At 34.8% G+C, this 170,253-nt stretch carries 176 protein-coding genes and 1 other annotated feature; of the genes, 169 read left to right on the top strand and 7 right to left on the bottom strand.

The window, feature by feature from the left end; all coding sequences use genetic code 11:
* Positions 1-84 precede the first annotated feature (84 nt).
* The 11 genes from DWV06_RS18225 (at position 85) to DWV06_RS18180 (ending at position 12,046) form a co-directional block, all read left to right on the top strand.
* Entirely contained in the window at positions 85-480 is a 396-nt protein-coding gene (locus DWV06_RS18225) for a hypothetical protein (RefSeq protein WP_115483649.1), read from the top strand.
* Positions 481-593: 113 nt separating this feature from the next.
* Positions 594-1,763, top strand: a complete 1,170-nt coding sequence (locus tag DWV06_RS18220) for a hypothetical protein (protein WP_115483648.1) — start codon at positions 594-596, stop codon at positions 1,761-1,763.
* A 144-nt stretch (positions 1,764-1,907) separates the two neighbouring features.
* Positions 1,908-2,207, top strand: coding sequence for a hypothetical protein (locus tag DWV06_RS18285; RefSeq protein WP_155522650.1), 300 nt, complete (start codon positions 1,908-1,910; stop codon positions 2,205-2,207).
* A 31-nt stretch (positions 2,208-2,238) separates the two neighbouring features.
* Positions 2,239-2,982 (top strand): endonuclease/exonuclease/phosphatase family protein, encoded by a 744-nt coding sequence (locus DWV06_RS18210; RefSeq protein ID WP_115483647.1) that lies wholly within the window; start codon positions 2,239-2,241, stop codon positions 2,980-2,982.
* A 405-nt stretch (positions 2,983-3,387) separates the two neighbouring features.
* Positions 3,388-4,650: a hypothetical protein gene (locus tag DWV06_RS18205; protein WP_115483646.1), complete on the top strand. Its 1,263-nt coding sequence runs from the start codon at positions 3,388-3,390 to the stop codon at positions 4,648-4,650.
* A 546-nt stretch (positions 4,651-5,196) separates the two neighbouring features.
* The gene (locus DWV06_RS18200; protein ID WP_115483645.1) at positions 5,197-5,397 is read left to right on the top strand and encodes a helix-turn-helix transcriptional regulator; all 201 of its coding nucleotides are present in this window, start codon (positions 5,197-5,199) and stop codon (positions 5,395-5,397) included.
* A gap of 36 nt (positions 5,398-5,433) precedes the next feature.
* Positions 5,434-6,462 (top strand): AAA family ATPase, encoded by a 1,029-nt coding sequence (locus DWV06_RS18195; protein ID WP_115483644.1) that lies wholly within the window; start codon positions 5,434-5,436, stop codon positions 6,460-6,462.
* Positions 6,444-8,984 carry a S8 family peptidase gene (locus tag DWV06_RS18190; RefSeq protein WP_115483643.1) on the top strand — a complete coding sequence of 847 codons (2,541 nt, stop codon included), beginning with the start codon at positions 6,444-6,446 and terminating at the stop codon, positions 8,982-8,984. Before DWV06_RS18195 ends, DWV06_RS18190 begins: the two co-directional genes overlap by 19 nt.
* A 795-nt stretch (positions 8,985-9,779) precedes the next feature.
* Complete coding sequence (locus tag DWV06_RS19055) at positions 9,780-9,959, top strand: tyrosine-type recombinase/integrase (protein ID WP_408608172.1); 180 nt, start codon at positions 9,780-9,782, stop codon at positions 9,957-9,959.
* 131 nt (positions 9,960-10,090) lie between these two features.
* Positions 10,091-10,327 carry a tyrosine-type recombinase/integrase gene (locus DWV06_RS18935; protein WP_268877884.1) on the top strand — a complete coding sequence of 79 codons (237 nt, stop codon included), beginning with the start codon at positions 10,091-10,093 and terminating at the stop codon, positions 10,325-10,327.
* A gap of 468 nt (positions 10,328-10,795) precedes the next feature.
* A complete protein-coding gene (locus tag DWV06_RS18180; protein ID WP_115483642.1) occupies positions 10,796-12,046 on the top strand; it encodes an ATP-binding protein in 1,251 nt (416 codons plus the stop codon).
* A gap of 343 nt (positions 12,047-12,389) precedes the next feature.
* Here DWV06_RS18180 and DWV06_RS18170 read toward each other — a convergent pair whose 3' ends face one another.
* Complete coding sequence (locus DWV06_RS18170) at positions 12,390-12,887, bottom strand: nitroreductase family protein (protein WP_115483640.1); 498 nt, start codon at positions 12,885-12,887, stop codon at positions 12,390-12,392.
* Positions 12,888-13,026: 139 nt separating this feature from the next.
* On the opposite strand from DWV06_RS18170, the gene DWV06_RS18165 reads away from it, so the two are divergent.
* The 45 genes from DWV06_RS18165 to ispD all read left to right on the top strand — a co-directional run bounded on the left by DWV06_RS18165 (position 13,027) and on the right by ispD (position 57,707).
* Positions 13,027-13,353, top strand: coding sequence for a winged helix-turn-helix transcriptional regulator (locus DWV06_RS18165; protein WP_115483639.1), 327 nt, complete (start codon positions 13,027-13,029; stop codon positions 13,351-13,353).
* Positions 13,354-13,990: 637 nt separating this feature from the next.
* The gene (gene flgM, locus DWV06_RS18160; RefSeq protein ID WP_115483638.1) at positions 13,991-14,266 is read left to right on the top strand and encodes a flagellar biosynthesis anti-sigma factor FlgM; all 276 of its coding nucleotides are present in this window, start codon (positions 13,991-13,993) and stop codon (positions 14,264-14,266) included.
* A gap of 15 nt (positions 14,267-14,281) precedes the next feature.
* On the top strand, positions 14,282-14,794 hold the full coding sequence (locus DWV06_RS18155; RefSeq protein ID WP_115483637.1) for a flagellar protein FlgN: 513 nt from the start codon (positions 14,282-14,284) through the stop codon (positions 14,792-14,794).
* Between the two features lie 23 nt (positions 14,795-14,817).
* Entirely contained in the window at positions 14,818-16,488 is a 1,671-nt protein-coding gene (flgK, locus tag DWV06_RS18150; protein WP_115483636.1) for a flagellar hook-associated protein FlgK, read from the top strand.
* Between the two features lie 24 nt (positions 16,489-16,512).
* Positions 16,513-18,312 (top strand): flagellar hook-associated protein FlgK, encoded by a 1,800-nt coding sequence (gene flgK, locus DWV06_RS18145; RefSeq protein WP_115483635.1) that lies wholly within the window; start codon positions 16,513-16,515, stop codon positions 18,310-18,312.
* Positions 18,313-18,322: 10 nt separating this feature from the next.
* Positions 18,323-19,840 (top strand): flagellar hook-associated protein FlgL, encoded by a 1,518-nt coding sequence (flgL, locus tag DWV06_RS18140; RefSeq protein ID WP_235829000.1) that lies wholly within the window; start codon positions 18,323-18,325, stop codon positions 19,838-19,840.
* Between the two features lie 43 nt (positions 19,841-19,883).
* Positions 19,884-20,342 carry a flagellar assembly protein FliW gene (gene fliW / locus DWV06_RS18135; RefSeq protein ID WP_115483634.1) on the top strand — a complete coding sequence of 153 codons (459 nt, stop codon included), beginning with the start codon at positions 19,884-19,886 and terminating at the stop codon, positions 20,340-20,342.
* A 1-nt stretch (position 20,343) separates the two neighbouring features.
* The gene (gene csrA / locus DWV06_RS18130) at positions 20,344-20,562 is read left to right on the top strand and encodes a carbon storage regulator CsrA (RefSeq protein WP_115483633.1); all 219 of its coding nucleotides are present in this window, start codon (positions 20,344-20,346) and stop codon (positions 20,560-20,562) included.
* Between the two features lie 105 nt (positions 20,563-20,667).
* Positions 20,668-21,069, top strand: a complete 402-nt coding sequence (locus DWV06_RS18125; protein WP_115483632.1) for a flagellar protein FlaG — start codon at positions 20,668-20,670, stop codon at positions 21,067-21,069.
* 11 nt (positions 21,070-21,080) lie between these two features.
* Entirely contained in the window at positions 21,081-22,586 is a 1,506-nt protein-coding gene (gene fliD / locus DWV06_RS18120; protein ID WP_115483631.1) for a flagellar filament capping protein FliD, read from the top strand.
* A 13-nt stretch (positions 22,587-22,599) separates the two neighbouring features.
* A complete protein-coding gene (fliS, locus tag DWV06_RS18115; protein ID WP_115483630.1) occupies positions 22,600-22,986 on the top strand; it encodes a flagellar export chaperone FliS in 387 nt (128 codons plus the stop codon).
* Positions 22,987-22,996: 10 nt separating this feature from the next.
* Entirely contained in the window at positions 22,997-23,476 is a 480-nt protein-coding gene (gene flgN, locus DWV06_RS18110) for a flagellar export chaperone FlgN (RefSeq protein ID WP_115483629.1), read from the top strand.
* A 179-nt stretch (positions 23,477-23,655) separates the two neighbouring features.
* Positions 23,656-24,480, top strand: a complete 825-nt coding sequence (locus DWV06_RS18105) for a flagellin N-terminal helical domain-containing protein (protein WP_115483628.1) — start codon at positions 23,656-23,658, stop codon at positions 24,478-24,480.
* A 103-nt stretch (positions 24,481-24,583) separates the two neighbouring features.
* On the top strand, positions 24,584-25,408 hold the full coding sequence (locus tag DWV06_RS18100; RefSeq protein ID WP_115483627.1) for a flagellin N-terminal helical domain-containing protein: 825 nt from the start codon (positions 24,584-24,586) through the stop codon (positions 25,406-25,408).
* 147 nt (positions 25,409-25,555) lie between these two features.
* On the top strand, positions 25,556-25,888 hold the full coding sequence (locus DWV06_RS18095) for a hypothetical protein (protein ID WP_115483626.1): 333 nt from the start codon (positions 25,556-25,558) through the stop codon (positions 25,886-25,888).
* 12 nt (positions 25,889-25,900) lie between these two features.
* Positions 25,901-27,754 carry a motility associated factor glycosyltransferase family protein gene (locus tag DWV06_RS18090; RefSeq protein WP_115483625.1) on the top strand — a complete coding sequence of 618 codons (1,854 nt, stop codon included), beginning with the start codon at positions 25,901-25,903 and terminating at the stop codon, positions 27,752-27,754.
* Between the two features lies 1 nt (position 27,755).
* The gene (locus tag DWV06_RS18085) at positions 27,756-28,907 is read left to right on the top strand and encodes a glycosyltransferase family protein (protein WP_115483624.1); all 1,152 of its coding nucleotides are present in this window, start codon (positions 27,756-27,758) and stop codon (positions 28,905-28,907) included.
* Positions 28,907-30,490 carry a glycosyltransferase family 4 protein gene (locus DWV06_RS18080; RefSeq protein ID WP_162300682.1) on the top strand — a complete coding sequence of 528 codons (1,584 nt, stop codon included), beginning with the start codon at positions 28,907-28,909 and terminating at the stop codon, positions 30,488-30,490. Before DWV06_RS18085 ends, DWV06_RS18080 begins: the two co-directional genes overlap by 1 nt.
* Before the next feature lie 59 nt (positions 30,491-30,549).
* On the top strand, positions 30,550-30,966 hold the full coding sequence (locus DWV06_RS18075; RefSeq protein WP_115483622.1) for an ArsR/SmtB family transcription factor: 417 nt from the start codon (positions 30,550-30,552) through the stop codon (positions 30,964-30,966).
* Between the two features lie 75 nt (positions 30,967-31,041).
* Complete coding sequence (locus DWV06_RS18070; RefSeq protein WP_115483621.1) at positions 31,042-31,824, top strand: EFR1 family ferrodoxin; 783 nt, start codon at positions 31,042-31,044, stop codon at positions 31,822-31,824.
* A gap of 198 nt (positions 31,825-32,022) precedes the next feature.
* On the top strand, positions 32,023-32,721 hold the full coding sequence (locus DWV06_RS18065; protein WP_115483620.1) for a LytR/AlgR family response regulator transcription factor: 699 nt from the start codon (positions 32,023-32,025) through the stop codon (positions 32,719-32,721).
* Positions 32,722-32,753: 32 nt separating this feature from the next.
* Complete coding sequence (locus DWV06_RS18060; RefSeq protein ID WP_115483619.1) at positions 32,754-34,043, top strand: sensor histidine kinase; 1,290 nt, start codon at positions 32,754-32,756, stop codon at positions 34,041-34,043.
* Between the two features lie 186 nt (positions 34,044-34,229).
* Positions 34,230-34,586, top strand: a complete 357-nt coding sequence (locus DWV06_RS18055) for a hypothetical protein (RefSeq protein WP_115483618.1) — start codon at positions 34,230-34,232, stop codon at positions 34,584-34,586.
* A gap of 426 nt (positions 34,587-35,012) precedes the next feature.
* Positions 35,013-37,250, top strand: coding sequence for a peptidase domain-containing ABC transporter (locus DWV06_RS18050; RefSeq protein ID WP_115483617.1), 2,238 nt, complete (start codon positions 35,013-35,015; stop codon positions 37,248-37,250).
* 20 nt (positions 37,251-37,270) lie between these two features.
* Positions 37,271-37,735 (top strand): hypothetical protein, encoded by a 465-nt coding sequence (locus DWV06_RS18045; RefSeq protein WP_115483616.1) that lies wholly within the window; start codon positions 37,271-37,273, stop codon positions 37,733-37,735.
* Positions 37,736-38,866: an HlyD family secretion protein gene (locus DWV06_RS18040; RefSeq protein WP_115483615.1), complete on the top strand. Its 1,131-nt coding sequence runs from the start codon at positions 37,736-37,738 to the stop codon at positions 38,864-38,866.
* 31 nt (positions 38,867-38,897) lie between these two features.
* Complete coding sequence (locus DWV06_RS18035) at positions 38,898-40,148, top strand: Ig-like domain-containing protein (RefSeq protein WP_115483614.1); 1,251 nt, start codon at positions 38,898-38,900, stop codon at positions 40,146-40,148.
* A 294-nt stretch (positions 40,149-40,442) separates the two neighbouring features.
* Positions 40,443-40,838 carry a MerR family transcriptional regulator gene (locus DWV06_RS18030; protein ID WP_115483613.1) on the top strand — a complete coding sequence of 132 codons (396 nt, stop codon included), beginning with the start codon at positions 40,443-40,445 and terminating at the stop codon, positions 40,836-40,838.
* Positions 40,839-40,900: 62 nt separating this feature from the next.
* Entirely contained in the window at positions 40,901-41,542 is a 642-nt protein-coding gene (locus tag DWV06_RS18025) for a flavodoxin family protein (RefSeq protein ID WP_115483612.1), read from the top strand.
* A gap of 120 nt (positions 41,543-41,662) precedes the next feature.
* Complete coding sequence (locus DWV06_RS19155) at positions 41,663-41,773, top strand: putative holin-like toxin (RefSeq protein ID WP_408608171.1); 111 nt, start codon at positions 41,663-41,665, stop codon at positions 41,771-41,773.
* 400 nt (positions 41,774-42,173) lie between these two features.
* Entirely contained in the window at positions 42,174-43,040 is an 867-nt protein-coding gene (locus DWV06_RS19150; protein WP_115483611.1) for a MerR family transcriptional regulator, read from the top strand.
* 669 nt (positions 43,041-43,709) lie between these two features.
* Positions 43,710-44,534 carry a flagellin N-terminal helical domain-containing protein gene (locus DWV06_RS18015; RefSeq protein WP_115483610.1) on the top strand — a complete coding sequence of 275 codons (825 nt, stop codon included), beginning with the start codon at positions 43,710-43,712 and terminating at the stop codon, positions 44,532-44,534.
* A gap of 117 nt (positions 44,535-44,651) precedes the next feature.
* The gene (locus tag DWV06_RS18010) at positions 44,652-45,323 is read left to right on the top strand and encodes a class I SAM-dependent methyltransferase (RefSeq protein ID WP_162300681.1); all 672 of its coding nucleotides are present in this window, start codon (positions 44,652-44,654) and stop codon (positions 45,321-45,323) included.
* Positions 45,324-45,377: 54 nt separating this feature from the next.
* Positions 45,378-46,373 (top strand): N-acetylneuraminate synthase, encoded by a 996-nt coding sequence (gene neuB / locus DWV06_RS18005; RefSeq protein WP_115483608.1) that lies wholly within the window; start codon positions 45,378-45,380, stop codon positions 46,371-46,373.
* Complete coding sequence (neuC, locus tag DWV06_RS18000; protein ID WP_115483607.1) at positions 46,370-47,530, top strand: UDP-N-acetylglucosamine 2-epimerase; 1,161 nt, start codon at positions 46,370-46,372, stop codon at positions 47,528-47,530. Before neuB ends, neuC begins: the two co-directional genes overlap by 4 nt.
* Before the next feature lie 12 nt (positions 47,531-47,542).
* A complete protein-coding gene (locus DWV06_RS17995; RefSeq protein ID WP_115483606.1) occupies positions 47,543-48,487 on the top strand; it encodes a DegT/DnrJ/EryC1/StrS family aminotransferase in 945 nt (314 codons plus the stop codon).
* Entirely contained in the window at positions 48,462-49,493 is a 1,032-nt protein-coding gene (locus tag DWV06_RS17990) for a GNAT family N-acetyltransferase (RefSeq protein ID WP_162300680.1), read from the top strand. Before DWV06_RS17995 ends, DWV06_RS17990 begins: the two co-directional genes overlap by 26 nt.
* A gap of 10 nt (positions 49,494-49,503) precedes the next feature.
* Positions 49,504-50,190 (top strand): acylneuraminate cytidylyltransferase family protein, encoded by a 687-nt coding sequence (locus tag DWV06_RS17985; RefSeq protein ID WP_115483604.1) that lies wholly within the window; start codon positions 49,504-49,506, stop codon positions 50,188-50,190.
* 52 nt (positions 50,191-50,242) lie between these two features.
* Entirely contained in the window at positions 50,243-51,223 is a 981-nt protein-coding gene (locus tag DWV06_RS17980) for an NAD-dependent 4,6-dehydratase LegB (RefSeq protein WP_115483603.1), read from the top strand.
* 23 nt (positions 51,224-51,246) lie between these two features.
* The gene (locus tag DWV06_RS17975; protein WP_115483602.1) at positions 51,247-52,329 is read left to right on the top strand and encodes a nucleotidyltransferase family protein; all 1,083 of its coding nucleotides are present in this window, start codon (positions 51,247-51,249) and stop codon (positions 52,327-52,329) included.
* Complete coding sequence (locus tag DWV06_RS17970; protein WP_115483601.1) at positions 52,326-53,039, top strand: acylneuraminate cytidylyltransferase family protein; 714 nt, start codon at positions 52,326-52,328, stop codon at positions 53,037-53,039. The genes DWV06_RS17975 and DWV06_RS17970 overlap by 4 nt, the downstream gene beginning before the upstream one ends.
* 4 nt (positions 53,040-53,043) lie before the next feature.
* A complete protein-coding gene (locus tag DWV06_RS17965) occupies positions 53,044-54,537 on the top strand; it encodes an N-acetylneuraminate synthase family protein (protein WP_162300679.1) in 1,494 nt (497 codons plus the stop codon).
* Between the two features lie 122 nt (positions 54,538-54,659).
* Positions 54,660-55,001: a hypothetical protein gene (locus DWV06_RS17960; protein WP_115483599.1), complete on the top strand. Its 342-nt coding sequence runs from the start codon at positions 54,660-54,662 to the stop codon at positions 54,999-55,001.
* 28 nt (positions 55,002-55,029) lie between these two features.
* A complete protein-coding gene (locus DWV06_RS17955) occupies positions 55,030-56,244 on the top strand; it encodes a CDP-glycerol glycerophosphotransferase family protein (RefSeq protein WP_115483598.1) in 1,215 nt (404 codons plus the stop codon).
* Positions 56,245-56,318: 74 nt separating this feature from the next.
* Positions 56,319-57,707, top strand: a complete 1,389-nt coding sequence (gene ispD / locus DWV06_RS17950; RefSeq protein ID WP_115483597.1) for a 2-C-methyl-D-erythritol 4-phosphate cytidylyltransferase — start codon at positions 56,319-56,321, stop codon at positions 57,705-57,707.
* A gap of 40 nt (positions 57,708-57,747) precedes the next feature.
* On the opposite strand, the gene DWV06_RS17945 is transcribed toward ispD, so the two are convergent.
* On the bottom strand, positions 57,748-58,221 hold the full coding sequence (locus DWV06_RS17945; RefSeq protein WP_115483596.1) for a hypothetical protein: 474 nt from the start codon (positions 58,219-58,221) through the stop codon (positions 57,748-57,750).
* Positions 58,222-58,602: 381 nt separating this feature from the next.
* Between DWV06_RS17945 and DWV06_RS19145 the strand changes: the two genes are divergently transcribed.
* The 8 genes from DWV06_RS19145 to DWV06_RS19140 all read left to right on the top strand — a co-directional run bounded on the left by DWV06_RS19145 (position 58,603) and on the right by DWV06_RS19140 (position 68,679).
* Positions 58,603-58,713: a putative holin-like toxin gene (locus tag DWV06_RS19145; RefSeq protein ID WP_408608170.1), complete on the top strand. Its 111-nt coding sequence runs from the start codon at positions 58,603-58,605 to the stop codon at positions 58,711-58,713.
* Positions 58,714-59,163: 450 nt separating this feature from the next.
* On the top strand, positions 59,164-59,931 hold the full coding sequence (locus DWV06_RS17940) for a flagellin (RefSeq protein WP_115483595.1): 768 nt from the start codon (positions 59,164-59,166) through the stop codon (positions 59,929-59,931).
* Positions 59,932-60,162: 231 nt separating this feature from the next.
* A complete protein-coding gene (locus DWV06_RS17935) occupies positions 60,163-60,600 on the top strand; it encodes a hypothetical protein (protein WP_115483594.1) in 438 nt (145 codons plus the stop codon).
* A gap of 750 nt (positions 60,601-61,350) precedes the next feature.
* Positions 61,351-63,423, top strand: coding sequence for an Ig-like domain-containing protein (locus tag DWV06_RS17930; protein WP_162300678.1), 2,073 nt, complete (start codon positions 61,351-61,353; stop codon positions 63,421-63,423).
* A gap of 136 nt (positions 63,424-63,559) precedes the next feature.
* Entirely contained in the window at positions 63,560-68,044 is a 4,485-nt protein-coding gene (locus DWV06_RS17925) for an Ig-like domain repeat protein (protein WP_115483592.1), read from the top strand.
* An 87-nt stretch (positions 68,045-68,131) separates the two neighbouring features.
* Complete coding sequence (locus DWV06_RS18930; RefSeq protein ID WP_268877883.1) at positions 68,132-68,254, top strand: hypothetical protein; 123 nt, start codon at positions 68,132-68,134, stop codon at positions 68,252-68,254.
* Between the two features lie 157 nt (positions 68,255-68,411).
* Complete coding sequence (locus DWV06_RS17920) at positions 68,412-68,603, top strand: hypothetical protein (protein WP_115483591.1); 192 nt, start codon at positions 68,412-68,414, stop codon at positions 68,601-68,603.
* A gap of 1 nt (position 68,604) precedes the next feature.
* Positions 68,605-68,679, top strand: a complete 75-nt coding sequence (locus DWV06_RS19140; protein ID WP_115483655.1) for a GNAT family N-acetyltransferase — start codon at positions 68,605-68,607, stop codon at positions 68,677-68,679.
* Positions 68,680-68,993: 314 nt separating this feature from the next.
* On the opposite strand, the gene DWV06_RS17910 is transcribed toward DWV06_RS19140, so the two are convergent.
* The 3 genes from DWV06_RS17910 to DWV06_RS17900 form a co-directional block, all read right to left on the bottom strand.
* Entirely contained in the window at positions 68,994-69,512 is a 519-nt protein-coding gene (locus DWV06_RS17910; RefSeq protein ID WP_115483590.1) for a hypothetical protein, read from the bottom strand.
* Positions 69,513-69,522: 10 nt separating this feature from the next.
* Positions 69,523-71,718: a peptidase domain-containing ABC transporter gene (locus DWV06_RS17905; protein WP_115483589.1), complete on the bottom strand. Its 2,196-nt coding sequence runs from the start codon at positions 71,716-71,718 to the stop codon at positions 69,523-69,525.
* A gap of 144 nt (positions 71,719-71,862) precedes the next feature.
* Entirely contained in the window at positions 71,863-72,063 is a 201-nt protein-coding gene (locus DWV06_RS17900; protein WP_115483588.1) for a hypothetical protein, read from the bottom strand.
* A gap of 237 nt (positions 72,064-72,300) precedes the next feature.
* Here DWV06_RS17900 and DWV06_RS17895 point away from each other — a divergent pair, with 237 nt between their 5' ends.
* The 20 genes from DWV06_RS17895 to DWV06_RS17805 all read left to right on the top strand — a co-directional run bounded on the left by DWV06_RS17895 (position 72,301) and on the right by DWV06_RS17805 (position 98,094).
* Positions 72,301-73,047 carry an MBL fold metallo-hydrolase gene (locus tag DWV06_RS17895; RefSeq protein WP_162300677.1) on the top strand — a complete coding sequence of 249 codons (747 nt, stop codon included), beginning with the start codon at positions 72,301-72,303 and terminating at the stop codon, positions 73,045-73,047.
* Between the two features lie 226 nt (positions 73,048-73,273).
* A complete protein-coding gene (locus tag DWV06_RS17890) occupies positions 73,274-74,107 on the top strand; it encodes an AAA family ATPase (protein ID WP_162300676.1) in 834 nt (277 codons plus the stop codon).
* A gap of 27 nt (positions 74,108-74,134) precedes the next feature.
* The gene (locus DWV06_RS17885; protein WP_115483586.1) at positions 74,135-75,334 is read left to right on the top strand and encodes a vWA domain-containing protein; all 1,200 of its coding nucleotides are present in this window, start codon (positions 74,135-74,137) and stop codon (positions 75,332-75,334) included.
* A 123-nt stretch (positions 75,335-75,457) separates the two neighbouring features.
* The gene (locus DWV06_RS17880; RefSeq protein WP_115483585.1) at positions 75,458-77,164 is read left to right on the top strand and encodes a GspE/PulE family protein; all 1,707 of its coding nucleotides are present in this window, start codon (positions 75,458-75,460) and stop codon (positions 77,162-77,164) included.
* A 19-nt stretch (positions 77,165-77,183) separates the two neighbouring features.
* Positions 77,184-78,251, top strand: coding sequence for a type IV pilus twitching motility protein PilT (locus DWV06_RS17875; RefSeq protein WP_115483584.1), 1,068 nt, complete (start codon positions 77,184-77,186; stop codon positions 78,249-78,251).
* 28 nt (positions 78,252-78,279) lie between these two features.
* Positions 78,280-79,494 (top strand): type II secretion system F family protein, encoded by a 1,215-nt coding sequence (locus tag DWV06_RS17870; protein ID WP_115483583.1) that lies wholly within the window; start codon positions 78,280-78,282, stop codon positions 79,492-79,494.
* A gap of 75 nt (positions 79,495-79,569) precedes the next feature.
* Positions 79,570-80,004: a type II secretion system protein gene (locus DWV06_RS17865; protein ID WP_115483582.1), complete on the top strand. Its 435-nt coding sequence runs from the start codon at positions 79,570-79,572 to the stop codon at positions 80,002-80,004.
* Between the two features lie 28 nt (positions 80,005-80,032).
* The gene (locus DWV06_RS17860; RefSeq protein ID WP_115483581.1) at positions 80,033-80,788 is read left to right on the top strand and encodes a prepilin peptidase; all 756 of its coding nucleotides are present in this window, start codon (positions 80,033-80,035) and stop codon (positions 80,786-80,788) included.
* Positions 80,789-80,887: 99 nt separating this feature from the next.
* Positions 80,888-82,597 carry a hypothetical protein gene (locus DWV06_RS17855; protein ID WP_115483580.1) on the top strand — a complete coding sequence of 570 codons (1,710 nt, stop codon included), beginning with the start codon at positions 80,888-80,890 and terminating at the stop codon, positions 82,595-82,597.
* Between the two features lie 11 nt (positions 82,598-82,608).
* Complete coding sequence (locus tag DWV06_RS17850) at positions 82,609-83,424, top strand: hypothetical protein (RefSeq protein ID WP_115483579.1); 816 nt, start codon at positions 82,609-82,611, stop codon at positions 83,422-83,424.
* A 68-nt stretch (positions 83,425-83,492) separates the two neighbouring features.
* Complete coding sequence (locus DWV06_RS17845) at positions 83,493-84,698, top strand: type IV pilus modification PilV family protein (RefSeq protein WP_147289884.1); 1,206 nt, start codon at positions 83,493-83,495, stop codon at positions 84,696-84,698.
* The gene (locus tag DWV06_RS17840) at positions 84,649-86,871 is read left to right on the top strand and encodes a type II secretion system protein (protein WP_147289883.1); all 2,223 of its coding nucleotides are present in this window, start codon (positions 84,649-84,651) and stop codon (positions 86,869-86,871) included. Before DWV06_RS17845 ends, DWV06_RS17840 begins: the two co-directional genes overlap by 50 nt.
* A 16-nt stretch (positions 86,872-86,887) precedes the next feature.
* The gene (locus tag DWV06_RS17835) at positions 86,888-87,385 is read left to right on the top strand and encodes a pilus assembly FimT family protein (protein WP_162300675.1); all 498 of its coding nucleotides are present in this window, start codon (positions 86,888-86,890) and stop codon (positions 87,383-87,385) included.
* A gap of 16 nt (positions 87,386-87,401) precedes the next feature.
* Positions 87,402-89,432 (top strand): prepilin-type N-terminal cleavage/methylation domain-containing protein, encoded by a 2,031-nt coding sequence (locus DWV06_RS17830; protein ID WP_115483575.1) that lies wholly within the window; start codon positions 87,402-87,404, stop codon positions 89,430-89,432.
* Between the two features lie 19 nt (positions 89,433-89,451).
* Positions 89,452-93,903 (top strand): DUF5057 domain-containing protein, encoded by a 4,452-nt coding sequence (locus tag DWV06_RS17825; RefSeq protein ID WP_115483574.1) that lies wholly within the window; start codon positions 89,452-89,454, stop codon positions 93,901-93,903.
* Positions 93,904-94,227: 324 nt separating this feature from the next.
* Complete coding sequence (locus DWV06_RS18485) at positions 94,228-94,389, top strand: hypothetical protein (protein ID WP_155522649.1); 162 nt, start codon at positions 94,228-94,230, stop codon at positions 94,387-94,389.
* 277 nt (positions 94,390-94,666) lie between these two features.
* Positions 94,667-95,110: a hypothetical protein gene (locus DWV06_RS17820; RefSeq protein WP_115483573.1), complete on the top strand. Its 444-nt coding sequence runs from the start codon at positions 94,667-94,669 to the stop codon at positions 95,108-95,110.
* Positions 95,111-95,161: 51 nt separating this feature from the next.
* Entirely contained in the window at positions 95,162-96,109 is a 948-nt protein-coding gene (locus DWV06_RS17815) for an FtsX-like permease family protein (protein ID WP_115483572.1), read from the top strand.
* Positions 96,110-96,123: 14 nt separating this feature from the next.
* A complete protein-coding gene (locus DWV06_RS17810; RefSeq protein ID WP_115483571.1) occupies positions 96,124-97,413 on the top strand; it encodes a hypothetical protein in 1,290 nt (429 codons plus the stop codon).
* 3 nt (positions 97,414-97,416) lie between these two features.
* Positions 97,417-98,094, top strand: a complete 678-nt coding sequence (locus tag DWV06_RS17805) for an ABC transporter ATP-binding protein (protein WP_205027784.1) — start codon at positions 97,417-97,419, stop codon at positions 98,092-98,094.
* Positions 98,095-98,192: 98 nt separating this feature from the next.
* Here DWV06_RS17805 and DWV06_RS17800 read toward each other — a convergent pair whose 3' ends face one another.
* A complete protein-coding gene (locus tag DWV06_RS17800) occupies positions 98,193-99,491 on the bottom strand; it encodes a flagellar capping protein (RefSeq protein WP_115483570.1) in 1,299 nt (432 codons plus the stop codon).
* A 343-nt stretch (positions 99,492-99,834) separates the two neighbouring features.
* Here DWV06_RS17800 and rpmG point away from each other — a divergent pair, with 343 nt between their 5' ends.
* The 40 genes from rpmG (at position 99,835) to DWV06_RS17590 (ending at position 139,660) form a co-directional block, all read left to right on the top strand.
* Positions 99,835-99,984, top strand: a complete 150-nt coding sequence (rpmG, locus tag DWV06_RS17795) for a 50S ribosomal protein L33 (protein ID WP_115483569.1) — start codon at positions 99,835-99,837, stop codon at positions 99,982-99,984.
* 27 nt (positions 99,985-100,011) lie between these two features.
* Positions 100,012-100,218, top strand: a complete 207-nt coding sequence (secE, locus tag DWV06_RS17790; protein ID WP_115483568.1) for a preprotein translocase subunit SecE — start codon at positions 100,012-100,014, stop codon at positions 100,216-100,218.
* 17 nt (positions 100,219-100,235) lie between these two features.
* A complete protein-coding gene (gene nusG / locus DWV06_RS17785; RefSeq protein ID WP_115483567.1) occupies positions 100,236-100,751 on the top strand; it encodes a transcription termination/antitermination protein NusG in 516 nt (171 codons plus the stop codon).
* A 14-nt stretch (positions 100,752-100,765) separates the two neighbouring features.
* Positions 100,766-101,191, top strand: a complete 426-nt coding sequence (gene rplK / locus DWV06_RS17780) for a 50S ribosomal protein L11 (protein WP_115483566.1) — start codon at positions 100,766-100,768, stop codon at positions 101,189-101,191.
* Between the two features lie 69 nt (positions 101,192-101,260).
* Complete coding sequence (gene rplA / locus DWV06_RS17775; RefSeq protein WP_115483565.1) at positions 101,261-101,953, top strand: 50S ribosomal protein L1; 693 nt, start codon at positions 101,261-101,263, stop codon at positions 101,951-101,953.
* A 33-nt stretch (positions 101,954-101,986) separates the two neighbouring features.
* Positions 101,987-102,124: a sequence feature (ribosomal protein L10 leader region), on the top strand.
* 27 nt (positions 102,125-102,151) lie between these two features.
* Entirely contained in the window at positions 102,152-102,664 is a 513-nt protein-coding gene (rplJ, locus tag DWV06_RS17770) for a 50S ribosomal protein L10 (protein WP_115483564.1), read from the top strand.
* A gap of 42 nt (positions 102,665-102,706) precedes the next feature.
* Entirely contained in the window at positions 102,707-103,084 is a 378-nt protein-coding gene (gene rplL / locus DWV06_RS17765) for a 50S ribosomal protein L7/L12 (protein WP_115483563.1), read from the top strand.
* 209 nt (positions 103,085-103,293) lie between these two features.
* Positions 103,294-107,133 (top strand): DNA-directed RNA polymerase subunit beta, encoded by a 3,840-nt coding sequence (rpoB, locus tag DWV06_RS17755; RefSeq protein WP_115483561.1) that lies wholly within the window; start codon positions 103,294-103,296, stop codon positions 107,131-107,133.
* A 16-nt stretch (positions 107,134-107,149) separates the two neighbouring features.
* Positions 107,150-110,821 (top strand): DNA-directed RNA polymerase subunit beta', encoded by a 3,672-nt coding sequence (gene rpoC / locus DWV06_RS17750; RefSeq protein ID WP_115483560.1) that lies wholly within the window; start codon positions 107,150-107,152, stop codon positions 110,819-110,821.
* A 124-nt stretch (positions 110,822-110,945) separates the two neighbouring features.
* The gene (locus DWV06_RS17745) at positions 110,946-111,473 is read left to right on the top strand and encodes a hypothetical protein (RefSeq protein ID WP_115483559.1); all 528 of its coding nucleotides are present in this window, start codon (positions 110,946-110,948) and stop codon (positions 111,471-111,473) included.
* 11 nt (positions 111,474-111,484) lie between these two features.
* Positions 111,485-111,898: a hypothetical protein gene (locus DWV06_RS17740; RefSeq protein ID WP_115483558.1), complete on the top strand. Its 414-nt coding sequence runs from the start codon at positions 111,485-111,487 to the stop codon at positions 111,896-111,898.
* Between the two features lie 84 nt (positions 111,899-111,982).
* Entirely contained in the window at positions 111,983-112,804 is an 822-nt protein-coding gene (locus tag DWV06_RS17735) for a hypothetical protein (protein ID WP_147289882.1), read from the top strand.
* A 589-nt stretch (positions 112,805-113,393) separates the two neighbouring features.
* Complete coding sequence (locus DWV06_RS17725) at positions 113,394-114,104, top strand: hypothetical protein (protein ID WP_115483555.1); 711 nt, start codon at positions 113,394-113,396, stop codon at positions 114,102-114,104.
* A gap of 17 nt (positions 114,105-114,121) precedes the next feature.
* Positions 114,122-114,766, top strand: coding sequence for an ATP-binding cassette domain-containing protein (locus DWV06_RS17720; protein WP_115483554.1), 645 nt, complete (start codon positions 114,122-114,124; stop codon positions 114,764-114,766).
* An 87-nt stretch (positions 114,767-114,853) separates the two neighbouring features.
* Positions 114,854-115,162: a hypothetical protein gene (locus tag DWV06_RS17715; RefSeq protein WP_115483553.1), complete on the top strand. Its 309-nt coding sequence runs from the start codon at positions 114,854-114,856 to the stop codon at positions 115,160-115,162.
* 45 nt (positions 115,163-115,207) lie between these two features.
* On the top strand, positions 115,208-117,223 hold the full coding sequence (locus DWV06_RS17710; protein ID WP_235828999.1) for a V-type ATP synthase subunit I: 2,016 nt from the start codon (positions 115,208-115,210) through the stop codon (positions 117,221-117,223).
* Complete coding sequence (locus DWV06_RS17705) at positions 117,216-117,698, top strand: V-type ATP synthase subunit K (protein ID WP_115483552.1); 483 nt, start codon at positions 117,216-117,218, stop codon at positions 117,696-117,698. The genes DWV06_RS17710 and DWV06_RS17705 overlap by 8 nt, the downstream gene beginning before the upstream one ends.
* A gap of 18 nt (positions 117,699-117,716) precedes the next feature.
* Positions 117,717-118,325, top strand: coding sequence for a V-type ATP synthase subunit E (locus DWV06_RS17700; RefSeq protein ID WP_115483551.1), 609 nt, complete (start codon positions 117,717-117,719; stop codon positions 118,323-118,325).
* Between the two features lie 17 nt (positions 118,326-118,342).
* Complete coding sequence (locus DWV06_RS17695) at positions 118,343-119,311, top strand: V-type ATPase subunit (protein ID WP_115483550.1); 969 nt, start codon at positions 118,343-118,345, stop codon at positions 119,309-119,311.
* Positions 119,304-119,630, top strand: coding sequence for a V-type ATP synthase subunit F (locus tag DWV06_RS17690; protein WP_115483549.1), 327 nt, complete (start codon positions 119,304-119,306; stop codon positions 119,628-119,630). Before DWV06_RS17695 ends, DWV06_RS17690 begins: the two co-directional genes overlap by 8 nt.
* Before the next feature lie 16 nt (positions 119,631-119,646).
* Positions 119,647-121,416, top strand: coding sequence for a V-type ATP synthase subunit A (locus tag DWV06_RS17685; RefSeq protein WP_115483548.1), 1,770 nt, complete (start codon positions 119,647-119,649; stop codon positions 121,414-121,416).
* Positions 121,416-122,786 carry a V-type ATP synthase subunit B gene (locus tag DWV06_RS17680; protein WP_115483547.1) on the top strand — a complete coding sequence of 457 codons (1,371 nt, stop codon included), beginning with the start codon at positions 121,416-121,418 and terminating at the stop codon, positions 122,784-122,786. The genes DWV06_RS17685 and DWV06_RS17680 overlap by 1 nt, the downstream gene beginning before the upstream one ends.
* 40 nt (positions 122,787-122,826) lie before the next feature.
* Positions 122,827-123,492: a V-type ATP synthase subunit D gene (locus DWV06_RS17675; RefSeq protein ID WP_115483546.1), complete on the top strand. Its 666-nt coding sequence runs from the start codon at positions 122,827-122,829 to the stop codon at positions 123,490-123,492.
* A gap of 171 nt (positions 123,493-123,663) precedes the next feature.
* A complete protein-coding gene (gene rbr, locus DWV06_RS17670; RefSeq protein ID WP_115483545.1) occupies positions 123,664-124,200 on the top strand; it encodes a rubrerythrin in 537 nt (178 codons plus the stop codon).
* A 29-nt stretch (positions 124,201-124,229) separates the two neighbouring features.
* Entirely contained in the window at positions 124,230-124,889 is a 660-nt protein-coding gene (locus tag DWV06_RS17665) for a flavin reductase (protein WP_115483544.1), read from the top strand.
* A gap of 230 nt (positions 124,890-125,119) precedes the next feature.
* Complete coding sequence (gene rpsL / locus DWV06_RS17660; RefSeq protein ID WP_115483543.1) at positions 125,120-125,539, top strand: 30S ribosomal protein S12; 420 nt, start codon at positions 125,120-125,122, stop codon at positions 125,537-125,539.
* Between the two features lie 195 nt (positions 125,540-125,734).
* Positions 125,735-126,205 (top strand): 30S ribosomal protein S7, encoded by a 471-nt coding sequence (gene rpsG / locus DWV06_RS17655; protein ID WP_193726040.1) that lies wholly within the window; start codon positions 125,735-125,737, stop codon positions 126,203-126,205.
* A gap of 20 nt (positions 126,206-126,225) precedes the next feature.
* A complete protein-coding gene (gene fusA, locus DWV06_RS17650; protein ID WP_115483542.1) occupies positions 126,226-128,343 on the top strand; it encodes an elongation factor G in 2,118 nt (705 codons plus the stop codon).
* A 162-nt stretch (positions 128,344-128,505) separates the two neighbouring features.
* Positions 128,506-129,699: an elongation factor Tu gene (tuf, locus tag DWV06_RS17645; RefSeq protein ID WP_115483541.1), complete on the top strand. Its 1,194-nt coding sequence runs from the start codon at positions 128,506-128,508 to the stop codon at positions 129,697-129,699.
* A gap of 332 nt (positions 129,700-130,031) precedes the next feature.
* Positions 130,032-131,009 (top strand): hypothetical protein, encoded by a 978-nt coding sequence (locus tag DWV06_RS17640; protein ID WP_115483540.1) that lies wholly within the window; start codon positions 130,032-130,034, stop codon positions 131,007-131,009.
* An 81-nt stretch (positions 131,010-131,090) separates the two neighbouring features.
* A complete protein-coding gene (locus DWV06_RS17635) occupies positions 131,091-131,786 on the top strand; it encodes a hypothetical protein (protein ID WP_115483539.1) in 696 nt (231 codons plus the stop codon).
* Positions 131,787-132,195: 409 nt separating this feature from the next.
* Positions 132,196-132,951, top strand: a complete 756-nt coding sequence (locus DWV06_RS17630) for a hypothetical protein (protein WP_115483538.1) — start codon at positions 132,196-132,198, stop codon at positions 132,949-132,951.
* An 89-nt stretch (positions 132,952-133,040) separates the two neighbouring features.
* Positions 133,041-133,400: a NifB/NifX family molybdenum-iron cluster-binding protein gene (locus DWV06_RS17625; RefSeq protein WP_115483537.1), complete on the top strand. Its 360-nt coding sequence runs from the start codon at positions 133,041-133,043 to the stop codon at positions 133,398-133,400.
* Positions 133,401-133,417: 17 nt separating this feature from the next.
* On the top strand, positions 133,418-134,242 hold the full coding sequence (locus DWV06_RS17620) for a P-loop NTPase (protein ID WP_115483536.1): 825 nt from the start codon (positions 133,418-133,420) through the stop codon (positions 134,240-134,242).
* The gene (locus DWV06_RS17615) at positions 134,239-135,087 is read left to right on the top strand and encodes an ATP-binding protein (protein ID WP_115483535.1); all 849 of its coding nucleotides are present in this window, start codon (positions 134,239-134,241) and stop codon (positions 135,085-135,087) included. Before DWV06_RS17620 ends, DWV06_RS17615 begins: the two co-directional genes overlap by 4 nt.
* Positions 135,088-135,296: 209 nt before the next feature.
* Positions 135,297-135,578: a DUF5320 domain-containing protein gene (locus tag DWV06_RS17610; RefSeq protein WP_115483534.1), complete on the top strand. Its 282-nt coding sequence runs from the start codon at positions 135,297-135,299 to the stop codon at positions 135,576-135,578.
* Between the two features lie 80 nt (positions 135,579-135,658).
* Entirely contained in the window at positions 135,659-137,149 is a 1,491-nt protein-coding gene (hydG, locus tag DWV06_RS17605) for a [FeFe] hydrogenase H-cluster radical SAM maturase HydG (protein WP_205027783.1), read from the top strand.
* Between the two features lie 107 nt (positions 137,150-137,256).
* Positions 137,257-137,775 (top strand): dCTP deaminase, encoded by a 519-nt coding sequence (gene dcd / locus DWV06_RS17600; protein ID WP_115483533.1) that lies wholly within the window; start codon positions 137,257-137,259, stop codon positions 137,773-137,775.
* Between the two features lie 306 nt (positions 137,776-138,081).
* Complete coding sequence (locus DWV06_RS17595) at positions 138,082-139,197, top strand: Ig-like domain-containing protein (RefSeq protein ID WP_115483532.1); 1,116 nt, start codon at positions 138,082-138,084, stop codon at positions 139,195-139,197.
* Positions 139,198-139,294: 97 nt separating this feature from the next.
* The gene (locus DWV06_RS17590) at positions 139,295-139,660 is read left to right on the top strand and encodes a DUF5684 domain-containing protein (protein WP_115483531.1); all 366 of its coding nucleotides are present in this window, start codon (positions 139,295-139,297) and stop codon (positions 139,658-139,660) included.
* A gap of 151 nt (positions 139,661-139,811) precedes the next feature.
* Here DWV06_RS17590 and DWV06_RS17585 read toward each other — a convergent pair whose 3' ends face one another.
* Entirely contained in the window at positions 139,812-140,672 is an 861-nt protein-coding gene (locus tag DWV06_RS17585) for a class I SAM-dependent methyltransferase (RefSeq protein WP_115483530.1), read from the bottom strand.
* 1,812 nt (positions 140,673-142,484) lie between these two features.
* Between DWV06_RS17585 and rpsJ the strand changes: the two genes are divergently transcribed.
* The 45 genes from rpsJ (at position 142,485) to DWV06_RS17355 (ending at position 169,836) form a co-directional block, all read left to right on the top strand.
* The gene (gene rpsJ / locus DWV06_RS17580) at positions 142,485-142,802 is read left to right on the top strand and encodes a 30S ribosomal protein S10 (protein WP_115483529.1); all 318 of its coding nucleotides are present in this window, start codon (positions 142,485-142,487) and stop codon (positions 142,800-142,802) included.
* A 164-nt stretch (positions 142,803-142,966) separates the two neighbouring features.
* Positions 142,967-143,602 (top strand): 50S ribosomal protein L3, encoded by a 636-nt coding sequence (gene rplC, locus DWV06_RS17575; protein WP_115483528.1) that lies wholly within the window; start codon positions 142,967-142,969, stop codon positions 143,600-143,602.
* Positions 143,603-143,631: 29 nt separating this feature from the next.
* A complete protein-coding gene (gene rplD / locus DWV06_RS17570) occupies positions 143,632-144,255 on the top strand; it encodes a 50S ribosomal protein L4 (protein WP_115483527.1) in 624 nt (207 codons plus the stop codon).
* Positions 144,255-144,554 carry a 50S ribosomal protein L23 gene (gene rplW / locus DWV06_RS17565; RefSeq protein ID WP_115483526.1) on the top strand — a complete coding sequence of 100 codons (300 nt, stop codon included), beginning with the start codon at positions 144,255-144,257 and terminating at the stop codon, positions 144,552-144,554. Before rplD ends, rplW begins: the two co-directional genes overlap by 1 nt.
* A 106-nt stretch (positions 144,555-144,660) precedes the next feature.
* A complete protein-coding gene (rplB, locus tag DWV06_RS17560) occupies positions 144,661-145,503 on the top strand; it encodes a 50S ribosomal protein L2 (RefSeq protein ID WP_115483525.1) in 843 nt (280 codons plus the stop codon).
* An 11-nt stretch (positions 145,504-145,514) separates the two neighbouring features.
* Positions 145,515-145,796 (top strand): 30S ribosomal protein S19, encoded by a 282-nt coding sequence (gene rpsS, locus DWV06_RS17555; protein WP_115483524.1) that lies wholly within the window; start codon positions 145,515-145,517, stop codon positions 145,794-145,796.
* Between the two features lie 26 nt (positions 145,797-145,822).
* The gene (rplV, locus tag DWV06_RS17550; protein ID WP_115483523.1) at positions 145,823-146,209 is read left to right on the top strand and encodes a 50S ribosomal protein L22; all 387 of its coding nucleotides are present in this window, start codon (positions 145,823-145,825) and stop codon (positions 146,207-146,209) included.
* 11 nt (positions 146,210-146,220) lie between these two features.
* Positions 146,221-146,880 carry a 30S ribosomal protein S3 gene (gene rpsC / locus DWV06_RS17545; RefSeq protein WP_115483522.1) on the top strand — a complete coding sequence of 220 codons (660 nt, stop codon included), beginning with the start codon at positions 146,221-146,223 and terminating at the stop codon, positions 146,878-146,880.
* Entirely contained in the window at positions 146,880-147,317 is a 438-nt protein-coding gene (gene rplP / locus DWV06_RS17540; protein WP_115483521.1) for a 50S ribosomal protein L16, read from the top strand. The genes rpsC and rplP overlap by 1 nt, the downstream gene beginning before the upstream one ends.
* On the top strand, positions 147,307-147,516 hold the full coding sequence (rpmC, locus tag DWV06_RS17535) for a 50S ribosomal protein L29 (RefSeq protein WP_115483520.1): 210 nt from the start codon (positions 147,307-147,309) through the stop codon (positions 147,514-147,516). Before rplP ends, rpmC begins: the two co-directional genes overlap by 11 nt.
* Before the next feature lie 37 nt (positions 147,517-147,553).
* Complete coding sequence (gene rpsQ / locus DWV06_RS17530; RefSeq protein ID WP_456297936.1) at positions 147,554-147,808, top strand: 30S ribosomal protein S17; 255 nt, start codon at positions 147,554-147,556, stop codon at positions 147,806-147,808.
* An 18-nt stretch (positions 147,809-147,826) separates the two neighbouring features.
* Positions 147,827-148,195, top strand: coding sequence for a 50S ribosomal protein L14 (gene rplN / locus DWV06_RS17525; RefSeq protein ID WP_115483518.1), 369 nt, complete (start codon positions 147,827-147,829; stop codon positions 148,193-148,195).
* Between the two features lie 12 nt (positions 148,196-148,207).
* The gene (gene rplX, locus DWV06_RS17520; RefSeq protein ID WP_115483517.1) at positions 148,208-148,519 is read left to right on the top strand and encodes a 50S ribosomal protein L24; all 312 of its coding nucleotides are present in this window, start codon (positions 148,208-148,210) and stop codon (positions 148,517-148,519) included.
* A 23-nt stretch (positions 148,520-148,542) separates the two neighbouring features.
* Entirely contained in the window at positions 148,543-149,082 is a 540-nt protein-coding gene (gene rplE / locus DWV06_RS17515) for a 50S ribosomal protein L5 (RefSeq protein ID WP_115483516.1), read from the top strand.
* Positions 149,083-149,100: 18 nt separating this feature from the next.
* Entirely contained in the window at positions 149,101-149,286 is a 186-nt protein-coding gene (locus DWV06_RS17510; protein WP_115483515.1) for a type Z 30S ribosomal protein S14, read from the top strand.
* 20 nt (positions 149,287-149,306) lie between these two features.
* Entirely contained in the window at positions 149,307-149,708 is a 402-nt protein-coding gene (gene rpsH / locus DWV06_RS17505) for a 30S ribosomal protein S8 (protein ID WP_115483514.1), read from the top strand.
* Between the two features lie 46 nt (positions 149,709-149,754).
* The gene (gene rplF / locus DWV06_RS17500) at positions 149,755-150,294 is read left to right on the top strand and encodes a 50S ribosomal protein L6 (RefSeq protein ID WP_115483513.1); all 540 of its coding nucleotides are present in this window, start codon (positions 149,755-149,757) and stop codon (positions 150,292-150,294) included.
* Between the two features lie 18 nt (positions 150,295-150,312).
* Entirely contained in the window at positions 150,313-150,681 is a 369-nt protein-coding gene (gene rplR / locus DWV06_RS17495) for a 50S ribosomal protein L18 (RefSeq protein ID WP_115483512.1), read from the top strand.
* A 28-nt stretch (positions 150,682-150,709) separates the two neighbouring features.
* Complete coding sequence (rpsE, locus tag DWV06_RS17490; RefSeq protein ID WP_115483511.1) at positions 150,710-151,219, top strand: 30S ribosomal protein S5; 510 nt, start codon at positions 150,710-150,712, stop codon at positions 151,217-151,219.
* A 13-nt stretch (positions 151,220-151,232) separates the two neighbouring features.
* The gene (gene rpmD, locus DWV06_RS17485; protein ID WP_115483510.1) at positions 151,233-151,415 is read left to right on the top strand and encodes a 50S ribosomal protein L30; all 183 of its coding nucleotides are present in this window, start codon (positions 151,233-151,235) and stop codon (positions 151,413-151,415) included.
* Positions 151,416-151,435: 20 nt separating this feature from the next.
* Complete coding sequence (gene rplO, locus DWV06_RS17480; RefSeq protein WP_115483509.1) at positions 151,436-151,876, top strand: 50S ribosomal protein L15; 441 nt, start codon at positions 151,436-151,438, stop codon at positions 151,874-151,876.
* Entirely contained in the window at positions 151,876-153,189 is a 1,314-nt protein-coding gene (gene secY, locus DWV06_RS17475; protein WP_115483508.1) for a preprotein translocase subunit SecY, read from the top strand. Before rplO ends, secY begins: the two co-directional genes overlap by 1 nt.
* Positions 153,190-153,282: 93 nt before the next feature.
* Positions 153,283-153,927, top strand: a complete 645-nt coding sequence (locus DWV06_RS17470; protein ID WP_115483507.1) for an adenylate kinase — start codon at positions 153,283-153,285, stop codon at positions 153,925-153,927.
* 4 nt (positions 153,928-153,931) lie between these two features.
* The gene (gene map, locus DWV06_RS17465) at positions 153,932-154,690 is read left to right on the top strand and encodes a type I methionyl aminopeptidase (protein WP_115483506.1); all 759 of its coding nucleotides are present in this window, start codon (positions 153,932-153,934) and stop codon (positions 154,688-154,690) included.
* A 10-nt stretch (positions 154,691-154,700) separates the two neighbouring features.
* Positions 154,701-154,949 carry a KOW domain-containing RNA-binding protein gene (locus DWV06_RS17460; protein WP_115483505.1) on the top strand — a complete coding sequence of 83 codons (249 nt, stop codon included), beginning with the start codon at positions 154,701-154,703 and terminating at the stop codon, positions 154,947-154,949.
* Between the two features lie 16 nt (positions 154,950-154,965).
* Positions 154,966-155,184 carry a translation initiation factor IF-1 gene (gene infA / locus DWV06_RS17455; RefSeq protein WP_091234462.1) on the top strand — a complete coding sequence of 73 codons (219 nt, stop codon included), beginning with the start codon at positions 154,966-154,968 and terminating at the stop codon, positions 155,182-155,184.
* A gap of 120 nt (positions 155,185-155,304) precedes the next feature.
* Positions 155,305-155,418, top strand: coding sequence for a 50S ribosomal protein L36 (rpmJ, locus tag DWV06_RS17450; RefSeq protein ID WP_073105013.1), 114 nt, complete (start codon positions 155,305-155,307; stop codon positions 155,416-155,418).
* Positions 155,419-155,776: 358 nt separating this feature from the next.
* Positions 155,777-156,145 (top strand): 30S ribosomal protein S13, encoded by a 369-nt coding sequence (rpsM, locus tag DWV06_RS17445; RefSeq protein WP_115483504.1) that lies wholly within the window; start codon positions 155,777-155,779, stop codon positions 156,143-156,145.
* A 142-nt stretch (positions 156,146-156,287) separates the two neighbouring features.
* Positions 156,288-156,683, top strand: coding sequence for a 30S ribosomal protein S11 (gene rpsK, locus DWV06_RS17440; protein WP_115483503.1), 396 nt, complete (start codon positions 156,288-156,290; stop codon positions 156,681-156,683).
* 18 nt (positions 156,684-156,701) lie between these two features.
* Entirely contained in the window at positions 156,702-157,295 is a 594-nt protein-coding gene (rpsD, locus tag DWV06_RS17435) for a 30S ribosomal protein S4 (RefSeq protein WP_115483502.1), read from the top strand.
* 47 nt (positions 157,296-157,342) lie between these two features.
* Positions 157,343-158,302 (top strand): DNA-directed RNA polymerase subunit alpha, encoded by a 960-nt coding sequence (locus DWV06_RS17430; RefSeq protein WP_115483501.1) that lies wholly within the window; start codon positions 157,343-157,345, stop codon positions 158,300-158,302.
* Positions 158,303-158,431: 129 nt separating this feature from the next.
* The gene (locus DWV06_RS17425; protein WP_115483500.1) at positions 158,432-158,968 is read left to right on the top strand and encodes a bL17 family ribosomal protein; all 537 of its coding nucleotides are present in this window, start codon (positions 158,432-158,434) and stop codon (positions 158,966-158,968) included.
* Positions 158,969-159,118: 150 nt separating this feature from the next.
* Complete coding sequence (malQ, locus tag DWV06_RS17420) at positions 159,119-160,597, top strand: 4-alpha-glucanotransferase (RefSeq protein ID WP_115483499.1); 1,479 nt, start codon at positions 159,119-159,121, stop codon at positions 160,595-160,597.
* 114 nt (positions 160,598-160,711) lie between these two features.
* A complete protein-coding gene (locus DWV06_RS17415; protein ID WP_115483498.1) occupies positions 160,712-161,563 on the top strand; it encodes an energy-coupling factor transporter ATPase in 852 nt (283 codons plus the stop codon).
* Positions 161,548-162,402 (top strand): energy-coupling factor transporter ATPase, encoded by an 855-nt coding sequence (locus DWV06_RS17410; RefSeq protein WP_115483497.1) that lies wholly within the window; start codon positions 161,548-161,550, stop codon positions 162,400-162,402. Before DWV06_RS17415 ends, DWV06_RS17410 begins: the two co-directional genes overlap by 16 nt.
* Positions 162,403-162,415: 13 nt before the next feature.
* Complete coding sequence (locus tag DWV06_RS17405) at positions 162,416-163,222, top strand: energy-coupling factor transporter transmembrane component T family protein (RefSeq protein ID WP_115483496.1); 807 nt, start codon at positions 162,416-162,418, stop codon at positions 163,220-163,222.
* 61 nt (positions 163,223-163,283) lie between these two features.
* The gene (gene truA / locus DWV06_RS17400; protein WP_115483495.1) at positions 163,284-164,027 is read left to right on the top strand and encodes a tRNA pseudouridine(38-40) synthase TruA; all 744 of its coding nucleotides are present in this window, start codon (positions 163,284-163,286) and stop codon (positions 164,025-164,027) included.
* Between the two features lie 22 nt (positions 164,028-164,049).
* A complete protein-coding gene (locus DWV06_RS17395; RefSeq protein WP_115483494.1) occupies positions 164,050-164,754 on the top strand; it encodes an MgtC/SapB family protein in 705 nt (234 codons plus the stop codon).
* 99 nt (positions 164,755-164,853) lie between these two features.
* Positions 164,854-165,417 carry a biotin transporter BioY gene (locus tag DWV06_RS17390; RefSeq protein ID WP_115483493.1) on the top strand — a complete coding sequence of 188 codons (564 nt, stop codon included), beginning with the start codon at positions 164,854-164,856 and terminating at the stop codon, positions 165,415-165,417.
* A gap of 137 nt (positions 165,418-165,554) precedes the next feature.
* Positions 165,555-165,983 (top strand): 50S ribosomal protein L13, encoded by a 429-nt coding sequence (rplM, locus tag DWV06_RS17385; protein WP_115483492.1) that lies wholly within the window; start codon positions 165,555-165,557, stop codon positions 165,981-165,983.
* Positions 165,984-166,010: 27 nt separating this feature from the next.
* A complete protein-coding gene (rpsI, locus tag DWV06_RS17380; RefSeq protein WP_115483491.1) occupies positions 166,011-166,403 on the top strand; it encodes a 30S ribosomal protein S9 in 393 nt (130 codons plus the stop codon).
* Between the two features lie 514 nt (positions 166,404-166,917).
* Complete coding sequence (locus tag DWV06_RS17375) at positions 166,918-167,247, top strand: hypothetical protein (protein ID WP_147289881.1); 330 nt, start codon at positions 166,918-166,920, stop codon at positions 167,245-167,247.
* Between the two features lie 87 nt (positions 167,248-167,334).
* A complete protein-coding gene (locus tag DWV06_RS17370) occupies positions 167,335-167,817 on the top strand; it encodes a hypothetical protein (protein ID WP_115483489.1) in 483 nt (160 codons plus the stop codon).
* Positions 167,814-168,410 carry a hypothetical protein gene (locus DWV06_RS17365; protein WP_115483488.1) on the top strand — a complete coding sequence of 199 codons (597 nt, stop codon included), beginning with the start codon at positions 167,814-167,816 and terminating at the stop codon, positions 168,408-168,410. Before DWV06_RS17370 ends, DWV06_RS17365 begins: the two co-directional genes overlap by 4 nt.
* A gap of 787 nt (positions 168,411-169,197) precedes the next feature.
* Complete coding sequence (locus DWV06_RS17355; protein ID WP_115483487.1) at positions 169,198-169,836, top strand: HD domain-containing protein; 639 nt, start codon at positions 169,198-169,200, stop codon at positions 169,834-169,836.
* The last annotated feature ends 417 nt before the right edge of the window (positions 169,837-170,253 follow it).

The raw sequence follows: 170,253 nt of genomic DNA, 5'->3' as shown, positions 1-170,253 counted from the left end.
ACTACTTTATAATACGAGGATGCAGAACAAAGAAAAGCAAAGAAAAATGCGATTCCAGTTTCAGATAAAGTAGGAAAAGAAGTAATGAAAAAATCAAAAGAAGTTGCGCATAAGTCGGAATTTGGAATAGGCATCAAGCTTCGCAAAGCAGCAGATGTGGTAATTGATTTTGGTGTTAAACATCCAACAGTAGTGAAATTAGCAAAATGGAGTGGATTAGCAGTACTTTCAGCATATGTAGGAAAAGCGGCATATGATAGTGGAAAATCAAATGGAGGTGGGGATTATTCTTCAGCGTCTGATTCAACGGATGGTTCCACACCGGATGAATTCGGAAGTGACGATACTGCTTTTGAAAGAGATTATCCGGAGAAAAAATCTTCACCACGTGAACATACAGTTTCAGGATATGACAGGCAGCGTTATGGAAGAACTGAACATATAGATCCTTATCCACGTGGTGGGAATAAAGAGGAATGATAATGTGGTTTGAAAGAAACATAAACACAGTTTTCTACACAATAAATAATTAAGTAACTTAGGTGCATCAGATAAAGCTACAAAGAGTAATTGAAGAGAAAGGGGAGAGGTGTATGGCATGTTCATCACATACAGAAGACATTAATGAATTTTTTTTTAGTGTAATTGAAACAGATGAATATAAGGAAGTTGAATATCTTATTTTTTCGATAAGAAAACATTATCTGCATTTTATGGCTGATATGAGAGGAGTTCAATTTGAAATTCCGGCGTACCTAGAGAAATTTGTTGATTTGGTTATAGATAGATTTAATAAATCTGGGATTAGTACAGTTGATATCTTACAATATATGCTAGATAATGATATAAATGGTTGGATAAATTATTATGCAAATGTATTTATAGTACCAACAGCCCGAGGAGAAAAATTAGAAGCTGTAAAAGATTTAAATGAACTATTTGCTTTTGTTATGACTGGCTATATTTTGGATTCGTTTCGAGAAAGCAAAATCGATATAAGGGTGATTGCAAAAGATGAGAAGTTATTGTATGACACAAATCAATATGGGTTATCAATTGTAAATGGAGTAGAATTTCACAGAGACTATTTTGTATTTGAGGATAAAGCTTATCTCTATAGTATGTTAACTAATACAAATACTATTGATTTTGGGGATTCAATGCCTGGATTCGCAAGGATTATTTCAAGTCAAATTCAGGATGGAAATATTCTGCTGAGATTAGATGATCGCCTAGCTGTTCCTATAAATCAAGCGATATCGTATTCGTCGTTAAATTTTGAAAAGTATCGTGGACCTCAGTTTCATTTTAGCGAAACTATTTTAAGGGCACCAAAAACTATAACAATACACATTGATGAAGAAACAGCAGATAAACTTTTATTAGTAGTGAAACAGAAATATGACGATGATATGCAGAAAGCTTTTTTACATATTGAGTTAGAAACACTACCATATAAAGATAAGGAATCAAAAGGACAACATTGTATAACAACATTCCTTCATGGAATGTACTATCCAGAAGATGATATTTTTACACATATTGATTGTGCTAAGAATCAATATGCAATGACTGAGTATGTAAAAAAATATTCGGAGTGTTCAGAGGATGTCCCAGTTGATTTATATACAGAGATTAATGAGCTACACCATAAAATTTGGTGCGTTGAAAAAGGGCAATATTCAAGAGAAGTTTGGTATGATTTGATGATAGTGTCTTTGAGTGGAAAATATCGGAAATTATTGGATGAAATATTACAGTAATTTCTTTTTGCAAAAAAGCCGAAAATATTTTAGTGCTCACTTGGCATACGCAGTGAATGTATTGTCAGCTTCAGCGTACAAGCGATATGCGGTATATTATCGAACCTACAAAAACAGAAGCTGGAACAACAAAAATTCTGAATTGTGGAGAAAGATGTACAAGGTTCCCTGCGAGCTGATTACTTCTTTCAAAAGGGAATTACATTATATAAAAATAACGGTGAGTCGCACAAAACTGAAAAATTGCATAAGAGATTAGTAGAAATACAAAAAGAAATTCCGCGTATAATGGTGCCATTTTCTGTTGAATTAGATATTGATACAAAAGAAGTTGTTGAAAATATCAGAATTAATATGGAAGGACTGACATTTGAGGAGCGTGTAATTAGGATGACTCAGATGTTTACCTTAGATAAAAAAGAAGATACACTTAAAGTGATTTAAAAATCTGATAATTGAATTAAGGAGACCTTATATGAAACTGCTAGAGTGGAATATTCACAAAATTACAAACGATATTTTAGTGAAGAAATATGTTATAGATACTCTTGTGAGCGCAGATGCAGATATATTATGTCTAGTTGAATATTTGACAGATGAAGGAATAGAAGAAAAACTAAGGCACAAGTATTGGTACGAAGAAAGTAATACAATTTCTGGAAATAAAGTGTTTATTGCAGTAAAAAAGGAACTCGCACCAGAGGGATTAATAGTAAAAAACAAGAATGAAGTGATTGATTGTTACAATTTTTTGCATGTTGATTTTGTGATGCCAAATGAAGCTATATTATCGATGGTTGGTGTGAGAATGCTTTCACCAATTAATGCGAGTAAACAAACTCTTCCATTAAAAAGATATTTAACAAAATTATCTACATCATTTTTGTGCGCTGGGGATTTCAATATTAAGTATTACAGAATGAATAAATGGTTTCCAGGTATTGCAAATGAAATAATAGTAGATACTAATAGTTCTTTATCTGATTCGAGCATAATATATGTTGACAAAAGTACTAGTGAAGTAACCGGATTCGGGGCTGTAGATCATGTACTTCATAGTGACAATATAAAGGTGAACTCAGAATACAAGTGGGATTTTCTCGCACGTGATTCAGTTTACCCTAATATTTCTAGTATTGATATAGGAACAATTTGGAGTATACCAGCAGCTTATCCAGATCATGCTTTGATGATTTCTGATATAGAGATAAAACTTTAGTAGTAACCCAACCCCATTTACTCCTAATTCTACTACTAACAGGAAGTAATAACTTGCTAAATTTTGCTCTGATTTGCCACAATCATTCATTTCAGAGCATTTTACAATAATCCCAAAAAACTTGCAAAACAGAGTATTTAAGGCAAATTAAGTAGTTTGATAACCATGACAAAAATATTTTTGTGTGCCACAGCACTAGAAGTGGTTTCTCTCTGGAATGCAGTAAAATCAAGGGCTGTAGCGGTCACTATTTCTAAAATCCCAACAACGTCCCAATAATGAAAAACGGCAGTGTTTTGCAAGGCAATGTAACAAAAAAATTTGATGAAGAAAACGGCAGTGACATAACTTATGAAAAGAATAAGGAATGGTAGAAAGTATTTAATTATGTTTGGAGGTATGTAAATGGAGGTAGAAGTAGGAGAAAAATATGGATGTCTAGAAGTGAAGGATGATGGGACTGAATTTGTAGGATTAATAGAATCAAAAATCTTAGATATAGAAACTGAAAAATCTGATTTTATGCTGATGGTTGAAAAAAATAAGCTTACCCATGACGATTGGTGCGGTTGGAATGGAGAGCATGAAGTTATTACACCTGCATATGTTTATGAACCGTTAAATTTTAAAGTATTTAGTAAATCTATAAGAGTAGTTGATTTTGATGAGGCTATAGAGGCATTACATAAGAAAAAGGCAATTCAAAGGTATAAATGCAGATGTAAAAAATGTGGAAAAATTCGATACTATTCAATTAATACATTGCAGACAAATCCACAGTTTTGTTTAAGACCTATGTATTGTTCATCAAAATCTACTAATTCGGTTAAGGCCTCAAATGCTACATATAGGAAACGGCAGAAATATAAGGATGACAAGTCTGTTGTTTTAGTTGATAAAAAAGGTGATGTCATACCGTCTGAGGAATACTGTGATAAATGGAATGAAAAAAGAGATAAAGAATTAAAAAAACAGGCGGAAAAGGATGCTGCAATAATAGCCGATATTCCAAGAAAATTGGCGAAAAATTATAATATTAATTATGTTGGAATAACATATGAGTCACTCGATGTTAAGGAGTGTATCAGCGAAAGCTTAGAAAGTACGCCATTACCACATTATAATCAAAGACATCAAAAATCCTATAGTGACATAACAGTATTTAAGCAATATCGTTGTCAATGTTATTTGTGTGGTAAAGACCATATTGTTAATTGCGATAAATTTGGCATCTATCCACCAACTCAATATGGATATAGAGCGTATAATGGATATTGGAGTGATGTTTATTGTGATTGTCATCCAATATCATCGTTCCAATGGATAGTTAATAAGTTACTGATTGAAAATGATATTCCTTACCGCGTTGAGCATTCATTTGAAGATTTGTATGGTGTAGCCAAGATAAAACATTTAAGCTATGATTTTGCAATATTTGATAAAGATAGAAAACTAAAATGTCTAATTGAATGCCAGGGTGAACAGCACTATCAAGCTGTCGAGGAATTTGGTGGAGAAGGTCAATTTGAGAAACAAAAAGCAAACGATGAATTGAAAAAGCAATATGCAATTGATCATAATATTGAACTGTTAGAAATATCATATAAGGATAAGAAATATGATGATATAGAGAAAATCCTTATAGAGAATAGAATTCTGAAACCATAAATCATAAGTATATGACATACTTACATTCTTCGGAGTGTAGGTATGTCTTTTTATTTTTGGGTCTTTATCTCTGGAAGGCATTGAAATCAAACTATATTTATAGTGCTTTTTAGAATCCTGGAATCGAACCAGAATCTCCCTTCAAAAAACATAATGAACTAATGCTCCGTTAACAAAATAGATTGTTTCAATATGTTTTTTTGGGAATTCTTAAAATTAAAATTGAAACTATTCTGACTTGGAAATATGATAAAAGAAGTTATTTACACATATAAAAGAACATTATGTAGTTAATACCAGATAATGCTAAAAAGTACAAATATTTTAGAAAAAAAACATAGAAAGTAAATAAAAAATAATTTTGATTGTATTATCAGATTAAAAAAGATTTTTGGTTTGTAGTTGAACAAGATTCAAAAGTACAAAACATAGAGAAATATAAGTTTATGCCTATGAATCAAGAATTAATTGATGGAATATATAACATATGCTATAATTATTCTTGTTAAATATAACATATGATATATATGAACGTAGGAGATTTTTATGAAATATTCGGAATTTGTAAAAAAAGTAAGGAAAGATTTAAACTTAACACAGAAGCAGTTGGCAGATGAGTTAGAGGTTAGTTATGCAACGATAAATAGGTGGGAAAATAGTCATGTGTTGCCAAGCAAGTTGGCTATTAAAAGTTTTATAGATTTTTGTGAGAATAATTTTATAGATATTACTGAATTAGAGTGTTGAGATATTAATAATAGATAATGTGATAGGAGAATAAAGATGGCTAGAGCAGATTTGCTATGTGATTTAATAAAATATGGATTAACCAATGATAGTTTGAATTTCAAAAAGGCTGCGGAGGCATTATGTGCAGAGGAACGCTCAAAAAAACATACAATATTAGCTAATAAAATTGAAGATTTACTAAAAACAAATAATTTACATGTAGTAAACGAAAATAGTAGAAAAATGGAATTTACTAAAAATGTAAATTTGGAAAGTAATTTATGTTGGGAAAAGGTTCCTCAAAAGAGACTGGATCAAATGATTCTTCCGGATCATGTAAAAAAAGCATGTAATGATTTAGTTGAAGAACAGCTGCGAGCAGAAGTATTACAGTCATACGGATTAGAGCCAAGAAACAAAATGCTTTTGATTGGTCCACCAGGAAATGGAAAGACCACATTGGCAGAAGCTGTTGCAGAATCTTTAATGTTACCTTTGCTTGTCGTAAAGTATGAAAGCATTGTAGGAGCGTATTTGGGAGAAACAGCTTCGAAATTATCAAAATTGTTTGATTATGCGAAGTCAAGACGGTGTGTTTTGTTTTTTGATGAATTTGAAACACTTGGAAAAGAACGAGGAGATATTCATGAAACTGGAGAAATAAAGCGAGTGGTAAGTTCACTTTTAATGCAAATTGATGCATTGCCAAGTTACGTTATAGTTATAGCAGCAACTAATCATGAGAATTTGTTGGATAAAGCGGCATGGCGAAGATTTCAAGTTAAGATCAATATTCCCAAACCAACAAGAAGCAAATTAGAATCTTTTTTTTATTTGTTTCAAAAGCAAAGGAATTTTGAATTTGGTTTGCAAGTTAGTACTCTTGCAAAAAAAACATTAGGATTAAGTTATGCTGAGGCTGAAGAATTAGCATTGGAGATATATAGACAGTATATTTTAAATTTGCCAAATGAAAATGCAAAGGATATTACAAACCAAGTCTTGAAATTGTGGCAAACACAACATTTGTTTAATAGTGAGTTAACTGGAGAGGAGGAAAAATTATGCCAGAAAGACCAGTGATTTTATTGCCTGAGCCAGTAAAAGCAAGTAGAGATTCGAAGAGTCCTTTTAATATTCGTTTAAACAAACCTTCTTTTGAAAGGCAGTATAATAGGCTTCAACCTAAGTTTTCAATTTTAAAAGATGCTTTTAACAAAAAAAGTATTAGCATACAAGATTCACCTATTGGGGTGAATCCTGAATTTGCAGTGGTATTTGAAGTTATGGGCACAGTAGATAGTTTTTATACTGCTGTTAAAAATGTAGAAGGTCTGGAATGGATTTTTGATAAGGATTTTTTAAATGTAGAACCAGATGAGGATTTTTATGTAATTGAACAAGGAGAAAGAGTTGAAAAAGATATTACTGGAAAAGTATATTGTGTAATGTCTAATCAGGAAGCAATGAATCAACTGTTGTCATGTTGGAAAAGATATAATGATGGTGAGAGTGACGTGTTTGCAAGGGGGTATACAGGATTAAGGGATATTTTTACAAACATAAAGAATGTTCGTGCATGGAATGAAAAAGATAGAATTGAGGAAACAAATATAATTGATTATTGGAAGGAAGAACTTGAAATTGTTGGAAGTAGAGCTGTTCCCTTTGAAATAGAATTATTCTATCGTAATGAAGAACAAAAAAGAAATAACGCATCAAATTATATAAGAAGTGAAATAGAATTACTAAATGGTAAAGTTTTGCAAGAATGTATAATTTCATCGATAACATATCATGCGCTATTAGTTGAATTGCCACCAAATGTAATTCAGTTATTGGTAGAAAAATATGAGCAGATAAAGTTAGTACATATTGATGATATTATGTATTTTAGGCCAGTTTGTCAATCTATTTTTGAGAGTGCATCAGATGCTGAAGAATATGTTGAATCGATTGATGAGATGGGTGAACATGTTATTGATAGTGAACCGATTGTAGCGTTATTTGATGGGATGCCAATACAAAATCATCCTCTTTTGAAGAATAGAATAATAGTTGATGATCCAGATGATCTTGAGGTGGGATATGAGAGTAAAAATAGACATCATGGAACTGCAATGGCATCACTTATTTTAAATGGTGATTTAAATAAGCCAGATTTTGTTCAACAAAGAATATATGTGCGTCCTATTTTGAAGCCCAAAGAGGTGGGACCCAGTAATTATCAAGAAATAGTTCCTGAAAATTGGTTGATTGTAGACAAGATTCATACTGCAGTTGTAAGTTTATATGAGAGGGACGGAGATACCGAGCCAAAGGCACCATCAATTAAGGTTATTAATTTGTCATTAGGCGATCCAGCTCGTCAGTTGGCCACAGTGATGAGTCCGCTAGCACGACTGCTAGATTATTTAGCTTATAAATACTCAGTTTTATTTATTGTTAGTGCAGGAAATCATGACGAAGTGATTAACTTCATAGATGTTTCGTATTCTGAATTGAAAGAAATGAATGAAGAAGAGAGAGAGAAGTACTTTTATAGTTTGATTGTTGAAAATCAAAGAAATTTTAAAGTATATTCGCCTGCAGAGAATTTGAATGGTTTGACTATAGGAGCGTTATATGATGATTATTGTGAGATGCCTGAAAATGATAGGATGATATGTGCTGTTACGAAGGGATATCCGAGTCCGATTTCTGCATTTGGAAAAGGATATAGATCTATTATTACTCCAGATTTATTTTATCGTGGTGGGAGAAAGTACATATATAAAAATGCTTATGGACGTAATGCGTGGCTTTTGTCAAATCGTGAACCTGGGTGTAAAGTTGCGTCTCCTTTTGAAACGGGGCAATATGGACAAGCTTATACGTTTGGGACCAGTGATGCTACTGCACTTATATCACATGAAGCTTTACGATGCTATGAGGTATTGAATGATATTTATATAAGTGAAACTGGTACAATGATAGGTCGTGAGTTTATCCCTATTCTATTAAAGGGGATGCTTACGCATGGAGCTTCATGGGATGGCATTGCGGATAGGTTTTCTTCGATAGTTGGAGGTTCGGAGAAGAAACTGGCACGTTGGTTAGGAAATGGAGTTCCTGATATAAAAAGAGTAGAAGAATGTACAAAGAACAGAGTGACACTAATAGGAACTGGAAGATTAAAGCGAGAAGAAGGACATATATACACGTTACCGTTACCTGTCGATATTTCTTCGAAAATAATAAAACGAAAATTAACAGTTACGTTGGCTTATTTTTCACCAGTCGAAGTGACTAGGCAAGGATATAGAGGAATTCAAATGTGGTTTGATGTACTAAATAGAGAGCAGCTAACGCCTGACAGAGAAAACTCTGAGTGGCAGGCAGTAAGGAAAGGAACACTTCAACATGAAATCTTTGAGGGTGAAAGACCAATTGTTTGGGGTGATGATAAAGAGATTCAAATAAAGGTAAATTGCAAAGAAGATGCCGGAAAGTGCAGTGAAAGTATACCATACTGTATCTTTGTAACCTTTGAAGTGGCAGAAGGAACTGATGTCGATGTATATTCGAAAGTAGTGGAAAAGGTAAAACCAATGATGCATGCGTGATTGTAATCAGAAATAAGAGACAGTAAAATCAAGATATAAAAACAATGTGAAGATAGCGCTTGTAAAATTCGAGAACATGAAGTCATAGTATAAATATTTTTAAACCGAAGATCACAAGTATGTACATATTTTTGACATTATTGAGCGGGTGACATAGGAACATGGCACTTACTTGTATAAAATTGCCATGCAACTTTATGCGTATCCTGTTATCTTTTTTTCTTATTTTTCAGACTATCCAAACGGATGGTCAGTCTTTCTGACGGAAGACCCGAAAGCCTTGATTTTAGTGACTTTTTCGTAAAACGGGTCATCCGTTTTAGTCAGACCTTCTGACTAAAAATCAAAATAAAAAAAAGGTCAGGACAGCTGCCCTGACCAAACGGACAGGGAGTCTGTTTTATAAACGGAACATCCGTAAAGCCTTGTTTCTAGGAAATGACAGATGTTCTGTCTCATATTACAAATTTAATATTCGTTCACAAGAAGTTTGATAAGAATTGCTTATCAGGCTTCTTTTTTTTGTTGGTTGAAATTACAAAAACATAGATCAGATAAATTTTGCAACCTATGAAAAGATCAAGAAATAAAAAAATATAAAAGTTTTTACAAAGATATTTAGCAATCAGCTTCTTTTCAACCCAAATAATTGTTGAAAGGAGAAAATGGTAAGAAAAAAGAGAACACATATTAAATTCATGCAAAACAGAGAGGAGGAAAGAGTCCAATGCATGACTTAAGATTTTTGTTAAAAGAAACTAGATTAACCAATTATTCCACTATTCCAAATGAACTATATGGGCTACTGGACTTAGAATCTCTGAATTTTGTGGATTAACAGTGAAAGATCTGGATTTTGAACATGGTAAGATCAATATCAATAAGCAGCTGCAACGGACACGGAATATGGAATATGTCATTGAGACAACCAAGACATCAAGTGGTACAAGGCAACTTCCAATGACCCAGAAGTAAGAGCAATCTGTGAGAGGATGGTCAGGGATCGTAAGAAGCCAAAGGTGGAACCAATGATCAAAGGACATTCCAGATTCCTTTATTTTGACAAGAATGGATAGCCAATGGTAGCTTTGCATTGGGAAAAGTATATGAAACATGCACTAGATAAGTATAACCGAGAACATCCGGTATTACTTCCAACCATTACACCACATATTTGCAGACATACGTATTGTAGTGAGATGGCAAAATCAGGGATGAATCCAAAGACGCTCCAATATTTGATGGAACATTCAGAAATTAGTGTGACCTTGAATGTGTACACTCATTTAGGATTTGAAGATGCAAGGGAAGAAATTGAAAGGTTATTTGTAGCAAATCAGTAAATAACATCCCAATATCGTCCCCAAAATGACCAAGAATTGTTGGGATGTTGTTGGGATTTATGAAAAGTTACAAGAAAATGACTACTTCAACTTGATAGAACAAAACCCCTGAAACGCCCAGTATTAGCGGGCTTTCGAGAACATATAAGGAGACTTAAAAGAATCTGATAAAAGTTTTATTCGTCTGTCACGGCAGTATTGGATGAAATGGGGAGAAAGTGCGGAAATTCAAGGGTTTTCGGAGATGAGAACGAAATTTTTGGTTCAAGTTTGGGCCAGGGATTTGAGAAACTACAGTAAGGAATATGAGGTTTGACATAGCATAGATTATAAGTGAATAGTAAATTTATAAAATCGAAACGGTTGAAAATGCGTTCGTAAAAATTTACGATTGAATTTTCGGCCGTTTTTGAATATAATTAAGCTAACAAGAAAAAACTACCTACTATGAGAGCGAGGTTACGATTTATGAAGGAAATGAAAAACTTAGAATATAAGGAAAGTGTTACAAATACATTTTTAAAAACTGTGAGTGCATATGCAAATTATAATGGTGGGGAAATTGTATTTGGAATAACAGATGAAGGAAAAAAAATAGGAGTTAGCAATCCTAATGATACATGTTTAGATATCGAAAATAAAATTAATGATAGTCTTACCCCGCAACCAGAATATACTTTAAAAGTTTGTGAAGCTGATCAAACGATTACCTTATCTGTAAAGAGTGGAAGACATAAGCCTTATTTGTATAAGTCAAAGGCTTATAAAAGAAATGATACAGCTACAATTGAAGTAGATGCTCTAGAGTTAACGAGATTAATTCTTGAAGGAAAAAATATGAATTATGAGGATCTTCCTGCACAAATACAAGAGTTAACCTTTGGCATGCTAGAAGAAGCATTAAAGCAGCATATAGCGATAGATAATTTTAACACAGATATATTAAAAACACTTAATTTGTATTCTTCGGATGAAGGATTCAATAATGCAGCTGCACTTTTAGCAGACAAAAATGAGTTTTCTATCATTGATGTTGCGAAATTTGGTGAAAGTATCAGTGTAATTCAAAAGAGAGCAACATTTGAAAGGGTTTCTGTATTAGCGGCTTATGAGTCTGTGGTTGCGATGTATAGAGATTATTACCAGTATGAGGAAATTGTTGAATCACATCGAAAAAAGGTGGAAAGAGTTCCAGAAGCCGCGTTTCGTGAAGCTATAGCAAATGCATTGATTCATAGGGCTTGGGATATCAGGGCACATATAAGAATCTTAATGTTTGAAGATAGAATAGAGATAACTTCACCAGGTGGTTTACCAAACGGTATTAAAGAAGAGGAATATCTATCCGGTAGACTTTCTGTACTTAGAAACCCAACCTTGGCCAATGTGTTTTATCGCTTAGGTATAGTGGAAATATTTGGAACAGGAATTCTTAGAATATCAGAAGTGTATAAAAACAGTGTGAAGAAACCTAATTTTGAAGTAACAGAAAATTCTATAAAGGTAGTGTTACCAGTCTCTGAAACAGACCTTAATTTGAGTAATGACGAAAGAAAAGTTTATGAGTTGTTGAGTAAAACAATGTCAAAATCAATAAGTGAAATATTGCCATATGTCGAATTTGGAAAAACAAAAGTAACAAAACTTTTGAAAAACCTGGCCAATGAAGGAATTGTTAAGGTTGAGGGATCTGGTAGAGGAACAAAGTATAGATTATAAACCTAATACTAATTACAAAAAAACGAGGTTGGAAAAATGAATATTGAAGCTCAGAGTCTGGACTCGCTTAGAAAAATTGTGAAAAAGTTGCAAGAGGAAAATAAATATCTAAAGGAGCATCTAAGGAAAGATATTTCGATGTCTATGTTGCTCCTAACCCATAAAATGTTTTGTTTCAACTGTTATACCATATTTTTAAATGAGTCTTTGAAGAAGTATTACGGTATCAGGTAAGCTTTCTAGTTTGAAAGACTCATTTCTATGGTATAAAAAGTTTGCATAAAGCAATATTATGGAATGTTTAATAAAGCCTATGAGATTTGGTTATACAAAGTTATATCATTTAATTTACATAATGAATGCGGGATTCCTCAAATCTGTTCTGCTGTTTTTCTTCTTTCATAGGATACCCGCAAGGAATAATTGCAAAAGCTGTTAAATTATCAGGAAGTTTTAAAACATCTGCAACAGCATCCATACGTTCTTTTACTGGAGCGATTCCAATCCATACTCCGCCTAGTCCTTGCTCTACAGCTTCTAATAAAATATTTTCACAACATGCACTCATATCTATATGGGCAAATTCGCCAAATAATAATCCCTCATTCCGATAACAAGGTACAATGGCAAATGCCGCTTCTTTTGTACATCCTGCATATGGACTGGCTGTGGCAAGCTGCTCTAATACTGCTTTATTTTTTACTACAAAGAATTCCCAGGGCTGTTGGTTGGCAGCAGATGGAGAGGCCATTGCAGCTTTTAACAAACTTACTATTTTTTCATCCTCCACTTTTTTATTTTGATACTCTCTTACACTTACTCGATTAAAGATATTGTTCATGATATACACTCCTTTTTTATTTCTATTTATACTTGTATGTGTTATTAGTTCATGCTATTATTTTAACAATTAATTTATTATAATCAAGAATGCACTTTTTTGTAATATACTACCCAAAAGTATAGTTAGGAGAATTACTGTGAAAAATGAAATAAATATAAATTGCCCTGTAGTAAATGCAGTTAATGTAATTGGTGGAAAATACAAAATTATTATTCTATATCATCTATCAGAAGGAACTCTTCGTTTTAACGAACTTCAAAAACGGATTCCTTATGCCACACCCAAAATGCTTACGCAACAGTTACGGGAATTAGAACGGGATAAACTAATTTCCAGAACGGTATATCCGGTAGTCCCGCCAAAAACAGAATACGCCTTAACCGATTATGGGAAAAGTATAATGCCGGTTCTAGAAGCTCTATGTGATTGGGGAAAAACATATCTTGAAACTCCAGAGTGTTAATATCAAATTTTAATGATAGTTTTAAAATTAAAGGAGGCAAATACAATGGATTTTTTAATTTCTATTATAATATATAATTTGTCCGCTTGTGTTTATCTTGCTATGTAAAAATGTCTATAAGAGATTTTATAAATTAACTGTTAAGAAGTTTAGAGTATTTTCTCATATATTAATGTTGTTATCAATGACATTATACATACTTGCTTATTTAACACCAATAAGTAAATATACATTGATCTTAATTGCCTATTTTATTGCTGCAATAGTGTTAATATTAGAAAAAGTTTGTGAACGAAAAAATAAGGAGAAAGATAACAACAGCATCCGTGATATTTGAATAAAAGTATGTTATTATAGAAACCGTTACATCACGATTTAAAGTATGTAGCGGTTTTCTTATAAATTTGTATTAATTTCGTAAATATCTCCAGTATGTAACTGAAAAATTTGCATACAATGAGATTTAACATCATTTTTAGATACAATAAAGTAAGAACCCAAAATAGTTACGATCACAGTTCCTTCGTACCTCGTTCAAAACAAGAGTTTAAAAATAAATATCAACTTACCACTAAAGTAATTCCAAATCCAACCGATAAAATATATGAAGAATTAAAATAAGAAAGGGGCGGTTCAAATGCGTATAGATGCATATAACAAAATTAGTCAGCTGTATAATACGAACAAAGTGAATAAGTGTCAAAAGACAGCGGACGTTCAGGCATCTGATAAAGTTCAGATCTCTCAAGCTGGACTAGATTTTCAATTGGCGAAAAAAGCCGTTGCAGAAGCTCCTGATGTAAGAGAGGATGTAGTGTCTTCTTTGAAATCAAGTGTAAAGGCAGGTACTTATCAAGTGGACAACGAAGATTTTGCAAGCAAATTAATGCAGAAATATAAGGATATGATCTAGAAATGAGGAAATCAAGTGGCAAGTTTGATGGAAAAACTAGTAGAAGTTTTAATGAACGAGCAGAAAGTATATGATGAAATTTTAGAATTATCCAAAGATAAAACCAATGTTATTGTAAAGGGAAAAATTAAGGAACTGGAAAAGATCACAGAGAAGGAACAGCTATTGGCCAATGATGTACAAAAACTTGAAAAAGAACGGGAAAAAATTATGAATGATATTGGGTTAGTAGTCAAAAAAGATATAAGTGAGCTTACTATTTCCAATATCATTTCTATGTTAACATCACAGCCAAAGGAACAGGAAAAGTTGAAAAAAATTCATGATAAGTTGCGAGAGACTTTGAATGAAATGATATTGATAAATGATAGAAATAAGCAGCTTATTGAGCATTCCTTAGAAATGATTGAGTTCGATATGACATTGTTGAAGAGTATGAGACAGGCACCGGAAACTGCAAATTATAATAAATCAGCCTATAATACAGGAGATTTATTGGGAAATGCGGGTTTTGATGCCAAACAGTAAGATAAAGGATTAAAGGTGATTGTATGGCAGGCATGGGAAGTTTATACGTTGGTGCATCAGGCTTAAGAAGTAATCAGAATGCATTAAATACAACAGCACATAACTTAGCAAACGTTGATACGAAAGGGTATACAAGGCAGCAAGTGCTAATGAGTGACTTGGATTACAATACCTTATCTCAGGCTGCAATCAGTGCAAAGCAGGTTGGGTTAGGTGTTGAGATTTCAGAAGTGCGTCAGGTAAGAGACGCTTTCTTAGACAAGTCTCATCGGCTGGAGACAGGGCGTCAGGCTTTTTATGAAACTTCCTATGGTGTAATTTCAGAAATAGAGACACTAATGGGTGAATTAGAAGGAGTTGCATTTCAAAATTCCTTATCTGCCCTTTGGGAATCAATGGAAGAGTTTTCAAAAGACCCTTCTAATACTGTGAATCAAAACCTTGTAATACAAAAATCAAGTGCCTTTATTGAAAGGGCAGTAGCAGTTCAAACAGGATTGAAAGAATATCAAGTGAATATTAATCAACAAGTTTCAGATAAAGTAGACCGGATTAATAAGATAGGAGAAGAAATCCGTTTATTGAATAAACAGATTTCAAAGATCGAATCCGGAGGCGTGGAAAGTGCCAACGATTTAAGAGACTCAAGAAATATACTGCTGGATGAACTTAGTGCAATGGCAAAAATAAGTTATTCGGAAGATGGAAATGGTGTAGTAACAGTGAATTTGGAAGACGAGCAGTTCGTTACCAAAGAATTTGTCAACAAAATGGGTAAAAATGTGGACACAGTGACCGGATTTGTTACTCCAGTGTGGACACATTTGGATTCGACACCTGTTTATGATTATACGGTGGATGTTTCCAGCGAACTTAATACGGATATTGGAAGCCTAAAAGCGCTGGTCTTGGCCCGAGGCGATAAAGTAGGAAATTATGCAGACATCACAGGTATCACAGCTGAGACGTATAATGATACCGTTGGAATGTCAATTATACAAAATATTGAAGCTGAATTTGATCAATTGGTACATGGTATTACAACCACCGTCAATAATCTGCTTTGTCCGAATAAACAGATTACGGATGATTTTGGGAATGTATATCAAGTATGGGATGAAGAAAAAGGATCGGTAGGAAGTGATGGTCAAAAGCCGGGGATTGAATTATTTACACGTGCTAATGTAAATCGTTATACCGAAAAGCAAATGGTCGTAAAGGGTACCGTGCATACTTACTATGTTTATAATGAAGAAGATTTAAGTGATACTACAACACAGTATACTACTGGAAATATTATAATCAATGAGAAAATGTCAAAAAATGGTTCTCTGATGCCGCATCTGAAACAAGATGGTTCTGTTGACTATGATTTAGGAAGTGCATTATCGAATGCATGGACCCAAAATCTTTTAAGTCTTAATCCAAATAGTACAGAGACTACAAGTTTTTCTTCTTACTATTCCAGATTGGTGGGAGCGATCTCAAGTGATGGCTATGTATTTAGTGGAATTGCAAAAAGCCTGGAACAGACGACGACTTCCATTGACAATCAACGTCAGCAGATAATTGGTGTTTCATCTGATGAAGAATTGACCAATATGATTAAATTTCAGAATGCATACAATGCAGCTTCCAGATATATGAACGTAATCAATGAAATGCTGGAATTACTATGTACACAGTTAGCATAATTGTAGATAAAGAGGTGAAAGATTATGGCATCAACATTTTTTGGTTTGACAATAGCATCCTCAGGATTGACAACATACCAGGCAGCATTAAATACAACAGGTAATAATATAGCAAATGTGCATACAAAGGGCTACTCCAGACAGCAGACCATACGTCACGCTTCTGAAGCCATTCGTGCAAACAATAAATACGGAATGGTTGGTTCAGGGGTAACGACAGATTCAGTTATGCAGATCAGAGATCAATATTATGATTTGAAATATTGGTATAATCAGGCTAAGGTTGGAGAATATGATACCAAATACTATTATGCACAGCAGATAGAAAATTACTTTATTGATGATAAAACGCAAAAAGGTTTTTCTACCATATTTGATGAGATGTATGCGGCTTTAGAAGAAGTGCAGAAATCTCCGGCTAATCCTACTGTTAGAAATCAATTCATCAGTTCAGCAGAAAGTCTGGCCGAGTACTTTAACAGTGTTTCTGAAGGGATGACCAAGATTCAGTCAGATGCCAATGAAGAAATCCGTAATAAAGTACAGCAGATCAATTCCATTTCTCAAGAGATCTCCGTTTTGAATAAACAGATCAATGTGATTGAAATTGCCGGAGGTTATGCGAATGAATTGAGAGATCAAAGAGCCTCATTGGTAGATGATCTGTCTAAAATTGTACCGGTTGATATAAAAGAAACAAATATTGTGAATAGCAATGATTCTGACATGTATACAGGTGCTACCAATTACAAAATTGAAATAAATGGACAAGTGTTAGTTGATGGGAACAATTACAATCAACTGGAAGTGATAGCCAGAGAAAACAAAATAAATCAAACAGATATTGAAGGACTTTATGATGTTTACTGGGTAAATGGAGATAAAATTAATTTCAATACTACCGCTATGAATGGTGAAATAAAAGCACTTTTCGATACCAGAGATGGGAATGATGCTGATAATTTTTCAGGAAAGGTATCAAGTATAAAGGGAAACATTGTATATTTAGCTGGTTGTAATATGACAAGTGATCTGACTATGAGTATGGCTGAGACAGGGACTATTAAAATAGGATCCAAGGAATATGAATATACAGGGTTCACCAATAATGGAGATGGGACCTACCGTTTCTCACTAAATACCAATCTTACTTCGGATGAAATTGCAAAAGCAATAGGGACACCTGCACAGATAGGCGAATCCATTGATTATATGGGAATTCCTTATTATATGTCACAATTAAATTTTTTCGTAAGAAATTATACAAAAACATTTAATGAGATTCATTCTTCCGGTGAAGATATCAACGGAAATCAGGCAGGTGATTTTTTCACGGCAAAGGATTCCGTATTAGGTACAGAAATGAATTTGAATGCAAGTGAGATTACATCTACCAGTAACAGTTATTATAAGATGACAGCAGGTAATATAACAGTTCGGGACGCTTTATTAAATGATCCAACTTTAATGTCTACGGCAACGGACGTAGCAAATGGCGTGGATGCAACTGATATCGTAGACAAATTGATGACGTTAAAAACAGATAAGAGTGTCATATCATTCCGTGGAGGAACATCAGAAGATTTTCTACAATATATCTTATCAGATATTGCAGTGGATACACAAAGAGCAAAGACCTTTAGTACCAATTATACGAATATTTCAAAGGCAGTTATTAACCAAAGAATATCTGTATCCGGAGTAGATGAAGACGAAGAAGCGATGGACCTGATAAAATTCCAGAATGCTTATAATCTATCATCTAAAGTAGTACAGGTTCTGACAGAAATGTACGATAGGCTTATTTTACAAACAGGAGTGTAGGAGGGTAAAGATGAGAATTACGAATAAAATGATGACGAATAACTCGTTAAATAATATAAACAATAATAAATTATCTGTTGATAAGTTAAATAATCAGATGTCTACCCAGAAGAAAATTTCCAGACCTTCCGAAGACCCGGTTGTAGCTATTCGTGCTTTGCGTTTAAGAAGTACCTTGACAGAAATTAATCAATATTATCAAAAAAACATTCCGGATGCAACCTCCTGGTTAGAAGTTACGGAAAGTTCTTTAAGTAGTGTTCATGAGATTTTGAATAAGGTATATTCTCAATGTGTTTATGGTTCAACAGATACTTTAGAAGCGGAAGATCGAAATACAATATTGCAGGATTTAACGGCTTTGTCAGAGCAGATTTATGAAGAAGGAAATGCTGACTATGCAGGACGTTATGTATTTACCGGCTATAAAACAAATACCAGTCTGACTTTCAAAACAGAGGATAAGACGACATCTTATACCATCACAGAAAAATTTTCGGGTTCTGATATAGAAGCAATGACTTACATTACCAATAAGCAAGATGTAAGCTATGGTACACTTGCAGGGGCAGTGACACTCCCGGATAGTGAACAAGTTCATCGACTTCGTTTATCTTATTCAGATGTGGAAAGAGTTCCGCAATATAATACAGATGGAAGTATCAAAAAGGACGGATTAGGAAATACCCTATATGAGAACATGTATGTGAATTATACCGATGCAAGTGGAAACCCACAGCAGATCGCAGTTAATTATACACCGTTGGCTTCAACTGGAGATGCTGCATATCTTCCGGCAGCGGGGATTAATTTTATACCGGAAACAGGGGAACTGATTCTTTCAGAAAATGCAGTCAATACGTTGCAGGGACTTAAAGATGGTATTTCTATCAGTTATCAGAAAACCGGATTTGATAAAGGAGAAATTCGACCGGAACATTATTTTGATTGCATCAATCGTACTACGAAAGTAAGTTATACAAAAGAAGAGCAAGACATTGAATATACGATTAGCTTTAATCAGACATTAAAAGTGAATACAGAAGCCAGTGAAGTATTAAATGCATCGATAGGAAGAGACATCAATGATTTAATTAATACAGTAAGCTCCTCGATACAGGCAGATAAGAAAGTTGCCGATATTAAAGCAATGTTAAAAGATTCTCAATTTCAAGATGAGGTCTCACAGGCTAAACTGAATGAAATGTTAACTGCTGCACAAAAAGAAGCAGATATCGCAGAAGATAATATGCAGAAGAGATTCTCAAAAGGTATTACAAGTGTTCAATCATACTTAGATAAAGTAAATTTGGCGATTACAGACTGTGGTACCCGTTCAAGCAGGCTTGACATTACGAAAAATCGTTTATCATCACAGCAGACGACATTTGAAGACTTAAAATCTAAGAATGAAAATGTGGAACTGTCAGATGTGATGATTGAATATACAGCTGCTTCAACCGCATATGATGCATCTTTGGTTGCGGCAAGCAAAACGCTTCAGAATTCATTATTAAATTATCTATAATAATCCAAACTTAAATATTAGTCAGCATAGGAAGGAGACCTGTATGGAAGTAAAAACAAGACTTTTTGGTACTATTGAGGTAAAGAAGGATAAACAGATTCATTTTGTAAATGGAATCATTGGATTTCCTGAAATGCAAGATTTCACTTTGGTTTTTGAAGAGACAGAGGAGGGAAAAGCATCTATTTCCTGGCTTCAATCAATTCAGGAACCGGATTTCGCATTACCGGTCATGGACCCTTTGATTTTGATACCTGATTACAATCCGGTTGTGGAAGATGAACTGCTTAAACCGCTGGGAGAAATGAAGGCGAAAGATACTTTTGTTATGGTTACTGTTACCGTGCCAGAAGAAATGAAGGATCTGTCTGTTAATTTAAAAGCACCGCTGATTATTAATGCTAAGACCAGAAAAGCATGTCAGATTATAGTAGACAATCAAGATTATTCTGTAAAATATCCGATTTATGATATTCTGACAGAAGAAAAGGCAGGTGAGTAGAATGTTAGCCTTAACCAGAAAAAAGAATGAAGCACTTATCATAAATAACAACATAGAAATCACAATTCTGGATATTCGTGGTGACCAGGTAAAAATAGGCATTACTGCTCCAAAAGAAATACCGGTTTATCGGAAAGAGGTTTATATACAGATTCAAGAGGAAAATAAAGAAGCATTAAATACACAAGGTATTGATGCCTTGAAAAAATTATTAAAATAGACTTAACTTTTTGTACTTTTGTCCGATATATGAATTAGAACAAAGGAATGGAATGTAGAACGGTCAGCCGATTTTACAGATGTTTTATCACATGGAGGTGATTTCATGGCAATTGATGCAGTTAATAATAACAGTTCTTTGACATCATTGCAGAGGACTTCTACAGTACAAAATCAAAAAGATTCTTTCGTAGCAGCAGTAAGTATGGATGCAAAAGAGAATATTGAAATTGATATGGATGAACGAATAGAAAATACGTCAGAAGATATCCATTACCAACCATCTCAGAATACAGAACAATTAAAAAAAGCAGTAGAAAACATAAATAGGAAGATGGATAACTCAGAAGCGATATTTGGAATACACGATGAGACTAATCGAATTATTATCAAAATAGTAGATAAAGAAACGAAAGAAGTAATTAAGGAACTACCACCAGAGAAAACGTTAGACATGATTGCGAAAGCTTGGGAATTAGCGGGACTTCTTGTTGACGAAAAGCGTTAGGAGGAACAAAAATGGCAATAAGATTATCAGGATTATCCTCAGGATTGGATACCGATTCGATTGTAACCGAATTAGTATCAGCATATAAGATTAAAAAAGATAATTATAAGAAAGATCAAACGAAATTAGAGTGGAAACAAGACGCGTGGAAAGAACTAAATTCAAAAATTTACAACTTATATTCTAAAACTGTGAGTAACCTGCGTTATTCTACCGCCTATAAGACGAAAACGACAACATTATCAGATACTACAAAAGCCTCTGTTACAGCTGGGAATAACAGTACGAATGGAACCCAGACTCTTTCAATCACGAAACTTGCAAAAGCAGGATATCTGACGGGAGCAGAACTGACGGGAGCATCTGATTATACATCTAGTACCAAGCTTAGTGAACTGGGTATCGCAACGGATACTTCATTTGACATTACAATTGGTAGTTCAGGGACGCCAAAAAACATTAGTATAGGTGCAGATACTACGATAGGTGATGTGGTTTCGAAATTAAAAACGGCAGGTGTTAATGCAAGTTTTGATACCACGAATCAAAGATTCTTTATAAGTTCAAAAACAAGCGGAGCAGAAAATGATTTTTCATTAAGTGCATCTGATGCAGATGGTACCGCAGCTTTAGAATCACTTGGTCTGACTACCTCAGCAGTAAAAGTGGCTGGTCAGGACGCTGAAATTTATTTAAATGGAGCACAGTATACCAATGCGAGCAACACCTTTACCGTTAATGGGTTGACTATTACAGCAAAAGAAGAGACCGGATATAATGCGGATAGTTCAAGAAAAGAAATTAGTATCAATACAGCGGATGATACAAAAGGAATTTATGACAGTATTAAGAATTTTTTCAAAGAGTATAATGTGCTGATTAATGAAATGGATTCTCTTTATAATGCAACATCCGCCAAGGGTTATCAACCATTAACCGATGAAGAAAAAGAAACTATGACAGATGATCAGATCGAAAAATGGGAAAAGAAGATAAAAGATTCATTATTCAGAAGAGATTCAACATTGGATTCTGTGTCTTCATCGATGAAGAGTGCAATGATGAAAAGTTATACGGTCAATGGTAAAACATATAGTTTAGCGAGTTTTGGAATTAGTACATTGGGTTATTTTACATCATCAGCAAATGAAAAAAATGCTTACCATATCGACGGTGATAGTGATGACTCAGCGACATCCGGAAAAGAGGATAAATTGATGACCGCACTTACAACAGATCCGGCGTCAGTGGAATCTTTCTTCACACAACTAACGACAGGCTTGTATGATTCATTAGATGCTAAAATGAAAAGTACCACATTAAGCAGTGCATATACGGTTTATAACGATAAGCAGATGAAACAAGAATATGACGAATATGATGATTTGATTGGTAAATGGGAAAAGAAAATGTCTGATATGGAGAAATATTATTACAAAAAGTTCTCTGAAATGGAGACTGCTTTAACTAAATTACAATCAAGTACTTCATCGTTAGCGTCATTATTAGGAAGTTAAGGAGGAATAATGAATGGCACTTAATAATGCTTATGCAGCTTATAATAATAACAAAATTTTAACGGCATCTCCAGGTGAATTGACTTTAATGTTATATGAAGGAGCAATTAAATTTTGCAATATTGCAGTTGTTGGAATGGAACAGAACAATATTGAAAAAGCAAATAATAATATTATAAAAGTTCAAAGAATTATTACAGAATTTCAAGCAACATTAAATCATGATTATCCTGTAGCCAAGGATTTTGAAGCAGTTTATACTTATCTACAACAGCGTCTGATAGAAGCGAACATAGGGAAAGATAAAGGGATCATGGAGGAAGTGTTAGAACATTTGCGGACTATGCGTGATACATGGAAAGAAGTAATGCAATTATCACGAATGAAACAAGCTAACTAAGAGGTATGCGATGGTGAAAAATAAATACGTTATTATCCTGATAGAAAGCTTACAAAAGAAAATAAAAGTCTTGGATGCAATCATAGAAAAAAATAAAGAACAAAAAGAAATTATAAAAGTTGATATGATGGATACAGATCAATTTGAAAATAATATTCAAGAGAAGGCCAAATTAATCGATGAACTTAATTTGTTAGATGAAGGGTTTGAATCTATTTATAATAGAGTAAAAGAGGAATTGACTGAGAAGAAAGACTTATATCAAAAAGAGATTAAAACACTTCAAGGATTAATTGGAGAAATTACAGGTAAAGTCATGGAAATCCAAGCACAGGAAGAACGTAATAAAAGTACGATAATACAACAGTTTGGAAAAATGCGTACGAAGATAAAAAAATCCAAGGCATCTAAAAATGCAGCATTAAATTATTATAAAAGCATGAATAAGCTTACAATTAGTGATCCACAGTTCCTGGACCGAAAAAAATAAAAAAAAATATATATGTAGGTATAAAGTAACTATAAAAACCTACCGATATATAAATCAAGTAAGAAGTTACTTATTTCAATACTTAAGTTAAAACTTTGTTAAGGCGTGCAATTAACAAAGGAACGAATAACCTAAGATAGCAAGGATGCTATAAATTTTAAATTCAAGGAGGAATTATTATGGTAGTACAACACAATCTTACAGCGATGAACGCTAACAGACAATTAGGAATCACAACAGGTGCACAGGCAAAATCAACAGAAAAATTATCATCAGGTTACAGAATCAACCGTGCAGGAGATGACGCAGCAGGTCTTACAATTTCTGAAAAGATGAGAAGTCAGATCAGAGGTCTTGATCAAGCATCAACAAACGCACAAGATGGTATTTCATTGATTCAAACTGCAGAAGGTGCATTAAATGAAACACATTCAATCTTACAAAGAATGAATGAACTTGCAGTAAAAGCAGCAAACGATACGAACCAATCCATCGACCGTCAGGCAATTGCAAAAGAAATCGGTGCATTAGGAAAAGAAATCGATCGTATTGCATGTACAACACAGTTCAATAAAAAGAACTTAATTGATGGATCTGTATCAGGACTTAATCTTCAAGTAGGTGCAAACAATGGACAAAATATCACCATTAGTATTGTATCTATGGGAGCAAGTGATATTGGATTAGGAGCAGCAGGAAGCCAGTTAGGAATGAGCAGCTTCGGATCAGCAGGAAGCTCTATCGATATGATTCAATCAGCAATCAACTTAGTATCTGACCAACGTTCTGCACTTGGTGCATTACAAAACAGATTAGAGCATACAATTGCAAACTTGGATACAGCTTCAGAAAATGCTTCAGCAGCAGAATCACGTATCCGTGATGTTGATATGGCGAAAGAAATGGTTAACTACAGCAAGAACAACATTCTTGCACAGGCCGGCCAATCAATGCTTGCACAAGCAAATCAATCTACACAAGGTGTTTTATCTTTATTAGGATAAAATAAATCATACTTTTGATGAATGCACGCAGGGAACAAAAGTAACCAAATAATAACAAAATAGCAAGGATGCTATACACTTTAAATTCAAGGAGGAAATTATTATGGTAGTACAACACAATCTTACAGCGATGAACGCTAACAGACAATTAGGAATCACAACAGGTGCACAGGCAAAATCAACAGAAAAATTATCATCAGGTTACAGAATCAACCGCGCAGGAGATGACGCAGCAGGTCTTACAATTTCTGAAAAGATGAGAAGTCAGATCAGAGGTTTAGATCAAGCATCAACAAACGCACAAGATGGTATTTCATTGATTCAAACAGCAGAAGGTGCATTAAATGAAACACATTCAATCTTACAAAGAATGAATGAACTTGCAGTAAAAGCATCAAACGATACGAACCAATCCATCGACCGTCAGGCAATTGCAAAAGAAATCAGTGCATTAGGAAAAGAAATCGATCGTATTGCATGTACAACACAGTTCAACAAAAAGAACTTAATTGATGGATCTGTATCAGGACTTAATCTTCAAGTAGGTGCAAACAATGGACAAAATATCACCATTAGTATTGTATCAATGGGAGCAAGTGATATTGGATTAGGAGCAGCAGGAAGCCAATTAGGAATGAGCAGCTTCGGATCAGCAGGAAGCTCTATCGATATGATTCAATCAGCAATTAACTTAGTATCTGATCAACGTTCTGCACTTGGTGCATTACAAAACAGATTAGAACATACAATTGCAAACTTAGATACAGCTTCAGAAAATGCTTCAGCAGCAGAATCCCGTATCCGTGACGTAGATATGGCGAAAGAAATGGTTAACTACAGCAAGAACAACATTCTTGCACAGGCTGGCCAATCAATGCTTGCACAAGCAAATCAATCTACACAAGGCGTTTTATCATTACTTGGTTAATGCTGAAACGAACATATAGAAAGCCGGTCTTTGGGCCGGCTTTCTTAAATTATATCAAATTTGTATCATGTGTCTGAGAATCAAAATTTTCTATTAAGTAAATACTCAAGAGTGAGGCATATATTTTTAAAAGAAGGGAGTGAAATCATGAAGGTTTTTTTACAGAGGATGAATCAGGTAGTAGATCATTTGGAAGAAGAGAGTAAAAAACTGATGAAATGGAATGGTCAGGAAGTGTATTTGGGAATGGAAGAAACGGTTTCCGATATTACTGAGATAGTTACTGTAATGTTTGAGAATGAAGAGGTATTAAATTCCTGTGGGGTTGTGATTCATAAGGAGATGATCATGACATCATTGAACCATATGATGGAAGCTATGGAAAAAAAAGATGATGTAATGCTGCATGATGCACTATATTATGAAATTTTATCTCAATTTAAAGGATACAAATATATGTTAGAACAAATTACAGGCTAAGGGGGACATTTCATGAAGGAATTCATCTATAAGAAAAATAAAAAGAGATTGGAAAAATATTATAAAGACCTTCTAGATACTATAGTTAATTATGATGATAATATCGATATATCATATCAGGTACAATTTACGGAACTTGATAATAAATCGGTTTTACAAATAGAAAAAGAAAATCAAACATGGCGTATGAATAGCTATTATGATGATAAAAAATCGATTGAAGTATGGGCAGATCAGTTTGAAAAAATACCATTCAATTCTGTCATACAAATTTATGGAATGGCAGGTATTTCATATATTGAAAAACTTCTTTCAGTCACTCCCAAAGAAGTTTACATCGTTTTATATGAACCTAGTATTCAAATATTTCTAGGTATGTTAGAAAACGTAGATCTTCCGTTCTTGGAGAGTGGGCGTGTCGGTCTGATTGTTAAGGGGCTCAATAATCAACACTTTAAGACCTTACTTGGAATCTGTGTTGGATTAGATAATCTTCCGCATATAAAATATCTTTGCCATCCAAATTATATGAAGTTATTTGGAAATGAGTATACACAATATATGGAAGTTATCAAGGAACATGTAGAACGTAGTGTTTTTAACCGTAATACACAAATGATATTTAACAAGGAAATGCCCAAAAATTATATTGGCAATCTAAAGACGTTTTACCACCAATACTCTGTAGGGCAGTTATGTGAAGCCTTGCCAAAGAATATTCCTGTTATTGTTATTTCTGCAGGACCATCGTTAAATAAAAATATAAAAGATTTGAAAGAAGCAGAAAATAAAGCTTTTTTAATTGCAACGGATACAGCCGTAAAACCATTATTAAAAGAGGATATAGTACCTCATTGTTTTGTTACGGTAGATCCGGGAAAACCAATGCTTTTATTTGAAGATGAGAGAGTGTTTGATATACCAATGGTTTTAACAATGTCAGGAAATACAGATATCGTGAAAAGGCATCGGGGGAAGAAGTTTTTCTCTTATGATGGGAACGGATATATTCGATATTTTTATGAAAAGGGAAAGAGAATACCTACCGTTTTGTCTACCGGGGGGTCCGTAGCTAATAATGCATTTTCTGTAGGAATTGAAGCGGGTGCCAAAACAATTATATTTGTAGGACAGGACTTGGCGTTTACAGGAAATAAGACGCATGCAGATGGAACATTCCAAGAAAAGATGGATGAAGTTGACCTAAAAGAGCGTAGAATGGTAGAAGTCGAAAGCGTAGATGGTGGGATGGTCTTAACGAGTCTTGATTTTAAACACTACCTGGAATGGTTCGAGAATGAAATCAAAACGTGTCCGAATGTAAAATTTATCGATGCAACAGAGGGTGGAGCCAAGATCCATGGAACACATATTATGACTTTGAAAGAGGCAATTGCTTCAGAATGTAAAGAAGAATTAAATTTACAAGAAATCATAGACAAAATTCCGAAGCTGTTCACTGAAAAACAGATTAAGGAATTTGATGAGTATACAAAAAATGCACCGGGAAAGTTAGATTTCATTGAGAGAAAAACAGAACAGGGCATTAAATACTATGAAAAAATAGTGTCATATTTTCAAAAGAACCAGCTAGACAGTGAAGAATTTAAAAAACTTTTTAAAAAAATAAAAAAGATAGATCGGGATTTGGAAAAAGAACCTTTAATGAATATTGTAAAAGCTTATATGAAAGCTACAGAATACAGTATTTTGTATGATGTAGGAATGGTGAAAGAGGATATACAAGAAGAAGGCAGGACAATTTCAGATAAGGGAATAGCTATTTTTAAAATGATGCAGGAAGCGGTCGAGTATATTAGACCGTTCATAGAGGAAATGGCCGACGAGAAATGGGGTGAATCATAATATGCGTGGAATTGTCTTTATAGGAACGTCACAATACGATGTACTGGGTTTATTTTTGAAAGAAATAATAAAAGGATTCGAAATAAATGGATGTGAAATCTTAACGATTGATAGAGCAAATGAAAATTATATGGATTTACTGGCGCAGGCACTGACAGGTGAATATGAATATGATTTTATTTTCGATATTAATGGGATATTAATGGGACATGATAGACTGTACACTTTTTTTAAACAAAAGTATGTTGCATTTCTGGTCGATCATCCTATGTATCATCATAAAAGATTAATGCGTCAACATAAACCTTATTATGTCACTACAATAGATAAGGATCATATAGACTATTTAAAAAAATATTATCCACATTTAGATAGGATTAAATTTGTTCCTCATGGAGGAATAGGACAGGATAGAATAGAAGAATATAAAAACCGAAAAATTGATGTATTATTTTTAGGTAGTTATGAAAACCCTAAGAAAAAGTTGGAATATACAGAACGAATTCCTAATGGTATGCGAGAACTTATCGTGGATACTTGCAAGATTTTGGAAACAAAAACACAGTGGACAATGGAACAAGCTTTATTATATCAGCTTGAAATGAGGCAGTTAAAGATGACGAATTCCGATATGTCAGAAATTATGTCAGATTTAGTGTTTATTGATGAGTATATCAGGGCTTATTATAGGGATAAAGTAATTCGAACGCTAGGAGAGAACGGTGTTACTGTCGAAGTTTACGGAAATGGATGGGAGGAATTTGATGGAAATCAGACAGACTTTATTCACATCCATGAAAGCGTTTCTTATATGGAAAGCTTAGAGTTAATGGGACAGGCTAAAATAGTGTTAAATGTAATGCCCTGGTTCAAAAAAGGCTCACATGAAAGAGTATTTACTACCATGATGAATGGCGCATTATGCATGACAGACAGAAGTGAATATTTAGAAGAAGTATTTACCGATAAAAAAGAATTAGTTTTTTATGATTTAAAAGAAGTAGAAAAATTACCCGGACTCATTCAAGAGTATTTAAATCAGAATGAAAAAGCAAAAGAAATAGCATTAGCTGGAAAAGAAAAATCAGAGGCTGATCATACATGGAAAAAACGTGGACAAGAATTATTAGACTGGATAGTGGAGGAATCATAATGGAACAGACAAAGAAACTACTAGAAATTATAAGTGAAGAGATTACTCAATATGAAGATTATGTATCTGAAAAATTACAAATGCTTTTTTTAGAGTTAGATGAAAAGGTTTCGGAATTAGCACAAGGTGAGAAAGATTGGGTGGAACAACAGATTAAAAATCTGATAGAATCTAATTTTTTGTATAAGAGAATCTATTTAAATTCAGTTCTTATGCAAATGTTTGGAAAAGTAGAGTACTTGGAGGAAATTGCAGGACTTGCATTAACAAATAGTAAAATAAGACCTGCTACAAAATATTTTTTGAGTAATAAATTATTTGCCTGTTTGATTTTAAATGAGAAGTTAGGAACGGAAAACGCCAGATATCTACTTTGGAAATTGTCTCAACAATCGTGTAACGAATACGAAAATTATTTAGAACTTGAACTGAATCCAATACCAAAAGAAGAAAGAAACCCTAATTTAATTTTAGTTATTACAGATCATTTTGTACATGTTTCACATGCACCTACCAAGACGGCTCTTGACCGTTGCGCAATGATTAAAAAGAAACTTCATAAGGAATGTTTACTGATTCATACAACAGAAGGAGTAACACGCGAAGGAGAAATACCATTCTTAATACGGGCTATTCCCGGGTATACACTGGAAACCTGCTTTAATGATGAGCATAGTAAAAAAGAGTACCAAGAGTGGAATGGTGTCAAAATACCATTTGTCCAGTCAGAACGGAATATGCCAAATCCTATTGATGTAAAAGTCCTGATAGATACAATAAAACAATTGAAACCATTGTTTATCATTGATATAGGTACAGCCAGTATGGTAGCAAATTTGAGTAGTAAGTTAGTTCCGGTATTAGGATTAAATCTTTGTTTTTCAGAATTAGCATTTACGACAGAAACTTATCAGGCTTTGGGCAGAAAATTAAATGATAAAGATTTGGCATTACTGAGAAAATTAGATATTCCTAAGAGCCATGTTATTGAAAGTACTTTTACTTTTAGTTTTGTACCGCAAAAGCAGAATTTAACCAGAGAGCAGATTGGTTTTGGTGAAAACGAATTTATAATTGCCGTAGTTGGTTTCCGGTTAGACATAGAAGTGACTTCGGAGTTTATCGTCATGTTAGAATCCGTACTAAATGAAAATATAAAAATAGCTTTTATTGGTGTTTTTAAAGAATATGAAAAATTTGAAGAAAGGCATCCTATATTAAAGACGAATGCTTATAATGTAGGATATCAGGAAGATATTCTTTCCGTTATTGAACATTGTAATTTGTTCGTAAATCCTATTCGCAAAGGAGGAGGAAGCTCTTGTGTGGAAGCTATGTCAAAAGGTCTTCCGGTTGTTACGACCAAACATGGCGATGTGGCTGCAAATGTTGGAGAGATGTTCTGTGTAAATGATTACAATGAAATGAGAGAGCAAATAAATAAGTATTATCAGGATTCTGAATTTTACAATGAAATGTCTGGTAAAGCTTTGGAAAGGGCCAGTATACTTCAGGATACTGATCATGCATTTTATCAAATAATGAATGAAATGTGCCAAAGAGAAGGTATGACACTAGATTAATTTTATTAATTTGAAAAAAATAGTTGACACATGCATAATGATGCACATATAATACTATTATGAGTAGAGATCATATAAGTTGTATACAAAATAAAAAGAAACCGAATAAAGAACAGTTAGATGAAATATTTGATTCTAGTATATTTAAACTTCTGTCAGAACCAATTCGAATTGATATCTTGAAACTTCTGGCATTAAAAGGCGAGTTGGATATCACACAGATTTCCGGACATTTTAATCAGGATCGTTCTGTTATATCACGTCATTTAAAGCTTTTGTTTGAAGGCGGACTATTAATTAAAACAAAACAGTCACGATCGACTATTTATCAAGTTGATGGTCTGGCATTTCTACATAAAGTAGAAAAAGTGGTTTCCGGAGTGAAAGAGATGTTGTCATTTTGCTGTGATGAAATTTATACCGATTTGTATAGTCAGGGTCTCACATATAAAGATTATATAGAAAAGCAAAAATAGGTACATGCTTTTTTAGATGTACCTAAAATTATATTCAATATGTGCACATGCATGCACATAAGAGGAGGTTATTTTATGTCAGCTACATTATATTACTTTACAGGAACAGGGAATTCTCTATTTATTACGAAAACAATTGCAGCACAACTAGAGGATACAACACTGATTCCGATCAACCAAGTTAAATTATCCAAAGAAATTTTTGTGGATACAGATATTGTAGGGGTGATTTATCCTACATATTTTTTAGAAGCCCCAGATGTTGTGAAAGAATTTGCCAAACGTCTAAAGGTGTCCCCAAAAAGCCATCTCTTCCTTTATTCTAATTATGGGGCTATGAGTGGTAATTCTTTATATAATTTATATGAGGTCTTCAAAGAGAATGGAGCGGTTGTAAGTGCTGCTTATGAAGTTGCACTTCCGGATAATAGTATAATATTTCCGACAAAACCAGAAGATCAAGAGAAGATGCTGGTAGAGGGAAAAATGAAAATAGAAAAGGATGCAAAGTTAATCCAGAAGAGATGTGCAACTAAAATGCCCCAAAAACGTGTTTTAGATAAAGCCTTAAGTTCTACTATGAAGTTTGTAAACCATATTTATTTGGGTATGGACAAAATAGAAATAGTTGATTCAAAATGTACCAATTGCAACATATGCTCTAAAGTATGCAGTAGTAATAATATAAAAGCTGCAAAAGAAACACCATTAGTAGGAAAAAATTGTGCTATGTGCTTTTCTTGTGTCCATTATTGTCCACAACAGGCAATTCGATTTAAAAGGATGAAACCTACCGAAAACTTTCAATATAGCCATCCGGACATTTCATTAAAAGATATAATGAGTACACGTAAGTAATTACAATTTTTAAAATATGTATAATTATAGAATATTTAATATACATTTTTTTAACATTCTGTAAACAATTTTCGACATTCTTAAAAATCCTTAAAAATGCATAGAATAGTTATATCTTGTTATATTGCGAAGCAAATTTCTTTCTGTTATAATGAAAAAGTTATGTAAATGCATACGAAATTAAAGGAGGAGTAAGACTTGAAAATCGCAATATGTGAAGATGAGCAGGTATGGAATCAATTTATTGAACAAACCATAAATGATTATTTAATCTTGTATAAAACTGTTGCTGAAGTTTTGAGTTTTGTATCAGGAGAATTGTTATTAGAGAGCGGTATCAAGTTCGATTTGATTTTTTTAGATGAAGAAATGAAAGGATTGAGCGGACTGGAAACGGCGAAGCGAATTCGAAAAATAGATGAAGACGTTAAAATAGTATTTTTCACCAGTCATACTGATATTATGCAAAAGGCTTTTCATGTTAATACATATCGTTTTTTGGACAAGAAGATGGATAAACAGAATATTTTTAATTGTTTGGATGACTATTTTCATGATGTAAAAAATGAAAAGTACTTGGAAATTGATGTGCAGGGTGTTGAAGTAATGATCAGGCAAAAAGATATTGTTTATATTACTGCGATTAGAAATGGTACATTAGTATATTGTAAAAATGAAACTTTAGTAGCGAAATATACCTTAAAAGAGTTTGAAGAACGATTGAATCAGGAATTGTTTTATAGATGTCATAGGAATACGATTGTAAATATATCATTTATAGATTGGATCGATGAAAAAATCATTCTATTTGGAGGGTATAAAGTAAAGTGTTCCCAGAGAAGGAAAGCTGAGTTGAAACAATTATATACACAGTATTTAATTAAGTATGCAAGATAAAGAAGTGAAGATACATATGGGAGAATAACGATATGCAGTTTTATTTTATTAATATATTATGTTTTATATGTGAATGCATAAAAATTTATTTACTATATGATAAAGTAATAGGGTTTAAAAAAGTTAAGGAAAAGTGGATATGGTACATAACCATTGTAGGTGTCTTTTTAGGCTCTTCTATTCTGTTTTTTAGGTTAAAAGAATATGCAGTATTTGGAAATACTTTGATTTTACTAGTTATTATTATGGTATTATTTAAGGAACCATTATTTTATAAATGTATTATGTTTTTTCCATTATACTCCATCATATGTTTATTGGACACCTGGCTTAATTCTATACAGGAGATATTGATTCCGTCAAAAGATTTCAGTATTTTCATTAGAAGATTTATTGAAATATTAATTTCAATTGTCACAATTATAATATTAATTGTCATAGCGAGGGTGAAACAAAAATACATAAGTATACAATTATCACGGAAGCTTATTTGGTATCAGGGGTTTATAGTGGCTGCTGTTATTGTGATTTCCTGCATTTTTACCGGTTATTCCCAGGTTGTCCTGCAAGATTCTACCGTTTTGCTGGATCGGATTCTAAATTTTATTTTTGTATGTGCATGGGTTGCTTTAGTGTATATGGTCTTTGCAGTCATGTATAATATAATTGTAAAGGAGCAATATCGATTATCTATAGAATCCAATGAAAAAGTACTGAAAAGTCAACAGGAATATTACAAAATGGTATTGGAAAAGGACCAGAGTATCAGAAGATTTCGTCATGATTATGGAAGTCATATTGGATGTATAAAGATGTTTGCTTTAAAACAGAATTGTAACGCAATCATAAATTATATTGAAGAGATGGAGGATTTTACTGCCAATTTTACAGGAACTATTAATACAGGTAATATGATAGTGGATACAATCATCAATGATACGATTGAGAAATGCAAAGATTTAGGTATTACGATTGAAGTGAGTGGGATGTTTCCAGATAATTTCAAAGTCAGCAATATGGATGTAACGACAATTTTTTCCAATGCGATTATAAATGCAGTTGAGGCTGCAGCGAAATGTAAACAAATAGATAAGACGGTAAAGATTTCGATTAGAAACACGGAAAAAAAGTCTATTATAGAAATGGAAAATCCAATAGCAGAATCTTTATGCATTGAAAAAGGGATTTTACGAAGTACAAAGAATGATAATTTAAATCATGGATTTGGCATACTGAATATTAGAAATTGTTTAGAAAAATATAATGGAATTCTTGAGTTTGAAAGAAAAGAAGAATATATTTACACCAGAATTATAGTTTAATAATATCGTTCAGCACGAAAAACAATCGTTCAGCCTTTTTACGATTGTTTTTTTTTGCCTGATAAATTATGATGAAGTCATGAAAGGAATTTAGTTCTTTCTAAGTGATAAACATATGTTTTTCATAACGTCAACTATTGGTTGCAAACAATAGTCGAAAAATAAATAGTTAATGGAGGAATTGGTATGAAGATAAAGTATAATATGGAGTTAAACCTACCTAGTAATTCTGTAGCATTAGAAAATGCAGAAATGTCTTATGTAGATGGAGGGTGTCATACAGAGAAAAAATGCTGGGGAAAAAGAATATTCTTCTCCGCAAAAGAGTGTAGTATAATTGCTAGAAGAGGAAATATTAAGTGCAATAAAGATTATTCCTCTATCATAGGTGTTCCAGTTATTATTAATAATGGATGCATTACGATCAATGGATCTACAATTAACATTTCAAACAATGCTACTTGGACAAGTTCTTGTCAAAGTGGTATGTACATTGATTTTAATTCATCGACTTGTCAGACTTCTTATGGATTTGGGTGTTAAAATATATTAAATAATATTTATTCTTTGGGATAGGGTTCCTCCTTATTCCAAAGAATTAAATAGATTGTAAAGGAGGTAATGCAAAGAGAGAAATAAACAAAATAGCCTAGTAAAATTATAATATAATAAAATAAAATTCTGTTTAAATAAATAATTACTTAACGTTCTAAAATTCTTATAAACTTAATATTTTATGATAAATTGAGAGGGGGTCTGGAAATGCACTATACGAGCTACCTTTTTTATAAATATTTAATGGCTATCATATTAAATAAAGATATTTGTTAGAAATAAATACTAGAAACAATTACGAAAATGAATAATGCGTTTAGCACGAAAAACAATCGTTCAGCCTTTTTACGATTGTTTTTTTCGTGCTTATTATTTATTATGAAGTCATGTAAGGTACGAAAAGGAGAAAATTAGATGAGGTACACATTTGTAAAGCAACATGACTCTACAGATTGTGCAGCGGCCTGTCTGGCGATGGTTTGTCTGCATTATAAAAAAGAAACGACCATCACGAGATTGAGAGATAGGATGGGAACTGATCTGAAAGGAACAAATTTAGTTGGTTTGAGTGAATGTGCAGTCGAGCTTGGATTTCAATCGCAGGCAGTTAAAGTTACAAAAGAAGGCTTTTTGAGTGATTTTACATTACCTGCAATAGCCAATGTAATTACAAAAGAGGGATTAAGTCATTTTGTTGTTGTTTTTAAAATTACAAAATCGTTTGTGATTGTTGGAGATCCTGCGAAAGACTTAATGAAAATGGAATTTGATCAATTTTATGAAATGTTTACAGGAACGCTTCTAGTCCTTAGTCCAACGGAGAGATTTGTTGGAGACAAAATGAAAGGAGAAAAGGTTATTAACCGTTTCTTACATTTAATCCTGCCTCAAAAGAAGCTCTTTATTTTTTCTATAATTGCATCCATATTATTAACTATATTAGGGATCGTCTCTTCGTTATTTAATAAAATTCTAATGGATGAAATCCTTCCGTATAAACTTGAGAATACTCTGATCATTGTACTTGTTATATTTATGTTAGTTTCAATAACTCAGGTTTTCATAGGTTTTATAAGACAATGGATTATGCTGTTTTTATCTCAAAAGATTGATATTCCTCTTATGTTGGGATATTTTGAGCATATTTATAAATTGCCGATGAAATTTTTTGCAACAAGAAAAACCGGTGATATTATTACCAGATTCACAGATGCATTTACAATAAAAAATATTTTTACAAATATTGCTTTAACTTTAATTATGGATATTGCGATGGCACTGATTACGGGAATTATACTATTTAAAATGAATAGTGTACTATTTACAGTTATCGTATTTATGACGGCAATCAGTGTTGGTTTGGTCTTCATATTCAAACACCCTTATAAAAAAATAAATGAGGAACAAATGCAGCAAGGATCTATTTTAAATTCACAGATTATTGAAGGATTAAGAGCAGTCGAAACAATTAAAGGAAATGCAAACGAAGAGACAGAATTGGAGCATATTGAAAAAGAATACATTAAATCATTAAGGATATCGTTTAAGGAAGGAATGCTTTCCAATCTGCAAGGTTCGGTTTCTGGCTCGATTAGTACACTGGGGAATTTGGTTTTAATGTATTTTGGCGTAATGCAAGTAATCAATAATCAGATTACGCTTGGAGGAATGATGGCTTTCATTACATTATCGGAATACTTTATGGATCCGGTTGGAAGGCTTGTAGGTCTGCAGCTTCAAATACAAGAGGCAAATATATCTATGAAGCGTATTACAGAAATTTTAGATTATGAGACAGAACAAGAAGCCGGGAAAGGAAGAGATTACCAGGAACTCTCTGAAATAACAGGTGATATTAATTTTAATAATGTAACGTTTCGGTATGGTAATCGAAAGCCGGTCTTAAACCATATCAGTTTCCGAATTCCAAAAGGGAAAAAAGTAGCTTTGGTAGGCGCCAGTGGCAGCGGAAAATCAACGATTGCAAAACTACTTCTGAAGTATTATGAACCCGAAGAAGGGGAAATCACAATCAATAATATGGACATTAATGAGTTTAGTAATGAGTCTTTGAGAAAATCAATCTCTTATGTACCTCAAGCGATTGAACTATTTTCGAAGAGTATCTATGACAACATAAGAGTCAGTAAAATGAATTCTACGTTAGAAGAGGTGAAAGAAGCAGCGAAGCTGGCAGATGCACATGATTTTATAAAGAAACTTCCAATGCAGTATGATACCTATTTGGAAGAAGCCGGAAATGGTCTAAGTGGTGGAGAAAAGCAAAGAATTGCTTTGGCTAGGGCTTTTTTGAAAAAGAATGAATTATATATATTTGACGAAAGTACAAGTAATCTGGATTTTGGAACAGAAAATATCATATTTGATATGATTTATAATAAATTTAGGAATAAATCAATGCTGCTCATTGCGCATCGTCTTGCGACAATTAAAAATTGTGATGAAATCTTTGTCTTAGAACAAGGGGAAATTGTTGAAAAGGGTTCCCATGAGGAACTTCTGAAAAGAAAAGGGAGATATTATCAATTATGGGAGATGCAGCAAGGGAATATTGTGATACGGGAAGCACAGCAGGATGAGCAAAAAGATGAAATAGTTAGTGATGAAGAATGTGAGATGAGCTATCTATAGTATGAATGGAGGGATTTGTTATGAGTAATAAATTACAGGTAAGTCTAAATAAAGCCTTAAAGTTAACGAATGTTATTAGTAAAGAATTTGAGGAAAAAGATTTTGAGAATTTTGATGAAGAAGTGGTAAAGATGGAAAATTATATAGTAAGTAAGGGGGTATTACCGTTAGGACCGTTAATTCAATATACAAATGGATTTATCAACGAAAATGGTCAATTTGAGGCTAAAGTGCTGCTAATGCGTCAAGTGTCTGATCATATCCAATCTACAGAAGAGCCCTATACCTACGAATCGCTTATTAGTGTTAAGAATTGTATCTATGTAAGATATGTGGGAGATGAAAGTAATTTGAAATTTGCTTATGATAAATTGAACTTAACTGCATTTGAAGAGGAGATTCCATTAAAAGGTAATAGCTATACTGTTTTTGTAAATAAGGATGAGGATACGATTACAGCCGATGTATTTATGGAGAAGGCATAGATGAAAAAACAGATAAAAACAATGGAGCAGCTGAAAGACAGCAGGCTCCTTTATGAAAAACAGCTTCCGGCTTTTGGTTACATGATGATAATTCTGGTAAGCATCTTATTGATTGCAGTTGTTTTCTGGAGCATTTGGGCGCCCAGAACTTATATAATAAATTCTACGGGAACCGTACAAAGTAAAAATAAGAATTATGTAATGGCACCTTTTACAGGTGTGATAACCAAAATTAATATAGAAGAAGGAAAAGTAGTAGAAAAAGGTGACGAGCTTTTAACAATCAAGAGCACGGATTTGGATATTCAGAGTAAGCAGTTGGAGGAACAGAAAAATACTTACAAGACTCAGATAGCGCAATATAAAAAATTAGTAAAATCGATTCAGGATGACACGAATTATTTTGATGCCTCAAATTCTAATGATACTCTATATTTTAGCCAGTATGAAACTTATAAAAGTCAGGTAAAACAACAAAAAGTGGATCCGAATACATACAAAGCTTATAATTATACGCAGGAGCAGATTGAACAGGAATTTTTAAAGAATCAAAGTAAAATTGAGGAGCTATATCATTCAGCCATTAAGGCAGCAGAAGACTCCATTCAACAGGCACAGACTCAGCTGGATTCTATCGATGCACAGTTGGGTGCAGTTGGGAGTGGGAAAGAAAATTATGTGGTAATAGCAAATGCTACCGGTAAAATTCATATGGCATCTGAATATAAAAAGGGAATGGTAGTACAGGCAGCTGCATCAGTTGCAAGTATTGCGTCGGAACAGGATAATTTTACGATTCAAATCTTTGTGGAGCCATCCGATGCTGCGAGAGTTGCGGTAGGGAACAAAGTGGATATTGCAGTTTCCGGGCTGGCTCAGTCGGTATATGGGACTATATCAGGAAGAGTTACTCAAAAAGATAGTGATATTACGACTCAGCAGGGTGAAAGCGAAGGAAAGTCTGCTTCTTACTTTAAAATGGAAATTACGCCAGATTATTGTTATTTAATCAGCAAAGATGGAGACAAAGTGAATCTTTCCAATGGAATGGCAGTTCAGGCTAGAATACAGTATGATAAAGTCACATATTTTAATTATGTATTAGAAGAGTTAGGTGTATTAACCAGGTAATATTAAAATTAAATAGGATAAGGTCAAAAAGATGAAAAATAGAATAAAATTGAAAATGATAATTGCTTTTTTTCTAATTATATTGAGTATTTTTGTTCATGGATTGAATAAATTTGATAAGTTTTGTTATGCTTCTGCAAAAGTAACTGAAAAAGGGAATGAAATACAGTCTTCTGAGATGTTTGTTATACCAGTTTCATATATAGAAATTAACGATTACGAAAAAAATTTAGAAGTAGAAAAAACAATGAATCTTACTGCGAATGTAGTTCCTTCTAATGCGACAGATTCTACAATAACATATACCTCAAGTAATCCGGCTGTTGCAACTGTGAACTCATCTGGAGAGGTGAAAGGAATTTCTCAAGGTTCGGTAACGATCCATATTAAGGCTGGGAATGTAGAGAAGGATGTAACGTTAAATGTCAAAGTATCTGCTGTACAGATAGAGGTAAACTTCTCTTATCTGGTTTTAAAACCGCAGGAAGAGTTTCAATTAAATGCAAAAGCAATCCCAGAACAAGCGAATCAGAATATTACATATCGTTCAAAAGACGAAACAATTGCCAGTGTATCAAACGAAGGGAAAGTGACGGCAAAAGCCAAAGGTACTACTACAATCATTGTTTCTAATAGTGATATCAGTAATGCTGTCACAGTCATTGTTAATGATACGGTTTATAAAAATGAAGAAGAGCAGAAAGAAAGCGGAATGAAAAATGAGAAAAATTTGGGGAAACAAGATTATTCCAAATCAGAACAAAATTTAATTGATTTAATAAATAAGAAGGAAGCAGGACTTATGGTTAATGTGAAAGACTACCAAAAAATTTCTAAGAATATTTTAAAGAAGCTGTATGAGAAAAAGATGGATTTAATAGTAAATGCAAAGGATTATACCATCACTTTAAAGGGGGATGATATCAAAAACTATGAAAACGAATTGAATACTGAAATTGAATTTTTTCAGGAGCTGAATGGAACTGCTTTTGTCTTAAACAATGGGAAAAAACTTCCGGGAAATATTACATTCACCCCGAATAAAGAAAATACAAAAGAATTTTATATTTATCTTTATAATGAAACAAAAAATAAATATGAAAAGTTAGGAAAAAAGAAGATGAGAGAATTTGTACTAAATGAACCAGGGAAGTACTTGATTTTGGAGCACAAAATGTCGGATGTTAAAGTGAGTATCGTTATGATCGCTGCTATGGTGATTGTGTTGGCGGGGATTATTGCGGGGTATGTGGGGGTTAAGAAAAAATATTGGTTTTGGTGATATTCCCATAAAATATTTTGTTTCAACGGTTATGCCAGACATTCCAATGAGCCTTTGAATGCGAAACGGATTTCAGGAGAGCCTTCCATCCGTTTTAAAGTCTCATTTCCATGGCATAAGAGTTTGCACAAAATATTTTATGGGAATATTTGGGGAAGTTTACGGCGTTTGTTCTTATGTTAGTTAGTTTTGCGACACTTATAATACGTGTTGTAAAAGAAAATAACCGCCCCTCGCTAAAGTGTGCGGTTATTTCTTAAGCAAAAACTTTACTTTAAAAAAAGGAGAGGTTGTATGTATCAATATACACGTAAGGGTTTATCTGAACAATTTGATATAGGAAAAGAAACTTTGAGATATTATGAAAAGATAAATTTGTTACCTATTCCTGCAAGGAATGAAAGTGGTTATAGGGTTTATTCGGAAGAAGATGTATCGAGGATTAAATTTATTTTGCAAATGAAAAATTATGGATTTAGTTTAAGAGAGATAGCAGATTTAATTGAAATGGTTCGCAGTGAGAAACGTGCCGATAAAGATATGTTAATTGATAATATAGATAATAAGATAACTGAAGTTGAAAACCAAATAAGAGAATTTTATGAATTGATAGAATTATTAAATAGATTAAAAGAGAAAAAGAATTTAGGGGAATGTGATTTTTTTAAAAGTATTATAAAAGATACTTGACATTGTTCTGTACTACAACCATTAGACTATTAATAAATAAAATAGGAAATGGGGTATTTATTATGAAAATAATCGCAATTAATGGAAGTCCAAGAAACAAAGAGAATACGGCAACTTTGCTTAAAAAAGCACTTGAGGGTGCTGCTTCAAATGGAGCTGAAACAGAAATGGTACATCTTTATGATTACAACTATAAAGGGTGCAAGAGTTGTTTTGCCTGTAAATTAATTAATGGAAGTAGTTATGGTCAGTGTTCTATTAAGGATGAAATAAGTCCAATATTAGAAAAAGTTAAGAATGCAGATGCTGTTATTCTTGGTTCGCCAATTTATTTAGGAACTATTACAGGGGAAATAAAGTCTTTTATAGAACGGTTAATTTTTCCTTATCTTGTGTATGATGAAAATTATTCGTCCCTTTTTCCTAATAGAATTTCTGTTGGTTTTATTTATACATTTGGTGTGAATGAACAAAGGTTAGAACAAACTAAATGGAAAGATGTTCTTAAATATAATGAAATTGTAATAGAAAGAATTTTAGGTAAGGTAGAATCACTTTATGTAACGGATACATATCAATTTGATGATTATTCAAAATATGTTTCAACAGCTTTTGATGCAAATGAAAAATTGAAACGTAGGAAAGAAGTGTTTCCGCAAGATTGTGAAAAGTCATTTGATTTGGGAGAACGGCTTGTGCAATAATAAAAAATTTGTTGAATGATATTTGTAATATGATATAATTATTAATATCAGTTAAGAATTGAAAGAGGATATTTATGGTGTAGTTGCCCTCAATCCTTAGAGAAAGGGGGCGGTGCCGATATGACACTTGAAGTATTGACATTATTTCTAGTGCTATTTGCATTTGGTAACTTTATTGTTGGATTTATCGCCCTGATTGTTGAAATAATCAAATTACATACAAAAAAATAAGTATCCTCTACCGCCTAAAGTTTAGAATACTTATTTAAAAAATTTGGGCATATCTACAATATAGATATCCTTCTCTTAACTTGATTATAGCAAAGGATACTTGATTTTACAAGTATCCTTTTTATTATTTTTTCATAAGTCGGAACTTTTACACTTGTATAATGTAACAATCGCTATAGACCATGATGAGTTTACAAAAATAAAAATTCGGAAGTTACACCCCAACCTATAGAGCCTCATTTTGGAGGTTTTATTTATTATATATATTTAAGTAAGGGCAAAAAATATTGACTTACACGTAACGTGATATTGTATCATGTTATGTAAGAAGTCAAGCAAAAGATCTGCCGGCAAATTACGGTCTTGTTTTCTTATTATTAGATTAAGGGGATGATTTATTATAAAAACTATAAGTCAAGTTGCAGAATTAACAGGTATAAGTACACGTACTTTACAATACTATGATGAAATTGGTCTTTTAAAACCAAGTGAATTAACATCGTCGGGATATCGTTTATACAATGATGAAGCCCTGCAAAAGCTTCAACAAATTCTGTTTTTTAAAGAATTGGATTTTAAATTAAAAGAAATTAACCATATCTTAAGGAAACCGGAATTTGATAAAATTGAGGCGTTTAAAAAACAAAAAAAGTTACTTTGTTTAAAACGGAAGCGGTTAGATAATCTTATTCGGCTTCTGGATAAATTAGAGAAAGGAGAACAGTGTATGAGTTTTAAAGAGTTTGATTTATGTGAATATGTTGAAGCATTAGAAGAATTTAAAAGTAAAAAAACAGAAGATGTTATTAAATATTGGGGGAGCATTGAAAACTTTAATCTATTTATTCAAAAGGTTAAAGATAATGAGTGCAGTGTAGCTAAAAATGCTATCAAACAATTTGGAAGTATTGAAAAATACACAGAAGCTATGAAAAATAATTTGAATCATTTCTCGGAATTAATGGAGCATTCAAAAGCGCTTGCCGTAAATAAAGATGAATTGTTACAGAAAAATGATGATTTATTTAATGAGTTGACTTCTGATATGACAAAAGATGTTACTTCTAAAGAAATTCAAGGTATTGTACATCAAATTGTGGAATTTTTACGTGAAACCACTTTAGATATGGATATGGGGGAGGGGTTCTGGGATATGGTAATAGAAGGCTACTCTAACGATTCTGTCAAGGTAATCACAAATAAAAAGTATGGAGAAGGTGCTTCTGATTATATCGCCAAGGCTTTACAATATTATTTTAACAAATAGGCGTAGGGAAGATGTGTTTTGGCGAGATTGTGAAAAGGCATTTGAATTGGGAGGTTGGCTTGTGCAATAACAAAAATTATTGTTGAATGATATTAGTAATATGATATAATTATTAATATCAGTTAAGAATTGGAAGAGGATATTTATGGTGTAGTTGCCCTCAATCCTAAGAGAAAGGGGGCGGTGCCGATATGACACTTGAAGTATTGACATTATTCCTAGTGCTATTTGCATTTGGTAACTTTAGTGTTGGTTTTATCGCCCTGATTGTTGAAATAATCAAATTACATACAAAAAAATAAGTATCCTCTACCTCACAAGTGTTGATACTTATTTTTATAAAACAGAGGGTATATCTACAACTTAGATATCCTTTTCTTAACTTGATTATATCAAAGGGTACTTGTTTTTTCAAGTACCCTTTTTAAAAACTTTACCTGTTTCCCTGACTCTTTTATAAATTTTATTACTAATTCGGTTAAATTTTTTCCCCCAACTTCTTCAAATTGTATCAAGTTAAAATTGGTCTTATTACTTTTGTAGTTTTATTAATTAACAAAAAAATTAAAAAAACACTAAAGTATTTTAAAATCCAGCCGATATAAATATCAAGAAAAGAGCCTACAATGTTGAGGAGAATATGATTTTTTATCAAGGAGGATTTATAGTATGGTAATACAACACAATCTAACAGCGATGAACGCGAACAGACAATTGGGAATTACAACAAATTCACAAGCAAAATCAACTGAGAAATTATCTTCAGGTTATAGAATTAACCGTGCGGCAGATGATGCGGCAGGTCTTACAATTTCTGAAAAGATGAGAAGTCAGATCAGAGGTCTGGATCAGGCATCTGCAAATGCACAAGATGGTATCTCTTTGATTCAGACAGCTGAAGGTGCTTTAAATGAAACTCATTCAATCTTACAAAGAATGAATGAACTTGCAGTAAAAGCAGCGAACGATACGAACCAATCCATTGACCGTCAGGCAATTGCAAAGGAAATCAGTGCATTAGGAAAAGAAATCGATCGTATTGCATGTACAACACAGTTCAACAAAAAGAATTTAATTGATGGTTCTGTATCAGGGTTGAATCTTCAGGTAGGTGCAAATAATGGACAGAGTATCAGCATTAGTATTGTATCTATGGGAGCAAGTGATATCGGATTAGGAGCAGCAGGAAGCCAATTAGGAATGAGCAGCTTCGCTTCAGCAGGAAGCTCTATCGATATGATTCAATCAGCTATTAACTTAGTATCTGAACAACGTTCCGCACTTGGTGCATTACAGAATAGATTAGAACATACCATTGCAAACTTAGATACAGCTTCAGAAAATGCTTCTGCAGCAGAATCACGTATCCGTGACGTAGATATGGCGAAAGAAATGGTTAACTACAGCAAGAATAACATTCTTTCACAGGCCGGACAGTCAATGCTTGCTCAGGCGAACCAATCTACACAAGGCGTATTAAGCTTACTGCAATAAGTATAATTTGACATTAAAAAATCAGCGTAAAAAGTTTAATAGTGTAAGATAATAATAAAAATAAACAAAGGCTGTCTTAAACTTTTAAGACAGCTTTCTTTGTAGGGAGTGACAAAATTGGAAAAATCATTCAATGAATTTTGGGAAGAGCAGTTTAAAAACGGATGGGGTGGCAAGTGGCCCTGTGAAGAAGTCATCCGTTTCGTTGCACGTAATTTTTATAAAAAAGACAGAGCAAATACGAAAATTTTAGATTTTGGTTGTGGTGCAGGTGCGCATACATGGTATTTGGCCAAAGAAGGATTTGATACGTATGCTTTTGATGGCTCCGCATCAGCGATTGAGCGCCTCAAAGTAATGTTGCAGCAGGAAAATCTAGTAGCTGATGTTCAGGTAAAAGACGGCTTACAATTAGACTATCCGTCGGAAATGTTTGATGGGGTGATTGATAATGCAGTCATTTATTCGAACCGAATCGCTCATATCAAATCAATGTATACAGATATTTATCATATGCTAAAACAAGGTGGAAAATTACTGACTTCTAGTTTGTTTACTACCAATACGACCGGTTACAAAGATGGAGAAGAATTAGAACATAATACATTTATTAATATCAAAAGTGGTCCTACAGCAGGAGGACAGACAGCACATTTTTTTGAAGATGGAGAGATAGAAAAAATTTTAAGTGAAATTGGGTTTTACAATATTCAGGTAGATATCTTGAAGCGGACCGATCAGGGAAGCAAGTTGGTAATTGAATATTTTGTAGTATCAGCTGAGAAGTAAGAGGAAAAAATAAGTGAAACGGGTAAGATAACTATACAGGATAGAGGTGACAGAATGGGAGTTTTAATCATTGCGGAAGCAGGTGTAAATCATAATGGAGATATGAAGCTGGCAAAAAGATTGATAGAAGAAGCCAAGAAAGCAGGAGCGGATATCGTTAAGTTCCAGACTTTTGTACCTGAGAGAGAGGTTTCAAAATATGCACAGAAGGCCAGCTATCAAAAAGAGACAACTGGAGAAGCCGGAAGTCAGTTGGAAATGATAAAAAAACTTCAGCTTTCGGAAGAAAATTTCATAGAATTAAAAAGATATTGTGAGAAGCTTTCCATTCAATTTTTGTCTACTCCATCGGATTTAGAAAGCTTAGAATTCTTGAAGGAATTGGATATGCCGTTCTGGAAGATTCCTTCGAATGAGATAACGGATCTTCCTTATTTGATAGAAATTGCGAAGACGAATAAACCAGTGATTCTTTCTACGGGAATGAGTACGATGGAAGAAATCCAACAAGCAGTTCAAGTGTTAAATACAAATGGAAGTGGTGAGATTTCTCTGCTCCACTGTACTACAGAATATCCGGCTCCGTTAGAAGAAGTAAATTTGAGAGCAATGAATACATTAAAAGAAGCATTTCAATGTAAAGTAGGATATTCTGATCATACATTAGGAATTCATGTTCCTATAGCGGCAGCAGCTCTTGGTGCGGTTATTATTGAAAAACATTTTACATTAGATTCTGGTATGGAAGGACCTGATCATAGAGCAAGTCTGGAACCTGACCAATTGAAACAAATGGTTGAGGCAATTCGAAAAATAGAGCCTGCCTTAGGAGATGGAATCAAAAGAGTGACTTCATCTGAGGCTGGAAATATAATCGTAGCCAGAAAAAGTATTGTAGCAGACAAAGAGATTAAAAAGGGAGAGACTTTTACCGAAGAAAATCTTACGACCAAAAGACCGGGAAACGGAATTTCTCCTATGAGATGGGAAGAAATTTTGGGACAGAAGGCGAAACGAGACTTCCAGGAAGATGAGATGATTGAAATATGAAAAAGAAAATTTCAGTACTAACAGCGACGAGAGCAGAATATGGACTCTTAAAAAGAGTAATAAGAAATTTAAAAAAGATAGATGATTTTGATGTAAGAATTGTAGCTACAGGAATGCATTTGTCGCCCGAATTTGGTATGACCTATCGAGAAATCGAGGAAGATGGTTTTGAATTGGACGAAAAAATTGAAATACTTTTAAGTTCTGATACGGAGACATCTGTTTCCAAAAGCATGGGATTAGCGATGATTAGTTTTGCGGATTATTTTCAACGGTTGAAACCGGACCTTTTGCTTGTTCTTGGTGATCGCTTTGAGGCAATGGCAGTCTGCTGTGTAGCGTCAAATATGAGGATTCCTATTGCACATTTGTGTGGTGGAGAGACGACGGAAGGTGCGATAGATGAGAGTATTCGGCATTCCATTACAAAGATGAGTTATCTGCATTTTACCATTGCAGAAGATTATAGAAGGCGTGTGATTCAATTAGGGGAAGCCCCTGATAGAGTTTTTAACTTTGGTTCGCTGGGAGTAGAGACTATTCAGGAAACTAAGCTTATGACGAAGGAAGAATTAGAAAATTCGATTCAATTTAAGCTGGATAAACCTTATGGTGTTTTGACATTCCATCCGGTCACTTTGGAAGAGGGTCAAGTGAATCAGCAATGTAAAGATTTACTTGAAGTGTGTGAAGAGCAGAGTGACATGAAGTTTATCTTCACGAAAGCGAATGCAGATACTAGTGGACGTATTATCAATCAAATGTTAGAGGAGTATGTTAAGACCCATAATAATGCTGTAGTGTTTACTTCTCTAGGTATGCTTCGTTACTTAAGTGCAGTCAGTTATAGTGAGATGGTAATTGGAAATTCTTCGAGCGGAATCGTAGAAGTACCGACCTTTCAGATTCCAACAATAAATATCGGAGACAGGCAGAAAGGAAGAATTATGGCACCGTCTGTAATTTCATGTGAACCTGTTAAAGAAGAGATGCGAAGAGCTTTTCAAAAAGCCAGAAATAAAGAATTCAGGAATTCTCTAAAGAAGATGGAAAATCCATATGGAAATGGAAATGCTTCAGAAAGAATCGTAGAAGTAATTGAGACTTTTTTGAAGAATCAAACAATAGACTTGAAGAAAAAATTTTATGACTTATAAGGGGGACAATCCATGACAACAACAATAACCAAAACAGCAAGTATGAAAGAGAATTGTTTTGAACCAGTTTTATATTTTGAAAGTGCCAGAGAAGCCTTTAAATCATTGTTAGATAAACTAAAAGAGGAGAATGCGACTTTGCTGTTGCCGGCTTATATTGGTTGGTCATCCAATGAAGGAAGCGGCATATATGACCCGATTATAGAGACCAAAACGGATCATGTGTTCTATTTATTGGACGAGAATCTGAATATGAATAAAGAAGATATAAAAGAAAAAATGGATCAGATCCAAGGTAAAAAAGTACTTTTAATAGTACATTACTTTGGATATATAGATCCTTGTTATCGAGATATATGTCATATGGCTTTGGAAAATGATTGCTATATCATAGAAGATTGTGCACATGCATTATTTACCGATTATGTAGATCAAAAATGCGGGATTTATGCTGATGCCGTGTTTTATTCTCTTCATAAGATGCTCCCGTTATCAAATGGAGGTATGTTGAAAGTAAAAAACCATAAGTTTTTGGTTAAAGAAGGAATTTATCAGCAGGTGTCTCCATTTTCTTATGATTTTAAGAAAATAGCTGATATTAGAAAGAAGAATGCACAAGTCTTAGAAGAAAGATTAAGCAAGTTAGGAAGATACATTACGATATTAAGACCGGAAGAGAAATATAAAGGTCAGACGCCACAAACATTTCCAATCCGTTTTAAGAAAGTAGATAAATCGGAATTTTATTTTGAACTAAATGCAATGGATTTTGGTGTAGTCAGTTTATACCATACGATGATTGAACCACTTAGAGAAAAGAAGTACCAAATGTTCATGGATATAGGAAACAGTATATTGAATCTTCCGGTGCATCAGGATGCTACACCGGAGCAGATGCAACAGTTATGCGACAACTTGGAGGCGTTGCTCAGTGGAAAAATTCGAAATTTACAATAGTAAGAACGAAAAAGAATATAAAGAATGGACTAGAATAGTAGAAACTGATTTTGAGGATGAATTGATGTTGAAACCTGCTTATCTTAATTTGTTCTGCAGGGAAAATCAAGAAGGTTACTGCGTTTATTTGAAAGATAATGAACATGCAGTTCTTTATCCTTTTTTACTTCGTGAAATCCCATTCGCTCCGGAATTTAAGGATATTATAACGGCTTATGGTTATGGTGGACCGTTTGTTAAGGGGAAGTTGGAGCTAGAAAAGATTTCTACCTTTTGGAATAAGACAGACGAATGGTTAATGAAAAATAAAGTGGTCTCAGAAGTAGTGAAATTTAGTCTATTTGGGACGGAACATTGTGGATATCCGGGAATGATAGAAGAAGCAATGAAAAACATTGTAAGAGAATTGAACATGCCAATGGAAGATATGTGGATGGAATTTGAGCATAAAGTTAGGAAAAATCTTAAAAAAGCGCAGAAGAATGATCTGGAGTTTCGAGTAGATCCAAAAGGAGAGTATTTAGAACAATTTCTAGAAATATATTACTCAACGATGGAGCGGAGAGAGGCAGGAGAAGCTTATTATTTCGAACCGGATTTTTTCCGGAATCTTCAAAAAAATCTACCGGAAAATTTTTGCTACTTCCATATATTTATGAATGGCCGGATGATTTCAACAGAGCTAGCTTTAATGTCTCAAAGTACAATGTATTCTTATCTTGGAGGAACCATACGAGAATATTTTGAATATAGACCAAATGATTTTTTAAAGTATCAGATGATTCTTTGGGCCAAAGAAAAGAATTTGAAACGTTTCGTATTGGGTGGAGGTTATCAGAATGAAGATGGAATCTACAAATACAAGCGGAGTTTTGCCCCGAATGGAGAGAAAATTTTCAAAGTGGGAACGAGAATTTTGAATCAAGAAGCCTACGAACAGTTATGCCAGATGAAGGGAATTGATGCAAAGCATCCTTTTGTACCGGCTTATCGTATAGAATTGTAGGAGGAAAGACATGAAGAATTTAGCAATTATCCCAGCAAGAAGTGGGTCCAAAGGACTTAAGGATAAAAATATAAAAGAGATGAATGGCATGCCGCTTTTGGTATATTCCATTCAGGCTGCCTTAGAATCAAATCTGTTTGATACGATTTATCTATCTACGGATTCAGAGGAATATGCGAAAGTCGGAAAGGCTTATGGAGCACAAGTTCCGTTTCTAAGGCCTAAAGAACTGGCTTCTGATACAGCATCGTCTTGGGATGCTGTCCGATGTGCCTTAAAACAATATGAAACGATTGGAAAAAAATTTGATACTGTCTCCTTATTGCAGCCTACATCACCTTTAAGGACAAAGGAAGATATTATAGGGGGCTATGAATTATATCAAAAGGAAAATGCCCAAGCTGTGATTGGGGTGTGTGAAGTTGAACATTCTCCTCTATGGAGCAATACATTACCGGAGAGTAAAAAAATGGATGATTTTATAAAACCGGAAAATGATAAAAGACGACAGGAATTGAACACATATTATCGAATTAATGGAGCACTTTATATCGTAGACAGGAATCGAATCATGGAAACAGATCAAATTTATAAAAAAGATTGTTATGCCTTTATTATGGAACAGTCACATTCGATTGATATTGATACTGAATTAGATTTTGAAATTGCGCAGATTATATTAAAGAATAAGTTTTAAGAAAGATTCTGAATAGATTGGAAGACAAAAGTTGGAGGAAGAGAGGTACGGCATGAAAAAAGTTTTAGTTACCGGCGCAGATGGGTTTATTGGAAGCCACTTGACGGAGAGTTTGTTGGAAAAAGGGTATGAAGTGAAAGCATTTGCATACTACAATTCTTTTAATACCTGGGGATGGCTGGATACGCTGCCCAAACATAAATTAGAGCAGATTGAAGTGTTTACCGGAGATATCCGAGATCCGAATGGAGTCCGGGAAGCTATGAAAGGCGTAGATGGTGTTTTCCATCTTGCTGCTTTGATTGCGATTCCTTTTAGTTATCATTCCCCTGATTCTTATGTGGATACCAATATAAAAGGAACTTTGAATGTGCTGCAGGCGGGACGGGAACTGGAATTAGAAAGGATTTTGGTCACATCAACGTCCGAAGTATACGGAACTGCCCAATATGTTCCCATTGACGAGAAACATCCTTTTCAAGGGCAATCTCCGTACTCCGCTACAAAAATAGGAGCTGACCGTTTGGCAGAGAGTTTTTACCGAAGTTTTGATATGCCGGTCTCTATTGTCAGACCTTTTAATACTTACGGACCAAGGCAATCAGCAAGAGCTGTCATACCAACAATTATTACTCAGCTGCTTGCCGGAAAAGAAGAGATTAAGCTAGGTTCTCTGACTCCTACAAGAGACTTTAATTTTGTAAAGGATACAGCTGCAGGATTTATAGCAATTGCAGAATCAGATAAGACCATTGGGGAAGAAATAAATATTGCGACGCAGCAAGAAATTTCGATAGAAGATTTAGCGAAAGAAATCATTGGTCAGATAAATCCGAAGGCTAAAATTATTTGTGACGAACAAAGACTTCGTCCCGAAAAAAGTGAAGTTAACCGATTATTAGGTGACAACCAAAAGATAAAAGCATTGACAGACTGGAAGCCTGAATATACATTTGCGCAGGGAATTGGTGAGACAATAGCGTGGATGAAGCAGAATTTAAATGCATACAAGCCTGATATTTATAATGTATAAAAACACGAGCAGGGAGGGTTCCCATGATAAAGGAAAAGATAAAAAATTTCTTAGTATCCCAAGAGACTGCCATTGTAGACACCTTACAGAAAATAGATGAGAACGGAAAAGGAATTGTATTTGTATTAGATGAGAAAGAACGCCTGATAGGAGCGGTCACGGATGGAGATATCCGTAGATGGCTGATCAAGACCGGAGAGTTATCCGCAAAAATATATCATTTAATGAACTTGAATCCTATCACAGCATATCGAAAAGATAAAGTTAATGCACAAGAAGTGATGGATAAGTATAAAATCACAGCACTTCCTATATTAAGTACAACAGGAACGGTACTTGATATTGTATTCTTGGAGAAAGATGAAAGAAAAAGAAAGCGAGTGCACCATAATTGTTTAAAAGATGTTTCTGTTGTCATCATGGCAGGAGGAAAAGGAACTCGTTTGTATCCCTATACGAAAGTGTTACCAAAACCGCTGATTCCAATAGGAGATATTCCGATTATGGAACGGATTATAGATAAGTTCTGCGAATATGGTGTTGCTGATTTTTATGCAACCTTAAATTACAGAAAGAGCATGATCAAATCCTATTTTGCGGAGATAAGCAAGTCTTATCAAATCCAGTATGTGGAAGAGGACAAGCCTCTTGGTACAGGCGGTAGTCTTCATTTGATCGAAAAGAAATTTAAAAAACCTATTATTGTGACCAATTGTGATATTTTAATTAATGAAGACTATGAAGATATCTATCATTATCATCAAAGTACTGAAAATGTAATGACTATTGTATCTGCCCTTAAAAATGTAATAGTGCCGTATGGAGTGATTAATTCAAAAGAAAACGGTGGAATTATTTCAATGGATGAAAAACCAAAGTTGTCTTATTTCGTAAATACGGGTATGTATATTATAAATCCGGAATTGATTGAGGAAATTCCTCAAAATAGTTTTTATCATATGACGGATTTGGCGAATGATTTATTAGAAAAGGGACAGCAGGTCGGCATGTACCCAATTAGTGAGGATTCGTTTCTGGATATGGGAGAATTCGAAGAAATGCACCGTATGGAAGCAAAATTAAATTTAAAGGTGGATGAACGATGAAGATATTAGCGATCATACCGGCAAGAAGCGGTTCTAAAAGTGTGAAAGATAAAAATATCCGTACCTTTAACGGCAGACCTATGCTTGCTTACTCTATTGAGCATGCGAAACAATCAAATCTCATAAATCGTATTATTGTAAGTACGGACAGTGAAGCCTATGCAGAAATTGCCATGGAATACGGAGCAGAAGTGCCTTTCTTGCGTCCGGCAGAATATGCAACAGACACTGCATTAGATATTCATGTATTTGAACATGCCCTGAATTTTCTTGCAAAAGAAGAAGGCTATGTTCCTGAACTTGTAGTACATTTACGTCCTACATATCCAATTAGAAATCCAAAGGATATTGATGCTATGATTGAGCAGATGTTAGAGGATAGGCGGGTCGATTCCATTCGCTGCATAACACCGGCTAAGGAAATACCTTATAAAATGTGGTTAAAAGGAGAAGGAGGAAAAATCCATCCGTTAATCACTGAAATTAAGGAATGCTACAATATGCCAAGGCAGCAATTGCCCAAAGTTTATTATCAAAATGCTTGTATTGATGTAATCCGTACGGAAGTAATCACTCAAAAACATTCGATGAGTGGAGAAATTATAAAAGGATATGAGATGGATGAGTTCTTTGATATAGATACAGAAGAAGAATTTGAAAGAGCATTAGAATATGCCGTCAGTCTTGAAAAGCAAAAGAGGAGGGATTAAATCCATGAATCAGTTATTTGAAAACTTATTTATCTTCGAAATGGCTAATAATCATCAGGGAGATGTAGAACATGGACTTGATATCATTCGGGCCATGGGGAAGATTACAAGAAAATATAATATAAAGGCAGCAGTGAAACTGCAGTACCGCGAGCTGGAGACGTTCATCCATCCGGAGTACGTGAATCGTACCGATGTCAAACATATCCCAAGGTTCTTGGGGACTCGCATGGAGGAACAAGAATTTTCGACGCTGGTAAATGCCATTAAAGAAGAAGGGATGTTCTCTATGAGCACGCCGTTTGATGAAGCCAGTGTAAACCTCTGTATGGACCATGGTATAGATATTATCAAAATCGCCAGCTGCAGTGCATTGGACTGGCCCTTGCTGACAGCCGCATCGGCAAGCAGAAAGCCGCTTATTGTTTCCACTGGAGGCAAGAAAATTTCGGATATTGATAAGATTTATAATTTTCTTACACATAGAGAAAACTTCTTTGCTTTTCTTCATTGTATTGCACTTTATCCGACACCTGCGGAGAATCTGCAATTAGACTTTATTCACCGATTGAGTAAACGCTATCCAAATGTTACGATCGGTTATTCCGGTCATGAAGATCCAAATGATATCATTACACCGATGCTCGCTGTTGCCAAAGGAGCTATGATACTAGAACGTCATGTTGGACTTTCGACGGATTCTATTACATTAAACGCATATTCTATGAATCCCGATCAGGCAGATGCTTGGGTGAAAGCAGCGATTGATGCTAAGAAAATGTGTAATATACATGGAAATGGTGATAAATATGTCAGTCAGGATGAAGTCGATTCTTTGAATTCTCTAATGAGAGGGGTATATGTAAACAAAGATATTCCCAAAGGAACCCCAATCAAAGAGCAGGATGTATTTTTTGCTATGCCCTGCTTGGAAAAGCAGATGAATAGCGGGCAGTTTTATGATGGTATTGTGGCGACCAAAGATTATAAAGCAAATGATGGGGTATTTGAAATCAAAAAAAAGGATAATATTGCCATTGTAAGGAATGTTATCCATGATGCGAAAGGTATGCTTTACGAAGCCGGTATTCCTGTTGGATCAGATTTTGAGGTTGAATTATCGCATCATTATGGAATGGCTCATTTCAGACAGAACGGTGCATTAATTATTAATATTATTAATCGAGAGTATTGCAAGAAATTGATAATTGTTTTACCCGGTCAGAAACATCCGGTACATCATCACAAATTGAAAGAAGAAACATTTCAATTGTTATATGGAGATCTGCAGGTTGATTTAGAAGGGAAAGTGGAACATCTAAAACCGGGAGATATTTTGACAGTACCAAGAATGGCGAAACATTCCTTTACATCTTCAAAAGGAGCGATTTTTGAAGAGATATCTACGACCCATGTTAAAAAGGATTCTTATTATGCTGATGAGAAAATTAGTCGTTTAGATCCGATTGAAAGGAAAACAATCTTAAGAAATTGGTAAAAAAAATCAATAAGGATAATTATTGCATTTGCTATTGAAAAAGTATATAATTAATTTTCGCTGGACATAAAATGTGAAAGAGGTTTTTGATCACAGTAATTATTAGGATAAAGGAGAGCGAGATGTATAAATTAGAGCATGATACCTGGATAGAATTTGAAGAGACGGTTGAAGGAAGAAAGTTATTCCTATATGGCGATGCGAAGGCAGGAAAAGAATTTATTCATAATACAGAATATGAAGTGACTGGTGTCATAACGAATGGATTTGAGAAAATGGGTGAAGAATTTGAGGGAGTTCCTTTATGGTCTATAGAAGAATTAAGTAATATGGAACCGCAAGAATTAGTTGTGCTGATTACGAGTGAACGATTTGATGAAAAGATCAAGGAACTTGGTGAATATGGTTTTTCAAATTACTTTGTCAAATCATTTCTGGATGCTAATGAAAAAATATTCGATTAAATAATATATATAGTAGGAGAGAACAAGTATGGCGACAATTAAATATTGGGCTCAAATTTTTTTATTGCCGATCTACTGGTTCTCTTTTATTATTCCCAAAAATAAAAAAATCTGGGTCTGTGGCAGCAGCTTTGGGAAACGATTTGCAGACAATCCCAAATATCTGTATCTATATTTAAATCAATACCAAAAATCAAATATCAGAACTATATGGATCTCAAGTGAGCCTAAGATAATACAATTTCTCAAAGAAAATGGGTACGAAGCTTATCTGAACGGTTCTTTCAAGGGTATTTTTTATTGTCTTAGAGCAAAAGTTTATATATTTGATAATTATTCTAAGGATATCTCTTTTTGGTTATCGGGCGGGGCGATTAAAATAAATTTGTGGCATGGCGTTGGGAATAAAAAGATCAATTATGATAATAAATTTGATGCCGTTCGTCATCCGAAAAATATCTGGGAAAAGTTCAAAACATATTTGCGGAGATTGTCAGATGAAAAGCCGAGTCACTACATATTAGCGACTTCTCCGATTATGGGAGATATTTTTGCAGGTGCTTTTCAAGTTCCGAGAAATCATATTATTGAGGCAGGATATCCACGCAATGACATGCTGGTAAGCCAGGAAATACAGAACTTATACACAGAACAGGAAAAGAAATGTGTACAACAATTGAAAAAATTTAAAGATATGGGCAAAACCATACTATTTTATATGCCAACATTCCGTGATTCAGAAACACAATTCTTTGAAGTGATGGACTTGGAACGATGGAACAACTTTCTAGAAAGAAATCATTTTGTTTTCTGTCCTAAATTACATCCCAAGTCAAAACTGCAAGAGAAGTTTAATAATATAAATACAGGAAAAAATAAGTCTAATATTTTTCTGATTCCTGCTCAGATAGACTCTTATGGAGTGTTACAGTATGCAGATCTTCTGATTACAGATTATTCATCGATTTATTCAGATTTTCTTATGCTTAACCGCCCTTCTGTTTTGTTTCCGTATGATTACGAGACCTATTTGACGGATACAAGGGAAGAGTATTTTTCTTATGATGAATATATGCCGGAACCTAAAGCAAAAAACATGGAAGAATTAATGGAATACATTAAGAGGGTTTGCGGGCAAGATACTTATCAATCAGAGAGAGAAAAGGTACGAACATGGATGTTTACTTATACGGACGGAAAATCTTCCGAACGCATTTATGAAAAAATTCAAGAGCTTTTATAAAAAAATTCAAGAGCTTTTATAAAATAATTTTAGAAGGTCATCTTAATAAATTATCTTAATAAGAGGAAGGTCATATGAGAAAAACACAAATGGTAATATTGGCCGGTGGTTCGGGAAATCGATTTGGAAGCACGATTCCGAAACAATATGTAAAGATTGCCGGCAAAACAATTTTGGAACATACAATTGAAAAAATAGAACACAGTAAATATATTGATTCTATCATACTAGTGGTAAGTGAAACGTATTTGGATTATGTGAAAAATCTGGTCAAGAAGAATGGGTTTCAAAAAGTTGCCCAAATAATAACCGGCGGTAATACGAGACAGACCTCATCTTATGCAGGAATCTGTGCTTGTGATGAGGATACAAAGAATGTATTGTTTCATGATGCCATTCGTCCATTTGTTTCCCATTCTATTTTAGAAAAGACAGTTCAGGCTCTTGAACATTATAAAGCAGTTGATGTTGCTATTCCATGTGCGGATACTTTGATACAGGTTGATGAAGAAAATTTGATTACGCAAATTCCTGAGAGGAGTCGGTTTAGAAGAGGACAGACGCCACAAGGATTTCATTTGGATTTGATTGGTAATGCTTATCAAATGTATCTAGAAGAAGAAAATTTAAGTGTAACAGATGATTGCGGAATCATTAAACATTATCAACTGGCAGATATTTATGTGGTAGAAGGGGAAGAACAGAATCTGAAAATCACTTATAAAGAAGATGCATATTTAGCAGATAAATTGTTTCAAATTCAATCCGGAACTTTGCTGGAGGATCAGGAAAAAAGACTTATGCTTAAGCAGCAATTAAAAGACAAGTGTGGAATTGTTTTTGGACATACCAGTGGAATCGGCAGGGATATTTTTCAAATGGTAAGTCAGTCCGGCGGAAGTGTCTACGGTGCTTCAAGGAGAAGTTCAACGTTAAAAGGTTTTGATGGTCTTGATATTTCAGAAGCAGAACAAGTAAGGGATTTTCTGCAGGGCGTGTATGAAAAGGAAGGCAGGATCGATTATATTGTTAATTGTGCAGGTGATTTAGAAATAAAGGAATTGGAAGACATAACGGTAGAAGAGATTGACGCTTTGGTCGGAGTGAATTATTTAGGGGCGGTATATGTAACAAAAGAGGCAATCCCTTATCTAAAAATGACTCAGGGGAGTCTGGTCCTTTTTACGTCCAGTTCTTATACAAGAGGCAGAGCTTCATACAGCATTTATTCTTCTACTAAAGCAGCGATTACCAATTTCGTGCAGGCAGTGGCTGAAGAAACATATGAAGATAAAATCAGGATTAATGTAATGAATCCGGAACGGACGGATACTCCGATGAGACGTAAAAATTTCGGGGATGAACCGAAAGAGACGTTGTGTCCAAGTGTAAAAGTGGCAGAGGAAACTTTATTGACACTCATGGCTGATTTCACCGGGCAGATTGTAGATGTCCGGCGTTAAAGTATGCTAATTAGACAAAAAGGAATTCACTTCAAAATAATCAACGCCTGGAAGCAATCTGTTCGCATAAAGTAGTCCCTCCGGAACAATTTAAACGGTACAAATCTAAATAGTCATCACAGGGCCCTTTTTCTACTATATAGTTAATCATTTCTGATCTATAAGCCATGAAAAATATATTTTGATTCTGATCAGTGACCAGATTGATTCCACTATAATCATCCTGCCCGTTAGGAATGTTGTTGAAGTTAAAGCTGCAGATAGGTTCGCCAAAACTGCATGCAGGGTCAGTTAATGGTTTATTACTTTCATAAACATCTACATTGGCGTTATCTAAGACGGCTAAGCAGTAATATTCTTTTCCGTTCTTGGTATAATTAGTAATTCCTACACCGCCTGCTTTTCTAGAGTTTCTGGTTATTCTTAAATTTGTTAGCTCTGTATTGTTTGCGATATCATAAAAACAAACATAAGACCCTTCAGGTTCAGGTTCTCCGGAAGATTCTATTCCCACGACCAATGTATGCTTAACATAAACTATGCTATTTAATAATGATTATATGAAATTTTATAGTTGGCTTTTTATAATATATTTAGGCTGATAAAGGTAACCGATAACCCTTTGTTATAATTATACAAGTTTATCTTGCCACAGAGACAATATATGCGGAAGAAATCCACAGTAACTATAATTCAAAAGGGAGAAGACACATATGAATATGTACGTTGTGTTCAGTTAAACCATATGGCAATATTGAGATTAGATAACATCGAGGAAAACTATGGTTGAATAAGTTTTGTTATATGATATAATTATTATTATCAGTTAAGAATTTATCGAGGATATTTATGGTGTAGTTGCCCTCAATCCTAAGAGAAAGGGGGCGGTGCCGATATGACACTTGAAGTATTGACATTATGCCTAGTGCTATTTGCATTTGGCAGCTTTATAGTTGAACTTATCGCCCTGATTGTTGAAATAATCAAATTACACACAAAAAAATAAGTATCCTCAACCCTCACAAAGTTTAGATACTTATTTTTAATCAATCGAGGGTATATCTACAACATAGATATCCTTTTCTTAACTTGATTATATCAAAGGATACTTAGATTTACAAGTATCCTTTTTTATTATATCCAAATTTACATAGTTTAAAAGTTATGGTGCACAGGATTATACATATAGGACTGCTTTGTTTGAATTATTGAAAATTTATTATAGAGGATTTACACTTATCAAATATAAAGATTATTGGGAAATCTTAGAATTCAATTGTCAATTGGTACTGTTATAACATTTTATGTTCTGAGATAGAGTAAGAGGAAATAATAAAAGATTAAATTGACTTGCAAATGTAGAAATGACTTGAAATTTGCTGAAAAATCTTGTATAATAGAAAAAAATGGAACAGTTTACAAAAATAAAGTAAAATGAAAGAAAGTGGTGATTGGTATGGGAATTTCCGCAATCGGAAGTTATGGAATTGGTTATGATAATCTGGCCTCCATGTCCTCAATAACAACAGCCGCCGATAATCCTTCAGGTTTAGCCATAGCAGAAAAATTAGAAACAGCAAAGAATGGATATGATGTTGGAACAGATAACGCGGCCACAGCAAAGGATGCTATCAATGTTGCGGATGGAGCATTAGCCAGCATAACAGATAATCTTCAGCGTATGAGGGAATTGGGGGTAAAAGCTTCTAATTCTGCAATTTATAATGCGGAAGATTTAACAGCGATGCAAAAAGAAATAGAACAGTTAAAACAGTCGATTCAGGATGCAGCCAAAGGTACAGAATTCAACAAAAAATCTCTTTTAGATGGAAGTATGGCTGATATGAATATTGCTACCAATCCTGACGGCAGTGGTATGAAAATTAAATTTGCAAATTCAACCTTAGAGTCATTAGGAATAGCTAATTTTGATGTCACTGGAAACTTCAATTTGGATGATATTGATAAAGCCTTAGAAACCATATCTTCAAGTAGAAGTGATTTGGGAGCACAGAGTAATTCGTTGGATTCTATTATGAATTATAATCAAAATGCTTCTTATAATATGACAGCTTCCAAAAGCACTCTGGAAGACTTAGATATTGGAAAAGCCTTAACTGAGAAACAGAAGGATAAAGTATTGGAGCAATATCGCTATTTTGCACAAAAGGCACAAATTGAAAATAAAAGTAAATCTTTATTGATGCAGAGAATGTTTGGATAATATCATAATAAAGTAGAAAGTCATTGTAGGTTTTGTTGATTGATGCCTGCAGTGGCTTTTTTGTGTGAGTAGGTTCTTTTCTGTAAAATTCATACTAGAGAATAAATTAAGAAAAGATATAATGATAATTAAGTTGTTTTATATTGTTTGTTTGCTAAAATGTGTTAATGAAGTATAAAAAGAAAGTGGGTAGCTAAGCTATTCAAAATTTTGAAAGGTATTAAGATATATATGAAAAAGAAAATAACTATAATTTGCTTATGTTTAGTTACTGTTCTCGTCTGTTTTGTAGCATATTTACAGAAAAATCAAAATGATGAATTAGAGTATTCAATTATTAAGGATAATACGAAACTAGTTAATTGGAAAAAGGAAAAGGATAAGTCACCTGGTCTTTATTTAGCATCATCTAAAAACAAAACAGATTATATTATTTATTACAATAAACTGGTAAATCAAAATGATTACTGCTTTTTTTCTTTTAAGGTTGAATATAAGAACCGGAATTTAAATGTTTTTATTAATAAAAATTTGGCTTCTAATGATGAATATGTAGATACTACCTTGCTGGGGGAAGTTTCAGTAAATAGTAAACCGGAAAAAGTTAATATTTATGTGGATGATGTTCTTACTAGATTTAGAAGTGAAAATTTGGAGATATTCCCATAAAATGGTTTGTGCAAACGATTATGTCGAACATTTCAATGAGCCTTAAGCAAAACGAATATCAGGAAAGCCTTCTATTCGTTTAAGTCTCATTTCCATGGCATAAGAGTTTGCACAAATCATTTTATGGGAATATTTTTCGGAAGGTTAAGGCGGCTTCGGTTTGTTTGGTTTGAGTGTTGTAATGTATATATATAATCTACTAAGAAACGGCTTTGAATGAACTTCATCTGTTAAAGAATACAAAATACTAGCAAAAAGTGCTTCTATAAATCTCCTGATTTTTTAGTCTTTGAATTTATATTTAGGGAATCTTATAACTGAAATGGATTTTTGTTTGAAAATCTTACTTGTTTGAGAGTTTACTGGAGTTTGTGGGAATTTAAAAACTTTACTTAGTATTCAATGGAAATGGAATTTATTTGGTTCCCTTAAGGTATGAAATAAAGAGAAAATAGATGGAGCAATCAATATATTGTTAGATAATTCGACCGCTCCTTTGGAATATTTTGTCTTGGAAGTGGATAACAAGTTTGTTATAATATAGACGAGGGAATGAGGGACAAGAGGAGAGTCTGATTTAAAAATGAAACTTCCAAGTATTTTAATGCTTAAATAAGATAGATGAAAGCCTTGCATAACTGTTCCTAACAGGGATGCATTTTTTTGTGAGAAGATTTCAGCTTGGAAATTATTACAAGAATGAAAGTATAAAGGAGAGGATAAATAGGAATGCAGGAAGGAAGAATATTTATGGTAAGACCAAGAAAAGTAAAATACATACGAAATATTTTAATGTTAGCAATCGCATTACTGATGCTGGTTGGGATGAAGAATACGGTTTTTGCAGAGACGGCAACTTTGACTATTGATGGAAGCAACGTAAATCCATATGTGTCCTCCAGCGGGAAAGGAAGTTTGGGAGGTACCTGGAGTTTTGTTCCGGCAAATGGAATCAAGAATGCAACGTTGACGTTGCATAATTATAAGGGAAAGGAGATTGATTATAGCTACGCTCCCGGAGATTTTGATATTGTATTGCTCGGAAATAACGTGATTAATAGTATTACGAATACAACAGGTTTTGGTATTTACTATGAATCTGATGGAATCTATACGATATCCATAAAAGGAACAGGGAAATTGACCATTCATTCTTTTTATCATGGTATTGAATTTGATAGTAAATATAGTACCAATGACCAAGGTGCCAAGTTAGTATTAAACGCGAATGTTACGATTCATTGTGATGGAGGAGCTCTTCGTTCTGGTGGAAAAGCCTATATTAACAGTGGAACACTAAATATAGTGGCGAATAGTTTTAATGCTGTCATTGTGAATCAGTTTATTCAAAATGGTGGAAACGTGACCGTAACAGGAAAAGGGCCATATAGTGCTGGTGTTTACTTGGGGGGGGAGAATTCCCGGTTTGAAGCCAATGGTGGAACCTTAGTGGTAAATTCTTTTAGGCGGGCTATTGAGGCTTATAAGGGAGATCTTTATTTTAATGAGGGGAGTCATGTGACAGCAACAAGCATTGACAGTTGGGATGCAGCACTTTATTCTTTTTATGGGCAGATTCACTTTAATGGCGGAGAGGTAAAGGCTTATGCGAAAGCTTTTAATGCATTTTATGCAAGAAAGGATCCTAACAATCGGTTTGTATACTTTGGGGATTTTAATCCGGGGAGGAAGATGGCTTACTTTGAAGGAACACATTTTAATACACTAACTCGGGTAGATTGTTTATCTTTGGGAAATGGATCTATGGCTGGGTATAGTTTAGCGGATGCCATTTACATTTTACCGAAATGGAGGGCATCGATAAATAGTCAAAAAAATGTAGTAATCAAGCTGACGAATCTGACACCGAAGTATGGAAGTGGTCCAGCCAATTCCGTTACAGGCATTAGAGGGGAAACGGTCAAGGTGAGTGTCCGTTGTGCCAAAGGGAAAAAGCTGTCAGCTCTTTACTATTATCAAGTAAAGGAGCCAAGTAAGAAGACTTATATTGATTTAAATAAAAAAACGTTTCCCATGCCAGACTATGACGTTGTTGTGGCAGCCAAAGTAAGGGATACGGTAAAAGTATCAAAAATCAAACTGAGTAGGACAAAAGCGACGCTTCGAAAAGGAAAGAGTTTTACGTTACGGACTTCAATCCGACCAAGCAATGCGGACAATAAAGGAGTGACTTATAAAAGTTCTAATAAAAGAGTGGCAACGGTCAGTCAAAGAGGTGTGATTACTGCAAAACGTAATGGTACTACAACAATTATTGTAATGTCAAAAGATGGAGGCAGGAAGAAAGCGACTTGTAGGCTATCGGTTGGTTATCAGATAGATTACAAATTGAATGGAGGAAGAAATCCAAAATTTAATCCATCTACTTATTATAAGAAAAAGATTACGTTAAAGGATCCAATTCGTAGAGGCTACCTGTTCAAAGGGTGGTATACGAATAGGCGGATGACAAAGAAGATAACTGGTATTTCTAAAAGAAGTAAAAAGAACTATACGTTATATGCGAAGTGGAGGAAAGTGAAAGCACCGACTGCACCAAGGACTACAAGAGCTGTGAGGTCAGGAGACAGAATCGCAGTGACTTTAAAGAAACAAAAGAACACGGATGGTTATCAGATTTTTTATGCAACGAATGCGACATTTACCAATCAGGTTAAGAGTGTTTCTACTAAAAAGCTCACGAAAACTTTAAAGGGCTGTAAAAAGGGAAGCAAATATTATATCCGTGTAAGAGCATTTCAGAAAGATTCCGCAGGGAAAAGGATTTATGGTGCTTATAGCAGGGTAAAGATGGTGAAATAGTTATGAGAATAATTGCCAAGTTTATAAACAATGTTTGCTTCAAATGCAATCAGTTTATTAGAAAGTTATTTAATTAAATTACTATAAAGTAAGATAAGAAAATTTTATAAGAACTATAAAGGAGAGATGAGTCATTATGAGAAAGTTATATAAGAGGCTGCTATCACTTGCAGTTGCGATCGTGGTGCTGTTTCACAGTGTTCCGATATATTCTCTGGAGGTTTTTGCTGATCAGACGGAGGATGAGGAGCAGACCAAGGATGAGGATCAAGGTGAGATCCGGATTGAGGAGTTAACAAAAACACCGGATACTGTGTGGAGCAATCAGGATGTTACCATTACAGGAAAAATAAAAGGCGGGAAGTCTTCACAAGATACGCCTTATCGGTATAAATATACGAATAATAAAGACATGTATCGCTTTTTTTATGAACATGATACCTATGAGGAAAGCGGTCATGTGATTGCTGAAAATGCTGAAGATCAAACGATTCACATTCCGATCTACAGTAGTACCGAAGCGACCTATTATATCTGGGCGTATGATGGAAAAAAGAATAAATCTGATTTAAAGGTCATTGATGTGAAAGTTGATAAAGAGGCTCCTACGGTAGAGTCGATTCACAGTGATGCGGATGCAGACCCCACCGGGAAAGATGTGACCATTAGTGGGAAGGCATCGGATGCTCACTCTGGTTCCGGATTAAAGGAAATACGGTATGGGGTAAATTTGGAGCGTTATGAATTAGACACTTTTGAAACAAAAGCAGATGAAGTTTATACGGCATTTCTGGACAAAGATGGAAGGTACTCTTTTCTATTAGATAATACTACATATGGTGATTTATATGTCTGGGCTTATGACCAGGCAGGGAATAAGACAGTCACACCTCAGATGATACGGGTAAACGTGGATAAAACTCCTCCTATTATCAACAAGATCACAGACACAGCCGGAGGTAGCTGGACAAATGGAGGAAGTGAACAGACCACAGGCTGGGGTAAGGATAAGGTAACGGTTACGATTGATGCGGACTTAGATCCTAATATCGATTCGAATAGAAACCATATCGTAACTAAAATTCATTATGGAACCTCAGAGAATTTAAAGGAGACACAAGTAATTAAAAAACCTGTCAACGGACAGTTTACATTCGAAGTACCGGCAGGGGAAGAGGGCGTGGATGAGACCTATTATATTTGGGCCGAAAATGATATCGGTTGCATTACAAAAGCCCCCATCCCCTACAAATTCCAAATCGACACCCACTCCCCGGAAATTGTATCGTATGAGTTCTCCCCCATCCATGACAACCTAGCGTCCAAGTTCATCCGCTGGCTGACCGGTGGTATCTTCTGTAAGGAAGGGGTCAAGGTGACGGTAACGGCCACCGACGAAGACCAGGAAGACGATGACGTGGTAAGCTCCGGGATGGAGTCCATCACTCTTTATGGAGATGACAAAGGACAAAGCGGCGTGTCTGTAATCGGAGAAGCTACCGGAGAAAGTCTCGTGAAACAAAAGAACGGCACTGTAAAGGCCTCGTTTGACATTGCGGGAAAAGAAGGCGAAGTGTACCGGAAAGTCCTTTCTGCGAAAGTAAAGGACGTCGCAGGGAATGAATCTGCTGTGACAAAGCCAAGTGACATCGATGAAGAAAAGGGCGATGAGATCGTGGTGGAGAAGACCAGCCCAACGATTCAGATCGAAAAGAAAAAAACAGGCGCTTACAAAGAAGTAGGGACCGGAGATATTTATTATCATGGAGAAGCGAGCTTCAACCTTTCCATTTCCGATGTGGATTCCGGACTGCAGTCCGTTGAGGTGATGGTCAATGGAAAGAACATCAAAAAGGACAGCAACCAGCAGCCCATTCTGACGGAGAAGGAGAGCAAGGACAACAAGACGGTGCTCGACCATGTGGCGTATACCGTAAGTACCGGTTCGATTCCGGCAGAAGACGGCGGATACCGCATCCAGGTAAGAGCCACGGATAATGCCGGAAATACCGGGATGGAGACTTGTGAGGCGAAACAGGATATCACGCCGCCTGAGATCACAAAGATCTCGTTTGCCCCGCACGGTACGGACATCAAACATCCGGGGATCATTCGAACCGTAGACTATGGGTACTTTTTCCAGAAGGATACGACCGTGATTCTCGAAGCAAAGGATAATGAGACCGGATCCGGTGTGGACAAGATTTCTTACTATACGGTCGATTACAGCTTTAACAAAAATGGAGTCCCTTCTGCATGGAAGGAAGCAGACGTGATCGGAAATAAGATCCGTTTTGAGATCAAAGCAGGCTTCAAAGGAAAGATCTTCGCCTATGCGAAGGACAAGGTCGGAGAAAAGAGCAAAACAGTCAGCCCGAACGCGGTGATCATCGAATCTTTGGAGCAGCATCAGAAGGATGCCAAACTTACGATGACGATTCCGGAGAAAGTGAGCGGGAAAGACCAGGCAGGAAATGACCTGTACCGGGGGGATGTGACCGTAGACTGTGCGTTTGGCGACAGCCTTTCCGGTCTTGCCAAAGTGACTTACCAGGTGGAAGAAGTAGACACCGGGAACGTGACGCAGGAAGAGACGATCGTCATCGGGGAAGAGGGAACGATCCGTCAGGGAAGTGCGCAGATCGTAGAAAAGGATGAGAACCTGGTGACAGAGCTGGCAAAGAGCATCAAAGTGGCGAACAACCGCAACAACATCAAAGTCCGTGCCGTACTCACAGACCGTGCCGGCTATGAAACAAGAGAGGAACGAACGTTTAGCATCGATAAGACCGCACCGGTCCTTGCAGTCACGTATGACAACAATTCCTATGATAAGGAATTCGAATCAGAGACACAGTATTACAAAGAAGGAAGAACGGCGACGCTTACCGTGACGGAACGAAATTTCAACGAGGCAGATGCGAAGGTGACGGTGACAAACAGTGAGGGCAGTGCGCCTTCCATCAGCGGCTGGACGAAGCATGAGAACCGTCAGGATCCGGATCAGACGACGTATACGGCGACCATCCCGTATCAACAGGAAGGGGATTATACCTTTGCCATGAGCTTTGAGGATTTGGCCGGGAATCAGGCGGCGGACATCCCGCAGCAGAAGTTCACGGTCGATACGACGGCACCGGTCATAGAAGTCACGTATGATAATAACCAGGCGCAGCGTGAGACATTTTATAAGGAAGGGCGTACGGCGACCGTGACCATAAGGGAGCACAACTTTGAGACCAGCCGTATCAAGACGGTATTGAAAGCGAAAGACCAAGGAGCGGCACCGGGCATCAGCAGCTTTACCAGCAATGGGGATGTCCATACGGCAAGCATCCGCTTTGAGGACGACCAGGTCTATACCTTTGACATGGATTATACGGACAAAGCCGGGAACCAGGCGGCAGACCTTAAGGAGATCACGTTCTGTGTGGACAAAACCAAGCCCGCTCTGACCGTAACGGGAATCAAGAACCATTCGGCCAACAGCGGAAGGGATGCAGAGAAAAAAGAGACGAACGTAGGATTTGTCCTTGAGGCATCGGATGAGAATTTCGCCGGTCTGACCCCGCACTTAAACCTTGTGACGTTAGAGGGAATCCAAAACTGTGATGACTTACTTGGCAGTGCACAGGCAGTTGAAAACGGCCAGCGTTATGCCGTGAGCAACTTAAAGAAGGACGGAATCTATCTCCTGACGGCGACCGTAACGGATCAAGCCGGAAATGAGAACAAAGCAGCAAAGGTGACCGAGGCAGATGGCAGGGTACAGGAAGCAGAGCAGATCGTATTTTCAGTGAACCGCAATGGTTCGGTGTATACGCTGGATGAAGCGACCCAAAAAATCAATGGCTCCTACCTGACCAAAGAGCAGGACATCATGATTCAGGAGACCAACGTGAATTCCTTAAAGGAGAGAACACTGACCTTATTTCAGGACAACCAGACGAAGAGCCTGAAAGAAGGAGAAGATTATCAGATCCAAAAGACAGAAGGGAACGGACAATGGAACCAGTATACCTACAAGATTTTCAAAAAGAACTTTGTAAATGACGGTTATTACAGCTTGGCGTTGTATTCGGTGGATGCGGCAGACAACCAATCGGAGAACAACATGGATACCAAGGATATGGAACTACGATTCGCGGTAGACAAGACGGCACCGAAGGTCATCGTGACGAACCTTTCTGACCGGGAAGCGTATCAGGAAGAAAAGAAGGACGTGACCATGGTCATCGATGATAACATGAAACTGCAGGAAGTTAAAGTTTATCATACTACTTATAACGGAACCGCTAACGAATCCGCCTATGGGGAAGCAGCAGAGACTTGGGACAACGAGAAGATCCAACAGATGGTGGCAGGAAAAGAGGACTTTACCTTCCCTATCGATGGGAACACGACGCAAAAACATAAGGTCAAGATCGTAGCGGTCGATGCGGCGGGAACGGAAAAAGAAGTGGAAGTGAAAGACTTCTATGTGACCAAGAGCTGGATTATCGGCGTAAAGACGCAGGGAAAGAAGGCCCTTCCAATTGCAGGAGGTGTTTTATTGCTTGGAGGAATCGGAGCAGGCGTAGTGTTCGTGCTTCGTAAGAGGAAGGTTGTTAAGGTGAAATAGATTAGATTAAGATTTTGGTGTGAACTAGCTGATTGATAGCTAGTTCATTCTTATCAAAAAAGAAAAAGAATAAACAGATGTGATAAGATGAGGAGAGAGAAAAGAAAAACAGTAGTAAAAACGAAAGGGAGTTCGATAGAACAAAGTCTGATAGAAAAGCAATTACTGAAGCTGGAAGCAGTTAGAATAAAAAAAGTCTTTCTAATTTAACTGTTGAAAAAATAAAATAAGTATAATAAATGAGATAGTTATCAAATGTTAAAATAAGTAGACTGTAGTAAATAGGTAAGTGAAATTGGAGTTGTAAAAGTATAAGTTAATTAGTAGTGATTTTCATTCTGAACAATATATAATGAGGTGACGTATCATGATAAGCTATTTAAGTAAGATATCAGGTAAAGAGTATAATAAATTAAGAAAGGCAGTTGGATTTATTGAGCTTGATGAACAACAAGCCGAGAGGGGGATAAAGCATACTACCTATATTGTAGTTGCAAATGATGGAGAAAAGGTCGTAGGCATGGCTAGGGTTTTATTCGATTTTGGTTATGTAGCGTAATATTACAGATGTAATAGTGATTCCAGAGTATCAAGGAAAGGGTATTGGAAAAAGTATGATGGAGAGAATATTGTAATTTTTAAAAGAACATTCAATCGAAGGTGAATATATGATATATGCATTAGATGTGGCAAAGGGGAAAGAAGATTTTTATGAACAATTTGGATTTGTGAAAAGGCCGTATGAAAATCTAGGAGCAGGTATGACAAAAAAATCTTAATAGGTAGTGCCGATAAGCTGGAAAGCGAGACCGTTTCAAGTTTTGTGTAAACACAAAAAACTGCCCCTACTTACATTACACAAACTTCGGGACAGTCTCTCGGGAAATGGTGGAATTTAATGGTAAAAAACCTTCCACTGGCTTTCTTTCTCCGGTATACAGAATTAAAATCATATTACTTTTTCTAAAATATAATTGAAATAAGATGTCTTATAACTTATTATATTAACTTTAGCTTCCATCCCGTTTTTAATTTCTGCAATATTTCCATTTTTGTCAGTTAAAATATTACTATCAAGGCTACAAGAAGCCGTATAATATTTTTTACCGCTATTTTGATCAAATACGACATCATCACTTATATTATCTATTGTCGACTTTATTACACCGTAATCACTTCTTGCTAGAGATACTATTTCTATATGAACTTCATCATTTTTCTTAATACGACCAATACTAGTATTTTCAATATATATATTACATACGTTATGACCTCTATCAATCACACCAGAAGTAGTTATTGCAACTTCTTTTTCAGCATACAAAGACCATGTTACAATACCAATCAAAATAGCGGTAATGATATAAACAATATATTTTAGAAATTTATATGAACACGACGCTAAGTAGCTATTCATAAAACTTTTAGCATCTGTTAAATCTTCTAGGTTTTCAATTTTATATCTCATTGGATTCCTCCTAATTGCAAGCGGATATTAATTTCTGCTCCTCATAATCTAATGTTTGTTCCGTCCAGAGATTGTAATAATATCCTTTTTTGTACAATAGCTCTCTATGGTTCCCTTCTTCAATAATTCTGCCCTTGTCCATAACATATATTTTATGACATTTTTTAATCGTGCTTAATCTATGAGCTATCATAATGGTAGTGACATTTCCTGTACACTCATCTAAAGTTCTTTGTATTGCCCTTTCCGTGATAGAATCAAGATTTGATGTTGCTTCATCCATTATTAGTATTTCGGGTCTCTTTAATAGTGCTCTTGCGATAGACAATCGCTGTCTTTGCCCACCCGAAAGGTTAGCCCCCTTTTCTTCCAAAGGAGTATTATATCTTAATGGCAGACTTTCTATGTAGTCATGAATTTGTGCTTTTTTACAAGCATCAACCATATTTTCATAAGTGATATCCTCTCCTGCAAACTCTAAATTTTCTTTTATCGTACCTGAAAAGAAAAATGAATCTTGTGAAATGTAACTGATTTTACTCCTTAAGGTTTCTTTATCGATCTCATTTATCTCATAATTATTTAAAAGTATTTTACCTTTCTTTACTTCATAAAATCCCATTAAAAGCCTGGCTATCGTTGTTTTTCCAGAGCCGCTTTCCCCTACTAAAGCGATTCTTTCTCCATTACTTATATGAATATTTATGTCTTCTAAAACATTATCCTTTACACCATATGCAAAGCTAAGATTTTGTAAAGATATATTTCCTGCAAGAGTTTCAGGCTGTATGCTTTCATTTTCCGATTTTTCTAATTCCAAATCTAATATTTCTCCTAATCTATCACTGGCAACGATTGCTTCTTGAAGCTGTGGCTGCAAATTTATTAATCTTCCTATCGGCTGAATAAAATAGGCAAGAAGTGCATTAAAGCTTATAAGCTCCCCCATACTAACTTCTCCTTTAATCACAAGGCTGCTTCCAAACCATAATAAGCATATGCCAAATCCACCACTTATAACATTCATCAATGTTTCTTGTGCATTATATGTGCAACCACACTTAAAACAACTTCTCATAAACTTAAAAAAATTATTTTCTGTCTTCGCTTGCACTAATCCTTCACCATTAAAAGCTTTTACAGTTTCTATTCCTTCCAATGATTCAACTAAATAGGAGGTCATGGAAGCATTATCTTCCATCACTTTTCTATTCACTTTTTTAATTTTTTTCTTAAAACCAAATACTAGAACAAGATATAAAATTATGGGGACAAAACATGTGAAGAACAATTTCACATTTTGAAGATATAGAATAACTCCCCCCACAACTGTCATTAATACATCAATCATTAAAGTTAATATCACTGATGAAATAGCATTTCTTATCTTATCCCCATCATTAAATCTTGAAATGATTTCCCCTACTTTTCTTGTTCCAAAAAAGTTCATAGGAAGTTTTATAACATGATTATAATATCCAAGCAACAAGGGAACATCTATATTTTGAGCCATATACAATAATAGTATTTTTCTGAAAAACTCAGTTATTATTTTAAAAATCAATAACGTAAGCATGGCTATCGAGATAGAATGTAAATTTGCTTCCAGATTATTTGGTAATATATCATCTATTAAAAATTTATAATAAAACGAGCCTGCTATCCCTAATCCTGTAACTAATATAGAGGCTATAAATATGTTCATTAAAAGTCCTTTTTGAATTTTAATAATTCCCCAGAATCTTTGAAAAAGTCCTTTGGTCTCATCACCTTTTTCAAATTTAGCGGTTGGTGCAAGAAAAATCAATACATCATTCCATATTTTAAAGAAGTTATCCGGCTTATATTTCATCATCCCTCTGCCTGGATCAGCTACTAATATATATTTTTTTGTAATTTTTTGTATTACAACAAAATGAAGCAATACATCTTCTATAATAACATGTGCAATTAGTGGTGTAGGAAGGTTATCAAATATTTCTTCTTTTTTTTCTACTCGGACTGCCTTGGTACTAAACTTTAGTTTCTGGGCTGCTTGTATAATTCCGTATACAGAAGTTCCTTCTAAGTCTGTGCCTGCTGCTTCCCTTATTTTTGATACGGAAAGTTTTAATCCATATTGTTTTGATATTGTTGCTAAACACGCAGGTCCGCAGTCTTGTATATCATGTTGTTTTACACAATAATATTTTTTCAATATATCCATGTTTCACCTTGTTCTTCATAATAATAAATTGTTTATTTTAGTTAACCTTTGTAAGAAAAGCTGATTTCATTTTGAAATCAGCTCTTCTTCATAACAATTAAAATAGCAATATAAAATTGTTATGTATTTTCACTCATACTCTTATTATATTTCCTCTATATCATAATGATAGCCTTGTCCATTACCACCACAATTAGGATAGTGTTCATCTAGCCAAGCCTTTGCTTGCTTGTGAGTTGTAAAAGATTTTTCTGCTACAATTTCATAACCAGGGCCATAATAAACTGTAAGTTTAAATCTTCCACCTAAAATTTCTTTTTGTTCTTTGATTGATAAGTTAAACATTAAAATTCCTCCTTTAATATATTATTTATACTGCGTTTACATTATAGAACCATTTAGGTTTACATTTCAAGGATTTTATGTAAATTAATAATATATTAATAAACAATCTGTTAATTGTTTGCGTAAAAAGTTTTTAAGTCTTTTACTGTTGAACATCATTGGCTGATATTATAAAATGGTAATAAAATAATTAAATGGTGCAAGAATTGACTAAACAGGTCGAAAAGGAGGAGAATTGTGGGAATTATAAAAAGTAAAATAAGATCAAAAAAACCAATAAGTTTCGAGATTGATGAGGGAATTACGATAACCTCTACGGGTGCTACAAATATAAATATTCCTTTTCTTGTGAATCACGTAGACTTTTTCCCTTCAAGCTTCAAATTGGATGTACATAAAAATGTTATTTATATTGATCCGCTTATTGTTGATGAAGAAGTGCCGGCAGACTATATATTAATAACTCATCCTCATCAGGATCATTTTTCCAAAAATGATATAAGAAAACTACTTAAGCGAGAAACAAAAGTGATTTGTCCTAAATCTGTATTTAAAAAGCTATCCAAAGAGCTGGAAGGTTATACAATAATAGAAATCAAACCAGGGGATAAAATGGACTTTGGAAACTTAACGATTGAATCTATAGAAGCTTATAATATAAAATCTGGTTTTTGGGTCCCACATTCAAAGTCTGCTTTGTATGTTGGATATATAATTAATAGCGGTAAAGTTAGAATATATCATGCAGGTGATACGGATTATACCCCTGAAATGATGAAACTTAAAAATATTAATTTAGCTTTAACGCCAATAGATGGTGGCAAGTTGAGTATGACGACTGAAAAAGCAGCTGAGTTTATAAACAATCTGAATCCTCAGTTTGCTGTTCCGATGCATTATATGATTGGTACAGATGAGGTTGAGAAATTCAAAGAACTAGTGAATAGAAATACACGTATCATTGTTATGGATGGGCTAAAATAAGTCATACCAATTATATAAGATGATATTGAATATTGTTTTTTACAACTTAACTTTTATGTAGATACTTATACCACAAATAATTGAAGTGTATCTTAGGAATATCACCTTAAACCATTGTAGACACTATAACAAGTGTTTATAATGGTTTTTTATATTGAATCTATACAAATTTTCATGTATACTCAAACTAGTTCGCGTGCGAAACATTATTCTAAGGAGGAACATTATGTCAGAGTTTAAAGGAAGTAACAATTATGTCGTATCAGAGGAGCTGATGAGAAGTGTGAATATTGCAATTGCACTTCAGAAACCATTATTGATTAAAGGTGAGCCGGGAACCGGTAAGACCATGCTTGCACAGGCAATTCAAGAAGCATTAGGAAAAGAATTAATTATCTGGAATATAAAATCCACAACAAAGGCACAAGATGGATTATACGTATACGATACCGTTCAACGTCTTTATGACAGCCAGTTTGGAAATGAAGGAGTTGATGATATTGGAAAATATATTAAGCTTGGAAAACTGGGAGAAGCGTTTGATCAGGACAAGCAGGTAATCTTGTTGATTGATGAGATTGACAAAGCAGATCTAGAATTTCCAAACGACTTACTTTGGGAGTTGGACAAGATGGAGTTTTATATTCCGGAGACCCAACAGACGGTTAAGGCGAAAATCAGACCAATCGTAATCATTACCTCAAATGCAGAGAAAGAATTGCCGGATGCGTTTTTAAGAAGATGTATTTTCCATTACATTTCTTTCCCTGATAAAGAAATGATGGAAGAGATCGTGAAAGTTCATTTTGATAATCTGGATGAAAAATTATTGGAACAAGTATTAGAAACTTTCTATGCAATACGTAATATCAAAGAGGTTCACAAAAAACCAAGTACATCTGAAGTAATTGACTGGATTCAGGCCTTAGAGATTGCTGGAATTGATCCGGAGAAAATTTATAAAGAAGTACCGTTTGCAGGGGTGCTTTTAAAGAAAACGGAAGATCTTGCGATTGTAGAAAAAGCGAAAGAGAAGAAGTTTCAAGTAACTCGCTGGTAAAAAAATGTTAATAGAAGGGAGACTTTTATGTTTACCGATTTTTTCTATTTGTTAAGAAAAAGAGGAATCAAAGTATCATTAAACGAGTGGATGATGCTGATAGAGGCTATGGACAAGGGACTTTGCAGGTCAAGCCTTACAGAATTCTATTATCTTAGCCGGGCCATTTTAATAAAATCAGAGGCGGATTTCGATAAATATGATTTGATTTTCTCGGAATTCTTTAAGGGAATCGAAAGTATCAAAGAGTTACCGCAAGATTTAAGAGATTGGTTAAATGATATACAGCCACAACAGGAATATGATAAAGAAGAGGTGGACCGTCGAAATAAAGATATGACTTTAGAAAAGATTCAAAAAATGATGGAAGAACGTCTGGAGGAACAGAAAGAAAGACATGACGGAGGTTCCTATTGGATCGGAACGGGCGGAACCTCCGTGTTTGGAAATTCCGGATACAATCCAACTGGTATTCGAGTAGAAGGTGAAGGGGGTAGTCGAAGAGCACTTAAAGTGGCCGGGGAACGAAACTTCAGAGATTTTCGTGAAGACAGAACTTTAAATGAAAGACAGTTTCAGCTGGCATTTCGTCGATTACGTCAATTTACGACCAGACAAGATGGACCAAAAGATACTTTGGATTTGGAACAGACGATTCAGCAGACTTGCAATAATGGTGGGAATCTGAAGATTGTTTTGGAAAGACCAAGAATTAATAGTGTGAAACTATTGGTTCTATTCGATTCGGGCGGATCTATGTGGCCTTATACTACAATGTGCAATTCATTATTTCAGGCAGTCAGCAAATCGAATCACTTTAAAGATTTAAAAGTATATTACTTCCACAATTGTTTTTATGAGAGTCTGTATACAGATCCCGGGTGTTCTTATAGTAATACTATAGAAACAGAGTGGGTTTTGAAAAACTTGGATGAGGAATATAAAGTAATTGTTGTAGGTGATGCATCGATGGAAATTTCTGAGTTGACTTATCCGGGTGGAGCCAACTTTTATAACCATCCAAATGAGAGGCCGGGGATAGAATGGATCGAACGGTTTAAAGCAAAGTATGACAAAATGATATGGATGAACCCAATTTCAGAGCAAAATTGGGACAGTGGATATGGATATCAGACTATTCAATTAATAAAGCGAATAGTACCAATGTACCATCTAACTGTGAAAGGTTTAGAGGAGGGATTAAAGAATCTGCTAGTACGAAAGTAACAAAATAGAGGAAATAGTTTCCGAAAGTTTATAAAATATTGACACTATTTGTCGATGGGTGTAGAATATAACTGTGAATTAACTATATAAGATTATTATTTTTGAAATCAGAAAGGAATTATCATGGAATTGACCAGGAAGAAAAAACGCTTAGGCGATATGCTGATTGAAGAAGGTCTTATTACGCAGGAACAGTTAGAAAAAGCACTGCCTATCCAGAAAAGTGCGGGCAAAAAGCTCGGAGAAGTATTAGTTGATTTGGGATTTACCACAGAAGATTTAATTGTGGATATGTTGTGCAGACAATTTAACATGGAAAGAATATCTCTTTCGGGATTAACGATCCCGGATGATATTTTGAATCTTGTGAATGGAACGATACTGAGAAAGCATTCCATGATGCCTTTTGAATATAATCCGGACAATCCGAATGTAATTCGTGTTGCTATGGCAGATCCTATGGATATCCTGGCAATTGACGATTTCTTTATCATAACCAATCTCCAGGTGGAGGCATATGTAGGAACGCCTCAGGATATTATGTTGGCACTGGACAAATATTATGGAGATTCAGAAACATTAAGTGCAGTAGAACAATATACAAAAGAACGCGAAAGTAAACATATAGAGACAGAAGAAGAGGAATTATACAATGAAGACATTAATAATTCCCCTATCGTTCTTCTGGTTAAAACAATGATTGAACAGGCAGCAAGACAGAGAGCAAGTGATATTCATATAGAGGCGCTGCCCAATAAGGTACGGGTAAGATATCGTATTGACGGTGCCCTCTATGAAAAATTTACATATAATATTGATTTGTTGCCGGCGATTATTGCTCGTCTAAAAATTATAGGTGGAATGGACATTTCAGAGAAGAGAAAACCACAAGATGGTAGAATCTCGATGCTTGTAGATAGATTAGAATTTGATATTCGTGTATCTATTTTGCCGACAGTGTTCGGTGAAAAGTGTGTTATGCGTTTGGCTCAGAAGAAGAATTTGATGCGTGACAAACGGGATTTAGGATTTTCGGAAGAAGAAATGAAGAAATTTGACCATATTCTTTCTAATCCCCATGGAATTATCCTGGTAACAGGACCGACAGGAAGTGGAAAATCAACCACTTTATATACAGCTTTAAGTGAATTGAATAAAGAAGATGTAAATATTATTACAGTAGAAGATCCGGTAGAAGCGAATATCGACGGAATTAATCAGGTACAGGTAAATAACAAAGCGGATTTGACATTTGCCAGTGCACTGCGCTCCATCTTGCGTCAAGACCCCGACATAATCATGATTGGAGAAATCCGTGACAGAGAAACCGCTTCCATCGCAGTACAAGCTTCTATCACAGGGCATTTAGTTGTTAGTACTCTTCATACCAACAGTGCAGCGAATACCATATCCCGTCTAATTGATATGGGAGTGGAAAGTTACTTGATTGCAGATTCTGCAAAAGGAGTAATCGCACAACGTCTGGTAAGAAGATTATGTCCTCATTGCAAAACCAAAAAATTGGCAGAGCCTGAGGAAATAAAATTAATTGATTCGAATATGAATCCAAATGAACCGGTCATTATTTATGAACCGGTCGGTTGTCCAATGTGTAACAATATCGGTTATATGGGACGAATCGGCGTGTATGAAATTATGGAAATAACTCCGAAACTGAAGTCTTTGATTTCCAAAGGAGCAGATGCAGAAGAGTTGAAAGAACAGGCATTGAAGGAGGAAATGAAAACGCTGCATATGAGTGCGGCAAAGTTGGTACTGAGTGGTACCATATCCATATCAGAAATGATACATGTTTCATTTGAAAGTTAGCGAAAGAGAAGGTGCCCAGATGCAGACATTAGATGAGATTTTGGTAAGCTCGATAGAGAAACGAGCTTCGGACGTACATTTTGTCCCAGGAAGTGCCGTGATGTTCCGAGTCGATGGAATATTAGTAGCCTCTTCCGATTATATTACAACACCGGAAAATATTGAAAGACTGATTGAGCAAATGGATTTGCAGGAGTCGGATAAAGCAGAGTTAGAACGAGAAGGAGAAGTCGACTGTGCTTATTCTGTGCCCGAAAAAGGAAGATTCCGTGTCAATATCTATCGTCAGCGAGGATCCTATGCCATGGCGTTACGTATTTTGGCAGTAAATATTCCGGAACCGGAAACATTAGGACTTCCCAGTTCTGTCATACAATTGTCGGACAAACAGAAAGGTCTGATACTGGTGACAGGGGCTACAGGTAGTGGAAAATCCACAACAATTGCATCCCTGATTAAAATGATTTCACAGAAATATTATAAAAATATTATTACGTTGGAAGACCCGATCGAATATTTACATTCACATAGCAGATCCATTGTCAGTCAAAGAGAAATGGGAAATGATTCTCAAAGCTATGCAAACGCACTGAGAGCAGCCCTACGACAGGATCCGGATGTTATATTAGTAGGAGAAATGAGAGATTTAGAGACAATATCTATCGCAATCACAGCGGCAGAAACCGGACACTTAGTTTTTTCAACATTACATACCAATACGGCAGCTAGTACCATTGACCGTATCATTGATGTTTTCCCTGCTCACCAGCAGCAACAGATCCGTATACAGCTGGCCAATGTATTAGAAGGCGTTATCTCCCAGCAGCTGCTTCCTCACAAAAGTGGGAAAGGGCGTGTAGGCGCATTTGAAGTACTTCTTAAGAATGCAGCGGTACAAAATCTGATCCGTGAAGCGAAGGCATTTCAAATACCTTCCGTTATTCAAACGAATAAACAAATGGGAATGTATTTAATGGATGATTCGCTTTATCAATTATATTTGGAGAATAAAATTTCAGAAAGCGATGCAATCGCTTTTGCCCATGATAGACAGGCACTGAAACGAAAAGTAGGAATTCAATTTTAAGAAAATGATAAAAAGGACGTGATGCGCTTTGGCAAGTTTTTCTTATGTTGCAGTAGACAGCAAAGGAAATCAGAAAAAGGGGAGCATTGAAGCAGAAAATCAAGAAAAAGTAACTGTGGTATTAAAAAATGAGGGATTAATGCCGATAGAAATAAAAGAGCAGGGTGTTTTAGACAAAGATATCAAAATCAGTTTGGGAAGTGCAGTAAAGCCGAGAGATTTAAGTGTATTCTGCCGCCAATTCGTGAGCATTGTATCGGCAGGTGTTACGATTATAAATGCCTTGGACATGCTTTCTGAGCAGACTCAAAACAAAGTTATGGCGAAAGCCATAAAAGAAGTACAGGTCAGTGTAGAAAAAGGGGAAACACTTGCCAATTCTATGAAAATGCATGAGAAAGTATTTCCTTCTATGCTGATTAACATGGTGGAAGCCGGAGAAAAATCGGGAAGTTTAGAGGTTTCCTTTGAACGAATGGCAGTGCAGTTTGAAAAAGATGCGAAATTAAAAGGTTTGATTCAAAAGGCGATGATTTATCCAATCGTAGTGTGTTGTGTTGCGATAGGTGTAGTTTTTATTATGCTGACGTTTGTAATTCCAAACTTTACTTCTATGTTTGATGATATGGACGTGAAGATGCCCAAGATTACTTTAGCAGTTATTGCAATGAGTGGCTTCATGAAACAGTATTGGTATATTATTTTAGGGGCAGTTGGACTTGCTGCATTAGGGCTTAATATTTTCAAACAGTCACCGACAGGTAAGGATATTTTCGGTAAGATAGCAATTAAGATGCCTATTTTCGGTCAATTCACAACGAAGACAGCTTCTTCTCGGTTAGCCAGAACATTAAGTACTCTATTATGTGCAGGTGTTCCTATGATTGAAGCGATTGAGATTACATCTAGGACGATGGGGAATATTCATTTTCAAAAAGCATTGATGGATGCTAAGGATGATGTAGCTAAGGGAATTCCTCTATCAGAACCGTTAGAACGATGTAGACTTTTTCCGCCGATGATATATCAAATGACCAAGATCGGTGAAGAAACAGGAGACATAGAAAGTATGTTAGAAAAACTGGCAGACTACTATGATGAAGAAGTAGAAGTGGCGACCCAATCCATGATGGCAGCATTGGAACCTTTGATTATTATTGTATTAGCTGTTGTCGTAGGCGGTTTGATAGGCGCAGTTATGGCACCAATGATGAGTATGTATGAAGGTTTAGATAATTTATAATTGAATTAAAGATTGTTGTGATATAGGGCACAATAATTTTTAAGATATATAATACACACATAAAGGAGAGATAATATGAAAGAAGAATTAGTAAAAAGAAGAAAAAATAATAAGGGTTTCTCTTTAGTAGAGCTTATTATCGTAATTGCCATTATGGCTGTTTTAGTCGGAGTTTTGGCTCCACAATTTATTAAATATGTGAATAACTCTAAGGTATCCACAGACATTAAAAATGGACAGGAAATTGCAAGTGCAATTAGTGCAGGAATGGCAGATGGAGTTATAAAAACAAATGTAGATACTGCGGCAGAGTGTTCTACTTTGGATGAAAGTGTTCGTAAAATGTTAGGCGGAAGTACATTGCCTAGTGTAAAATTTGATTCTAATTATAAATGGACTTATACTTGCAATGTAACTACCGGAGAAGTACATGTGTATTGTGGTGGTTTAGAAGTTTATCCGGATCCATCAGCTGACAAAACTGGATATGAAAAGGTAAATAAAAAATAATAACCTAACCTGAAAGGATTTTAACCCTATGACCCCACAACTGATACTCACAATTTTAATATTTACATATGGAATCACAATCGGAAGTTTTCTCAATGTATGCATCTATAGAATTCCCCTCGAAGAAAACATTGTGAAGACGAGATCCCACTGTATGAATTGTGGGTATCAGTTAAAATGGTATGACTTAATTCCGGTGCTTAGTTACTGTATGTTAAGAGGTAGATGTAGAAAATGCAAGACCAAGTTGTCACCTCAATATCCCATTGTGGAACTGACAAATGGATTATTCTACGTATTGATTTTCACAATCAATGGTTTTCATTTACAAAGTGTACTATATTGCTTACTAGCCTCTGCATTACTGACACTTAGTATCATTGATTTAAGAACTTATGAAATTCCATTTGGAATTAATGTATTTATTTTTGTATTAGGAATCATTCAAGTGGGAATAGACCCCTCCCACTGGTTTGATTATATCATTGGATTTATATCGGTAAGTGGATTTTTATATCTACTATTTAAAGTATCGAAAGAACGTGCCATTGGAGGCGGAGATGTCAAACTTATGGCGGCAGCAGGATTGCTGCTCGGATGGAAACTTATTATCCCAGCGTTTTTTGCAGGATGTATATTAGGATCTGTCATACATCCGATCAGAATGAAAGTTAGTAAAGCAGATCATGTGCTGGCGATGGGCCCCTATTTAGCAGCAGGAATTATAATTGCAGTTTTGTGGGGAGAATCCTTTATCAGCTGGTATTTATCATTTTATCATTAAGATAGATTTATATGAAAGAAGAAAAAAGCGAATAGATTGTTCGATTAAATAGAAATAAGAAACTGGGGAGACAGTATCGGAAAGCAAAGGAGACTAGTTATGGCAAGTAGAGTGCTAAGTATTGAAATCGGGTATAGCCTGACCAAAGTCGTGGAGATGGACTACAATATAAAAAATCCGAAAATCTACAAATGTTTTGATTTTGAGACCCCGAAAGGAGTTTTAGAGGATGGTGTGGTGACACCAAGTCAGGAGTTTCGGGATTCGTATGTACTAGCTTGCGAAAAAAATGAAATTAAAACAAAAAAGGTTGTTTTTAATGTTATATCAAGTAGAATTGCGAACCGGGAAGTAACGATTCCTGCTGTTAAATCAAACAAGATAGCAGAGTTATTAAGAGCCAATGCCAGTGAATATTTTCCGGTCGATGTCAGCAAATATTGTCTTGCCCATAATATATTAGAGGAACTTGGTAATAAAAAAGACGGAAAGCAATATAAGCTTTCAGTTTTGGCGATTCCGGAAGAATTAGTTTTTTCTTATTACAAATTGGCAGAACTGTGTGGTCTGACGGTAGAAGCATTGGATTATACCGGGAACAGTGTATTGCAGGCAGTCAAAGGTGGATTCGAAACAGGGACTCATCTTTTAGTTAAATTAGAAGAAAATTCCAGTATGTTGACCGTTTTGAATAAAGGGAATGTAGTATTACAAAGAAGTATTGCTTATGGAATCAGTACGGCAGTGAATACATTAAGAGAGACGAATGCATTTGGACAAAATCTTACTTTTTCAGATGCTGTTACAGTTTTACGTAGAGAGACTTGTATCTGGAGTCAATTAGGTGAAAATTTTGACTACGATTACATTGAAGGAGAAGAACCGCAGGAGACTGTGATAGCAAGGGGAAAAATTACAGACTCATTAAATGATTTAATTAGAAATATAGCAAGAATCATAGATTATCACAATTCCAGAAGTTCTGAAATACCTATAGAGAAAATATCGTTAATAGGTGTTGGTGCTGATGTCAGTGGGTTGAGCCGATTAATCACAAATGAATTAGGAATTAAAGTTAATGTTTTGAAGCAAGTTCAGAATGCAGTACTTACCAAAGCAGTTCAGGCTGAAAGAGAAGTTAGTATCAGTCAATATATTGCTTGTATTGGAGCAACCTTAAAGCCAGTAGAAATCAATGCGAATAGCAAAGGCGCAAAAGGGAAAAAAGGTGGGAAGTCATCCTTTATTTCGAAAGAGAAAGCGGAAGCCAGTCAATCGATGAAAGAACCTATTATCCTTGTGATGGTAGCGGTATTGATAGCCGGAGGGTTAGTGGGCTATCCTATTATAAAAAAATTAAGTCTTCAAGCAGCGAAAGACAAACTTCAATCTCAAATTGAAAGTCTAATGCCTGTTCAAGATACCTATAATAATTACTTGTCGGCCAAGGCGGATTTTGAGGAACTGCAGGCAATGTATGATTCCACGACCAATCCAAACGAAAATATGCTTTCATTTTTGGAAGAGTTAGAAGATAAAATGCCGACAAGCATTAATGTTATTTCGTTCACTGCCAGCGAAGAAGGGGTAGAGATGACGATGAATGTAGATTCCAAACCGGCAGCAGCGAAGGTATTGGTGCAGTTAAGAACCTTCCATTCTTTAGCTTCAGTAGAGACAACCGAGTTAAAAACAGTGGAAGATGAAACGAAGAAAAAGACATTAGAATTTACAGTAACTTGTTTATACAAAATCAATACGGCAGCGGCTCAGACCCCGGATAATCAGACCCCAGCAACTCAGAATTAGGAGGATTTACTATGAAATTAGCAAAAAGAGATATAAAAATACTCCTAATACTTTTGGGAGCAATCATAATAATAATTGCATTTTTTTATGGTTACAAACCAATAGAAGAATCAAATGAGGTAGTCTTAAATGAAATTACAGGTTTAAGATCGAAGCTGCAGGAACTTCAAGTGTTGGCAGCTAAAGAAGATTTTTACCGTTCCAGTACGGAAGAAATGAAAGCGGAAGTAGAAAAATTATTTGATAAGTTTCCGGCAGATATAAAGACGGAAGATTGTATTATGTATGCGCAGAAGCTGGAAACAGAAACGAAGGCAGATGTGGAAGGGATTACGTTTACACCGGATACATTAGCCTACTCATGGGGGCAGGGTAAAATAGATGCGAACGCGCAAGGGAATGCTGCGCAACAGGATGCATCTTCCAATACAAATGCACAAGCAGCTCCGGCAGAGACGGCCGCACAAACCGATACATCTCAAAATACAGCTCAGGCAGCTGGTATCGGTGGTAATAATAAAGAATTGTTTGTTACCCAAATAACTTTGAAATATAAATGTACTTATAAAGAGTTAAAAGGTTTAATCAATGATATTCAAACTTACAAAAATAGAAGTGCTCTTCAGAGCATGGAAGTTTCTTATGACACAGAAACTGGAAATCTTAACGGCTCTGTAAAGTTTGGGATGTATTCTTTGACCGGATTGGATAAAGTATATCAGGCACCATCGATTCCATCCATGACAATTGGAACAGATAATATTTTTGGAACAGTAGAAGTACCTGCAAACACAGAAGAAAAAACACAAGAAACTACACAAAACTGACGAGAAAAGGCTGTTGTTTGTTTGCAACAGCCTGTCTTGTATCAGAAAAGTGTGAGAAAGGAGAACTTATGAAGAAAAGAGAACATAAAAAAAATCCGAACGCAGGATTTTCTCTTGTGGAACTTTTGATAGCCATGACAATTTTGCTGATTGTTGTTGTTCCTATTCTTCATAGTTTCATTACGGCAGCGAGGACGAATGGAAAAGCAAAGAAAATAATGCAGGCCACCTCCACAGCCCAAAACATTATGGAGGAGTTAAAAGCTTACTCACTAAAGGAACTGGAATCTACCTATACGCTGACTCCTAATGCAGATGGAACTTATACGATAGCCATGGACAACGTTTCTATAGGGAAAGGAACTTACAATGCAAAAGTGACTCTAGATCCGACCGTTTATCAAATGCAGACTTCGGATACAGAAAAAAAATATAATGATTATGAAAGAGCAAACATTCCCTATATGGATATCCAGAAAGATGCATTCTATGTCCAGGAGCCGGCTTCGGATGAAGAGGCAGCACAAAAATTCCTGGATTTGTACAAAGATGCAGGAGGTACCCAGGCATATACAGCAGATTATTTTCTGGATACGATGACTAGGAAGATTGTGATTGCTATTTCTACTACAGGAGATATTAGTTCTGGTGGAAAAACCTTAGTAAAAATTACATATACCTATACAACATCAGAGACTACAATCAGTGCGGATAAGCGGACACTTGTTATTCCTGATGAATCAAAAATTTTTGATAATACCGATTATGACGAACAATTGCGAGGGATTTATCTTTTTTATAATCCTCTTTATAGTTCAACGACGACAAATAATAAAGATACGATTGAAATTAAAAATGAACCTAATCTTGATATTAGTTTTTATATTGTGAAACAAGAACCGAATGATATTGCAGCGGCACCCGAAGAACAATATATGGTAAAGCTCAATGTGATAGAAAAGCCGTCAGCAAGCTGGTTGGCAGATACTGCTTTTTTAAGTAAAACAAAAATCAGAACCAACCTGGGAAGAAAATTCGAAAATGCAAATTTGGAACTTTCCAACAAACAGTCGAAAGTAGCCTATATAGGGAATGGAACAGCAACCTCGGACGCAAGATCCAGAAAAATATTGGATTATACAAGTCTGGATGCTCCCAAAGTAGAGAATAAACTTTATGGAGTTGTGATTGACATTTACGAAATTAAAAACGGAGGAGACAAGTATGATGCCACGAAGAAACTTATTTCCATTGACGGATCAAAAGAAGAATAATAAAGGTTCCAGTCTCGTCCTGGTAATTGTTGCCATTGCCTTTATCGGAATTTTAACAGCGATTATACTGAACCTATGTCTTATGAATTATCGGATGAAATATATGGACTTAAGTTCGAAGGACAATTTCTATACGGCAGAAACTGCATTGGATGAGATTAAAGCCGGGCTGGGCATTGAAGTCTCAGATGCATTGAGTGTTGCATATATCAAAGTAATGCAGCAGTATTCCGGAACCAATTCAGAAGAAAGAAGAACCGGGTTCCAATATACATATCTTGAAAAATTAAGAGCAGAATTAAGAACAGCAAGCGATAGTGGAAAGTATGATTGTTCTCTTTTAAAAGGTTATCTCAAAGAGACCAAGTTGGATGTATCAACAGGAGTTGGAGCAGATCTATCAGATACCGTGCAGCCGCTTTTAACAGCAACTGAAAGAGGACTTATCTTAAAAAATCTGGTCATTAAATATAAAGATGCACAAGATTATGTGACTTATATCAAAACGGATATTTTGTTGGCTTTCCCTAGTGTTGACTTTACTCAGACCTCAACGATGCCTGATTTATTGAGTTTTGGTCTGGTGGCGAACAATGATTTCACAGTATCAGCAGCAGGAACTACAAGTATAAACGGCAGTGTTTATGGAGGGAAAGAAGGAATGACAGTCAGTGATGGAAGTAAGCTGACCATTGATAATGCGAAACAGATTATTACCAACAAAGCGCTTACTGTTCAAACTAACGGAAGCCTGACATTAACAAACAATACCAGCCTTTGGGCCAAAAATCTTCTAGTTGATGCATCCAATCTGGATCTGAATGGATATAGTAACATCGCTGACGATTTGACGATAAAAGGAAAAGCAAGCAATATTCGGCTGGCAGGAGATTTTTATGGATTCGGTAATGCAGCAACAGCCAAAAATGCATTGTCATTACAGGGAGAACAAACAGCCATAGAAAAAAATCCGGCAGATTATAGTAGTTCCATCATCGTAAACGGAAGTGGATCCAATATAGATTTGTCAGATTTGAATAAACTGGTGTTATCAGGAAATGCATACATATCAACTTCCAGTAAAAGTACAGTCGCCAATACAAATGTCGACGTTATGTTAGGCGAGTCTCTAACTGTGAAAAGCAACCAGGTCATTTATATGGTTCCGCCGGAATGTATTGGTCAAGGCATGCACAACGGAGGTGCCAATCCTATGAATGGAACCCAGTACAGCAATCTGGTTGCAGAATTGGGAGGAAATGAGATCGTAAATTATGATGTGAAAATGAAAGGATTGGGAAAAAGTTTAAAAGAAATGGGAGTATCTTCTTATCAAAAAGCCTTTTATCCGGTAAGTGGGGGGTCCATGGTATACTTCTTCCTTAAATTCGACAATGAAGATGTTGCTAATAATTACTTCCGAGCTTATTACGGTATTGAAGAAAACAAAAAGAGACTAGATGATTATTTAAAATTGTATGTTGATGAAATCAATATACAGGAAGGAAGTCCTACGAAATTCAATCTTAATGGAAATTTAATGAAGTATGTATCAGGAACAGTTTCTACAAAGAATGATACACGAGCAGAAGACACAGGAGACAGAAATTATCTGGATACGAAACAAGCGACATTTCAAGATATGTTCGCAGCACAGGGAATTAAACTGATTGATAGTTACCATGAATTAACAGAGACAGAAAAAAACAATGATGTTTTTACCAATCTGGTTTTGGAGTCGGATATGAGAGGATTTATCGGGACAAATCAGAGAAAAGAATTTACCGGAACAGATATGATTTCTGTTTTGGTAGATAACAAAAATGGAGCGGTCTTTAAGACTTCAGAATACAATGCAGATAAACTTAGATTTGTTGTTGCGACAGGAAATGTGCTGATTGACTCCAATTTTAAAGGGCTGATCATAGCAAAAGGAAGTGTGACCTTAAAAGCCGGTGGAAGTGTGACTGCCAGTCCGGATGATGTTGCAAAGGCTATTCAGCTTGAGAAAGAAATCGCTGGAGTAACCAAGTGCCCTATGGATTTTTTGGTAGGTGGAAGCGATTATGTGCTGAGCGGAGCAGTAGGTGCTTCTCAGGGAGCTGCTGATGCGGCACAAGGAGCTGTTAATATTAAAGATCTGGTTATTTGTGAGAACTGGACCAAAGAATAATAGGGGAGGAGAGCTAATGAAAGATAACAGAGGTTATTCCCTTATTGAGTTGGTAGTTACGTTGGCAATCATTGTGATTGTAGGTTCCGGTGCTTATATAGGAATCGGATTGTTAAGCGGGGCTGATGCCAAGAAATGTGCCAGCAAACTGGATAGTGGATTGAAGTTGACCAAAACTGTTTGTTTAAGTAAGGAGAATGGTCAGCTAGAATTTAGCCGGGATGCATCAGGCGATTACTATATGGAAATTTCAGGATATGCCAAAGAAAAGATAGGGAAATCTTCTTTGACGATTCTTTATACAACAGGTTCCGGAGCATCAGCAACGGAGTCTACAATGACGAATGGAACCAGTATAAAATTTTCCTTTAAACGTGGATCGGGTATTTTCAATTCTATCGGAACAGATGCTCTTGGACAACCGGTATTTTGTTCCAAAATATCGATAACTCAGAATTCAACGACCAAAACAATTGTGTTGATACCGGAAACAGGGAAACATTACATAGAATAGGAGTAAGATACGAGTTATGAATAGAAATAATAAAGGGCTGTCTTTAGTCGAAGTTGTTGTGACGGTAGCAATACTCGCTATTGTTGGAAGTGCCATATTAGGGTTTATAATAACAGGTTCAAATAATTATAAAGGAGGTACTTCAGAATCAAATATGCAATATGAAGCACAATTAGCAGGAAATCAGCTTCAAGAATTAATTGTAGATGCTTCCAAAGGAATTGGTTATAAAGTAGGGACAAGTGCAGGACTAAGTGATAAAGATTCGGATATCACGACCGGCCCAGTAAGTGTTGCTTCTGATACAATTAAGAAGTTCTATGTGTATAGCCAGGAAGAAGGAAATAATATTGCATACATAATAACTTGGAATGCTTCTGAGAAAAAACTTTATTATTCGAAATGTATTTATACTCTGGGTGGCTCCATTGTAGATGATCCGAAATATTTAATGGCTAATTATGTAGCGAATTTTCAGGCAGATATTACCAAAGCGTCATCTGATAAATTTGTAAAGATCCGTTTAGATTTTGAGTTAAATCAAAAGACATACAGCAGCGAATATAAAATAAAATTAAGAAACGATATATTAGTCAACAAAGAAGGAGACGAAGTTTTTAATAATAGTGGACCAACCTTTACGACCGTAAATAAAGTCGTGGTCAACAAATCCAGTGTCACCGTATTACAGGGCTCTACTTATACTTTTTCAGCCAGAGTATCGGGTGCTAATTTCCCAAGTCAGGATGTAACGTGGTCTTTGGACGATTCTACTAAGACAGATTCCGCTACCAGTATTGATATCAATACTGGAACGATTACACTGGGGCCGAATGAAAAATCAGCAGGTATCCGTGTCTATGCGACCTCTGTTGCAAATCCGGCAGTTTCAGGAGCTGCTACCATACAAACGAAGTATTTTGATAAAATTACGTTAGCAAAAGAGAGCGAAATCAATTATAGAAAGTATACAGCAGTTGCTTATTTATATGGAAGCTATCTGGATAAATCTGATTATGCCGTTGACTGGATTAAGACAGAAGGAGTGAATATTAGTGTCATCAAGACAGAAGATGGTGCCAATTATCGGAAATATACAGTGGAAATTTCCATGGCAGAAACGCTTCCGTTGAATTCAGAAGTGGCTATTACTGCAAGAGCAACTCAATATAATAAAGAATCTGAGAAGTTACTTTATCAATTAAGTAAGAATCCGGTTGACCATGTAGAACTTGTCAGAGTAGGGACGCCGATAGACAATTCAGATTCTTCGATTGTATATCGTGGAGAGAATTTGAAATTTAATGCAAAGGTCTATCTGACGAATGGTAAAGTTGACGAATATGCGAAGATTAAGTGGGAATCCATTTGGAATGGGGAAGGAAGTTCCAATATTGATCTGGGAGTATCAGACAGTGGAACGGTAGAAATTCCAAACGATCAGACAGTAAGATATGATAAGAAATATGATTTTATTGTCAGAGCTTATGTAGAAGATGAAAAGACAGGACAGAAAGTGTATGCTCCGGAATTGGCTTATGTGGTTCCAAAAGTAGGAATCAGTATCGTAAAACCAACGACTGTGAATACGAGTATTAACTTGGTGAAAGGAAAGACAGCATCTATAGGATGTAAAGTTACCGGAGTTTTGAATCAGGCAGTTTTATGGGAATCTTCCGATACCAAGTTAATTGTTATGGATACTACAAATCCTTCAACAACCATTAATTTATTAAGCAGTGCAGGTTCCGGTAATATCACTTTAACAGCTAAATTGAAGACTTATACGAATTACAAGTCATCGATTTATATTATTCCAAGAATCTCTAATGTATATGATAAGAAAAATAATACGACCGGTTATTATGCGCCATATGCTTCAGAGTTAGATGGTTATACATCCGGAAGTACACAGTTGACATATACAGATGCCTCCGGAATTGTTTACAATTATAAATCCTATACATCAGGATCAAAGAAGAACTGGAGAGTTACGATTGAAGGGAACCAATATACATTGAGTGGATATAAGTGGTATCAAAATTAATGTACCTGGAGGAATACGTATGAAAAAGAGAAAAAAGTCATTTAAAATAGGCTGCCTTGCTATGGTAGCAGTTCTGATAGGTGGAATATTGGTTTTTCATTTATCTGTTTGGGGAGCAGATGCTCTGCTCCCGGGGGTAGAGCGTATCGTAGCAGACAAATCCACAGGAGCCGAAGACTTCCGTATTTTAGAAATTGTACCGGATGGAGCAAAAGGAGAAATCGGATATTATGTGAAAGGGCAGGAACCTTATTATTTAACAGACCGATTTGAAGATGCAATAACCAATATGGCTTCCAACACACAAGCGAACAGACTTCAATATGTACAAGATATAAAAACGAAAATGCAGAGCCTTATAACAGAAAATGCTACGGAAAAAAACAACTATCCGCTATTTTTTGAAACATATCAAGAAAATTATTTTCCGGCAGAGAACGAGATCGCTTCATGGAAAAAAATTAATTTTCCTGATGGGAAATATGAGACCGTAAATATGAAAGGTCATTATGAAGCATGCACTGCAGGTGAAAAGGGAGATTACACCAAAGTTAATGCAGTCTATGAGCCTGTAGCAAGGGGAACCGGAGATTATCTGGAACAGATAGACAGCTTTACCTATATGCCCGAATCCGAATCGGCATATTATGAAGTTACCTTTTTGACAGAACAACAGGCGATAGATTTGGGTACTCCTATTTCAAATGAAAATCGTGCTTTGGGTTCTTATCTACCGGTTGATCCCGGTGATTTGACCAAAGGTTTTGTTATGATTGAAGAACCACAGACCGGTATCACTTATTATTATGTTTCAGATTATGCTTTTTCGATTGATGGAACCAGCAACCCTGCAGGAACAGATTATTATGCAGTATTAAAAAGCGAGGAACCTTATAAGCAGGCAGCAGGAGGCAATTATAAAAAGAGTTCTGTGGAAAGTTATCAATATACACCAGAAACCGGAGATTACAAATTTGTTCAAAATGAATCCGATCCTGAAACAGAAGTGATTTGCGGAGCAGTTTATTACAAAGGTGGTTTTACCAATAATAATTGGTTTAAAAAGCATGTATTTGCCATGGAAGAGACGGAATATGATAATTTTAATATTAACGTGACTACCGTTACACCGGCAGAATTAGCTGCATATTCGGCAAATCAACTGGCAGTGTACGACTTAGTTTATATTTGTGGAAATACTCCAGAGAATTCAACGGTTACTTACGGGAAAGGTGCTAGTGACATAACATGGTCTCAAGCATACACAATTTTTTCTTTCCTGGCAGGAGAAAAACTTCCCTGTATCATAGATTATAGCAGTATTAGTGGTGCCAGCGAAACAGAGATAAAAAATTCATATATGTGCAAGCTGATGATTTTGGCAATGCAGGATGATATCGCAGATTTCTTTGATTTAGAATTTCATTCAACGACAGAAGAACCGACTTCAGCGCGCTGGAGTGAGTTGATTCAGGGAATCCAAACAGGTTCTGCTAATAATTTTGCAAAGGATAATATTTACAGTATTGCAAATCAGGAACTAGTTGCTTTAGATTTCACCAAGCCATTTGAAGAGTCAGTCGTTCAGGCAGGTTTTGCTCCGGTACTAGAATTAATTAAAAGTGAAAATACATTAAGAGATAAGAGCAATCAACTTCCGACAGATATCTCAAAGTGTACTGCAGTCCAGTATATATTAAATCATAGAAATGCAAGACAGATTGTGAAAAAATCTATATTGCGGATTTTAGAGGTACAGCCTACAACGGCTACAGATCTTACGGATAAAATAACGCAATGGACGAAATCCTTAAATATGGATGGAGTGGAGATTAAGATTGATTCAATGTCTTCAGCAGAATTTATTGGAAAGATTAATGATTTGAATACAGATTACGATATGATTTATTTCGGACTAAATACCAAGTGGATGAATACCAATGCAGCAGGTCAGACTGTTTATAATGATACTTCAATGAATGGCTTGATTTATACTCATACCGGAGACAGAGTGATTTGTGAACCAACGATTGCCGGTATGCTGAATCGAGATTATGTAGGTTCTTCACGAAACAATTATCTCTATGCTTCCCAAAGAGGCGGAACCTATTTATTTGGAAAAAATTTAACAGTAAATAATTTTTACAATCATAAAACCAATAAGTATCAGAATGTAAAATTAAACGATGTAGGTGTATATCGCTACAGTGGAAATGACATCAATCAAGAAAAAATGAATGAAGTTTTGGATTATGTGAAAGCGAAATATGCGGTCGTATTGGCGAATGATTTTTATACCTATAATAAAAGTGGAGATAGAACAGGGGTAAACACGCAGAAAATCGACAATTCTTCTTATATGTATGAGTTAGTAAATGAAACATTTACAAGTGGAGCGGAGAATGTGATCAGTGAAAAAGAAATCATAAATTCCAGTGTATTCTCCTATTATGTCAATATGCCAAAACTTACTTTGTCCTTCCAGACAGATCCGGGAGTTACCATACAGAATGGACGTTATTATTTAAAATATGAGTTTATGATAGACAGTTCGGTAGAACTTAATCATGATACCAACTATTTTGCAAACCTTTATCTTGATGCAAATGCAGATGGTAAATATGCTACTGGTGAGAAACAGACAGATTTTTATATTATCAATGCCAGTGGAGCCCAGCCATCAAAAGACAATGAAGGAAGGTATCAGTTAAAATCGAAACAGGTTTATACTATGTTTAAAGAAATGCCCTCTAGTTATGTAGGAACCATACCTTGGAAAATAGAAATTTCTCAAGTTGATAATAATTATATCAGAACTTCCAAAACGGATTATTCAGTTATAAGTAAATCTGTGGATGAAGAAAAAGAAACGATAAAAATATTACAAATTAAACAAAGTTCCACTTGTACAGGATGGCAGGCAAACAATTTTGATCTTTCCACTAATACGGCATTCCAAAATCTTTTGACACAGTTAAATGATTTTAAACTCGATATTACAACAATACCGTCTGATAAGTTCGTACAAGCGTATAATCAAAAGGCGCAGCAGGGAATTGATTATTTAGATGATTACAATATGCTGATTCTAGGATTTGCAGATGTTTATGCGGAGATTGATAATACCAATAAATCGTCGGGAGGTTTGAATAAAGGACCGGTTGATGGAATACTTAGTTTCATAGAGAGCGGTCGAAGCGTACTGTTTACTCATGATACCGCCTCTTTTATCAATACAAAGTCCGATTTATTTTACGCAGATTCAGGTGAAAAAAACGCATCTGTAGCAAATTTAAAAAGCTGGGTTGCTTATTGGGGCTATAATATCAATACAATCATACGTGATGTAGTAGGTATGGACCGATATGGAATCAGCAGCAATAACGTTTTAAAGGAAGGGGATATGCTGACTTCATCACAATATGCAGCAGCAGGGCTATTAGATTCAGGAAATGATTTGGCATATGTGGCAGGTTCCAATCGCTCTAAGACTTATCCTGAAACCCAGGGTTATTGTGATCATTTATTAAATGGAAAACGTATTTCGGCATTAAATACATATATGAACTTAAATTCAAGTTCTAATATTGGAGCCGCAGGTTCTGGAAATGGTGCTTATAATAATATCAATGTTACAAAAGTAAACGATGGACAGATTACCTCATATCCATTTAAGATTCCTGATAAATTCATAGTATCGACGACTCATTATCAGTATTATCAGCTTGACTTGGAAAGTGATGCAGATAAGGATGGAAAAGGAGATATTGTTGTTTGGTACTGCTTGTCGGATGTAGTAGACGGAAGTGGGAAAAAAACGAACAATCCTTATACAGTAACAGAAAATGATGTAAGAAATAATTATTACATTTACAGTAAAGGAAATGTCATGTATTCCGGTGTTGGACATTCCACCGTAAATAAAGAAGATGAGATGAAGCTCTTCATTAATACTATGATAGCTTCCTACAAATCCAGTGCCAAGAATCCAAATGTCACAGTACTTGAATCAGGTGATATTACATCAGCAGCAAAAAAATACGAATATTTGACCTTTGATGAAAGCATGGCAGTTGAGAACGAAGAAGTAAGTCTAGATAAAGATATTGACATTTATTTTACAGTTTCCGATAGTAACATTATTTCCACACAAAAGACCATTAGTGTTGATTATTATGTAGGAGATGAAAATGGAAGCGAGTCTATCGTAGAAGGCAGTGTAAAAGCTACAAAGCTGGATTTGAAAACTTATAATAGTGACGGAAGCCAGGAAGTAGCCAATAATGGATTGACCAGTAATGGAGTTTATAAAATCACGGTACCCAACGCAGCCCAATACTTAAAGGGAAAAGATGAAGTTAATCTATATATTGAAACAACCAGTTCCTTTAATTATTATGGAAAACAAAAGAATATGAAAGGCTATGGAGTATTGAGCCTAGTAAAGACACAATTATTTGAACTAGATTAACCTTGCAAGTAACCTATCTGTTTTCTCTTTATTTCATGTATTAGAGGAATCTAAATTCTGTCACTGGAGGCTAAAATATGTCTGGAAATCCCAACCTTGAGCTAGTACTCGTACAAATGGGATTTCCAGATATAAGATTTTCTGGGGAAGTAAAGTTGAATTATATTTACAATATGATATTCTCAAAAGATGTTTAGCATAACCGTTAAAAAACATGTTGAATCATATTTATTATATGATATAATTTTTTTATCAAGTTAAGAAATGAACGAGGATATTTATTGTGTAGTTGCCCTCAATCTAAAGAGAAAGGGGGCGGTGCCGATGACGACACTTGAAGGATTAACATTATGCATGGTACTATTTGCATTTGGCAGCTTTATAGTTGGACTTATCGCCCTATTTTTAGAAATAATTAAATTATACACAAAAAAAATAAGTATCCTCTACCTGGAAAGTTCAGAATACTTATTTTTGAAAACATAGGGCATATCTACAACATAGATATCCTTTTCTTAACTTGATTATATCAAAGGGTACTTGATTTGACAAGTACCTTTTTTAGTATTCTCAAAAATAGAAATAGTAAAACAACTATTTATCGATCAGACTATTGGCTGCAACCTTTCCTAAAGACTCCCATATATTTTACCGGAATCTTTTTCAATTACTTAAAACTTTATTTACAATATTTAACAAAAACCCTACTTATACTTATATTATAATAATTATTGTAATGTAATAATAGAAAAGGAGGAGTAACATGATTAAATTTAAAAAAATGATACCAATTATTACAATTTGTGGAGCCTTAGCTTTAGTAAGCTCAGTTCCAACACTTGCAAATGATGCGGAAGTAGGAAATGCATATGGAGGATGGAGCGAGTCTCAGGGGTATTGGACTGCAAACACAAAACAAAACACAAAACAAAACACAGTAAAAATCTGTTCTACTTCAAAACCTAATTATCATAGTGGATGTAGAATAAAAGATAAGATAAACGGAAAAACATGTTATGCTGCCTATGGTGAAACAATTTGGGTGAATACAATTCACTATACAAATGCCAGAATAGAAAATATAAGTGGGAAAGTACGTACTTCAAGTGGAAGACAATGGGCAATAAATTGTACGAAGGCTGAATCACCATATTATAGGCCACGACTTTTTGAGAATATAGAAGCTAGGACTTATTGGGGAAGATAGATTGAAAAAGGGAGAGATAATTTATCTCTTCCTTTTAGAAAGAGTTGGGATATGATTAAATTAAAAAACTTAATTTTCATTTCATTTTTTACAGTTGTAATTATTTTTATTGTGCAGATTATTTTTTACAATATGAGACAAAATGATCTTGTTTTAATCTCAAATAATTTTTATACAAATAATTATACGGTTTTTTATGATCAAGATTTAGAGAAGTGGAGAAATACAGAAATAGGAGATAAGTGTAGATTATTTGTAGAATATGATAATAATACCAGATTTTGTTTAGAAAATAATGAATGGAATCCACCAATAATAAAGGGAAAATTTTTTTCAAAGGGTTTAAAAGGTAAGAAAGCTGTTGTAGGAAAAGATATCGAAAAGCAGGCAGAGCATCTGAATGGAAAAAAGATAATAAGTCTGAACAATGAAAAATATGAAATAATTGGTATATTAGGAGGGGATTTTACATCAAAATCAGATAGTCTGGTTTTGTTATATGGAGGCGAGATTCCTAAACAAAACAGATATAAAATAGTTTTAGATGGTGATAGTAAAAAAGAAATACGTAATATAACGAAAAGAATCATGAGGCAGTATCCCAATTTAATACATGCTGAGCCGGATATAGAAGGAGTTGCTAGAGTTACAGGTACGTTATTTTTTCAAAGATTATTAAATTTAAATGGTTTTATTTTAGTTTGCTTTTTAATATTTATATTTTTTGCCTTTTGGGAAAGAATGCATAAAAAAGAAAATTACGTTCTTTACCTGCTAGGTGTTAATAATAAGAGGATTATGTTGTACTATATAAGAAATATTTTGGCAAATTTCACATTTTCCATTATAGTGAGCTGTTTTTACATACTAGTTGTCATGAAAGATATAAATATTTTAGTACAACCTGCTCTAATTCATATATTATTTGGTTTCGTATTATTAAGTGTGGTAATTGCACTTGGTCTATTAAGAGGTACTATGAATAAAAACTTTGCATAAGGATATGAAAAAGTATGTTAATTAAAGAACTTATTTTGTTTTATAAAAGAAATTTAAATATTTGTTTATTTGTATATATACAAATAACAATTTTCATGGTATTAATCGGTACATTCTATTCTTTCATATATGATTTAGATTTTGAAAATAGTGATATGAAAAAAATGTATGAAGACAATGCTATATACCAAATGATTGATAATTATGTTGATGGTAATGAATTTAATAAGTTTGTAGTTCAAAAAGATTCTTTGTCAAAACTTAAAAACTTTTATAATGGACTGGAAAATGCAGAATCATTTCATTACATAACAATAGCAAATCAGCATCTTTTAATTACTGATCAAAGTATTCCAGACAAATTTGCATATGGCTATGCAAACGGGATGGAGGTTCCATCAGTTAATGTTGATAACAAAGTTTATAAACCAATTAAATCGCTCCAGATAAATTTGAATGGTGCAAAATTTTTCAATTTGAAAGCAGCAGAGGGTAAGGTATGGAATGAAGAAGATTTTGTTATTCAGAATACGATGCCAATTATACTAGGAGATTCTTATCATGATATTTATAAGGTAGGAGATAAGTTACATATAAAATACCTGGAAAAAGATATCAACTGTATTGTTATAGGTTTTTTAGAAAAAAACTCTAAAATATTTTATCAGAATAATTTGGAATTTTATCTGGATGACTATATTTTGATGCCTATGTGGAATTATATAATGCAGCCTCAAAGTGAATTTGAAGCGAGATATCAGATGATGAATTATTTTAATATGATTAATGGGTATTTAGTAACGAAAAATAATAAGAACGACATAAATAGAATGATGCAGGAGTTAGAGAGTATCTCAAAAGATGCATCCTTTGACGGCTATACTTTTATCGGGTATAATCCACATGTTAAAAAATATCAAGACATCAGTGTTATTCTACAAGAAAATAAAAATTTAATTAAAATTATTTTAACTATGTCCTGTATTTTAAATATAATACTTATATTATTTATATCGTATTTGCAATATAAAAATGAAAGATATTATTATAATGTTTTTTTGATTCAAGGGGCAAAGAAAAGTTTTATTATAACATTAAAGTTTTTAGAAATTATGCTTATAGTATTAGCAGCATTTTTAACACAGTTGTATATATTAAACCATTTATTAAAAATAGGAGAGTTTGCTACTTATATTAAAGCTGGGTATATAGGTGTTTTTGTAATTCTTTCTTATGTTATTTTTGGGACGAACTTATTATTAAATAACAAAGAATTAAAAATTGATAAAGAAGAAGAGGTGTAATAAATGCTGTTAAAATTGCAACATATACAGAAATCTTTTATTAATGGAAGAACGAAAAGGGCTGTTTTAAATGATATTAACATGGAAATTTCTAAAGGAGACTATATAGCAATAATGGGTAGGAGTGGTTCCGGAAAGTCTACTTTATTAAATATTTTAGGTACATTAATACCATATGATAAAGGAACAATGATCTATAATAACCAAAAAGTAACACAATTATCTTTTGATCAACGTTCTGAGTTTAGAAAAAGACATATTGGTTTTGTAACGCAACAGTTTCATTTATTACATGACAGGAATGTTTATGAAAACATTAAGTTGCCACTAAATTTTATGAAATTAGAAAAAGATAAAATAAAAAAAGAGGTTAATAAGGTGTTGGAAATGCTAGATTTGGAGTCTTTTCAAAAGGTATCCATTAGTAAGCTTTCCGGAGGAGAACAGCAAAGGGTAGCAATTGGAAGAGCAATAGTAAAAAAACCGGATATTTTACTTGTGGATGAACCAACCGGATCGCTAGATGAGGAGTCAGAAAAAAGCATATTGGATATATTTGATATGCTGCATTCGCAAGGAACGACAATAGTTATTGTAACACATAACACGGCTGTATCAGAAAGGTGTGATAAAAACTATTTTTTGAAGGGTGGGAAATTGTCTGCTCCTATAATTTATTGAATATAAGATTCATTAAATCCATCAAAATGGGTTGTGTTAAACACCATAAGCATCATTGAAATGCCTGATATAAGTGTTTAAACAACCCATTATTTCATTTAACAATATCCATTGAATAACATACCACTATATATTGATGTCACATAGGGGTCAGCAAATGTTTTCCCTGGATTTTTATATGTAATTAAAGTTTTGTTGACATATTGCATAGGATCGAGCATTGCTTTATTTGCCTTTGTATTAACTACATTTTTAAAATCTTTTAATACAGAGAAATTCTCTTTTGCGTCTTCCTCTGTTACAGCGTTTAAAAGTAATTGTTTATCTACGAGTATAGAACCGTCTTTTTGAATCATAAGTCCGATTGGTTCAAATTGATTCGAAAAATCTTTTGTTACGTTTTCCATTTCATTTTGAAACTTATTTATATAAGAAGTAACGGAAGCATATTCATTCGTTAGCATTAAGGAAGAATTATAAGCTTCCACCAATTCCTGAACATTATCAGCGATAGTGTCAGCATCTGCTTTTAAACTAATGGTAGCAGGATTATCTTCTTCACTGATTCCCTTCATTGTGACTTCAAATGATTTTCCAACTGTAAATGTATTTGAATAGGAGAATTTCTCCATACCATTTAATAAGAAGGAAGAATTTTCAGGGTACTGATTTATTTCATCAATGCCCAAGTAAGAAAGGGCAGTGTCTGAGTTTGGATTACTATTTTTTGATATTGTAAATATTGTAGGGTTGTTATTTATAATACCGGTATTGACTGATTTGATTTCCAGAGATGATTGATCTCCATGTTCTCCCAAAATGTTAGCAGTAAGACCGATGTTTGAGTCATTGATCAAAGAAGCTAATTTACGCTGTATACTAATATTTGTATCTTTTTCATTCACGCCGAATTGAAACTCGAATCCCATATTCCCGGTATTTAAGTCAAAAGAGTAAGTTCCCGGTTTTAACTGCGTAGTTTGGTTGGAAGGTAAAAAATTACCTAAATTTATCTGTGGGGTTGCAAGTTGTTTCACTTCGATTTCAAAAGAAGTAATTCCGTCTTCTTGATCATAATCACCAATATATTTGGTAGATACAATATCATCCTGACTTGAGATTGCAACCTTACGTTGAAAACAGTTTATATCATCAGCTCCGTCGGAAAGGGCAGACACCACATTTTTAATGTTACGTGCACTTTCTTTGAGGTCTATTACATATCTTTGCATATCCTTAGATAAATCTACTTTATATAGAGGAGATTCTTTATTTAGTTTCTTTATTATATTACAGATATTTCTTAGTTCGCTCTTTTTGTGAGTATCGTATCGGGTGAGCTGAGTTGAAGTATAATTTGACATATAATAATTGTAAGTCTGCTGAATACCACCCATAATATCTCCTCCTTTCCTCCTTGAATTCGTGCAAAGCACTGGAGAGCATAACAAATCCATTTTTACTCTTATATTATACAATATATTGGAGGAAATGTCACTATTTTTATGAAAATATGTCAATATTTCGGGAAAAGGCTGTATCTTTTTCTGTTGACAATATTAAGACCAAATGCTAAAATATTAAATTATTACACGAGAGAAAAAACAGTTGACGTGATTGACTTTGTGTGATATATTGGACTAGCGATGGAAGTAGGTCTTTTTTTTATGCCTAAAAACTGAAATAGTCAAATTTGTATAAATTTGGCTCATTAAATGAAATTAACTGGAGGTGGAAGTTGTGCGCGTAAAAATCACATTGGCATGTACGGAGTGTAAACAACGTAATTACAACATGACAAAGGATAAGAAAGCTCATCCAGACAGAATGGAGACAAAGAAGTATTGTAAATTCTGTAAAACACACACATTACACAAGGAAACTAAGTAATTAGGTTAGTGCAAAGGGAGTGGAAGAATGGGAGAAGCTGTTAAGGAGAATGCTCCAAAAACAAGCTGGACAACCGGCTTAAAGGCTGAATTTAAGAAAATCATCTGGCCTGATAAACAATCACTCGTAAGACAAACAATTGCAGTCATTGCAGTTTCTGTTGCCTTAGGTGTACTTACTACAATCATTGATGCTGTTTTAAAATATGGTGTTGATATTATAGTAAATTTATAAAGGACAAAGGTGATTAAATGTCAGAAACAAATTGGTATGTAGTTCATACTTATTCCGGGTATGAGAACAAGGTTAAGGCCAACATTGAAAAGACAATTGAAAACAGACATCTGGAAGACCAGATTATTGAAGTCAGAGTCCCTATGCAAGACGTTGTTGAAGTGAAGAACGGAGCCAAGAAACAGGTTCAGAAAAAAATGTTTCCAGGTTACGTCTTAATCAACATGATTATGAATGATGACACTTGGTATGTGGTGAGAAACACCCGGGGTGTTACCGGATTTGTAGGTCCCGGATCCAAACCGGTTCCTTTGACGGAAGAAGAAATGAAGCCGTTAGGAATTAAAATGGATAATGTTGTAGTAGACTTTGAAGAGGGTGATAACATCGTTGTTACCGGTGGAGCTTGGGAAGGTACGATGGGTATCATTCAAGCAATGAATCATGGAAAACAAACTGTGACAATCAATGTTGAGCTATTTGGTCGTGAGACGCCAGTAGAAATCAGTTTCACAGAAGTTAAGAAAGCGTAAAGGAGGTAACCGCTATGGCAAAGAAAGTAGAAGGTTATATTAAATTACAAATTCCTGCGGGAAAGGCAACACCAGCACCACCTGTTGGACCAGCGTTAGGACAGCATGGTGTGAATATTGTGCAATTTACAAAAGAATTTAATGCAAGAACAGCAGATAAAGGAGATACAATTATACCGGTAGTAATTACTGTATATGCAGATAGAAGTTTCAGCTTCATTACAAAAACTCCACCTGCTGCAGTTCTATTAAAACAAGCTTGCAAAATCAAATCAGGTTCCTCAGAACCACATAAAGTTAAAGTAGCAAGCATTTCAAAAGAAGAAGTTCAAAAAATTGCTGAATTAAAAATGCCAGATTTAAATGCCGGATCATTAGAGGCAGCGATCAGCATGGTTTCAGGAACAGCAAGAAGCATGGGAATCACTGTAACAGAATAGTAGATCGAATGCTATAAAAAAATGAAACGTGGGAGGGAAATCCCGCTAATACCACAGGAGGTTATTTGAATGAAAAGAGGAAAGAAATATATTGAAGCTGCAAAAGCAGTAGATCGTGCAACATTATACGATACAGCAGATGCCATTGCATTAGCAAAGAAAACTGCTGTTGCTAAATTTGATGAAACAATCGAAGCTCATATCAGAACAGGATGTGATGGTCGTCATGCGGATCAGCAAATTCGTGGTGCGGTAGTATTGCCTCATGGAACTGGTAAAACTGTTAAAGTTTTAGTATTTGCAAAGGGTGACAAAGTTGATGAAGCTTTGGCAGCAGGAGCAGATCATGTAGGTGGAGAAGAATTGATACCAAAAATCCAAAATGATGGCTGGTTAGATTTTGATGTAGTAGTTGCTACGCCGGATATGATGGGCGTTGTTGGACGTCTTGGACGTGTACTTGGACCAAAAGGTTTAATGCCGAACCCAAAAGCCGGAACTGTTACGATGGATGTAACGAAAGCAGTGAACGACATCAAAGCTGGTAAGATTGAGTATAGATTGGATAAAACAAATATTATCCATGTGCCAATTGGTAAGGCTTCTTTCACAGAAGCGCAATTAGCGGACAACTTCCAGACGCTTATGGATGCAATTATTAAAGCTAAGCCGGCAGCATTGAAAGGTCAATATTTGAAGAGTGTTGTACTTGCTCCTACAATGGGACCGGGTGTGAAGATTAATACAGCTAAATTGGCTTAGGATTTAGTGTTGACATCTGAAATATAGAATGATATAATTACAAAGCATATGCCGAAGACAGTAGGTACCGTAAGGTATAAATTAGTAATGCCTACCGAGGATGATAAGAATTCTAGAAAGAATATTATTGAACCTCTCTGTCTTTTGACAGAGAGGTTTTTTCGGCAGATACAAAAAATATAAGGAGGTGCACAGATCATGGCAAAAGTAGAATTAAAGCAACCAGTCGTTGAAGAAATTTCTGCAAGCATCAAAGATGCACAATCTGTTGTATTAGTTGATTACCGTGGACTTACAGTAGATGAAGATACACAATTACGTAAACAATTAAGAGAAGCAGGCGTTACTTATAAAGTGTACAAAAACACAATGATGAATTTTGCTTTTAAAGGAACAGATTTTGAAAGTTTAGCTCCATTTTTGGAAGGTCCTAGTGCTATCGCTATTTCAAACGAAGATGCGACAGCTCCGGCAAGAATATTAGCTAAATTTGCAAAAACAGCTCCTAAATTAGAACTTAAAGCAGGTGTTGTGGAAGGAATTTTATACGATCATGCAGGAATTCAAGAAATAGCAAAAGTTCCTTCAAGAGAAGAATTACTATCCAAGTTACTTGGAAGTATCCAATCACCAATTACAAACTTTGCTCGTGTTATTAATCAAATCGCAGAAGCAAACGGTGGAGATGCACAGGCAGCTTCAGCAGAATAAGTAATAATCCAAAAAGAAGAATAAAAATCGGAGGTAATAAAAATGGCAAAATTAACAACAGCAGAAATGATCGAAGCGATCAAAGAACTAACTGTATTAGAATTAAATGAATTAGTAAAAGCATGTGAAGAAGAATTTGGCGTGTCTGCAGCAGCAGGTGTTGTAGTAGCAGCAGCTGGTGGAGAAGCAGGAGCAGGTGCTGAAGAAAAAACTGAATTTGACGTTGAATTGGCAGAAGTAGGACCAAGCAAAGTTAAAGTAATTAAAGTTGTTCGTGAAGTTACAGGTTTAGGATTAAAAGAAGCAAAAGAATTAGTTGATGGTGCACCTAAAGTAATTAAAGAAGGTGCTGAAAAAGCTGAAGCAGAAGAAATTAAATCAAAACTTGAAGCAGAAGGTGCTAAAGTTAATCTTAAATAAGATTGATTTATTGGATCCCCGTTTTAAAAACGGGGATTTTTCTATTTTAAAGGTCAGTTGTCAAAAGTGCCTGTTTTTTAAAGCGGTCAAGAAAATAAAAAAAATATTGACATATAAAAACCAATGTGCTAATATGGAGGATGCACTATTGTGGTCGAGTATGCCTAAGACTGCATTTAATATATAGAAAAGCGAGAGGTGAAACATCAATGGAGAAAAACAGAATACGTCCGGTTAAAAATGGAAAAAGTGTTCGAATGAGTTATTCCCGTCAAAAAGAAGTATTAGAGATGCCAAATTTGATTGAAGTTCAAAAAGATTCGTATCAATGGTTTTTGGATGAAGGTCTCAAAGAAGTATTTGCTGATATTTCTCCGATAGCGGATTATAGCGGACATTTAAGCCTAGAGTTCACGGATTTCGTGCTTTGTGAAGACGACGTCAAATATTCAATTGAAGAGTGCAAAGAAAGAGACGCTACCTATGCTGCTCCTCTTAAAGTACGAGTAAGACTTTACAATAAAGAGAATGACGAGATTAACGAACATGAAATTTTTATGGGTGATTTACCATTAATGACAGAAACAGGAACCTTTGTAATTAATGGGGCGGAACGTGTTATCGTAAGCCAGTTAGTGCGTTCTCCAGGCATTTATTATGATGTAAATCATGATAAAATCGGTAAAAAGCTGTATTCCTCTACTGTAATCCCTAACAGAGGTGCGTGGTTAGAGTATGAAACAGATTCCAATGATGTTTTCTATGTTCGTGTAGATAGAACAAGAAAAGTTCCGATTACTGTTCTTATCAGAGCTTTGGGAATTGGTACAAATGCTGAGATTGTTGAGCTGTTTGGAGAAGAACCAAAGATTATAGCTAGTTTACAAAAAGATACTTCCGAAAGTTATCAGGAAGGTCTTCTTGAATTATATAAAAAGATACGTCCCGGTGAACCATTAACCGTTGAAAGTGCAGAAAGTTTAATTACGAATATGTTCTTTGATCCCAGAAGATACGATTTGGCAAAGGTGGGAAGATACAAATTTAATAAAAAACTTGCGTTAAGAAATAGAATCAGAGGTTTTGTTTTAGCAGAAGATGTAATAGATACAACAACTGGTGAAATTCTTGCAGAAGCAGGAACTCAGGTAACAGCAGAATTGGCAGATGCTATCCAAAATGCAGCTGTTCCTTTTGTGATGATTCAAACAGAAGAACGTAATGTCAAAGTAATTTCAAGTATGGTGGTCGATATTACTAATTTTGTAGATGTGGATCCGGTAGAAGTTGGGGTTACTGAACTAGTATATTATCCGGTATTGGCAAAAATACTGGAAGAAAATGACAGCTTAGATGATATTAAAGCTGCTATAAAGAAGAGTATCAGCGAATTAATACCAAAGCATATTACGAAAGAAGATATTATTGCTTCTATTAATTATAATATGCATTTGGAGTATGGAATCGGTCATAGTGATGATATCGATCATCTTGGAAATAGAAGAATTAGAGCAGTAGGAGAACTTTTGCAGAACCAGTATAGAATAGGTCTATCCAGATTAGAGCGTGTGGTTCGTGAAAGAATGACGACGCAGGACCTGGAGGGCATTTCTCCTCAAAGCCTTATTAATATAAAACCTGTAACAGCAGCGGTTAAAGAGTTTTTTGGTTCTTCACAGCTGTCACAGTTTATGGATCAAAATAATCCACTGGGTGAATTGACACACAAGAGACGTCTATCTGCATTAGGACCGGGCGGTCTGTCCAGAGATAGAGCCGGATTTGAGGTTCGTGACGTTCATTATTCGCATTATGGAAGAATGTGTCCGATTGAGACACCGGAAGGTCCAAACATTGGTTTGATCAACTCTCTTGCTACTTATGCAAGAATCAATGAATATGGTTTTATTGAAGCACCATATCGTAAAATTGATAAAGCAGATCCTAAAAACCCTGTAGTTACTGATGAAGTTGTTTATATGACTGCAGATGAAGAAGACAATTATCACGTAGCTCAAGCGAATGAGCCATTGGATGAAGCAGGACATTTCGTTCATAAAAACGTTTCCGGTCGTTACAAAGAAGAAACGCAAGAGTATGAAAGAACTGTATTTGATTATATGGATGTTTCACCAAAGATGGTATTTTCGGTAGCTACCGCATTGATTCCGTTTTTGGAAAATGATGATGCAAACCGTGCTCTAATGGGATCTAACATGCAGCGTCAGGCTGTACCTTTGTTAATTACAGAGGCACCTGTAGTTGGTACTGGTATGGAGACCAAAACAGCAGTTGACTCAGGGGTTTGTGTGGTTTCAAAAAAAGCAGGTATTGTAGAACGTTCTACTTCGAAAGAAATTACGATGAAATACGACGATGGAACAAGGGAAGTTTATCATTTAACTAAATTTTCCAGGAGTAACCAAAGTAACTGTTACAATCAAATGCCAATTGTATTTAAAGGTGAGCATGTTGAGGCAGGTCAGGTCATAGCGGATGGTCCATCTACTGAAAATGGAGAAATCGCTCTCGGAAAGAATCCTTTAATTGGTTTCATGACGTGGGAAGGTTATAACTATGAAGATGCTGTATTATTAAGTGAAAGATTAGTTCAAGAAGATGTATATACATCTGTTCATATTGAAGAATATGAAACAGAAGCACGTGATACCAAGCTGGGACCGGAAGAAATTACGAGAGATGTTCCCGGTGTTGGAGATGATGCGTTAAAAGATCTCGATGAAAGAGGAATCATTCGTATTGGTGCTGAAGTACGAGCAGGTGATATTTTAGTTGGAAAGGTTACACCGAAAGGTGAGACGGAATTAACAGCGGAAGAAAGATTACTTCGTGCAATTTTCGGCGAAAAAGCCAGAGAAGTAAGAGATACTTCTTTAAAAGTACCTCATGGTGAATATGGAATTGTAGTGGATGCTAAAGTCTTTACAAGAGAAAATGGTGACGAATTACCACCAGGTGTGAATCAGTCTGTATGTATTTATATTGCACAGAAAAGAAAAATCTCCGTTGGTGATAAAATGGCTGGTCGTCATGGTAATAAGGGTGTTGTTTCCCGCGTATTACCAGTAGAGGATATGCCTTATTTACCTAATGGGCGCCCATTAGATATTGTATTGAATCCTCTAGGCGTGCCATCTCGTATGAATATCGGACAGGTATTGGAAATTCATTTAAGTCTTGCGGCAAAAGCATTAGGATTTAATATTGCAACTCCTGTATTCGATGGTGCACGTGAAAATGATATTATGGATACATTGGATTTAGCCAATGATTATGTAAATATGGAGTGGGATGATTTCTATCAAAAATATAAAGAAGAACTTGTGCCGGAAGTTATGGAATTTTTGGATAAGAATAAAGCTCACAGAAGTTTATGGAAAGGTGTTCCTATTTCCCGTGACGGAAAAGTAAGACTCCGTGATGGAAGAACTGGAGAATATTTTGATAGTTCTGTTACGATTGGACACATGCATTATTTGAAACTTCATCATTTGGTTGATGATAAGATTCATGCACGTTCTACGGGACCATACTCCTTAGTAACACAACAGCCTTTGGGTGGAAAAGCACAGTTTGGTGGACAAAGATTTGGAGAAATGGAAGTTTGGGCATTAGAGGCATATGGTGCATCTTATACCCTACAAGAAATTTTGACTGTGAAATCTGATGATGTGGTTGGACGTGTTAAAACGTATGAAGCAATTATTAAAGGAGATAATATTCCTGAACCTGGAATTCCTGAATCCTTTAAAGTATTACTAAAAGAACTTCAATCTTTGGGCTTGGATGTAAAAGTACTAAATGACGATAAAACAGAAATAGAAATTATGGAATCAGTTGATGAGATTGATGCAGATATGACATTCATCGAGGGCGACAGAAACTTTGGTTTTGAAGATGGAGAAGCTTTCAGTGATAAAGGATTCAGTCAACAAATTTTTGATGATGAAAGTGAAGAGTTAGTTGATGTTGAAGAAGAGGAAGAAGAAATACTGGAAGATATGGTTGCCACATTAGACGAAGAATAGAAGGGAGCTGCAATAGATGCCAGAAGTAGCAAACAATGAAAGTTATCAACCAATGACATTTGATTCGATTAAAATAGGCTTAGCATCACCTGAAAAAATTCGTGAGTGGTCTAGAGGTGAAGTGAAAAAGCCGGAAACCATTAATTATAGAACATTAAAGCCTGAAAAAGGCGGCTTGTTCTGTGAAAAGATTTTTGGGCCCAGCAAAGATTGGGAGTGTCATTGTGGAAAGTATAAAAAAATCAGATATAAAGGTGTTGTCTGCGACAGATGTGGAGTAGAAGTCACCAAAGCCAGTGTGCGAAGAGAACGTATGGGGCACATTGAGTTAGCAGCACCAGTATCTCATATCTGGTATTTTAAAGGAATTCCAAGCAGAATGGGGCTGATTTTGGATTTGTCCCCTAGAACGTTGGAAAAAATTCTTTATTTTGCATCTTATATTGTACTGGATTCAGGTGAGACCGAATTACAATATAAGCAAGTATTATCAGAAAAAGAATACCAGGAGGCACGTGAAAAATACGGAAGCAGATTCCGTGTAGGAATGGGTGCTGAGGCAATACAGGAATTATTACAAAATATTGATTTAGAAAAAGATGTACGCGAGTTAAAGACCGGTCTAAAAGATGCGACAGGACAAAAGAGAGCAAGAATCATTAAAAGGCTTGAGGTAGTAGAAGCATTCCGCGGTTCCGGAAACAAACCGGAATGGATGATTATGTCAGTTGTACCTGTTATCCCTCCGGATTTGCGACCGATGGTACAGTTAGATGGAGGACGATTTGCGACTTCTGATCTGAATGACTTATATAGAAGAATCATCAACCGCAATAATCGTCTTAGAAGATTATTAGAGTTAGGTGCTCCTGATATTATTGTACGTAACGAGAAAAGAATGTTACAGGAAGCAGTAGATGCTTTGATTGATAACGGCAGACGTGGAAGACCTGTTACAGGACCGGGTAATCGTGCACTTAAGTCATTATCCGATATGTTAAAAGGTAAATCCGGACGTTTCCGTCAGAATTTACTAGGAAAACGTGTTGATTATTCTGGACGTTCTGTTATTGTAGTAGGACCGGAATTAAAAATTTATCAGTGTGGTCTTCCAAAAGAAATGGCGATTGAATTATTTAAGCCGTTTGTTATGAAAGAATTGGTAGGAAATGGTACGGCTCATAATATTAAGAGTGCTAAGAAAATGGTAGAAAGACTTCAACCGGAAGTTTGGGATGTCTTAGAAGAAGTAATCAAAGAACATCCGGTTATGTTGAACCGTGCTCCTACATTGCATAGACTAGGTATTCAAGCATTTGAGCCAATCTTGGTAGAAGGTAAGGCAATCAAGCTTCATCCATTGGTTTGTACTGCTTATAATGCCGATTTTGATGGGGATCAGATGGCTGTCCATTTACCTCTGTCAGTAGAAGCACAGGCAGAATGTAGATTTTTATTACTATCTCCAAACAATCTTTTGAAACCTTCCGATGGTGGTCCAGTTGCGGTTCCTTCACAGGATATGGTACTTGGTATATACTATTTAACACAAGAAAGACCTGGAGCCAAAGGAGAAGGAAAAATATTCAAAAGTATCAACGAAGCAATTTTGGCTTATGAAAATGGAGAGGTTACACTTCATTCCAGGATTAAAGTACGTATGACTAGACCAACCCCAGATGGGACAATGGTTACAGGGAATGTAGAATCTACATTAGGACGTTTTATCTTTAATGAGATTCTTTCACAGGATTTAGGATTTGTAGATAGAAGTGATCCTGAAAATGTATTTAAATTAGAAGTAGATTTTCATGTAGGTAAAAAAGGATTAAAACAAATTCTGGAAAAAGTAATTAACACACATGGGTCAACTAAAACAGCAGAAGTCCTTGATGATATCAAAGCAATGGGCTATAAATATTCTACTCGTGCAGCAATGACAGTATCAATTTCAGATATGACTGTTCCGGAAAAGAAACCTGAGCTTATCTCCAAGGCACAGGAAACTGTAGATAAGATTACCAAAAACTTTAAGCGTGGTCTGATTACCGAAGATGAAAGATACAAAGAAGTAGTTCAGACTTGGAAAGAAACGGATGATGAGCTAACAGAGGCATTGCTTTCAGGGCTTGATAAATATAATAATATTTATATGATGGCTGATTCAGGCGCCCGTGGTTCGGATAAACAGATTAAACAGTTGGCTGGTATGCGTGGATTGATGGCAGATACAACTGGTAGAACAATTGAGTTGCCTATTAAATCAAATTTCCGTGAAGGTCTTGATGTATTGGAATACTTCATGTCTGCTCATGGTGCTCGTAAAGGTCTTTCTGATACTGCATTGCGTACAGCCGATTCTGGTTACCTGACCAGACGTTTGGTAGATGTTTCACAAGAATTGATTATTCGTGAAACTGATTGTTGTGAAGGTAAAGATGAAATTCCGGGAATGTATGTAACTGCATTTATGGATGGAAATGAAGAGATTGAAAGCTTACAAGAAAGAATTACAGGAAGATATTCTTGTGAAGATATTTGTGATGCTGATGGTAATATTATAGTTAAGGCAAATCATATGATTACACCAAAACGTGCAGCAGATGTTGTTAACAGAGGTGTAGATAAAGATGGAAAAACGATTCAGGCAGTTAAGATTCGGACGATTCTTACTTGTAAATCACATAGTGTATGTGCAAAATGTTATGGAGCCAATATGGCAACAGGAGAACCGGTTCAAGTGGGTGAAGCAGTTGGAATTATTGCTGCTCAGTCAATCGGTGAGCCTGGTACACAGCTTACTATGCGTACCTTCCATACCGGAGGTGTTGCCGGTGATGATATTACCCAAGGTCTTCCTCGTGTCGAAGAACTTTTTGAAGCAAGAAAGCCGAAAGGACTTGCTATTATTACTGAATTTGGCGGCGTAGCAAATATAAAAGATACTAAGAAGAAACGTGAAATTATTGTTACCAACAATGAAACCGGTGAGGCGAAGACATATCTGATACCTTATGGTTCCAGAATTAAGGTCCAAGATGGGCAAGCATTGGAAGCGGGGGATGAGCTTACCGAAGGTAGTGTAAATCCACATGATATCTTAGGTATTAAAGGTGTCCGCGCTGTACAGGATTATATGATACAAGAAGTTCAAAGAGTGTATCGTTTACAAGGTGTTGAAATCAATGATAAACATATTGAAGTGATTGTTCGTCAAATGTTAAAGAAAATTAAAATCGAAAATAACGGTGATACTGATTTCTTGCCAGGTACATTAGTTGATGTACTGGAATTTGATGAAATGAATGAAAAGTTAATGGAAGAAGGAAAAGAACCTGCAGAAGGAAAACAGGTTATGTTAGGTATTACCAAAGCTTCTCTTGCAACGAATTCATTCCTTTCAGCTGCATCTTTCCAAGAAACGACAAAAGTACTTACGGAAGCAGCAATCAAAGGAAAAGAGGATCCGTTAATTGGATTAAAAGAAAATGTTATCATAGGTAAATTGATTCCTGCCGGTACAGGTATGAAGCGTTATCGCTCAGTTAAATTAGATACAGACTATAATAATGATGATGTTCTAGAAATAGAAGAAGATTGGGACGATATCGTGGATAATATGGATTTTGCAGAAGAAGATTCAAATACAGAAACATTACAAGAATTAAATACAGTAGAAATAGAATAAAACAAAAAGAACGGCGAGTATTCGTCGTTCTTTTTATTTATGCATATACTATGATTGCCGTAAGAAAAAGTTAAGAAAATCAAAAAAAAGATTGTGGTAGAATATACGAAAGGAGGTGAATTAGTTGCAATTATGTAAAATAAGTATTTTAGTATTACTTTGTGTAATATCATTAAGTTCATGTAAGCAAAATGATATCAGTGATACTCAAAATTCTGTACAACAAAAGAAGTCAAGTGATGTGACAAACAATGAAGAACTGAAAGAAGACAATGAGATGGTTGCTGCTAATTTCAAAATTGGTAAAGAAGAATTGATTACAAAAATTGAAAGTAGTTCTAAATTCAAAAAATCAACAGATACAAATGAAACATGTATAAAATATATATACAGAGATGGTAACGTGGAGTTGGATTTGCTTCAAAAAGATAATACCGATAATTTCAACACATTAAGCATCATTGATAGAAATTCTAAAGAACAAAATTATAAGATTGTGTATAAAGATCTTCTTGGTTTTCTGGGCATTTCAGCAAATGTGGAAGAATTAGAAAAAATTGGAGAAGAACAAGTACAAGTTAGTGATGTTTGGGTAAAATGTTATTCTGAAGCAAACGAAAAGACTATCATAATCAATAGTTATCAAGAATAGGAGGACTTTATATGTTATTTAGAAAATGTGTTGCAGGAGTAGGCATAGTTGCATGTTTATCTACTATGATAGTATCTACAGCTTTAGCTGATAGAGAGGTGAAATTTTATAATATCAGTGTAAGTGGTCATAGAGCGGAAGATACAGGTGAGGCTTTGAAGTATCATCATGGCAGGGATACATATGGAAAATTCAGAATCTCTTTAGACAGTTCTTCACAACAAAATGGTACGAAGGTGAGTGCTGTTATGCATAACTCAAATCATGAAAGCAGAGGAAGCGGAACTGTTAGTCTTGGAAATACTGCAGCGATTAGCAATACTGGTACAAAGGGTTATTATTATCATCTAAACCTTCAGTATACAAATATTTTAGTTGGAAGTGGTGTGATTACAGGATATTGGAGTCCGGATGAACCACATTAATAAATAAAATAGATTTGTAAGCGATCAGAAGAACTTTTGTTTCTTCTGATTGCTTTAAGATTAGGAAAAGGTTGGACGAATATAATGGATGAGTTAAATAAATATAGAATAGTGAATCGATATAGAATAATAATAGTTTTTGTTTTTTTGTCAGGGCTGTTTATTTCGTGGTTCTTAAAGAGCGGCATGTATGAATATACAATAGGATTTGATAAAAATGCATCAGATATAGTTGGAAGAGCAGAAGAAGTACAGAATTCATTAATTAACCAAGTTTTGAATTTATTTAACTATGTTACAAGTGCAGGAGACTTTATATCCTTTGTGTTGCCAGTATTGGCATCAGCGCTTGTAATACTGTTTATTAAGGAAAAAAGTGGTTTGTTTTTCTTTAAATACGTAAGAAATGTAAGTTATAGGAAAAATATAATAAGCAATATTCTAATACAAAGTAGTTATTCGGGAATCACTTTTTTTATGGCTTATTTCTGCTTTTTTATAGTAGGAATTATTTTATGTAAAACAGCTCCCGAAGTAAATGTAGAGGCTTTTGACTTGGCCTTTGGACAAGGTTTTTCAATTGGTGAGTTAGCATGGATTGGGTATCTAATTGAAGGTGTTATAAAATGTTTCATATTTCCATTTATATATACTTTTTTTGCATGTAGTTTATCATTAATTTGTAAAAAGACTTATCAATGTATTATTATACCGACAATATATTATTTTTTTCTTACTATTATTATATCGATAGGATTAGGTCATGTTGATTGGTCCCCGGCCTATCCAATCGTTTCTTTGACTGTAGCGGGAACTATCATACAGAGTGTTATTCCTTTAGTGTTTCCTTTGATTTTGTCAATAGGATTGATTCTTTATTCTTATGCGGAAGGAAATAAATTATAATGAAAATTGTTAAATTTCTTATTACAGTACTGTTTTTTGTTATATTTATAATTACATATCCGCTTTGCAATTATTATGCTGACAGTTCTTTTACCTGTTTGATGATTTATATTATGTATGTTACGCTTACGCAATATGACATGAAAATGAATCAAATGTTTTTTTTGAGATTAAAAAATAAAAGAAATGCATTATATTATTATATAAAGGGGAGAAGTAAAAATACATTAATATATTTGGCAATAGTGAATATGATTTTTTGGATTTATATGAAATTATGTGGTGTTACATTTACATCAGGTGATAACTTGCGTTTTATTTGCTTTAATTTAATTAATCTCTTCTTATTGTCGGTCTTTTATTATCTGTGGATTTTAAAATACGGAACTGCTATCGCCAATTTAATATATATTTTTATAATTGTCACTTGTTTTATTTTTTCATTTATATATACTCCAATAAGAAAATTTTCATTTCTGATATTTGCTTTTCAAGAAAATAAAGCAATCAATGTAATATGCACCTATATAGTTATATCAGCAATATTATTTAGTCAATTGAGGAATATGAAACGTGTTGAGGTTAAGATATGAAAATGATATTAAGAACTTTAGGATTTCCATTTCTTCTTATTATTACAGAACTACTTATGTGTTTTATGACTTATACAAATTATAGATCAACAAATAAAATTAGTTTTACATTTTTAATTAAATCAATATTTTTATATACAAATAAAAATGATTATTTATTTGCAAATGTAGATTGGCTGTTATACTTAGGGCTTTTTAGCTGCTTTCTATTAAGTTTATTTTATTTAGGAATTAGGATGTATGGAGCAACAAAAAAATATAGAAGTTTAATCATAATGAGATATGTATCTAGTGAAAAGTTTATTTTATCGTGGAAAAGAAAAGGCGCTTTTTCGGCTGTTATAACTACAGTAATTATTATGATTGTACCTATCCTGGGGTATTTTAAATTAGAATACGGTTTCAATTTTCCATTAAATGAGCAAATTAAATATATTTTTTTGACTATAAATATCTTCTTATTTTTATTCTTATGTGTAAGTATCAATATCTTTTGTATAATAAGATGGAATGACGTGATAGCTATCATAATATTGGTAACCATCATAACATTTATCTTGAGTTTTGATATTGCAATAGAAAACATTAGTCTTCTGACTTATGGAAGTGTTAAGCATTTAATCTTTGGCACATTTGTGTTTAGCATATTAATAGTTATAATGAAGATAATTCTGGCAAGAGGTATCAAAAAATACGATTTACTATAATGCAGTGAGGTGTATGTATGAAGACGATAATAAGAGTTGAAAATGCGACAAAAAAATTTAAAAATATTAAAGTATTTAGTGATTTAAATTTAGAAATAGAAAAGGGAAAAAGTTATGGGTTTGTTGGATATAATGGGTGTGGAAAAAGTGTATTATTTAAATGCATCTGCGGTTTAGCGAAATTAAATAAAGGAGCCATTTATTATCAAGATAAATTAATTGGAAAAGAGCAAGATTTTATAAGTGATGCCGGAGTAGTGATTGAGGCGCCGGAATTTTTAAATGATTTGTCAGGATTTAAGAATCTTAAAGTTATTGCAAACATTAAGAAGTTAATATCTGATCATGATATTAATGAAGCGCTTAAGCTTTTAGGATTATTTGAATACAGAGATGTAAAGGTTGGAAAGTACTCATTAGGTATGAAACAAAAATTAAGACTAGTACAAGCGTTAATGGAAAAGCCACAAATACTTATTCTTGATGAACCAATGAACGGACTGGATAAGAGTTCGGTCGAAAAAGTTAGAGGAATACTTAAAAAATACATAGATGAGGGCGGGACTTTGTTGCTTACCAGTCATAATAGAGATGATATCGATATTTTATGTGAAAAAGTTTATGAGTTTGATGACCAGCAACTGAAATTAGAAAAAGGATAAATATATTTGGTAAAAATATTGAAAAATGGAATTATATAGTATAAAATTGTTTATACTATGTACAATAAATAGGCGGGAGGTGTAGAAATGGCAATGGAGACAATACAGGTAGTCCGCCAGGCTGAACAAGAAGCGGCTGCAAAAGAGAAAGAGGCGATAAAAGAGAGCGAAGCGATTATTCAAAGAGCTGAGAGTGAAGCAGAAGAATTAATTGTCACAATGAAAACAAATGCACAGAAGAACGCTGAGAAAGAACTGCAGGCAGCAAAAGAGCAGAGTGAAAAGCTGTTACAAAGTTCCGATGAAAAAGCAGAACAAGAAATTGAGCAGTTAAAAAAAATAGTAGCGAGTCGTGAAAGTGAGGCGATTTCATTAGTTCTTTCTGAAATTATTTAGTTCGATATAATATGACTTATTAAACTTTGAAAGGAGGTGGATGTAATGGCGGTGTTAGAGATGCAACGAATTAGAATATGTGCACTAAAAAAGAACCGAAAACATATTTTAGAGCTTTTGCAGAGAGAAGGCATGATAGAGGTCTGTGATATCATCCATGAGGACGATACATTTCACAAAATGGATGTGTCTTTACCAGCTGATCTTTTGAGAAAAGGGACTTCTCTTGCGAAGGATGCTATTGACATTTTGGATAAGTATAATCCGGAGAACAAATCTGGTTCTAATATGTTGAAAGGCAGGAAAGAGGTTAGTACTTCTGTCTATGATTCTTTTGCAAAAAAAAGAGATTCTGTAATGAAAAAATGCAATCGCATTGTTCAACTGGATAAAATAATTGCTGAAAGCAAAGCAGAGATAACGAAATTAAATACACAGTCAGAAATATTACAGCCTTGGTTGAACTTAGATATACCGATTGACTTTAAAGGTACAAAGTATACCAGAAGTTTTGTTGGTACGCTGCCCAATTTATGGAAGTTAGATGAGATTTATCAGGAATTGGCGGAAGAGATGCCTCTAAATGTTGATATTATAAGTTCTTCAAAAGAACAAACTTGCATTTTTGTTTTGTGTATCAAAGATAAGCAAGAGGCTGTGTCTGATAAACTTAGGTCAATTGGTTTTTCATATCCGGGACTTACCGATGCAAAAAATCCTTCCCAGAAGATGGAACAACTGCAGTCAGAGATTCAGAAAAATCAAAAGACAATTGAAGACTGCATGAATGAGTTGAAAGATTTGGGATCGATAAGAGAAGATATTTGTTTTCTACAAGATTATGAATCTATGAGGCTAGAAAAATATAATGTATTAGGCCGCTTATTACAAACAAGCAAGGTTTTTATTTTGACAGGATATATTCCCAAAAAAGAAGCCAATAACTTAGAAAGTAAGCTTAATCAAAGATTTGAGCTGTCGGTAGAATTTGAAGATCCGGATGAAAGTGAGGATACACCGGTACTCTTAGAAAATAATGGTTTTTCCAGACCAATTCAGGATACCATAGAAGGATTTAGTCCACCTGGTAAATATGAAATAGATCCAACAATGATAACATCTCTTTTTTATTATGTATTATATGGACTTATGCTATCAGATGCAGGTTATGGGTTGATTATTACATCAGCATGTGGTCTGTTGTTGGTGAAATTCAGAACCACAATAGAAGAAACAACTAAGAATTTCTTAAAGATGTTTTTGTTCTGTGGTATATCTACAATTTTCTGGGGTATTGTTTTCGGAAGTTACTTTGGTGATATGGTAGATGTAGTTTCGAATACATTTTTTGGTGAAAAAATAACGATTCAACCATTATGGTTTTTCCCTGTTAAGAAACCAATGCAGATGTTATTGTTTTCAATGGCGCTTGGAATCGTTCATTTATTTACAGGGTTAGGTATGAAATGTTATCAGTGCCTTAGACAGAAAGATTATAAAGCAATTTTGTACGATGTACTCCTTTGGTATGTATTACTTGGAAGTTCAGTTGTTTATTTACTTACAATGAAAATGTTTGTTGATATTGTAGGCTTAACATTTATATTACCTGCTTCTGTAGCTAAGGTTTCAGGTGTTTTGGCAATGATATCAGCATTAGGTATTATTTTGACCAACGGCAGAGAATCTAAGAACCCATTCAAGCGAATTTTGAAAGGACTTTATGCATTATATGGAATTACAGGCTATCTAAGTGATGTTTTATCTTATTCAAGGCTATTAGCTCTTGGTCTTGCAACAGGTGTTATCTGTACGGTAATTAACAAAATGGCAGCAATGGCAGCAGTTGGAGCGATTGGTCCAATCATATTTATTATTATTGTACTGTTAGGACATACCTTAAATATTGGAATAAATGCATTGGGAGCGTATGTTCATACGACCCGTTTACAATATGTTGAATTTTTTGGAAAGTTTTATGAAGGGGGAGGACGTAAGTTCGAGCCTTTTGACACAAATACAAAATATTATAAGTTTAAGGAGAAGATGGAAAATGGATAATTACGGAATTGTTTTTGCATTGGCTGGAGCTATTCTGGCCGCTTTATTATCAGGAATTGGATCAGCAAAAGGTGTTGGAATGGGAGGAGAAGCTGCAGCAGGTGTTATTACAGAAGATCCTTCAAAATTTGGTAAAGTTCTGATCCTTCAATTATTACCAGGTACGCAGGGAATTTATGGATTGTTGATCGCATTTATTACTTTGTCACAGATTGGTGTGTTAGGCGGAAAGTCTGATATGAGTCTTGCAGTAGGATTGTTATACTTCGGTGCTTGTATGCCAATGGCTTTTGTCGGATACTATTCAGCTGTAAAACAGGCACGTGCTTCCGTGGCTAGTATTGCTGTAGTAGCTAAAAAACCGGACCAATTCGGTAAGGCGATGATTTTCTCTGCAATGGTTGAAACTTATGCAATCTTAGCACTACTTATCTCAGTTTTGGCAATAGTAGGAATTGGAAGTTTAAACATATAACAGTTAGGAGAGTCCGTTATGACTGGATTAGAAAATATTATTAAGCATATAGAGGAGGACGCGGCTGCTTTAGCTGAAGAGAAAATTTCACAAGCAAAAAGGAGAGCGGATCAAATACTTCTTGATGCACGTACAGAAGGAGAAAGACAAGTAAAGAATATAGAAGAAATGACCAAGGCAGAAGTAAATATATGTTTGAGCCGGGGTGAATCTGTTGCAGCATTGAATATAAGAAAAAAAATTCTTAGTGCAAAGCAGCAGATGATAGAAGATATTCTCAAAAAGGCTAAAGTGTTATTAATTAATATGAGTGACGAGGAATATTTTAACGTACTTCTTAAGATGTTATTAAAGTATGCTCAGAAGATGCCGGGTGATATTATATTTTCAGAAGCAGATAAGAAACGCCTCCCTAAAAAATTTGATAAAAAAATAAAAGAAGCATTATCCAATATTCCAGGTGCTTCTTTAAATATTTCAAATAGCGAAAGAAAAATAGATGGTGGTTTTATTTTAGTTTATGAAGGAATAGAGGAAAATTGTACGTTTGACGCGTTAATTTTAGAAAACCGCGAAGTTCTTCAGGATAAAATCAGTAAACTGCTCTTTGAGCAAAATACAGCTTAGAAAGGAAGGGTGATTATATGTCCCAAGAACAATACATTTATGCAGTTGCGCGTATACGTTCTAAGGAATTAGCACTTTTAGATAAGTCGGTATTTGAGCAGCTTTTATCTTGTAAGGATTATAAGGAGTGTCTCCGAATCCTGGCAGAAAAAGGATGGGGAACTTCTGCGGATGAAACGGCTGAAGAAATTTTGCTTTCAGAGAGAGAAAAAACATGGACACTGATGAGAGAACTTGTTGAGGATATGTCTGTATTTGATACTTTTTTATATGAAATAGATTTTCATAATTTAAAAGCGGCTATCAAGCAAGTTTATACAAGCCATGAGTTCGATAATATATATTTAAATAATGGAATTATAGAAGTTGAAACAATATATGATGCCATAAAAAATCATGACTTTTCAGAACTGCCGGAATATATGCAGAAAAGTGCAGAAGAAGCATATGATATTCAAATGCATACGGGAGATGGACAGTTGTGTGATGTTATTCTTGATAAAGCAACCTTAGATACGATTTATAAAAAAGGGAAAGAAACTGGCAATAGTCTATTTTCAGAGTATGCAGAATTAAGAGTAGTAATTGCTGATATCAATATCGCAATTCGTGGAGCAAAGACCGGAAAAGGTCTTGAATTTTATGAAAAGGCCTTGGCAGAATGTGACAGCCTTGATATAAAACAATTGACAGAAGCCGCATTGACAGGTGTAGAGGAAATTTACGAATATCTGAAGACTACAGTTTATGCCGATGCAGTCGAAGTGATTGAGGAATCTCCTTCATCGTTTGAAAGATGGTGCGATAATCTTATAATAAAGCATATTCAGCCACAAAAGTATAATCCGGTTTCGATATCGCCATTAGCGGCATATATTTTAGCACGTGAAAATGAAATTAAGTCGGTAAGAATTTTGCTTTCTGGTAAGCTTAATAATCTTTCAGAAAGTGTTATTCGAGAAAGATTGAGGGATATGTATGTATAGAATTGCAGTATTAGGTGACCGCGACAGTATATATGGATTTGCAGCCCTTGGTATGGCTACGTATCCGGTAAATAGTGCAGATGAAGCAGCGAAAAGATTAAAGAAGCTTGCAGAAGATAAATTTGCAGTAATTTATGTTACAGAGGCGGTTCAGGCACAAATTGAGTCAGAAATTGACCGATATCGTACAGTGCAGATACCGGCAATTATCCCCATACCGGGAGTTTCCGGGAATACAGGAATGGGTATGCGGAATGTAAAGACTTCTGTGGAACAGGCAGTTGGCTCAGATATTATTTTTAATAACGAAAATAAATAAAGCAGGTGATTAGAAAATGAGCAAAGGTACCATTAAAAAAGTGGCAGGCCCATTGGTCATTGCAGAAGGCATGCATGACGCAAATATGTTCGATGTTGTGCGTGTAAGTGAGCAACGATTAATTGGTGAAATAATAGAAATCCACGGAGACAGGGCATCTGTACAAGTATATGAAGAGACTTCAGGTCTGGGTCCGGGTACGCCAGTAGAATCTACAGGTGCACCACTTAGTGTTGAACTTGGACCTGGGTTAATAGGAAGTATATTTGACGGAATCCAACGTCCGCTGGAAGAAATCTTAAATCAAACAGGAGACCGTTTGACGAGGGGGATTGAAATTCCCTCATTGAGTAGAGAGAAAAAGTGGAATTTTGTGCCGACAGTTAAAGTTGGCGATTTGGTAGAAGAAGCAGATATCATTGGTACAGTAAAAGAGACTCCGATCATAACACAAAGAATTATGATTCCCAATGGAATAAGGGGAGTGATAAAGTCTATTTCTGAAGGAGAATACACGATTACGGATACTGTAGCAGTGGTTGAAACAGAGGCAGGACAATCAGTAGAAATTACAATGATGCAAAAATGGCCAGTACGTGTTGGTCGTCCATATAAAGAAAAACTGTCACCGGATATGCCATTGGTAACAGGACAAAGAGTTATAGATACGCTGTTTCCAATAGCAAAAGGCGGAGTTGCGGCAGTGCCCGGTCCTTTTGGAAGTGGAAAAACAGTTGTACAGCATCAGCTTGCGAAATGGTCAGAGGCAGATATCGTGGTTTATATAGGTTGTGGAGAGCGTGGAAATGAAATGACAGATGTTTTGAACGAATTCCCAGAACTTAAAGATCCAAAAACCGGTTATTCACTTATGCAGAGGACTGTATTGATTGCAAATACATCAGATATGCCGGTTGCTGCACGTGAAGCTTCTATCTACGTTGGTATAACAATTGCAGAATATTTCCGAGATATGGGTTATTCTGTTGCGCTTATGGCAGACTCTACATCCAGATGGGCAGAGGCATTACGAGAAATGTCAGGAAGATTAGAGGAAATGCCTGGTGAAGAAGGATATCCGGCTTACCTCGGAAGCCGTTTGGCGCAATTTTATGAACGTGCCGGAAGGGTTATTTCTTTAGGAAAAGAAGGAAGAGAAGGTGCTCTTTCCGTTATCGGAGCAGTTTCACCACCCGGAGGTGATATTTCAGAACCAGTGTCTCAGGCAACTTTGAGAATTGTAAAAGTGTTCTGGAGTTTGGATTCGAACTTGGCTTATAGACGTCATTTCCCGGCAATTAACTGGTTGAGCAGTTATTCGCTTTATGTAGATAACATGGGAAAATGGTTCAATAATAGTATCAATGAAAAATGGATGGATTTAAGAGCAAGAATTATGCATCTGTTACACGATGAATCAGAGCTGGATGAAATTGTAAAGCTTGTAGGTATGGATGCATTATCAGCTCCTGACCGTATAAAATTAGAAGCAGCCCGCTCAATTCGAGAAGACTTTTTACATCAGGATGCATTTCATGAAGTAGATACGTATTCTCCATTAGAGAAGCAGTTTATGATGATGGAATTAGTGTTAAGTTTCTATGATACCACTTTGCAGGCGCTGGAACAAGGCGCAGATATCAATGAGTTGGTAAAACTTCCGGTCAGAGAAAGAATTGGACGTTTTAAATATGTTGATACGAACGATGTGAAAGGTGAGTATCAAACAATTTTAGAAAGCTTACATCGTGAGACTAGTCAATTATTACAGAAGGAGGAATCCTAATGCCAAAAGAATATAGAACCATTCAAGAGGTAGCAGGACCTCTTATGCTTGTGAATGGAGTAGAGAATGTCTCCTATAATGAACTGGCTGAGATAGAATTGGTCAGCGGAGAGAAAAGACGTTGTAAAGTATTGGAAATAGATGGAGAAAATGCACTGGTACAGTTATTTGAAAGTGCGACAGGAATCAATCTTTCTAATAGTAAGATCAGGTTTTTAGGAAGAAGTATGGAACTTGGTGTATCAGAAGATATGTTGAGCCGTGTGTTTGATGGTCTTGGGCGTCCGATAGATAAAGGTCCTGAGATACTTCCGGAAAAAAGAATGGATGTTAATGGAATACCAATGAATCCGGCAGCCAGAAATTATCCCCAGGAGTTTATTCAAACAGGAGTATCCGCAATTGATGGATTGAATACACTAGTACGTGGACAAAAGCTACCTATATTCTCAGCAAGTGGATTGCCACATGCTGAACTTGCAGCACAAATTGCAAGACAGGCAAAAGTACGTGGAACAGAAGAGCCATTTGCGGTTGTCTTTGCAGCAATGGGTATTACATTCGAAGAAGCCAATTTCTTTATGGAAAGTTTCCGAGAAACAGGGGCGATAGATCGAAGTGTCATGTTTATAAATCTTGCAAACGATCCGGCTGTTGAACGTATTGCAACTCCGCGTATGGCGTTGACAGCAGCTGAATATTTAGCATTTGAAAAAGATATGCATGTTTTGGTTATTCTAACTGATATCACGAACTATGCGGACTCTTTGCGTGAAGTATCCGCTGCCCGTAAAGAAGTTCCTGGTAGAAGAGGTTATCCTGGTTATATGTATACAGATTTGGCTTCTCTTTATGAACGTGCAGGACGCTTGAAAGGCAAAAAAGGCAGTATTACCATGATACCAATTTTAACAATGCCGGAAGACGATAAAACACATCCGATTCCTGACTTGACAGGATATATCACGGAAGGTCAGATTATACTTAGCCGTGAGTTATACCGACAAAATTTGAAACCTCCAATTGACGTACTTCCTTCTCTTTCTCGTTTGAAAGATAAAGGAATTGGTGAAGGCAAAACGCGTGCAGATCATGCGAACACTATGAATCAGCTGTTCTCGGCGTATGCAAGAGGAAAAGAAGCAAAAGAACTGATGGTGGTTTTAGGAGAAGCAGCGCTTACAGATATCGATAAAATTTATGCAAAGTTCTCAGATGCATTTGAAAAAGAATATGTTTCTCAGGGCTATATGACAAATCGGAATATTGAAGAAACATTGGCGCAGGGCTGGAAACTGTTATCTATTTTGCCAAGAACAGAATTAAAGAGAATCAAAGATACATTTTTGGATCAATACTATGGTAAATAAACAGATAGTGTGTACATGTTACCAAAGGGAGGTGTGATTTTTGGCCAAGACACATGTAAATCCTACACGTATGGAATTGACCCGTCTTAAGAAAAAACTAGTTACAGCAGTTAGAGGACATAAACTCCTGAAAGATAAACGGGATGAGCTTATGCGTCAATTTTTAGAGCTGGTCCGTGAGAATAAAGAGCTTAGGGAAAAAGTAGAGGCTGGAATTCATGCGGCAAACAAGAATTTTGTTTTAGCCCGTGCCGGTATGACAGACGAGATATTAAACGTAGCTTTGCTGTCACCAAAACAAGAAGTTTATCTTGATGTCGGGACCAAAAACGTAATGAGTGTAGATATTCCGGTCTTTGATTACAAAACCAAAACACCGGATAGCAATGATATTTTTTCTTATGGTTTTGCATTTACCTCCAGTGATTTAGATGATTCCATTCAATCATTACAAGATATTTTTCCAAGTATGCTTCGTTTGGCAGAATGTGAAAAAGCCTGCCAGTTGTTAGCTGCTGAGATAGAAAAGACTAGAAGAAGAGTAAATGCACTAGAACACGTAATGATTCCTGAATTGAGAGAAAATATTAAATATATTATTATGAAGTTAGATGAAAACGAACGTAGTACTCAGATCAGGTTAATGAAAATTAAAGATATGATGCTCGAGGAGGCTCATCATTATAGCCAAAGGGAAAGAGCATAAGTGAAGTAAAATTAAAAAGCAGAGGGTAATCTTCTGCTTTTTTGTGTTTGCGCAACAGGGGCGCGCTCTAACGGGTGCCAAAAAACGAAATGACTTGACTTAAGAGCTACCCATGTTATAATTTAAGGGTATATTTTCACAGAGCAAATAACAGAGAAAGGATGACAAGCTATGAAAGATTTAAAAGGTAGTAAAACAGAAGCAAATTTAAGGGCAGCATTTTCAGGAGAATCTGAAGCAAGAAATAAGTATACTTATTTTGCATCCAAGGCAAAGAAAGATGGATATGTACAAATAGCTTCTTTATTTGAAGAAACTGCTAATAATGAAAAAGAACATGCTAAGATATGGTTCAAGCTTTTAGATGGTATTGGCTCCACCTCTGATAATTTAAAAAGAGCTGCAGAAGGTGAGAATTATGAATGGACCGATATGTATGCTAATTTTGCAAAAGAAGCACGTGAAGAAGGTTTTGAAGATATTGCAGATTTGTTTGAAGGAGTTGCCAGGATTGAAAAAGAACATGAAGAAAGATATAGAAAACTACTGGCTAATGTCGAAGGTGATTTAGTATTTTCCAAGGATGAAGAAATTATTTGGCAATGTTCAAATTGTGGACATATTCAAATTGGGAAGAAAGCACCTGAAGTCTGTCCGGTATGTAACCATCCGCAGAGTTATTTCCAAGAAAAAGCGGAGAACTATTAATTTTATTTCAGGGCTAAGAGGAGGAATTTATGAATAGTAATGCTTTTCGTAATATATCATATGGAGTATATGTAATATCTACTTGGGACAATGAGCGTCCGACCGGTTGTATTGCAAATAGTAGTATGCAGATCACATCGGATCCGGCTACGATAGCTGTTAGTATTAATCATGCGAATTTTACAAATCAGTGTATTGAAAAGTCAGGACGTTTCGCGGTATCTATCTTAGCAGAGACTTCAGATCCTTCAATTATCGGGACATTTGGTTTTCAATCAGGAAAAGATGTGAATAAATTTGACTCTGTTAATTATGAAGTGAAAGGAGATATGCCAATAGTCACAGAAGCTTGTGCTTATATTACTTGTGAAGTAGTAAACAAAATGGAAACGGATACTCACACAGTGTTTTTAGGAAAAGTACAAGATGCTGATGTGCTTTCGCAAGAGAGCCCTATGACATATTCCTATTATCATAAAGTTATTCGTGGTAAGAGTCCCAAGAATGCTCCAACTTACATTCCGGATGAAAAGCAGGAAGAAACGATGGAAGAAACGAAGGAAGCCAAGTATGTCTGCAGTGTATGCGGATATGTCTATTCAGGAGATATCCCCTTTGAAGAATTACCCGAAGATTATACTTGTCCGATCTGTGGGAAACCCAAATCAGTATTTGTCAAACAAGTATAAAAATAACAGGAATATATTATAATAGATAGCATCATTACTTTTAATAAGTGGTGATGCTTATTTTATTGGGAATTGCACTGTAAATTTCAACTGACGACTAATTCATAAGATTAAGCCTTGACAGTACATCCAATTGAATATATAATATCTTAGTGTGCATGCAAATGCATTTTGTTAAATCATGGGATTTTTATCTTATGAATCTATTTAAAATACAGGAGGTGAAAAGAATGCCAACATTTAACCAGTTAGTAAGAAAAGGACGTCAAACATCTGTAAAGAAATCTACAGCTCCAGCTCTTCAAAAGGGTTTCAACTCTTTAAGAAAAAAAGCTACAGATACATCTGCTCCACAAAAGAGAGGTGTTTGTACAGCTGTTAAAACAGCAACTCCTAAAAAACCTAACTCAGCGCTTAGAAAAATTGCCAGAGTGCGTCTGTCAAACGGAATTGAAGTGACAAGTTACATTCCCGGAGAAGGTCACAACTTACAGGAACATAGTGTTGTATTGATCAGAGGTGGTAGGGTAAAAGATTTACCAGGTACAAGATACCACATCATCAGAGGAACATTAGATACTGCAGGTGTTGCCAATAGAAAACAAGCTCGTTCAAAATACGGCGCTAAGAGACCAAAAGCTGCAAAATAGAAAATAGTTCAATTAAGTAAAGTTTATTTACTTAAGTAAGTATCACAAACAGAACTACTATATGGTTAGTGTTGAGAGATTCATTCACTTTGAAATATTCAGCACGAAACACACGTAGAAAGACACATGTGAGTACCTATGAATTAATTAAACTTGTATCATACAAGTAGAAAAGTGATTAAGGAGGGAAGGACCGTGCCACGTAAAGGACATACTCAAAAAAGAGATGTATTAGCAGATCCAATATACAATAACAAAGTGGTTACTAAACTTATCAACAACATTATGTTAGATGGTAAGAGAGGAATTGCTCAAAAGATTGTATATGGAGCTTTTGATAGAGTTGCTGAAAAAGCTGATAAGCCAGCAATCGAAATATTTGAAGAAGCTATGAATAATATTATGCCAGTACTTGAGGTAAAAGCAAGACGTATCGGTGGAGCTACTTATCAGGTACCTATCGAAGTTAGACCTGATAGACGCCAAGCGTTAGCACTTCGCTGGCTTACATTGTATTCTCGTAAAAGAGGAGAAAAAACAATGGAAGAAAGATTAGCAAACGAAATCTTAGATGCAGCCAATAATACAGGCGCATCAGTTAAGAAAAAAGAAGATATGCATAAGATGGCAGAAGCAAATAAAGCATTTGCTCATTATAGATTTTAATTTTTGAAGGAGGAAATCCCTTGGCTGGAAGAGAATATCCATTAGAGAGAACCAGAAACATTGGTATAATGGCTCATATTGATGCTGGTAAAACAACATTGACGGAGCGTATTCTATATTATACTGGTGTTAATTATAAAATTGGTGATACTCATGAAGGAACTGCTACCATGGACTGGATGGAGCAGGAACAAGAAAGAGGAATCACAATTACTTCAGCCGCTACAACATGTCGTTGGACAATGCAGCATGAAGCGAAAGCCAATCCGGATGCTGAAGAACATCGTATCAATATTATTGATACTCCAGGACACGTTGACTTTACAGTTGAAGTTGAGCGTTCATTACGTGTACTTGATGGTGCAGTAGGTGTATTTTGTGCCAAAGGAGGCGTTGAACCTCAATCTGAAAATGTATGGCGTCAGGCGGACACTTATAATGTACCAAGAATGGCATTTATCAATAAAATGGACATTTTAGGTGCAGATTTCTACGGGGCAGTAGAACAAATCAAATCCAGATTAGGTAAAAATGCAATCGTACTTCAATTACCAATTGGTAAAGAAGATGATTTTAAAGGTATTATTGATTTATTTGAAATGAAAGCGTACATCTACAATGATGACAAAGGCGATGATATCGATGTTGTAGAGATACCGGATGATATGAAAGAAGACGCTGAATTATATAGAACAGAGTTAGTTGAAAAGATCTGTGAATTAGATGATGATTTAATGATGGCTTACCTTGAAGGAGAAGAGCCTTCAGAAGAAGAATTGAAAGCAGGCTTAAGAAAAGGTACATGTGAATGTACAGCGATACCTGTTTGCTGCGGTTCAGCATATAGAAATAAAGGTGTTCAAAAACTTTTGAATGCTATTCTTGAGTTTATGCCGGCTCCAACAGATATCGAGGCTATTAAAGGTATCGATGAAGATGGAAATGAAGTTGAAAGACATTCTTCAGATGATGAACCGTTTTCTGCTTTGGCATTTAAGATTATGGCAGATCCATTTGTTGGTAAATTAGCATTCTTTAGAGTTTACTCTGGTACATTGAATTCAGGTTCCTATGTATTGAATGCAACAAAAGGCAAAAAGGAACGTGTAGGCCGTATCTTACAGATGCATGCAAATAAAAGAGAAGAATTAGACAAAGTATATGCAGGTGATATTGCAGCAGCAGTAGGGTTTAAATTAACTACTACCGGAGATACGATTTGTGATGAAAAAGCACCGGTTATTCTTGAATCCATGGAATTCCCGGAACCGGTTATTGAATTAGCGATAGAGCCAAAGACAAAAGCTGGTCAAGGAAAAATGGGTGAGGCTCTTGCAAAACTTGCAGAAGAAGATCCTACATTTAGAGCACATACAGATCAAGAGACTGGACAAACAATTATTGCCGGAATGGGTGAGCTTCATCTTGAAATTATTGTAGACAGACTTTTACGTGAGTTCAAAGTAGAAGCGAATGTAGGGGCTCCTCAGGTTGCTTACAAAGAAACCTTTACAAAAACAGTTGAAGTCGACAGTAAATATGCAAAACAATCTGGTGGTCGTGGACAATACGGACACTGTAAAGTACGATTTGAGCCAATGGATGCAAATGCTGAAGAAACATTCAGATTTGAATCCCAAGTTGTTGGTGGAGCTATTCCAAAAGAATATATCCCGGCAGTTGGTGAAGGTATTGAGGAAGCATCAAAAGCAGGTATACTTGCAGGATTCCCGGTACTTGGTATCAAAGCCACTGTTTATGATGGTTCTTACCATGAAGTCGATTCAAGTGAAATGGCATTCCATATTGCAGGTTCTTTAGCGTTTAAAGATGCTATGTCAAAAGGTTCACCTGTATTATTAGAGCCAATCATGAGAGTTGAAGTGACAATGCCTGAAGAATATATGGGCGATGTTATTGGAGATATCAATGGCCGTCGTGGACGTATTGAAGGTATGGATGACATTGGTGGAGGAAAAATGGTAAGAGGTTTTGTTCCATTATCCGAAATGTTTGGTTATTCAACAGACTTACGTTCAAAAACACAAGGACGTGGTAACTACTCTATGTTCTTTGAAAAATATGAGCAGGTACCAAAATCAGTCCAAGATAAAATCATTAATTCAAAAGATAAATAGTTTAATATTAATGCTTCCTGAACTTGGGTCTGGGAAGCCAAAAAATAAAAATTAGGCTTGAAAATATGAAAAATATGAAATATAATTTTAATAGCCTATAACCAAGAAAAACCAATAAAAAAGAAAGCCTAAGGGCGCATGGAATAAGGAGGACGTTTTAAAATGGCTAAAGCTAAATTTGAAAGAAGTAAACCACATTGTAATATCGGAACCATTGGTCACGTAGATCATGGTAAAACGACATTAACAGCTGCTATTACAAAGACACTTAATACTAGATTGGGTACAGGTGAAGCAGTTGCATTCGAAAATATTGATAAAGCTCCAGAAGAAAGAGAAAGAGGTATTACAATCTCTACAGCTCACGTTGAATATGAAACAGAAAATAGACATTATGCACACGTTGACTGTCCAGGCCATGCTGACTATGTTAAAAACATGATCACAGGTGCTGCTCAAATGGATGGTGCTATCCTTGTTGTAGCTGCTACAGATGGTGTTATGGCTCAGACAAAAGAACATATCTTACTTTCACGTCAGGTAGGTGTTCCTTACATCGTAGTATTTATGAACAAATGTGATATGGTAGATGATGAAGAACTTCTTGAATTAGTAGAAATGGAAATCAGAGATTTATTATCTGAATATAGTTTCCCAGGAGATGATACTCCAGTTATTCAAGGTTCTGCATTAAAAGCTCTTGAAGATCCAAGCAGCGAATGGGGAGATAAAATCCTTGAACTTATGGCTGCAGTTGATTCATGGGTTCCAGATCCACAACGTGCTACAGATCAACCATTCTTAATGCCAATCGAAGACGTATTCACAATCACAGGCCGTGGTACTGTTGCTACTGGTAGAGTTGAACGTGGTGTGATTCATGTAAATGAAGAAGTTGAAATCGTTGGTATTAAAGAAGAAAATCGTAAAACTGTATGTACAGGTATCGAAATGTTCCGTAAACTTCTTGATGAAGGTCAAGCAGGTGATAACATTGGTGCACTTCTTCGTGGTGTTCAAAGAACAGATATCGAAAGAGGTCAAGTTATTGTAAAACCAGGTTCAATAACATGTCATACAAAATTTACAGCTCAAGTTTATGTATTAACAAAAGATGAAGGTGGACGTCATACTCCTTTCTTCAATAACTATAGACCACAATTCTACTTCAGAACAACTGACGTTACAGGTGTTTGTAATTTACCAGAAGGTACAGAAATGTGTATGCCTGGAGATAATGTAGAAATGACAATTGAATTAATTCATCCAATTGCTATGGAACAAGGTTTAACATTTGCTATTCGTGAAGGTGGACGTACTGTAGGTTCAGGACGTGTTGCAACAATTATCGAGTAATATTTTTCAGTAAATTCAAGGGCTTCCGAGATTTCTCGGGGGCCCTTTTTTGGGTGTGTCTAGAGTTATTAGATTTATCATGTCTTTAAATATATTATAATACTTTCTTTTTCCTAATGGTCTTATGACATGAGCTTCCTTTCTTTCTAGTTTAACAAGGGTGAGATAAAATATTATTGAGTTGGTTTAAGTAGAAAAATGTAAAATTATGGTATAAGGTAATATGAAAATTGTGACGATATACCAAATAGCAGAAGCAGAAACAGACTTCTGGCGTTAGGAGGACTTATTAAAGAATAGTGTGAGATTTTAATAATAGGAGGGATTAACAAGTGTCAATTACGATTAAAGCTAATAAAAATTCAATTATTGCACCAGAATTTTCTAAAAACAAAGAAGGGCTTGGTACTTCGAAATCAATAGATGCAAGAAGATTGAATATGGGTTCTGATGTAAATAATCAGATTAACAGAAAAAGAGTAAATGCCAGAAAACAGGCAATGCAACTGATTAGTGAAGCTTGGGGAAGGGATGAAAAAGCGGTCGCCAATCTTGATAATATGAGTACACAAAAGTCACAGATGTACGAAGAAATTCGCAATCTTATATCTAAGATAAAAGACATAGATGATACAAAAAAAGTATTGAGACAAGAGTATGGTGTTACTGCTGATGCCCAGGAGCAGAAGGACTTAGAGTTGATAGAAAAATATCAAAATAATAAAAATGGTTCATCTTTTGATTCATTTTCTGAGGAAGAAATTAGCAGATTAAAAGAGCTGCAGGATACACCTCTTACTAAATATCAGCGTGCAGTACTTGAGGTAAATAATACCAAAGGAACGCTTAATAAAGAAATTAGTAAAAGACAGAACGAAATTATTGGACTTACAAAATCTATAACAGATGCAAAACTAGAACAATTAAAATCAAATGATATGCTTAAAGCATCGGATGCAGCGGATGAGATAGTAACAGCCACTGAAAAGGAAATCTTTGGAATGCTAATGCAGGTGGGTAAAGACGCTATTGATGAAAAGGTAGAAGGAGAGAGGGAGAAAGCTGAAAAAACTTATGAGAAGCGCGAAGAGGAAGAAGAACGGATAGAAGATGCCAGGGAACGAAGAAAAGTGCAGAAAGAATTGATAGATGGAGCAGTAGAAGCTGACAGACTAGAGAATGGTGTATCTTTAAAAAGACAGTCAAATACTCAGGTTGCGGAGGCTCAGAAAAACATTCAAAAAATTCTTAAAGACAATAACATGGTTAATGAAGATATAAAAGGTATTGAAATCGATTTAAATTTCTAAATACATTTGCAAGTATTTAAGATAAAGATTATAAAGTTTATATCCAAATGAGTTTATTAATCATCAAATGGAGGTGGTAACATGGGCGTAAGTATTAACATAAATAGTGAAGTGTATAAAAATTATGCAGCATCTACAAAGACTGCAACTGCAATCAAAAAAGCCACAGTATCAGTAAAAAATTCAGCAGATGAAGTAATTGTGTATGAGGGCTCAGTTAAAAATGGAAAGGTTGCTTATACATTCAAACTAGATATTACTAGCTACATTTTAGATAAAATAAAAAATAGTAGCAATGAGATGACAGAAGAAGAAAAGGAAAAGATGAGTGAAAAGATTTATCAGAAAATCAAATCTGGTAAGAAGCTTACTCCAGAAGAAGAACGATATCTTCAAAAGACAAATCCAATGCTTTTCCAGCAGTATAAGAGAATTCGCGCAATGGCAGATGCAATGGCAGCGCAACTTAAGCATGCAAAATCAAAACAGCAGGCAAACGATATTATCACAACATCTATGAGTGGTGTGTCTGATAAGGATCCTTATAAGGAGTTTGTTCTCGCTGCATTGAATGAGGTTGCTAAAGCGTATAAATCTGCTCCAGGCTATAGTCTACTTCCGGATACTGATGCTGATTTAGCTAAAAGAAGAAATGTTAAGGAAAATGATAATTTCGAAAAAGATGCAGAGGAGCAGGACGATAATTTTGATCCGATGTCTTGGTCACCGATCCAGGATGTCATAGATGCAATGCCAAGTTTTAATTTTTCAGCATAATTTTTAAGAAAAATTTGAGTATGAGCATATAATGACAGTACTGAAAAGATTATGTTGCGTTGGAAATGCATTATAGATTTGGTCTGATGAAAGACTTTGGTTCACCAAACAGCGGGTAAGTTACCCGCCATTTTTTGGTTTATGCACCTTTTAATTGAGGGGTTATTTTGTTTTCTAGACTTATAGTTTTTTTCTGGGCTACACTTATTATTACAGGTATGAGAAAGTTTAGTTAATGGATATAATATGAAGTTTATATAATAATTAATAATAATTTTGAAATAAGGTCTTCAACAAAAAGGTCAATGGGTATACAATGCATGTATTGTATATCCATTGGCCTTTTTGTTAAAATAATACAATAAATATGGAAGAGGAGAACCTATATAAAGAATGAGAGAGATAGAATATGGAAATAAGAGAATATGGAATAAATAACCAGAAAAATATCCTTTTAGTACATGGAGGTTATGTAAGTTATAAGACATTAAAAATTCAGATAGAAGAGTTGCAAAAAGGATATCATATATTTGTACCATTATTAGATGGACATAACATAAATGATAAATCAGAATTGAATTCTATTGAAGAAGAAGCTTCTAAAATTCTGAAATTTTTTAAATTGAAGAACATTAATAAAATTCATTGTATGTGTGGAGCGTCATTAGGAGCAGATATTATTATTGAAATTTTATTTCAAAAAGGTAATTTTGCTGAGAATGCATTTATTGAATCGGGTTCTTTAGGTATTAACAAAATATTAGCGATACCGTTAATATGGATATCAAAAACTGCCATGTATAAGGGTGTTAGAGGGAATAGATATTGGGAAAAGTTCATAGAGAAATTTCTAATAGATATTAAGATGCCTAAGGAACTTTGTTGTGATACAAAAGAATTATTAAGACATATGTCTATTAGTACAATAAAAAATGTTCAAAAACTTGTTTGTAATTATAAAATAAAAGAAAATGTAAATCTTATTACAACAAAATGTCTTGTTGTATACAGTTCGAAAGAAAAACTATATATGGAAAATCCATATAAAAAATTACAGGAAACTATTGATATGAAAATTGTCTGCTTAGAAGGATATAATCATGGGCAACTGTCTATTGGTGAACCGCAAAAACAATTAAAAATGCTGAAAGAATTTTTAGTTTAATTCAAGTTAAATTTGACAATATACAAAACACAGGTTAAAATTATAATTAGCATATGTTCATAATTAATAGAAAAGAGGTAAAAGAGTTAATGAAAATAGTAATTTCAGCAACAGGAAGTAGTAAAGAATGTTTATTGGATAGAAGGTTTGGAAGGTGTGAGATTTTTCAGATTTATGATTCAGAGAAGGAACAATATACTGCAATCCAGAACAAAGGAGCAACAGCTGGTGGAGGAGCAGGAATTGCAGCGGCAGGACAGATCATAGATGAAAAAGTGGATGTAATCATCACAGGGAATTTGGGTCCGAATGCTTACGAATTATTAGAAAAAGAAGGAATTAAAGCTTATACCTGTGAAGCAGTTATGGTATCGGAAGCGGTAGACATGTTTCAGAAGAATCAGTTGGCAGAGATTAATACTGCCGGTAATGCACATCACGGAATGTAATAATGTGGGGGACAAGCATGAATATAGCAATATTAAGCGGAAAGGGAGGAACAGGAAAAACAACAATATCTACAAATCTTGCAATGACATTGGATTTTAGTTATGCAGATAGTGATGTAGAAGAACCGAACGGGTTTATTTTTCTGAATCCTGACATCCGGAATAAAGAAGAGGTTTACGTAGAATATCCAGTTATAAATAGTGAAACGTGCGTATTGTGTGGTGCCTGTTCAAAAGTATGTCAGTTCAATGCATTGGCAAAGGCAGGAAAAGAAATAGTTGTATTTGAGAAGTTGTGTCATGATTGTGGAGCATGTGAACTTGTTTGTAAAACAGGGGCTTTGACCTATGAGAAACGTTCTATTGGAAAAATAGAAAATGGTAAGCAAAAAAAGGTTGATTGTTACAGAGGAATTTTAAACGTGGGAGAACCTATGGCAGTTCCGGTGATCAGAAAATTACTGGGAAGCTTACCACAGGAAAATTTTCTGATTGACTGTCCGCCGGGAACATCCTGCAATGTAGTGAATGCTTTGAAATGTGCAGATGCAGCTATTTTGGTTACAGAGCCTTCAGAATTTGGATTACATGATTTGAAAATGGCTGTTAAACTTGTTGAACTTTATAAAATACCATTTGGAATCGTTATTAATAAAGATGATGGAAAAGAAAATATCGTAAAAGGATTTTGTAAGGAGAGTAAGATCCCATTATTAGGTACAGTTCCCTATCGTATGGAGGCGGCTGCATTATATTCAAAAGGTGTTATGTTATGTGAGGATGAGCGATATAAAGAAGTGTTTGAAAATATTGCAACTAAGGTAAAGGAGGCTTTCGGATGAAGATAGCAGTGTTAAGTGGAAAAGGCGGAACAGGAAAAACTACTGTTGTGGCTGCTTTATCTGAACTTGCCAAAAAGGTCATAAAAATTGATTGTGACGTAGATGCGCCTAATCTTTATCTATTTTATAAAGGGACAGACCTTGAGAAAAAAGATTTTTATGGCAGCAAAAAGGCGGAAATTGACAAAAATCTTTGTGTAGAATGCAATATATGTGAAGAGATATGTAAGTTTGGTGCGATAAAAAATGCACAAATCAATGAGTTTGCCTGTGAAGGGTGTGGAGCTTGTACTTTGGTATGTGCACAGAATGCAATTCAATTAATAGATGAAAAGACAGCAGATACTTTTATAACAGAAACAGATAAGGGAATGATATCAAGGGCTGTAATGGGAATTGGAAGTGATGGTTCAGGTAAATTGATAACCAATCTTAGAAAGAATGCAAAGCAATATGAAATAAATCAAGAAATAACTCTTATTGATGGCTCTCCTGGAATTGGTTGTGCTGTAATTGCGTCCATAACGGATACAGATATAGCTTTAATTGTTACGGAACCGACAAGATCAGGCTTAGATGATTTAAAGAGAGTTATAGAGTTAGCAGAACATTTTGGGACTAAGGTTATGGTTTGTATAAACAAATTTGATATTAATCTTGAAATGACAGCGCAGATTGAATCTTATGCAAAAGAAAAAAGATTGCCACTTGTTGGGAAAATACCTTTTGACAAGAAGGTTATGGAATCTATTAATACATTAAAACCTATTACAGAATTTAAAGATAGTATTGCTAAGGAAGCAATTGAGGATATGTGGAAAAGTATAGAGTGTTTCATAAAATAATTGAATATTACAGAAAGCATTATTGTAAGATGCCCAAGGATATTTTGTTCTTGGGTATTTTATATAAATAAAAAACATAAACATATTATTGACATATGCTCAATAAAGAGTTATTATAATTATGAGCATATGCCAATTACGAAAAATAGACAGAATATAGAAACATAAGTAAATGATGAAAACGTTAGAAAAAGAAGGAGGTGGCAACTGTGCCAAGAAGAGATGGAACAGGACCGCTGGGAATTGGAATGAAGACTGGTAGAATTCATAGATTTTGTAATGTGCAAGTTAATGGCTTTGGTTATTTAGGCGGCTATGGTTGCGTTAAAGAATATCGTAGAAGATATTTTCAAGCAGGAAACCGTAGGTATAAGAGATGTGTTGACAGATTTGATGAAAAGGAGTTTTTAGCGAATCAAGAAGCAAAATTAGAGAATGAATTAAAACTTATAAAAGAGCGTTTAGTAAATTTAAATAAAGAAGCTAAATAATTAAGAGGGAGTCGTATTTCGACTTCCTTTTTGAGGTTAGACGGATGGCTTTTGGTTATAGAAAATGGGAGGGAATGAATGTGGATACAAAAAGTTGGATGGAGCAAGTGAAGAGGCAGGATGAAGTAGACAGATATTTGATTAATGGAGAAGACTTTATTCATGAGAGTGAAATTAGATATCAATTGGATAAGAATAAAAGCTGTAGTAAGGATGAAATAGAACAAATATTAGAGAAATCATTAGCTATTGAAAGATTAAGTTTAGATGAAACGGCAAAATTGCTTAATGTTAAAGATGAGAATTTGTGGGAAGAAATGTATGAAGTGGCAGCAGAAGTAAAGAAAAGAGTATATGATAATAGACTTGTATTTTTTGCGCCTTTATATTGTGGTAATTTGTGTATAAATAGTTGTAAGTATTGTGGGTTTAGAAAGGAAAATAAACTAGAAGAAAGAAAGGTGTTGACAAAAGAGGAAATAAAAAAAGAAGTAGAATATATATTAAGTCAAGGACATAAAAGAATTATAGTGGTTTTTGGAGAACATCCTCAAACAGATGCTGAATATATAGCGAATAGTATGAAAACGATTTATGGAGTAAATAAAAGAACTAGAAGTGGTTCAACTTCTAGAATTAGAAGGATTAATGTGAATGCAGCACCTATGAATGTGGAAGATTTGAAATTATTGAAAGAAGTTGGTATTGGTACCTATCAGGTATTTCAGGAGACTTATCATAAAGCTACTTATAAAGAGGTTCATCCTAGTGGCTTAAAGGCGGATTATAGATGGAGATTGTATGCATTACATCGGGCGATGGATGCGGGAATCGATGATGTTGCGATTGGAGCGCTTTTTGGATTGTATGACTGGCGTTTTGAGGTAATGGGATTAATGTGCCACACAGAAGATCTTGAAAAACGTTTTGGTATAGGTCCTCATACTATATCCTTTCCTAGGTTGACACCGGCATCCGGTTCGGAATTAAGTACCTCCTCCAAATACCTGGTTAATGATGCTGATTTCAAAAAAATAGTAACCGTTTTAAGACTTTCTGTTCCGTATACTGGATTAATCATAACTGCTCGTGAAAAACCGGAAATTAGAGATGATGTTATAAATGTGGGATGTACACAATTAGACGCGTCTACGAAAATTGGTATCGGCGCTTATGATAAAGCTGCTAATTCTGAGAAAGAAGATAAACAACAGTTTGCGATTGGAGATTTAAGAACGCTTGATGAAGTTGTAAAGTATCTTGCTGATAATGAAAAAATAACTTCGTTTTGTACTGCCGGATACAGATGTGGCAGAACCGGAGAAAAAATAATGAAGCTTTTGGAGAGCTGTACGGAAGGGAGATTTTGTAAGTTAAATGCTATTCTCACTTATAGAGAATATCTAGATGATTATGCGTCTGAAGAAACGAAAGAGCTTGGAGAAAAATTAATACAAAAGGAAATTGATGAAGTGAATAAAGAAGAGTTTTATCAAAAACATAATTTATTAGTTATGTTTCATGAGTATTATGAAAGAATAGCAAAAGGTGAAAGAGATTTATTTATATAATTATCTAATAATTAACTTGCTGATATCGGAAAAAGCATGTATTATGATATTAAATTATTTCAAGTAAACTTAAATAGGTATGTTTTTTAGTATAGTGGAGGTTGTTTATGATATTATCGGGAAAAGAAATAATGAAACACGTAGGGAAAGAAATTATTATTGAGCCTTTTGAAAAGAAACGTATTAATCCAAACAGCTATAACTTATCTCTGTTTAATGAATTACTGGTATATGAAAACACTATTTTGGATATGAAACAGAAAAATCCGACAAAGAAAATCATCATTCCGGAAAATGGGTTGCTACTGGAACCGAATAAACTTTATCTAGGAAGAACTAACGAATATACAAAAACAGATAAATATGTACCTATGTTGGAAGGTCGTTCCTCTACAGGAAGGCTTGGGTTGTTCATACATGTAACAGCAGGGTTCGGGGATATTGGTTTTGCTGGATTTTGGACTTTGGAAATTTTTTGTGTACAGCCAGTTAAAATATATCCCAATGTTGAGATTTGTCAAATTTATTATCATGATATTAGTGGTGAATATGATTTATATTCAAGTGGGAAATATCAAAATAATACAGGGATTCAATCGAGCTTAATGTATAAGGACTTTGATTAATTAAAGAATAATGTTGTTAAAGGGAGCTAATTGGAAGTAGAAACAGGAGATTTATCGTCTTTCTGTTTCTTTTTTATTTTATAATTTAATATAAAAAAATGGGGAATTAACAAAAAAAGAACATATGTTACATATTGCTAAATAAAATGTAACAAATACAAAATAATTGTGCAAAATACATGCAATAAATAGCAGATTGGAGAAAATATTGACATAAATTGGTAAAAAACGATTTACATAAGAAGTATTTTTATGTATAATAATTATACTAGTTGGACATCAGAGAAAAGTGAAGGAGGTACTAGGATGAATAATGTAAAAAGACTTATGGTGGTATTAGTTATGGTATTGGCAGTTATGGGTGCATCAATAACGATGTTGGAGGTCAATACACTTACGGTTCATGCAGCAAGTACACAACTGAACAAGAAAAACTTAACACTTAAAACAGGACAGTCGCAAGTCCTAAAATTGAAGAATAGTAACAAAAAAGCAAAATGGAGTTCTTCAAACAGCAAAGTGGCACAAGTAAACAAAAGGGGGAAAGTAATAGCAAAAACAGCAGGTACAACAAGAATTACAGCAAAAGTAGGGAAAAGAAAGTATACTTGTAAAGTTAAAGTTAATTTTGAAGATACTATGTTGACAGTAGGAAAAGCGACTAAATTAAATTTAGAGGGGGTAAGTGCAAGTAGGGTAATTTGGTGTTCAAGTAACAGATCCGTTGCGACAGTGAAAAGAGGTAAAATAAAAGCAAAAGGTAAAGGCATTGCAAAACTTAGTGCAAAAGTAGGTAAATCTACTTTTACAACGAATATTACAGTAAAGGAGAGAAAAGAAAAAAAGCCGGCCCGTTTGAAAAAAGTAAGTTGGCAATCTTATTTTAAGATTGATTATATGAAAGATACCGCAGACGGGATTATTATAAAAGCTACAAATATTAGTTCCAAAACCATTCGTAACGTCCTTGCAGATATATATTATATAGATGCAAAAGGTAAGAAAATATATGGAAATTATATAGACTACATAGAAGGTATTGGAGCGAACGAAAGTTTTTATATGACATTTGCGCATCCCATTGGAAAAAAATATGTAAGATGGGGATTTAATTTTAAAGTAAATGATGTTTATATAAATTGTGAAAGCAAAAACACATGCTTGTCATTGGAAAATAAATGGTTCAATTATAATGGAAGTATATATAAATCAGGAGTGAGAGTAAGAAATAATTCATATTATGCACTGGATTTTGAATTAATAGCTATTTACAAATATAAAGGAAATATTGTTGGATTTAGTAATAGTTTCATGCAGTTTGTTGACTGCTATTCAGTAATAGATTGCAATTTAGAAGGTTCATGTGCTTCGAAATATGATGAAGTAGAAATTGTCATTAATAATTGCGCGTCCTACTTTTAAAGATTTAAAATAGTGTCGACAAATTTTGACACTGTATCATTATTGTGTTATAATGCATCAGTAAAAATACATTATTATTTTATGAGGAGGATAAAATATGTATTCATATGATGTAATTGCAGGTTTATTTACATTACCGTTTATAATGATTTACTTGGCATTAACAGTGCTTGGAATTGTGGTAATGTGGAAAATTTTTGAAAAAGCTGGCAAACCGGGCTGGGGCAGTTTAATACCAATTTATAATTTTTATTGTATTATGGACATCGCTTGGGGGAATGGTTGGTTATTCTTGATTTTATTTGTTCCATTTGTAAATGGCATATTTGGAATAATTACTATTTTTAAATTTGCGATGGCGTTCGGTAAAGGAATAGCTTTTGGATTTGGTTTATTATTATTGGGAGTGATTTTCTATCCAATTTTAGCCTTTGGTGATGCAGAGTATATCGGACCACAATAATTAAGTTAAATAGAAAAGCAGAGTTTGGTGATAACACTTGACTCTGCTTTTTTTATACAATTTTTGGTATCTAGACTACTATTCAATATCAAATTATAGACTTGAAGGCTTGAGTGTTTGAAAGGTACCCTTAAATATATAGCTCGTATATTTATCTAGAGCTCCAACGCCCCGAAGCTCCGCAAGGCAACACCAATCCGTTTGAACTTACCGGCAATCCAATCTCTTCAGATTCCACATAACCATTAAAATTTTTCAATTCTATAGAAAGCATATAAGTAAGCACAGCTGGAGCCAATCCTGTAGTATAAGAATTCACCAAAAAGAATAGCGGATTATCTGATAAAAGTTTTGCGCAAAGTTGAATAAATGGATGAATCGATTCTTCAATCTTCCAAATTTCCCCTTTTGGGCCTCTACCATAAGATGGAGGATCCATTATGATAGCATCATAATGATTGCCGCGCCGAATTTCCCTTTCCACAAATTTCACACAATCATCTACGATCCAGCGGATTGGAGCATCGCTAAGTCCTGAGGCGGCTGCATTTTCTTTTGCCCAGGTAACCATACCTTTCGAAGAATCCACATGAGTCACATGTGCACCTGCTTTCGCAGCGGCTAAGGTAGCTCCTCCGGTATAGGCGAATAAGTTTAATACTTTAATAGGTCTTTCAGCCAATTTGATTTTATTGCTGAACCAATCCCAGTTCACTGCCTGTTCGGGGAAGAGCCCTGTATGCTTGAAGCTAAAGGGTTTCAGATGAAATATCAAATCTTTATAATGAATAGACCATTGTTTGGGTAAATTAAAAAATTCCCATTCACCGCCACCTTTTTTACTGCGATGGTAATGTCCATTAATTTGTTTCCACTTCTTGTTGTTTTTAACGGTATTCCAGATGACTTGGGGATCTGGCCGTATTAGAGTGTATTCTCCCCAACGTTCAAGTTTTTCTCCGCTTGAAGTATCTATTATTTCATAATCTTTCCAATTTTCAGCAATCCACATAGTTATTATCCTTTCCGTTTCAAATCTAATCATGAATTGAATTATATCATAATACAGTTTAGCGTCAATATAATTATGATACTTTTAAAGTAAAACTGAGAATCGATAGCTTGTGAATTGTTATATATTTCTTAAAAACTCATCATATATAGAGATAATAAAGTGGGTAATTTAAGAATAATAAAGGGTATTAGAATAAATTAGATTATAATAAAAAATATAGAAAGTCATTTGTAGTGAAAGAAAAAAAGAATGAATAGGAATAGAATGAGAAAAGAATATGTAATATAATATAGAAAGAATGCTTTAAAAAAGTTTTTTTATTTAGTTGAAAAAATCAAATATAGTTCAATATTGTAGAAAAAAGATAAAAATAATAGTAAATAGGTAAAAATTAAAAAAATACCCCCCCTAAAGTGGGGGAATTTTAAATTGGTGTGATGTTATAATGAACTTGTATTAGAGATGAATATCGAGGGGATATTTTAATAAGAAAAATCTGCAGTACAGTAAGGGCAAATCTGGTATTTGTGTATTGCAGAGTAATCAATCTAATACAAGAACGATGGTGCCATGGGGACTAGGGCGGTTTCTAAGGTTAGTAAGATGAAAGATGTCGTTTAGATGGTACCGCTTACATAAGTAAAGTAAGCAAAAAGTAATAGGGGAGCAGTTGGAATTGGGAGCCAATATAGCTTTCCTGTTAATAGTAGTAGTTAGATGGGTAATTATTTATATAAAATTTAGCAAGGGTATAAATAATTGAAATTATTGATAGGACAAATCACACTATATTAGTTCCTTAGGTGGTATGAAGGTTGCAGAGTTTCTTACGATGCAAAGAGACAGTGCGAGGGGAACGTTATCTGTTGAGACCATTGAAGTAGAAGGACGCTTGAGTGAAGGGAAATTATTCTAATCTAAAGATTAGGACAAAACAGGGCGAATATAGTGTAGCAGAATCTATCAAGAAGGGTATTTGAGAGCGGATATGTGTGTAGATTGAAAGTGCTGTTTATGGGTAAATATGTATTATAGATTAAAGGTAATTGCAAATTTACAAACCGAGAGGGGTCATCGGGGTTGGGTTTGCTGCTATAATACATATTTAAAGCACAATAAAGGTTTGGAATTCGAAACCAGCCGGATTGGTGCGTAAAAAAGTTTGCGGACGGAAAATCATATGAATAACAAATTGAGGTTGGGAGTATTTGTTAATAGAATTCTTGCAATAGAAACGAGGGTGAGCGTTACTGTTGCGTATATGCACAAAGATTCATTCGGCGCGGTATCATTTGGCTGAAACTAGTTGTTGAGTTAAATTGAAGTGTGACAGAATAGGAGAGTATAAAATTGGCTATATTATATGGGATGTTATTTGGAGTAATAATGTTACTTGGTTTAGCATTAATGTTGAAGGAAAAAACGAAAAGTTAAGCAAATAGTTTATGGGAATATTATAGATAAGCAGATGTTCATAAGAATATCTGCTTTTAAATTTTTGATAAAATGGGCTTGTATCAAAAAAAATACACAAAAACATAAAAACTACTTGAAATATCAAACGAAACCGTGTATACTTATTTTTGCTGTGGCATGATAGCTGCGAAGCGTGAGGTTGCTACCGTTGGGGGTAGGTTTTCCGTGGAGCGAATGTCAAGTTATGAAACTGGCGACAAGTCACTGTACAAAATAAACGGTCTACGAAAATAAGTAGAAACAACGTGTGAACATTTTGCGATACACACGGGAGAGTGTACAGTCACCGCTTGTCGTACTGATATTAAGTGCGAAAAGGAGGCGACTTTTTTTATGGCAAGTCAAGTAATGAGAATCACATTAAAAGCTTATGATCATCAATTAATCGATGCATCAGCTAAGAAAATCATTGAAACTGTGAAAAAGAACGGATCACAGGTGAGTGGACCTGTACCACTACCTACTAAGAAAGAAGTAGTAACAATTCTTAGAGCTGTACACAAGTACAAAGATTCCAGAGAGCAGTTCGAACAAAGAACTCATAAGAGACTTATTGACATCATTACACCAACACAAAAAACGGTTGATGCATTATCTAGATTAGAAATGCCCGCTGGTGTATACATTGATATCAAAATGAAACAAAAGTAGAGCAAATTTAGTTATTATTAAGTAATACTAAGCAGACAGAGTAATCCTTAATAAGGTTAATATAGAAGTAGTGTTAACGATAGAGTTGCATCCCACTTATATTGACTGTTCTAGGATGATTGCATGAAAGTGTAATCCGCTGTAGGAAAACAGGAGGTAAAGAAATGAAGAAAGCAATTTTAGCTACAAAAGTAGGAATGACTCAAATCTTCAATGAAAATGGAGTGTTAACTCCTGTAACTGTACTTCAAGCTGGTCCATGTGTAGTAACACAAGTGAAAACAGCAGAAAATGACGGTTACGAAGCAATTCAAATTGGTTTTGGAGACAAAAGAGAAAAATTAGTTAACAAACCAAGAAAAGGACAATTTGATAAAGCAGGTGTCGCTTACAAAAGATTCTTAAGAGAATTCAAATTGGATAATGCTGCAGAATATAATGTGGCAGATGAAATTAAAGTTGAAATCTTTGCTGAAGGCGATAAGATTGATGCAACAGCAATTTCAAAAGGTAAAGGTTTCCAAGGCGCTATTAAGAGACATGGACAATCAAGAGGACCTATGACTCACGGTTCAAAGTTCCATCGTCATGCTGGTTCTAACGGAGCTGCTTCTGATCCAAGTAAAGTGTTCAAAGGTAAAAAAATGCCTGGACAAATGGGTAACAAGAAGATTACGATCCAAAACTTAGAAGTAGTAAAAGTAGATGCTGAAAATAACTTGTTATTAGTTAAAGGTGCTGTACCAGGACCTAAGAAATCATTAGTAACAATTAAAGAATCAGTAAAAGCGGCAAAATAGTGCATTTATAGGAAAGGAGGAACACACAGATGGCAAACGTATCTGTTTACAATATGGAAGGCAAAGAAGTTGGAACAATTGAGCTTAATGATGCTATATTTGGTGTTGAAGTAAATGAGCACTTAGTACACATGGCTGTTGTTCAACAACTTGCAAATAAACGTCAGGGAACTCAGAAAGCAAAAACTCGTGCAGAAGTTCGTGGCGGTGGAAGAAAACCATGGAGACAAAAAGGAACAGGTCATGCAAGACAAGGTTCTATCAGAGCTCCACAATGGACAGGTGGTGGAGTAGTATTTGCTCCGGTACCAAGAGATTATTCTTATAAATTAAATAAGAAAGAAAAGAGAGCAGCTCTTAAATCTGCATTAACATCTAAAGTAAATGAACAAAAATTTATCGTTATCGATGAGTTGAAATTTGATGAAATTAAAACTAAGAATTTCCAATCTGTATTAGATAATTTAAAAGTTAATAAAAAAGCTTTAGTTGTATTAAATGAAAACAATCAAAATGTTGTTTTGTCAGCAAGAAATATTCCTACAGTTAAAACAGCATTAACAAATACAATCAATGTTTATGATATACTGAACAATAATACAGTAATCGTAACGAAAGATGCTGTAGCAAAAATTGAGGAGGTGTATGCGTAATGGCTAATATTCAATATTATGATGTAATCCTCAAACCAGTTATTACTGAAAAAAGTATGAGTTCGATGGGAGAAAAGAAATATACATTCTTAGTTCATCCAGAAGCAAATAAAACTCAAATCAAAGAGGCAGTTGAAAAAATGTTTGCAGGTACAAAAGTGGCAAACGTAAATACCATGAATTTAGATGGTAAAAAGAAAAGACGTGGAAATGTATTTGGCAGAACAGCAAAAACCAAAAAAGCCATTGTTCAATTAACAGCGGAAAGTGCTGATATTGAAATTTTTGAAGGGTTATAAGATTTAGCGATTGATAAGCAATGCACAGGCAGAGCTTTCAACGGACCCTGTTTATACGCAACAAAAGCGTGATGATAAATTATGGATAAATGAAAGGAGAAAGACAATGGGAATTAAAACATATAACCCATATACACCTTCCAGAAGACATATGACTGGTTCTGATTTCTCAGAAGTTACAAAAGATACTCCAGAGAAATCTTTATGTGTATCATTAAATAAAAATTCCGGTCGTAACAATCAAGGTAAAATTACTGTAAGACACCGCGGAGGTGGATCAAGAAGAAAATATAGACTTATAGATTTCAAAAGAAGAAGAGACGGTATTCCGGCAACTGTAGTTGGTATCGAATATGATCCAAACAGAACTGCTAATATTGCTCTTATCTGTTATGCTGATGGCCAAAAAGCATATATCTTGGCACCAGAAGGATTAACAGATGGAATGAAAGTTGTAAGTGGACCAACAGCTGAAATCAAAGTTGGAAATTGCTTACCATTATCTGAAATACCTGTTGGTACTCAAGTGCATAATATTGAATTATATCCGGGCAGAGGTGGACAATTAGTTCGTTCAGCTGGAAACAGTGCACAGTTAATGGCGAAAGAAGGAAAATATGCTACACTTCGTTTACCTTCTGGAGAAATGAGAATGGTTCAAATCATTTGCAGAGCTACTATCGGTGTTGTTGGAAACACAGATCATAATCTTATTAATATTGGTAAAGCCGGACGTAAGCGTAACATGGGTATCAGACCTACCGTTCGTGGTTCTGTTATGAATCCTAATGACCATCCACATGGTGGTGGTGAAGGTAAGACAGGAATTGGTAGACCGGGTCCATGTACACCTTGGGGTAAACCTGCTCTTGGCTTGAAGACAAGAAAGAAACACAAAAAATCCAATAAATTGATCGTAAGAAGAAGAGATGGAAAAGCAATCAAATAAGGAGGTAGATTATGGCTCGTTCACTAAAAAAAGGACCATTTGCAGATAGCAGCTTATTAAAGAAAATAGATGCAATGAACGAATCCGGGGCAAAACAAGTGATTAAAACTTGGTCTCGCCGTTCAACAATATTCCCACAAATGGTTGGACATACAATCGCAGTTCATGATGGAAGAAAACATGTTCCGGTATATGTGACAGAAGATATGGTTGGACACAAATTAGGAGAATTTGTTGCTACAAGAACATATAGAGGACATGGAAAAGACGAAAAGAAATCAAGAGTTCGTTAGTTGATATTTGAAAGGAGGTTTCATTCATGGCAAAGGGACATAGATCTCAGATAAAAAGACAAAGAAATGAAAATGTTGATACAAGACCATCTGCAAAATTGTCATATGCAAGAGTATCAGTTCAAAAAGCTTGTTTCGTGTTAGATGCAATTAGAGGCAAAAGTGTAACACAAGCACTTGGTATTTTAGCTTACAATCCTAGATATGCATCAAGCTTAATAGAGAAATTATTAAAATCTGCAATTGCAAATGCAGAAAATAACAATGGAATGAACGTAGAAAATCTTTATATTGAGGAATGTTATGCGAATAAAGGACCTACAATGAAAAGAATCAGACCAAGAGCACAGGGTAGAGCTTATAGAATCGAAAAGAGAATGAGCCATATTACTATTGTGTTGAATGAAAGATAAGGAGGGCAAACATGGGACAAAAAGTGAATCCTCATGGCTTAAGAGTCGGAATTATTAAAGATTGGGACTCAAAATGGTATGCGGAAGCTGATTTTGCAGATTATTTAGTAGAAGATTACAATATTAGAAAATTCCTTAAGAACAGATTGTATAGTGCAGGTGTTTCCAAAATAGAGATTGAAAGAGCATCTGATAGAGTTAAAATTATTATATATACAGCTAAACCGGGTGTAGTAATCGGTAAAGGTGGCTCTGAGATTGAAAGAGTAAAAAAAGAGCTTCAAAAAATTGTTGATAAAAAGTTAGTTGTAGACATTAAAGAAGTGAAAAGACCAGATAAAGATGCTCAATTAGTAGCTGAAAATATCGCATTACAATTAGAAAATCGTATATCTTTTAGAAGAGCAATGAAATCTACAATGGCAAGAACAATGAAATCCGGTGCTTTAGGAATTAAAACATCAGTTTCAGGACGTCTTGGCGGAGCGGATATGGCTCGTACAGAGTTCTATAGTGAAGGAACAATTCCATTACAGACACTTAGAGCTGATATTGAATATGGTTTTGCTGAAGCAGACACAACTTATGGTAAATTAGGCGTTAAAGTTTGGATTTACAAAGGCGAAGTTCTTCCAACAAAAGAAACAGTTAAGGAAGGGAGCGATAAATAATGTTAATGCCAAAAAGAGTAAAACGTCGTAAACAATTCCGTGGCAGTATGCGTGGAAAGGCGTTAAGAGGAAATAAAATTTCAAATGGTGAATTCGGTATTGTCGCTATGGAGCCATGCTGGATCAAATCAAACCAGATAGAAGCTGCCCGTATTGCTATGACTCGTTATATCAAACGTGGCGGTAAAGTATGGATTAAAATTTTCCCAGATAAACCAGTAACTACAAAACCGGCTGAAACACGTATGGGTTCTGGTAAAGGAACACTTGAATACTGGGTTGCTGTAGTGAAGCCAGGTCGTGTTATGTTTGAAATCTCCGGAGTTCCGGAAGAAACAGCCAGAGAAGCGTTACGTCTTGCAGTTCATAAATTGCCATGTAAATGTAAGATTGTTTCTCGTGAAGATTTAGAAGGCGGTGAAGCAAATGAAAACTAATAAGTATGTAGAAGATTTAAATACAAAATCAGCTGCAGAATTAACAGAAGAGTTAGTAGCTGCTAAAAAGGAACTTTTCAATCTAAGATTCCAGAATGCAACAAATCAATTGGATAATACAAGTAGAATTAAAGAAGTTAGAAAAAATATTGCTAGAATCCAGACAATTATCACGGAAAAAGCAAGGGCTGCTGAGTAAATAAACTCCGCTTAAACGAAATGAAAGGAGTAATATCGTGGAAAGAAATTTAAGAAAAACACGTACAGGTAAAGTTGTAAGCAATAAAATGCAAAAAACTATCGTTGTTGCTGTTGAAGATCATGTAAAGCATCCACTTTATAATAAGATTATGAAGAGAACTTACAAGCTGAAAGCTCATGATGAAAACAATGACTGTAACATCGGTGATATCGTTAAAGTAATGGAAACAAGACCTTTATCTAAAGATAAAAGATGGAGACTTGTACAAATCATGGAAAGAGCAAAATAATAAAGGAGGTCTATTGGCATGATACAACAAGAAAGTAGACTTAAAGTTGCTGACAATACAGGTGCAAAAGAGTTACTTTGTATCCGTGTACTTGGTGGTTCAACTAGAAGATATGCTAGTATTGGAGACATCATCGTAGCTACTGTCAAAGATGCAACACCAGGTGGCGTTGTAAAAAAAGGTGATGTTGTGAAAGCTGTAGTTGTACGTACAAAAAAAGGTGCTCGTCGTAAAGATGGTTCTTATATAAAATTTGATGAAAACGCTGCTGTAGTTATTAAAGATGATAATAATCCAAGAGGAACTCGTATTTTTGGACCAGTAGCTCGTGAGCTTCGTGAAAAACAATTTATGAAAATTGTTTCCTTGGCTCCAGAAGTATTATAAGGAGGTGCCTAGATGTCAACTATGAAAATCAAAAAAGGTGATACTGTTAAGGTAATTACCGGTAAAGACAAAGATAAAGAAGGTAAAGTAATTGTTGTAAATAAAAAGAACAATACGGTTTTAGTTGAAGGTCTTAATATGATTAAAAAGCATACAAAGCCAAGTATGTCTAATCAAAACGGTGGAATTGTACATCAAGAAGGACCTATAGATATTTCAAACGTAATGTATCTTCATAAAGGAAAACCTACCAGAGTGGGATTTAAGATGGATGGAGATAAGAAAGTACGTTTTGCAAAATCAACCGGTGAAGCAATAGATTAATTTGAAGAAAGGAGGTTTGCAAGTTGAGTAGACTTAAAGAAGCTTATCAAAATGAAGTGAAAGAAGCTTTAATTAAAAAATTTGGATATAAAAATGCTATGGAAGTACCAAAACTTGAGAAAGTTGTTATCAATATGGGTGTTGGTGAAGCAAAAGAAAATGCTAAGATTTTAGATGCAGCTGTAAAAGACTTAGAAATTATTACAGGTCAAAAAGTTGTTGTTACAAGAGCGAAAAACTCCGTGGCTAACTTTAAAATTAGAGAAGGAATGCCAATTGGATGTAAAGTTACACTTAGAGGAAAGAAAATGTACGAATTTGTGGATCGCTTAATTAATTTGGCATTACCACGTGTACGTGACTTCAGAGGTGTGAATCCGAACGCATTTGATGGTAGAGGCAACTATGCATTAGGAATTAAAGAGCAAGTGATTTTCCCTGAAATCGAGTATGATAAAATAGATAAAGTAAGAGGTATGGATGTAATTTTTGTTACAACTGCTAAAACAGATGAAGAAGCTCGTGAATTATTGACATTATTCAATATGCCGTTTACAAAATAGATAGGAGGGAAAAGTTTCATGGCTAAAACAGCAATGAAAGTGAAACAACAACGTAAACAAAAATTCTCTACAAGAGAATATAATCGTTGTAAAATTTGTGGTCGTCCACATGCTTACTTAAGAAAGTACGGAATCTGTAGAATATGTTTTCGTGAATTAGCATATAAAGGACAAATACCAGGTGTTAAAAAGGCAAGCTGGTAATAAGGAAGGAGGCAACATAAATGACAATGAGCGATCCAATCGCAGATATGCTTACAAGAATTCGTAATGCAAACACTGCTAAACATGATACAGTAGATGTTCCGGCATCTAAAATGAAAGTCGCAATCGCTGATATTCTTTTGAACGAAGGTTATATTTCAAAATATGATATCGTTGAAGATGGAGAATTCAAAACAATCCGTGTTACCTTGAAATACGGTAGTGATAAAAATGAAAAGATTATTACAGGACTTAAGAGAATTTCCAAACCAGGTCTACGTGTATACGCTGGTAAAGATGAACTTCCAAAAGTACTTGGTGGTTTAGGAATTGCAATTATTTCAACAAATAAAGGAATTGTTACAGACAAAGATGCAAGAAAATTAGAAGTTGGCGGAGAAGTATTAGCATTCGTATGGTAATTTTGCGAAAGCAATTTAATAAAAAAACAAAATAGGAGGTACGGGCATGTCACGTATAGGAAGAATGCCAATCGCAGTACCGGCAGGTGTAACTGTTGATATTGCAGAAAATAATCATGTGACTGTGAAAGGTCCAAAAGGGACTCTTGTAAGAGATTTACCTAAAGAGATGGAAATTAAATTAGATGGTGAGCAAGTGATTGTTTCTAGACCAAACGATTTAAAGAAAATGAAATCTTTACATGGATTAACAAGAACATTAGTAAATAACATGATTGTTGGTGTTACAAATGGTTATGAAAAAGTTTTAGAAGTTAATGGTGTAGGTTACAAGGTAGCTAAAGCCGGTAAAAAATTAACTTTATCTTTAGGATATTCACATCCGGTAGAGATGCAAGACCCAGAAGGTTTAGAAGCAGTTGTAGAAGGAAATAAGATCACTGTCAAAGGTATTGATAAAGAAAAAGTTGGCCAATACGCAGCGGAAATCAGAGATAAGAGAAGACCTGAACCATATAAAGGAAAAGGTATTAAGTATGCTGATGAAGTTATTAGACGTAAAGTTGGTAAGACTGGTAAAAAATAATAAGGAGCGTGTGAAAAGATGATTAATAAAAAATCCAGAAGCGAAGTTCGTGCGAAAAAGCACTTGAAGATTCGTAATCGTTTTAGCGGAACTGCTGAAAGACCTCGTTTAGCAGTGTTTAGAAGCAATAATCATATGTATGCTCAAATTATTGACGATACAGTTGGAAATACTTTAGTTTCAGCATCTACACTTGAGAAAGATGTAAAAGCGGAATTAGAAAAAACCAATAACGTTGATGCAGCAGCATATGTAGGTACTTTAATTGCTAAAAAAGCTTTAGATAAAGGTATTAAAGAAGTCGTTTTCGACAGAGGCGGATTCATTTACAAAGGTAAAGTAAAAGCATTAGCAGAAGCAGCCAGAGAAGCTGGCTTAGACTTCTAATAGATTAAAATTATATGGAGGAAAACACATGAAACGTACAATCATTGATGCTAGTCAATTAGAGTTAACAGAAAAAGTAGTATCAATAAAACGTGTAACTAAGGTTGTTAAAGGTGGACGTAATTTTAGATTTACAGCTTTAGTCGTTGTTGGTGATGGCAACGGACATGTTGGTGCAGGTTTAGGTAAAGCAACGGAAATTCCTGAAGCAATTCGTAAAGGAAAAGAAGATGCTATGAAAAAACTTATTTCTGTTAAATTAGATGATAATAATAGTATAACTCATGACACTATCGGAAAATTTACTGGTGCATCTGTATTATTAAAAAGAGCTCCAGAAGGTACCGGTGTTATCGCTGGTGGTCCGGCTCGTTCTGTTTGTGAACTTGCAGGAATTCAAAATATCCGAACAAAATCATTAGGATCAAACAACAAACAAAACGTTGTACTTGCTACAATCGAAGGATTAAGACAATTAAAGTCTCCTGAAGAAGTTGCAAAATTACGTGGAAAATCTGTTGCAGAGATACTTGGATAAGGAGGGTATTAAAATGGCAGATAAATTAAGAATTACACTTATAAAATCTACAATTGGAGCGGTACCTAAAAATAGAAAAACGGTAGAAGCTTTAGGGTTAAGAAAATTAAATAAAACAGTTGAAATGCCTGATAATGCAGCAGTAAGGGGTATGGTTCAACAAGTTAGACATATGGTAAAAGTAGAAGAAATCTAGAAAGACAAGGAGGTGTCACAATGGACTTATCAAACTTAAAACCTGCTGAAGGTTCAAAACATAGTGATAATTTCAGAAGAGGTCGGGGACATGGTTCAGGAAATGGTAAGACAGCTGGAAAAGGTCATAAAGGTCAAAAAGCCCGTTCAGGCGGTACAAGACCAGGCTTTGAAGGTGGACAAATGCCTTTGTATAGAAGAATTCCTAAAAGAGGATTTACGAATAGAAATTCCAAAACGATTGTTGGAATTAACTTAAATGCTCTTGAAAGATTCGATAATGATGCAGTTGTTTCAGTTGCAACTTTAATTGAAACAGGTATTGTTACCAATCCGAAAGATGGTGTTAAGATTCTTGGAAACGGTGATTTTACTAAGAAGCTTACAGTACAAGCGAACGCTTTTAGTGCTAGCGCAAAAGAAAAAATTGAAGCTCTTGGTGGAAAAGCTGAGGTGATTTAATGCTAAAAACACTCAGAAATGCATTTAAAATTGAAGATATAAGAAAAAGAATTATATATACGTTTTTGATGCTAATTGTAATCCGTATCGGTGCGCAATTGCCTGTACCAGGTGTTAAGAGTGAAGTTTTTGCAGAATGGTTCTCGAGCCAGGGTGGCACATTCAATTTTTTTGATGCTGTCACCGGTGGTTCGTTAATGAATATGTCCATTTTTGCATTAAGCATTACACCGTACATTACATCCTCTATTATCATTCAGCTTCTTACGATTGCGATTCCCAAATTAGAGGAAATGCAAAAAGAGGGAGAAGATGGTAGAAAGAAACTCAATGAGTTTACCCGTTATTTAGCTGTTGGTTTATCATTAGTTGAATCAATCGCAATGGGCGTTGGTTTTGGAAATCAAAATTTGTTAGAAAGAAATACATTTATGTATATTGCGGTAGTAGCCACAGCATTAACTGCAGGTTCCACTTTCCTTATGTGGGTTGGTGAAAGAATTACAGAAAAGGGCGTAGGTAATGGTATTTCAATCGTATTGATGATTAACATTGTTTCACGTATTCCGGATGATATGATTAAATTATTTAATCAATTTGTAAAAGGAAAAGCGTTTGCTCCTGCTATGCTTGCCGCTGCTATTATATTAGCTATTATACTTTTGGTGATTGTATTTGTTATTTTTCTTCAAGGCGGAGAAAGAAGAATTCCGGTTCAATATGCAAAAAAAGTTCAAGGAAGAAAAATGGTAGGAGGACAATCAACTCATATACCGTTAAAAGTTAATACGGCGTCCGTTATTCCTATTATTTTTGCACAGTCTATTTTGCAGTTTCCTGTTATGATTGCTGGCTTTGTTGGTAAAGGAAAAGGTTCCGGATTAAGTAAGGTTATCTTAGATGGGCTTACGCAGAATAATTGGTGTGATCCCGAAAATCTGAAGAATTCGTGGGGACTAGTTCTTTATATCCTTATGGTTATTGCATTTGCATATTTCTATACATCAATAACATTTAATCCATTAGAAGTTGCTAACAATATGAAAAAGCAGGGTGGTTTTATTCCGGGAATCCGTCCGGGTAAACCGACAAGTGATTATTTGACGAAGATATTGAATTATATTGTATTTATTGGTGCAGTCGGATTAATTATCGTTGCAGTCATTCCTATCTTTTTCAATGGAGTATATAGCGCGAATGTCTCGTTTGGTGGTACCTCTATTATCATTATTGTAGGAGTTGTTATAGAAACTTTGAAACAAATTGAGTCTCAAATGCTGGTACGTAATTATAAAGGATTTTTGACGGATTAAAGCATAGTGTCCCTTCGGGGACACTTAAGCTGATTTAAGAGAAATATCATTTAAAAGTAAAAATGTCACTTAAGCTAATAGAGGAGGAAAGACATGAAAATTATTATGTTAGGGGCTCCTGGAGCAGGAAAAGGTACCCAGGCAAAACAGATTGCAGATAAATATGATATTCCGCATATCTCAACAGGTGATATATTTAGAGCCAATATAAAAAATAAGACTGAGTTAGGAAATAAAGCCAAGACTTTTATGGATCAAGGACTTTTAGTTCCTGATGAGTTAGTTGTAGACTTGGTTGTAGATAGAGTACAAAAGGATGATTGTTCGAAAGGTTACGTCTTAGATGGATTTCCAAGAACAATTCCTCAGGCAGAGGCATTAGATAAAGCACTTGCTAAGATGAGCGATCATGTTGATTATGCAATTAATATACTTATTCCTGATGCAACTATTATTAAAAGAATGTCAGGAAGAAGGGCTTGCGTAAGCTGTGGAGCAACATATCATATTGTTAATATTCCACCTAAAGTTGATGGGATATGTGATGCATGTGGAAAAGAACTGATTTTGAGAGATGATGATAAAGAAGATACAGTCAAGAAACGTTTAGATGTGTATCATGAACAGACCCAACCACTAATAGAATATTATAAAAACAAAGAAATCTTAGTAAACGTAGACGGAACTCAAGAAATGAAAGATGTTTTCAAGTCTATTGTTGAATTATTAGGAGCATAGGATTATGGCCATATCAATTAAATCTGCAAGAGAAATCGAACTGATGCGGGAAGCCGGAAGACTTTTGGCAATCGTTCATGACGAATTAGAAAGTTTCATAAAGCCTGGGATTAGTACATTGGATATTGATAAAAAAGGAGAAGAAATCATTCGCAGTTTCGGATGTATTCCTAATTTTCTACATTATAATGGATATCCAGCTTCCATCTGTGTTTCTGTAAATGAAGAAGTTGTTCATGGAATCCCAAGGAAGGATAGAATTCTGAAGGAAGGTGATATTGTAAGTTTGGATGCAGGACTTATATATCAAGGTTACCATTCAGATGCTGCAAGGACACATGCAGTTGGAGAAATCAGCAAAGAAGCCAGACAGCTGATAGATGTCACGAAACAAAGTTTTTTTGAAGGTATTAAATTTGCGAAAGAAGGCAACCATTTATTTGAGATTTCAAATGCAATTGCAGATTATACAGAAAGTTTTGGATATGGAGTCGTTAGAGATTTGGTTGGACACGGCATTGGTACAAATTTACATGAGGACCCACAAATACCGAATTTCAAGCAAAAGCGCAGAGGCTTAAAACTTCAAGCCGGAATGACTCTTGCAATCGAACCTATGATTAATGCAGGACGTTACGACGTAGAATGGCTAGATGACGATTGGACAGTAGTAACAGAAGATGGTTCTTTATCTGCTCATTATGAAAATACGATACTGATTACAGATGGTGAGCCAGAAATTTTAACCTTAATAAACAAATAGAGGTGGTTACATGTTATTAGCTATTTCGCAAGCCGGCCATGATAAGGGAAGATTATATGTCATATTGAAGGAAGATGATGAATATACTTATTTGTGCGATGGAAAGTATAGAAGTTTAGATAATCCAAAAAAGAAGCGGAAAAAGCATGTTCAAGTAATTAAAGAAATTCCAACCAATGTGGCTGAACTTATAAAAGATGGTCAATTATTAAACAATGAAGGTATTAAGAGAGCTATTAAGCTTTATCATGAAAGATAGGTATAAGGAGGAACATATGTCAAAAGCAGATGTTATTGAAGTAGAAGGAACTGTAATAGAAAAGTTACCAAATGCAATGTTTCAAGTGGAACTTGAAAATGGTCACAAAGTACTAGCCCATATCAGTGGTAAATTAAGAATGAACTTTATTCGTATTCTACCGGGTGATAAAGTTACTATTGAATTATCCCCATATGATTTATCAAAAGGAAGAATTATCTGGAGAGATAAATAAAAAAAGACTTGATTTATATTAGTCTGTGTGTTATAATTTAGAGCGAACGTTTTGAGAAATACCCAATTAGTCATTGTATACTCGATAAATTGGGGCATTCAGAGGAAAGGAGGATTTGCTGTGAAAGTTAGATCATCAGTTAAACCTATCTGTGAAAAATGCAAAATAATCAAAAGAAAGGGAAGCGTCAGAGTAATCTGTGAAAACCCTAAGCACAAACAAAGACAAGGCTAATTCTTATTGGGCTTGATTTTGTTTGTTTAGATATTTAATCTGTTTTATATCTTAAAAGAAGCAAAAGCTTCAATGAATGAGTGCGGCTGCAGTAGGAACGCTAGGAAGCGTTGTCCAACTGATTTTATATATGCAGTATTTTACTACTGTACGTATTGCTTTTTTATACCGAGAGAAGCAATAGATGGAAGGAAAGTAAATTTCCGAATAATTAGATTATTTAAAAAGCAAATGGGTGTATGCACACATTTCAGGCGGAGTTATCCGAGCTGCATAGGTTTATTGCTTTTATAACTCATGACAATAGAATGGGTAAGCCATTCATAAATTAATTAAACGATGGAGGTGTAATGCGCACATGGCTCGTATCGCAGGTGTAGACTTACCAAGAGAAAAACGTGTTGAAATCGGTTTAACTTATATCTATGGTATTGGTAGAGTAAGTTCAAATCGTATTCTTGCTGATGCAAAAGTAAATCCTGACACACGTGTTAGAGATTTAACAGATGAAGAAGTGAAAAGAATTAGTTCCGTAATTGATGAATCACAAACTGTTGAAGGTGATTTGCGTCGTGAAATAGCTCTTAATATAAAGAGACTTCAGGAAATTGGATGTTATAGAGGTATTCGTCATAGAAAAGGACTTCCGGTTCGTGGACAAAAGACCAAAACAAATGCCAGAACTAGAAAAGGTCCTAAGAGAACTGTTGCTAATAAGAAGAAATAGTTAATGTACTAGTACTTAAGCGTAACGTAATTCACTACGCTTTTAGTATGTACTTTTTTTAAGTTAGTATGCAGTATTATGTAAAAGGCATAGAAGAAAGAGTTCATAAATTGATACCAAATTTAGAAAGTAGGGTAGTAAAATGGCTAAAAAAGTTACAAAGAAAGTGACAAAGAAGCGTGTTAAGAAGCATATTGAGCGCGGACAAGCACATATTCAATCATCTTTTAACAATACAATCGTAACAATAACAGACTCTGAAGGTAATGCTTTGTCATGGGCAAGTGCAGGTGGTCTAGGTTTTAGAGGATCAAAAAAATCAACACCATATGCAGCGCAGATGGCAGCTGAAACTGCTACCAAAGCAGCTTTAATTCATGGTTTGAAAACAGTAGAAGTTATGGTGAAAGGTCCTGGCTCAGGAAGAGAAGCAGCTATTCGTGCACTTCAAGCTTGTGGACTTGAAGTAACAAGTATTAAAGACGTTACACCGGTACCTCATAATGGTTGCCGTCCACCAAAACGTAGAAGAGTCTAATAGGAGGTGCGATAAAAAATGGCAGTAAATAGAGTTCCTGTTCTTAAAAGATGTAGATCTTTAGGTTTAGATCCTATATTCATGGGAATAGATAAAAAATCAAAAAGAGAATTAAGAAGAGCCAACAGAAAGATGTCTGAATATGGTCTTCAACTAAGAGAAAAACAAAAAGCAAAATTTATTTATGGTGTATTAGAAAAACCATTTAAAAATTATTATTCAAGAGCTGACAGAATGAAAGGTATTACAGGTGCGAACCTTTTGATAATCCTTGAAAGCAGATTAGATAATGTTGTTTTCAGAATGGGGTTAGCAAGAACTAGACGAGAAGCTAGACAAATCGTTGACCACAAGCATGTTTTAGTGAATGGAAAACAAGTAAACATTCCTTCCTATCTTGTAAAAGCTGGTGATACCATTGAGATTAAAGAAAAATGCAAAGGATCTCAAAGATATAAAGATATTTTAGAATTAACAGGAGGAAGATTAGTACCAGAATGGCTTGATGTTGATCAAGAGAACTTAAAAGGTACGATAAAAGAACTTCCATCAAGAGAAATCATTGATGTTCCTGTTAACGAAATGCTCATTGTCGAATTATATTCCAAATAGAATGCATTAAATAGTCTTTAATAACCCGAAAAAAGGAGGGACTTGTAGTGTTCGATTTTGAAAAACCCAAAATTGAGATTGCGGAAATTTCTGAAGACAGAAAATACGGAAAATTCGTAGTTGAACCACTCGAAAGAGGATACGGTACAACTCTTGGCAATTCATTAAGAAGAATCATGCTTTCTTCATTACCCGGAGCAGCCGTAAGTCAAGTCAAAATTGATGGAATACTTCATGAATTCAGTTCTATTCCTGGTGTTAAGGAGGATGTTACTGAAATTATCATGAACATCAAAAGTTTAGCAATCAAGAATAACAGTGAAACAAATGAATCCAAAGTAGCCTATATTGAATTTGATGGTGAAGGGGTTGTTACAGCAGCTGATATTCAAGTGGACCAAGACATTGAGATTTTAAATCCGGAATTGGTTATTGCAACACTAAATGGCGGTGTAGACAGCAAACTTTACATGGAACTTACTATTACCAAGGGTAGAGGATATGTAGGTGCTGATAAAAACAAAAGTGAAGATTTGCCAATTGGCGTGATTGCAATTGACTCAATTTATACACCAGTTGAACGTGTTAATTTGACTGTTGAAAATACACGTGTAGGTCAGATCACAGATTATGATAAACTTACATTAGATGTATTCACAAATGGGACATTAGTTCCTGATGAAGCAGTAAGTTTGGCAGCAAAAGTTCTAAGCGAACATCTTAATTTATTTGTTGATTTATCAGAAAATGCTAAGACAGCAGAAGTAATGATAGAAAAAGAAGAAAATGGTAAAGAGAAAGTTTTAGAAATGAACATCGATGAATTAGAATTGTCAGTTCGTTCTTATAACTGCTTGAAGAGAGCTGGAATCAATACCGTAGAAGAATTAACAAATAAGACATCAGAAGACATGATGAAAGTCCGTAATTTAGGACGTAAATCATTAGAAGAAGTATTAGCGAAATTGAAAGAACTTGGATTACAATTAAATTCAAGTGAAGAATAATACAATGATATGTTCTGCTTATAAGTCCTACGAGCGTAGCAGAGCTTCTCATTATATGGAAAGATGAACAATATTTGGCAAGTAAGCCCAACGAGCGTTGCCGGATATTCCACTAATGGAGGTAAAACGATGGCAGGATATAGAAAACTTGGAAGAACTTCAAGTCAGAGAAAAGCATTGATTAGAAATCAGGTAACCAATCTTTTAGCACATGGTAAAATTGTTACTACGGAAGCAAAAGCAAAAGAAATCCGTAAAGTAGCAGAAGGTCTAATTGCTTTAGCAGTAAAAGAAAGAGATAACTTTGAAACAGTGAAAGTAACAGCTAAAGTAGCGAAAAAAGATGCTGATGGAAAAAGAGTTAAAGAAGTAGTAGACGGTAAAAAAGTAACTGTTTATGAAGAAGTAGAAAAAGAAGTGAAAAAGGATTTGGCTTCTCGCTTACATGCCAGAAGACAAATGTTAAAAGTTCTTTACCCAGTAACAGAAGTACCTGCAGAAGCAGCTGGTAAAAAGAGAAATACAAAAGAAATCGATATGGTTGCAAAACTTTTCGATGAAATTGCTCCTAAATATGCAGATCGTAAAGGTGGTTACACCAGAATCGTAAAAATCGGTCTTCGTAAAGGAGATGCAGCTATGGAAGTTCTTTTGGAACTTGTATAATCTGATAGTATATTACACTCGCTTAATAGCGAGTGTTTTTTCTTTTGTTGGCTTAGGAACTTTTGCAAATATATTGTATTCTTTACAATTTAATATATATAGTATATTATTAGGATAATAAACAAAATTACATGAAAGGAAGAAAAACATGTGAGAAAAGCTGGAATTTTATTACCAATTGCAAGTTTGCCATCAAGGTTTGGGATAGGATGCTTCTCTAAGGAAGCATATCAATTTGTGGATCAATTAGAAAGAAGTGGGCAAAAGTGTTGGCAGATACTACCGTTAGGGCCGACAGGATATGGAGATTCACCTTATCAGTCATTTTCCACATTTGCCGGGAATCCATATTTTATTGATTTAGAATATTTCATACGTGAAGGATTTTTGCTGGAAGAAGAATGTGAAGCATGTGATTTTGGAGAGGACAAGCGTTATATTGATTATGAAAAGATATATTTAGAGAGATTTAAACTACTGAAACTAGCGTATGAACGCAGTAATAGTAAATGGAATGAACAATTTTTATTATTTAAAGAAGAAAACAAATTTTGGCTGGATGATTACAGTCTATACATGACGATAAAAGATATTAATAATGGGTGCAGCTGGCTTGAGTGGGAAGAAGACTTAAAAGAGCGGTATCCCGAAACATTGGCTAATATAAGTATAGAATTTGAAGAAGAAATAGAGTTTTATAGCTATTTGCAATATATATTTACCGTTCAATGGATACAGTTAAAAAACTATGCCAATGAACGGAATATAGAGATCATTGGCGATATACCAATTTATGTGGCGTTAGATAGTGCGGATTGTTGGGCTAATAAAGAATTGTTCCAATTTGATGAAAATAGTGAGCCAAAGGCAGTTGCAGGATGTCCGCCTGATGCATTTGCCAGATTTGGACAATTATGGGGCAACCCACTATACGATTGGGGATATCATCAAAAAACAGGATATCATTGGTGGATAAATAGAATTCAATATCATCTTGCTTTGTATGATAAAATTCGAATTGATCATTTTCGAGGATTCGATGCTTATTATTCCATACCATATGGAGATGAAACTGCTGAGTTTGGGCAGTGGGAGATAGGGCCCGGTTATGATTTCTTTGCGGCAATAGAAGACCGGTTAGGGAAAATGAATGTAATAGCAGAGGATTTAGGATTCCTTACAGAAAGTGTAAAAGAATTAGTTGAGAAGACTGGATATCCGGGGATGAAAGTTCTCGAGTTTGCCTTTGGTTCGGATGAAAGAAATGATTATCTGCCTCATAATTATATTCAAAATTGTATCGTGTATACAGGAACTCATGACAATGATACAATTAAAGGCTGGTTTGAATCGATATCTGAATACGAAAAAAAATTTTCTATTGAGTATTTAAATAATGGAGAACATGAAATAGAGAAGATACATTGGGACTATATCCGTTTGGCGTTAAGCAGTGTGGCTGAAACAGCTGTTATACCAATGCAGGATTATCTGGGCTTGGGAGATGAAGCAAGGATCAATATTCCATCTACATTAGGAGATAATTGGACTTGGAGATTATTAGAAGATGAGATTACGGATGATTTGTTAGAAGAAATAAGAAAATTGACGAAGTTATATAATCGATGAACGATGATTTATGTAGGAAGGCTTTCGCTTGCAATTCGAGTAAGAATCTTATACAATATAAAAAGCTGATTTAATAAAGAAAAAAGTACTTTAAAAAAGTAACAGGTGAATAAAATGGGGATCATTGAAACAAATAAATTAGTTTTTGAATATATAAGAAGAGACGAAGAAGATAATGTAGAAGCCATTCAAAGAGCAGTAGATGAAGTAGATCTTGATATTAAAGAAGGTGAATTCATCGCAATTTTAGGGCACAATGGGTCCGGCAAGTCGACTTTGGCTAAGCATATGAATGCTATTTTGGCACCTACAGAAGGAACTGTCTGGGTAGATGGAAAAGATACCAAAGAGGAAGAGAAAATATGGGATATTAGACAAACGGCAGGAATGGTGTTCCAAAATCCAGACAATCAGATTATCGGTACTGTAGTGGAAGAAGATGTTGGTTTTGGACCTGAGAATATAGGAATTCCGACAGAGCAGATATGGGAAAGAGTAGAAGAAAGCTTAAAAGCAGTTGGTATGTATCAATATCGGAAACACTCTCCTAATAAGTTATCAGGAGGACAGAAACAGCGTGTAGCAATAGCAGGAGTTGTTGCAATGCATCCGAAATGTATTGTACTTGATGAACCGACGGCCATGCTGGATCCAAATGGAAGAAAAGAAGTAATCCGTGCCGTGAGAGCATTGAATGATGTTGAAAACGTAACGATTATTTTAATTACACATTATATGGAAGAAGTAATTTATGCCGATAAAGTTTATGTCATGGATCAAGGGAAAATTGTGATGCAGGGGACACCAAGGGATATTTTTTCCCAAGTCGAAACTTTGAAAAGTTATCGATTAGATGTGCCTCAGGTCACACTTTTGGCTTATGAACTGCAAAAGCAAGGCATCCCATTAACAGATGGTATTTTAACTATGGAAGAATTGGTGGAACAACTATGTCAATTATCGTGAATAAACTTAATTATATCTATGGTCCGGGAACAGCATATGAAGTACAGGCGTTAAAGAATATCAATTTGGAAATAAATGATGGAGAATTTATTGGAATTATCGGTCATACTGGATCGGGAAAGTCCACTTTAATACAGCATTTAAATGGATTGATAAAGGCAGTATCAGGTGAAATCTATTATAATGGGGAAGACATTTATGATAAAGATTTTGATATGAAAAAACTACGTAGTAAGGTAGGCCTTGTATTTCAGTACCCGGAACATCAGCTCTTTGAAGTTGACGTTTTTCAAGATGTATGTTTTGGCCCAAAAAATCTGGGGTTATCAAAAAATGAAGCTGAGCTGCGTGCATTTGAAGCATTGCGAAGTGTAGGTTTTCCGGAAGATTTATTTTATCAGTCGCCATTTGATTTGTCAGGTGGACAAAAAAGGCGAGTAGCCATTGCCGGCGTATTGGCAATGAATCCTGATGTCTTAATTTTGGATGAACCTACAGCAGGATTAGATCCAAAGGGGCGGGATGAAATTTTGGATCAGCTTGTACAGCTTCACGAAGAAAAGAAAATGACCATTATATTGGTATCTCACAGCATGGAAGATGTAGCAAGGTATGTAAATAGAATTATTGTTATGAATCAAGGTGAGATTTTGTATGATCAAACACCAAAAAATGTATTTCAGCATTATAAGGAGCTTGAAGAAATAGGGTTGGCTGCGCCGCAAGTCACGTATATTATGAACCAGTTAAAAGAAAAAGGGTTTAGAGTAGATGTGAATGTGACGAAAATTGAAGAAGCAGCCACAGAAATTTTAAGAGCACTTGGAAGACAGGCATGAACAAGGAGAGAAAATGATTCGAGATATTACATTGGGACAGTATTATCCAACTGATTCCATTATTCATAGATTAGATCCAAGAGTAAAATTAATCGGTACAATCGTGTTTATTGTATCTCTTTTTCTATTTAAAGATTTTTTTGGATATCTTTTAGCTACTCTTTTTTTGGCGGTATCGATCAAAATATCCAAGGTGCCTTTTCATTTTATGATGAAAGGGTTAAAATCTATCATTGTACTGTTGATAATAACTGTGGTATTCAATCTTTTTTTGACACCTGGCGAAAAACTGATAGAATTTTTTATATTCAAAATAACGAAAGAGGGCCTTAGAACCGCAATCTTTATGGCAGTGCGTCTGGCTTATTTGATAGTTGGTTCATCTATCATGACTTTAACAACAACGCCAAATCATTTAACGGATGGTCTGGAAAAATTATTAAATCCTTTAAATAAAATAAGAGTTCCGGTTCATGAGGTGGCAATGATGATGTCTATCGCTCTGCGGTTTATTCCTATATTATTAGAAGAAACGGATAAAATTATGAAGGCACAGATTGCGCGTGGAGCCGATTTTGAAAGTGGAAATTTGATAAAAAAAGCGAAAAGTCTGGTTCCTTTATTGGTACCTCTTTTTATATCAGCATTCCGAAGAGCCAATGATTTGGCAATGGCAATGGAGGCAAGATGTTATCAGGGAGGAACAGGCAGGACGAAGATGAAACCACTTGTCTATAAAAAAATAGATGGAATAGGTTTTGGAGTATTAGCGATGTATTTATTGATCTGCATATTAGTAAATCAATTTGTTCCTGTATAGGAAATAGCATTCTGATCCGCAAATGCAGTATGGTTTTACATTGAAATAAGGAAGAAGATTGATGAAAAGAATAAAATTGATAGTAGCTTATGATGGGACAAACTATTGTGGATGGCAGATACAGCCAAATGGTGTTACCATTGAAGAAGTCTTAAATAAAGAATTAACAAGGCTTTTGAAGGAAGATATTAAAGTAATAGGTGCCAGCAGAACGGATTCAGGGGTTCATTCTTTGGGAAATGTGGCAGTTTTTGATACAGACACAAAGATTCCTGCTGAGAAAATTGCGTATGCTCTGAATGTAAGTCTTCCTGAGGATATAGTGATTCAAGAGTCATGTGAAGTAGAATCAAATTTTCATCCCCGATTTACGAACAGTATCAAAACTTATGAATATAGAATATTAAGTTGTACATTTCCAAAACCGGAATCTAGATTTACAACGCATTTTTATTATGGTCATTTAGATATTGAAAAAATGAGAGCAGCAGGCCGGTATTTAGTGGGAAAGCATAATTTTAAAAGTTTTTGTAGTCCCAAAACTGAGGTTTTAGATACTGTAAGAGAAATTTATGCATTAGAAGTGAAAAAGGAAGAGGATATTATTAAAATAAGGGTTTCCGGAAATGGTTTCTTATATAATATGGTACGTATTATTGCAGGGACCTTATTGGAAGTTGGAATGGGTAAATACCCTCCGGAAAAAATCCCAGATATTTTGAAGAAAGAAAATAGGAGTGCAGCAGGACCTACAGCTCCAGCGAAAGGATTGACCATGATAGGAATTAAATATATAGATAATTGATGAGAAGAAAGGGGGAGTTTTAATGGAGTATTTAGTTTTTGTAAACGAATATTTGCATGAGATGAACCTGGTAACAATTATTTTTCGTATTGTATGTGCAGTTGTTGCAGGTACAATTATTGGGATAGATCGAAGTGAAAAGCGGCGTGTAGCGGGTTATAAGACCCATGCTATTGTATGTTTGGGTGCTGCCCTAGTTATGCTGACAGGAGAATATATATTTAGACAATATGGCGGCAGTGGAGATTTGGCCAGATTAGGAGCACAGGTAATCAGCGGAGTAGGTTTTTTGGGAGTTGGTACGATCATAGTAACTGGTAATAATCAGGTAAAGGGTTTGACGACAGCAGCGAGTTTGTGGACCTGTTCATGTATAGGGCTTGCAATAGGAATTGGATTTTATAGTGGTGCATTGGCATCTGTAGCTGCGCTTTTGCTTATTTTCCGTTACTTTAAACTTATTAATTATTATGTAAATAAGCATTTGAGAGCTGTAGAAGTATATATAGAATTAGAGTCTGCACAATACATTTCAGGTTTTTTAGAATTTATTCGAGAGAAAGATTGTAAGGTATCCAGTTTTGAAATCGGTCCAGCCAGAATGAAGGATGAGGGAATTTCTATTCTTGCAACGATTGAAACAGGAAGAATGAGAACATGTACAGATGTTTTAGAACTATTGCGGAGTATTCCGGGCATCAGGACAGTGGAAGAATATAATTGTTAACTTAATTCGAACGTGGTTGACAATTATCGAGCCTTTCGTTATAATTTTAGTTGTATCTATTTAAGTTGATGAACTAAAATAAAACGGGAGGCTTTACTTATGGAAGAACAAAAATCAAAAAATAAAATTAGTACATATCAAATGGCTCTAGTAGCATTAATGAGCGCAGTTATTTGTATACTTGCACCACTTTCAATACCAATACCAATCAGCGCGGTTCCTATTTCGTTCACGAATTTGGCTGTCTTATTTGTTGTTTATATATTAGGATGGAAAATGGGGACTCTTAGTTATCTTATTTATGTATTAATTGGACTCACAGGGCTTCCTGTCTTTTCAGGTTTTGAAGGTGGATTCGGGAAATTAGTCGGGCCTACTGGAGGTTATATTATAGGTTTTGCATTACTAGCAGTTATTTCCGGGCTTTTTATCGAGAGATTTCCTGGGAATATTTTCATGAATGTTGTTGGTATGATAATAGGATCAATTGTTGTTTATGTATTTGGAGTTGTATGGTTAGCATATCAAATGGATTTAACATTGAAACAGGCAATGATCAGTGGAATGCTGCCCTATCTTTTAGGTGACGGAATTAAAATCGTATTAGCAGCTATTGCAGGACCGATTATTAGAAAAAATCTTGAAAGAGCAGGTTTGGTTTAAAAAAATGATTGACACACACGGGTACGTATTATATAATATCAAGGTATGACGTATGTTAGAAAGTGTTCTAGCCAAAGCCCCGGTAGAACCTTTTACAATAAAATGAAGAGTTTTAAATTTCAAGGAGGTAAAAACCAATGAAAAGTTTTATGGCTAGTCCAGCAACAATTGAAAGAAAATGGTATGTAGTTGACGCTACAGGATATACATTAGGTCGTTTAACATCAGAAATTGCTAAAGTATTAAGAGGTAAGAACAAACCAATCTATACACCTCATATCGATACTGGCGATTATGTAATCGTTGTAAATGCAGAAAAAATCAAAGTTACAGGTAAGAAGTTAGATCAGAAAATTTATTACCACCATTCTGATTATGTAGGTGGTATGAAAGAAACAACTTTAAGAGAAATGTTAGCAAAGAAACCTGAAAAAGTGATCGAACTTGCTGTTAAAGGTATGCTTCCAAAAGGACCTTTAGGTAGAGAAATGTACAAGAAACTTCATGTATACGCTGGTCCAGAGCATGATCATGCAGCTCAAAAACCAGAAGTATTAACATTTTAATTAGAAAGGTGAAGGAGGTAAATTACAGTGGCTAAGGCAAGATTTTATGGAACAGGAAGAAGAAAAAAATCAATCGCAAGAGTATATTTAGTACCTGGAACAGGTAATATTACAATAAATAAAAGAAACATCGATGAATATTTAGGACTAGAAACTTTGAAAGTTATCGTTCGTCAACCATTGGTTGCAACAGAAACAGTGGATAAATTTGACGTTTTAGTAAACGTTCATGGTGGTGGATACACAGGACAGGCTGGAGCTATCAGACATGGTATCGCAAGAGCTTTACTTCAAGTAGATGCGGAATATCGTCCAACTTTGAAAAAAGCAGGTTATTTAACAAGAGATCCAAGAATGAAAGAAAGAAAGAAATACGGTCTCAAAGCAGCACGTCGTGCGCCACAGTTCTCAAAGAGATAAAAAGCGGTCAACGCATTTGTCAAGAAAAGCCCGATTTTACAAGGGTTACAGACGTTGTGGAATGTTGTCAAACGCATTGGAAATTACTTCGTGTGCAACACGTTTGCAACAGGTGTGCATCAAAAATATCAGTAATAATTATAGGACATTTTTCATTGAAGCAATTCATTGGAAAGTGTCCTTTTCTTTTTGTAAGGACTTTCCTTTCCGTTCGTGTTATATCTTATTAATCGCATCGACGAGCTCTTTGATATCAAAGTGAGTATAAACTTTCTCTGTGAGTGTCATTGCTCCAGAGAGTAGCCCATGCAATCATAAGACCCGGTATGTGGTGCATATAATGATATAACGTTTTGGTAACAAATTTACAATTTACTACCAATTCCGTAAAGGAGGTGGTAGTCATGAAAAATTTTACGAAATTAATGGTAACATAATTTATGATTTTTAGCATAGTATTTAGTGCGTATGCAACAAATTTAAGTATAGATAAACATTGAATTATGATTAAGGATTGAAATCCAACAGTACAAGTAACATCATGACTGGCACTGGAAGAATTACATATTTTACTGGGGCCATTGGCGATCATAATAATTCTTTGAAATTGTATGACTGTGCAACTAAAATATCTGTTGATGATGTTTCTTCTGGTACAAAAGTAACGGCTACCAACACATATAAAAATAAAACGCAATACTTCTATAAACAATCATGTGGCAGTCTTCCATCAGCAATACTTGATATATGGACTGATGGAACAACTTATCCTATAAAAGATATTACAACAGGAGGCACACTTGATAATGTATATTCAGCCAAAATAACCCATAAGGCATCATAAAGTTATTAAATACTTTATACTTGAGCAAACACAGAAAGACTTTTAAGTCTCTCTGTGTTTGAATTTGTTAATACATGGAGGGATATTGTGAAAAAGAAAAGAATAATTTTTATAAGCATAATATCAATTATAGTTTTTTGTATTATTAATTTTTTATTTATGGATAATAGTTTTATCGAAACAATTTTCAATGAAAAAAACGAAATAGGACCTTATGTATCAATTACTTATGGTATTAATGATAATACTACTGACAGTGGTCGACGAATACAGTATTACACATATAGCATAGACAAAAATAAACTTGATTTACAATGCAGTATTCCATTTGCAGCGCAATACGGAACAGGAGTCGTATCATTAGAAAATCAAAAGCTTTATTATTCTGGAAGAGCAGGAAAAAATACGAATGATTCCATAATAGAATATGATCTAAAGACTGGCCAAACTCATGCTTTAGAAAACGAAAATGCTACATATAATGATATTGCAATAGTTGATAATCATACTCTACTTGTAACAGCAATTTCAAAAAAAATGAATGTAATTGGCCTGCTACTTTTGATTTGAATAGTAGAACATTTACTTATTTATATGATGCGAATAATATTAGTGATTCCTTGTACTCCGCAAGGGCTGGACGAATAAACTATAACTATATCTATAATAAATTTGTAGATGTATTTGTTAACCAAGATGAATTCTACTCATCAAAATTCAATTCCAATGAAGTTGCTATTGACTATAACATTGCACTTGTTTCTCCAAATCTCTTATTAAATACAAAAAGTATATTCGCTAAAAAGATGAAGATTGCCAATGACGTTTACATGGCAACACAAATTTCAGATAACTCAATTTTGGTACAAGTTGATGATGATGTTGAGGGTAAGCAATTTTTCTGTTTAATTGATTTAGTGAATAAATCAATCAAAGAAATTGATTGCCCATTTAAAAATGTGACATATATTACAGACTGTGTTACATTGGACCAAGGTAAGACATACTTTGTGTTAGGCGGGTTCAAAAATAGTAATGAAGTTCAAAAAAATGGTTTATTCTATTATGACACAAATACAGAACAAGCAGAGCCTATATTGACGAATAATGATAGTAACCAAGGACATGTAATTAATTTTACAGTTGTAGGGAGCAGACAGTAATTTTATAAGCAAAAAAGTCCGTGTAAAGGTTTTATAATTTTAAAGAAGGCTCTCTTTTTGGAGAACTTTATAATTATATATTTAAATGGTTAGATATTCCGGTGGATTAACAATTTGCTGTTTATGAAATGTCCTGAGACGTAATAAAACGTCGAGAGTGTGAAACACATGCGCAACAATAATACTACAAACCTATGTGTTTCCAGGCTTCTCAAGCTATTAAACGGTTGACAAAGAGATAATATGTATGACTTTTGGAAAATTGGAAAGCGCCTTATTTACAGGGGTAGGATATAATACATATAAGCAACAAACAAGTGAACGAAAGTAACTAAAAAGACACAAATATTAGAAATTTTTAGGATGTTTTTCAGATGGATTTATCTGATTGAGACATCCTTTTTTTGCACAGATATTAATTTGATAATACTTCGTTTTTTCAAAACATTGATTTGTTAAGAAAGTTTTGCTATACTAATCAAAAGAATAATTCAAAAACTAAATTTTGAATAAGATATTTGGAGGATGTGCAATGATTCCTATTAAGAAGCTGGACACATGATTATTGAAGAAGAGCAGCGACGCTGCAGGATTAGTCAAAGAAATTGAACGCATTCTTACAATTCAATGAGAGAGAAATCCTTAAAGATAGTGGGAAAGTAACGGATAATGGCTAAAGCATTTGCAGAAAGCGAATTCGTTTATTGTGAGTTTTATACCATGAAATTATGGTATGATTCATATTGTTTTTTGGTAAATTTCTAGGAATAATTTAGGGGGGAAAATTATGTTACCATCGATAAAAGTGGCAGAAATGGAATTAGAGATTGCAGAAACCTTAAATCCAGGACCTTGGTTTAAACATTCTATAAATGTTGGGATAGCTGCACGAAATATTGCAGAAAAAATCCAAAATATGGATATGGAAAAGGCATATATTTTAGGCATATTACACGATATAGGTAGGCGTGTTGGAGTTGTCAATATATCGAAACATGTCTATGAGGGATATAAATTTTGTATAGAAAAGGGTTGGAATGAAGTTGCTAAAGTGTGTATGACTCATTCATATATATTGATGCAAGATGAATTTGATTATGAACCAATCGAAAACGAAGAGATGGAAATAAAAAAGTACATTTTAAATTGTCAGACAGATGATTTTGATTTACTGATCCAGTTGTGTGATTCATTGGCAGCAGATTACGGATTTGTCATAATTGAAAAGAGATTTGTTGATGTAATACGTAGATATGGAATTATGCAAAAATATATAGAAGGATGGAATAAAACTTTTGAAATAAAAGAATATTTTGAAGAAAAAATGGGATGCTCCGTTTATGATGTTTTGCCTAATATAGGAAAAACAACACTATTATCTCCACCACTATGGACTCAGCCTGTAAACAAATCAATAATAAGATAACTTGGAATATGCTTGATTAAGAAATTCTTTTATATGTTTGAAACTATAAAAGAACAACTCAATACAATTCATAACCTCCTACTTCACTGAATGGGAGGTTCTTTTGCATATTTTTTTGTAAAATTATGAGCAATACGGCATGCATAATAAAAACTTTAAATATGTAAAAGTAGTGTCAAGCATTTTTGACTATGTCTCGGAAAAATTAATTTATTAGCACCACCTAACGGGGTGCTTTTGTAGAAGGTAATGTGTCTGTTTTGGCGCTTTTTATTAAAAAAAGGGATGGCAAACAGACCTCATCAGAGGCTTTCGTGAAACTATGCTGTTAGCATTGATTTCGAAATGAGATCATAAGGAACGTGTTTTTGAAATTCATGATTCCTCCAAGGGTGCTTTGGTGAGGGGATTGCTCTT

The sequence above is a fragment of the Anaerosacchariphilus polymeriproducens genome, from assembly GCF_003363435.1.
GTDB lineage: Bacteria > Bacillota > Clostridia > Lachnospirales > Lachnospiraceae > Anaerosacchariphilus > Anaerosacchariphilus polymeriproducens.
The sequence above is the reverse complement of the archived record's forward strand: the minus strand, read 5'-3'. Positions and strand labels throughout refer to the sequence as shown.

Coding starts and splice junctions, on each gene's coding strand:
- DWV06_RS18225 (WP_115483649.1), top strand. CDS start 85: ATGAAAAAATCAAAAGAAGTTGCGCATAAGTCGGAATTTGGAATAGGC.
- DWV06_RS18220 (WP_115483648.1), top strand. CDS start 594: ATGGCATGTTCATCACATACAGAAGACATTAATGAATTTTTTTTTAGT.
- DWV06_RS18210 (WP_115483647.1), top strand. CDS start 2,239: ATGAAACTGCTAGAGTGGAATATTCACAAAATTACAAACGATATTTTA.
- DWV06_RS18205 (WP_115483646.1), top strand. CDS start 3,388: ATGGAGGTAGAAGTAGGAGAAAAATATGGATGTCTAGAAGTGAAGGAT.
- DWV06_RS18200 (WP_115483645.1), top strand. CDS start 5,197: ATGAAATATTCGGAATTTGTAAAAAAAGTAAGGAAAGATTTAAACTTA.
- DWV06_RS18195 (WP_115483644.1), top strand. CDS start 5,434: ATGGCTAGAGCAGATTTGCTATGTGATTTAATAAAATATGGATTAACC.
- DWV06_RS18190 (WP_115483643.1), top strand. CDS start 6,444: ATGCCAGAAAGACCAGTGATTTTATTGCCTGAGCCAGTAAAAGCAAGT.
- DWV06_RS18935 (WP_268877884.1), top strand. CDS start 10,091: ATGAAACATGCACTAGATAAGTATAACCGAGAACATCCGGTATTACTT.
- DWV06_RS18180 (WP_115483642.1), top strand. CDS start 10,796: ATGAAGGAAATGAAAAACTTAGAATATAAGGAAAGTGTTACAAATACA.
- DWV06_RS18170 (WP_115483640.1), bottom strand. CDS start 12,887: ATGAACAATATCTTTAATCGAGTAAGTGTAAGAGAGTATCAAAATAAA.
- flgM (WP_115483638.1), top strand. CDS start 13,991: ATGCGTATAGATGCATATAACAAAATTAGTCAGCTGTATAATACGAAC.
- flgK (WP_115483636.1), top strand. CDS start 14,818: ATGGCAGGCATGGGAAGTTTATACGTTGGTGCATCAGGCTTAAGAAGT.
- flgK (WP_115483635.1), top strand. CDS start 16,513: ATGGCATCAACATTTTTTGGTTTGACAATAGCATCCTCAGGATTGACA.
- flgL (WP_235829000.1), top strand. CDS start 18,323: ATGAGAATTACGAATAAAATGATGACGAATAACTCGTTAAATAATATA.
- fliW (WP_115483634.1), top strand. CDS start 19,884: ATGGAAGTAAAAACAAGACTTTTTGGTACTATTGAGGTAAAGAAGGAT.
- csrA (WP_115483633.1), top strand. CDS start 20,344: ATGTTAGCCTTAACCAGAAAAAAGAATGAAGCACTTATCATAAATAAC.
- DWV06_RS18125 (WP_115483632.1), top strand. CDS start 20,668: ATGGCAATTGATGCAGTTAATAATAACAGTTCTTTGACATCATTGCAG.
- fliD (WP_115483631.1), top strand. CDS start 21,081: ATGGCAATAAGATTATCAGGATTATCCTCAGGATTGGATACCGATTCG.
- fliS (WP_115483630.1), top strand. CDS start 22,600: ATGGCACTTAATAATGCTTATGCAGCTTATAATAATAACAAAATTTTA.
- flgN (WP_115483629.1), top strand. CDS start 22,997: ATGGTGAAAAATAAATACGTTATTATCCTGATAGAAAGCTTACAAAAG.
- DWV06_RS18105 (WP_115483628.1), top strand. CDS start 23,656: ATGGTAGTACAACACAATCTTACAGCGATGAACGCTAACAGACAATTA.
- DWV06_RS18100 (WP_115483627.1), top strand. CDS start 24,584: ATGGTAGTACAACACAATCTTACAGCGATGAACGCTAACAGACAATTA.
- DWV06_RS18095 (WP_115483626.1), top strand. CDS start 25,556: ATGAAGGTTTTTTTACAGAGGATGAATCAGGTAGTAGATCATTTGGAA.
- DWV06_RS18090 (WP_115483625.1), top strand. CDS start 25,901: ATGAAGGAATTCATCTATAAGAAAAATAAAAAGAGATTGGAAAAATAT.
- DWV06_RS18085 (WP_115483624.1), top strand. CDS start 27,756: ATGCGTGGAATTGTCTTTATAGGAACGTCACAATACGATGTACTGGGT.
- DWV06_RS18080 (WP_162300682.1), top strand. CDS start 28,907: ATGGAACAGACAAAGAAACTACTAGAAATTATAAGTGAAGAGATTACT.
- DWV06_RS18075 (WP_115483622.1), top strand. CDS start 30,550: ATGAGTAGAGATCATATAAGTTGTATACAAAATAAAAAGAAACCGAAT.
- DWV06_RS18070 (WP_115483621.1), top strand. CDS start 31,042: ATGTCAGCTACATTATATTACTTTACAGGAACAGGGAATTCTCTATTT.
- DWV06_RS18060 (WP_115483619.1), top strand. CDS start 32,754: ATGCAGTTTTATTTTATTAATATATTATGTTTTATATGTGAATGCATA.
- DWV06_RS18055 (WP_115483618.1), top strand. CDS start 34,230: ATGAAGATAAAGTATAATATGGAGTTAAACCTACCTAGTAATTCTGTA.
- DWV06_RS18050 (WP_115483617.1), top strand. CDS start 35,013: ATGAGGTACACATTTGTAAAGCAACATGACTCTACAGATTGTGCAGCG.
- DWV06_RS18045 (WP_115483616.1), top strand. CDS start 37,271: ATGAGTAATAAATTACAGGTAAGTCTAAATAAAGCCTTAAAGTTAACG.
- DWV06_RS18040 (WP_115483615.1), top strand. CDS start 37,736: ATGAAAAAACAGATAAAAACAATGGAGCAGCTGAAAGACAGCAGGCTC.
- DWV06_RS18035 (WP_115483614.1), top strand. CDS start 38,898: ATGAAAAATAGAATAAAATTGAAAATGATAATTGCTTTTTTTCTAATT.
- DWV06_RS18030 (WP_115483613.1), top strand. CDS start 40,443: ATGTATCAATATACACGTAAGGGTTTATCTGAACAATTTGATATAGGA.
- DWV06_RS18025 (WP_115483612.1), top strand. CDS start 40,901: ATGAAAATAATCGCAATTAATGGAAGTCCAAGAAACAAAGAGAATACG.
- DWV06_RS19155 (WP_408608171.1), top strand. CDS start 41,663: ATGACACTTGAAGTATTGACATTATTTCTAGTGCTATTTGCATTTGGT.
- DWV06_RS18015 (WP_115483610.1), top strand. CDS start 43,710: ATGGTAATACAACACAATCTAACAGCGATGAACGCGAACAGACAATTG.
- neuB (WP_115483608.1), top strand. CDS start 45,378: ATGGGAGTTTTAATCATTGCGGAAGCAGGTGTAAATCATAATGGAGAT.
- neuC (WP_115483607.1), top strand. CDS start 46,370: ATGAAAAAGAAAATTTCAGTACTAACAGCGACGAGAGCAGAATATGGA.
- DWV06_RS17995 (WP_115483606.1), top strand. CDS start 47,543: ATGACAACAACAATAACCAAAACAGCAAGTATGAAAGAGAATTGTTTT.
- DWV06_RS17985 (WP_115483604.1), top strand. CDS start 49,504: ATGAAGAATTTAGCAATTATCCCAGCAAGAAGTGGGTCCAAAGGACTT.
- DWV06_RS17980 (WP_115483603.1), top strand. CDS start 50,243: ATGAAAAAAGTTTTAGTTACCGGCGCAGATGGGTTTATTGGAAGCCAC.
- DWV06_RS17975 (WP_115483602.1), top strand. CDS start 51,247: ATGATAAAGGAAAAGATAAAAAATTTCTTAGTATCCCAAGAGACTGCC.
- DWV06_RS17970 (WP_115483601.1), top strand. CDS start 52,326: ATGAAGATATTAGCGATCATACCGGCAAGAAGCGGTTCTAAAAGTGTG.
- DWV06_RS17965 (WP_162300679.1), top strand. CDS start 53,044: ATGAATCAGTTATTTGAAAACTTATTTATCTTCGAAATGGCTAATAAT.
- DWV06_RS17960 (WP_115483599.1), top strand. CDS start 54,660: ATGTATAAATTAGAGCATGATACCTGGATAGAATTTGAAGAGACGGTT.
- DWV06_RS17955 (WP_115483598.1), top strand. CDS start 55,030: ATGGCGACAATTAAATATTGGGCTCAAATTTTTTTATTGCCGATCTAC.
- ispD (WP_115483597.1), top strand. CDS start 56,319: ATGAGAAAAACACAAATGGTAATATTGGCCGGTGGTTCGGGAAATCGA.
- DWV06_RS19145 (WP_408608170.1), top strand. CDS start 58,603: ATGACACTTGAAGTATTGACATTATGCCTAGTGCTATTTGCATTTGGC.
- DWV06_RS17940 (WP_115483595.1), top strand. CDS start 59,164: ATGGGAATTTCCGCAATCGGAAGTTATGGAATTGGTTATGATAATCTG.
- DWV06_RS17935 (WP_115483594.1), top strand. CDS start 60,163: ATGAAAAAGAAAATAACTATAATTTGCTTATGTTTAGTTACTGTTCTC.
- DWV06_RS17930 (WP_162300678.1), top strand. CDS start 61,351: ATGGTAAGACCAAGAAAAGTAAAATACATACGAAATATTTTAATGTTA.
- DWV06_RS17925 (WP_115483592.1), top strand. CDS start 63,560: ATGAGAAAGTTATATAAGAGGCTGCTATCACTTGCAGTTGCGATCGTG.
- DWV06_RS18930 (WP_268877883.1), top strand. CDS start 68,132: ATGAGGAGAGAGAAAAGAAAAACAGTAGTAAAAACGAAAGGGAGTTCG.
- DWV06_RS17920 (WP_115483591.1), top strand. CDS start 68,412: ATGATAAGCTATTTAAGTAAGATATCAGGTAAAGAGTATAATAAATTA.
- DWV06_RS17910 (WP_115483590.1), bottom strand. CDS start 69,512: ATGAGATATAAAATTGAAAACCTAGAAGATTTAACAGATGCTAAAAGT.
- DWV06_RS17905 (WP_115483589.1), bottom strand. CDS start 71,718: ATGGATATATTGAAAAAATATTATTGTGTAAAACAACATGATATACAA.
- DWV06_RS17900 (WP_115483588.1), bottom strand. CDS start 72,063: ATGTTTAACTTATCAATCAAAGAACAAAAAGAAATTTTAGGTGGAAGA.
- DWV06_RS17890 (WP_162300676.1), top strand. CDS start 73,274: ATGTCAGAGTTTAAAGGAAGTAACAATTATGTCGTATCAGAGGAGCTG.
- DWV06_RS17885 (WP_115483586.1), top strand. CDS start 74,135: ATGTTTACCGATTTTTTCTATTTGTTAAGAAAAAGAGGAATCAAAGTA.
- DWV06_RS17880 (WP_115483585.1), top strand. CDS start 75,458: ATGGAATTGACCAGGAAGAAAAAACGCTTAGGCGATATGCTGATTGAA.
- DWV06_RS17875 (WP_115483584.1), top strand. CDS start 77,184: ATGCAGACATTAGATGAGATTTTGGTAAGCTCGATAGAGAAACGAGCT.
- DWV06_RS17865 (WP_115483582.1), top strand. CDS start 79,570: ATGAAAGAAGAATTAGTAAAAAGAAGAAAAAATAATAAGGGTTTCTCT.
- DWV06_RS17860 (WP_115483581.1), top strand. CDS start 80,033: ATGACCCCACAACTGATACTCACAATTTTAATATTTACATATGGAATC.
- DWV06_RS17855 (WP_115483580.1), top strand. CDS start 80,888: ATGGCAAGTAGAGTGCTAAGTATTGAAATCGGGTATAGCCTGACCAAA.
- DWV06_RS17850 (WP_115483579.1), top strand. CDS start 82,609: ATGAAATTAGCAAAAAGAGATATAAAAATACTCCTAATACTTTTGGGA.
- DWV06_RS17845 (WP_147289884.1), top strand. CDS start 83,493: ATGAAGAAAAGAGAACATAAAAAAAATCCGAACGCAGGATTTTCTCTT.
- DWV06_RS17840 (WP_147289883.1), top strand. CDS start 84,649: ATGATGCCACGAAGAAACTTATTTCCATTGACGGATCAAAAGAAGAAT.
- DWV06_RS17835 (WP_162300675.1), top strand. CDS start 86,888: ATGAAAGATAACAGAGGTTATTCCCTTATTGAGTTGGTAGTTACGTTG.
- DWV06_RS17830 (WP_115483575.1), top strand. CDS start 87,402: ATGAATAGAAATAATAAAGGGCTGTCTTTAGTCGAAGTTGTTGTGACG.
- DWV06_RS17825 (WP_115483574.1), top strand. CDS start 89,452: ATGAAAAAGAGAAAAAAGTCATTTAAAATAGGCTGCCTTGCTATGGTA.
- DWV06_RS18485 (WP_155522649.1), top strand. CDS start 94,228: ATGACGACACTTGAAGGATTAACATTATGCATGGTACTATTTGCATTT.
- DWV06_RS17820 (WP_115483573.1), top strand. CDS start 94,667: ATGATTAAATTTAAAAAAATGATACCAATTATTACAATTTGTGGAGCC.
- DWV06_RS17815 (WP_115483572.1), top strand. CDS start 95,162: ATGATTAAATTAAAAAACTTAATTTTCATTTCATTTTTTACAGTTGTA.
- DWV06_RS17810 (WP_115483571.1), top strand. CDS start 96,124: ATGTTAATTAAAGAACTTATTTTGTTTTATAAAAGAAATTTAAATATT.
- DWV06_RS17805 (WP_205027784.1), top strand. CDS start 97,417: ATGCTGTTAAAATTGCAACATATACAGAAATCTTTTATTAATGGAAGA.
- DWV06_RS17800 (WP_115483570.1), bottom strand. CDS start 99,491: ATGGGTGGTATTCAGCAGACTTACAATTATTATATGTCAAATTATACT.
- secE (WP_115483568.1), top strand. CDS start 100,012: ATGGGAGAAGCTGTTAAGGAGAATGCTCCAAAAACAAGCTGGACAACC.
- nusG (WP_115483567.1), top strand. CDS start 100,236: ATGTCAGAAACAAATTGGTATGTAGTTCATACTTATTCCGGGTATGAG.
- rplK (WP_115483566.1), top strand. CDS start 100,766: ATGGCAAAGAAAGTAGAAGGTTATATTAAATTACAAATTCCTGCGGGA.
- rplA (WP_115483565.1), top strand. CDS start 101,261: ATGAAAAGAGGAAAGAAATATATTGAAGCTGCAAAAGCAGTAGATCGT.
- rplJ (WP_115483564.1), top strand. CDS start 102,152: ATGGCAAAAGTAGAATTAAAGCAACCAGTCGTTGAAGAAATTTCTGCA.
- rplL (WP_115483563.1), top strand. CDS start 102,707: ATGGCAAAATTAACAACAGCAGAAATGATCGAAGCGATCAAAGAACTA.
- rpoB (WP_115483561.1), top strand. CDS start 103,294: ATGGAGAAAAACAGAATACGTCCGGTTAAAAATGGAAAAAGTGTTCGA.
- rpoC (WP_115483560.1), top strand. CDS start 107,150: ATGCCAGAAGTAGCAAACAATGAAAGTTATCAACCAATGACATTTGAT.
- DWV06_RS17740 (WP_115483558.1), top strand. CDS start 111,485: ATGTTATTTAGAAAATGTGTTGCAGGAGTAGGCATAGTTGCATGTTTA.
- DWV06_RS17735 (WP_147289882.1), top strand. CDS start 111,983: ATGGATGAGTTAAATAAATATAGAATAGTGAATCGATATAGAATAATA.
- DWV06_RS17725 (WP_115483555.1), top strand. CDS start 113,394: ATGAAAATGATATTAAGAACTTTAGGATTTCCATTTCTTCTTATTATT.
- DWV06_RS17720 (WP_115483554.1), top strand. CDS start 114,122: ATGAAGACGATAATAAGAGTTGAAAATGCGACAAAAAAATTTAAAAAT.
- DWV06_RS17715 (WP_115483553.1), top strand. CDS start 114,854: ATGGCAATGGAGACAATACAGGTAGTCCGCCAGGCTGAACAAGAAGCG.
- DWV06_RS17710 (WP_235828999.1), top strand. CDS start 115,208: ATGGCGGTGTTAGAGATGCAACGAATTAGAATATGTGCACTAAAAAAG.
- DWV06_RS17705 (WP_115483552.1), top strand. CDS start 117,216: ATGGATAATTACGGAATTGTTTTTGCATTGGCTGGAGCTATTCTGGCC.
- DWV06_RS17700 (WP_115483551.1), top strand. CDS start 117,717: ATGACTGGATTAGAAAATATTATTAAGCATATAGAGGAGGACGCGGCT.
- DWV06_RS17695 (WP_115483550.1), top strand. CDS start 118,343: ATGTCCCAAGAACAATACATTTATGCAGTTGCGCGTATACGTTCTAAG.
- DWV06_RS17690 (WP_115483549.1), top strand. CDS start 119,304: ATGTATAGAATTGCAGTATTAGGTGACCGCGACAGTATATATGGATTT.
- DWV06_RS17685 (WP_115483548.1), top strand. CDS start 119,647: ATGAGCAAAGGTACCATTAAAAAAGTGGCAGGCCCATTGGTCATTGCA.
- DWV06_RS17680 (WP_115483547.1), top strand. CDS start 121,416: ATGCCAAAAGAATATAGAACCATTCAAGAGGTAGCAGGACCTCTTATG.
- rbr (WP_115483545.1), top strand. CDS start 123,664: ATGAAAGATTTAAAAGGTAGTAAAACAGAAGCAAATTTAAGGGCAGCA.
- DWV06_RS17665 (WP_115483544.1), top strand. CDS start 124,230: ATGAATAGTAATGCTTTTCGTAATATATCATATGGAGTATATGTAATA.
- rpsL (WP_115483543.1), top strand. CDS start 125,120: ATGCCAACATTTAACCAGTTAGTAAGAAAAGGACGTCAAACATCTGTA.
- tuf (WP_115483541.1), top strand. CDS start 128,506: ATGGCTAAAGCTAAATTTGAAAGAAGTAAACCACATTGTAATATCGGA.
- DWV06_RS17635 (WP_115483539.1), top strand. CDS start 131,091: ATGGGCGTAAGTATTAACATAAATAGTGAAGTGTATAAAAATTATGCA.
- DWV06_RS17630 (WP_115483538.1), top strand. CDS start 132,196: ATGGAAATAAGAGAATATGGAATAAATAACCAGAAAAATATCCTTTTA.
- DWV06_RS17625 (WP_115483537.1), top strand. CDS start 133,041: ATGAAAATAGTAATTTCAGCAACAGGAAGTAGTAAAGAATGTTTATTG.
- DWV06_RS17620 (WP_115483536.1), top strand. CDS start 133,418: ATGAATATAGCAATATTAAGCGGAAAGGGAGGAACAGGAAAAACAACA.
- DWV06_RS17615 (WP_115483535.1), top strand. CDS start 134,239: ATGAAGATAGCAGTGTTAAGTGGAAAAGGCGGAACAGGAAAAACTACT.
- dcd (WP_115483533.1), top strand. CDS start 137,257: ATGATATTATCGGGAAAAGAAATAATGAAACACGTAGGGAAAGAAATT.
- DWV06_RS17595 (WP_115483532.1), top strand. CDS start 138,082: ATGAATAATGTAAAAAGACTTATGGTGGTATTAGTTATGGTATTGGCA.
- DWV06_RS17590 (WP_115483531.1), top strand. CDS start 139,295: ATGTATTCATATGATGTAATTGCAGGTTTATTTACATTACCGTTTATA.
- DWV06_RS17585 (WP_115483530.1), bottom strand. CDS start 140,672: ATGTGGATTGCTGAAAATTGGAAAGATTATGAAATAATAGATACTTCA.
- rpsJ (WP_115483529.1), top strand. CDS start 142,485: ATGGCAAGTCAAGTAATGAGAATCACATTAAAAGCTTATGATCATCAA.
- rplC (WP_115483528.1), top strand. CDS start 142,967: ATGAAGAAAGCAATTTTAGCTACAAAAGTAGGAATGACTCAAATCTTC.
- rplD (WP_115483527.1), top strand. CDS start 143,632: ATGGCAAACGTATCTGTTTACAATATGGAAGGCAAAGAAGTTGGAACA.
- rplW (WP_115483526.1), top strand. CDS start 144,255: ATGGCTAATATTCAATATTATGATGTAATCCTCAAACCAGTTATTACT.
- rplB (WP_115483525.1), top strand. CDS start 144,661: ATGGGAATTAAAACATATAACCCATATACACCTTCCAGAAGACATATG.
- rpsS (WP_115483524.1), top strand. CDS start 145,515: ATGGCTCGTTCACTAAAAAAAGGACCATTTGCAGATAGCAGCTTATTA.
- rplV (WP_115483523.1), top strand. CDS start 145,823: ATGGCAAAGGGACATAGATCTCAGATAAAAAGACAAAGAAATGAAAAT.
- rpsC (WP_115483522.1), top strand. CDS start 146,221: ATGGGACAAAAAGTGAATCCTCATGGCTTAAGAGTCGGAATTATTAAA.
- rplP (WP_115483521.1), top strand. CDS start 146,880: ATGTTAATGCCAAAAAGAGTAAAACGTCGTAAACAATTCCGTGGCAGT.
- rpmC (WP_115483520.1), top strand. CDS start 147,307: ATGAAAACTAATAAGTATGTAGAAGATTTAAATACAAAATCAGCTGCA.
- rplN (WP_115483518.1), top strand. CDS start 147,827: ATGATACAACAAGAAAGTAGACTTAAAGTTGCTGACAATACAGGTGCA.
- rplX (WP_115483517.1), top strand. CDS start 148,208: ATGTCAACTATGAAAATCAAAAAAGGTGATACTGTTAAGGTAATTACC.
- DWV06_RS17510 (WP_115483515.1), top strand. CDS start 149,101: ATGGCTAAAACAGCAATGAAAGTGAAACAACAACGTAAACAAAAATTC.
- rpsH (WP_115483514.1), top strand. CDS start 149,307: ATGACAATGAGCGATCCAATCGCAGATATGCTTACAAGAATTCGTAAT.
- rplF (WP_115483513.1), top strand. CDS start 149,755: ATGTCACGTATAGGAAGAATGCCAATCGCAGTACCGGCAGGTGTAACT.
- rplR (WP_115483512.1), top strand. CDS start 150,313: ATGATTAATAAAAAATCCAGAAGCGAAGTTCGTGCGAAAAAGCACTTG.
- rpsE (WP_115483511.1), top strand. CDS start 150,710: ATGAAACGTACAATCATTGATGCTAGTCAATTAGAGTTAACAGAAAAA.
- rpmD (WP_115483510.1), top strand. CDS start 151,233: ATGGCAGATAAATTAAGAATTACACTTATAAAATCTACAATTGGAGCG.
- rplO (WP_115483509.1), top strand. CDS start 151,436: ATGGACTTATCAAACTTAAAACCTGCTGAAGGTTCAAAACATAGTGAT.
- secY (WP_115483508.1), top strand. CDS start 151,876: ATGCTAAAAACACTCAGAAATGCATTTAAAATTGAAGATATAAGAAAA.
- DWV06_RS17470 (WP_115483507.1), top strand. CDS start 153,283: ATGAAAATTATTATGTTAGGGGCTCCTGGAGCAGGAAAAGGTACCCAG.
- map (WP_115483506.1), top strand. CDS start 153,932: ATGGCCATATCAATTAAATCTGCAAGAGAAATCGAACTGATGCGGGAA.
- DWV06_RS17460 (WP_115483505.1), top strand. CDS start 154,701: ATGTTATTAGCTATTTCGCAAGCCGGCCATGATAAGGGAAGATTATAT.
- infA (WP_091234462.1), top strand. CDS start 154,966: ATGTCAAAAGCAGATGTTATTGAAGTAGAAGGAACTGTAATAGAAAAG.
- rpsM (WP_115483504.1), top strand. CDS start 155,777: ATGGCTCGTATCGCAGGTGTAGACTTACCAAGAGAAAAACGTGTTGAA.
- rpsK (WP_115483503.1), top strand. CDS start 156,288: ATGGCTAAAAAAGTTACAAAGAAAGTGACAAAGAAGCGTGTTAAGAAG.
- rpsD (WP_115483502.1), top strand. CDS start 156,702: ATGGCAGTAAATAGAGTTCCTGTTCTTAAAAGATGTAGATCTTTAGGT.
- DWV06_RS17425 (WP_115483500.1), top strand. CDS start 158,432: ATGGCAGGATATAGAAAACTTGGAAGAACTTCAAGTCAGAGAAAAGCA.
- DWV06_RS17415 (WP_115483498.1), top strand. CDS start 160,712: ATGGGGATCATTGAAACAAATAAATTAGTTTTTGAATATATAAGAAGA.
- DWV06_RS17410 (WP_115483497.1), top strand. CDS start 161,548: ATGTCAATTATCGTGAATAAACTTAATTATATCTATGGTCCGGGAACA.
- DWV06_RS17405 (WP_115483496.1), top strand. CDS start 162,416: ATGATTCGAGATATTACATTGGGACAGTATTATCCAACTGATTCCATT.
- truA (WP_115483495.1), top strand. CDS start 163,284: ATGAAAAGAATAAAATTGATAGTAGCTTATGATGGGACAAACTATTGT.
- DWV06_RS17395 (WP_115483494.1), top strand. CDS start 164,050: ATGGAGTATTTAGTTTTTGTAAACGAATATTTGCATGAGATGAACCTG.
- DWV06_RS17390 (WP_115483493.1), top strand. CDS start 164,854: ATGGAAGAACAAAAATCAAAAAATAAAATTAGTACATATCAAATGGCT.
- rplM (WP_115483492.1), top strand. CDS start 165,555: ATGAAAAGTTTTATGGCTAGTCCAGCAACAATTGAAAGAAAATGGTAT.
- DWV06_RS17355 (WP_115483487.1), top strand. CDS start 169,198: ATGTTACCATCGATAAAAGTGGCAGAAATGGAATTAGAGATTGCAGAA.